The organism is Bacteroidales bacterium MB20-C3-3, from assembly GCA_035609245.1.
Taxonomy (GTDB): domain Bacteria; phylum Bacteroidota; class Bacteroidia; order Bacteroidales; family UBA932; genus Bact-08.
Map to the genome: position 1 here is coordinate 1,038,089 of CP141202.1, position 230,686 is coordinate 1,268,774.

The following is a 230,686-nucleotide window of genomic DNA, read 5'->3' on the forward strand; positions in this document are numbered from 1 at the left end:
TTTCATAATGGCAGAGGGTGGAAAAATAGACTGGGCAGCACACTCAAACGATGGGAAAGCTGCAATTCTGGAGGTGCTGGATCTTGGTGATGCAGTTGATGTTGCTTACCAGTTTTATCTGGAGCATCCCGACGAGACTCTTATTCTGGTAACAGCTGACCATGAAACCGGCGGCATAACTGTTGGATCGCAAAAAGGATATGTTCTTAAGTTATCTGAGATTGAAGAGCAGAAGAGATCGATGGCTGTTGACAAAGCTAATGAGGAGAAATATGAGGAGATGAATGAAAAAGCATTTATCGGTTGGACAACCACTTCTCATACAGGAGTATCTGTTCCAATTTATGCAATCGGAGCTGGGAGTTATAATTTTACAGGCAGGATGGATAATACAGAAATTTCCAGAAAGATTCTCAGAAGCATGAAAATCGAATTCTAAAATGAAAAAATTTATCTGTTTGATAATTGCTCTGGGTATCACATTTGTTGCCCGGAGTCAATCTCTTCCTAAAAGAGAGTTCAGAGGAGCATGGATCCATACTGTGGGCAACCAGCAGTTTAAGAACATGAGTGCAGACTCAATTAAAAAACTGTTTATCTCTACACTTGATAATTTTGAGCGAGCCGGCGTTAATGCTGTTATATTTCAGGTTAGGCCTCAGGCAGACGCATTTTATATCTCTGAGATAGAACCATGGAGCAGGTTTTTAAGTGGCGAACAGGGTGTCGCTCCCAAAGAGATTTGGGATCCTCTCCAATTTATGATAGAGGAATCCCATAAAAGAGGGATGGAGCTACACGCCTGGTGTAATCCATACAGAGTAACATCAAATGATCAGGAGCAACTGCATCCGGACCATTTATATTTCAAAAAGCCTGAGATATTTAAGAAATATGGCAAGCAGCTATACTTTGATCCGGGAGAGCCTGAATCGGTAGAACACACCGTTAAAGTTATTGCAGACATAGTTTCACGATACGATGTTGATGCCATCCACTTTGACGATTATTTTTACCCCTACCCAATTGCTTTTGAAGAATTTCATGATGATGCATCATTTGTAAAATATGGGGCAAAACAGGGATTTGAATACTGGCAAAAGGGGGACTGGAGAAGAAATAATGTGGCCACTCTTATCAAGGAGCTTAATGATACTATTAAGGCAATAAAACCATGGGTAAGATTCGGGATAAGTCCTTTTGGGATACACAGAAATCTTAAAGACACTCCTGATGGAAGCGGAAGTAAAACAAACGGCCTTTCAAATTATGAACAACTCTTTGCAGACATACCTCACTGGCTTAACAATGGCTGGGTAGATTATAATGTCCCGCAGATTTACTGGAAAATTGGACACCCTGCAGCTGACTATAAGACATTAATTGAGTGGTGGAGTGCAGGTAACTTTGGAAGACACCTCTATATTGGTCAGAATATATCTACTTTCAGAGAGCCCGATCTTGAAAACCCTGGCAGAAGTCAGTTTAAAACAAAGATGGAGCTTACCAGAACTTTACCAAATGTTCACGGAAATGTTTGGTGGCCCGGCTGGACATTAAATTCAAATCCAAACGGATTTACAGATTCCCTAGCAATAAATTATCAGAGGAGCATAGCATTGGTTCCTGTATATAACTTTCTTGACTCGATTGCACCAGAACCGGTCTCTTTTACAAGAATCAGAGGAGGTAAACTGGAATGGGGACATAATTACAAAATTTCCAAAGGAGATAAATTACAAGAACCTCAGTTTTTTGCCATATACAGATTTCCTGAAGGTGCAGAAATTAATATTGAAAACAGCAACTATTTATTCAAAATAGTTCAGGGCAATTCGCTAATTCTCACCAAACAAAATGGCAAAAAGAACAAATATAAATACCTAGTTACAGCAATAGACAGGTGTAGAAACGAAAGCATACCCGGGAGGGCAATTAGTTCATCATACTAAAATATAACTTATTGACTTTTGCCTAGCTTTGCGTAACTTTGCGGGAATAAATTTCTAGATGATAATGGAAAGATCAAAAATAGCCAAGCTTTTAAAGGCTGAGTCGGGCATTAACACTTTAGTAAAGGGATGGGTAAGAACAAAAAGGGGCAACAAAAACGTGATTTTTGTTGCTTTGAATGACGGCTCTACCGTTAACAATATCCAGATTGTATTTGACATGTCCCTGTTCACCGAAGAGACTCTGAGACCGGTAACCACAGGTTCTTGCATTGCAGTCGAGGGAACACTGGTAGCATCACCCGGAGGTGGACAATCAGTAGAAATTTCAGCTACGAATCTTGTTGTTTACGGGACAGCAGATCCCGAAACCTATCCCCTGCAAAAGAAGGGTCATAGCATGGAGTTCCTCAGGGAGATTGGTCATCTCAGACCAAGAACAAACACCTTTGGTTGCATCTTTAGAATAAGGCATGCGATGGCTTTTGCTATACATAAATTCTTTAATGAAAAAGGCTTCTTCTATCTTCATACTCCTATTATCACCGCATCTGATGCAGAGGGCGCAGGAGCAATGTTTCAGGTTACTACATTAGATCTTAACAATATACCAAGGGATAAAGATAACAGAATTGACTTCTCCCAGGATTTCTTTGGAAGATCTTCAAATCTTACTGTAAGCGGACAGCTTGAAGGTGAGCTCGGTGCAATGGCTCTTGGTGAAATTTATACTTTTGGACCAACATTCAGAGCGGAAAATTCAAACACACCAAGACACCTTGCAGAGTTTTGGATGATTGAACCGGAGATGGCGTTCTACGAGATTAAAGAGAATATGGACCTTGCAGAAGAGTTTATCAAATACCTTGTGAAATATGCCCTGGAGAACTGCTTGGACGACCTGAAGTTTTTGAATGATATGTTTGATAAAGAGCTTATTGAGAGACTAAAGAGTGTTGTAGGGACTGACTTTGTAAGACTTTCATATACAGACGGAGTAGATATTCTAATGAAATCTGGGGTAAAATTTGAGTTTCCTGTTCACTGGGGTACTGATTTGCAGAGTGAACATGAAAGATACCTTGTTGAAAAGCATTTCAAAAAACCGGTCATTCTTACCGACTATCCAAAAGAGATTAAAGCATTCTACATGAAACAGAATGAGGATGGAAAGACAGTAAGGGCAATGGATGTACTCTTTCCTAAAATTGGTGAAATAATTGGAGGTTCCCAGAGGGAGGAGTCGCTTGAAAAACTTGAGGCAAGAATTGAGGAAACTGGGATGGAGAAAGAGGGACTTTGGTGGTATTTAGATACCAGAAGATTTGGCACTGCTCCACATGCAGGATTTGGACTGGGATTTGAAAGGCTTCTGCTTTTTGTAACCGGGATGTCCAATATCAGGGATGTGATTCCTTTTCCAAGAACACCAAAAAACGCTGATTTTTAACATTCTATTATGCTAATTATTGGAATAGCAGGAGGGACAGGGTCTGGTAAGACTACTGTTGTTAAGGAGATTACAAAGTTGCTCTCTGATAGTGAAATAGTTGTAATTCCTCAGGATTCTTACTACAAAGACAACAGCCATCTACCATTAGAAGAGCGACTGGAACTCAATTTTGACCATCCCGAGTCAATTGACTTTAAACTACTTGTTAAACAGATAAAGGATCTTAAAGCGAATAAGGCCATTGAGCAGCCTATATATTCATACCTTACCTGTTCCCGCTCATCAACTGAAACGGTACATGTAGAGCCTGCTCACATTATTATCGTAGAGGGAATTCTTATATTTACCTGTGCAGAATTAAGAAATGTACTTGATATAAAAGTATTTGTTGATGCTGATGCAGATGATCGTCTTGGCAGGGTAATTACTCGTGATAATATTGAAAGGGGCAGGACTATTGACAAAGTTCTGGAAAGATATGAAAAAACCGTAAAGCCTATGCACCTTCAGTTTATTGAACCGAGTAAAAGGTATGCCGATATAATTATCCCTCAGGGAGGACATAACAAGGTGGCAATTGACATTTTACTGGCAACAATTGAAAAGGCTTTAACTAAAAGATAGATGTTTAAGAAAGACAATAATGCCGGGTTGTACATGACCATTGCGGTGCATCTCGTATTATTGATTGTACTGCTCTCCTCCAGAATAGGTTATCTTATTCAGGAGGAGAGCTCTTTTGTCCTGGATTTCACAAAAGAGGAGGAGATAGAGAGACTTGAAAAAGAGGAGGCTATAAAGGAGGAGGTGAGCAAAGAGCTTGACGATATTCTTGCCGGCAGGACTCCGGTCAGAAATGTTGTTGTTGATGCAGGTTCAAGAGGCAGAAATTTAAGAGATGACCGATTCAAAAATCCAAATCAGGTATATGATGAGGCCCGAGAACTCCAAAAAAAATTAGATGCAGCCAGAGAGGAGGCTGCAAAACAACAAGGGGCAGATGATGTTTCTCCTTCAACAGAAAACACTAAGAAGGAGAATAAAAGCGAAGCCTATAAAGGGCCATCTGTTGTATCATATTCCCTTGAAGGGAGAAAATCAGTTTCAATGCCCATTCCTGTTTACAAATGTGTTGCAGGAGGTGATGTGTCAGTCGCAATAATAGTTAACAGAAATGGTTATGTGACAGGTGCATCTGTTATTGAAAATGCATCAGCAAAAGATCAGTGTATAAGGGAATACGCTGTAAGGGCCGCCACATCATCAAGATTCACCAGATCCTCAACTGCTCCTGAAAAACAGACAGGAGAAATCGTGTATAGGTTTATTGCTCAGTAAATTATCTGGACGCAGCCTGGATTACATTATCTATCTTAGATATTATTGGATAATATGCTTTATCGTCTAATGGAGAGTATCTCCCAACCAGCGCTTTAAGCTGAGTAATCAAAATATCTCCTGAAAGTTTCCAATCTTCAGGTTTTGGAACAACTCCTTTACCGGATGCATAATCGAGAAAACGCTTCTCAAGATTTTTTGATTCAAGAAATTTAATTAAAGAGATATAATCATTAATGCCCCTCAATTCTGCTCTGTACTGGTCTGCAATCTCCGAAGAAAATCTGAATACTAACCCCTGTTCGTTACTCTTGATAAGAAAATCAGTTATACCTGTTGTGTCGAGAGGGACAAAAACATCAGGAGTAATTCCTCCCCCTCCGTATACTATTTTCCCTCCGGGTGTTGTATATTTAAGTGAATCATTCTGTCTTATGCTATCCGCAGAAGTTAATTCGCCGTGTCTGTATCTTTCAATTATATCGTTTCTGTAATCACTCCCGTATGGTTTTTGAATTGACCTGCCTGTAGGGGTATAGAATCTTGCCACTGTAAGCCTTATTCCTGATTTGTCAGAAAAATATATTGGTTCCTGAACCAACCCTTTTCCAAATGATCTCCTTCCTATAATAACACCTCTGTCATTATCCTGTATTGCTCCGGCAAAAATCTCACTTGATGATGCAGATCCCTCATCTATAAGCACCTTAAGGCCAAGATCCTTAAATTTACCCCTTCCATCTGCAAAATAATCTTCTCTTTTTCTGTGGAGTCCCTCCATGTAAACAATCAAATTCCCTTTGCTCAGAAACTCATTTGAAAGAAGAAGAGCCTGATCTAAATACCCCCCTGTATTGCCTCTAAGATCTACAATAAGAGATTTGATCCCTCTTTTACTCAAGTCAGAAAGAGATTCCACAACCTCTTTATGGCTGGTTCTGGTAAACTTTGACAACTTCAGATAACCTAAAGTATCGTTAACCATATAACTTACATCTACACTTTTAACCGGGATTTTATCTCTTTTTATGTCAATTTTCAGAAGATTATCTGAAGTTCCTCTTTTAAAACCAACCTTAACGACAGAGCCTGAGCGCCCTCTAAGCATACTTACCAATGAGTCCTGGTTCAACTTAACTCCTGCCACTTTTTTTCCGTCAACCTCTACTATCCTGTCTCCGGACAGCACTCCTGCCCTCTCTGAAGGGCCTCCGGCTATAACCTGAATTACAATTGCAGTATCATTTGGGACATTAAACTGGACTCCAATCCCGTCAAAATTACCCTGAAGCTCCTCTTCTGCGCTTTTCAGCTCCTGAGGAGGAAGATAGACAGAGTGAGGATCAAGTTTTTCAAGCAATATTGGGATTGTCTCCTCTGTTATTGCACTATAGTCAAGTGTATCAACATAATTTCTGTCAAGTTCCCCAAGGATAAGCATAAGTTTATCCCATTGTCCAGGCTTAATCTGAAGTTCTCTTCGAGATAAATTGCTATCACAATATCTAGTAAACAAAAGCATTACAAATAATACCCCTGCTACTGCCGGCCAAAGGCCTCTCCTGGTTCCCTCTTTCATATTAATTTATTCTGACAGATTTACAACCTCTATTCCTACTACTTTTAAAAGGTCAATCCCATCGGTAATTCTGTAATTGTCCCTATAAACAAGCCTTTTAATACCTGCCTGTATGATTAGTTTTGAGCACTCCAGACAAGGTGCAGTTGTCACATACATTGTTGCACCCTCACTGCTGTTGCCTGACTTGGCTATTTTGGTTATTGCATTTGCCTCTGCATGCAATACATAAGGTTTTGTATGACCTGTTTCATCTTCACAAATATTTTCAAATCCGGAAGGTGTACCATTGTAACCATCAGAGATAATCATTCTATCTTTTACAATAAGTGCTCCTACCTGTCTCCGTTTACAATACGAATTTCTTGCCCATATCTGTGCCATGTCAAGGTAACTGCGGTCAAACTGAAGTTGTTTTTCATTCATATTACAATTCTGTTCTTTGATATAGATATCTTTTAATACTTCTTTTCGGGGTCTTCTCAAACTCTTCAGGGAATATTCTGAAATCTGAAATTTTACAATAATTTGGAAGCTCTTCATTAATCTGTGCTATATTCTCCCTCATTCTCTCTTCCATACTACGCAAACCATCTGTCTCAGCCTGCTCCAAATCCGGATAAATTAGTGCAATAAGAGAACCTCCCTCGTCAATAACAAGAGACTCGAGCACATAAGGCATATTATTAATAATACTCTCAATCTCTTCCGGATATATATTCTGGCCGGAAGGTCCAAGTATCATACTTTTAGATCTTCCTCTTATATAAAAAAATCCATCTCTGTCCATTACTCCCATATCCCCGGTCTTCATCCATCCATCTTTTGTGAATGAGGAGTCAGTAGCCTCAGGATTCTTAAAATAGCCAATCATAACATTGTCTCCCTTACACTGAATCTCTCCCGGAATGTTAAAGGGATCCTCTGAGTCAATTCTTAACTGCATACGGGGAGCCGCTTTACCACAAGAGTAAAGTCTTGTATTATCCCAGGGGGAGTAAGTGATAATTGGGCCACATTCTGTCATCCCGTAACCTACCGTAAAGGGAAAACCAATTTTTCTAAAAAAAGCTTCGGCCTCTTTATTAAAAGCAGCACCCCCTATTATAACCTCTTTAAAACGACCTCCAAAGGTTTTTATAAGTTCGTTAAGTATTCTTTTTTGTACCTTTTGATCAAGCACAGGGAGTTTAAGGAAGATTCTGATTGCTGTCTTGTTAATTATTGGCTGGAGTTTCTTCTTGTATATTTTTTCAATAATAAGCGGTACTGCAATAATAATATCAGGCTTGATTTCAGCAAATGCCTCCATAATAATCTTAGGACTGGGCACCCTGGTCAAAAAATGGACATGAGCACCAACACACATTTCAAACAAAAACTCAAACATCATTCCGTACATATGTGCTGTTGGCAGCATTGATACGACATTTGAAGTATTATTCAACTGTGGATGTACCTCCCTGGCAAACATAACATTTGACCAAAGTGATCTGAATGGCAGCATAACCCCTTTTGAGAAACCGGTTGTCCCTGAAGTATAGTTTATTATTGCCAGATCCTCCGGAGAATCCTCATAAAAGGAAAGATGGTGCTCTCTGAAATTCCGGGGATATTTCTTTCCAAAGTACTCATTCAACCTCTCTCTGGTTTCATCTATTAACGGGTCTCTGGAGAACAGAATTGAGAAATCGGAAACCTGAATAGCTGCATGAATATTTGGCATTTCAGCCTCATTAAGTTGTTCCCAAATTATATCACCAGCAAAAAGGATCTTTGAATCAGAGTGATTAACTATGTGATGAATATTTCCTGGTTTAAACTCGTGAAGTATAGGAACTGCTACTGCCCCATATGTAATAGTAGCAAGAAAGACAACTCCCCAGTTTGCTTGATTTTTTGAACAGAGAGATACTTTATCCCCCTTTTGTAAGCCACACTGTTCAAAGACGATATGAAGCTTTTCAATTCTTCTGGCAACATCCCTGTAATGAAGTGTAATTCCTTTGAAGTCAGAAAGCGCAGGGTTGTCCCAGTTATCCCGAAAACTCTTTTCCAGCTGCTTATTCAATGATTTTTCCATCAAGTTCCAAGAAAATTATTCAAATGTTTGCAATTTGCACAAGTGCGAATATAACCCTTTTTGTTTTATCAGTTCATTATGGTTTCCCATCTCAACTATTTCCCCCTCTTTTAAAACAACAATCTCATCCGCGTGCTGGATAGTTGACAGCCTGTGTGCAATTACAATTGATGTCCTATTCTTCATCAGGTTCGTGAGTGCCTCCTGAACAAGTCTTTCGCTTTCAGTATCCAGAGCTGAGGTGGCTTCGTCCAATATTAGAATTGGAGGGTTTTTAAGTACTGCCCGTGCTATCGCAAGGCGTTGTCTCTGTCCGCCGGATAATTTGCCCCCCCTGTCACCAATGTTTGTTTCATAACCCTGCTCCATCTGCATAATAAACTCATGAGCATTTGCAATTTTAGCTGCAGCAATGACATCATCCCTTTTGACGCTATCCATTCCAAAGGTTATGTTATTAAATACAGTGTCGTTAAAAAGAATAGCCTCCTGAGTTACAATACCCATTAGAGAAATTAAATCTTTTGGGGCATAGTTCCTGACATCTACACCGTCTATCTCAATAGAGCCGTAAGATACATCATAATATCTTGGGATAAGATCTACTAATGTTGTCTTACCTGCACCAGATGGTCCAACAAGTGCAATCATCTTTCCCTTATCTACCCTGAAAGAGATATTCTTGAGAACAGGTTCATTATTGTATTTAAAACTGACACTCTTAAACTCTATTGACTCTTTGAAGGTATCTATTCTAACCGGATTATCCGGCTTTATTATTGCCACAGGCTCATCAAGAATTGAGAAGATTCTTTCACCGGAGACAAGCCCTCTTTGAATCATAGCGTATGTGTTTGAAATCGATTTCGCAGGTTCAAGAACCTTCCAGTAGAAAGCAATATAAATCATAAGTGAGGGTAAATCCATACCAAGCCTTCCTGTTAAATGCATAAAGCCTGCAAAAAAGAGTATTGCAACGGCTATTGAAATTCCCATAAACTCAGAGAATGGGCTTGCCATCTCTTGTCTGTAAAACATCTTTTTGCTAGAATTTTTATGTGCGTCATTAGTTTCAGAAAATGCTTTTCTCACATAATGCTGCGCATTAAATGCCTTTATAATCCTGGATCCGGATATTGCCTCTTCAAACTGACTCAGTATCCTCCCTATATACATTTGTGTATCAATTGCCCCTTTCCTCAGGGACCTGGTGATTCTGGTGATTATAAAAGCCGACACAGGGAGTGTTACAAGGGTAACTATTGTCAATCTTGGCGACATATATACCAGCGCTGCAAGAAAACCAACAACCTGAAGAGGATCTCTGAATATTACATGAAAACTGTTTGCAACACTATTCTGAACCTCTGTTACATCATTTGAAATACTGGAGAGAATATCCCCTTTTCTTTTATTGGTAAAATAACCTATATGCAGAGATGATATTTTTCTGAAGAGATCTTCTCTGATCCTTTGCATAATGGTAACCCTTACTCTTACAATAACCCGTTGCGACAAGTATTTGATTACCCCCGCCATAAAAGTAAATAATATAAGCATTATACACACGAAAGCCAAACCTTTTAATGTTCCGTGAGTAACCATAATATTCCCCAGATAGTACTGAAAAATATCATTGAAATAATTCAGAGACAGAGTAAAATCGGGTTTATTTTCTACAATTCTAAGTGCAGAGGGTTCAAAAACAACAACAAGTAAAGGCTTGAAAAGGGCGAAATTAACGAGACTGAAAAGTAACCCTAAAATACTCAATACAAGATATAGGGGCCAGTAATTTCTGTGTGGTTTGGCATAAGCCAGAAGACGCTTGAATGTATCCATTATTTTTTGCTCTCTTCGAAATCAACATATTCACCAACATCACTATCTACAATCTTATCTCTTTCAACCTGGTCACTAATGATAGTTCCGTCTACTTCTGAAATTTTTCTGCCATCATTTTTATCTGCCTCCCTGAAGGGATCCTGGCCACCTGAAAGATTAGATATTTTCTTCCTAACCCACCAGGCAAGCAATAATGGAGCCACTCTTGAAAGAATGAAAATAATTAATGCTGCTATAAATATAAATGTAATAAAGCCTTCCATCTATCTCCTCTTTTTCAGTTTTTTAATTTCTCCAGTCTCCAGATTTAATCTTATTTCAACACCATCTGCCCTTCTTACCTCTACCTCGTGGCCAGCGGATTTTTTAACAGGTGTTGTTGGTAAAAGAGATGAATTACCCAGTACTGAAGTTACTTCCATACCATTAATAGTGTATATTCTTGTTTTTAGCCGGGTTCTCAATACCCAGTATCTATTCCCGCTAACTTCAATCAACTCTGGAAACTCCTTGATTGTCTCCTCCACATCAATTTCTGTCCATGGCTGAACAGGCCTGCACTCTCTATCATACAGTCCAATAGTATTATCTGTGTGAAGAAGCATAATCAAAAATGAGTCGCCTGACCTGTAAATTTTTGGCCCCAATTCAACAAGTTTACTAACCTTTTTTGGATAAGGGTTTACATATCTTCCGGTCCTGTCAAGCAAATAAATCATATTTCCACTTGCAAACAGCATTTGAAGCTTTCCGTTGTTAAAGAAATCCACCTGCTCAACATATCCTCGTAAAGGAGTCTGGAAAGGAATAGCCCAGATACCCTTAAGATCTTTATCTGCCAACTGAAGCCTGTAGTTCTTGAGTTGAACAAGGTACTCTTTTTCGCCTGTTTCAAAATTTCTTAACTCAAACGGACCTTCAGGAACCTTGACTATACTATCTGTTTGCCATCCGGCTGGTCCTGTTTCTGTTTCATCAACAGGAGGAATTGGTAATTTCTCCAGATTACGAGCATAGAATACTATCTTAAAATCAGATCTCCTTTCAAAAGGCTTAATTTCAAACTGAATAATTCCAAGATTCCTTTTGGACAAATTATCACGAACACTCTCAGAAATGCCCTTTTTAAAGAGAGCTGAGATTGTATCCTGAATACCGGTGTAATTAACAGTAAATGAGAATGGAGCCTCTCCAGGTGACACAGAAGCGGAAGCAGGAGTTTGATCTATAAAGTTTGCCATTGAGAACTTAGATGATCTTCCTGAGGAAAATTCCTTTAGGATATCCTCTGATCCAAGTATAGTCCATTCGCCTGATAAGAGCTGGAATTCTTCTTTATTTGACAGAAACAGTGATCCAACAAGTTCGCTTGTTAATCCTGAATACTCATTCCTGATAATTGTATCTTTAAGCGAAGTGCCATTTGAGAAAAGAGACCTATTTATTTTTTTGAAGAGATTTACCTTTGCATGTCTTATCAGAGTTACCCACTCAAGCCTGCCTCCGTAAGGAATTGCAGCAAATGATATCTCTTCAGCCTCAGATGACGATAACCACTCTTTCGCCTTATCCCAGTTTTGCTGATTGAGTTTTTTTGACAACTCTCTGTATTCCCTTATTTTATCAATATCCTTATTCAGATCTCCCGGCGATAACGACAACAGAATAAATGTATTATGAGGAACGATATATTTTGCCTCTGATTCTCCATCGGCCTTCCACTCCAGGGATGAGGCAAAATTACCCGCACCTTTAATATTGTAAAATGTCCCATCAAATTCAATCTGATTCTCATCAAAAGATGCATTCATTACACTCCACGAAGAAAATTTTGAAACAAAGTCAGCGTGCTTGAGATATTTTGATGCTGATAGACCAGAGAATAATTTTCCAATCTGAATATGATTTACAAAAAGAAGATTGTCTTCAACCTCTGTCTCAGAAGCAATTTTATCAAAATCTGTGTTATCCAGAATCGAGACTCCTGAATTCAAATGTCTTACAGATGCCTCTACCAGTAAGGGAGAGGATGAAGCAAGCAGAAAATCCTTGTGTATTGTCACTATTGCTCCTGATGAATTATAAAGGGTTGCTCCGTTGAACTCTCTGTATGTCCCTTTGTTACCCTCTGTAAGTTTTTCAAGAAGAGCAATCTCCTCAGGGGTATCCAAATGCTCAAGGTTAAGTGAAATCAGAACAGAGACCTCGTTTTTCCCGGAGTAATGTAAAGATGTGCAAAGATCAGATTTTCCCAGAAAAGAGAATTTACTATCACTTTTTAGAAGGTATGACAATCTGTTTGCAATCTTGAACAGACCACTCTGTTGATCCAGCAACGAAGAGAATGGATGTTTTCCGGAGATTAGATTATCCCCTAAAACTGATGGCGATTTGAATATCCATAACCCTACCGCATCAACAGGGACAGCATGAAGAGTCCTGCAGGTTGTTGACACAAAATGAGATGCCTTCTCTTTATTACCTCCCAACTTAACAATTGCAATAATTGTAATAGCGACAGATGCAACCAGGATGGCTGATATTATATAAACTTTTTTCTTTGGAAACATAGCCCACAAAGTTATTAAAAAACTAAATCATCCTTTTACTATATTTGCCGAATCTTAATCATTAACCATTAGTAATCTATGGATTCAAAATTACGATACAACATTAATCCGCTGGTAAAACATCTCAATAAACCACAGTCTGAATTTACAAAAAAAGACATCCTTCAGTACATTACAGACAAAGAGATCAGACTTATTAATTTTAGATATGTAGCTGCAGACGGAAGGCTGAAAACACTCAACTTCCCTGTTACCAGTCTGGACTATGCCGAGTCAATTCTTACATACGGAGAGAGAGTTGATGGCTCCAGTCTCTTCCCTTTTATTGAAGCAGGTTCAAGCGATCTTTATGTAATTCCGCGGTTTTCAACAGCATTCGCAGATCCATTTTCTGAGATTCCTGCGCTGGGACTTCTATGTTCATACTTTACAAAAGACAGCACCCCATTGGAGAGCTCTCCGGAATATACTCTCAGAAAAGCGGCTAAATCTTTTACCAAATCAACCGGACTAGCCTTTGAGGCTATGGGAGAGCTGGAGTTTTATGTTTGCGATATTGAGGAGCCTCTTTTCCCGGCTGTAAATCAAAAAGGATATCACGAGTCAGAACCTTTTACAAAATTTGAGCATTTCCGAACTGAGGCAATGAACCTCATTGCTCAGACAGGAGGGATGATAAAATACGGACACTCTGAAGTTGGCAATTTCACACAAGATGGTAAGGTATATGAGCAAAATGAGATTGAGTTTCTTGTCTCCCCGGTAGAATCTGCTGCGGATCAGCTTGTCATTGCTAAATGGATTATAAGAACTCTTGCTTTCAAATATGGACTGGATGTAACCTTTGCACCAAAAATTACAATTGGAAAGGCGGGAAGCGGGCTTCACTTTCATACAAGAATGGTCAAAGACGGAAAATCTGTAATGACAGAGAATGGTTCTCTTTCCATACTTGCAAAGAGGGCTATTGCAGGGTATATGCAGTGTGCATCATCCCTGACTGCTTTTGGGAACACTAATCCTACATCATATTTCAGACTTGTTCCTCACCAGGAAGCTCCAACAAGTATTTGCTGGGGAGACAGGAACAGATCTGTTCTTGTAAGGGTCCCTCTTGGATGGACAGGCGGACATGATATGTTGTCAATCGCAAATCCAAATGAGAAACCTAGAGAGGATATGATATTTGATAAGCAGACCGTTGAGATGAGATCCCCTGATGGATCTGCTGACATATATATGATGCTAGCCGGTTTGGTTGTTGCGGCAAGGACCGGTTTTGAAAATCCAAGTGCTCTGGAGATTGCAGATAGATGCTATGTGGATGTAAACATTCATGATAAAAAGCATGAGGAGAAATTACTATCCCTGGAACAGCTCCCTGCATCCTGCTGGGAATCTGCAGAGGAGTTGGAAAAGAAAAGATCCATTTATGAAAAAGATGGGGTTTTCTCTCCTTCACTTATTGACGGAGTAATAAAGAAATTAAAATCTTACAACGATAAAGATATCAGAAGTGAGACTAAAAACGATCCCTCAAAAATGAAGGAGCTTGTAGAGCTTTATTATCACTGCGGTTAGACTTAAATAAATCAGTTGCCCATTTCTGCAAGGAATTTTATCCGGACCAGCCTTATCTCCTCCTCAGTATAGCCTCGGCCAAGCTCGTCTGAGGCCTCCTTAAGGGAGTCTGAGACTGCTTCCGTCCTGAAATACTCATAAATATCGTCTGTTTTATCCTCATCAATTGTTTGACGGATATAATAGTCGATATTTATTTTAGTACCGGAATTAACGATAGCCTCAATTTCATTCAGGATTTCATCCATCTCCAACCCCTTTGATTCAGCAATATCTTCCAAAGGCAATTTTCTGTCAATCCCCTGTATTATAGACACTTTAATTGCAGATTTATTAACTACTGATTTTACAACAAAATCTACAGGTCTCTCTATTTCGTTTTCAGTAACATATTTTGAGATAAGCTCAACAAACTCCTTTCCAAATTTCTTAGCCTTGCCCTCTCCTACTCCCTGACAATTCTTGAGCTCTTCAAGAGATATTGGATAATGTATTGACATATCCTCAAGAGATGGATCAGAAAAAACTACAAAAGGAGGGAGTTTATACCTCTTTGATACCGACTGTCTTAAATCCTTCAGCATCGCCAGGAGTATTTCATCGCCTGCAGAAGAGGATTTTGAGCCGCCGGAGACAACCGGCTCATCATCCGACTCTCCATCGGCGTACTCCCTGTCTTCAGCAAGCATTATCTCAACCGGATTTTCAAAAAATGCTTTTCCCGCATCAGTACAGGAGATTAATCCGTAGCGCTCAATATCTTTTTCAATAAGATGATGAACAAGAGACTGACGGATTACCGCCAGCCAAAATCTGACACCTTTTGATTTTCCCGCTCCAAAGAATTCTATATTATGATGATTGTAGGACTTTATTATTGAGTTGGAGACTCCTGCAAGAATATTTGCAAGATGCTCTGCTTTAAACTGCTCCTTCATCGATAGTATAAGCTCAAGAAGCAGAGCCACCTCCTCCTTGCCATCAAACATTTTTTTAGGGACAAGGCAGTTATCACAAGCGCCACAATTATCCTCCGTATACTCCTCACCAAAATAGTTCAACAATATCTTTCTCCTGCAAAGACTGGACTCGGCGTATGCAGCAGTCTCCAAAAGGAGCTGTCTGCCAATCTCTTGTTCTGAAATCGGCTTTCCCTGCATAAATTTCTCAAGCTTCTGAATGTCTTTGTATGAATAAAAAGCAATGCATTTACCCTCTCCTCCATCTCTTCCTGATCTGCCGGTCTCCTGATAGTAGCTCTCCAGACTTTTAGGAATATCGTAATGAATTACAAATCTTACATCGGGTTTATCGATACCCATACCAAAAGCTATCGTTGCAACAATTACATCAACATCTTCCATTAAAAATTTATCCTGATTGGATGCTCTGGTTGATGCATCAAGACCCGCGTGGTACGGAAGAGCCTTGATCCCATTAACAGAGAGAAGCTGTGCGACCTCTTCAACTTTTTTTCTGCTCAGACAATAAATAATTCCTGATTTACCCTGATTAGATTTTATGAATTTGATAATCTCTCTCTCAGTGTTAACCTTTGATCGAATTTCGTAGTATAAATTTTGTCTGTTGAAAGATGTTTTGAAAACCTTTGCATCCAGCATACCCAGGTTTCGCTGAATATCATTTTGAACCTTAGGAGTTGCAGTAGCAGTAAGAGCAATTACGGGAGCCTCACCAATCTCCTGGACAATGGAGTTAATTCTCCTGTACTCCGGGCGAAAATCGTGACCCCATTCAGAGATACAGTGTGCCTCATCAACTGCATAAAATGATATTTTTACCTGTTTAAGAAGATTAATATTCTCCTCTTTTGTAAGAGACTCAGGTGCAACATATAGCAGTTTTGTCTGTCCGGATAGAAGATCATCCTTTACCTCCTGAATCTGAGCTTTGTTTAGCGATGAATTCAAGAAGTGAGCAATCCCCTCCTTTTCAATGACAAATCCCCTTATTGCATCAACCTGATTCTTCATTAAAGCAATAAGTGGTGATATAATAATTGCGACTCCCGGCATCAGCAGCGCCGGAAGCTGATAGCAAAGGGATTTCCCTCCACCTGTAGGCATCAGAACAAAAGAATCATTGCCTGACATGAGGTGCCTTATGACCTCCTCCTGTTCACCTTTGAAGCTATCAAAGCCGAAAAATTGCTTAAGCTGATTGTGCAAAAACTCAGAACTGGTTTGCATATTTATTGTGTGTCCGAAAAATTCAAAATTTCGTTAAAAAAAGTTACCTTTGTTCCCCTAAGTTATCGAATAGTTTCATTTTCGCAAAATTTTTTACGAAAGAGACTGAGAGCATTGATGAAAGATTTTAAACTATACTGTAAATAAGGATAAATATGTCAAATTTCAACCCCAACGACCCGGGAATGGCGAACGGAAATTACTTCGCTCTTCCGTACAGCCTGGAGGAGTCTGAAATTGCACTCATATCTGTTCCCTGGGATGTCACAACATCATACAGGGCAGGAACCCACAAAGGGCCCGGAGCAATTATGGAGGCATCACTCCAGGTGGATCTTTATGATGTTAATGTTCCTAATGCTTGGAAGACAAAAATTGGAACGCTGCCTACCAGTAAAGAGATTGAAAAAGAGAACAAGAAATTCAGAAAAATAGCAGAATCTGTTATTGAAGGTCTTGAAAATGGGAAAGAACAGAGTGAGTTTGCAGGTGAGATTGAGAAGGTAAACAGAGCCAGTGAAAGCATCAACACCCTGGTTTACAACTCTTGCAGAGAGTTAATTGCAAAAGGAAAGGTTACCGGAATCGTAGGTGGTGATCATAGTGTCCCTTTGGGAAACATGAAAGCCGTTTCCCAACTATGCGATGAATTTGGAATTTTACATATTGACGCTCATGCAGATTTAAGAAAAGCATATGAAGGCTTTACATACTCACACGCCTCTATTATGTATAATGCCCTGAACGAAATAAATCAGATATCTCAGCTTACTCAGGTAGGAATAAGAGATTTCTGCGAAGAGGAGGCGGAAATTATTAATACGGACCCAAGAATTCGGTGTTATACAGACATTGAAATAAAGAATAACCTGTTCGAAGGCAAAAGTTGGAAAAAACAGTGCGAAGAGATTGTCTCAAGCTTGCCATCTAATGTCTATATCAGCTTTGATATTGACGGATTATCACCTGATCTTTGTCCCAATACAGGCACTCCTGTTCCCGGCGGTCTAAGTTTCAGAGAGGTAGACTATCTCCTTCATATGCTGGCACATTCTAATAGAAAAATCATTGGATTTGATCTATGTGAAGTCTCTCCTGGCAAAAACGAAGAGTGGGATGCCAATGTTGGAGCAAGGATCCTTTACAAGATTGCCCAATATGTTAAACTAAATAAAAACTTCTCTAAATAGATGGATGTTCTAAAGAAAATTATCAGATATAACAGGGGTTTTGAGTTGCGAAATGTTTTTCAAACTTTTTTCAGAAATCAGTCATCAGGTGGCATTGTTTTAATGGTTTGTGCAATTGCTGCAATTACGATTGCCAATGTGCCTTCATGGTCTCATATTCAGGACTATCTTAATCTATATCTTGGCTTTAAAATTGGTGATTTCGAATTCAAAATGTCAATTCTCCATTGGATTAATGATGGATTAATGGCAATTTTCTTTTTCGTAGTAGGATTAGAAATCAAGAGAGAAATATTAGTAGGAGAACTATCATCTGTTAAACAAGCAGCTCTGCCAATTTTTGCAGCTTTGGGTGGAATGGTTGTTCCCGCTCTTATATATTTTATGTTTAATAACGGCGAAGTTAGCGCAAATGGATGGGGAATCCCAATGGCTACAGATATTGCTTTTGCTTTAGGTATTTTATCACTTCTTGGAAAACGAGTTCCTCTCTCACTGAAAATATTCCTGACAGCTCTTGCTATTGTTGATGACTTGGGTGCTATTATTGTACTTGCCGTTTTCTATCCTACAAATGAAATAAACTTTACACTACTAATTTCTGCTGCTTGTGTCCTGGCGATTATGGTAATGCTTAATTACATGAAAGTCAGGAGACCTTCTATGTATATTATACCTGGTGTCATAGTTTGGCTCCTTTTCCTTGGCTCAGGGATACACGCTACAATAGCAGGTGTTCTTGTTGCAATGACAATACCTGGAAAAACAACAATCAATGAGGTGCGTTTTATCGTTGGAATGAAATACCTTCTAAACAAATTTAGCGCAGAAAGTAGCCACAAAATTGAGGTACTTGCTAATACTGTACAGCAACAGGTTATCCACAACATGCATCATAAGCTAAAACAGGTTCACCCATTAATGATTAAATTTGAACATGGTCTTCATCCTTGGGTGACTTTCTTAATTATGCCCATTTTTGCACTTGCCAACGCTGGGGTAAAGATAGATTTATCTCTTTTCACACCTCCTCTTGAGCCAATAGTTCCTGGAATATTCCTTGGCCTGCTTGCAGGAAAACCTATTGGAATTTTCCTTGCGAGCTGGATATCTGTAAAGCTTAAAATTGCAGATTTACCAGGCGATATCAGCTGGATGCAAATCCTATCCGCCGGAATTATAGCCGGAATAGGTTTTACTATGTCAATCTTTATTGACAATCTGGCATTCTCAGGGATACACATGGTAAATATGGGGAAAGCTGTTATCTTAATCACTTCATTTGTCGCAGCGATAGCAGGACTTATTGCCATATACTTTTCAACAAAGAATTATAAACCAATAAACAATATTTAGATGAAAACATTAAAATCGATTGCAATTGTAGCCCTTGCTTCAGTTATGATCTCTTCATGCGGAGAGAAAAAGACCGCAGATTCAGTACAAGTATCCAAAGAGTTGACAGACTCTGCAAGTTACGCAGTGGGTGTCTCTTTTGGGATGATGCTTAAAAATGCAAATTTTACTGATCTTAACTTTGCAGAGGTTACTAAAGCTATGAAGGATGTCCTCGCCGGTGGTGAGTTAAAAATCGACGATGTAACTGCCAATACAGTTATCCAGAGATATATGACAATCAAACAAGAGATGATTGGAGAGGCAAACAAACTAAAAGGTCAGGAGTTTCTTGAGAAGAATAAACAAAATGACAGCGTACAAGTTGCCGAAAGTGGACTGCAGTACAAAATAATCAACCCAGGCTCTGAGAATAAGCCCGCAGCTGAAGACACAGTATCTGTATTTTACAGAGGAACTCTTATTGACGGAACTGAATTTGACTCTTCAATGGGAAATGCTGAGCCGGTTAAATTCCCGGTTAACGCTGTTATCCCCGGATGGAGCGAAGGTGTAAAACTAATTGGAGAGGGTGGCAAAATAAGACTATTCATACCATCAGAGCTAGCTTACGGTGCTCAGCAAGCAGGACCGGTTATTACTCCTAACTCTACACTTATCTTTGATGTTGAACTTGTAAAAATAGACAAGGCTACAGCTCAGGACACTACAAAGACTAAGTAATATGGCATTGGAAATCATTGGAAAAATAAACTCAAAGCTTGGTATCCAGAATGGTGTTAGTGCTCGGGGAAACTGGAGTAAGCAGGAGTTTATTATTGAAACCCAGGAGCAATATCCCAGAAAAGTGTGTATGAATGTATGGGGAGCCGATAAAGTTGAAGAGCTTGCTCGATACAACATCGGAGATATTGTTAAAGCCTCTGTTAATATAGAGTCCCGAGAGTTTAACAATCGCTGGTACACAGATGTAAGAGCATGGAAATTAGAGCGCATGGAGCCTCAGCAACCGCAGCAAGATGGCTTTTCGGGAGTTGCTGGTGTTGCCGATTTCCCTGCTGATGCAGGAGAAGATGATCTTCCGTTCTAAGGAGAGACGCATATAAAAAAAGACCAGCTATTTTCTAGCTGGTCTTTTTTTATATTATTTCAAGGTCTTTATACCTTCTCCACCAGGTAATCTGCCTCTTGGCATACCTTCTCGTATTTCTTTTTATTAAGTCTACAGCATCTTCTAAAGATATATGGCCATCTATATAGTCGAATAACTCAGAATATCCTACCGTTCTGAGTGCAGGTAAACCTTTAAATTTATACAGAGACTTAACCTCATCAAGCAAACCGGACTGCATCATTAAATCAACTCTTTGATCAATTCTGCTGTACAACTCCTCTCTCGATCTTGAAATTAACCTCTTCTCAATTAAAAATGGTCTCTCTCGTTCCATTCCTGTTTTAAATGAGGAGAATTTTCTTCCCGTCTGAATGGTAACCTCCAAAGCTCTCATAACACGCCTGGAATTTTCAATTTCAATAGAATCATAACTCTCTCTGTCAAGCAATCTTAAATCTGCTCGCAGTGACTCTATACCCTCATTTTGAAGTCTTGTTGTTAAATCCCTTCTTAACTCCTCATCTGCAGGAGGAAAATCATCAAGTCCATGGCATAATGCATGAGCATATAAACCGGAACCACCTGCAGCGACAACTGTATCATGTTTTTCAAATAATCTCTCGAGTAAAGAGATAGCCTCAATTTCATATTTGCCGGCTGTATAAGGAGTATGTATTGAGTGTGAAAAAATAAAATAGTGTTGAACCTGGGCAAGCTGCTCATCAGACGGCGGAGCAGTTCCAATTTTCATCTCCTTGTATATCTGCCTTGAATCACAAGAAACAACAGGAGAACCAACCTCTTTAGCCAAAGATATTGAATAGTCAGTTTTTCCGGAGGCAGTTGGACCAAGAATTAAAATTAGTTTTTTAGGCATACTCCCCCTAATATTACTCTTCACCCTCAGGCAACTCTTCCGGATCAAAATTATCGCCTCCCTCTATGTGAGGAGTGATAGGCTCAAAGTCATCATATTCATCAGAGAATTGATCAGGATTGCGACCTCTCTCTGCAACAAGTCTGGGATAAGATCTTCTTGAAAGAGGCTCTTCTTTGCCAATTAGCTCCAATTTCATGCCCTTGCCTTTAAACGGGTTGTATACATAGATCAGAAACTCTGCACCCCTTGCAAAAGCCATCTCAACAGATACCTTATCCATTGTTCCGTCACCCATATCAAAAAGGCCAAACTCACAAATCTGCTTATTTGTTTTTGCAAGGCCTCTGAAAAGAACCATTTGATCTGGTGCAAATCCAAGGTCGTTCTGTAAAAACAGATGAAATGAGTATAGTGAAGATTCTCCCTTTACCTCATACTCTCTCATAAATATCTTATTACCATCTATTGTGGCTTTTAATCTGTGTATCATTAATCCAAAACTTTTTGTAAAGATAGATAATTATTTTTGAGCCACGGAGAGCAGAAATTCAACCGTATCACTTCCGTCTGCATAATCAGCAGGGCCAGGCACCTGAGACTCTCCCGGCCGCAAAAAATCATGGCCCTCTAAACTCTCAACAATCTGAATCTTATCTTTATTTAACTCAATAAAATTTTCAATCTGAGAATAAGCTTTATAGTATTCTAACGAAATTACACTAAGAGGTGGAGGGAATGTGCAATTTGTGGAAATAAGGAAGAAACCGCCATCAGTAAACTCTTCACCTGACATTGAAAGCGTTGCTTTATGGTATCTGTAGAGAGATGAGTAGTCGTGATTATTTGTCAAACCAGCATACCTTTGCGATGACTTAAGAAACATTGACAAGTCATACCCCTGGGGCACAAATAGTTTTGTAACACTCCTGCAACCCATACCGTAATACAGAAAGATATCATCACACAAAGAGTCAATATCATTAAGAGTTTCATATCCACTAATAATTCCAATGGATGACCTTGTTCCTCTCAGAAGAGAGGGAATACCTGTAAAGCTCTCTCCAATAATCTTCATAGTGTTATCAGAACCCGATGCCAAAAGAGCATCTATTTCTAAAGACAAACTCTCTTTAAAGTGAATCTTCTCTTTCCAAAACGGATTAATCTCAATCAGAATCTTTACCAAGTAGGGGATAATATATTTGTCCTTTTTAGATAGCTTAACATCACATTTGAATCCTGCTGCCAATCCGGCAAGAAGGTCGTGAAAACCAACTGCAGGAATATTTCCCGCCATAATAATACCTGCTAATAAATCTTTCTCTGGCTTATGATGGTCATACTTCTGCAACCAGCCCCTCAGAAGTTTCTCCTGCAACATCTTATTTGAAATAGAGTTGAGAGCAAACCGCTGCATTTCAGGAGTAAAAAAGGGATTATCTCTATAAGCCGATTCAATTACAGAATTTAAAGAGGATAAAACCTGACTATTTCTTAGCTCATTACTCACTCTAATGCCGAGCTGACTCATATCTCTTATAAAAACTTCCCTGTACATTTTGCAAAATTAGCAAAAAGAGGCTAATTTTACGAAACGGTTCCTGACACTAAATGGACGACATAAACTCCTCAGATTCATACAAAACAATTTCACGGCCATCCACAGGCATCTACAAAGAGCTTGGAAGTAAATTCATTTCGTTTGCATACCCGGTATCAAATGAAGAGGAGGTAAAAGAGATAATAAGCACTCTTAAAAAAGATTACCACGATGCCAGGCATCACTGCTACGCGTACAGGATTGGTCCTGAGGGAGAGTCCTGGAGGGCCAATGACGATGGAGAACCCTCTTCTTCAGCAGGCAGACCAATTTTAGGACAGCTTCTCTCTTATCAGTTAAGCGATATACTAGTAGTAGTAGTTCGATATTTTGGAGGAACAAAACTCGGCATACCAGGACTTATCAAAGCATATAAAAATGCCACCTCTGATGCGATTGAAAAAGGAGAAATCGTTGGCAAGACAGCAATGAGAAGCCTCTCTTTAACATACGACTACATCAGAATGAATGACATCATGAAACTAATCAGAGATTTCTCTGCCCATATCGAGGAGCAGCAGTTTGATAACTTGTGTAAAATCCGGATATTGGTAAAGAGGGGAGAAATTGAAAGGTTCTGTTCAGAAATTGAACCATATGTATCCACAATTGAAAAGTAAAACAATAAACTAAATATGTCAAAACATCTTATCTCCATCCACGACTTCTCTAAAGAGGAGATTATTAATGTATTGTCTCTTGCGGCCAAATTTGAAGAGAGTCAAACAGAATCCTTTTTAAAAGGCAAGGTTGTTGCAAGTCTGTTTTTTGAGCCATCAACAAGAACAAGGCTTAGCTTTGAAACAGCTGCCAACAGACTGGGTGCCAGGGTTATCGGTTTTTCTGATGCCGGCAACACCAGTGTTACCAAAGGGGAGACCCTTAAAGACACTATTAAAATGGTGTCAAATTATGCAGACCTTATTATAATAAGACATCCGCTTGAGGGGAGTGCCCGATATGCTTCAGAGGTCTCCTCGGTACCTGTAATAAACGCCGGAGATGGCGCTAATCAGCACCCAACTCAGACTCTGCTTGACCTATATTCAATTCTCAAAACACAGGGGACTCTGCAAAACCTGAGAATTAACATGGTGGGGGATCTTAAATATGGCAGAACAGTACATTCACTTCTCCAGGCGATGAGCCATTTTAATCCATATTTCAGATTTACTGCTCCTGAAGAGTTAAAAATGCCGGAAGAGTATAAGGAACAACTTCGTCTAAGCGGGATTAAATTTGAGGAGAGCGAAAATCTGGAAGAGGGGATTGCTGATATGGACATCGTATATATGACCAGAGTCCAGAGGGAGCGCTTTACGGACGCTATAGAGTATGAACGGGTTAAGAATGTTTATAGCTTAAGAAGGTCTATGCTTGAGAATACCAGATCTAACATGAAGATTCTTCATCCTCTTCCAAGAATTAACGAGATCCATCAGGATGTTGACAGCAGTGAACATGCTTACTATTTTGATCAGGCTGGAAATGGAGTATACACCAGAATGGCAATTATAACAACTCTACTGGGAATAAAAATACAATAATAAATCAACTATGGCACCTATGGAAAAACATCTGAAGGTAAGTGCAATTAAAGATGGTACAGTACTGGATCATATTCCGGCAGATCAACTGTTCAAAGTAATTGACATCCTTGGCTTAAGCAAGATTCCAAATCAAATTACATTTGGCACCAATTTAGACAGCAAACTTCTTGGCAAAAAAGCAATTATAAAAATAACCGACACCTATTTTGTAGACACTGACATAAATAGGATTGCTCTTATTGCTCCACAAGCAAAGATTAACATTATTCACAACTTTGAGGTTGTAGAAAAAAGAGTTTTATCTGTTCCAACTGAAATCCGGGGCATTGCTAAATGTATGAACCCTGCCTGTATAACAAATCATCAGGATATTGAGACCTCCTTTACAACACTCTCTGCATCTCCAAATCTAAAATTACTTTGCAAATACTGCGAAAAGATAACTGACGGCAAAAACTTAAGGATTATTAGCAATAATTAATCTACACCTAACAGATACTCCATTTTTGGCCAATTATTATTTGGGATTCGTATTTTTTGAGTTACCTTTGAAGCAAGAATACCATAATTATTAAAAATATTTTACATCATGAAAGTTGCTCATAATTTCAACGCAGGGCCGTGTGTTCTGCCAAGGCCGGCAGTTCAGGCCGCCATTGACGCTTTAAACGATTTCAAAGGAACCGGAATGTCAGTAATAGAGGTATCTCACAGATCAAAAGAGTGGGAAGCCGTTATGGAGGAGTGTCGCACACTATGGAAAGAACTTCTTGAAATTCCTGATGGCTATCAGGTTCTTTTCCTCGGAGGTGGTGCAAGTTTGCAATTCTTATATGTAGCTATGAACTTGCTCGAAAACAAGGCCGGATATCTTGAGACAGGAGTATGGGCAAAGAAAGCACTTGCAGAAGCAAAGGCTCTGGGAAATGCTGTTGCTATAGCCTCTTCAAAAGATAAAAACTTCAGTTATATTCCTAAAGGATACGAAATTCCTGCAGATCTTGATTATTTCCATATCACAACAAACAACACTATCTACGGTACAGAAATTAAGAAGGATATGGATTGTCCAGTAAATCTTGTTGCCGATATGTCCTCAGACATCATGAGCCGTCCTGTGGATGTGAGCAAATACGCACTGATTTATGGTGGTGCACAGAAGAATGTAGGCCCTGCCGGAGTAACATTTGTAATTGTTAAAGAGGAGATTCTTGGAAAAGTAAGCAGATATCTTCCTACTATGCTGGATTACAGAACTCATATTAAAGAGTCATCTATGTTCAATACCCCTCCTGTATTCTCAATATTCGTCATGAATGAGACCTTGAAATGGGTTAAGGCAAACGGCGGACTTAAAGCAATGCAGAAACACAACGAGGAGAAAGCAGCATTACTCTACAACGAAATTGACCGTAATAAAATGTTTGTAGGTACAGCTGCTGTGGAAGACCGCTCCCTGATGAATATCTGCTTTGTGATGTCAGATGAGTACAAAGATAAGGAAGAGACATTTATGGCATTTGCCAAGGAGAGAGGAATGGTAGGTATTAAAGGACACCGCTCTGTAGGAGGGTTCCGTGCATCTACCTATAATGCCTGTCCTGTTGAAAGCATTAAGGCATTGGTTGATTGCATGCAGGAATTTGAAAAGCTTAATGCTTAATTGTTTAATCAAAAACAAAAAAGATGAAAGTACTTATAGCAACCGATAAACCATTCGCCAAAGCTGCAGTGGACGGTATAAGAAGAATCGTTGAAGGTGCTGGTCACACACTGGCCCTTCTTGAAAAATACACAACACCTCAGGAACTTATTGCTGCTGCAGCAGATGCAGATGCAATGATTGTCCGTTCAGACAAGGTTACATCTGAAGTGGTTGAGGCATCCAAAAATCTCAAAATCGTAGTGAGAGCGGGAGCAGGATACGATAATCTGGATCTTGCTGCATGTTCAGCAAAAGGGATTATCGCGATGAACACCCCTGGGCAAAACTCCAATGCAGTTGCTGAACTTGCAATAGGAATGATGATTTACATTTCCCGTAACTCGTTTAATCCCGGAACCGGAAGCGAACTAAAAGGTAAAACAATAGGTATACATGCATATGGTAATGTAGGAAGACTTGTTGCCGGATTGGCAAAAGGTTTTGGAATGAATGTCATTGCATTTGATCCATTTGTAGATCCTGATAAAATTATGGCAGAGGGTGTAACTCCTGTTGCAACCATTGATGAGCTGTATGAAAAGTCAAATTTCCTATCTCTGCATATACCGGCAACATCAGAGACTAAAAAATCTGTTGGTCTGACTTTAATGTCAAAAATGCCTAAAGGCGCTTGCCTTGTAAATACTGCCCGCAAAGAGGTAATTAATGAGGAGGAGCTTGCAGCCGTTCTGGAACAAAGACCGGATCTTAAATATGTCACAGACATTGCTGCTGATAATCAAGCTCTACTTAATGAGAAGTTTCCAGGAAGAGTTTTTGCAACACCTAAAAAGATGGGAGCAGAAACAGCTGAGGCTAATATTAATGCAGGACTTGCCGCAGCAAATCAAATAGTGAAGTTCTTTGCCACCGGGGACAGAACATTCCAGGTTAACAAATAATAACATAATATTTAATTAAATAGATGGTAAAAGTTAAACCTTTTGCAGCAGTAAGACCTCCTAAAGAGTTGGTCAGAGAGGTTGCAGCCCGTCCGTATGATGTACTGAATTCGGTTGAAGCAAAAGCAGAGGCCGGAGAAAAATCGTTATTAAGAATTACAAAGCCGGAAATTGATTTTGATACAATTATTGATGAACACTCTCAGGAGGCTTATGACAAAGCTGTTGAAAATTTCAAACTTTGGCAGGAGAGAGGATGGCTTGTACAGGACAGAAAAGAGATGTACTATGTATATGCTCAGACTATGGAAGGGAGAACTCAGTATGGGCTTGTAGTAGGTGCCAATGTTGAGGACTATCTTACCGGGAAAATAAAGAAACATGAGTTAACCAGAAAGGATAAAGAGGAGGACAGGATGATCCATGTTCGCATTCAGGATGCAAACATAGAGCCTGTGTTCTTTGCTTATCCGGATAATAAAGAGATAAACTCAATAGTTGACAGTGTTGTAAAAAGCAAACCGGCTGAGTATGATTTTGTAGCTGAAGATGGTTTTGGACATCACTTCTGGACTATTGAAGATGAAAAAACAAACATCAGGATAACTGAAATCTTTGCATCAATTCCTGCTTTTTATGTTGCTGACGGACACCACAGAACAGCAGCAGCAGCGCTTGTTGGCGAGGAGAAAAGAAAAAACAATCCAAATCATACCGGTGATGAAGAGTATAACTTCTTCATGGCCGTGGTCTTCCCTGAGAGTCATCTTAAAATTATTGACTACAACAGAGTTGTCAAAGATCTCAACGGAATGTCATCAGATGAGTTCTTAAAGAGACTTGAAGAGGATTTTATTGTTAAAGAGATGGGGTCTGCCATTTACTCTCCGGCCTCACTTCATAATTTCTCTATGTATCTGAATAATAAGTGGTATTCACTTACAGCAAAACAGGGAACTTATAACGATAATGATCCAATTGGAATCCTTGATGTTACTGTTCTGTCCAATCTTGTTTTTGACAAACTTTTAGACATTAAAGATTTAAGAACATCTAAAAGAATAGACTTTGTTGGGGGCATAAGAGGGCTTGCCGAATTAAGTAAAAGGGTTGATTCAGGTGAAATGGCTGCAGCATTTGCTCTTTATCCGGTATCAATGAAACAGCTTATTGATATAGCCGATACAGGTAATATTATGCCACCAAAGACTACCTGGTTTGAACCTAAACTCAGGAGCGGACTTGCAATCCATAAACTGAGCAGATAATTTCAGCTACTTTAATAAAAACGGCCGGAGACCCCGGCCGTTTTTATTATGCTAAATGATATGACTGATTCTTCATCTCTGAGGCTACATAAAGCGGATATATTTTATGATTAATCGGATAGTCCCAACAGCCCATAGCGTGATACAGAGAACCACCAAATCCGCTTTTAAATCTATACAGCCCATACATCGGATGGGTTGTATCATTGCCCGGGGAGACTCCAAACATATCATACTGAGTACACCCCTTCTCTTTTGCCAGGGTCATTGCTCTCCACTGAATAGAGTAAGGAGCCATAAGATGTCTGTGCAGAGAGGAGGATGCTCCGTAAAGATAAGTGGCCCTGTGACCGGTTACAACAAGAAACATAGCGGCCAACGGCACAGATTCATATTCTGCAATAAGAAGAGAGACATCTGCAGGCGACAGAGAATCTCCAGCCTTTTCTGTTAATGCCACTTTGAAATAGTCTTCTGAATGGAGGTAAAAATTATTTCTTTTTGCTGTCTCTTTGTAAAGATTATACCATACTGAAATACTCTCAAGTCCCGCAACCCTTACATTTACACCTTTTCTTGCAGAAAGAGCTATATTGTACCTTGTTTTTGGTTTCATTCTCCCTAATATTTCCGATGCATCAATGTCAAGATTAACCAGTACTGTGTTGGATGGAAGAATATTTGTAGGCGATTTTCTAAAATTGCCAGAAGCTGTGGAATAGTTAAATCTAACCTCCTGTGCTCCCGGGGATGGTGGGCCCAGCCATATACCTTGCTCAGTTTTATACTCCGGATCATCAGCCCATAAAGATTCCCAGACAAGATCATACCTAATCATTATACACCCCGGCGGGAGGTACTCTTTAAGATGCACAGAGAGCTCCTCCAGCAGAGCCCCCTGCTCCTCTTTTTCGGGTTCACTCTCCGGTCCATAGGGAACATAAGCAACGGAGTAATCTTTATCAACATTTTTAATAAAAACGACCAAATCTCTTAAAACAATTCCCTCCTCCTTGTACAAAACAAAATTAAATGCCATTGACTCCATTCCAAAATGGCTCTTAACCTTAGACCAATATGCTGTTTGCTGTATAATTGGGGTTCTAAACAGCTCTTCTATTGTTTTACCCGTGACCTCTTTAACCATAATGGCACAAAGGTAGGCCATATTATTATGCAAATCAATTCATAAAAAGTTGGAAATATAAAAATTAGGATTACCTTTGTCGCCGATGGAGCCTTTAGTTCTTTTGACAGATATTCAAAACATCTCACTTTAATCGTAGGAAATTTCGTTAAGTAGACTTTTGTATAATGTATTACACAGGTGACTCCATCAATTAATTATTATTTTATTTTTTAGTTTATTTAATGAACATTTTCATTTCAAACCTGAGCTGGGCTATCAAAGATGGCGACCTCAGAGAATTGTTTGCCGAGTATGGCGAAATCACATCTGCAAAAGTAATCATGGACAGAGAAACCGGTAAGTCAAGAGGCTTTGGTTTCGTAGAGATGCCTAACGAAGAGGAGGGCAAAAAAGCTATCGAAGAGCTTGACAAAGCTGAATACGATGGTAAAGTTATCACCGTTAATGTGGCTAAACCTCGCGAAGAGAGGACTGGTGGCAGCAGAGGCGGATTCGGTGGCGGAAACCGCGGTGGCGGATTCGGTGGCGGAAGTCGTGGCGGCAATGGCGGTGGAAACCGTGGCGGCAGCGGCGGATATGACAGAGGAAGCAGAAGAAGCTACTAATTAGCACTTCCAAAATAACAAGAGAGGCCGACTAAAAAGCAATTTTTAGTTGGTCTCTTTTTTTTTTATTAAAATTGTGTAACTAAACAATTGATAACATGAACAGATATCACTGGATGTTGACAATTTTTTTTATTGTACTTATTTGGTCTGGAATAAATCCGCATGACAGGTTAACCTGGTTCTTAGAGGTTATTCCGGGAGTAATGGCGCTGGCTCTGTTTGGGCTTACTTACAAAACTCTAAGATTCTCTGATTTTACATATACCGTCATTTTGCTCCATTGTTTGATTCTTTTTGTTGGGGGGCATTATACATACGCTAGGGTTCCTCTTTTTTATGATATTTCTGAATGGCTGGGAATTGGAAGGAATAGTTATGACAAAGTGGGGCATCTATTCCAGGGATTTACACCCGTTCTTGTGGCAAGAGAGTTTCTCATCAGAAAAAAGATAATAGGCAAAAATATTTGGAATTCAATTACTGCTTTATCTTTTGCTATGGCATTCAGCGCTATCTATGAGTTAATTGAGTGGTTTGTCGCTTTGGCGGCAAACAACGAAGCAGAAGATTTCCTAGGGACACAGGGATATGTATGGGATACTCAGGCAGATATGTTCTGGGCTTTAATTGGAGGTTCCTCTATGCTTCTTTTATTCAGAAAATTCCATGACAGACTAATTACAAAATCAGAAAAAACTTCACAAAAAGAGGGACAAGAAGAGAAGTAAAGAGGCCCATAAGTGCTATAGCCAAGCCTCCGGCAGCACCCTCCAAAGCCCCCATCTCCAAAGCCTTGGCCGTTCCTATTCCGTGAGATGCAGATCCAAGTGCAATCCCTTTTGCTAAAGGAGAGTCAATTCCTGATATTTTCAGAAACCAGGGTCCGGTTACTGCACCAAAAATTCCTGCTATGATAACAATTACAGATGTCAGATAAATATCCCCTCCGTGCTGAGCTGACAGAACAATAGCAATTGGATTTGTAACTGATTTTGGAAGAAGTGTAATTATTGAGGCCGTATCAGAGCCTGCCAGCAAAGAGGGCACAACAACTGACACTAATGCAGCTAAGCTTCCCAGCAGAGTAGCTGAAAATATGGCTAATCCCCTCTCTTTGATATAATCGAAGTGTTTGTGGAGAAGATATCCAAAAGCAACAACTGAAATATTAAGCAGATACTTGAGTACCATTGTATTCTCTTCATATAGCTCCATCCCGGCTCCGCAAAGGGAACATATAATAATAACAACGGCTGTTGCAACAATCACTGTATGAAAGATCATCCATTTTGTCCTTCTGTAGACCACCCTTCCAATCAGGTATGAGATTAAAGTGATTAAGATGAACCCAAGTTCCAAGAATACTTTAGTCTTCATCGCCTGTCAATTTTCTGTGCAACCTTGCCTGCTACCCAAAGAACAATCCATGTACTGATTGTTGCCGCAATAAAAATTGATACTGCATCTTTCTGTACTGCAGAAAAAGGAATTAGAGCAACTCCGGCCGTAACTGGTATAAAAAAGAGCATAAGATTATCCAGAAAAAAAGTTGCCGGCTCACGAATCCACTCCTCTTTGATCAATTTTAATCTGAGAAAAATAAAGAGAACTATCATTCCTGCCACAGGGGGAGATATATAACCGGAAGCTATCCTACTTAAAGCCATCCCAAAATAATAGGAGAGAGCAAGTGAGGCACACCCGGCAAGAAACAGTATACTCTTTCTGTATTTATGCATCCCTAAAAATTCTTCATCCACTCAAAAGTTGCGTAATGTTCTCCTGTCATACCGACAGCCTCGTATACCTTCTGAGCTCTCAGGTTCCTTTTATCAACATATAATCTAATGCCCATAACATCGTGCATCTCTTTTACCAATTCCTTTACATATGAGTACAATGCGCCAAAGACTCCCTCGCCTCTCATCTCTGGTACTACATATACAGATTGAATCCACCAAACCCATCCCGCTCTCCAGTCACTCCATTCAGTTGTTATCATTAACATCCCAACCGGTTTGTCATTACTCTTTGCAATAAAGTATCTTGCTTTGCCGGAATCATTAAGTGCAGATCCAATCCCATTCTCAAGGATCCTTTTATCAAGCTTTAACCCCTCAGTTTCAAAGGCCATATTAAGCTGAAAATCTACCATATGTGGTAAATCATCAACTGATGCAGGTGTAATAATTAATTTTTCAGCCATATCTATTTAATTTTTGGTCTGGGGCCATCGATTTTAACTAACTCTCTGAGAACATCATATGCTAAAGAGACATCCTCTGCTACTCCGCTCCAGTCCCAGTCAGGATTAAAATTATCAGCCGGTCTGTGATATACATTTGCTATAAAATCATCCCAGCTTGATTTTGCCCACTCTTTACCATGCTCTCTGCTATCGTAACACCCGTAAGCCCATATTGATGGAACTCCCCTTTTATAGAATGGGAAATGGTCGCTTCTGAAGAAAAGCCCTGTATGAGAGTTGGGATCAGGCAAAAGGTAACGGTCCTGTTTTGAGGCCATAACTTCGTAAAGAGAATCAAGAGTAGAATAACCGTATCCTATCATTGTAACATCTCTCATCCTTCCTCTAGGCACCATCATATCATTATTAAGACAGGCTATTGTATTCTCCATTGAAACAACGGGATTCTGAGCATAGTATTCACTTCCAATCAACCCCTGTTCCTCTGCAGTTGGGAATAGAATAATGACAGACCTCTCCGGCTCCACACCGCTTATATTTAACATTCGGCCTATCTCAATAGCCCACGCCATAGTTGTTCCGTTATCAACAGCTCCATTATAAATAGAATCACCGTTCTGAGGCTCGCCAATACCAAAATGATCCCAGTGTGCTGTTATAATAACTGCCTCTTCTGGTTTTATCTTGCCTCTGAGTATCCCGGCTACATTTGTAGAGCTGTTTCTAACAATTATATTTGAAATCTCTGCTGAAAAGGCAGCATTCAGTTCAAATGGTTTAAATCCTCTCTTTGCAGAAGCTAATCTTAGTGAATCTATATCATAACCCAACTCGTTAAAAATAATCTCTGCGCTCTCTGCACTAAGCCATCCGTTTACAAGACACCTTTTTGATGCACCATTATCATCAATAAAAAATCTTGGAGTGATGGAACTTCCTCTCGGAACATTAAAATCGTAACCGGCTCCTTCTGTTTCGTGGATTATCAGAACAGCTTCCGCACCTTTTCTTGCTGCCTCCTCAAATTTATATGTCCACCTGCCAAAATATGTCATCTCTCTACCTTTAAAAAGTGATGAGTCATCAGAATAGAGTCCCGGATCATTAATCATAACAACAAGTGTTTTTCCTTTCAGATCAAGACCTTCATAATCATTCCAGCTCCACTCATCTGAGTCAATACCAAAGCCGGCAAAAACAAGCTTGGATGAATTAATTAAAACTCTCTCCAATGTTTGTGGTGAGTTTATGGCAATCTGATCAGGGGCTTTCAGTTGAATTGTCTTCTCATTAACTTTAAACAGAACATCCCCTTTAACAGATGATGTTATCATTACCATTGGAACATTTTGAAAATATGAGTCCCCAAATGCCGGCTCAAAACCAATTTGTCCAAGTTCCTTTGCCAGATAATTGACAGATAGCTCCTCTCCTTTTGTAAATGGCATTCTTCCCTCATATTGATCTGAGGAGAGCTCCTTAGTGACTCTCTTCATCTCTTCAGTGTCAACTAAGGAGATTGAATCTGAAGCCTCTCTGCATCCAGCAAAAAATATCAAGAGAGTTAAGAGTATGTATAAATTTTTCATAGTTAAAATTATTAGAAAATGATAAGTAGCTCAACGGAAATCTTGTCAGAATCCATCTCATCATATAGATTCAATTCCGGAAGAATTCTGTTAACAATATATTTTTCAAAATCAATTCTCAACAAAGAGGAGAATGGTTTTGTGTCAAATCCGAATGATACACCCGCGGTAATTCTGCTTGCGTCCATAAGATTATCATTATCAGTTCTGCCCATCATGTCCCATCTTAAAGCAGGGGTAATATCCTTAAAAATTCGTGTGCCTTTTAGAGGAAAAGAGTAAGCACCCTGTACAGAAGTTGAGTTTAGGGTCTGACTATCAAAATAGTTCTTTCTGCTCAAAAACTCAGCCTCAAGTTTATATCTGCCTCCTCCGTATCTAAAATCCCCTCCCCAAACAAAAAGATCTCTCTCAATGCCAGGATATCTGTAAACCTTTACAGATCCTCTTAACCCCTCCATTTTACCAACTGTAGCGCTTAGCCCCCAGGAAAGCTTCTCTGTCCAAACTGGATTATTGATTTTTGATGCGTTAAATATACCCGCCTCTAAATCCAAAGGTACTCCTGAAACATAGGTTACATAGTGACCAACCAATCCAATGTCCCTGGTTCCGGGCACAAAATATTTAACATGAAAAGATCTGTTTGCAAAGAGCATCTGTGATGGGGTAGTCTGATAGGAATTATAAAGAGGAATTGATGTTTGACCTAATGTAAAAGTAAGATTTTTAAGAGGCTCTATAGTTGCTGAAAGATCCAGCACCTCAAATTTACCCTGGTTGCTCAGCTCTACCTGAACTCTGTAGCTAATACTTTTAAATGGATTCCCCGATATCCCCATTCTTGAATTTCTTACAGAGAATCTGGCTCTTGATGTCTCTGTTGCAAATTCAAATTTTGTCTTTAAACTTCCGTCAAACTTTATTATCCTCAGGGTCTCTTTAATTTGTCCATTTAAAGTACTGGAAAGGAGATACAGGATCAGAAATGTATATAATTTTAAAATTCTCATATTCTAATTTTAGAAGACAAAAATACCATTTTTAATCTGTCAATTTGCTAACTTTGGACTTTAATGACTTTTAAAATTTCAGTAACCTCAAAAAATTTTATTAATGAATAACCAGAAAAAAAGTTACGCATTGCCTATTGCAATGATGTTTGCCCTCTTCTTTATGATAGCCTTCGTTACAGGGCTACAAAACCCAATGGGCGTCATAGTTAAAAATCAGTTTGGAGCGACTAATTTTCTTTCACAGTTAGGGAATTTTGCAATTTTCATTGCATATGCATTTATGGGTATCCCTGCAGGAATGATGCTTCAGAAGATTGGGTATAAAAAAACAGCACTCACCGCACTTATTGTTGGTTTCCTTGGAGTTGGGACCACCTTTTTCTCCGGACAGGTTGAGAATTTTGCTGTTTATATTCTGGGAGCGTTCATTACAGGATTTGCTATGACAATGTTTAATGTAGTGGTAAATCCACTGCTTAACGGTCTGGGTGCAAATGAGAGGCAGGGTAACCAGCTTCTGCAATTTGGAGGATCAATTAACTCAATAGGTGCTACAATCGTACCTGTTCTGGTTGGATATCTAATGGGAACCGATGAAAGTATGCGAACCATTGCCAAGGCCAATCCTGCCCTTTTCCTTGCTATGGGAATTTTTGTACTTGCTTTTTTCGTTTTATATTTTGTTGATATTCCGGAACCTTTTATATCCAAAGAGAAAAAAGAGAAGGTTAAAGATCCTCACAGCGCACTCTCATTCCGCCATTTTGTACTTGGAATGATAGCTATATTTATTTATGTTGGTGTAGAAGTTGGTATTCCCAATATTGCCAATCTATTTCTTACATCTGGTTTAGAATCAGGGGGGATGGGTCTCGACCCTTCCGTTGCAGGTACAGTCGTGGGTACTTATTGGTTTCTAATGCTTTTAGGAAGACTTACCGGTGGAATATTAGGATCAAAATTCTCAAGCAGAACAATGCTTACCACTGTATCATCCATTGCAATAATACTAGTGCTGTTTGCCATCTTTATGCCTACTGATGTTATAGTTAAAATGCCGGTTTTTAAATCTGACATATCATTCGGTTTAGCAGAGGTACCTGTAGGAATAATGTTTTTGATCTTTGTTGGTCTTTGTACTTCTGTTATGTGGGGTAGCATCTTTAATCTTGCAACATCAGGACTTGGCAAGTATACAGCAGCTGCCTCAGGTCTTTTTATGACTATGGTTTGTGGTGGTGGCATTTTACCGGCAGTTCAGGGATGGATTGCAGATATGGCAGGTTTTATGAACAGTTATTTCTTGGTTCTTGCAGGGGTTCTCTATATTTTCTTCTATGCAATTGCCGGACATAAAAATGTGAATAAGGATATTAAAACAGCATAATTATAAAACGAATATGGAAAAACCTTATGTAGCAGGAATTGATATTGGTGGTCAAACCAGTAAATTAGGGATAGTTGACGCAAGGGGTACAGTACTCGCACAAACATCGATAAGAACAGATACTCACAAAGATGTGAATCTTTTTATTGAAGATTTGTGCCATGCATTGGAGAAGCTGGCTGAAAAAACGGGTGGACTTTCAAAAGTGAGAGGAATTGGAATTGGTGCTCCCAATGGTAATTATTATACAGGGACCATTGAAAATGCAGTCAATTTGGTATGGGGAGGAGGAGTAGCTATTCCATTTGCGAAACTTATGCGAGATAAACTTGAAATCCCTGTTGCTTTGACGAATGATGCAAATGCTGCAGCTGTTGGAGAGATGACTTACGGAGCAGCCAGAGGAATGAAAAATTTCATAATGATTACCCTTGGTACAGGAGTGGGTAGCGGCATAGTCATAAATGGAGATGTTGTATACGGACATGATGGATTTGCAGGAGAATTAGGTCACACAACTGCAGTAAGATACAATGGCAGACTTTGTAATTGCGGAAGGACCGGATGTCTTGAAACATACGCATCCGCAATAGGTGTTGCAAGAACAGCCAAAGAGTGGCTTGAATCAAGCGATGAACCAAGCATTCTCAGAGGTATATCAGATAACATCACAAGTAAAGATGTTTACGAAGCTGCCTCACAGGGAGACAAAATGGCTATCAGGATATTTGAATTTACCGGAAAAAAACTGGGCGAGTCTTTTGCCGAATTTGTTGCCTTCTCCGCTCCACAGGCAATAATTCTGTTTGGTGGCCTTTCCAGGGCAGGTGATATGATACTAAAGCCTATTGTTGAACACATGAACGCAAACCTGCTTCATCTATGGAAAAATAAAATCGATGTTTTATTTTCACAGTTGAAAGAGTCAGACGCAGCTATTCTGGGCGCAAGCGCACTTGGCTGGGAAATCAAATAAATTGTTCATCCATATTAAATTTCTTCTCCTCAGTTGCTTCTTGCAGCTGAGGATTTTTTTCTCCTCGCTCACTTCGTTCGCTTTGGCGAATATAAGGGACAAAAAAAAAGAGTCTGATGATAATTAAATCATCAGACTCTTGTAAAAGATGGCGGCTACCTACTCTCCCACTTGGTATAGCAGTACCATCGGCGCAAGCGGGCTTAACTTCTCTGTTCGGAATGGGAAGAGGTGGAACCCCGCCGCTATAGCCACCTTAATAAGGTTGCGCTCTTCAGCGTATATAATTAAGAGAGAGATTTAGTCAATAAAGACTCTGTCCTGTCATATGCAATACCAAAGTATCGCACGCGCATTTATAAGAAGCCTATCGGGTTATTAGTACTGCTCGGCTTTGACATTACTGCCTTTACACCTGCAGCCTATCGACGTGGTAGTCTTCCACGACCCTCAAGGGAAGTCTCATCTTGGGGCTAGCTTCGCGCTTAGATGCTTTCAGCGCTTATCTAAACCGCACATAGCTACCCGGCGGTGCAGCTGGCGCCACAACCGGTAAACTAGCGGTGCGTCCAACCCGGTCCTCTCGTACTAAGGTCAGACCCCCTCAAACTTCCTACGCCCACAACAGATAGGGACCGAACTGTCTCACGACGTTCTGAACCCAGCTCGCGTGCCACTTTAATCGGCGAACAGCCGAACCCTTGGGACCTGCTCCAGCCCCAGGATGTGACGAGCCGACATCGAGGTGCCAAACCGCTCCGTCGATTTGAGCTCTTGGGAGCGATCAGCCTGTTATCCCCGGAGTACCTTTTATCCTTTGAGCGATGGCCCACCCATGCGGAACCACCGGATCACTTTGCCCTACTTTCGTACCTGTTCGACTTGTCGGTCTCACAGTCAAGCGCACTTTTGCCAATATACTCTATGCACGGTTACCATTCGTGCGGAGTGCACCTTGGGAAGCCTCCGTTACTCTTTTGGAGGCGACCACCCCAGTCAAACTACCCACCAAGCGGTGTCTTTCTCGCGAAGTTAGATTCCAAGTAACAAAAGGGTGGTATTTCAACAGTGACTCCACGAATACTAGCGTACCCGCTTCGCAGTCTCCCACCTATCCTACACATTTGTTACCCAAAATCAGCGCTAAGTTGCAGTAAAGGTTCACGGGGTCTTTCCGTCCCGTTGCGGGTAAGCGGCATCTTCACCGCTACTACAATTTCACCGAGCTCATGGCTGAGACAGTATCCAGATCGTTACACCATTCGTGCAGGTCGGAACTTACCCGACAAGGAATTTCGCTACCTTAGGACCGTTATAGTTACGGCCGCCGTTTACTGGGGCTTCGATTCAATGCTTCGCTTGCGCTAACATCCCCTCTTAACCTTCCAGCACCGGGCAGGTGTCAGGCCTTATTCTTCATCTTTCGATTTAGCAAAGCCCTGTGTTTTTGTTAAACAGTCGCCTGGATCATTTCTCTGCGCCCTATCGCTAGGGTCCCCTTCTCCCGAAGTTACGGGGTTAATTTGCCGAGTTCCTTAGCCATGATTCACTCGAGCACCTTAGGATTCTCTCCTCACCCACCTGTGTCGGTTTACGGTACGGGCTGTATATCAATTAACGATTGGAAGATTTTCTTGGAAGTCTGTTTACCACAACTATCACTTCATCCGAAGACTCAGTGTACTGTAAACCATCAGCAAAAACCAGCTCTTAACCAGTTCCTATACCTACGGCCTTTAACCAACTATTCCGTCAGTTGGCGTGTGTGTCACTACTCCGTCTCTCCCGCTCTCAATATACAGGTAATGGAATATTAACCATTTGTCCATCGAATTCTCCTTTCGGATACTCCTTAGGACCCGACTAACCCTGATCCGATTAACGTTGATCAGGAAACCTTGGGTTTTCGGTGTGCAGGTTTCTCGCCTGCATTATCGTTACTTATGCCTACATCTTCTTTTCCATACGCTCCAGCAAACCTCACAGTTCACCTTCGTCGCTGAATGGAATGCTCCCCTACCACTCTATTCCTAAAGTCCATAGCTTCGGCAGTGTGTTTGATGCCCGATTATTATCCACGCACGGTCGCTCGACTAGTGAGCTGTTACGCACTCTTTAAATGAATAGCTGCTTCCAAGCTAACATCCTAGCTGTCGCTGCAACCACACATCGTTCTTTCAACTTAACACACGTTTGGGGGCCTTAGCTGTTGGTCAGGGCTTTTTCCCTCTCGCCACCGGACATTAGCACCCGATGACTCACTCCCAAGAAACACTTAACGGCATTCGGAGTTTGTCTGGAATTGATAGGCGATGAAGCCCTCGCATCCAATCAGTAGCTCTACCTCCGTTAAGCTATTACTTGAGGCTGTCCCAAAAGACATTTCGGGGAGTACGAGCTATCTCCCAGTTTGATTAGCCTTTCACCCCTACCCTCAACTCATCCAAATCCTTTTCAACGGAAACTGGTTCGGTCCTCCACAGCCTGTTACGGCTCCTTCAACCTGGTCAAGGGTAGATCACAAGGTTTCGCGTCTGTTCCCACTAACTAGTCGCCCTTTTAAGACTCGCTTTCGCTTCGGCTCCGTACCTGAAGTACTTAACCTCGCTAGTGAGAAACAACTCGTAGGCTCATTATGCAAAAGGCACGCCGTCATCCCTTACGGGACTCCGACCGCTTGTAAGCGAACGGTTTCAGGTTCTATTTCACCCCCCTGTTCGGGGTACTTTTCACCTTTCCTTCACAGTACTGGTACACTATCGGTCTTCTATTGGTATTTAGCCTTACGGGATGGTCCCCGTAGATTCAGACAGGATTCCTCGTGTCCCGCCCTACTCAGGATACCGCTATCAGTACAGATAAATACGTGTAAGGGGCTGTCACCCTCTACGGCCCATATTCCCATATGGTTCCACTTCGTATCTATACCAAATGTCGCGGTCCTACAACCCCGGTTTTGCCTCAACAAAACCGGTTTAGGCTATTCCCCTTTCGCTCGCCACTACTCAGAGAATCGATTTTTCTTTCTTTTCCTGCAGGTACTAAGATGTTTCAGTTCCCTGCGTTGGCACGCATCTCTGCGTGACTGGCCTTCAGCCAGCCGGGTTGCCCCATTCGGATATCCGCGGATCAAATCTAGTTTGCAAATCCCCGCAGCTTTTCGCAGCTTACCACGTCCTTCTTCGCCCATAGAAGCCAAGGCATCCTCCGTTCGCCCTTAAGTAACTTCTTAAAACGCTCGAAATTGTAGTCCCTTAATCCTAAAATTAACAGACTAAATTTATATTTAATTCTTTTCTTTACCTCTATTATCTCTCTCAAAATGTCAATGAACTTTAACAACTTCCGTTGCTGAACTGTTAAGGGACTTGAACCCTTAGACTATCCATCCCGCCGTAGCAAAATCATAGTAAACAGCCTATATAATAATGGAAGACAAAATAGAGCAGAGAAAATCAACGTAACAGTTATGCTCCAAAAAGGAGGTGTTCCAGCCACACCTTCCGGTACGGCTACCTTGTTACGACTTAGCCCCAGTTACCAGTTTTGCCCTAGGTCGCTCCTTGCGGTAACGAACTTCAGGCACCCCCAGCTTCCATGGCTTGACGGGCGGTGTGTACAAGGCCCGGGAACGTATTCACCGCGCCATGGCTGATGCGCGATTACTAGCGAATCCAACTTCACGGAGTCGAGTTGCAGACTCCGATCCGAACTGAGACAGGCTTTCGAGATTCGCACCCCATCGCTGGGTAGCTGCCCTCTGTACCTGCCATTGTAACACGTGTGTCGCCCCGGACGTAAGGGCCGTGCTGATTTGACGTCATCCCCCCCTTCCTCGCACCTTACGGTGGCAGTCTCGCTAGAGTTCCCAGCATTACCTGATGGCAACTAACGACAAGGGTTGCGCTCGTTATGGCACTTAAGCCGACACCTCACGGCACGAGCTGACGACAACCATGCAGCACCTCGATACATGTCCCGAAGGACTAAACCATCTCTGATCTATTCATGCACCGTTCGAGCCCGGGTAAGGTTCCTCGCGTATCATCGAATTAAACCACATGTTCCTCCGCTTGTGCGGGCCCCCGTCAATTCCTTTGAGTTTCAACCTTGCGGTCGTACTCCCCAGGTGGATAACTTATCGCTTTCGCTTGGCCACCGACTGTGTATCGCCGACAGCGAGTTATCATCGTTTACAGTGTGGACTACCAGGGTATCTAATCCTGTTTGATCCCCACACTTTCGTGCATCAGCGTCAATATTAGCTTTGTGAGCTGCCTTCGCAATCGATATTCTGTGTGATATCTATGCATTTCACCGCTACACCACACATTCCACCCACAGCAACTAAATTCAAGCTCGACAGTATCAACGGCACCCTTCCAGTTAAGCTGAAATATTTCACCGCTGACTTATCAAACCGCCTACGCACCCTTTAAACCCAATAAATCCGGATAACGCTTGCACCCTCCGTATTACCGCGGCTGCTGGCACGGAGTTAGCCGGTGCTTATTCGTATGGTACTCTCATCAATCTACACGTAGATCTTATTGCTCCCATACAAAAGCAGTTTACAACCCATAGGGCCGTCTTCCTGCACGCGGCATGGCTGGATCAGATTTCCATCCATTGTCCAATATTCCTCACTGCTGCCTCCCGTAGGAGTCTGGACCGTGTCTCAGTTCCAGTGTGGGGGACCTTCCTCTCAGAACCCCTAGACATCGTAGCCATGGTAAGCCGTTACCTTACCATCTAGCTAATGTCACGCGAGCCAATCCGTATCCACCAAAGCTTTAAAATCTTTGAGATGCCCCAAAAATTTACTATGGGGTATTAGACCACGTTTCCATGGATTATCCCCCTGATACGGGCATGTTGCTCACGCGTTACGCACCCTTGCGCCGGTCGCCACCAAGTATTGCTACCCGTGCTGCCCCTCGACTTGCATGTGTTAAGCCTGCCGCTAGCGTTCATCCTGAGCCAGGATCAAACTCTTCATTGTAAAAATTTTTTAAATGTTAAGCTTTCCCTGCTACTGTTGATTTATCATTTATTCTATAAAAGAATTAACGCTCTACTCTATTTATCGTACTACTTTAAATTGTACTTGTCTTCCAAAATGTCAATGAACTTACCGATAAAAAACGGGACTAATCGCTCTCGTCCCTGCCCCTTGTTAACCGGTCTTCCGTTTGGGGAGTGCAAAGGTAGGCAACATTTTTAAAGAAACAAATTTTATTGAAAAATATTCTCCAAAAAACCACAAAAAAATCTTATCACGCTGAATATCTGTAGTATTTGATATAATACAAAGTGAGCAAACTTCTAATCTGTTCATAACCTGACTCCCTTGCGACAGATGCAGCTTGCGCTAAAATCTGTGGATCAATTACATAATAGTCGTGTTGCAGGATATGCCTGACAATACCTATCTGTCCATGACGACAAGCAACAATTAGAGGAGAGATTCCTTGCTTCTCAATTTCGTTTAGGATTGGGTTTCCATCTGAAATACTTGAGAGAACAGCAATGTTCCCATTTTCACAGGCCTCCAGAATCTTACCGGAGGTGCAATCTAAGCCTGAATAATTAAGGTGTTCCATATCGTTTCTTCAATTTGAACGAAACAAAGGAAGCACATTATTTTGCCAACTTATGACAATAGTTACTCTACCGAGAATTCTTTTACATAAACGAAAGGCTCTCCTAATTCGCTCACCCCCTGAATAACTATCTTATACCTACCCTCTACAGATGGAGTTAAAAGGTTAACCCTTCTCTCTCCAAGTGCAGGAATTGTCAAAATTGGATCCCAGTATATGGTGTTTCTAAAATCTGGATATTTGCCTTTTTCAATCTCTTGTCCCGATAATTTTGAGAATGGTTGTGTGCCGTCAAAATCAACGATCCTGACATTCTTGTCAAATGAGAGACCGGGATACTTTCCTGAGTATGTTTTAAAATTGGCGATTCCGGTATAGCTTAGATTACCTATATAGTACCTGTCACCATAGATTGACAAACTTTTAACCTTTAAGGGATCATAGTCCAGCACTTTTGACTGTTCAAATACGGGAATCCCGTCTATAAGCACAAGCGTGTTATCTCTTGAGTAAGATACCGAATTAAACGAGTCATCCCATCTTATGTGTATCTGCGCTTTTTTATCACTTCTCCGGTATCTTAACTCAGCAACATATTCAATAATCACCTCCTCCATAACAGGGAATCTGGTATAGTCGTCCAAAAGGTATACCTTTTTTTTACCTCCAAGAAATGGGTTGTGCCGGGGGATGGTAAAATCAATCAGGCTATCTGTTCCAAATCTTTTATTCACCTGCATGCCAAAACTTCTCTCTTCAAGCGCTGGCGCCATTGATGAATGTAATATCAGCTGTTCTGCCGGAATTACTTCAGGATGGATAAAGGGGTCTTGCAATTCAACAGTAAACTTTGATGCTGTATCTTTGGGAACCACCTCAAGAACGCACTCTCTTTTTCCGTAAATATTATCTGTAAAAAATGAGACTTCACCCTTCTTGTCAGAGACTGCAGTATAAATTTCACCATCCCCACCCGGGATTGAGAGAAATACATTCATTCCGGTAAGATCTTCGTATTTTGTACCATTTGCAGGGACTATTCTGCCCTTAACAATTTCACCTTCGTATTCAGGGATGAATCCGCCCGCAAAAATTCCGGAGTAGGATCCGATTTTACCATTTAAAAAAGTGTTGATGTAAATATTATCATAGTCTGGAAGCTTATCATCCTTATAAACTGATACGCTTGCGGAAATGCTGTTATGTATGAGATTTGACAAAGAAAGTTCATATGAGCTGTTTGGCTTAAGTAAACCATTTAACGGCACCATGACTTCAAATGATTTGTTGTTTGTTATGTTATTGCTCTTCGCAATAACCTTTACATCACCACTGTCTCTTACAATTTTCACTCCTGATAACCTCTCGGCTGTCAATGTGTTGTATATAGATACCCTCTTTTCGAATAACGGAAGAGGTTTTTCATTTCGCATATATGATGTATAGGCTACAATTTTATATACTCCGGTTGGAAGAGTTAAAGGTAATTGGATATAAGCAGAGCCTCTCCCACTCTTTAAAGCCATTTTTGCGTTTAGCACCGGTCTCTTCTCTGCATATATCTCTATATACATTAAAGAACTTATATCTGAGACTCTCCTTTTGCCGTTTTCAATTTTAAAACTGAACCCTGATAACCAAATGTTCTCTCCTGCCACATAATTCTCCTTATCCGTAGAGAGGAAAACTCTTTCAACGACAATCTGCCCCAATAATCGGGAGGAAATAAGACAAAATAAAAGTATTGTAAAAATTATTCTCTTCATTGATTTGCTATTTATGGTCGTTTGGCCAGAATGATGGTTTGTTTTTTGTTCCTCTTAATCGGCAATCCACACAAGCATCCCTGGACCAAATACTCTCTCTGTCCATAGGGTTATTTGAGATCACAAGATATCCATCCTGATACAATGCCAGCCATGTTCTTGGGGGATCCTCCTTTTCCGGCACGATCAATTCACAATCATGGTAACTGGAGTATATATCCATCTCTGCATCCGATGCAAAGAACCTCATAGTTGATATTTCAACAGCACTTATAAACCCAAGAACGACTTCAGACGGATCACTGACACATCTTATATTCCCATATATTTCACTTGGCTGAGGAGAAAAAATGCCTCCAACCTTATCTGAGTTTTTTCTGATATTTTCCCAATATAGATAAGCTTCTCTGGTAATAGCTCTCTGAGAAACTTCAATTGAGTAGAGTATTGATATTCTGTCGTCGCTTTTGCCCATAGATACCAAAGGCATTTCATGAACCTTGTCTTGGGAGAGATGGCTTGTACTTGCTATCAGGATTGATTTTGAGACTCCCTTATTCCAGCAGAAGAAGATATTGTCTTCGTATGGCAGTTCATCTATTTGTCCTGTTTTAGGATTATAGGTGTATGATGCAAAATTGTGTGCGGAAAATTCCCAGTCTTCAGTATATGTCCATCTGTAATATTTTGTTCTGTTTGAAGGATCTTCTGTACTAACATGAAAAGTGACACTCTGTTTAACGGTGTCTCTTTTAAAACCAATATCTTTTATTGGAGGAGAGGTTAATACAGATAAGAGTTCTGATTCATAAAGATTGCCTCCCTGGAGAGAGACACAGAGTTTATACTTCTGACTTTTATCAAGAACCAGATTCTGAGTTCTGTATACAATAACAGAACCATTAATACTCTGCTGGGCAAAGAACTTAACTCCTTTTTCGCTCTCTATCCATACTGCTGCTCCCTTGATATAAGTGGTCTTGTTCAGATCTTTTAATCTCTGGGTCCTGCTTAAATAAACCTCTGTTACCCCTTTTGAATTGATATCGCCCTCAATTACCAGTATATTGTCTGATCCCTCGTACCCTACCGGTTCAAAGGGTATAACACAACTTAAGGGCAGACATAAAAGAAGAAAAAATATAAATGTTGATTTTGTGAACTTCATGTCTGCTCAGAATTTAATATTATAAGTAATATAAGGAATAGGTGCACCAAAGATCGAGAGCTTATACCCTTTAATCTTGCTACCGCTGTGTGTATCGTAATAGATGGAATATGCATTTTTTCGTCCGGTAAGATTGTATACTCCTAATGTAATAGTACTGTGGGTTAAAAGTGTCAGATTATGACTAGGCTCGATATTAATTGAGAAATCCATCCGGAAGTAATCAGGAATTCTGTATGCATTTCTGTCTGAATAAAACAGCCTGTAACCATTTCCGTAATTATATTTACTCAACGGTATTGTAACGGGCCTACCTGATGAGTAATCTACATTGAGAGAGACACTAAATCTTTGTGTGAATTTGTAATTTGCAACAAGTTTAATCTCGTGAGGTTTGTCATATGATGCGGAATACCAATTGCCTTTATTAATAAGCATCTCCCCGGACTCCGGCACCTGTTTAAGCATTGTTCTTGAATATGTATATGCCATCCATCCGTTAAGTTTACCCAGTGGTTTTTTAAGCATTATCTCGGCACCGTATGCTCTTCCCACTGTTTTAACCACATCCCTTTCAATATATTTATTCATTGTTATTACCGCCCCGCTCTTATAATCAAGATAGTTATCCATCTCTTTGTAATAACCCTCCACAGACAGCTCAATCCTCCTTCCGAAAATATTACCGTAAAAACCAGCTGCTGCTTGCCAGCCGGTTTGAGGAGATATATTTGCATCGCTTAGTTTCCATATATCAGTAGGAGATATTGCAGTTGTATTAGAGAGCATATGAATATTTTGTCTCATACTGTTAAAACCTGCTTTCAAAGAGAAGTCATTATTAAACGCATATCTGGCAGAGACTCTGAATTCCGGTCCCAAATAGGGTTTAACCATTTTACCTGAGGGGACAATGGTGCTGTCAACAATAGTCGACTCGCTCCTGGGTTCTCCCGGATAATAGTTAAAGTAGGTTTTCTCTCCCAGAGCAGAGTAAAGAGAATATCTCAGTCCAAGTTCAAGAGAGAGTTTATCTGTAATACTCCAGGTATCTCCAACATAGAGGGCAGATTCAACACCCTTCTCAAGTGGAAGTTTTCTGGGGACAACAATTGATTCCGCTCCCTCCGGCACCAATGATCCGGGACTCAGATGATAAAATATGGTATTAAGGCCATAATTAAGAGAGTGCTTTTCATTAATAAGCCAGTTAAAATTAGCTCTGACAAATCCTTGCTTTATATTAAAGTCCATTGTATAGGCATTTACAGGATTGCCAAAGTCACTTGTTTTATAATTATAGAGGTCATAGCCGGCAGAAATAACCAAATTATGGCTCTCGTTTATAATGCTCCGCCATTTCAGGGAAGCATTTGCGTTTTGGTAAGCAAAAGTTGTGTCATTACTGAATTTAAATCCATCTCTTGAATAGTATCCATTTAAATAGAGTGTATTCTTATTGTCAACTTTATAACTTAGGCCGGCTGTAAAATCCTGAAATGTTGCTGATCCGTTTTTATATTCAGTGTTCTCCGGAAGAAGGCCAAGAATCCAATCTGAATAAGTTGTTCTAACACCTACTATGAAATTTAATTTATCCTTGATAACCGGGCCCTCTATATGAAATTTCCCTGTCAAAAGCCCTATTCCGGCTGAGCCTGTAATCTTTTTACTATTGCCCTCTCGGCTGTTGATTTCAAGGACAGAGGAGATCCTTCCTCCAAATCTTGCAGGTATTGTACTTTTATAAAGCTCGATGTCATTAACGATATCTGCATTAAATGCTGAAAAAAGACCAAAAAGGTGAGTCGGATTAAAAATAGTCCCATCATTAAACAGAATCAGATTCTGATCTGTTGCGCCACCTCTTACATTAAATCCTCCTGAGGCTTCGCCTACCGATTTTACTCCGGGAAGAGTTAGTACAATTTTTAATACATCGGCCTCGCCAAAAGCGGCCGGAACATGTTTAATCCTGTCAATCCTAACCTTTTCCAAACCCATTTGGGTACTTCTTAGATTGTGGGTGTTTTCTGCTGAAAGAACCACCCCTTTAAGAGAGTAAACTCTCTCTTTCAGAAGGACATCTAATCCCCCATCTCCGTATAGTTCTACCATAAGGTCAGAATCTTCATAGCCGTAACCTTTAAATTTCAACATTCTTGAACCTGGCTGAAGAGATATTCTGTAAAAACCATATGAATCAGTAACTGCAAATGTTTTATTATCTGATGCGACAGAAATTCCTATCAAAGGCTCCCCACTGTCAAGGTCTTTAATGTATCCGCTAATAACAGCTCTTCCACCTTTTGAAATTCTTGAAGGATCTCCAACTTTATAAATCTTGTTTTGGGACATTGCTATGCTTTCAGTTCCGGGAAAGAGTGATGAAACTGAATTATCAGAGAGAGTATCTTCCCCTTCATTAAAGAAGGCTACAGGCAAACTCATCTGCAATACATCCTCTTTCAATACAAAGATATGCTCGCCTCTGATTGTTGCTGAATATCCTTGTCTTCTTAACTCGGAGGATAAATTCCTTAAGAAATCTTTCCTTGATGAACTAAGCGATATTTTTAATGAGTCAGAATATGCAGATTTGGGGAAATAGACTTTTAACCCCGCCTCTCGTCTGGCTACAGAAATCACGGAATCCGGACCGGCCATACTAAGAACGAATACATTTTGCTGTGCATAAGCAAATAAAGAAAAAGTACTACAGAAAAGTATAAACAATAATTTATTTCTCATCGCTTTCTTAGGTTGTTAATTTCTGCAAACTTCACAACCTCAAGAATTGAGTTATCCTTGTCGTTTGTAAAATTTAGTTTTGACTCTCTGATAAATCGTTTAATCTCCTTTTTAATCTGTGGATAGATTTTAATCAAATCGCGTCTGTTGGCAGCTTTATTCCACTTACCACCGGTATAAATATGAAAATTTTCTTCATGTTTGAATATTCTTCTGAGAGTTCCTGATGTAGCCGATTGAGGTATCTCCTCAACATAAATTTTCTTAACTTTCTTTAGAAGAGTATCTCTCCCGGAATATTGAAGCTGATAATAACCGGATTCAGGTGAAAGAGAATTAAAACTATTGTAATAAATAAAATTCTTACCTGCTATGTTAAATGAATTTACAAATTCTTTATTTACTATGACTGTTGATATTGATTCAGGTATTTTTATTATAAGTTCATCTATATGGCAATTAAGATTGATCTCAACATCTGTGTATTTTTTCCCGTTAAATATTATACTCCCTGTGTGAAATTTTTCATTTATAAGATAATATGAGCCTTCATGTTTGAAGTGATAACTAAAAGGGGCATTACCTCTGTATATTACAGAGTTAATATCCGCCTCTTCCATAAAAGATTTAAAATATTCTGTCGATTGTGCATTCAGAGATAGCGATGAGATTATTAGAGATAATAATCCCAAAGAGAGATTTTTCATAAGTTTTATTGGTTAAGTAACACAAATGTATAAAAAAAAAAGAGTCTGATGGTTATTAAATCATCAGACTCTTTGTAAAAGATGGCGGCTACCTACTCTCCCACTTGGTATAGCAGTACCATCGGCGCAAGCGGGCTTAACTTCTCTGTTCGGAATGGGAAGAGGTGGAACCCCGCCGCTATAGCCACCTTAATAAGGTTGCGCTCTTCAGCGTATATAATTAAGAGAGAGATTTAGTCAATAAAGACTCTGTCCTGTCATATGCAATACCAAAGTATCGCACGCGCATTTATAAGAAGCCTATCGGGTTATTAGTACTGCTCGGCTTTGACATTACTGCCTTTACACCTGCAGCCTATCGACGTGGTAGTCTTCCACGACCCTCAAGGGAAGTCTCATCTTGGGGCTAGCTTCGCGCTTAGATGCTTTCAGCGCTTATCTAAACCGCACATAGCTACCCGGCGGTGCAGCTGGCGCCACAACCGGTAAACTAGCGGTGCGTCCAACCCGGTCCTCTCGTACTAAGGTCAGACCCCCTCAAACTTCCTACGCCCACAACAGATAGGGACCGAACTGTCTCACGACGTTCTGAACCCAGCTCGCGTGCCACTTTAATCGGCGAACAGCCGAACCCTTGGGACCTGCTCCAGCCCCAGGATGTGACGAGCCGACATCGAGGTGCCAAACCGCTCCGTCGATTTGAGCTCTTGGGAGCGATCAGCCTGTTATCCCCGGAGTACCTTTTATCCTTTGAGCGATGGCCCACCCATGCGGAACCACCGGATCACTTTGCCCTACTTTCGTACCTGTTCGACTTGTCGGTCTCACAGTCAAGCGCACTTTTGCCAATATACTCTATGCACGGTTACCATTCGTGCGGAGTGCACCTTGGGAAGCCTCCGTTACTCTTTTGGAGGCGACCACCCCAGTCAAACTACCCACCAAGCGGTGTCTTTCTCGCGAAGTTAGATTCCAAGTAACAAAAGGGTGGTATTTCAACAGTGACTCCACGAATACTAGCGTACCCGCTTCGCAGTCTCCCACCTATCCTACACATTTGTTACCCAAAATCAGCGCTAAGTTGCAGTAAAGGTTCACGGGGTCTTTCCGTCCCGTTGCGGGTAAGCGGCATCTTCACCGCTACTACAATTTCACCGAGCTCATGGCTGAGACAGTATCCAGATCGTTACACCATTCGTGCAGGTCGGAACTTACCCGACAAGGAATTTCGCTACCTTAGGACCGTTATAGTTACGGCCGCCGTTTACTGGGGCTTCGATTCAATGCTTCGCTTGCGCTAACATCCCCTCTTAACCTTCCAGCACCGGGCAGGTGTCAGGCCTTATTCTTCATCTTTCGATTTAGCAAAGCCCTGTGTTTTTGTTAAACAGTCGCCTGGATCATTTCTCTGCGCCCTATCGCTAGGGTCCCCTTCTCCCGAAGTTACGGGGTTAATTTGCCGAGTTCCTTAGCCATGATTCACTCGAGCACCTTAGGATTCTCTCCTCACCCACCTGTGTCGGTTTACGGTACGGGCTGTATATCAATTAACGATTGGAAGATTTTCTTGGAAGTCTGTTTACCACAACTATCACTTCATCCGAAGACTCAGTGTACTGTAAACCATCAGCAAAAACCAGCTCTTAACCAGTTCCTATACCTACGGCCTTTAACCAACTATTCCGTCAGTTGGCGTGTGTGTCACTACTCCGTCTCTCCCGCTCTCAATATACAGGTAATGGAATATTAACCATTTGTCCATCGAATTCTCCTTTCGGATACTCCTTAGGACCCGACTAACCCTGATCCGATTAACGTTGATCAGGAAACCTTGGGTTTTCGGTGTGCAGGTTTCTCGCCTGCATTATCGTTACTTATGCCTACATCTTCTTTTCCATACGCTCCAGCAAACCTCACAGTTCACCTTCGTCGCTGAATGGAATGCTCCCCTACCACTCTATTCCTAAAGTCCATAGCTTCGGCAGTGTGTTTGATGCCCGATTATTATCCACGCACGGTCGCTCGACTAGTGAGCTGTTACGCACTCTTTAAATGAATAGCTGCTTCCAAGCTAACATCCTAGCTGTCGCTGCAACCACACATCGTTCTTTCAACTTAACACACGTTTGGGGGCCTTAGCTGTTGGTCAGGGCTTTTTCCCTCTCGCCACCGGACATTAGCACCCGATGACTCACTCCCAAGAAACACTTAACGGCATTCGGAGTTTGTCTGGAATTGATAGGCGATGAAGCCCTCGCATCCAATCAGTAGCTCTACCTCCGTTAAGCTATTACTTGAGGCTGTCCCAAAAGACATTTCGGGGAGTACGAGCTATCTCCCAGTTTGATTAGCCTTTCACCCCTACCCTCAACTCATCCAAATCCTTTTCAACGGAAACTGGTTCGGTCCTCCACAGCCTGTTACGGCTCCTTCAACCTGGTCAAGGGTAGATCACAAGGTTTCGCGTCTGTTCCCACTAACTAGTCGCCCTTTTAAGACTCGCTTTCGCTTCGGCTCCGTACCTGAAGTACTTAACCTCGCTAGTGAGAAACAACTCGTAGGCTCATTATGCAAAAGGCACGCCGTCATCCCTTACGGGACTCCGACCGCTTGTAAGCGAACGGTTTCAGGTTCTATTTCACCCCCCTGTTCGGGGTACTTTTCACCTTTCCTTCACAGTACTGGTACACTATCGGTCTTCTATTGGTATTTAGCCTTACGGGATGGTCCCCGTAGATTCAGACAGGATTCCTCGTGTCCCGCCCTACTCAGGATACCGCTATCAGTACAGATAAATACGTGTAAGGGGCTGTCACCCTCTACGGCCCATATTCCCATATGGTTCCACTTCGTATCTATACCAAATGTCGCGGTCCTACAACCCCGGTTTTGCCTCAACAAAACCGGTTTAGGCTATTCCCCTTTCGCTCGCCACTACTCAGAGAATCGATTTTTCTTTCTTTTCCTGCAGGTACTAAGATGTTTCAGTTCCCTGCGTTGGCACGCATCTCTGCGTGACTGGCCTTCAGCCAGCCGGGTTGCCCCATTCGGATATCCGCGGATCAAATCTAGTTTGCAAATCCCCGCAGCTTTTCGCAGCTTACCACGTCCTTCTTCGCCCATAGAAGCCAAGGCATCCTCCGTTCGCCCTTAAGTAACTTCTTAAAACGCTCGAAATTGTAGTCCCTTAATCCTAAAATTAACAGACTAAATTTATATTTAATTCTTTTCTTTACCTCTATTATCTCTCTCAAAATGTCAATGAACTATCCGTTTTTTCTCAAACGGGCTGCAAAGGTAGGGACTTTTTTCAATTCTCCAAAAAAATTTGAATTGAATTTCTTATTATCTTAGCCCAAATTTTATGAAAATATGAAGAAAATCGTTGCATTATTAGCTTTTATAACTCTTAGCGCCTATTCCGGCCTTGCCTGTACAAATCTTTTAATAACATCCGGGGCATCTGTTAACGGAAGCAACATGGTAAGCTACTCTGCTGATTCTCACACCAGATATGGTGTACTTGTACACTATCCTGCAAGCAGATACCAGAAAAACTCCACGCTTGATATATATGAGTGGGGAAAGGAGAGGTATCTTGGCAAAATTCCTCAGGCAGAAAAAACATATAATGTAATTGGTAATATGAACGAGCATCAGGTTGTTATAGGTGAATCAACCTGGGGCGGTCTGGAGTCTCAATATGATCCTCAGGGTATAGTTGACTACGGATCACTTATGTATATTGCTCTGCAAAGAGCTAAAACTGCAAGGGAGGCAATAAATGTGATAACAACTCTTGCTAATGAATATGGTTATGCATCTTCAGGAGAATCAATATCCATCGCAGATAAGAGTGAGGTTTGGTTTCTTGAGATAATAGGGAAGGCTCCAAAAGTGGTTGACGGGAAAAACATTAACAAAGGAGCTGTCTGGGTTGCTATTCGAATACCTGACGGATATATTTCAGGTCATGCAAACCAGGCAAGGATAACAACATTTCCAAAAAACGACCCGGAAAATTGCCTGTATGCACCGGATGTAATAACTCACGCCAGAGAGCAGGGGTTGTACAAAGGAGGCGATGAAGAGTTCAGTTTTGCCGATACATATGGTCCTGCAGATGGAGCAACAGTCAGGGGATGTGACGCAAGGGTATGGAGCTTCTTTAACAGATATGCAGAGGAGGATATGAGTAAATATCTGGACTACGCACTTGGACATAATCTTAAAAACAGAATGCCTCTTTATGTTAAAGCTAAGAGAAAATTGGGTGTCAAGGATGTAGCCGATATGATGAGAGATCACTACGAGGGTACAGCTATGGATATGACAAAAGATATAGGTGCAGGTGGAAATGCCCTGCCTTACAGATGGAGACCAATGGGATTCGAGGTTGACGGAGAGAAATATATAAATGAAAGAGCTATCGCAACACAGCAGACCGGCTTTTGGTTTGTGGGAGAGGCGAGACCCAATATACCTGATCAGATAGGAGGCATATTCTGGTTTGCAGTTGACGATGCCGCCACATCTCCTCTAACCCCTGTATACACCTCATCTACTTCTATTTCGGATAACTACAGACTTGGAAATGGCTCAATGCTGGAGTACTCCCCTACCTCTATGTTCTGGATAACAAACAGAATTGCTCAGTTTGCCTATCTCAGATACAACCATATAGGAACAGAAGTTAGATCAATAATAGATACTCATGAAAAAGAGATGATGAAGAGAGTAGCTGAGACAGATCAAAAAGCGTCAGAATTTTTAAAAAAGAGTCCGGAGAGAATTGCTCCCCTTACGACTGAATTTTCCGTAAACTCAGCAAACGAACTCTTTAATAAGTGGAAAAAACTGGATGAATATCTTCTGGTTAAATATATGGATGGTAATACAAAGAAACAAAATCCGGACGGTTCATTTAAAAATAATGGCCACTCTGACAAAATACCTCCCGCACCCGATTTTCCGGGATATACAGATATCTGGAAAAAAGCTGTTAAGGAGAGCGCCGGACTAAGATTAAGAGAACCTTAACCCAATTCTCCTCTTGAAAAAGAGGAGTTTTTTATTTTTAAATTAGTAAACCGTTTTACTATTTAAATAATAAAATTATATTTGTACTAGTCGAAGTCAACTAACACTAAACTTACTTATATGAAAAAATTCTTCTTGCAATTCAAGAATGAGGATTGGATTGCTACATTTATGGGTGCAATTCTTGTTATTCTTGTAATTTTTGTACCATCCCTGGGCAAGGTGAAGTATCAGTTCCCTGAGGGATACCCTGACTGGTTTGCCAAAGTCCCTTTTGAAGTAACAAAATTTGTGATAATCTTTGGTCTGAGCTATATTGGGCTTAAGCTCCTTGATGTTAAAATGAGATGGTTCCCGCTCTCATTCATCTTTATTTACGGATTATCTTTTCTTGCTCAATATATTAGTACTCTTGCACCAATAAAACAGATTGGTTTTGAAGCTGTCTTTTTTTCTGTTGCAATTGGATTACTAATAAGAAATGTTTTTGGGTTGCCTAAATGGCTGGAGCCGGCGGCAAGAAGTGAATTTTTCATAAAGGCCGGTCTTGTTGTTCTGGGAACAACTATAATATTTGGTGAGATAATGAAAGCCGGTTCTTTAGGAATGGTTCAGGCTATAATAGTTATACTTCTGGTATGGAACTTCTCTTTCTGGCTTTCAAAGAAACTGGGTATTGACAAAGAGATGGGTGTACTCCTCTCAACAGCTGTTTCAATATGCGGGGTATCAGCCGCAATTGCTGCAAGCGGTGCAATGAAGGGTGATTCAAAGAAACTCTCTTTTGTTGTCTCTCTGGTTCTGGTTGTAGCTGTCCCGATGATGTACTTAATGCCTTTTCTTGCAAAGCTTATGGGATTAACACAAGAGGTTGCAGGAGCATGGCTGGGGGGTACTATTGACACAACAGGCGCTGTTGTTGCTTCCGGAAAATTCCTGGGAGATATTGCTGAATCACAAAGTGTTATAATAAAAGCCTCTCAAAATGCACTTTTGGGGGTTGCCGCATTTGCTATTTCAATTTATTGGTCAATGAAAGGAACTAATAAGGAGTTAAGACCATCTGCATCAGTAATATGGGACAGGTTTCCAAAATTTGTAATCGGGTTTATGCTGGCATCTGTTGTTTTCAGCTTTCTATTAGAGCCGGCTACAGCGAAGGGATTGAGCGGTGCAGCCAAAGCTCTTAGAGAGACCCTCTTCTCCGTTGCATTTGTTGCCATCGGGCTTGAAACCGATTTCAGAAAAGTGTTTGGGAAGGAGAACAACCGATACACAGCCGCATTCCTTATTGCTCAAACATTTAATATTATCCTGACTTTAGCAATTGCATTCCTGTTGTTTGGCAAATATGAATTCTCCTTTGGATTCTAAAATATTTACTTACCAAACATTGACACTATTGTTTTAAATTTAACTATTATTTGTTCGTTACACAGGTTGCCTATACTCCCTTCGTGAGTATGGGCAACTCTCTTTTCTGCCTTGAATCGGCCTTGATTAACCTCTTCACCCACCTCCCTGTAGGCATCTCTGAAAGGGGTCCCCGATATTACCCTCCTGTTGACCTCTTCAACAGTAAAGAGGTAGTCATACTTTTTATCATCCAGAATATCCCTTTTTATTATCATTTTCTTGAGCATAAAATTTGTCATCTCAATAATGTCAACAACAACTTTAATTGAGGGAAACAAAACCTCTTTCAGGAGCTGAAAATCCCTGTGATAACCGTGAGTAAGGTTTGTGGTCATCATAGTTATTTCATTGGGCAGGCTCTGCAGCCTGTTGGAATGCCCTCTTATAAGTTCCCATACATCAGGATTTTTCTTATGTGGCATTATGCTTGACCCCGTTGTAACATCATCCGGGAATGAGATAAAGCCATAATTACCATTCATAAAAAGTATTGAGTCAGAGGCCAGTTTATTCAAAGTGGAAGCAATTGAAGATATCGCAAAAGCCAGACTCTTCTCTGTTTTCCCCCTGCTCATCTGAGCAGCTGCTGAGTTATAATGCATAGTTCCAAATCCAAGAAGAGTAGTGGTCATCTCCCTGTCCAGTGGAAAGGAGCTTCCATATCCGGCAGCGGATCCCAGTGGGTTCTGGTCTGCTATATTCCAGGCCGACAGAAGGAGCCAGAGATCATCTGAGAGAGTCTCGGCATAACCGCCTAACCATAATCCTGCTGATGATGGCATGGCAATCTGGCTGTGTGTGTAGCCAGGAATCAGAATATCCTTATGCTCTTCACTAAGTGAGATTAGTGTATCAAATAATAGATCTGTCTGTTTGAGGACTCTTTTTATCTCACTCTTAAGAAATAGCTTAATATCTACAAGTACCTGATCATTTCTGGATCTGCCTGAGTGAATTTTTTTTCCTATCTCTCCTACCCGTTTTGTCAGGTTTATCTCAACCTGAGAATGAATATCCTCCACTCCATCCTCAAGAATAAAAAAGCCTCTCTTAACATCATCTGCCATTTTTTCAAGCTCCTCAACAAGAAGAGCAGCCTCGTCATCCGGCAGCAAGCCAATTGATGCAATCATATTGACATGGGCTATGGATCCCTCAATATCAAATCCTGCCATCTGCAAATCCAGTTCTCTGTCTTTACCAACAGTAAACTCACTGACTTTTGAGTCAGGATTACTCCCTTTGCTCCAAAGTAAACTCATCTCTTAAGATTTAAATTGTTTATGAAAGTCACATAACCCTTGATCCCCTCCCGCAACTCCTCAACTGTGACATACTCATCGGCCCTGTGAGAGCGACCGGAATCACCAGGCCCCATCTTTATTGCGGGGAGTGGCACTCTTATCCAGTCAGAAGTTGTAGGTGATACATATATTGGAAATCCGCATCTCCGGGCACACTCAATAAGTTGATGACCATCCGGTGTTTTTGAACACCTGTTCCCAAGCGACCTTGGTTTGAGGTCACTTTTAAGCAAATCTTCAAGGATATAAAATATCTCCTCATTAGAATACTGATCATTGGGTCTTATATCCAAAGTAAAAGTGCATCTGTCAGGAACTACATTGTGCTCTCTTCCGGCCTCTATCCTTGTTACACTAATCTTCACCTCTCCCATCAGAGGTGATACTTTGTCAAATTTGTATGAAGCTAATTTAGAAATATCTTCATGAGCAATCATAATTGCATTGACACCCTCATCTCTTGCAGCATGTCCACTCACACCCCTTGAAGTAGCATCAATAACAATCAAACCTCTCTCTGCTATGGCTGTCTCCATTTTTGTCGGCTCACCAATTACGGCACAGTCAGCCTTAGGTAACAGGGGATAAAGCATCTTCATCCCGTTAGGACCGGAATTTTCCTCCTCTGCACTGATTGCAAGTAATAAATTGAATGGCAAAACATTTTTTCTGAAATATAAGAATGTCTCTATCATGCTCACAACAGAGGCACCCGCATCATTACTGCCAAGACCCCGGATTACACTATTATCTGAAGATGAATTGAACGGATCAAATGTGTATGATTGAGACGGTCTTACAGTATCAATATGAGAGTTCAGCATTAGCAGAGGAGCCTCAGAATTATAAGGATAAGCAAGTGCCCACAGGTTATTGCCCACTCTGTTCACATCAACACCCTCCGCTCCAAGCTTTTTCTCTATCAAATCCGATAGAGCATCCTCCTCTCCGGAGTAAGATGGAATTGAGACCATCTCCCTCAGCAATCCTACTGCTTTAGCAGTCATTTGACTTAAAAGAGTATCTTTCATCAGAGTTTTAACATTGTTCCAGCCTTATGAGCAATGGCAGTCCACTCCTTTATATAAACCTCAGAGACCCCCTTTTCTAAAGCATAATAGGCATTATCCAACTTTGGAATCATACCGGCAGTCACTACACCCTCTTTTTTTAGCCTGTTGTAACCCTCCGTATTAATCAGCGGAATTACACTCTCTTCATTAGCCTGATCATACAACACACCCTTTTTTTCAAAACAATAAACCAATCTGGTGTAGTAATGATGGGACATAGCAATTGCTATTGATGAGGCCATTGTATCTGCATTGGTATTAAGCAGGTTCCCGGATTTCTCATAAGTTACAGGACAGAAAACAGGTGTTATACCTCTTCCTATCAAGCTACTTATGAATCCGGAATTTACCTCCGCCGGATTAACATCGCCCACAAAACCAAAATCAAACGGCTCAGGAGAGCGTCTTTTAGCTGGGACACAACCTGCATCAGTCCCGGACAGCCCAAGAGAATCGCAGCCAATTTTCTGAAGAGCGGCCACAATACTTTTATTTACCCATCCGGCATAAACCATTGTACAGATCTTCAGTGTCTCTGCATCTGTTACACGGCGGCCATCTTTCATAACTGTTTTTATCCCGAGAGTTGCAGACATTTCGCTTGCGAGTATGCCTCCTCCGTGAATAAGAATCTTTGGTCCCTCCATTTTGTTGAACATAATAAGAAACCTCTCCAGAGCCTCCGGATTATCTACAACATTCCCTCCAATTTTTACGACATTAAGGACTTTCATCTCTTCGATTTTTAAATATTTCTTAGGATCTCTCTTAACACAGCCTGAGCAGAGACAACTCTGTTTGAGGCTTGGTGAACAACAATGGACGAGGAGGAGTCTATAACCTCATCGGTAACTATCATATTCCTTCTTACAGGCAAACAGTGCATAAAAAATGCATCATCTGTTATTGCCATCTTTTCACTGTCAACTGTCCAGGATCTGTCCATATGTAAAACTTTCCCGTAATTTTTTCCGCTGTATGCAGACCAATTTTTAGCATACACAAAATGGGCTCCCTCATATGCCTTGCGCCAGTCGTACTCAATTTTAGCATTTCCTGTAAACTCCTGAGCCAGTTCATAACCCTGAGGATGGGTAATAACAAATTCGTACTCCGTACTATTAATCCACTCTGCAAACGAGTTGGCAACAGCCTGAGGAAGGGGTCTTGGGTGAGGAGCCCATGCAAGAACCACTTTAGGTCTTTGAACCCTTTTGTACTCCTCAATGGTGATAACATCCGCATAACTCTGAAGAGGGTGTCTTGTTGCAGACTCCATACTAAACACCGGCTTACCGGATAATCTTATGAACTGATTAATTATCTCCTCACAATAATCAGATTCTCTATTCTGAAGATTCGCAAAAGACCTCACTCCAATAACATCACAATAGCTTCCCATTACAGGAATAGCTTCAAGAATATGTTCAGGTTTGTCACCATCCATTATAACCCCAAGTTCTGTTTCAAGCTTCCATGCACCTTGATTAATATCCAAAACTATAACATTCATTCCAAGATTCATGGCAGCTTTTTGCGTACTAAGCCTAGTCCTCAGACTTGAGTTAAAGAAAATCATAAGAAGTGTTTTGTCTCTTCCCAGCTCCTTATCTGCAAATGGGTTTATTTTTACATCCCATGCCAGATTTAAGGCATGTTCCAATGTGCCTATATCACCTGCTTTTGTAAAATTTCTCATTGTATCTCCTTTTCAAGTTCTTTAAATGCTGTAATAAATTCATCTGCATCATTGATTGTGATATTTAGTGGAGGAAGAATTCTGATCACATTACTCCCTGCAGATCCAGTAAAGACACATTTTTGGAATAGCAGTCTCTCTTTAATTTTTTCATAACCCTCCTTTAGCTCTATCCCTATCATAAGGCCTCTTCCCCTTATTTCAGATACCGAATTACAACTGCTTAACTCTTTTGAAATATATTCGCCAATTTTAACGGCATTATCCATAAGATCCTCCTCTTCTATAACGCTAAGAACAGCCAGAGCTGCTGCGCATGCTAAATGATTCCCCCCAAAAGTGGTTCCAAGCATACCTGCCACGGCTCCAATTTTGTGAGAAATAAGAACTGCTCCAACAGGGAAACCGTTTCCTATTCCCTTTGCAGCTGTTATCATATCCGGCTTTATACCCGAATACTGATGTGCAAAATACCTTCCTGTTCTTCCACAGCCACTCTGAACCTCGTCCAGAATAAGCATAACCTTATGTTTATCACACAGCCTTCTTAAGTCAGTCAGGAACCTGTCATCCGGCATTATTATACCGGCAACTCCCTGTATCCCTTCGATAATTACAGCAGCATACTCCCCCTTTGTAAGTTCTCTCTCTGCAAGAGAGATATCGTTAATCGGGATAAATGTCACCTTGTTTGTTCTGTTAAAAGGGGCCCTAATTGCCTTGTTATCTGTAGTAGCCACAGCTCCTGAGGTTCTTCCGTGAAATGCCCCTTTGAATGCCAGAATCCTGCTCTTTCCTGTTTGAAAAGAGGCAAGTTTCATTGCATTCTCATTTGCCTCGGCACCGGAATTACATAAGAAAAGAGAATAATCATTGCACCCTGAGACCTCTCCCAGTCTGGCTGCATATTCACTCTGCAGAGAATTAGTAACTGAGTTTGAGTAGAAACCAAGTTTAGCAACCTGGTCTGATATAGCCGAGACATATTTGGGGTGCGAATGCCCTATTGATATCACAGCGTGCCCACCATACATATCTAGATACTCCTTACCCTCTTTATCCCATAATCTTGCTCCGGTTCCCCTGGTTAGCTCAACAGGCCACAATTTGTAAACTTCAAAATTCTTCATCTTTTTAAAATCCTATTCCCTTTAATTTCAGAGCTCTATCCACAGGAAGACCCAGCATAATATTCATATTCTGAACTGCTTGTCCAGAGGCTCCTTTTAGAAGATTGTCTATAATTGATGTAATATGTATATACTTTCCATGCCTCTCTATATGAAGCATTGCTTTGTTTGTATTAATTACCTCCTTAAGACAGATATCCTCATCTGAGATAATTACAAAAGGAGAGGCTGAGTATCTCTCTTTGAACAACTCTTTTATAGCGTTGATATCGTAGCTCTCTTCAACCTCTGTGTAAATACTTGCAAGAATTCCTCTGGTAAAATCACCCCTGAGAGGGACCATGTTTACAGCCGGAACCTTCCTGCCTGCAAATCTGTCAAGCGTCATTCCAATTTCAGCAAGGTGCTGATGAGTAAATGGCTTGTAAATTGATATGTTATTCTCTCTGTAGCTGAAATGAGATGTGCCGGAGAGTGCTTTTCCAGCTCCGGTTGATCCGGTGATTGCATGAACATGAGACTCGTTTTTGAGTAGTCCGGCTTGAGCAAGTGGTGCAAGGGCAAGATTTATTGAAGTTGCAAAACAGCCGGGGTTTGCAACAAATCTTGCTCTGGAGATCTCTTCGAATAGCAGTTCTGATAATCCATATACAAAATGATCTTCTCCCCATTTTCCATCAAGTCTGAAATCATTTCCAAGGTCAATAACCTTGCACTCCCCGGAGATTTTTTCAGCAGAGAGAAATTGTCTTGAAAGGCCGTGACCCAGTGCCATAAAAAGAACATCGGGATCTCCCAGGCTATCTGTAAAAGTAAGGTTACACTCCCCCAGAAGGTCTCGGTGAACACTTGAGACTTTTTCACCTGCAGAAGTTGTGCTTATCAACCACTTAAGCTCAATATCCGGATGATTCAACAATATCCTTATAAGCTCACCCCCTGTATATCCGGTCGCCCCGGCAATTGCCACCTTAATCATTTTTATGTACTGAATAGTAGATTTTTAGAGGGTTCGCAAGAACCTTGGTAAATCCTATGACATCCTGGCCGGTAAAAGATTTATTCATCTCTCCATACTGTCCAAAAGCCGAGTTCATCAGATCATATTCTGAACTGCAGCCAAGAACTGAGAAATGATACGGACGAAGCTCTACAGAGACCTCTCCGGTTACAGAGGTTTGTGTATCTTCCAGAAAATTCTCTATGTTTCTTGCTAATGGATCAAGGTATTGTGCTTCATGCATCAGCTGACCATACCATCCTGCAAGCTGATCTTTCCAGTATAGCTGACCCTTAGTCAGAGTATGCTTCTCCAGAAGATGATGCGCCTTTATTATTATCATTGGAGCAGCCGCTTCAAATGCCACTCTCCCTTTTATGCCGATTATTGTATCGCCCACATGAACATCTCTTCCCACTGCATAGGATCCGGCAATTAACGCCAGCTCCCTTATAACCTCAACAGGCGAAAGTGATTTTCCGTCAAGTGAAACAGGCTCTCCCTTCCGGAAACCAATTTTAACTATAACAGATTCGCGCTTTTTAAGCTGAGACGGGTATGCGTTTTCTGGCAGAAAACCTTCTGCAGTAAGGGTCTCTACACCTCCTATACTTGTTCCCCACAGGCCCTGATTAATTGAGTATTTAGCCTTCTCCCATGAGAGTTCACAGCCGTGCTTTGCAAGATACTCTATCTCCTGTGCTCTTGTTAGTGAAAGTTCCCTGATAGGCGCTATAATCTCAACACCGGGAGCCATAACCTCAAATACAAGATCAAAGCGCACCTGGTCGTTTCCGGCTCCGGTGCTTCCGTGAGCTACATATTTGGCATCAACTCTCTTTACCTCTTCAAGAACTGCAAGTGCCTGAAAAATTCTTTCAGAACTTACAGAGAGAGGGTATGTTCCGTTTTTAAGGATATTACCAAATATCAAATACTTTATACCCTTTGTGTAGTATTCCTCAACAGCATCAATGGTTTTGTGTGATGTTGCTCCCAGTGAAATTGCTCTCTCCTCAATTTTCTGCTCCTCCTCTTTTGTAAATCCACCGGTATTAACCATTACAGTATGAACCTCAAGACCCCTCTCTTTAATAAGGTAAGGAACACAGAACGATGTGTCCAGCCCTCCGCTGAACGCCAATACAACTTTTTCTTTCATCTTGGATGACATTTTATAGTGAGAAAAGTGAAATAATTTTTCCTAACGGAGTTCTCTTTGCCGATTTATATTCCGGATCAAAAAGCAATCCTGTACAGAGGCACATTTTATGATTGTTTCTCTGGAGGATGTCATAGTTTCTGCAACCTTCACAGCCCTTCCAAAAATCCGGATCCTCTGTAAGTTCAGAAAATGTAACAGGGCGAAATCCCAGTTCATAGTTAATCTTCATAACAGCCAGTCCGGTTGTTATACTGAAAATTTTTGCACCCGGATAAAGCCTCCTTGATAGCTTAAAAATTCTTGTCTTGATTTTCCTTGCCAGTCCTGTATTTCTATGGGAGTGGGCTACAATAAGGCCGGAGTTTGCCACAAATCTGCTATGACTCCATGTCTCTATATATGAAAAGCCTACAGCCTCACCATTCTCAATGGCTATTATAGCCTTTCCATCACTCATCTTTTTGGCTATATATTCAGGAGATCTTCTGGCAATACCTGTACCACGCTCTTGCGCAGATACATACATTAGTTCGCAGATTTTTTCTGCATACACAGTATGGCTCGAATCGGCCACTACAATGCTGACACTCATTCTGGTGTAAAATGTAAAAAATGTGGATACTGGGGTTAATATGAAGGTAAGAAACCTTCCGGCAATCTTAAGCAGATTGTTTTAAGGCCACTTGGGCACATCGTCGGACGTGTCTGTGTTTCTTGCTTAAATTGATATGACTGCCTGTTGAATTCATATGGGTCGCAAAGGTAAAAGAATAATTTATATTTTTCATATCTTTGAAAGATTAACTGAAACTTATTATGGAAATAAAGGAAACCAAACCAAAAGGGCTACCTGAAAACGCATACAGAGAGCTTAAAGAAGGCGAAGAGTATAAACCACTTATGTCCCCGGAAAAATCATATCCGGAGGTGACTCCGTGGTCTGTCTCGATGGGTATACTTATGACAATAATTTTTTCTGCTGCTGCTGCCTATCTGGGTCTGAAAGTCGGGCAGGTTTTTGAAGCTGCTATTCCTATTGCAATTATTGCTGTGGGTATCTCAGGCGCACTTAAGCGCAAGAATGCTCTTGGTGAGAATGTTATTATACAATCCATCGGGGCAAGCTCTGGAGCAATTGTAGCGGGTGCCATATTTACCCTTCCTGCTTTATACATACTTCAGGCAAAATATCCTGAACTTACAGTTGATTTTGCAAAAGTTTTTATGAGCTCCCTGCTTGGAGGAGTTCTGGGAATATTATTTCTAATCCCTTTCAGAAAATATTTTGTAAAAGAGATGCATGGAAAATTTCCTTTTCCGGAAGCAACAGCTACAACTCAGGTACTTGTCAGTGGAGAGACCGGTGGCAAAGGAGCAAAGCTTCTGCTGATAAGCGGACTTATCGGAGGGGTTTATGACTTTGTGGTCTCTACTTTTGGGCTATGGTCAGAGGTGTTCACTTCAAGGGTTCTTCCTTTTGGGGAGGCTATTGCAGAGAAAGCCAAGGTTGTCTTCAAGATAAATGTTGGTGCTGCAGTCCTGGGGCTTGGGTATATAATAGGTCTTAAATATTCATTTATAATAAGCCTGGGATCAATGCTGGTATGGTTTGTTATCATACCACTTATGAACCTTGCCTTTGGTGATCAGGTAATAGACCTGATGAATGCAGGCCTGACAACCATTGTTGGAAATATGTCTCCTGAAGAGATCTTCAGAACATACGCCAGACATATTGGTATTGGGGGTATAGCAACTGCAGGTGTAATTGGAATTATTAAATCCTCCGGCATTATAAAATCGGCTTTTGGTCTTGCTGCAAAAGAGCTTTCCGGAGGTGCAAAGGGAGAAAAATCAACACTGCGAACACAACGCGATCTGCCGATGAAGATTATTGCAATAGGAATTATGCTTGCACTTGCAGCAACATTCATATTCTTCTACTTTGGAGTTGTGGATAACCTCTTCCATGCTGTTATAGCTTTGCTGGTTGTTGCAATCATTGCATTTCTCTTTACTACGGTTGCTGCAAATGCAATTGCTATCGTAGGTACTAACCCGGTTAGCGGAATGACCCTTATGACTTTAATACTGGCCTCAGTTGTTATGGTGGCAAGCGGTCTTACAGGGACAGCGGGAATGACAGCAGCTCTTATTATTGGAGGTGTCGTATGTACTGCTCTTTCTGTATCGGGAGCTTTTATAACTGACCTTAAAATTGGTTACTGGCTGGGAACCACTCCTGCAAAACAGCAGCAGTGGAAATTTCTGGGAACTCTGGTAGCGGCTGCAACAGTAGGTGGTGTTATGATGATTCTTAACAAAACATATGGGTTTGTTGGAGAACATGCACTTGTTGCCCCACAGGCCAACGCAATGGCGGCAGTAATAGAGCCTTTGATGTCCGGAGGTGGAGCGCCATGGGTTCTTTACGGGATTGGAGCAATTATTTCAATTGCCCTCACATTCTTTGGAATTCCTGCACTTGCATTCTCTCTTGGGATGTTTATCCCTCTTGAACTCAATCTTCCCCTTCTTGCCGGTGGAGCTATTGCCTGGTTCGTCTCAACAAGAAGCAAAGATGATGCGCTGAATACTGCCCGTAAAGATAGAGGGACTCTGCTAGCATCAGGTTTTATTGCCGGTGGTGCCCTTATGGGAGTTGTAAGTGCAGTGCTTCGTTTTGGAGGAATAAACCTGCTTAACACAGAGTGGATGGAATCAAACGGAGGAGAGCTTCTTGCACTTGGAATGTATCTTCTTATAATATTCTATCTGGCCTGGGACAGTCTCAGAGCCAAAAGAGAGGACTAATTATATAATCTGATATGGAAGGAAACTACATAACCGCTTTTGCGCTTACGCTATTTGCAGGTCTCTCAACAGCCATTGGAAGCGGTATTGTACTTCTGTACAAGAAGTTTTCACCCAGATTTCTTGCTGCTTCGCTTGGATTTTCAGCAGGAGTAATGATATTCATATCTCTTGTTGAACTCTTCCCTGATGCACAGAAACAACTGGGAACTCTTTATGGTGAAAAGCCCGGTAACTTTTATGCACTTATTGCATTCTTTGGGGGTATAGCCCTGATTGCAATCATTGACTACCTTGTGCCCTCTTATGAAAACCCTCACGAACCGGGGGATTTATCTATCACAAAAGTTAACGGAGAAAACAGAGACAAAGGGTTGATGAGGCTTGGGTTTATGTCTGCTTTTGCTATTGCCATTCACAATTTCCCTGAGGGAATTGCCACTTTTGTCAGTGCAATGAATGATCCTGCTCTTGGTGCAACAATAGCAGTTGCAATTGGTATTCACAATATCCCTGAAGGAATTGCAGTTGCTATTCCAATATACTACGCAACAAAAAGCAGGAAAAAGGCTTTTTGGAACTCTCTTCTTTCAGGATTGGCTGAGCCACTTGGTGCTGTTTTTGGCTATTTTATGCTCTCATATTTTTTCCACGAATCATTTATGGGGGTAATTTTAGCAGGAGTTGCAGGTATCATGGTGTACATTTCACTTGACGAACTTCTGCCTACTGCAGAGAAATACGGAGAACACCATCCTGCTATTATTGGTGTAATTGCCGGTATGGCTGTTATGGGTCTAAGCCTGCTTATAATGTAACGGCACCGTAAATTAATTTTGATAACAACATACTTTATTATGAAAGAGAAAGTTTTAGAGAAATTTCTGAGATATATTTCAATTGACACAGCATCCGATCCCGAGTCAGAAAGCCAACCCAGCACTTCAAAGCAACTTGATTTGTCCAGGCTGTTGGTAAAGGAGTTAAGGGAGATGGGTATAAATAATGCTGAACTTGATGAATGGGGCTATGTAATGGCTACAATCCCATCAAATCTTCCGGAGGGTGAGGATGTCCCTGCAATTGGATTTATTGCCCATGTGGATAGTGCTCCTGATGCTTCTGGGGCAAATATAAAACCTCAAATCATTAAAAGCTACGATGGCTCTGACATTATTATTAATAAAGAGTTAGGCTTTGTAATGAAGGTTGATGATTTTCCCGAACTGCTTAAATATAAGGGTCAGACTTTAATTACAACAGACGGCACCACGCTCCTGGCAGCTGACGATAAGGCTGGTGTAGCCGAGATTATGACTGCTGCAGAATATATCATGACCCATCCGGAATTTAGCCATGGGACAATAAAAATCGGCTTTACTCCTGATGAAGAGATAGGAAGGGGTGTTGACAAATTTGATGTGGAAAAATTTGGAGCGGAGTTTGCGTATACTCTAGATGGAGGCGAGATTGGAGAATTAGAATACGAGAACTTCAATGCCGCCTCTGCAAAGATTTTTATTCAGGGAAGAAATATCCATCCCGGTTATGCAAAGGATAAGATGATTAATGCAATAATCCTCGGCACTGAACTTAATGCAATGCTTCCTGTAGATCAAAGGCCTGAATACACTACAGAATACGAAGGTTTTTTTCATATTATCAGATTTGACGGAACTGTTGAAAAAGCTAATATCCAATACATAATCAGAGATCATGACTTTGATAAATTTGAGTCAAAAAAGGTTTTGATTAGTCAGTGTGTTGATTTTCTAAACAAGAAATATGGTGATGGCACTTTTTCTCTTGAACTGAAAGATCAGTACTATAACATGAGAAAACAGGTTGAACCTCACTATCATATTATAGAGAAAGCAGTTGAAGCAATGGAGATGGCTGGTATCAAACCTAAAATTAAACCAATAAGAGGTGGGACTGACGGAGCCAGACTCTCGTTTATGGGTCTCCCTTGTCCAAATATATTTGCAGGCGGGCATAACTTTCACGGTAAGTTTGAGTATATCCCTGCAGAGAGTATGGAGAAAGCAACAGAGGTAATTATTAACCTTGTCTCACTATACTCAAAAGAAATTAAAAAGTAATTAATATAATTCAACAAATCATGTTATTAACAACAACATCCACAATAGAGGGTAAAGTAATTGAACATTACTACGGACTTGTTTCCGGAGAGACAATAATAGGGGCTAATATTATTCGCGATCTCCTTGCCGGTATCAGGGATATAGTTGGCGGAAGATCAGGCTCATATGAACAGGTATTAAAGGAGGCCAAGGAGGAGTGTCTGAAAGAGATTACTGCACAGGCTACTGCTATGGGAGCCAATGCGATAATTGCTATCGACCTTGACTACGAGACAGTAGGAGGTTCAATGCTAATGGTTACAGCTGCCGGAACAGCTGTAAAATACAGATAGAAAACTATGTATAATTTTGACGAACAGATAGATAGGCGGGGAAGCTACTCCGTCAAATATGACTCTTTGACTGAAGTCTTTGGCAGAGATGATATACTTCCTATGTGGGTTGCCGATATGGATTTCAAAACGGCGCCTGCCGTTTTAAAAGCGGTAAGAGATGCTGCTGAACATGGAGTATACGGATATGGATTTCGCTCTGCCGATTCTGTGGATTCATTCATTGAATGGGTAGAGAGCAGATACAGCTGGAGTGTTAAAAGAGAGTGGATTTCATCTGCACCCGGAATAGTCGCAGCCTTGCCACTCGCGATAAACGCACTAACTGAAAAGGGGGACAAAATTCTTATTCAGACTCCTGTATATCCGCCATTTCATGCAATTGTTATTGAAAATAATCGCACACTTGTCAAAAGTCCTTTAATAAACACAGAGAGTGGCTGGGAAATTGACTGGGCAGATTTTGAGAACAAGCTTGCTGATGGAGTCAAGTTTTTTATTCTTTGCAATTCCCATAATCCGCTAGGCAGGGTATGGAGCCCGGAAGAGCTTAAAAGGATGGGGGATCTTTGCTGCAAATACGGCACAATCATTTTTTCAGACGAGATTCATGCTGATCTCTCTCTTTACGGGAACAAGCATACAGTTATGGCAACAATGTCCCCAGAGATTGCGGATAATACAATCACTGCTATGGCTCCCAGTAAAACATTCAATGTGGCCGGAATGCTTAATTCAGTTATTGTCTCCTCCTCCGATAGTTTGATGGCGAGTTATAACAGAGAGCTAAAAAGATTTCACCTTGATCTTGGGAACCTTTTTGGCCATATTTCAATGGCTGCTGCATACAAAGATGGAGGAGAGTGGCTTGCAGAGCTAACAAAATATCTGGAGAAGAACATTGATTTTGCTTTCGACTTTCTTAAAAGAGAGGTTCCGGGAGTAACTTTCCTTAAACCGCAAAGTTCGTTTCTCCTATGGCTCGATTTCCGCAAAACCGGATATACTCACGAAGAGGTGAGAAACCGCCTCCTGAATATTTCAAAACTCGGGCTGAACGACGGACTTGCATTTGGATCTGAGGGAGAGGGTTTCTTCCGAATGAATATTGGAACAAATAAAGCCAGAGTTGAGGATGGTTTGTCCAGATTAAAAATCTGTTTCTGATTCTTGTCTATTCATAATCATAGTGTATATGGCATAAAGATAGAAAAAAAGCCGCATTCCTGTATGGATGCGGCTTTTTTATAATTACCTTATGTTATTTGTAGAGGTAGTATTTTTGCGATAGTTTTCTGAATGACTCTACATCCTTGTACCAGTATTCTTTAATGTCTTCAAATTTATGTCTCTTTGAAAAGCGAAGCCTTATCTGATCACTGCCGGAAACCTGGTCAAACATTCTGTATCTGCCCTCGCTTGCATTTGCAAAAACAGCTTTTTCAGGCCACAGCTCTGCAACAGCCTGCATTACCCAGAACTGCACATCTGATAGAGCAGCATTTTTATAATTCATAACATGAACCTGTACGCCCTGGAGATTTTTACCTACCCCTACTGCATAAAAAGGTTTCAAGTGCAATGGTCGGAAAATCAATCCCGGCAACTCATAACTATTGAGCCTCTCTGTTAGCTTTTCTGCCTCAACCCACTCGGCAGCAAACATCTGAAATGGAATTGTATAGCCAACTCCAATAGACATATAGCCAAGCTCACCCAAAATTCCTGAAATTGGATAGGCAATAGCACTGATTGGCTGAGGAATATGAGGTGATGAAGGAACCCACTGAAGCCCTGTTTCATCGAATGTCATACATCTCTTCCACCCCTCCATCTCAACCACTGAGAGCTTGCACTTTTTACCAAGCATATTCTCTTCGTTAAGCATCACTGCCAACTCTCCGCATGTAAGGCCATATATATAAGGGATCTTAAACTGACTTACAAATGAAATAAATCCATCTTCAGTAAGGTTGCCCTCAATCTTCTCTCCTCCCAGCGGATTTGGTCTGTCTAGTACAATAAATTCAATATTATTTTCAGCTGCTGCCTCCATTGCAAGACCCATTGTGCTAATGTAGGTAAATGAACGACTTCCGATGTCCTGAATATCATATACAAGTACATCAATATCCTTTAACATTTCAGGGGTTGCTTTCCTGGTTTTCCCATAGAGTGAAAAAACAGGAAGTCCGGTCTTGGCATCTGTCATATTCTCTACTTTGTCACCGGCGTGAACATCTCCCCTCACACCATGCTCAGGGCCGAACAAAGCAACCAGTTTAACATTCTTTGCCTCATGCAGAACATCAATGGTAGATTTGAGATTGTTGTCAAAACCTGTAGGATTTGTTATAAGTCCCACTCTTTTGCCCTCAAGAATTTTAAAGTTTGAGGCTTTGAGAACCTCTAATCCGGTTTTAATATTCCGGGAGACTCCTGTAAGAGGAAGTGCAAGGAGAATTACCGGTATAATTAATTTTAGAAATTTCATAATTGTAATTAATTTGAATTAATAATTAGCTCTTTGCTACCTCTTTCCTGCCAAATGAGGAATCAACTTTAATGAACGCAGTTACAGCAATTGTAGTAGCACAACAGATCATTATCCAGAAGAAGAAGTGCTTGTAACCTATCAGCTCCTGTAACCAGCCGGCTGCCATTCCGGGCAACATCATACCTAAGGCCATAAATGCTGTGCATATTGCATAATGTGAAGTTTTATGCTCTCCGTCAGCAAAGTATATCATATAAAGCATATAAGCAGTGAAACCAAATCCGTATCCAAACTGCTCAATAAATACACACAGATTTATAATGAATAAATTATCCGGCTGAAAGACACTCAGGTAAACAAATGTCGCACAAGTAAGTGAGATACTCCATGCCATAGGCCAGAGCCACTTTTTGAGACCACCTCTTGCAGCCACAATACCTCCGATAATTCCGCCTAAAGTAAGGCCGATTATTCCTACCGTTCCATATACAAGTCCCACCTGACCGGTTGTTAGACCTAGTCCGCCTACCTCTTTAGGATCAAGAAGGAACGGGGAGATTAGTTTCACAAGCTGTGCTTCAGGGAATCTGTACAGCAGCATAAAGGCTATCGCAACCCATGCCTGTTTTTTCTTAAAGAATGAGGCAAAGGTTTCAAAGAACTCTTTAAAAATCGTTCCGGCTGTAACCTGTTTTGCAGCCTTATCACTTTCAGGTCTGGGAAGAATAAATCTGTGATAAAGCATAACTGCCACAAAGAAACCTGCCAGAATAAAAAATGTAACAGACCATGCAAATGAAATATTACCTGATATTCCTTCAAACTGAGCCGTAGCCTTATGGTCAAGTTTTGAATCGGCCTGTATTAAAATATATGCAGGTTTATCCCAGTTATTTTCAGTGAATTCAAGTCTCTCACCATATGGCAAAAACAGACTCTTGTCTCCTTTCTCCAGTCTGGTATTTAGAATCATCTTTTCACCCGGGGCAGGTGCTTTTGATAGTCTCACTTCAACCAGCTTAGCAGCTCCTGTATAACTATTAACCTCTGCTATTTCTATCTTTTCTCCAAAGTTATCTCTGATAAAGTTACCCAGAGGGCCCGCTACACTTCTGCTCCACCAGCTCTCCTCTTTATTGCCTTTTTCCGCGGCACTCTCCTCTTTAACAGTAAAACCATTCAGAGTGTTGTGTTCAACAGCAAAAGCCTTTAACATCGCAACAGAATCGGCTCTTATTCCACTAGTACCCAATTCAACAACCTCAGGATATGAGGTAAAAAAATATTCGTCAACTACTGCCGTATTGCCGTCAGATGCTTTCAATACAGAGTCACTTTGCGGAAGTGTTACGGCAGTAGAGTATTCAGGAGAAGCAACTACCTGTAATTGCAGAGGTTTAAGTCCTGTTGAGCTCTCCAATGCTCCTGCAACTATAATAAGCAGTCCCTGACCTGCAATAGTAGCCACCCTGTAAAATGTACTTCTGATACCTACATAAAGGGACTGATCATGTGTATTTAGGGCCAGCATATAGAATCCGTCAGCTGCAATATCGTGAGTTGCGGAACTAAACGCCACAAGCCAGAAAATTGCCAGCGACCACTGGAAGAAATCACTTGCAGGGATTGTAAATGCTATTCCGGCCAATCCGGCACCAACAAGTAACTGCATAGTTACCACCCACCATCTTTTAGTTTTAAGGAGGTCTACAAATGGGCTCCAGAAGGGCTTTATTACCCATGGCAAATAGAGCCAACTCGTGTACAGAGCAATGTCTGTATTAGATATTCCCAATCTTTTGTACATAATGACAGATATTGTCATCACAGCCACATATGGCAGACCCTGTGCAAAATAGAGGGATGGAATCCATGCCCAGGGAGATCTCTTTTTGTTGCTCATATTACAGTTTTTTATTGGTATCTCTTTTCAACTGATGCTCCGGGGAAGTAGTGTGTTAGAATCTCATTGTATTTAAATCCCTTCTCACCCATAACAGCAGCTCCTATCTGGCACAATCCCACACCATGTCCCCAGCCTGCTCCCTTAAGGATGAACTCCTCAGGTTTATCCGGTGAGCCTCCTGATTTCTCCACAACAAAAGCAGAGCTGTATAGATGTGACTCTGAAAGGATTCTCCTGATTTCAAGCTCTTTTCCTATTGTACGGCTCTTTTTGGAACCTACAATCTTCAATTTCACCAGCCTTCCGGAGGTTCCTCGTTCAACGGGTATCAGATCCAGAATATCTCCATAGTCTGTGCCTGACCTTCTCCGTATTAGATCTGACAGCTGAGAAGCAGAGTATTTAACCTCCCATCTGTAAAAATGTACAGTCTCCTGATCATAGTTATTGAGTACCTGAGACAATACTTTTTTGTCTGTTGTATTACAGAAAGATTCAGGCGATGAAAGTATCCACTCCCTTGCATTCTCCTCAATGGTTAAATCGGGAATGGCAGTTTCTGTTTTACTGTCTCGCTGTTTTACAAGATATGGCATATCCTTCTCCTCCCAGCAATTGTGGAACTCCTCAAATACACCACCACAACTCTTTGAGTATCTTGCATCACATATCCTTCTGTTATACATAAGAAGCTCTCCTCTTGTCTGTTCAATTGCAGCCCTTACAATTGCTGTAGATGCTCTTGTAATTCCCTGGTATCTCTGACAGTGGTCATCAGCACAAATATCAAATCTTGTATGATCCTCTCTGTCGTACCATCTGATAAGCTCATCTTCATTCTCTTTCATTGTGCTGTATTCAGATCCGGAGGCAGTAATCTCCTCATTCTTATCAATCTGAGCAAGCAACCATGAGCGTGATATTACAGCATGAGCCTTAAGTAGCTCCAGAGAGGCCGTTGCGCTCATTTCAGAAGATATTACTGATGTCAGATACTCCTCAACCCCAAGTATATTTATTGCAGTAACTTTGGAGTTTTCTACAATAAACATTACTGAGCCCCTGAATGACTGATTCTCTTTACGCTCCCAGTGAAAATTAATTCCTATGGTCACCCCTCTAAGTTCAAAAGAGTTCCTAATCTCATCAGCAGGCTCAAAAAGAAGTTCGTCATAAAGATTCCCGTTCCACTCAACCTTGCCATCTTTCTCGGTCACTCTTTGAAGACCCGAATATGTTCTGCCTCCTGACAGGTAGCTGCCTGTAAAGAGGAAATCTATGCGCGGCTCAAACATTATGCCTACGCTCACTTTTGGTTCTCTCATCTCTGGAGTTTATTTGTGATTATTTTAGCCAGGGCTGCAGTCTCATCAAAAGATATACAAACCTCTGAAAGTATCTCCCTTATCTCCACTGAAGTCATCTTATTATAGTCCTTCTCCAGCGGAGTAATAAACACACCACCCAGATCCACAGATGCAGGGCTAATGAGTATATTTTGTTCACCCTCTGCAAAATAGTGCGAAGGCCGATGTTTACTTCTTGCAAAAATGGCGACAATCCATCTTTTATCACTGTACCAGCATAAGATGTTCATCATTGGCTCAGGCTCCCCCTCTTTCATTTCCAAAGATGAGTAGATGTTATTAAAAATAACTTCAGCATCACCTTTATTGGAAGAGTCGATAATGAAGAGACCATTAAGGGCCTTGGTGGCCATACAGAGAGAGGATGATTCGGTTTTATATAGTAATACCCTGCCCAATGTCTCCAATCTCTCCTCCATGGGCAGAAACCCTCTGTTACCCGCCTGGAAATGAAAGTGGTCAGGTGCAGAGGCGCCACATTTAGGGCCATTATAAAAAAGAGTATACCCCTCCAGTTTTTCAGCCAGATCAAGCATAGCACCCAATCTGCCGTATATCAACTGATCAGTGTGTGAAACAAGCGGAATGGTAAGGTGTCTGGGGAAAATCGGGAAAGGATTTACAAGAATTGTGTAAGGGTTATCTTTATCATTATTATAGAAATACTCAACACCCTTCTGTACCTGTGGTCTGTTTGCTGCACAAAGAAAACATTTGCGCTCCTGGATTGATTTTGTATCAACCTTTGCAGCAGATGAAACTATCCTTGCAGGATTGAACTGCACTTTAAAAGGGAAACCGTCAACAAGAACCTCTTTTGCAATTACCCCCTCCAGAGCTTTATAGTTATTTCCGGCCTGCTCCCAGGAGGCAAGCTGCTCTTTGAATAACTCTTCAGTAGCTTTTATATATGGCATCAGATCTTTATCTCTTATTGTTAAGTTCAATTCTGGCCTTGAGTTCCCAGGTACGGATCCTGTCTTTATATGTATTATGGGCATTCATCTTAACAATATCAAGAGCTGCATCTGAGTTTCCATCCCACCTGCGGCAGTGATAAAGTACATCATAAATTCTTCCAATCTGATACTCCCTTGAGATGTTTAGACCAAGTGCATAATCCTCCCCATAGCTTGTGTTAGGGACATTAACAGATCTCAGAACAGGTGTGTAGAATGCTCTTGGAGCACCAAGACCATTTATTCTGAGAGCGTTGTTCCTTCCGTTATCCGGAGTCCACTCTTTGTGGTCAATTATTCCCGGAGCAATCATCTCCATGTTAAAGTTGGTCATCATGTATGTACCAACCACCATTGCACAATTTTGCTCATAGAATGAATCGACAACCTTCTGGAGAGTGTTCTCATCTGAATAGATGTCATCACTGTCAAGCTGAACTGCAAACTTACCACATTTAGGATGGTGAACTCCTGCATTCCAGCAACCTCCAATACCTAAATCTCTTCTCTCAGGTATCAGGTGGATAAGACGCTCATCTGATGCAAATACTTCGATTGCCTCATAAGTTCCGTCTGTTGAGTGGTTGTCAATAATTATCAGGTTAAACTTAAAGTTTGTCTTCTGTTTAAGAACAGACGCAATTGCATCTCTGACTGTTTTTATCCTGTTAAATACAGGTATAATAACAGATGCTTCATACTCAAAAGTACCTTCATTGAATTCAATCTGTTTGAATTCAGGTTTCAGGTACGCTCCAACATCTTTCAGATGCTGAGTACAAGCCTGCTCCATTTCAATCTGTACTGCTCTGTTTTTTGGATCAACATAGTCAAAAATTTTCTCCCCGGATTTCCTTGTATCATTCTCAGCCTCAGTATAGAGATACTCATTAATATGCTCAAGCTTGCCCTTTTGAGAGACTTTCAGTCTCAGGTCATATAGAGCTGCAAATTTGTAATTCACATCCATCCTTGATGCAGCCTCTTTTAAAAGAGATGTCCTGTAAACCAGCACTGACCCAAAGTTAAAATCATCCCTGAGACTACCGTCCTGGTATGTAATAACAGGATTAGCATTTCTCTTTCCGTCAATGATCTGCCAGTGGTCTGCATATACCATTGCTGCCTGAGTGTCATCAGCTATCTTAAGCATCCTCTCCATTGCAAACATACCCAGCACAAGGGATGACTCTTTCTGGTATATAAGTGTATATTCAGAGTCCGAATTAAAGGCTATCTTTTTTACTGTTTCTGTAGATTTAAGTGAGTCAATTATCAGAATTTCGCATCCTTCAATTTTCTCTGCCGATGCATCTGTTGCAAGCAAAAAAATCTTGCCTGCAGCATTTACCTCCTGAAGACCTTTGATTGTTTCAATCACCTGAGCCTTGTTCTGATATGGAACAAAGCATGTTACTCTTTTTACCATTTTTAACCTTTTTTTAACATAAACTATGAAGCCGCTAAGATACCTATTTGAGGCGAATTGTACAAAAAACCGGCTTTTAACTATAAAAAGAGTAATTTTGCTATTCATTTCAAAAGATGAACAGATACAACTATATAATTGTAGGCAGCGGACTTGCTGGTCTCTACTCCTCGTACAGGGCTTCCCGATATGGAAATGTGGCTCTGATAACCAAATCGGGGATAAGAGAGAGCAACTCCTACTTTGCTCAGGGAGGAATAGCAGCAGTTACAGACGAGGAGGATGCAACCGAATATCATTTTGACGACACTATAATTGCAGGAAGAGGTTTAAGCGACTATAATGCTGTTGACATACTTGTAAATGAGGGTCCTGACAGGATAAAAGAGTTGATTGATGAGGGGATGGAGTTTGATATGCAAAACGGAGAGCTTGCACTTGGTCTTGAGGGGGGGCATCACAAAAGGAGAATCCTGCACGCCGGAGGTGATATAACAGGAAAAAGGATCACAGATTTTATGATTGAGAAGGTCTCTTCAAATCCAAATATATCCATTTTTGAAAACCTTGCAGCGATTGAGTTATTAGTATCTGAGGATATTTGCTGCGGAGTAAGGACATGGGACCTGAACAGCGGAAAGGAGAGAATTTTCACAGGCGATTATACCATCCTTGCAACAGGCGGAGCATCGGCAATCTATACACACACTACAAACCCCTCTACTTCAGTGGGAGATGGAATAGCAATCGCCTGCAGGGCGGGATGTCAAATTGCCGATATGGAGTTTATCCAGTTTCACCCCACATCTGTTTATACCGAAAGTGAAAAAACTTACCTGATAAGCGAGGCTGTCAGAGGAGAGGGCGCTTATCTTGTCAATATAAAAGGTGAGAGATTTATGACTGCCATCCACGAAAACGGAGAGCTGGCACCCAGAGACATTGTGGCAAGATCCATTTACAAAGAGATTCAAAATCAGAATGAGCCATTTGTCTACTTAACACTAAATCATTTAGATCCGGAGATAATTAAAAAGAGGTTCCCGAATATCTTCGCAAAACTCTCTACTCTGGGAATTAATATGTGCGAAAGAATTCCCGTAGCACCCGCAGCCCACTATATGGTTGGAGGAATTAAGACAGACACAGATGGTGAGAGTTCTCTGAAAAACCTTTTTGTGTGCGGGGAGCTTGCCTCAACCGGTGTTATGGGAGCAAACAGACTAGCCTCAAACTCACTACTTGAGTGTCTTGTTTTTGGATACAGAGCTGTTGAACGGAGCAGAAATGCAGTCCCCTCTACCATAAAAAGCGGTGAGGAAAATTTTACACCTCTCTTTCGAATAGATTATTCAAGAAAGGGCGAGTTTGCAGAGCTAAGCAAAAGAGTGGCGCGGATTCTTACAACAAATGCCGGGATAGTTCGCAATGAGGAGCTGCTCCATAATGGTCTATTCAGGCTGGAGGCTGAAAGAATTATGTATGTAAGAGAGGATAATGAAATCTTTGATCTGGTGGGTGAAAATCTGATAATTGTAGCAGAACTTATAATCAAATCGGCACTGATGAGAAGGGAGAGCAGAGGCGGTCACTACAGGGAGGATTTTCCAAAAGAGAATGAAAACTTTATTCACCATATTATTCAACAGAGAGGGAGAGAGATCTTCACAACACCTGTTGATACCGGTAATCATAATAAACTATGAGAAACGAATATCTTATTGACAAAATTATCACCCTTGCCATTGAGGAGGATGTTGAAAAGGGAGATGTAACCACCAATTCACTTGTTCCTGAGTCAACACTTGCTGTTGCAGAAATGACCGCAAAAGCAGATGGAGTAATATCAGGTATTGATATTGCCAGAATGGTTTTTGAGAGATTTGACAAAAATATAAGGTGGTCGCCCTCCACAACTGAGGGTGGCCGAGTAAAAAAAGGAGATGCTATTGTGCGTGTTGAGGGGAGCTACAGGGCACTTCTTACAGGTGAGAGAACAGCTCTTAATATTCTTCAGAGAATGTCCGGAATTGCAACTGCCACTTCAAATTATGTAAAGGAGCTTGAAGGGAGTGCAACACAATTGCTGGATACCCGCAAGACCGCACCCGGAATGAGGATACTTGACAAAATAGCTGTCAGGGCAGGCGGTGGGACAAACCACAGAATGGGGCTCTATGACCTGGCACTTATAAAGGATAATCATATAAAGGTGGCAGGCGGAATTACAGAAGCTGTAAAAGAGGTGAGGGCCTATGCTCCGGGAATAAAAGTAGAGGTAGAGGTGACAACCCTTGAAGAGACAAAAGAGGCAGTAACTGCAGGGGCAGATATTATTATGCTCGACAACATGAGCAATGAAATGATGGAAGCTGCAGTAAAACTTATAGACGGGAGAGCCAAAACAGAGGCATCAGGTAACATGACAATAGGAAGGCTCAAAGGAGTTGCCGCAACAGGCGTTGATTACATAAGTGTGGGTGCTCTTACCCACTCCGTGACAGCGCTGGATATAAGTATGAACATTGTTCCACACAAATAAACGAATAAGATGACAACCGAGAGCATAGTGAAAGAGATTGAGAGGCTTAAAAAAGAGAAAAACGCAGTTATACTGGCACACTATTACAGCAGGCCTGAGATTCAGGACATAAGTGATTTTCTTGGAGACTCTCTTGCTCTCTCACAAGAGGCGGCAAGGACAGATGCAGATATAATTCTTTTTTGCGGCGTGAATTTCATGGCAGAGACAGCCTCAATAATATCACCGGGTAAAAAGGTGATTGTTCCTGATAACAGGGCAGGCTGCTCGCTTGCCGAAAGCATTACCGGGGAGGATATTGAGGAGTGGAGAGGCGAAAACCCGGATGGTGTGGTGGTCTCCTATGTAAACACAACTGCAGATGTTAAGGCCCATACCGATATTTGCTGCACATCGGCAAATGCACTCAAAGTTGTAAACAGTATCCCCCCTGACAAAAAGATACTGTTTGTCCCTGACAAAAACCTTGGAGCATATATAAATCTTAAAACCGGGCGCAATATGGAGCTTTGGGAGGGAGACTGCTGTGTACATGAAAGGTTCAGATCTGAAGATATAACAGATATGGCAAAAAGGTATCCTGATGCCGATATACTAATTCATCCGGAGAGCCACTGCTCCGGAGATCCGGCCATCCTGGCAATGGAGCAAACCTTCTTCTATTCAACGGCAGGGATGCTTAAGCATATATCGGCCTCAGAGAAAAAACAATTTGTCATTATGACCGAGAGAGAGATAATCCACCAAATGCAGAAAATGCATCCCGACAGGGAGTATATCTCAGCCGGCCCCCGTGCACTCTGCGGACAGATGAAACGCAACACCATTGAAAAAGTACTGCTGGCCCTGCAAAATGAGGCACCTGAAATTAAAGTTGAGCAAAATCTGAGGGAGAGAGCATGGAGATCAATTCAGAGAATGCTGGAAATTTAGCATCAGTGGTAGTAGTTAGTCACAAAAAAAGAGGTTGTCTTAAACAGATAGCCTCTTTTTGTGGAGAATATCGGAGTCGAACCGATGACCCCCTGCTTGCAAAGCAGGTGCTCTAGCCAACTGAGCTAATTCCCCTTGTAAGCGAGTGCAAAGATATAAAAATCCCCAATATTCAAATACCCTGAACAAAAAAAAGTAAAAGAGAGCGCGAAGCGGCAGGTTGTTGTATTGTGACTTTTATGCTTGCATAAAAAGTCACAGTACGGCAAGATGCAATGGGCGCAGCCCTTACCCTCTTTTACTTTTTTTTATTGCAGCTTGATATTTTTACTATTTATAAATATTGGGGATCAAATCTCATTTTTGCCGAGCGAGAGGGGAATCACGGCGACATGAAATGGAGCCGTAATTCCCACGAAGGAAAGGCACGATTCCTCGCCTCAGAACAAGATCTGGCTCCGGGAATAATACACTCGCCGGAAATCACGGGACGTTCGAAAGCATCATATAGTCTGAAGCTCCAAAGCGTAGTATCTTTGGATGCCTGTTCCCAATCCCGGGAAGAGAGCACCCTGTTCAAGAGAGTATTGTCATATTGGGAGTAGGAGAATGGCTTTTGATCATTGTTTTTTGTTGCCCTGCTGTAAGTGAATCTACAAATTCTTCAAACCTTAAAATCTTCTCGCTATTCACCTTATTGAAAAGCAAATGTTCAAAGTCCTTTTGCTTCTTCTTTAAATCAACTGTTTTCAGCAATTCTGATGTCGCCTGTTTGAACTCATGCAAATTATGCACTCCACAACGCTTTGAAAGGAAATCATAATCAGGTTTTGTTTGCGCCAATAGAAACATCAAGTCGTAAAAGTCCCGTCCTTTGGCGCGGGCTAACATAGCTGCAATTTTCATACTGCATAATACGCCATCAGAAGGAACAGGAAACGGGAAAAAAAATCCGCAACCTTTGATATTCGTAATAACCGGAGAGTAAACAATTCCCTGGTCTTGGCTTTCAACCTTTATCAAAAACCGTTCCTCCTTGTATCCGCTCAATCCCAAATCAAACAACAATTCGGGAAAATGAATATTACGCCGGAAAGCCGTTAGTTTTGGACTTTCTTTATCCTTTGCCTCTACCCGCAATCCTGAACGCTCCAAAAACTGAATAACTCCATTTGTCATTTCAATAAATTCGTCTTTCGACAAATCTTTGCAATCAAAATCCAAATCTTCGGAGAATCGGTCTATTCCTTTTACCAAACGCAAGTTTGTCCCACCAATAAAAACCATCTTTTGAATGTTTGGAGTAGAAGAAAGGTAATCCAAAATCATCAATTGTAAATACTCTTTCAGCATGTGCTTATCGAAACTCGAGTTTTCACGGAATTGAGCCGGAAAATAATTTCTTATCTGTTCAATCTGTATCATAAATCATAAGTCTTAAAAAGTAGTTTTACCCGATGGTTAAGTGCCTTGCTTTGAAACTTGGTGCAGTACTCCATCAATAAATCCTTGTTTAAATCATCATGCAGGTAATCTTCATCCAAACGCAACTCTTCTAATTCCTGTTCACTATCATAGAACGGATAAAGATACAGCAAATCAAGCAACGCCTTTTCGGGTGTGGCAAACTGTATGGTGCGGTTGTCTGCTGTTGGCTTCAACTCGTACCCGAACATTAGCCTCTCCTTGACATTCTTATAGGAGTATTCGCCAAAGTCGTTATTAAATGAAGCTGTTTTCAGTGATGTTACACTGGTAAGCTGTACCACTGCCTCCGGTATCATTCCATAGAACGATAATGCTGTATGTAGGCTGATGTATGATGGGCGGTAAATCCGATTCGCAAAATAAAGAGAATAATCGGGCTTGTACTTATATTCTGAAAAAGCAAAATATCCCTGCCGTAACCGGACAAGATATGCTTTCTTAACCCAGCGGGTAAGGTTATTCCTGTCAAAGTTAGGCTGCCATGCATATACTTGATAGATATTGAAGCATGCCAAATCAAACATTTTATCCTTAAATTCAAGAAAGGTCATTTATTTTATTTCTATTATGCTGCAAATATAGTGCATTTTGGAAACATAACAAAATATCTGGTTCTGGATTGATTTTTACCCCCTCCTCCATATTGTGCAAGCCCCATACACAATGCAGTTGCAAAAATTAAATTTAAAATTGACTACTAATCTATCCTGGAATCCATATCCCGGGAAAAGAGCACCCTGTCGCTTTTGTCGTAGACACAACGACACCACGATTGCCTCAGAGGAAAAGTGTCAAACACTTATATATCTGCACATTATAACTTTTTGTAAAATTCATTATGTATTTAGCTATCAATTATTTGACACTTTTCCTCTGAGGTAGTACTCAGTCACAAAAAAAGAGGCTGTCTGTTTAAGACAACCTCTTTTTGTGGAGAATATCGGAGTCGAACCGATGACCCCCTGCTTGCAAAGCAGGTGCTCTAGCCAACTGAGCTAATTCCCCGTGTAAGTGAGCGCAAACACCAGCAAAGAAAAGAAAAAGTCAAATTTGCAGATGAGCCGGAAAAGCTTGCTTTTCAAAGGCTAATCAAAAATTTGCAGGAGGTGAAACCTCCTCTTTTCTTTGCCCCGTCGTTTGCCGAACGGGAGGGGAAACACAGAACTGCTGAGTAAGTGAAACTTGCGAAGCAGTGATGTAATTCCCGCGAGGGGAAACACAGAACTGCGAAGTAAGCAAAGCTAACGAAGCAGTGATGTAATTCCCGATTTTAAAGAACTTTAAGTAGTCCCGAGCGGAGTTGAACCGCTGACCCCTACATTATCAGTGTAGTGCTCTAACCAACTGAGCTACGGGACTGTAAATATATAAAAGTCAATGATAGCATAAAGAGTAACAGAAAGAGAATAAACCTCTCTAGTTAGTAACAGCTCCAAAAAGGAGGTGTTCCAGCCACACCTTCCGGTACGGCTACCTTGTTACGACTTAGCCCCAGTTACCAGTTTTGCCCTAGGTCGCTCCTTGCGGTAACGAACTTCAGGCACCCCCAGCTTCCATGGCTTGACGGGCGGTGTGTACAAGGCCCGGGAACGTATTCACCGCGCCATGGCTGATGCGCGATTACTAGCGAATCCAACTTCACGGAGTCGAGTTGCAGACTCCGATCCGAACTGAGACAGGCTTTCGAGATTCGCACCCCATCGCTGGGTAGCTGCCCTCTGTACCTGCCATTGTAACACGTGTGTCGCCCCGGACGTAAGGGCCGTGCTGATTTGACGTCATCCCCCCCTTCCTCGCACCTTACGGTGGCAGTCTCGCTAGAGTTCCCAGCATTACCTGATGGCAACTAACGACAAGGGTTGCGCTCGTTATGGCACTTAAGCCGACACCTCACGGCACGAGCTGACGACAACCATGCAGCACCTCGATACATGTCCCGAAGGACTAAACCATCTCTGATCTATTCATGCACCGTTCGAGCCCGGGTAAGGTTCCTCGCGTATCATCGAATTAAACCACATGTTCCTCCGCTTGTGCGGGCCCCCGTCAATTCCTTTGAGTTTCAACCTTGCGGTCGTACTCCCCAGGTGGATAACTTATCGCTTTCGCTTGGCCACCGACTGTGTATCGCCGACAGCGAGTTATCATCGTTTACAGTGTGGACTACCAGGGTATCTAATCCTGTTTGATCCCCACACTTTCGTGCATCAGCGTCAATATTAGCTTTGTGAGCTGCCTTCGCAATCGATATTCTGTGTGATATCTATGCATTTCACCGCTACACCACACATTCCACCCACAGCAACTAAATTCAAGCTCGACAGTATCAACGGCACCCTTCCAGTTAAGCTGAAATATTTCACCGCTGACTTATCAAACCGCCTACGCACCCTTTAAACCCAATAAATCCGGATAACGCTTGCACCCTCCGTATTACCGCGGCTGCTGGCACGGAGTTAGCCGGTGCTTATTCGTATGGTACTCTCATCAATCTACACGTAGATCTTATTGCTCCCATACAAAAGCAGTTTACAACCCATAGGGCCGTCTTCCTGCACGCGGCATGGCTGGATCAGATTTCCATCCATTGTCCAATATTCCTCACTGCTGCCTCCCGTAGGAGTCTGGACCGTGTCTCAGTTCCAGTGTGGGGGACCTTCCTCTCAGAACCCCTAGACATCGTAGCCATGGTAAGCCGTTACCTTACCATCTAGCTAATGTCACGCGAGCCAATCCGTATCCACCAAAGCTTTAAAATCTTTGAGATGCCCCAAAAATTTACTATGGGGTATTAGACCACGTTTCCATGGATTATCCCCCTGATACGGGCATGTTGCTCACGCGTTACGCACCCTTGCGCCGGTCGCCACCAAGTATTGCTACCCGTGCTGCCCCTCGACTTGCATGTGTTAAGCCTGCCGCTAGCGTTCATCCTGAGCCAGGATCAAACTCTTCATTGTAAAAATTTTTTAAATTATTAGCTTGTCCTAACTAGTTTAAACCGAAAAATTATTTTAGGTCTTGACGAAGTTTATTATAAACCTCTACCTTGTTACTCTTTATAAACCTATGCTATCAAAGAACTTTCTTGTCAGCGTCTCATTTTCTGAAACGGGCTGCAAAGATATGTTTCTTTTTTTTTTCAACAAAATTATTCCGAAACTTTTTTTGAACATGTTTATATATTACTGATTATCAGCACATGTTTTTAAATATGTTGTCGTTGAAAATTGAGCTCTGATTCAAAAACCAAAACTATAAGTAACCATCAGGCTGCGAGGCCTTAAGGTATAGACTTTTTCGATTCTGGTAAGTTCAGAAAAAACCGAATGGGTAAATTGATTGTTGTTAAAAATGTTTCTGAGGCTTAATTCGAAATTGCTTTTTCCTGCCCGGTAGTTAACTTTTATGTCTGCAAAAAAGTTACTGTGTAATGTTTGGCCGGAGGATTTATTCAAATAGTGCTCAATATTCAGTATCATATCCATCTTTCCGGAAAGTCTTATAAAATTCAAAAGAGAGGCTCCTGAACTAAATAGTGATGATTGAGATCCCTGATTATCGACTCTGTTAGTCCGGACTATTTTTAAATTAAACTCTGTATTGACTGCACTGCCAAAACTATAGCTTACCGCAGGCTCAGCCACCCAGGTTCTTGAAGAAATCTCGACATTTTTTGACTGTTGTACATAATTGCCTGAACTGACAGAATGAGAAATACTCAACCCCAAATTCAACGGTGAATCGAAAAATACCTTTGAGATATTCCCTCTGAATGAGAGCATTTTGTTAAAATTGTCATTATCGGGAAGTAATTGCCTGATGCTGAAAATGTCCGTATACTGAACTGCACTCTTTGTTCCGCCGCTTCTGTGTATGTAGCTTACATAAAATCCTGCACTAAACAGTTTGAGAGCATTTCTGTAAATAATTCTAACTGCCGAGGAGTGACTTTTTGATTCAATTATACCTGCATATCCTTCTGAAAGTGTCCGGTAATTATTCATAATAAATGAGGGATTCATGCTTTGAACCTCTCCCTGTGTAGTCTGGCCGAAGCTATATGATAAATTACCCTCCCAGTTACCCGAAGGAATAAATGTTGCCGTCACTGCCGGAGAAATCCGGAAAAAAAGTGAAGAGGTATCTGATGCCCCCCGAACATTTTTTAAGTTGTATCCAAGCATTTTAAGAGGAGAACGAATCACTAACCGAAACTTATCTCTGTCATAACGGAATGTTGGAGTAATAAACAATTCAGAGCTATAAAGCTTCATATCGTTTTCTCCTGATAAAATCACATTCTTTCTGACATCAGATAATTCTGACTTGAGGTGCTGGCTGGAAACATTATAGCCCGCCGTTATTTCAGGACGAAACCATCCGAGCTTAATTTGAGTGGATATAATATTATTCGATTTTATCTGAGTAAGGCCTACAGTTTGCCTGATACTGTCTGACACAATGTTAAGCTCCTCCGGCAAAGAGCGGTATTGAGTTCTGGAATTAAATCTAAGCACACTATTCTTAAGTGGCTTTATCAAATTGAAAATTTCTGCAAAATCAAACTGGTTCTGAGACAAGTCCTGATTAATACTATTGATACCTGTCAGCTTTCCGGAGACATCAGATAAAGAGACTCTTCCATAAAGCCGATTCTGAACATAAATCTTTTCCTTATTTGAGGTTATAGTAAAATCCATACCGGGAACATTCTCATGTCTGGAACTGCTTCCTCTTTCAGTAAGTACAATATCATTCTCACCATCAATAATGAATCTGGTTGTTTGCAGATTATCTGCTGTTTTCTTGTCATTTAAATATCCAACTCTCAATGTGGCCTGAACATCTTTTTCCAATGGTATCAGCAGGTTTACTGAAGCAAGATGAGATGTGTTAAAAAGAGTTCTGTCTGACTTAACCGGAGCAGACGATGATTCGGCCATATTAAGGATGTTTTGAGCAGAAAGATCCGGTTGCTGGAGCTGAGAGTCAGGCCCCATTGAATGAAGTCTCAAATCAGTTGCAATATCAATCCCCGCTTTGTTACTTTTGAGGATTGTCATTGTCTGGCTTGTTTTTGAAAATCTGAACAGGGAGCTCCTGAAATTCCACATTGCAGGATAGACTCCCGCACCAATATCTGCAGTTCCAACAAATCTGGCCCTGGCATCAGGATGAATCGTCAGATTAATAGCAGCGTTTTCTGAATATTGGTGCTCTTTAAGTGCTCTTACCGGCTGATGATTTTCGAAAACCTGTATCATTGTAACCAAATCCGGCCGAATGTTGTTAGTAGCAATACCATACTGACCTTCAAGCATATTTTTGCCATCTATGTAAAAAGCATTTATTGGTTTGTCGTTGTATTTAATCTGGCCTGAAACATCTACAACTACACCAGGAATCCTCTTTAGCACCTCTCCGATATTCCTGTCCTGCTCTTTTACAAATCCGGAAGTCATATAGTTTAAAGTATCTCCTCTCATTGAAACGTTTGGTGCTTCAATTACAGCGCTTCTTATTTCAAATGGCTCGCTCCTGAGAATAATCCTTAGTTTGTCCGGTGGAATAGCTTTATATAAGGCCGAATACTTTTGAAATCCAATAAAAGAGACCTCGACTATAAATTCTGCATTCTCTTTGTTTACACCTGAATCAAGATTAAACAACCCGTTTTCATCGCTGAAAGTGTATGCAATTATTGATTTATCCGCAGGATTTAACAGAAGAATATGGGCATTAGGTATAGGTTTTGAATCATCAGATGAAGTTACGACACCTGATATTACTCCTTGCGAATAGAGCGCAACCGAAACAAATATTAAGAGTACAGATACATGGAGTCCTCTTCTCATAGCTCTATAGGATTGTATTTATAATTTTGATATTTGCTATTTGGTACAGGTGTACCATCTTTTTGGAAAATTCGTACCTTTCCCGATATCCCGGCCTGATTTGTGGTGAAATCAATTGGATTGGTTTTAAATTTCATCAACAATTTGACAAATTCGTCTTTTGGAACTTCACGAGATTCAGACCATCGTGATAAATTGATGTCTCTGTCAATTTTTAATATATCTACACATTCAAACATGTAGTGATTTTCGGAATCTTCAGCTTTTAGAATTAGCCCCGGCAAACCGTGGAATTTCCATGGTCCGGTATTTATATGAATTTCTGGCGCAAACCATACAACCCATTCTCTCCCTTTGTAATTTGTAGTCGCCTTGATACATTTATACTGAAAAATTATTGCCGTATCCTTTAAGATTTTCCAATCAATTTTTTCAATCGGTTCTTTTGCCGAAAAGAGACGGGCTCCAATAATTGTATAGTTAATATATTGATTTTTGGACCTATTGGATATTGTAACATCCTTTTGCCCTTGCCTGTAGCCTTGTTCATTTAAAGACTCCATGACTTCTAAACCATAATATCCTTTTTTCTGAAGATCTTTCTTAACTGAGTCTCGCAAAAATTCAGTATGACTAAAAAACATTGAAGCGTTTTGTCCTATGTCCAGGTTATACAAATCATTAAATCTTTTGTTTTTATCTAAATACTCTTGACCTGTTACTGAGTACTTAACTCTAAGGAAGAGCTTTTCTTCATCCTGAGCAAAGGATTGAGTTGAGATTATTAAAACAATAAAAGAAAAAATGATAACTCTTTTCATAAATTGAATTTTATCTAATTACAAGGAACTATCTCTCGATTGGGTTGTATTGAGTCTTCATTTTTTGTTTTACATCTATAACTCTTCCATTTGCATCTTTTGCCACGACAATTTTTACTCCTTTGTTTTCTAAAACTGCTAAGGGATTAGTTTTAAATTTATTTAAAAGCATATCAAACTCCTTTTTAGAGATGGAACTATATTTTGAGTAATCGGACATCTGAAGCGTCTTGTCAATTTTGCCAATTACCATGCATTCGAATGTGTAATGTTTTTCTGAATCTTCGGCTTTTAACACTAATCCCGGCAATCCATTAAGCTTCCATGGCCCACCTGAGACAGGAATATCCTGAGTAAACCATGCAGTCCAGTCTCTTCCCCGGAAATTAGCAGTAGCTTTGAAACACTTATAATTTAGTATAGTTGCTGTTTCTCTTGTTGTTATCCACTTAATTTGTTCAACAGGCTCAGTCACCATATAATAATCTGCGGTTATGATTGAGTAATGGTTTAGAGTTTTATTATTTGATAAAAAGAGAAAGATATCATTATTTCCCCTTTTTGTACCTTTTATATTTTCCATTATTTCAAAAGCACTATAGCCCAATTTTCTTTGGCTTTGTACTGTCGAATCTCTTATATGATTGAAATAGCTGTAATAGACAGATACGTTATTTCCAAGATCCAGATACATCCAGTCATCGGTTTGTTTTTTGCCAAAATCTTCCAATGCCGTTACCGAATATTGAACTCTCATAAAAAGTTTCGAGCCATCCTGAGAATAAATTGAATGTGGTAATAAAATCAAAATAAATAGATTAAAAATTTTTCTCATGATAAATTATCTTTCTTTATTATTTGCTTAAAATATAAAAATGCCTTCTCTAAACTATAGTTTGAGTAAAGAGAAGGCATAGAATTAATTAGCTACAGAGCATTTTTTCAAGAAGGTCATAATAGAATAACATTTCACCTTCAGTAGGTTCAAACTGGAAATCTACTATAACACTACCACAACTCAGAACAAAAATATCATAAGCTGGAGGAGTTGCATTGGCTTGATAGGAAGTAGAATAAAACATTGCACCTGCACAAATTGCACCAAACAGAAATTTTTTCATGATTATCTGTATAATTAATAGAAATTCTTATATTTTTTCCACACAACCAATCAAGAATTTCTTAATCGGATCTACCCTACTAAACGATAATCTAATTAAAGTTCTCGGGAAATATGTACATTTGCATGCCGTTTTGTAGTTTTAATATTTATATGCACTAGCTTTGTCAGGCTTGTAGGTAAAATAAGATAATTGCAAAGCGGTTTTTTAGTTGGCAAGACTATTCCTACAATTAGCTTATTTACAACTTCTTCAAATATAGTTGTATTTTTATAGCAGAACCTTAATTTAAACTTAATTTTAAGTTAATTTTAACTTAATCAAAGCATTACATTAATGAATACCTATCTGCAATTATTTACCACTTTTTCCAAAATCGGGGCCTTCACCATTGGCGGAGGTTATGTAATGATTCCGCTCATTCAGCGGGAGGTGGTAGATAATAAGGGGTGGCTGGAGAGGGAGGAGTTCCTCGATATGCTGGCAATTTCGCAATCGGCCCCCGGCATACTGGCAATGAATATCTCAATTTTCATTGGTCAGAAGCTGAAAGGCGTAAAAGGGAGTATAGTTGCGGCAACAGGTATTGCCCTCCCCTCTTTTCTGATTATTCTGGCAATAGCCGCTTTTTTTGCCGGGTTCAAAGAGAACGAGACTGTTGAGAAGATGTTTAAGGGAATAAGACCTGTTGTGGTTGCCTTGATTGCGGTACCTGTGATCTCAATAGCAAAGGGTCTCAAACTGAATATTTATACTTCATTTATTCCTGTAGCATCTGTTCTCCTTATAGTATTTCTGAACATATCGCCTGTATGGATAATTCTGGCAGGTGCATTACTGGGTATTTTTTACTTTTACTATAGAGCAAAAAGATGATTTACCTGCAACTATTTATAACTTTTTTCAAGATAGGCCTCTTTACATTTGGAGGTGGGTATGCAATGATATCCCTTATTCAGAATGAGGTTGTTGTAACAAGGGGGTGGATAGATGCCGCTTCATTTACAGATATAATAGCTGTTTCGCAAATGACACCCGGCCCCATTGGAATAAATAGCGCCACATATATAGGTTATACTGTTACAGGGGATTTTTGGGGATCTCTGGTGGCAACATTTGCAGTATGCCTGCCATCATTTATTATTATACTGCTTATAGCACTACTATACAAACAATTCAAAAAAAACAGATGGTTTAATGCTGCATTGACCGGAATAAGACCGGTAATCCCGGGACTAATCGCGTCTGCAGCAATAACATTGGTCACACCCGATAATTTTATTGACTGGAAAAGCTGGATACTGTTTGCAGCTGCATTTGCGGCCGTACAATGGGGTAAAAAAAGTCCAATTCTGCTTATACTTCTTGGTGCTGCGGCCGGACTAATTATTTACTAATCTCATAAAGATTTACAGAAGCTTTATCCTGTTAGTCTCTTCAAAATACCTGAAATACATAAAGAGTTTGTAGTTAAAATCCTTATTGTATCTTGTTGAGGGATCATAATCAACATAGCTTTCGAATCTTCTGTCTCCTCTTAGATATCTGCTGTTCCACTCCTGCACATATCTAGTATTTGCTGACTGCAAATAGTCATTACTGTAGTAATCCTCTGAAACATGATTTGACCTTAGCCAATACTCAAATCCCTGGTCAAAAACTATTAATTCGTATTCAGGGGCCCTCTCCAGAATATACATATCCGCCAGCTCTCCCTCAATTTTATTTCCATCGTAATCTAACATAAAAAGAGAGTCTCCCTCAAGCAGATACTTCCCCTCCGGATCTCCTTTTCTATCAGTCAGCATTAACTTTCCTGATGATTTATCATAGCTGAAAATACCATTATCGTGGAATCTCGCACCTTTTCTGCCTAGATAACTCCTTGACAGGTTATACCTCCCCGTCTCGTCAAGCACAATCTCAGTTTTTATACCTTCACAATCTGCACATGGAACAACACCTCTGTATACCCCTGCCACCTCTTTTAAATCAGCCTTTTTCCCCTCCGTATTTTTCACTAAGTTCTTACCTGCTGAGCAGGAGAGAGCGATCATGACAGTTGCAATAATAAACATTAGTTTTTTCATGGCCATTCATATTTTTATTAGCTGATAAATTTACAAAAATCGTGCAGTAATAGCTAAATTTGTGCAATCAACAATATACTCTAAATAACATGAATAATATTATAAAATCATCAATTTCCATTGTTTTAATATCTCTTTCTGCAACAATCACAAACATCAGCTCATTCGCTCAGAATAATAAGTACAGCACACTTTACTATCAAAGAGCATCCCTTTTTGAAGAGCTCTCTGTTGACAGTAATGATATTATTTTCCTGGGTAACAGTATAACCCACTTTGGCGAGTGGCACGAAATTTTTAACAATCCCAATATTAAAAACCGCGGTATTAGCGGTGATATAGCTCAGGGTGTTTATGACAGGCTCAACCCTATTCTGAAAGGCAAACCATTAAAAATATTTCTGCTAATAGGTATTAATGATGTTTCACACAATTTAACCGCAGATTCAATAGTTAATGCTATAAGGAAAATCTCTTTAAAAATAAAAGAAGCATCCCCTGATACTAAACTTTATATACAGAGTGTAATGCCTGTAAACCCGGCTTTTAACATGTTCCTCAAAGCTACTGAAAGAGGTGATGTTGTCAAAGAGATAAACAAGGGGCTTGAAATATTATGCTCCGATGAAAGCATAACTTTCATAGATATCTACAACTGCCTCACCACTCCCGGAACAGACCTTCTTAATCCGGACTTTACAAATGACGGACTCCATTTAATGGGAGCCGGATATTTAAGGTGGGCAGAAGCAATAAAAAAACACCTGGAGGAGTAAACCAATTCTGTCTCATCTCTGTTATCATAACAAGTGTGAATTGGAAATAAAGAAGCCCGGCACATTAGTACCGGGCTTTGGGTGGAAGATCGGGTTCGAACCGACGACCTCTAGTGCCACAAACTAGCGCTCTAACCAGCTGAGCTACGACCACCATTTTTCCGATTGAATCGGGATGCAAAAATAGACAATTTTTCTTAATTGCAAACAAGAAATATTTAAAATAGAGCGCTTATTGAAAATCGTAAGCAAATAGTTACAATTTAATAGGTGTTATTATCGCTTTTTTTCCTACTTTTGCCGCCGAAAAGCTCTTGACAAGAATTGAATAAAATATATTGAAATTATGGCTCGTGAAATTAAATTTTCTCTGGTTTACAGAGATATGTGGCAATCATCAGGGAAGTATGTCCCTATGGTTCACCAACTAACAGAGATCGCACCTGTAATCATTGATATGGGATGCTTTGATAGGGTGGAGACCAATGGTGGTGCTTTTGAGCAGGTTAATCTACTGTTCGGGGAGAATCCAAACAAGGCTGTCCGCGAATGGACTGCTCCGTTCAACAAAGTCGGTATCCAAACCCATATGCTTGAAAGAGGGCTGAATGCTTTGAGAATGAACCCGGTTCCTGCAGATGTCAGAGAGCTGATGTACAAAGTTAAAGCGAAACAGGGAACAAATATCTCTCGCTCATTTTGCGGTCTGAATGATCCAAGAAACCTTGAGTTATCTGCAAAATATGCTAAGAAAGGGGGGATGATTTCACAAATCGCACTTAGTATAACCTCGTCACCCGTTCACACTGTAGAATACTACATGGGACTTGTTGACAAAGTTGTTGAATTTGGTGCCGATGAGATATGTCTTAAGGATATGGCTGGTGTTGGAAGGCCTGCTTTTCTGGGAAGACTTACAAAAGCTATTAAAGATAAATATCCACATATAGTCGTAGAATATCACGGTCATACAGGCCCGGGCTTCTCTGTTGCATCAATGCTGGAGGTTGCCCGCGCAGGTGCAGATTATCTGGATGTAGCTATGGAGCCGCTATCATGGGGTATGGTTCACCCTGATGTTATTACTATTCAGGCAATGCTTAAAGATGCAGGATTCCTTGTTAAGGATATTAACATGGATGCATACATGGAGGCAAGAAGACTTACCCAAAGCTATATAGATGACTATCTTGGATACTTCATTGATCCGGGTAATAAAGTTATGACATCTCTGCTGGTAGGTTGCGGCCTTCCTGGTGGTATGATGGGATCTATGATGGCAGACCTTAAAGGATTCCACGGAGCAATAAATTCATCTTTGAGAAATCAGGGCAAGAAAGAGCTCCAGCTCAACGAACTTGTAGTTATGCTATTCCAGGAGGTTGAGTATGTATGGCCTAAGCTGGGTTACCCTCCTTTGGTTACACCATTCAGCCAGTATGTTAAAAATACTGCATTAATGAACCTTATGCACATTCTCAAGGGAGAACCAAGGTGGACAACTATTGACAAGGATACCTGGAATATGATACTTGGCAAAACCGGCAAACTCCCTGGTGAGTTGGCTCCTGAAATTGTACAGATTGCTAAAGATAAGGGCATGGAGTTCTATACAGGTAATCCACAGGATGCATTCCCTAATGAGCTTGATAAGTTCCGTAAGGAAATGGTTGAAAACAACTGGGAGCTTGGAGAGGATGATGAAGAGTTGTTTGAGTTTGCTATGCACGAAAGACAGTACAGAGACTACAAGAGCGGCGTGGCAAAACAGCGTTTCAATCAAGAGCTAGAGGCTGCCAAAGCAAAAGCAGGCGCACCTATAGTGGTTACCCGTCCTGTTGTGGAGATGCCTAAAATTGATATTGAAAAGATTATTGAAAAATATCCAAACGCAAAACCAATACAATCACCTGTAAAAGGTCAGATTATCTGGCAATACGACCTGATGGACAAATCTTCTGCTCCAAATATTGGCGAGCCGGTTGAGGCGAATAAGCCGATGTGCTTTGTTCAGGCTTTCTATGGTATGGAGGTTGTAAAACCTTCATTCAGCGGAAAAATTGTAGCCATCTGTGCAAAACACGGAGAGACAATAGCCAAAGGAGAGATTATTGCTTTTGTTGAGTAATAATTCTTACAAGTAATTCAAAACGAGGAGGGCGAAAGCTTCTCCTCGTTTTTTGTTTAACTTGCAATGCAACGGGATGAAGAGTAACTGCATCTTATCAATACAATCCGATAATTTAAATAACAGGAATATGAAAAGGAGATTAATGAATTTTATTGTTGTGCTCTTCGCAGGAATTGCACTCGTATCATGTACAAAAGATTCAGCAGATGCAGGAAAGTTTTATCTTGATTATGGTGTAATCGTAGGGAATAAACCGGATTTTAAAATCAAACTTGACAATGGACTTACTCTGATAATTGATGTTAATAAAATACCTGAATTTGCCGTAACAGATGGTCAGAGAGTATTGGTAGATTACACCCCTCTTAATCCGCTTCCGGATGGAGCACAAACATTTGCACCTGTAACAGAGAGCAGGGTAATACTGAACTATTTGTATGACATCCTGACCAAAGACTATCTTGAAGCTTCACAGATAGATACAAAAGAGAAGAGAGACAGTATAGGTTATGACTATATTAATGTCAGAGATGCCTGGATAGGATCAAAATATTTAAATGTGAATTTTGAATTTTACATGAATAATCCAAGCATCAGACATATGATAAATGTAATATATGATGATGTAAGGAGTACAGACAAAGACTTATACTTCACAATGAAGCATAATGCTAAAAATGACGCAAACCATTTCAGGGCATTTGGAAGAGTCTCTTTTGACATTGAAGATTTACTACAGGACATAGGAGCAGGAGAGAGCGCTAACATACATATCCAATGGGATGGATACGATTTCGGAAATCAAAGTAAGACTTTTACTTACAAAAAGTGACCTAGGAGGGATTCAAACCCCCGACCTTCAGAACCGGAATCTGACGTTCTATTCAACTGAACTACTAGGCCGTTAAACGGACCGCAAAGATACATATTTTAAAATTCTCTGAAAAATGTATCTTTGCGGTTCATTTATATATAGAGCAATATATGAAAGCTTTTGTATTTCCCGGTCAGGGAGCACAATTTAGTGGAATGGGAAAAGATCTTTACGACAACAATCCTGTTGCAAGGGAGTTGTTTGAAAGAGCTAACGCAATTCTTGGTTTTAGAATTACTGATATCATGTTCAGCGGCTCCGATGAGCAGCTTAAAGAGACTAAGGTCACACAACCCGCCATATTCATCCATTCGGTTATTTTATCTAAATGCATCGATAACTTCAATCCTCAAATGGTTGCAGGACACTCTCTCGGTGAGTTCTCTGCACTTGTGGCTGCAGGAGCTATGAGTTTTGAAGACGGCCTTAAACTGGTTTCTGCCAGGGCAATGGCAATGCAGAAGGCCTGTGAAATAGCCCCGTCAACAATGGCTGCGGTAATAGGGACAGATGACAGTACAGTTGAAAAAATCTGTGCTGAAGCACCCGGCACTGTTGTTCCGGCAAATTATAACTGCACAGGACAGCTTGTAATTTCAGGCGAGATTGAATCTGTAAGATGGAGTTGTGAAAAATTAAAAGAGGCAGGAGCCAAAAGAGCCCTGGTGCTGCAGGTAGGAGGAGCTTTTCACTCCCCTCTTATGGAACCTGCAAGGGAAGAGCTGGCGGCAGCTATTGAAAACACTACATTCAGCATGCCTCTCTGTCCCATTTACCAGAATACCGATGCATTGCCTCACACAAATCCGGCAGAAATTAAGGCAAACCTTATCAAACAGCTTACAGCTCCGGTTAAGTGGAGACAAAGTGTAGAAAAGATGTGGGAAGATGGAGCCAGAGAGTTTGTTGAGCTGGGGCCGGGGAGCGTTCTTCAGGGTCTTATTAAAAAGATTGCACCGGAGAGTATTACCGGTGGATATCAATAATATTCAGTATTATAAAACTTTGAGAAAATTAAATGGCACCTCCTTAAAAGGAAGTGGTCATTTTACTTTTTATTTATAAAATAATTGATTATTTTTGGAGTGAAGTTGATGTAGTATGCCCATGTCACACCAGATAAAATTTGAATTGGATACAGAGACAGAGTTGTCAGCCGGACTCTGTCCGGTGAGTGGTAAAAGTGACCTCATCATTTATGAGGCCGGTAAAGCGGGTCTGCATTCTTGAATGGATTTGCAGGCCATTTTTGTTTTCAACTCAGAGAGAATTAAATTAATAAACATAAATACTAATAACTAAAAAACCAGTTATGGCAAAAGAAAAAAAATTTATTACCTGCGATGGTAATTACGCAGCTGCACATGTTGCATACATGTTCAGCGAGCTTGCAGCCATATACCCTATCACACCATCTTCAACAATGGCAGAGTATGTTGACGAGTGGTCTTCTTTCGGAAAAAAGAACCTCTTTGGAGAGCAGTTGAGGGTTGTTGAGATGCAAAGTGAGGGGGGTGCAGCCGGAGCACTGCATGGTGCACTTCAGGCAGGTGTTCTCGCCACAACTTTTACAGCTTCGCAGGGTCTCCTGCTTATGATACCAAATATGTACAAAATCGCCGGCGAATTACTCCCAACAGTATTTCATGTTTCTGCAAGAACTCTTGCAGCACAGGCCCTTTCAATATTTGGAGACCATTCGGATGTAATGGCAGCCAGGCAGACAGGATTTGCCCTTCTGGCCTCCTCAAGTGTTCAGGAGGCTCTTGACCTTGGTGCAGTTGCACACCTCGCAACTCTTAAATCCAGAGTGCCATTTGTACACTTCTTCGACGGCTTCCGTACCTCTCATGAGATTCAGAAAATTGAAGATCTTGACCAGGATGCTGTAAAAAAGATGATCAGCGATAAATCTCTTAAGGCATTCAGACAAAAGGCACTTAATCCTGTTAAACCTGTTACAAGAGGTACAGCTCAGAATCCTGATGTATTTTTCCAGGCAAGAGAGGCCAGCAATCCTTTTTACGATGCAGTTCCTGATATCGTAGCAAGGTATATGGGAGAGATTAGCGAGCTCACAGGCCGTCACTATCTGCCATTTGACTATTACGGAGATCCTCAGGCAGAAAATATTATTATAGCAATGGGCTCTGTTTGCGAAACAATCAGAGAGGTTGTTGATATGCAGATGGAGAAGGGTGAGAAAGTAGGTGTTCTTACAGTAAGACTTTACAGACCATTCTCTGCAAAATATTTCTTCCGTGTTCTTCCAAAGAGTGTAAAAAGAATAGCTGTTTTAGACAGGACAAAAGAGCCGGGTGCAGTTGGCGAACCATTATATGTTGATATCAAATCTGCCATAGCAGAAAAGGGTGGCAAAATGCCTCTTATCGTTGGTGGAAGATATGGCCTTTCGTCTAAAGACACCAGTCCTGCACAAATACTTTCAGTTTTTGAAAATCTCAACATGAAAGAGCCTAAGAACGGCTTTACAATTGGTATTGTTGACGATGTAAGCTTTAAGTCACTCCCTTTAAAAGAGGAGATAAGCGTATCTAAAAAAGGTGTAAAAGAGTGTAAATTCTACGGTTTGGGATCAGACGGAACAGTCGGGGCAAACAAGAACACAATTAAAATTATTGGAGAGACTACACCTAAATATGTTCAGGCATATTTTGACTACGACTCAAAAAAATCAGGAGGATATACTTGCTCACACCTTCGTTTTGGAGATACCCCTATAAACTCTCCTTACCTGGTTTCTACTCCTGACTTTGTAGCCTGCCATGTAACATCTTATCTGAATAAATATGATGTATTGAGAGGTATAAAAAAAGGAGGAACATTCCTTCTGAATACCCTTTGGTCAGTAGAGGAGACTGTTGAAAAGCTTCCTGATCACATAAAAGCAACTATTGCTAAAAAACAGCTGAATCTCTATATTATAAATGCTACCCAAATTGCTGAAGATATTGGACTGGGCAACAGAACCAATACTATTCTCCAAAGTGCATTCTTCAAAATAGCAGACATTATTCCATTTGAACAGGCTGTTGCCGAGATGAAACACGCTGCAGAAAAGTCATATGGAAGAAAAGGAGATAAAATTCTTCAAATGAACTATGCAGCAATCGACAGAGGAGCTGAGTATGTTAAAGTTGAAATTCCTACAGAATGGAAAAACCTTACAACCAAATTCCGCCCATCAAGTTTTGACAGACTTGCACCGGATTGGGTAAGAAATGTTGCTGATGTTGTAAACGCACAAGGCGGCAACGATCTTCCTGTAAGTGCATTCCTGCACCTTGAGGATGGAACTATCCCGGCAGGAACAGCGGCATACGAAAAGAGGGGAATTGCAACCCATGTTCCTGAATGGCAGCCTGAAAACTGTATTCAGTGTAACCAGTGTGCCTATGTTTGCCCTCACGCTGCAATCCGCCCATTCCTTATGAGCGAGGAGGAGCAGAGCCACGCTCCGGCAGGTGTTAAAAAGGTAAAAGGCAATGGTCCTTTCAAAGAGTACAGCTTTACTATTCAGGTTACCCCTTATGACTGTACCGGTTGCGGCAACTGTGCCGATGTCTGCCCTGCCAAGAGCAAGGCTCTTATAATGAAGCCATTTGAGACTCAGGAGCACGAGCAGCACAACTTTGATTATATGCACGGAGTTGTTGGTTACAAAGACACAATCCAGTCAAAAACTCAGAATGTTAAGAATCTGCAGTTTGCTCAACCACTGTTCGAGTTCTCCGGTGCATGTGCAGGTTGTGGTGAGACCCCTTACATCAAGGCTATCACTCAACTTTACGGAGACAGAATGATGATTGCAAATGCAACAGGATGCTCATCAATCTTTGGTGGTTCATTCCCTGCTTCGCCATACACAACCAATAGTTCCGGACATGGTCCTTCATGGGCTAACTCACTGTTTGAAGATAACGCCGAGTATGGAATGGGTATGCGTCTGGGCTCTGAGAGAGTACGCGACAGAGTTGCAAAACTTATGGCTGATGGACTTGAGTGCAAAGATTGCTCTGCAGAGATGAAAGTACTGTTTGGCGAGTGGATTACAAAACGCGACGATGCCGCTGCTACAAGAGAGATAGCTGACAAGCTTATCCCTATGATTAGCGAATGTGGATGTGCTATTTGCAAAGAGCTCACAATACTTAAAGATTACTTCATTACAAGATCTCAGTGGATCTTTGGAGGAGATGGATGGGCTTACGATATTGGATATGGTGGACTTGACCATGTACTTGCCTCCGGAGAGAATGTTAATGTATTGGTTCTTGATACTGAGGTTTACTCAAATACCGGTGGTCAATCTTCAAAATCCACACCTGTGGGAGCAGTTGCAAAATTCGCAACTTCAGGGAAGAAGATTCGCAAGAAAGACCTCGGCATGATGGCTATGAGTTACGGTTATGTATATGTTGCTCAGGTAGCAATGGGTGCCAGCCACAACCAGCTAATGAATGTCCTTAAAGAGGCCGAGGCTTACAACGGACCATCACTAATCATCGCTTATGCACCATGTATCAGCCACGGTCTGAAGAACGGGATGGGTGCATCACAGCGCGAGGAGAAGATGGCTGTTGACTGCGGATACTGGCAGCTTTACCGTTTCAACCCTATGCTTGAGGAAGAGGGCAAAAATCCATTTACACTTGATAGCAAGGAGCCTGACTGGACTAAATTCCAGGAGTTCCTTAACGGAGAGGTTCGCTACACTTCACTTAGAGCAACATTCCCTGAGGAGGCTGAGACTCTGTTCAAGCTTACTGAAGAGTATGCCAAGAAGCGTTACAACTCTTACAAGAGGATGGCTGAACACTTCTAGAAGTAAAATTTCCATACTAACTAAACACAGGTGTTCCCAAAAGGGGCACCTGTTATTTTATGTCCATTCCTCCCGTCAGAAGTCCTGTTAATACAATTCGCTTTTTCTTAACGCTTTTTTTCTTGATTTTTTCGGGGCCTGCGGAACTCCTCCCTCCCGGTCGTCAAACATCCTCGGCCTTTTCTCCGAAAAAACCTGCGAAAAAAAACTAAAAAAGCTCAACTTTGTATTAACAGGACTTCTGACGGGAGGTTTAATTCAAAAAAAAGTGCCCCTTTTGGGAGCACCTTTGATAATATTTATGCGAAAGTTTTACTTTGCAGAGAGTGTGGCCAGCACAGCATCAATGATTCGTTTTTCGCGGCCGGCGGTCATGTCGTAAATCTCTTGTGCCTCTGCAACCAGTTTGTCTGCAACGGTACGATCTTTCAGGTCTACAGAGTTTATTCTTACATTCATATAGGCTCCGTAAATGGCAGACCTGATTGCCAAAGCACCAACTCCGGCGTCTGAAACGGAATTTGGGTTACCCTCTTTAACCATCTCCTCAATCAGATCAAATCCAGAGTAAGCAACCTTCATGGTTCTCAGAGGAATCTCTGTTGCATACTGAGTTGCAGCCTGGATAGCGGCACTTCTGGCAGCCTTCTCGGTATCACTATCTTTTGGAAGGCCAAACGCCTCCATGATTTTATTAAATGAGTTTGTATCCTCATCAACCAGAAAAAGCATCTCGTTCATAATTGACTGACCCTTCTCAGCCCATTTTGAGAACTCATCCCATCTGTGGTCCCATCCCGCTTTGTGAGATGAGAGGTTTGCCACCATAGTTCCTAATGCTGCTCCAAGGGCTCCCATATAGGCCGATACAGATCCTCCTCCCGGAGCAGGAGACTCGCTTGCAGTCAGATTTGCAAATCCCTTTGCTGTAAGGTCTATCAGTTTAGCTGCAGATCCCTCTTCCAGCAAATACTCAATAACCTTCTCCCTGGGATCAAATGGTTTAAGATCATCGAGGCCCATTGATTTAACAGCTATCTTAATAATCTCCTCTTCCGATACACCTGCAGATCTCTGCTGCTTTGCCAGATAGTGTTTACCGGCATCAATAAGTACCTTCTTAGGAATCAGACCAACAATCTCACTTCCGGTAACCCTGATTCCTCTTACAGCGGCCTTTTCAACAACCTCATCAAATGCAATATGTACAGGTGTCTGGGTAATATTGGTAACATTCATGGATACCTGTGCAATTCCATACTCTTCAATAAACCAGCCTATAGCCTTACAACCTTTTAGTGTGCCGGGAATCCAGACATCCTTCCCATTCTCGTCTTTAACCACCTTGCCGGTTATTGGATTTCCTTCTCTCATTTTCCTTCCCTTCTCTCTCACATCAAATGCAATAGCATTTGCTCTTCTTGTTGATGTTGTGTTAAGATTGTAGTTTATAGCAACAAGAAAATCCCTTGCGCCAACTGCAGTTGCTCCAGTAACTGCCACTCTTTCACTAAATTCAGCAGGGCCAAAATCGGGTCTCCACTCTGATGAGCCTACTCTTTTTGCCAGACCCTCATACTCTCCTGCTCTGCAATTTGCAAGATTCCTTCTCTCAGGTTTAAAAGCTGCGCTCTCGTAACAGTATACAGGTATTCCCAGCTCCTCACCCACTCTCTTTGCGAGAGCTCTGGCGTACTCTGCCGTCTCTTCCATTGTAACTCCGGCTATTGGAATAAATGGGCAAACATCTGTAGCCCCCATTCTTGGATGCTCTCCATGATGGTTACGCATATCAATAACCTCACCTGCCTTTCTGATTGCCCTGAAAGCAGCCTCTGATACAGACTCAGGAGAGCCTACAAATGTTACCACTGTCCTGTTTGTTGCTGCACCCGGGTCAACATTCAGGAGTTTAACACCCTCAACCTTTTCAATCTCGTCAGTGATCTGTTTAATCACCTGCATATTGCGACCTTCGCTAAAATTAGGTACGCACTCTATTAGTTTCTGAAGCATTACTTTATAATTTTTCTACTTTATATTAATTTCTACTGAGTAATCATCTCTACACCATCAGGCATTCTTGCCTTAAGAGCATCCTTGTCCATCTCAAAAAAGTGATAAGGGAATACTTTTGCAGGCCTTATCAGCTCAACTGCCTTTATAAACATATCATCACTCATTGTGTAAGGAAGGTTTTTTGGAAGAAAAGCAAGATCAATCCTTCCCAACTCCCCCATTTCAGGAATAATTTCAGTATCCCCTGCTATATAAAGCTTATACCCTGCAAAATCGAGTATATATCCATTTCCCTCACCCCTTGGATGAAACGGAAGCCCGTTATCATTTCTGTTCTCTATATTGTATGCATATACTGCCCTTATTCCTATACCCTCATAATTAAAGGATTCTCCCTGTTTAAGTGCGTTTGCACCATGAATGCTTTTTGCAGCCTCTTCACTTGTTACATAAACTGTTCTTTCTGAATCTATATGAACAAGGGCTTTATTGTCCAGATGATCGTAATGATGGTGCGTTAAAAGTATTAAATCTGCCTTTGGTTGCAGAGAGTAGTCTGCCACCTCGCTGTATGGATCGACGAATATATTTCTTCCCTCCCATTGAATAAGGAGTGAGGCGTGTCCCAGATGCAGTATGGCAATTTCGCCAAGCGGAGTTGAGAATCTTGTCATAGCTTTTTAAATTTTTATTATTACTAAACTGATATCTTAACACCACCTATCCAAATCTGTTCAACCAGAGGAGAGGTAAATGTATAAGGTAAGAAGTCAAGAGAGGGAATATCTTTCGCAACAATGAAGTCTGCCCTTTTTCCTCTTGTTATAGATCCGTGATTTTCACTTAAATCCATTGCACAGGCTCCATTAATTGTGACTGCATTAATTATCTCCTCTGTAGTCATTTTATATTTCAGGGCAGCGAGAGCCATCATAAAACGCATATCCCCATATGGTGATGAACCCGGGTTATAGTTTGTAGCAAGTGCAACAGCCATACCACTGTCAATCATCTTTCTTGCCGGAGCATAATCCATCTCCAGGAAAAAAGTTGATCCCGGGAGAAGTGTAGCCATTGTTTCACTATTGCTAAGAAGTTTAAACTCATCGTCTCCTGTAAACTCAAGGTGATCTACTGATATTGCGTTATACTTAACACCTATCTGGACACCTCCGGAAAAGCTCATCTGATTTGCGTGAACTTTTGCCCTTAAACCATATTTCATTCCTGCATTCAGTATCCTGTCTGTCTCCTCAACCGTAAAAAATCCATCCTCGGTAAAGACATCAATAAAGTCAGCCAACTCTTCTGATGCAATTACCGGTATCATCTCATTTATAATTTCATTAACATACTCTTCCCTCCTAACGGCAAATCTTTCCGGCACAGCATGGGCCCCAAGAAAAGTAGTTTTAACGGTTAGAGGAGTCTCCAGACCAATCCGCCTTGCAACCCTGAGCATCTTTATCTCATCTTCCGGATTGAGTCCATATCCACTCTTTATCTCTACCGCAGTTGTTCCGTGGTTAATAATCTCCTTTGCTCTGACCAGTGTTTGCCTTAAGAGCTCCTCTTCTGATGTCTTACCAAGTAATGCGGCAGAATTCAGAATTCCACCACCCCTCGCAGCAATCTCTTTATATGACAACCCTTTTATCTTATCAATAAACTCCCTCTCCCTGCTTCCTGAATAGACCAAATGAGTATGTGAATCACAAAATCCCGGCAAAACAGTTGCCCCTTTAAGATCCACAATCTCATCCGCCTGATTTTCCTGCCAGTACTCTATTCCATTCTCGGCTAAAATCTTAAGTGTATCCATTGAACCAAAATCACTTATGAGCTCTCCGTCAACAGCCATATAAGCGTCATCTATAACACTAAGAGAGGACATCTCTTTACCCGACCTCTTCAGGAGAGGCTCCCCCTGTTCTACTTGCACAAGTTTTCCGATATTGGTAAAAAGTCTTTTCATCCTATTTTTTATAATTGAATTCTCTGATAAAATTAACAGAATTCTTTATATGGGTATACATCACCTCATCCTCCTCAATAAATGGAACAACTTTCCTGTATTCACCCATCAAATCCTCAAGAATTGGAGAGGATTTTAAAGGCCTGCGGAATTCTAAAGCCTGAGCAGCATTCATTAACTCAACAGCAAGAATCTTTTCAATATTTTCAACTACTCTGTAGCATTTTGTTGCGGCATTTGCACCCATACTTACATGATCCTCCTGACCCTGAGAAGAGTCAATAGTATCAATACAGGCAGGAGTAGCCAGCTGTTTGTTCTGGCTCACAACAGAGGCCTGGGCATATTGCGGAATCATAAATCCAGAATTCAGACCCGGATGTGCAACTAAAAAAGATGGCAAATCCCTCTTTCCGGAAATCAACTGATATGTTCTTCTCTCGGAGATACTTCCAATCTCGGCCATGGCAATACTAAGCATATCCAAAGGCAAAGCAAGAGGTTGTCCGTGGAAATTCCCGGCCGAGACAATCAAATCTTCATCAGGGAGTATTGTTGGGTTATCCGTAGCACTGTTAAGCTCCGTTTCAAATGCATTTTCTATATATCGCAACGCATCCTTTGTTGCTCCGTGCACCTGAGGTACACATCTGAATGAATAGGGATCCTGCACATGAACCTTATCTCTTGCAGCTATTTCACTCCCTTTTAGAAGCTCTCTCATATTGGATGCTGTTTCTATCTGCCCTTGATGAGGTCTGATCGCGTGGACACCATGGGTAAATGGCTCAATTCTTCCGTCAAAGGCATCAAGAGAGAGTGCCGCAATCATATCAGCCATCTCTGACAACCTTTGAGCTTTTATATAATTCCAAATGCTGTAGGCGAGCATAAACTGTGTCCCGTTAAGTAATGCTAGCCCCTCCTTAGAGGCCAGTTCAAGTGGCTGCCAATCATAAATTGCATTCACATCAGATGCATCTCTTTTCTCCCCTTTATACCACACCTCTCCCAATCCGAGCAGCGGCAGACACATATTTGCAAGTGGTGCCAGATCGCCGGAGGCTCCAAGAGAACCTTGCTGATACACTACGGGAATAACACCCTCATTAAACATATCTGCCAGTCTCATAACTGTCTCAACTCTAACTCCTGAATAGCCATACGAGAGAGATTTTATCTTTAGAAGCAGCATTAGTTTTACAATTTCTACAGGTACCTCTTCTCCCACTCCACATGCATGAGACATAACAAGATTTTTCTGCAACTGAGATAGCTCACTTGCATCAATAGTGACATTACATAAGGACCCAAAACCTGTTGTTATTCCATAAATAGGCTCCCTCTGACTCTTCATTCGCCTGTCCAGATAATCTCTGCAATCAGTAATTCTTTTAATTAACTCCTCAGAAAGTTCAATTTTCTGTTTTCCCTGAGATAATTCAAATATTTCAATGAGCTTATGATGTTTCAGGCTTAAATGAAAAGAGTCCATATGGCTTATATTTTATTATAATTTTGGTTATTTTTCTACAAATATAGAATAAAACAGCTATGACTCCTAAAAAAAAGAGGCCACCCTTTGGGGGTAGCCTCCTCGGGAGCTTAACCTAATTAATAACCTGGATTTTGTTGGGACACTATAGCAGGATTTGCGTCCATTTCTGACTGTGCAATAGGCAGAATTGTCTTATAGAAAGTCCTGTTAATTGTTTTTGTTCTGTGGCTTATCTGAACTGCAGGAGAGATGAAGTCATCATTGAATTCAATAGTCCTGTTCAAACGAAGCATATCAAAATACCTCTGACCTTCAGCAAAAAGCTCTTTACTTCTCTCATTTATAATCATGTCAAGAGTAATGTCTGATGCAGTTGCAGGTGCAAGGTTTGGTGATCTTTTTCTGATAGCATTCAGATAAGTAGCAGCCTTAGCCTTATCAGGGGCAGATTTTCTGAAAGCAGCTTCTGCTGCAGTAAGATAAATTTCAGAAAGACGAATTACCTTAATATTTACTGAAGATGTGGATCCTTTATCACCTTTGAGATCAACACCGGCATATTTTAGACAAGAACCAAATCTGGTATTAGATGACTCATCATAGTCCATGATTCCCCATCTGACATCTGCAGAGTCTTCTCCAAGTCTTGCAAGATAATAGTCACTTGCCATAAACCAACCCATAGCACCGGTAATCTTACCGTTTCTCAAAAGATAATAGCCCAGAGAACCTGTGCGAAGGTCACCCTCTGATACATACATAGCAAGTTCAAAGATTGACTCTGAACCATTTTCAAGTGACCAGGATGCCACCCATTTCTCATTTGTATAAAGAGTGTACTTCTTATCATTGATAATTGTCTCGGCTACTGTTAAAGCATCATCAAATCTGTCCATATGCAGATAAACCCTGCTCTGTATTGCCAGATTTGAATAATAGTTCATATAGCCTTTGGAAATAGTCTTTAAAAGAAGCGGTTCTGCATCCTTAAGGTCCTTCAGTATCTGAGTATACACCTCTTCAACAGAGTTTCTTGTTGGTTGAGCAGATGCATCAAGCGGCTCAAGAATAAGCGGAACTCCAAAAGATGCCTTATCCATATTATATGGCTTGCCATATAATCTGACAAGGTCAAAATACATAAGAGCTCTGGCTGTCAGTGCTTGCCCCTTGTAAGAATTAAGAGATGCGTTTCCTTTACCATCTGCCTCAAGTTTATTGATATTTAGTATAATGTTGTTAGCCTGGAGAATATTGTGATAAATCTGGTTCCAGTATCCATTATACGCATTAGATGTAGCAGAGTGGTTAAATGTATAAAGAGCATCCAGGCCTCTTCCCTGGGAGCGAATTGCGAAATCACCACCCTTAGCGTCTCCGTACATTATAAAGTTACGGCCATAGTAGTCGGCAGTAGCCAATTTACTCATCAGACCATTTATTGCAACGCCTGCATCGCTTACGTTGGTTATAGAGGTCTCAGATGCAGCAGAGTTGCTAGGCTTTACATCCAGAAAACCATTACAAGACGAAAGCAGAACAATGCTCATCAAAATTATTGAAATATTTATTTTTTTCATTGTTGCAACTTTTTATATTAGAATGTAAAATCAATACCGAATGTATAAGTCTTGCCGAGTGGAATCTCCCAGCCTCTTGTACCATATTCGTTAACTTCAGGATCGTATACATCGTATGCAGCCATTGTGAAGAGGTTAGTACCGTTGAAATATACTCTTGCATTTGCCAGTTTAATCTTGCTTACAATGTTCTTAGGAAGATTATATGCCAGGGTCATGCCTTTAAGTCTCAGGTAGTCTGCTTTATGCATATGTCTGGTACTTCTCTGGTTAACATCCTCCAGGTCAATTGCTATACGCATAGGATATTTTGCAGTTTTGTTTTCAGGAGTCCATCTGTTGTCATACTGATCTTTTGAAATAATTCTCTCCCAGTAGTAACCATCATCTGTAACATCACGTCCAACTGCGTCATAAGTGTAACCTCCAATTTTGTATGTAAAGTTCAGTGAAAGTGAAATACCTTTCCACTCAATGCTTGTATTAAGACCTCCAAATAGCTTTGGATGCACGTCACCAATGATTTTCTCAGATGCCTTAGTGTAGTTGTATGTTGCCGGTCTTCCGTCTACCATAAGGTCAGGTGTCTGATCGTTATTGAGGAACCAAAGGTTTTTACCTGTCTCGTCCTCAACACCTGCCCACTCGCGGCCATAAAGTGCCAGAGTTGATTTACCCTCCTGGTATATAAACTTAGCCCTTGAGTCACCACCTGTTGGGTCATACCATATTATATTCTGACCTCCGTAAAGCTTGGTAACAGTTGATTTAATGTAAGAGGCTGTCAGACCTGCACTCCAGTTAAGGCTCTCAGTCTTTACAATATCTCCGTTTAACTCAATTTCTATACCCTTATTATTGATCTCACCAACATTCTTAAGAGTTGAACCAAAACCGGTTACCCTTGAAATTGGAACATCCTGAAGAAGGTTTTTTGAATCTCTGTTAAATACCTCAACCGAGCCGGAGAGTCTTTGATCGAACAGGCCAAATTCCAGAGCTAAGTTTGAAGTGTAGCTTGTTTCCCATGACAAGTTAGCATCTGCAATTGTGCTTACAGCACTACCAGGTTGCTCCATATATTTGTCGCCATAAGTAGCAAGCGAACGCCATCCGTAATTTGAAGATGGAAGAGTACCATTTACGCCATAAGAGCCTCTTAGTCTTAGACTGCTGATAAGATCAACACCCTGCATAAATTTCTCTTTGTCTATTCTCCAGGATCCGGCTACTGACCAGAAATTACCCCAGCGCGCGCTTGGGCTCAATCTTGAAGAACCATCTCTTCTGTATGAAGCTGAGAAGTAATATTTATTATCATAGTTGTACTCCGCTCTTGAAAGCATAGATACCATTGTATTTCCCCAATAGTAAGCGCTTGCATCAAGTTTACCCGCAGTTGCAACAGTATGTAAAGCTCCTGATGGAAGATTTGTTCCTGTTGCTCTTACATATTCAGATTTATTCTCTTCAACTTCCCATCCGACAAGAACACCTACATTGTGTCTCTTTGCAAACTCCTTATTAAAATTAAGAGTTGTAGATGACACCCATTTGTTCATATTGGTTGACATTTCTGCTACAGAGCCTCCAACAGATGAACCGGAGAAGTGCAGCTTGCTGAAATATAAATGATCAAGTGTCTGAGTATTATCATATGAGAAAATTGACTTAAGAATTAACTCAGGAAGTATTTTAACAGTTACACTTTCGTTTGCAGATATACGGAGAGTTCTTGAATTGTTCTCCCACTCATTATTGTAATAAATTGGGTTATAAGCGTAGCTACCATACCTTGCAGTCCAGTCGGCACCGGTTTTATAGTCTGTTGGCCAGTATAAAGGCCACAACAGGTTTCTTGACTGCATAAAGTAGTTGCTACCTGTAGCTCTTGTATCATTAAAGCCGGTCTTATTGCTTCTTGCAATATTTATATTGGTTGTAAACTCAATTGATTTACCCACTTTCTGAGTAAGATTCACACGGCCGGTAATACGATTAAAGTCGTTTATAACACTTCTTCCAAGGTCTTTTGTATAAGAGAGAGAGGTGTAGTAGTTAGAGGCATCAGTAGCGCCACTTACAGAGAGGTCATATGATTGGTAGACTGATGTACGGAAAAGTACCTCATCCCAGTTGTAGAATTTACCTGCTCTGTCACCTGAAATTGTAAGAGAGTTAACAGTGTTATCGGGAGCAGTAAAAATGTAACCATGCTTATTAAATCTGTTGTTTAGCTGTTTAAGAGCATTGGCGCTTGCAACATCGTTGGTTTTTCCCCTGTAGTATACATCTGCATTCCAGAAGTTCTCATAGTATGCTTCAACTTGCTGCTCAGGAGTGGCTACTTCAAAGTTGTCGGTTGCAAAGCTAGGAGTAATACCTACAGAAGCTTTAAAGTTAACGCTGGTTTTACCAAGCTTTCCTCTCTTGGTTGTAATCATTATAACACCATTCGCAGCCCTTGATCCGTAAAGAGCAGATGCAGCAGCATCCTTCAAAACTGTGATTGATTCAATGTCAGAAGGATTAATTGTACTCATTACATTGTTTGAGGTGTAAATCCCCATCTGGGTAACATTACCTGAAACAACAGGGACTCCGTCAACAACATAAAGAGGCTCATTTGATGCATTCATTGACCCTACCCCCCTTACGCGAATAGAAGAGGTAGAACCTGCCTGACCGGATGTAGTGGTAATCTGCATACCGGCAACTTTTCCATTCATTGCGTTTTCAAAAGATAGTGTTGGAACATCTCTTATAGCTTCGCTCTTTACAACGCTTGCAGCACCGGTAAATGTTCCTTTGGTAGCGGTACCATAGGCAACAACCATCACCTCGTCCAGAGCAAGTGCATCAGGAGCCAGTATCACATCAATAACATTTCTGCCCCCTACAGGGACCTCTTGAGTGCGATAACCAATATAACTAAAAACAAGCACTGCATCGGCAGGTACATTTGTGAGGGTGTACTTGCCATCCAGATCAGTGTTGGCACCGGCACCTCTAACACCCTTAATAAGGATGGTCGCATAAGGAACCGGAGAACCGTCATCGGAAGAGGTCACCGTTCCGGTGACTCTCGTCTGGGCCCAACCGATATTAACCAGTAATATCGACAAGACAATCAAGATCGATTTCTTCATAGATTAAGTAATTTGAATTAAGGTTTTCGTTCAAAAATATAAAAAAAACAAACCAAAAGCAAAAAATTGTAATTTTTTACCTCTTGCCCATTAAATATTGTTATTACAGAGATTTCTTCAAGGCAAATTAAGCAAAAAATAGATTTTCAATTACAATTTGCAACCATTTTATATCTATTTTCTATCATATATTATATTTGTGTCTGCTTTTCCTTTCATTATATTCAGTTTTTGACCAAAAAAAAGAGCCGTATGTAACTATACGACTCTCTTAATAAAGTATAATAAAGCACTATCTTCTAAACGAACTCTTATCTCCTGATCTGCCCTGCGGACGCTGTGGCCTGCCACCCTCCGGACGTGGTTTGCGCTCAGGCTCAACATATCCTTCAGGTTTTTCGATTAAGACTTTGCGTGACAATCTCATCTTTCCGTTCTTTGGGTCCATCTCCAAAAGTTTTACCTCTACGGTATCACCTATATTAAGAACATCCTCAACTTTGTCTACCTTCTTCCAGTCCAGTTCAGATATGTGAAGAAGTCCCTCCTTACCAGGAAGAATCTGCACAAATGCTCCAAACTCCAGAATTGATACAACCTTTCCTGTGTAAACCTGTCCGGCTTCAGGGACAGTTGTGATATCCTTAATCCAGTTAAGAGCCTTTTCCATGCTCTGCTGATCGTCACCAAAGATGTCAACCACACCTGTTCCATCCTTCTCTGTTATTGTAATTGTAGTTCCAGTGGTCTTCTGGATATCCTGGATAACCTTTCCTCCTGTACCTATTACAGCACCTATAAAGTCACCCGGAATTACAATCTGTACAATTCTAGGAACATGAGGCTTCAGATCCTCTCTTGGCTCGCTTAGAGTCTTCATCATCTCCCCCATTATATGGAGACGACCCTGGCGCGCCTGCTCAAGTGCCTGCTCAAGAATTTCGTAAGAGAGCCCGTCAACCTTGATATCCATCTGAGTGGCAGTAATACCATCCTTAGTTCCGGTAACTTTAAAGTCCATATCTCCTAGATGATCTTCGTCACCAAGTATATCTGAAAGAACAGCAAACTTTCCGCTCTTAGAATCTGATATCAGACCCATTGCAATACCTGATACCGGTTTTTTAATCTTTATACCGGCATCCATAAGTGCAAGGGTACCTGCACAAACAGTAGCCATTGAAGAGGATCCGTTTGATTCAAGGATGTCTGAAACAACCCTTACTGCATATGGATTTTCATCGCCTACCGGAACAACATACTTCAAAGCTCTAAGTGCAAGGTTACCATGACCTATCTCTCTCCTGCCGGTACCTCTGTATGGTTTTGCATCACCTGTAGAGAACGGAGGGAAGTTATAGTGAAGAACAAACTGCTCAGAACCCTCAACAAGAACCTCGTCTACAGCCTTCATATCCAGCCTGGTACCCAGAGTAACAGTGGTAAGAGACTGAGTCTCTCCCCTTGTAAATACAGCGGATCCGTGTGTTGCAGGAAGGTAGTCAACTTCACACCATATAGGTCTGATATCTTTAGTCCCTCTACCATCAAGCCTTACACCCTCATTGAGAATCATCTTTCTCATGGCCTCCTTTTCAACATCGTGGTAATATCTGGTTATCATACCTTTTTTAGCTGCAGCATCCTCTTCAGATAGAGTTGCAATAAATTCGGCTTTAAGAGCCTCAAAAGCATCAGTTCTCTCCTGCTTTGCACTTGGTGTGGTAGCTATTTTATAGCACTTATCATAGCAGAAATCCCAAACTGATTTGCGTAGCTCCTCATCCTGTGTTTCATGACAGTAAGCTCTCTTCTGCTCTTTTCCTGCCTCTTTCATCAGCTCCATCTGAGCCTGACACTGTATCTTTATCTCTTCGTGAGCAAATTTGATAGCCTCAAGCATATCCGCCTCTGCTACCTCCTTCATCTCACCCTCAACCATCATAATGTTGTCAATAGTTGCAGCAACCATTATATCGATATCTGCGGTTTTAAGTTCAGTAAAGGAGGGGTTAACCACAAATTTACCATCAATACGGGCAACTCTCACCTCTGAGATAGGCCCGTTAAACGGAATATCACTTACAGCAAGCGCTGCCGATGCTGCAAGTCCTGCAAGTGCGTCCGGCATAATCTCTTTTTCTGCCGATATAAGATTTACTGTTACAAATACCTCTGCGTGAAAATCGTCAGGGAAAAGAGGTCTCAGTGCGCGGTCAATAAGCCTGGACACTAATATTTCAGAGTCGTTAGGACGACCCTCTCTCTTTAAAAATCCTCCGGGGTATCTCCCTGCAGATGCGTACTTCTCTTTGTACTCGACAGACAAAGGCATGAAGTCAACATCCTCTTTTGCCTCTTTTGCGCAAGTGACAGTTGCAAGCAACATTGTCTTACCCATTTTTACTACAACTGAACCGTCTGCCTGTTTGGCCAGTTTACCGGTTTCAATTTCAATCTCCCTTCCATCACTCAACTTGATGGTTTTCTTAATAATATTCATATAAATTCTCTGCAGCCCGGCCCTCCCTGTGAGGGTCCATTATTACTTATGTACAGCTACGCTTGTTGCCCCGGGTTGCTTAAGGAGACAACAAGCATAAATTTTTTCCACCACAAATGTAATCAGATTATTTCACATGAGAAAGGGCTGCCCTGTTGGACAGCCCCTCTGATTTTTGCTCTATTTATTTTACTTACGAAGGTTAAGTGCCTTCACAATGCTTCTGTATCTCTCAATGTCAGTCGCCTTCAGATAGTCCAGAAGACGGCGTCTCTTACCAACCAGCTTAAGAAGTGATCTCTGTGTAGAGTAGTCCTTCTTGTTTTGTTTAAGGTGACCGGTAAGGTGAGCGATACGGTAGGAAAATAAAGCTACCTGACTCTCTGCTGAGCCGGTATCTGCATTAGACTTTCCGTATTGTCCGAAAATCTCTTGCTTTTTGTCCGATGTTAAATAGTTCGCCATTTTTAAGCAATTGATGTATTTGTTTTCCCAAAATTGGGTTGCAAAGATAGACATATTTTTCCAAGGCGCAACTATTTTCCTAATTTTGTGGTTCAAACCATATAGAAATGATACCTTTTTCTGAAGCACTTAATATTGTAAAGCATAACACTATTAAACCGGGTTATGAAAATGTCCCCCTCTCTGCTGCGTCCGGGAGGTACCTTGCTGAGACTATTTATGCCGACAGAGATACTCCCCCTTTTAATAAATCGGCAGTTGACGGATTTGCCTGCAGGGGAGAGGATCTTGGAGAGAAACTGGAGATTGTGGAGACAATACCTGCCGGATACGAGCCATCTGTTAAGGTGGAAAAAGGCAAGTGTTCCAGGATAATGACCGGAGCAATGCTCCCGGAGGGGGCAGATACAGTTGTAATGGTTGAAGACTGCGTTGTTGAGGATAATTATATGCACTTCAGGGGAGGTAAAGGGAGGGATAATATTTGTATGCGGGGAGAGGATATGAGCAGTGGAAGCATAGCTATTCCGTCTGGTACTTTGATAAATGCAGCCCATATTGCCATCCTTGCATCAATGGGTATCTCATCTCCTCTTGTATGTAAAAAATTTAAAATTGGAGTACTCTCAACCGGAGACGAGATCATAGAGCCGGAGGCCACTCCATCAAGGGTTCAGATAAGAAACTCTAACGGATGGCAGCTTTATGCCCAGACTCTATCTGCAGGTGCAGATGCAGAATATCTTGGAATTGCCAGGGATGATAGAGAGGATGTAAAAACAATGATAACAGAGGGATTCAGGAATAATGATGTTCTGATAATTACCGGAGGTGTATCAATGGGAGATTTTGACTATGTACCTGATACTCTTGAATCTTTAGGATTCACTATTCTCTTTGACAAGGTAGCAGTTCAGCCGGGTAAGCCGAGTACATTTGCTGTGAAAAAAGATGAGTCCGGTGAAGTTTCAAAGGTTGTATTTGCTCTCCCCGGAAATCCTGTCTCCTGCTATCTGCAGTTCCTCCTTTTAGTAAAGGAGTGGATATGCTCCTCATCAGGAGGCTCATCAAGCAGGATCTGGACAAAAGTTCCAATAGCACAGGAGTATAAAAGGAAGAACACATCCAGACTCTCCTTTATACCCGGAAGAATATCTGCTGAAGGGGAGTTTGAAACTCTCTCCTACAACGGATCTGCGCATATCCTGGCTATGGGAGAGGCAACTGCTGTAGCCTCTGTGCCTGTGGGGAGAGGGGATATAAAAAAGGGTGAGTCTGTTACAATTTTTATCCTTGAGTGATGCCAAAAATATATATCCATCCGGAGTTTGGTGAGATTACAATAAGAAGAGCCAGACTCTCCGGAAGGGTGAAACTTGCAGTACACCCAATAAATGGTATATCGGTAACAGTTCCCTGGCTGGTAAGCTACTCACGGGCAATTGCTTTTATTGATGAAAAGGCAGAGTGGATATCGGCAACTCTTCTGAAACAGAGCAGAAAAAGGGAGGAGGAGGCAATCAGGCTGGGCCCCGGAAAAGCTCTTAAACTTATCACCGGAGAGATACCATACGAGGGGTTTAAAAACTCGTCTGAGGAGGAGATTATTAAAGTAATCCGGAAAGAGGCAAAAAAATATCTTCCCGGAAGAGTAGAGATGCTTGCCGCCACATTGGGTTTTAAACCTGGCAGGGTGACTGTAAGAAATAACAGAACAAACTGGGGTAGCTGTTCAAAATCGGGAAACATAAGCCTCAACATTCATCTGATGAGATTGTCATCTGAATTGGCTGATTTTGTAATAATTCACGAGCTGTGCCACCTTGTTCACAGAAATCACGGGCCCGGATTTCACTCTCTGCTCAACTCCCTGAGCGAAGGGAGAGAGAGGGAGCTGAACAGAATGCTCAGGAGAGAGAGACCTCAGGTTCTTTTTATTTTGGAAAATCCTGAAATCACATAACATAAAAAAGAGGCCGACAAAAAAGCAATTTTTCGTTGGTCTCTTTTTTTCTTGTAATTATCATTTATCTGTATCAGCTAAGGAAAACATTGGCTCCCGAAGAGGGAGGGGACCCATCGAAGATGGGGAGGATTTTCCGTGCTGATGCAGATAAATGATATAACAAAAAAGGCTAACCAATTACATTTTGGTCAGCCTCAACATTGAAGTTTTGGTTAAGAAACGGGAACTACTTTGTAAGTCCGCTTATTCTGATAAACAGAGCGTCAACTCCTTTAAGTAAATCCTGGCTGATAGCCTTAAAATGCTTCTTTGGGCTTTCAATCTCTTTACTGTTTACCCTCTCAAAAAGTTCATTTCTCAGAACAACTGCATCATTAATAATTGAGACAGCCTCGTCTGTTTTCTCTTCAGGATTGATATACATGAATACCCAGCAGTCAGAGATAACCTCACTTACCAGAAAGTCTATATCCTTTTTAATTGTTCTTAAACTTGCCATATTTTTGTTAGAATTTTCGCAAAGGTAGCAAAATATTTGAATTTAGAGTTTTGATATGCCTATACCCGGCAGATCATTAAGAGTTATCTTACCATCAACAATGAGCATTCCTTTGTAAACATCGTTTGAAATAAGAAGGTTCCCATCCAGGTCTGCCCACTCTGTTTCCGGTGCAAGTTGTGCTGCAGCAGATATTGCACAGGATGTCTCAGTCATACAGCCAATCATAAGCCTCATATGGAGAGCCTTTGCCAATGAAACCATCTCTCTTGCCTCCCTCATTCCGGTGCATTTCATTAGTTTGATGTTTACACCATGATAAGCACCCTTAAGCTTAGGAATATCAGTTAGCCTCTGGCAAGCTTCGTCTGCAATTACAGGAAGCGGGCTGTTCTCTGTTACCCATGCAGCCTCATCCAGAAGAAGCTTAGGCATAGGCTGCTCAATCATATTCACATTCCTCTCATTAAGCCAGTGGATCATATCAAGGGCATAGTGCTTATCCTTCCACCCCTGATTTGCATCAACACAAATGATAGTATCTGTAACCGACCTGATTGTATTTACCATCATCTTGTCTGTCTTCTCGTCCCTCCCCAGTTTCACCTTAATTACTTTGTAAGGTGAAGCTTCGCGGGTCTTTTCCTTAACAACCTCCTCTGTATCAAGACCTACCGTAAATGAGGTGTTTGGTGTTGTTTCAGGATTAAATCCCCAGATTTTCCACCAGGGCTGCCCCATTATCTTACCGACTATATCATGCAATGCTATGTCCACAGCAGCTTTAGCAGCAGTATTATTAATAGCAATTGAATCAACATAAGCCATAATATCCTGTATCTGGAAAGGGGAATTGAACCTTGACAAATCTACTTTCTTAAGGAAATCAATAACGGAGTTCTGAGTCTCTCCAAGATACGGGGGCAAAGCAGCTTCTCCGTAACCAACCATTCCGTCCCACTCTATCTCGGTCAAAACTATAGGAGTCGTGGTTCTGGATGAGTTTGCAATGGTAAAGACATGTCTCATCTGAGCATCGTAAGGTCTGAATGAGAGAACCATCTTTTTACTGCCACCTTTTGAGGCAACCCTCTGTCTTGCCTGAGCAAAAATATCAAAGGGGTTTATAAGAGCTGTCGCAGCAGTAAGCAGGCCTGCACTTTTGATAAAATTTCTTCTTGATGTAAGCGTCATTACTTTAATTGTTTGATGAGTTACTAGTTAGCCACATACCAGGCGTGTTTTGACACAGATATAATATCCGGATCCTTGTCAATCATTGTAAGAATTCTTCTTGCCCTTACAAGCCTTGTAGATCCTTCATAATAATTTGGGGCATCTTTTAGAAGTGAGTTTATTCTAACTGATGTTGCAGCGTGGATAAATTCACCATTTGCCATATATATACCAACATGAGTAATTCTCTCAGGCCTCTCTTCTGTAGCCTTTGAACCAAAGAAGAGAAGATCGCCTGCTTTAAGATTTCCAAAATCCTCCGTAAGCTCAACATCTTCCCCTGTTTTTGCCTGCTGAGAGGCATCTCTTTCAAGGATTACGCCATTAAGGAAAAATACTGTTTTGGTAAATCCGGAGCAGTCCATTGCCTTAACTGATGTCCCTCCCCACATATATGGAAAACCGACAAACTGTCTGGCAGTTGCAAGAATATTCTCAGGTGATGGATTCCTTGATGCCAGCCATTTTGAGAAATCTGCAGTATTTGCAGTAAGTACAAATGCCTCTCTGCCGTCAGGAAGCTGAACCTTCACATAAGGTCCTGCATTGGCTACAAACTTCACGATATTACCCATGATTCCGTCAGCAACCACAGCTGAAGTCTCAGATGCACCTGCCCTGTAAAGAGTATAGTGAGTTGTAATAATTACCTTTTGAGCAGCCCTCCACCCATTAAATTCTGACTCGTTCATATAGGCAATACTTCCGGATGAAACCCATGCTATGTAACCCTCAGGTGTGACAGCTCTTGTCCATCCTCCCCTCTTCTCAAGAATTTGCAAAGGGGCTCCCATAACGGTTTGTGTAGCCGATTCACTTGAGTAGTTGGGAGAGTATCTGAAATTGATTGCAGATTGGTTTGTTATACCGAATACTTTGTCACCAAGTGCAGGGTGAGGAAGCATTACCATACTATCAAGAGCATCAATTCCGGCCTCAGAAAGTTTTGCTATAAGAGCATCCTTTGCAGCAGACTCAGTTGTGGAACCTCTGAGAATAACAGTATCTCCTTTTTCAGAAACTTCAAGTTTTGCTTCGAAAGTTTTAGCTCTCCTGTCAGGAGCAAACTCCTCTTTAACCTTATCGAAAATTCCGGAGAATGTACCCTCAATCTTCTCTTTCTCAGACTCACTCGTACAGCCGAATACTAAAAAGGCTGCCGAAAAAATTAACAATAGTTTTTTCATCTTATGGGGTTTTAATTGATTATTTCGTGAATTTCACCGCTTTACTTTCATTGTAGAGGCGATCCAGTGCAGAGATATAGTAATCATATAATCCGCTCTCCTGAATCTTCAAACTTCTCTCACCTGTCAGTGCTATAATTGCCTTGCTGTTATTAAAATCAGGTGTAGCACCCTTTTCAAATTTATATATCAGGTAATAATAAGCCCTTTCAGAGTTACATTCCTCAAGAGGAGCATCCCCTGCAGGAAGAGGATCTCCGCTCCACTCAAGATAGGGCGCCCCCGATTTCACAACAATTTTTGCCTCTGCAGGAGGTGAAGGAGGAGTTGTTTCAAAACCTCTCAGAGAGGGGATAATGGAAGGATTGGTATAGAGCCCTTCAAGTACAGAATTAATACCAACCACATTCTTCTTCATATCCTTTGCACTGAAATAGCAGACCCCCTGGTATTCCGTAATACCCCTGAGCATCTCTGCCTGCTTTTTAATCTCATCCGCAGATCTCCATGCCTCAATTTTTGCTGCAGGGTCCAGTCTGTATGTACCCAGTCCTCCATATACCGGAGTACCGGCTGAGTTATCCCTCCACCACTCTGCAAGTATTTTGAAATCGGCAGCAGGATAACCAATGTTGAAATAGAGCTGTGGCAAAATATAATCAAGCCACCCCTCCTCCATCCATTTAAGAATGTCTGCGTGCAGGTGGTCGTAGTTTGTATATCCAAAACTTCTGGTATCAGATCCTCTTGGATCCTCTGCCTTATTTCTCCAAACAGCGTATGGGCTAATCCCAAACTTCACAAAGGGCTTGACTGATTTTATTGTGTCTCTTAACATTTTTACAACCAAATCTACATTCTCCCTTCTCCATGCCATTTTATCCTCCCTCTTGAACCCTCTGTTATGTTTTGCAAAGGAGGATTCATCAGAAAAATCATTATTTGGGTAGAAATAGTCATCAAAATGGATTCCGTCAAGGTCGTATCTTGTAACCAAATCTTTGATAACTTTTGTAAGAAACTCTCTGGTCTCCGGATAGGCGGGGTCAAAATATAGTTTGTTGCCATGCTTTACAAAGAGGTGTGGCTTTTTTCTGTAAATATGATCAGGTGACATATCCTTGATATTATTTACATTCTGGCTCACTCTGTAAGGATTTAACCAGGTGTGCAACTCCATCCCTCTTTTATGAGCCTCTTCAATTGCAAATGCAAGAGGATCGTAAAAAGGGGCCGGAGCTCTCTTCTGATCACCTGTCAGATAAATTGACCATGGTTCAAGCTCTGATTTATAGAACGCATCTGCGGTTGGTCTTATCTGAAGAACAACAGCATTAAAATTCAAACTCTTATAAAGATCAAGCATCTGAATTAACTCTCTCTTCTGCTGGTCAGTTGAGAGGTTTGGAGATGATGGCCAGTCAATGTTATTAACTGTGGCTATCCACACTCCTCTCCACTCTCTTTTTCCGTCATGTTGAGCCTTTGCTTCAACAGAGTTTATTATTGAAATTGTTACAAATAATAAAACCGATAACAATTTGACAATCTGCTTTTTAAATAATATCATTATTATATGGGGTTAGTTAATCCTTACAAAGATATTATATTTGTGCAAAATATTAAGAAGAATGATAGTAGATTCACTTAAAGGATTTGAAAGATATACCTCCCTGCATCCGCTGTTTGACAAGGCATTCAAATATATAGGGAGAACAGACCTGCTCTCAATGGAGCCCGGTGAATATGAAATAGAGGGGCGTGATATCTATTGTAAAATTTGGGAGGGAGAGTGCAAAGACAACGAAATTCCAAAGCTTGAGGTTCACGATACATATATTGACATTCACATAGTCCTGAAAGGCACAGAGACCATAGGAACAAGAGACAGGAGCAGATGCCAGGGAGACAACATCCCATATGATCAGACAAATGATGTGGCATTTCTTGAAGAGGAGCCGGAAAATTTTGTAAGTCTTGGAGAGAGTAATCTGGCTGTAATTTTTACTCATGATGCACATGCACCGCTCATAGGAAATGGCTTTCTTAAAAAAGCTGTCATCAAAATAAGAATGTAGGTGGAAAAAGTGATGCCACTATTCAGTGAGGGGAGAAGATATAACTCATTTGTGGGTTATTTCAGGGAGAGGTACGGAACAAGATTACAAAAAATTGTTGTTGACGCAGGCTTCACATGCCCAAACAGGGACGGAAGTGCCGGGATGGGCGGATGCACATATTGTGATAATGATGCCTTCCATCCATCCTACTCAACACCTGACAAGCCGATAATTCAGCAAATAGAGGAGGGTATAGCCTTTCACAAAAACAGATACAGAAGGGCTGCAGGATATCTTGCATATTTTCAGCCCTACTCTAATACATATGCACCTCTAGAGATACTGAAAAAGAGATATTACGAGGCTCTCTCTCATCCTGAAGTTAGAGGAGTGGTGCTGGGAACCAGACCGGACTGCATTGACAGCGAAAAACTGGACTGGCTGGCAGAGCTGGCCAGAGAAAAAGTTGTTATTGTTGAGTATGGCGTTGAGTCAGTTTACGACACAACTCTAAAGCGTATAAACAGGGGTCACGACTACGCCACAACACTTCAAGCCATAGAGGAGACAGCTAAAAGAGGGATTGACCAGGGTGCCCATTTTATATTCGGGCTACCTGGTGAGTCTAAGGAGCAGATGATTGCAATGGCTGCCGAAATCAACAAAATGGCTGTAAATTCAGTTAAATTTCATCAGTTGCAGATTGTAAAAGGAACCTATATGGAGCAAGAATTCGCAGAGAGTCCTCAGGACTTTGTCCAATTTTCCCTTGAAGAGTATATTGATTTCTTTATAGATTTTCTTGAGCTGCTCAGACCTGATATTCACATAGAGAGATTTGCCGGAGAGGTTCCGCCCAAATTTGTCAACAATATGCCATGGGGAACAATCAGGTATACTGAGATTCACAGATTAATGGAGAAGAGGCTTAGCGAACGGGACACCTGGCAGTCCCGTCGCTACAACCCATAAAATATTAATCCTCAAGCATAGGTTTTGTGGAGATTTTCTCTCCTGTTGCCTCTATCATCCACCTCTGCGGAGCCACGCTGCCAATAGAGTATATTCTCATAACCTCTTTCGCCCACTCTTTTCCATGGTAGAATTTTTCCAGCTGATACTCTATAATATGACCAAGCGGATAGTTTGCCAGATAGAGTGGCGTGTTTATCATATGAGAGTATATTCCTAGAAGCGGCAAATCCTCTCCCCCCAATACAGGCTTATAGTATCTATTCCAGATATCTTTTGATATACGGACTACAGCATCTTTGAGCATCTTTGCGTCTGCATCAGGATTTGCGTACATCCACTTCCACACATTTATGTCAACAAGTGCAACTCCCATTATTTCATAAGACCCCCAGAAGATATCAAGTTCGGTCATCTTAGCCTGCTCAGGATCTGTGTTTGAGTAGCCCAAAAGCTGTAAATCTCTTTTCTGGAATACAAATGCATTAGCCTCTGTAAAGGCAGTGTTTGGGACACCATTAAGCATATAGTAATCAACATCCCTCAGGCTTATTGTCTGCTCTACATTATGCCCCAGCTCGTGAACTGCAATATTGAACCCTTTATAGTCCATACCCCCTTTGGAAAGCCTTGTCCTCAGCCTTGCCATATCCTCTTTTGATGAGGCTCCCCAGGCGTGTCCCGAGCCTCTGGCTGCCTCAACAACAATGGCCCCTCCAAGCTCATCGGCCTTATCTGAAGGGAATCCGAATCTCTTTAGCATGGCAGGTATTGCTTTATCAAATGCCTCTGCATCCGGGAAAAGTGCTCTGGTTTTTGCTGAAAGGGCCTCCTCTGAGATGGAACTTCTTGATTTAAATCCATCATACCAAATATCAAACGGCTCCAGAGGCCTTCCAAGCCTTTGGCTAATCATATCAGCAACTTTTGATACTTTAGGAGAGCTTATATATTCAGTAAACATCTGTTCAATATCATCAACTTTAATCTGCATTGCTCCGTCAAAAGCCCTGCTTATTGCATCCGGGTATGCAAAAGAATATTTATCAACCTTCTGCTGTGCACGGAACTGGTTAAGTAAAACCTGATATCTTCTCTCTCCCTCAGGCTCTGCATCAGCCTGTTTTCCATCAATAATAATACTGTTTGAATATGGCTTCCAGTCATAGCGAGTACTGTTTATCACATCTTTGGGAATTGTCTGCTCAACTATATGAAGCATTACCCTGAGTATCATCCTCTGCTTCTCCAGATTATCAGGAACATTTGCATAATTTGATTTAATCTCGTCTCTCAGATTCCAGTGGCTGAGCAGGACCATATCCTCCGGAAAAAGCTTTCTGCCATCTTCAGTAACCAAATGCCCCATCATGATATTATAGCCTGCAATATAACTCTCGGCCTCAGCCTCAGCATCGGCAACCATCTGTTTAACAGCAGCAGGCGGGTCAGGTGTGAAGACATCACCCATTCTTGCATATGCCCACTCAAGCCTGCTCCAGTTTTCACCCATCTCCTCTTTCTCGTTAAGGGTGAAGAACGGAAAATTAAGTATTGTTATAAATGCTATTCTATTGTTGTACAAATCTTCTGAAAGGTGACTTGACGGGTCGTAAGCTCCAAAAATATAATCCGGAGTAGTTAGTGTATCACCGTCAAGATGCATTGGCTTTTTTAACTCAACGCTCATTTTGTTGTAACCTCCCCATATTGCCTCAAATGCTACAGAAAGTTTGTTAAACAACTCCTTCCGCTTCTCCGGTGTTGCTGCATAACCGGAAACACAAAACTCTGCAAACTCTTCCGGCGTCCCAAACTTTGATCTCCACTGCTGCGCAACCTGAGTTACACCGGCTCTGAGTAAAGCTGTATCAGATATCGCAGGGTTGTCATTTAAGATTCTGGTAATAACGCTCTCAGTAACGCCAGGTTGAATATTGGAACTCTCCATAATATCACTTTTCTCTTTGAAGTTTGTGCATGATGCCGCCAAAGCAGCGACCAACGCAATAAATAGTGCAAATCTGTTTTTCATAACCGTTTAGTTTGACCCCTAATATAACCATTTTTTATTTATCTTTGCCGATTATAACAACATCAGCCATGCAATCACTATCAAACAGATTCATCCCTGAAGGGCTTACCTTTGACGACGTTCTCCTTATTCCTGCACGCAGTGAAGTTTTACCCAGAGAGGTAGACCTCTCTACTATGTTCTCAAGGAACATTAAAATCAGTGCTCCGGTGGTCTCTGCTGCAATGGATACCGTTACAGAGGCGGCTCTTGCAATTGAGATAGCCCGTGAGGGGGGAATTGGTGTTATTCACAAGAATATGCCCATAGAGGCTCAGATGGAGCATGTAAGGAAGGTGAAGAGGGCAGAGAACGGAATGATATATGACCCCATCACAATTCTAAAGGACTCTACTGTTGGGGGAGCAATCCAGATAATGAAGGAGAATGGAATTGGCGGAATTCCTGTTGTAGATGAAAATCATAAACTTATAGGTATTGTTACTAACAGAGACCTGAGGTTTATTGATAACATGAAGACTCCCATTGAGGAAATAATGACCAAAGAGAATCTTATTACAGCACCAAAAGGGACAGATCTTCAGCAGGCATCTGCAATTCTGAAAAGATATAAAATAGAGAAATTGCCTGTAGTTGATAATAACGGCAAATTAATAGGTCTGCTTACTTACAAGGATATAACTAAGATTAAAGATAATCCCCAGGCCAGCAAAGATGAAAAGGGGCGCCTCCTGGTGGCTGCAGCTGTTGGCGTTGGTTCAGACACACTGCTTAAAATTGAAAAGCTGGTTTCAGTGGGTACCGATGCAGTTGTGATAGACACAGCTCACGGACACTCGGTAAATGTTCTTAAAACAATTAAAAGTGCCAAGGATGCCTTTCCGGGACTTGAAATAATAGCAGGGAATATTGCAACGGCAGAGGCAGCCAAAGCACTCGCAGAGTGTGGTGTAGACGGAGTTAAGGTTGGTATTGGCCCCGGTTCAATTTGTACAACAAGAGTTGTGGCAGGAGTGGGTGTTCCTCAGCTTACAGCAATTATGCTGGCTGCAGAGGCACTAAAGGGCACAGGCATTCCGATTATTGCAGATGGTGGAATCAGGTATTCAGGAGATATTGTAAAGGCACTGGCAGCCGGAGCCTCCACAATTATGGCAGGGTCTTTGTTTGCAGGAGTAGATGAGTCTCCGGGTGAGACAATTATTTTAAACGGAAGGAAGTTTAAAGCATACAGAGGGATGGGATCACTTGAAGCTATGCAGCAGGGTTCAAAAGACAGATATTTCCAGGATATGGAGGATGATATTAAGAAACTTGTTCCTGAAGGTATTGTTGCTCAGGTTCCTTACAAAGGCACCCTGAGTGAAGTTATTTACCAGATGCTTGGGGGGCTGAGAGCCGGAATGGGTTATTGCGGAGCCAGAAATCTCCAGGAACTTACTAAGGCAAGCTTCATAAGGGTAACCGCTGCAGGTGTAATTGAAAATCACCCTCACGATGTAACCATCACAAGAGAGTCTCCAAACTACAGCAGGTAATTAAATTTAAAAATGAGGAGAATTTTAGTTTTTATTCTTACGGCAATTTTGGCAATATCATGCAAATATCTTGAGCTTAATTCAGGAGATACTGTTGTTGCAGAGGTTAACGGGAAAAAACTATATGAATCAGAGGTACGCTCGCTTGTCCCTGCAGGAACTCCCGCGGCAGACAGTCTTGAAATGCTTAAACAGTATGTTAACAGATGGGCTCTTAAGCACCTCCTGTTAAAGAAGGCTGAAGATGAACTCTCAAAGGAGGAGATTGATGTTGAACAGGAGATTGAGGACTACAGATCATCTCTTCTCATGTACAGATTTGAGAAGAATTTTATAGATCAAAGGCTGGATACACTTATTACAGAACAAGAGTGCAGAGACTATTACGAAAAAAACTCTCTCCATTTTACCTTAACTACCCCTGCTGTAAAGGCAAGATTTGCTAAAATTTCAAACAGCTCACCCAATCTTGAGAATCTTAGAAAGGGTTACAAAGCACAGTCCATAGAGGATATTGAGGAGTTCGAGCGGATTTGCTACAGCTCTGCCGAGAAATATGGCAACTTTAACAACCAGTGGATTGACCTCTCCATGGTGGCAAGAGAAGTCCCTTATGACACTCAAATGCTTGAAAAAGAGATTAAAGCCGGCAATTCTACTGAAATTAAGGACTCGTTATATACATATCTTATCTATTACAGCGATAAAATATTCCAGGGAGAGGTTGCACCATTTGAGTACTACCTTCCTGAAATAAAAGAGATAATCCTGAGTAAAAGAAAACAACAGCTTGTTTCTGACCTTGAAAAGAATCTTATTAGGGAGGCAATAGACAAGAATCATCTTAAAACAAATTTTAACAACCAAGGAAAATGAGAAAAGCAATTAATGCTATACTGATATTTGCTTTCATGGCAATCTCGGCAAACAGCTATTCACAAAAATACAATAACGGACTGGTTGACAAGACAGTTGCAATAATCGGCAACGATATGATACAGCTATCCACTATTGAGGCCGAGGTACAAATGATGATGGTTCAGGGAATTACATCTGACCATAACATCAGATGCGAAATCCTTGAAGATTTGCTGAAAAACAAGCTTCTTCTTACTCAGGCCAGACTGGACAGTATCATTGTAAGTCCTGAAAATGTTGAAGCAGAGCTTGGCAACAGAATACAACAAGTACTGACTCAGCTTGGAGGTGAAAAAGCCCTGGAAGAGTATTTCAAAAAGCCACTATTCAAACTCAGACAAGAGTGGAGAGAGGCTATCCATGAGCAGTTGCTTACACAAGAGATGCAGAGGAAGGTGGCACAAGGTGCTCCAGAACTCACTCCATCTGATGTTCAGGCATTTTATGACAGAACTCCAAAAGACTCACTTCCAATAATTTCAACCCAGTACCAGATAAAACAGATTGTTCTCTATCCAAACAAAGAGGCTGCTGTAATGGCTGTAAAAGAGAGACTGCTGGAATTTCGTGAAAGAGTAATGAAGGGGGAGAAATTCTCAAATCTTGCAACTATATATTCCCAGGATCCGGGAAGTGCCATAAAGGGAGGAGAGCTTAGAATGGCCTCCAAACAGCTTTACTGGCCGGCTTTTTCAGATGCTGCAATGGCACTTAAACCAGGCCAGGTATCACAAATTGTTGAGACTCCGGATGGTTTTCACCTTATTCAGCTTATTGAAAAAGAGGGCGATATGTTCAATGCAAGACACATCCTTCTTAAGCCGCTTTATACCACAGATGACAGAACAAAAGCTTTTGCAAAACTTGACAGTATTAAGACAAAAATTATTGCTGACAGTATAAATTTTGAAACAGCTGCTCTCAGATTCTCTCAGGACCCTAAGACATATATAAACGGCGGTCTGATGGCAGAAGAGATGTCAGGATCGGCACTTTTTGAGAAAGACCTCCTTAAACCTGAAGACTATGCAGTAATTAAGGATATGAAAGTAGGCGAAATTTCAGATCCTTTTGAATCTACAGATAACGAAGGCAGGAGCGGAAATACAGTTTACAAGATTATTAAGCTTGAGAAGATAGTCCCATCTCACATTGCATCATTTAAGGATGATTTTAACATTCTTCTCAGCGAGGCAAAGAATCAGGCAGCATCAAAAGAGATAGAGGATTTTATCAAAAAGAGACAAGAGAGTACTTTTATAAGAATTGACTCTATGTTTACCGGTTGTCCGTTTAAAAGAGAGGGCTGGATAAAATAATGTTTTTTAATTTACTGGCTGTAGCTGCAACTGCTCTTATTGTGCAGACGACACCGGCGGATACAACATCGGCCGGAAGGAAACTGGTCAGACTAATCAGCGCCGAGTCGGCTCAGCTAATTGTAAGAGATAGCGTCACATACAGAAAAGTAACCGGTCCCGCTCAGTTTCTACACAATGACACATACATATTATGCGATTCTGCAATCTGGAATGTTGAGCAGAATGTTGTTGATGCAATGGGTAATGTTCAGGTTATTCAAAATGAGACTATTCTTTACAGTGACAAAATCAACTATTTGGCAGACAGCTCTCTTGCAAAGGTAAGAGGCAATCTGGTTCAGCTTGTTGATAAAGAGAACAACAGACTTAGGACACATTTTCTTGACTTTCACACTAAGGATAGTATTGCTGTTTTCTTTCAGGGGGGCAGTATGATGAATAAGGATGGAGGAGTTATTGAGAGTCTTGAGGGGATATATGAATCCAAAATCAAGAAATTCCGATTTCTCAAAAATGTTGAGATGAAGTCAGATTCAACCTTACTTAAAGCCGACTCTCTGGCATATTTTTCAGAACTTAACAAGGCTCTGTTTCTGGGTCTCACACATGTCTGGCAAGACACTGTATACCTCAGGGCAAACAGCGGATGGTATGAGAGAGATACGGAAAAGTATCTTTTTTCTGACAAGGCATATGTACTAACGAAGAAACAAGAGGTTTGGGCTGATCAGATTTTCTATGACAAAAAAACAGGCAAGGCAGATCTGGTAAAGGAGATACAGATTGTAGACACTTCCCAGAAGGTAATTTTCTTTGCAGATAAAGGGAACTATATAAAGGAGCCACTACAGGCTACTCTGTACGAAAAACCCTCCATGGCCTACTACTCTCTTAGCGAAGAGCAGTCAGATACTCTGTTCCTCTCGGCTGACACTCTTAAATACTATACAAGAGCCCTTGGAGATCTTGACTCCTCATTTGTAGCAGATGCTAAAGAGAGATATAAGTTATCTAAAAAAGATCCTCTCCAGACTTTAATTAACAATGTAAAAAAGGAGGGTGAAGGCGATAAAGGCATCAAACCTCCTCAGCTTGCTCCTCCGCCACCCCGGAACACTCCGGTTACAAGCACACCCATAAAAGACAGTCTGTTAGCGCCTAAAGATTCTCTGATTGTTGTAAAAGATTCTCTGATTGTTGTAAAAGACTCACTTCTGGTTTTAAACGATAGCATTGCAATATCCTCACCACCTCAAAAAGACACTACCACTATCAGGTTTACGCTCGCATACAATAATGTAAAAATTTTCAGAGGTGTGATGCAGGCAAAATCCGACTCTCTTACTTTCAATTCAATTGACTCAATTGCCAGATTATACACACTGCCTGTTATGTGGAATGAGGGTAGTCAGTTTACTGCAGACAGCATACAGTTTGTTCTCTCGGGGAACAAATTATCTAAAGCAGAGCTTATGTCTAATGCATACTATATCTCAAGGGAGGATTCGCTGTACTATAATCAGATAAAGAGTACAGATATGATAGGTTTTTTCAGGGACAATAAACTAACACGCTTTGACGCGCTTGGAGGCGCCTCTTTGCTCTTTTTCCTGGCTGAAGATAGTGTTACTACAATGATGAATGAAAAAGAGTGCAAATTTCTTAGTGCAACAATTGATAGCGCAAAACTCTCAAAAGTCAAATATTTTGATGGTATTAAAAGTGATATTTTTCCGATAGTATCAATTGAACAGGGTAAAGACAGACTAAAAGGATTTACATGGAGAGAGAGTGAAAAGCCTCTCACCAGATTTGATGTTTGTAACAGGAAATTAAGGCCTTCTGAAGGAGAAGCTGCCCTTTCTGTTGAGAAGCCACTTTTTCCCAATACCCGGAGATTCTTTCCTAAAGCAAAACAGGCCGGAAAAACCGACCTGTCTAAGAATAAATCATCTGAGGATAAAAAGGTCCTACCAGATATTCAAAGGTAGACCATGCATCTTCTTTCTTGCCTGCTCTTTAACCTCATCAATAACCTGTGTATTTTCGTGGTTTGACAGAACTTTGTCAACCAGCTCAACAATAAAAGGCATATCTTTTTCTACCAGACCCCTTGATGTAATTGCAGGAGTTCCTACTCTTATCCCTGAAGTCTGGAATGGAGAGCGACTGTCAAATGGAACCATATTCTTATTAACAGTAATATCTGCAGTTACCAGAACCTTCTCTGCAACCTTACCTGTCAGATCAGGGAATTTGCTTCTAAGGTCAATTAACATAAGATGGTTGTCGGTTCCTCCGGAGACTACTTTATACCCTTTATCAATAAAGGCGGCTGCCATCGCAGCAGCATTTTTCTTTACCTGAAGCTGATAGTTTTTGAATTCCGGCTGCAGGGCTTCAAAGAAAGAGACAGCCTTTGCAGCTATACAATGCTCAAGCGGACCTCCCTGAATGCCAGGGAATACACTTGAATTCAGTACAGCTGACATCATTTTAGTCTCCCCTTTAGGAGTCTTTATCCCAAACGGGTTCTCAAAATCTTTGCCAATCAGAATAATTCCACCTCTTGGACCTCTTAGAGTCTTATGAGTTGTAGATGTAACTATATGAGCATATTTTACCGGATTTTCAAGCAGACCTGCTGCTATAAGACCTGCAGGATGAGCCATATCTACCATAAATATTGCACCAATCTTGTCAGCAATTGCTCTCATTCTGGCCCAGTCCCACTCTCTTGAATAGGCAGAGGCACCACCCACAATTAGTTTTGGCTTAAACTCCAGGGCCTTCCTCTCCATATCATCGTAGTCAACCATTCCTGTCTCTTCGCTTAGCTGATAGGCAATGGCGTTATACCACATTCCTGACATATTCACGGGAGATCCGTGAGTAAGGTGACCTCCGTGAGCAAGATCCAATCCCATAAATGTGTCACCCGGCTTCAGACATGCCATAAAAACAGCCATATTCGCCTGGGCACCTGAGTGCGGCTGCACATTAGCGTACTCAGCACCAAAGAGTTGACACAATCTATCAATTGCAAGTTGTTCAACTTGGTCAACAACCTCACATCCACCATAATATCTAGCACCGGGATAACCCTCCGCATATTTATTTGTAAGAACAGAGCCCAAAGCAGAAAGAACTTGTGGAGTTACAAAATTCTCAGAAGCAATCAGCTCAATACCGTGCAACTGACGATTCTCCTCTTTCTTTATCAATTCGGAAATTTGAAGATCTTGTTTCATTTTGTTATAATTTGCTTATAAAATGCCATTGAAATAGTCTTCAAAGTTACAAAAAAAATCCTCTTAAATACTTTTTATTTACTTTTTTAGAGTAATTACAACTACTCCATTCTTACCCTTTTCGCCATAAATCCTGGTAGCAGCATCTCCTTTCAATACATTAACTGACGAGATAGTTTTAGGATCTACTTTATCAAGTTTATCTTTTTCCATGGCAATTCCATCTACCACATACAATGGCATTGAATCTGAATCAGACATTTTAACAACAACCTTCTCAACAATTTTCACATCCTCTTCTCCCCTCTTTTCTGAGTATTTAGTTGTAATTACAATAACTCCATCTTTATCCTTGGCTTTATCTCCATACTCCTCCAAAGCCTTCTCTCCCTTATAAACTCTCACCTCTTTCAAATCTTTATGGTCTATCTCCTTAATAACTTTGGCATCTTTTTCAATTCCGTCAACAAACACAATAACATTTTCTTTGTTTGAGACAGAATCTCTGTTGTAAACAAATACTTTTATATTTTTCTTCCCTTTCAATGTATCAACCTCGTCAATATTAACTTTCTCATTTACCTTATTGACAACAATGGTTGTAGTTTTGGTTCTTGCTGTATCTTTTTGAATAAAATCAGTAACTTTGAGTTCATATACAGGAGCAAGAACATCAGATACCTCTTCAGTTGCAAATGCAACCACAGCAAACATAGACAATGGCAGCAGGAACAAAGCCTTCAGAGCTGCACTCTTTTGAGATTTTTTCTTTGAAATCATGGTAATTCTGTTTTTAAGTTTACTTTGATTGAAGCTGTTGGCCATAGTGTAGAGCCTGTCGCCAACAGCTTTTTTAATTAATAATAATTGATATTTTTTTGCATCGATGCCATTATTAATGACCGCTTCGTCGGCCTGATACTCGTGAATATTCTGAAGCTCCCTTTTTAGCAAATAAGCCACCGGATTGAACCAGTAGATAATCTTTACAATCTCTGCTACAATAAGATCTATTGAATGACGGTTATAAATATGAGCCTGTTCGTGTAAAATTATCTCATCTCCGCTCTCCGTAAAATCCTTTCTTGAAATCACAATATATTTCATCCAGGAAAAGGGAGCCCTGTTTTTATTATGAATAATTAATGTAACTCCCCCCTCCAGAGAACTCCGCTGAGCCTCTGTGTCTTTGAGCATATTAATCATCTTAATAAGAGATGCTATAGTTCTTGTAAAAGCGATAACTACTCCAAAAATGTATATCAGCAAAAGCCATATAAGAAAAGAGTTAGTGTTTGACTGGGACTCTCCCCCTGTTTCTGAATTTGCCATCTCCAGAAGAGCTCCGATATTTAATGCAATTCCGGAATAGGGCGTATCTTTTTCAATTGAGATATTAACCAATGGCAAAAGAAGAGCTAAAAACAACATCACAACAATTACAATTCTGTTGAATCTGTATAGAGTCTCTCTGCTAAGGGCAGCTGAAAAAAAAGGTAGAATAGTGCCAGACAAAGAGAGGATTTAAGTATATAAACAAATATATCTCCCATAAACTATTTATCTGTTTTGGATTTTTCCACTTTTTCAATAAGTCTCTTAAGGTCATCCAGAGATACCTCTTCCTCCTCAATAAGAGATGAAACAACTCCCAGGTAAGAGTTTTTAAAATATTTGTTTACAACCCTGTTCAGAGCGCCTCTTTTATACGCTTCTCTGGATATTGCAGCATAGTACTGATATGTACTTCCAAAAGATTTATGAGATATAAAACCCTTCTCCTCCAATCCTCTAACTATGGTGGAAAGAGTGTTAAAATGTGGCTTAGGCTCTGTATACAACTCAAGAAGCTCCCTGACAAACAACTCTCCCCGCTCCCAAAAATGGTTCATTATCTCCTCCTCTTTTGCAGTTAGTCTTTCTGCAATCATTTTACCTTTTGCTGTTTTCATAATACTCTCCATTTAAAAACCACACAAATATAACTATACTTTTTAGTTATACAACTATTTTTGCTAGTTACACAACTAGTATTTGCAGTTATTTGTAAAAATTAGTATTGAACTGATGTTATGATGATCATTGGACTATTATAAAATTAAACGCTATCCTATTAATTATCTGACGTTTTCCACATATGAATTATGATTTAATTCTAAGAATTAACGATCGAATTCACCAGAAAAGCTAAAATCCGGAGCGCTATAACGCTCGGATTATCTAAGTACAAGCACTAAACCTGACGTTTGAAGTATAAGATCAAAGTGGAAGTCCGGGTTATTTCCCGCTCATTTCTCAAGCTCTTTACGGGCTTGTGGCGCACGGGAATATCCCGGGCTGCAAGAAGAACTTGTGCCGAATGGCTAAAACTGCGAAGCACCTTATAACCCTGGCTGAAGGCAATGAATTGCCAGAAGGCGGGCGAGGGTTTGACAGGGGTATTCGCTTATTTAACAGATGGTTAGATTATTAGAAATTGGTTTTTTAAAAAGTTTTTCAAAAAGCAATTTGCAATTGCTAGATTTATAAGCACATATACGAATATCCCTGTCAACCCGAGCCGGGCGTGAGGCTTGGCGGATACCCGCCCGCCCGGCCTGAGTTGGCCATTCGGCAGATGATTTTTGCGAAACCCGTGCGGCTGTAACTTTCTATTTGACTTCGCGTTAACACTTAACCCCGCGGATCATCAGCGGGGTTAAGTGTTAACTTGAAGATAAACTGCGAGTTATAGCGGTACGGGTATATAGTTTACTACCGGTCTTTGACGTGGGAAACTTTAGGTTTGAGTGGGATATTCGTTTATATAACAGATAGGTAGGTGATTAGGAATCGGATTTTTGAAAAGTTTTTAAAAACGTGATTTGTAATTATTTGTCCTATAAGCATATAAACGAAAATCCCTGTCAACCCAAACCTTCCCAAAAATGCATTATGATATTATTCCTATAATTTACGAACGAATTCACCTGAAAATCTAAAACCCGCAGAGCTGTAACGCGTTGATTATCTTATTACAGGAACTTAACATGACAGATGACATCTCAGGTCAAAGTGGTTTTTAGTGATTTATTGAGAGTTACTGCGGTACGGATACATGGTTTAAAATTATTAATAATATGTGCTTATCTGTATCAGCTAAGGAAAACATTGGCTCCCGAAAAGGGAGGGGACCCATCGAAGATGGGGAGGATTTTCCGTGCTGATACAGATAAGCACATTGTTTATATATGTTTATATATAGTTTGAAAATAATAAAAAAAGGCTAACCAATAATGGTCAGCCTCTTCAATAGCATTAATAAATTAAGTCAGGAATTAGTTCTCAACAATAACAACTCTGTTAAGTGCAGGTTTTCCAAATGGCTCATCTTTGTCACCTTTTGCAATAACCTCCAGCTGGCTTGGATTAACACCAAACTTATTCACAAGAACATCGTAAACTCTGTTGGCACGCTTCTCACTTAGAGTCTGATTGATTCTTGCATTTCCGGTTGCTTTATCGGCAGAGCCCTGAACTTTAAATTTCTTGCCTGATTTCTTAATCATATCAGCAGCATATCCTAAGTTGATAATATCCTTATCAGTCAAATCAGCTTTGTTAATTTGGAAGAATACAGCAAGAGGAGAGATTATGTACTCCGGTTCAGGTTGAACAACAACTGCCTTCCTGGCCTTTTCAGCTGCAAGTTCGTCCGCAATGCGTTTTGCATTAGCATCCTTGTCTGCAAGTTGCCTCTCAAGAGCAGCAATACGATTATTGTAAGGAGTATAATCTGCAGGCTCAACTTTTACATAGCGCTCAAATCCTCTTTTTGCAAATTTATAAGTGATTCCGATACTTGCAGTACTCATACCTTCCCATCTACTTCCTCTAACGATTCCGTCAAAAGCATCATTAACAAACAAATGTCTAAGTTCAAAATTGAGGTCAACAGCGTCAGAAACGCGGAATTTATTGATAAGACCTACTGTAATACCAAGTTCGTTGCTTACTTTGTTTGCTGAATTCCAGCTATCTATATTAGAGGCTCTTGCCCAGCCAAAACCGGCAAAAGGAACAAAATCCCAAGTTCTGTCAGCTCTGTATCCACCGATTGAATTTGAGAGGTTCCAGAGAAGATCTCCGTGAAGGTTCATGACGTTGAATTTTTCAATAGCATATCCATTTGTCAGTGCTCCGGCCGGTACAAACGCGTTATCACCAGGGAAAAGGAAAACTTTACCCTTAGCTCTCAGACCAGCATACTGAAGACGAAGACCCATTGAAGGAGTAATCCACTTACCAAGTGAGAGGTCAAGAGCCGGAGTTAATCTCTCCTGAAGCTCCATTTTGTTGTCATACTCCCCAAAGTAGAGATTTAAACCACCACCTGCAGAGACAAACCAGTTATCCCAGAAGCCATTAGTGATAAATGGTCCTCTTTTGCTTTCCTGTTGGGCAAATGCCGAAACAGCAAATACTAATAAAACCAATGTAAAAAATGTTTTTTTCATAGTAATTGAATTTTTAATTTATGTCCAGTTTAATCAAATTTGAGTTAAAATCAGAGTATACCTAAAACACAAAACTACATAAAGTGTTCATATCTTGTGCAAAAATAGTAAAATAATACACAACCGGGCACTAATTTAATAAAAAAAGGGCTGCTTTGCAAGCAGCCCACAAATTATTATCGATAAGAATATTACTCCTCACCAACTATTTCAACTTTGATATTTGCCTTAATGTCCTTGTAGATCTTAACAACTGCATCGTAAATACCAATCTCCTTAATGTTTGATTCACCTGTTATGGTAATGCTTCTGCGGTCAATTTCAAATCCCTGAGCTGCAAGTGCCTCTCCAACTTGAATATTGTTAACTGATCCAAAAATCTTGCCGGTAGAACTAACCTTGGTAGCAAGTTTTACCTGTATACCCTCAAGTTTAGCGGCCAAAGCAACTCCGTCCTCGCGAAGTTTTGCCTCTTTGTGAGCTCTTTGTCTTAAGTTTTCTGCATGTACCTTTTTTGCCGAAGGCGTAGCCATTATTGCAAAGCCTTGGGGAATCAGATAATTTGAGGCATATCCGTTGCGAACCACTACAATATCGTCCTTGTGGCCCAGATTCGGAACATCTTGTTTAAGTATTATCTCCATTATTTATATCTCCTTAGCTTATTTCAATAAATCTGTTACATATGGAAGCAGAGCAAGGTGTCTTGCGCGTTTAACTGCTTGTGAAACTTTCTTCTGGAATTTCAGAGAGGTTCCGGTAAGACGGCGAGGTAGTATTTTACCCTGCTCATTCAGAAATCTCTTGAGGAACTCTGCGTCCTTATAGTCTACATACTTAATACCGGCCTTTTTAAAACGGCAGTATTTTTTCTTCTTAACCTCTACTGTAGGAGGGTTCAGGTAGCGAATTTCGTTGTTTGCTGGATTTGCCATGATCTCTCCTCCTTAGTTTTTAGATTCTGATTTGTTAGCTCTTCTTCTCTCTGAATATGCAATTGAGTGCTTGTCAAGTGCAAAAGTGAGGAAGCGGATGATTCTCTCATCCCTTCTGTACTGAATTTCCAGTTTGGCAATAAATGTTGGGTCTGCCTTAAATTCTATCAAATGATAAAAACCTGTAGTTTTTTTCTGGATTGGGTAAGCCAGTTTCTTAAGGCCCCAGTCCTCTTCATGCACAATCTCACCGCCATTATCAACGATGAAATCATGATACTTCTTTACCGCTTCCTTTATCTGAACATCAGATAAAACGGGAGTTGAAATGAAAACGGTTTCGTAATGATTCATACTCTTTGTTTATAAATTATTATTTAAAAAAATGGGCTGCAAATATATGTATTATTTTGCAGCCCACCAACTATTTTTTCAAATGGCTATTTTTTCACCGGTGCCTTTTCCAGCACCTTAACAACATAATTCCACCACTTCTCAACGGTTTCAATGTTTACCCTCTCATCAGGCGAGTGTGGAGAGCGAATAGTAGGTCCGCATGATATCATATCCCAATTTGAATATATACCTCCCAGAATACCGCACTCCAATCCTGCATGAATAGCCTTAACCTCCGGCTCTCTTCCGTACAAGTCTGTGTAAACCACCTTCATTGTGCTTAAAATGTCTGAGTTCATGTTTGGTTTCCATCCGGGATAACCACCTGTAAACTCTACCTCTGCGCCTGCAAGTTTAAATACAGAGCCTAACGACTGAGCAAGAATCTCTTTTGCCGAGTCAACTGAACTTCTCATTAGGCATTTGATCTGAATCTTACCATTCTCTGATTTTACTATCGCCAGGTTATTTGAAGTTTCAACAAGACCCGGCATGGCATCACTCATTCTCTCAACTCCGTTTGGACATCCGTAAACAGCTAATACGGCCTTCAAAGCAGTATCAGCATCAATTACCTCCGCAGGAAGATCTGCTCTCTCCAGTACAATATTCAGATTAGGTTCGTGAGCAGATAATTCTGATTTTATCTCGGCAAGATGTCTTGCAACAAGATCCTTTGCACCCTTCTCGTTTGAAGCAGCAATTGCAAGGTGAGCAAATGCCTCCCTTGGAATAGCGTTTCTCAGACTTCCGCCTTCAATAGAGGAGACTCTTGCACCAAACTCTTCAATCAATGGCAGCAACAATCTTACTATTGTCTTGTTTGCATTTCCCCTGCCCAGAACAATATCCATTCCTGAGTGGCCACCCTTGAGGCCAGTAACAGAAAGCTTGTATCCGGTAAGGCCTTCAGGAGTCTTTTCAGTTTTATATGTAAAGGTTGCGGTTGCATCCAATCCGCCTGCACATCCAACATAAAGCTCACCCTCATCTTCAGAGTCAAGATTAATCAGGATGTCTCCTTTGATTATACCCGGCTGAAGCATTCTTGCACCAGTCATTCCTGTCTCCTCATCAACTGTAAAAAGAGCCTCAACAGGGCCGTGAACAAGATCTTTTGACTCAAGAACTGCCATAGCAACGGCTAAGCCCAAACCATTATCTGCTCCCAAAGTAGTTCCGGTAGCATATACCCATCCGTCTACAATTCTTGGTTGTATAGGATCCTTCTCAAAATCGTGAACCTTATCACTGTTTTTTTGAGGAACCATGTCAATGTGAGCCTGAAGGATTATGCCCTTCCTGTTCTCCATCCCGGGTGTGGCCGGTTTCCTTATTATAATGTTACCGATGCCATCCTTAATTGTTTCAAGACCCAGGTCTTTTCCAAATTTCTCAAGAAAAAGTATAGCCCTCTCCTCTTTTTTTGATGGTCTTGGAATTTGAGTAAGTGAGTAAAAGTGTTTCCAGACACTTTTTGGATTCAATTCTGAAATATTCATATCAAATATATTTATAAATTATTTTTTAACTTTTTTATTTACCAAATGCTACATCAATAGGGAATGAGAGTACTTTTCCAAACTGATATACAGGGACACGGGTTTGTAAAAGATTATTCTGTCCGGATGATACCTTAGCAATCATAATCTCCGGTACTCTGTAAAGAACCCTGCCCTTTTCTGCAGTCAGATCCATATTAAATGAGGGAGCAGGCTGACCATTCTCCTTAAGAAGTTCAATTATTACAGGGCTTCCTGCTACATTATCTGCAGGCAACAGACCCTGATTATCTGAAATTCTAAAGGCTACATATATCTGTCTTGCACTCTCTCTTGATGGAACAACATCAAAACTTGCTCTTTGTTTATCAAATACACTTTTACCTGTAAAAAGACTCATATACTCAGACTCAAGTCTATTCATCTCGTCTATGGCTGCCTTTAAAGCCTCTCCGCTAAAAGTAGCATCTGTCTCCCCTGTTATAATCTCCATCCTTTTAGCCCTAAGTCTGAAAATTGAATTTGCAATCTCCTCTGCGCGCTTTTCCACACTTTTTTCAACTATCTGATTCTGCTGAACAGGAACCCTTTCCATCCCTGTCTCTGTCCTGACGGTTTTATATAAAGTAGTACTTACATTGGTAAGATTGGAAGTTGCCATCTCCATGTTAAAAACACCTGAATTTACCTGTGCAGGGAATCGTGCATAATCTTTTCTCCCGGCTCCCGAATCTGACCATATAACAAGACCCTGGCTCATCATCTCAAGAAAGTTTGCGGTTGCACGAGATGTGTTGCCAAGATTAAGGGCAATGTTAGTTGATCGGTCTGCCTCAATATAGGAGCTTAGCTCCACGGTAGAAAGAGTATAAAAATCACCGCTGTTTTCCCTTACCTGAATCCCAAGGTATTTCTGAGCGTATTTTGCATACGGGCCGGCCACAAATGTTTCACGAACAGCCTCTGCCGTAATTTTAAAAGATGTGGAAGGGAGAGAATATACTATTGCACCCTTAGGTACGGCTTCACCCCGAGATAAAATCTGAGCACCTGCTGTTATATTTAACAAAAGGGCAAAAAGGGCAAGCAAAGGTTTTAATTTATTTTTCATTCTATAAAAATTATTACAATTTTAAATTAGCACAGTTAACAAAGTTATCCATTTTTTACTATTTTTGCGAACCTGTGAGCAAATTTTTAACTAAAACTATATATTCACTATGTTTAAAAACCATCCAAAAGGACTACTTGCAGCTGCCCTGACAAATATGGGAGAGCGCTTCGGTTTCTACATTATGATGGCAATCCTCACTTTGTTCATCTCTTCTAAATTCGGTTTGTCAGAAACCACCACCGGATATATATATTCGGCATTTTATGCCTCAATATATGTATTGGCACTGGTAGGGGGTCTTATAGCAGACAGAACTCAGAATTACAAAAGAACAATTCTGTGGGGTCTTGTTCTGATGGCAGTAGGTTACTTTATTATTGCAATTCCTACTCCAACACCTGTTCCAAGTCTTCCTCTTTACCTGGGTTTGACTTGCCTGGGACTTCTTGTTATTGCATTTGGTAATGGTCTTTTCAAAGGCAACCTGCAGGCTATTGTAGGTCAGATGTATGACAAAAAAGAGTACAAAGAGAGAATTGCTAAACAATTTGGAGTTGACGAAAACGGCAAGCCAAAGAGAGATATGAGAGATGCCGGATACCAGCTTTTCTACATGTTCATCAACATAGGAGGTTTCTTTGCTCCATTTATTGCAATTGCAGTAAGAAACTGGTGGCTGAAACACAATGGATTTGACTACAATGCTCAACTTCCGGAACTTGCTCACCAGTACATTGGCAACCAGGCATCAATGAGCGCAGAGCAACTTAACAATCTTACCACTTACGCATCGCAGGTTACATTGGACGGGACTCCGGTTGCAGACTTGACTACTTTCAGTAATCAGTACCTGGATGTATTTAACAGGGGATTCCATTATGCCTTTATTGCAACTATAGTTGCGATATTTATCTCCTTTATCATATACATGGTTAACAAAAACCAGTTCCCTGACCCTGCAGCTACAAAAGGGAAGAGCAAGGACAGCAAAAACATCTCAAAAGAGGAGATTACAATGGCTGCTTCAGAAATCAGACAAAGAATTTATGCTCTGTTTGCTGTGTTTGGAGTTGTTATATTTTTCTGGTTCTCTTTCCACCAGAATGGCTACTCTCTTACCTACTTTGCAAGAGACTACATCAATCTGGATGTTATCAATATTGATTTGGGCTTTACCTCCATAAAGGGGGCCGAGATATTCCAGGCTGTTAATCCGTTCTTTGTAGTTCTTCTCACTCCAATTATTATGTGGTTCTTTGGAACTATGAGGAGAAAAGGAAACGAACCTTCTACTCCAAAGAAAATTGCTATAGGTATGGGTATTGCTGCTATTGCATATATTTTCCTGCTGGTTGTTTCTATGGCACTTCCTGATAAATCAGCACTCTCATCTATGGCTTCCGGAGATCTGGATATGATGAAACTTACCCCTTGGGTGATGATTGGAATGTATTTTATCCTTACTGTTGCTGAATTATTCATCTCTCCACTTGGGCTCTCATTTGTATCAAAAGTGGCCCCTCCTCACCTTCAGGGTTTAATGCAGGGAGCTTGGCTTGCAGCTACAGCTATAGGTAACTTGTTGTTATTTATTGGTGGTCTTCTCTATACACTTGTTCCTCTATGGGCTTGCTGGATGGTATTTGCAGTTGCTTGCGCACTGTCAATGCTGGTAATGCTCTCAATGGTTAAATGGTTGGAGAGGGTCGCTAAATAAACTTTTCAACTTATGAATATAAAAGCCCGGTTTAGCCCGGGCTTTTTTTATATTTGCACCTCGTAAATATATGGAAGAGATAAAACTTATAGCCTTTGATGCCGATGATACTCTGTGGATGAATGAGTATCACTACAGAAATGCGGAGATCCGTTTCTGTGAAATGATGAAGAGATTTACTGATGAGGAGAGAGCAAATAGTTTACTGTTAAAGAGAGAAAAGATGAACCTTCCTCTTCTGGGGTATGGCTCAAAACCTTTTATAATCTCTCTTATAGAAACAGGAATAGAGATAAGCAATGGAACAATAAGCAACAAAGAGATACTGGAACTTATTGAGATAGGGAAAGAGACTATAGGAAAACCCATTGAGCTACTGCCTGAGGTCGAAGAGGTCCTCTCTCAACTCTCTCATAAATATCCTCTTATACTGGCAACAAAAGGTGATCTTAAAGAACAGGAGTCAAAAATCGAGAGGTCCGGCATTGATAAATATTTCTCTTCCATTGAAATCATGAGTGAGAAAAACAGAGAGAGTTACATAAAAATTGTAAAAAAACACTCAGTGCAGCCGGAGAACTTTCTGATGGTTGGAAACTCCTTTAAGTCCGATATACTTCCGGTGCTTGAAATAGGCGGAAGTGCCATTTATATACCATCAGACATTATCTGGGCACACGAAGTTACAGAGGAGATTGAGCATCCAAGACTTAAAAAGGCACCCAGGCTCTCACTTAATCTATTTGAATAAAATCGAGAAACTAATTAACATTAACATGATACCATTCAGACAAAACAGAAGTTACCGGAGGTTCTTCCAGAGTGAGGAGATATCTGAGGAGCAATTAAAGATGATGGTAGAGGCAGCAAGGCTGTCTCCATCATCAAGGAATATCCAGCCTATCAAATTTTATATTTGTAATGACCAGGAGAAAAACTCAGAAATTTTTCCAAATCTGGGCTGGGCCGGGTATCTTAAAGATTGGGAGGGACCTGTTGAGGGAGAGAGACCATCTGCTTATATTATCCTTCTTCATGACACCTCTGTTGCTCCTGCATATTCATGTGATAATGGCATATTTGCTCAAAGCATTTTGCTTCAGGCTGTAGAGCTTGGATTTGGAGGCTGTATGATTGCAACATTTAAAAAGCAGGAATTAACAAACCTCCTCAGACTTCCCGGCTATCTTACACCTATACTGGTAATAGCGCTTGGAAAGCCTAAAGAGGTTGTTGTAATTGACGATGTTAAGGCAGGAGATATCAAATACTGGAGAGATGCAGAGGGTGTCCATCATGTACCCAAAAGATCTCTTGATGAGCTAATATATACTCCTGAATTTTAAATATTAACTGTCAGTTGTAAAAAGAGAAATCTCCCAATTGAGTTCATTCCTGACGAGTCAACATATCTTTTGTTAAATAGATTTGTTGCACCTGCACTGAGAACAAGGTGACTTCCCAATCCTCTCCACACTTTAGCATCAACGAAGTCCAGTGCAGGAATATTATTTACTCCCCTCTCATCATCCGGGAGGTTAAGAGAGTTCATATACTGGCTGCTCATATGGCGATACATAATGTTAATATTCAAGTATCTGTTCCTCCATGTTAACGCTCCGTTAACCATGTGCTCCGGGGTATATGTGAGATACTTTCCGGTAATATCTGTATTACCGGCTTGCTCATTTACACTGTACTCAACAATTTTTGAATGAGTGTATGTATAGTTAGCAGATAAATCCAACCCGGCAACAGGCGAGTAGTTAACATCGGCCTCACCACCCATAATCTCAACTTTTCCCACATTCTGCATACTCATCAGAGGTCTGTTTTTGTTACCTATCCTTATAGTCTGACCTGTATTGACTGCATAGTGAAAATCAGTACCCAAAGAGTAGTAGAGAGATGGAGAGATATGAAGTCCATCCGCAAGTTTAAAGTCACCTCCAGCCTCGTATGTATTTATAAATTCAGGTCTTAATGATGTATTTGCAAGAATGACTCCGCCGCTTATTGAGCCTGTTCTTGTCATGTCTTCGAGGGAGCCCGGTCTGAATCCCCTTGAGGCCGATGCATATACCCGGCTTCCCCCTCCCATCAGCCACCTTGCGGCAAGTTTTGGGCTGATAGAGTTCCAGACTGAATTGTCTAGATCTCCGGTGTATGGTTTCAGAAAGTTAGTGATTGATGTTCCTCCTTCAATCCGGAAACCTCCTTCACTAATCCATACTCTCTCCCCTCTGAGTGATGGCAGGATAAGCAATCTCCCATCTGCCAGAGATATTTCATCCTGAATAAAAAGAGCCAGAGAATTACTTTTGCCTCTGTTTATAACTCTGTCGGTTGAAGTTCTGTATACATCCCTTCCATCTACAGCACCTCCCTTGAACTCCAGTCCTGCAGAAAAGGTATTGTTTTTTAATCCCGAATAGCTGTATGATGCCCAGGCCCCATAGTCACTTCTGTCTACAATAACATCATATATATCTGATCCTTTCCATTTTATCTCTGAATAATCTTCAGTTGAAATATAACCTGTTACATTAAATGAAGAATTTCCTGCAGAGCTGCTCCATGATAATTTATAGTTTCTGTTTACATAGTGGTTATAACCATCTACTATACCATTTGATGCATACATCCTCTCTCCCTTTCCCCTGAGTGCATCTGTATAGTTGAACTCTGCCTTTATAACACCAACCTTTTTATTACCATACCCAAGTATTATTCCTCCATTTTTTTCATCCAGAGACATATTAATTGTAGCAGAATCGATTTCGGTTGTGGGATTGTAACCATCACTTTTTCTCAAAAATCCGCTCACGCCTGCAAAAAAACCACCCTTTCCGTATGAGGAGAAGGCCCTTGTCCCAATTGTGTTGAATGAACCATAATCAGTCTGAATATTTGCTCTGAGACCATCGTTAATATCCCTTGTGATATAATTCACCGAGCCACCCATTGCATTGCCTCCAAAAATATTTGAGTTAGGCCCTTTCACAACTTCAACACTCTGTAAAAGAGACTGATTTATCATCCCAAAATTTGCACTGCCAGTTGAGAGTTTGTTGATAGGAACCCCATCAATAAGAATTAATGTTCTTGCCTGTTCCTTACCAACACCTCTTGCAGAGACAGATGAATGTTTATCGAATATTCCCATATTCCTGGTTACAACAATTCCTGAAACACCTTTAAGAATATCATCCGCATTAAGTACAGGGGCAGATTTAATGCTCTGGATGGGAATATTTGAGATTCTCACAGGAGTCTGCAGTATCTCTCTTCCTGTCTTTGTTGCACTTACAACAACATCTTTAAGGTTATAAATTTTTGCTGTGTCGCCCTCCTGAGCATTAATATGCGTAAGAGGGCCTGCCATAAAAAGCAGGGCTAATCCTAAAAATCTGAATTTCATAAATATTTTGTTAGTTATTAGTATACTGATGATTGTCCCATTTGAGAGAGTATCTTTCTCCCTCCATTTTCAGAGAGGAGGAAATCAACAAACGCCTCTGCAATCTTCTTATTTGGGGCATCCCTGAGAATAGTGAGACCATATATCATGGCCTCTCCGTTAATCGCTATTGTATCTTCAGGAGAGGAGCCTCTTACTTTTACAACTGCTTTAGCATACCAGTCATTCAGTAAGGGATCTGACAAATTAACAGAATCACTTAGCTCTGTATATTTTAATCCATGCTGAACAGCTACAGATTTATACAAAAATATATAATCTACTGCATTGACATCAAGCAGAGCAAGAAGATCGACCTCCTTGGGTCTTATATATCTTGCATCCTTGATAATCATTGTCTTCATATCCGCTCCGGCCAGTTGCCAAACAAGAAGAGTCCTGTAACCACAGGGATCAGAGTTTGGATCAGATCTTCCAAAAATCACATCCTCCCTCAAGAGAATCTCTTTCCAGTTATCTTTAGTAATTTCTGAGGAATACCTTGATTTATCGTTATAAACTATTGCCATCTCGTTTGCTGCAAACTTAATATTCTCAGAGGCGAACCCCGGTATAAGAAGTTTATCAATTACTTTGTAATCTGCAGAAGCCATAATATCACAATCTCTTCCCAGTTCTGTAATCTTTCTGGCGGCATCTATGCTTCCGGATGCCTCGGCTAAAATCTTTACACCCGGATTAAGTTTAACAAAACTGTCTGCAATTGCCTTAAAGGGCATAGAGAGAGAACCGGCATGAAAAATAACCAGCTCTCCGTTTAAACCCTCTCGGTTGTCTGAGCCTCTGCCTGTACATGAGAGGGTTAATATCAGCATCAGAAGAATCAAGGGGAGCATATTTACTGTATGAAAAAACTCCTTTACTCTCCCCTTAATAAGAGTATCAATATCACCTCTTAACTTGAGATATGAATCAAGTAATCTTTTTCCATCCGGAGAGAGCTTAGTCCCTCCCCCATCTTTTCCACCTCTGTAGGTTTCAATTAAATGAAATCCCAGTTCTGTTTCAGAATCTCTGATTCTGTCCCAGACTTTTCTATAGCTTATACCAAGACTATCTGCTGCATAGTGGAGAGATTCCCCCTCTTCAATCTTCTGAAGGATAAGAAAATGTTCGTGTCCGAGCACCTCTCCGCTTCCCCTTTTTGTAAGCCACAACCTGTAATCCAGGAATATATCATAGTATTTGGCTCCTCTGTTTCCTGCCATTTTAGTATAGCGTTATTTTACTTATTCCTTTAATAGACCTGTCTGCAAACATATCATTATCGGCATAGAGAGAGAAGGTTTCACGTCCCTTCTCGGCTCCATCTCCAAACATAATCAGAGGCTCCATTCCGTCAACTCTGTTAATAAGTTCCGAGAGAGAGAAGGATGCCCTGTACCCGTCAACTGCCTCTATACAAATAAGACCCTCTCTTAAACTCCTTTTGTCCGTAGGGAGGATACCTCTTAATAAACCATCAGCCCTTACCCCGGAAAATGTTCTTACCCCCTTGTATCCCATTCCGTGGCCATAGTAAATTGTTCTTCTGTCAAGTTTTGGAAGATTTTCCGGAATTGAGTTAAAGGATGCTATCAACTCTCCTCCTTTTAAAACATCAAGTTTGTTTGAGTAGAATATTTCCGGGTCTCTGTTTACTTTAAAGTCACCCTTAAGAGATTTAATTACAATTTTTGATGGATTAAGAATCCCCCTCTCGGCAAAAAGATCGGTTCCCACCACTAATTTACTCCCGGACGGTATTTCCCATTTTTCATCTGTCTTGCTAGGTACAACTCTTGTTGCAGCTTTAGCTATTATTATGTTATAAACATCTGCAGAGTAGATTATCTCTCCCCAGCTGAAAACAGCAAATTCACCGGCATCATTCCAAACTTCAACATAAAGATCAACAGGAGGGTAAAAATCCTCTTTAGAAAGTTTATCAATCTTAACAGAGCTTAATATGTCGCAAAGAGCAACCCCATCGTACCTGAATGCACCCAGAAATTTAGCAGAATCACTCTCCATTATAACTTCTCTGACAGTTACAGAGTGCCAGGGTAATTTTTCAAGCAAGACTTTCTGATCTCCATCTGTCTCTCCGGTAATAAGAATCTCGTTTACAGTTTTTAAATCAGAAGGAGATTCTGTATTAAAATAATTATTTGCTCCTGATTCCCAAATAAGTGTGGATCCTGAATATCCATCAATATGCAAATATTTGCAACTCGTAAGTGATAAAAAAAGTGCCAGCAGCACAAGAAGTGATCTTTCTCTCATATTTTAAGTTTTCACAAAGATATAAAAAACTGCTAACTTGCACAGGTTTTGCGAACAGAATAAAAATGGAAATTAACTCATTTCGCTTTGAAGGAAAAGAGATTAGAAGGCCCTTTGTAATTGCCGGGCCCTGCAGTGCCGAGAGCGAGGATCAGATGATTGGCACAGCCCGTCTGCTGGCATCTCAGGGCGTAGAGGTTTTCAGAGCAGGAATATGGAAGCCGAGGACCAAACCCGGGGGTTTTGAGGGTGTTGGCTCTGCAGGACTTGAGTGGTTAAAGATCGTAAAAGAGGAGACCGGCTTAAAAACAACCACTGAAGTTGCAAACTCAAGGCATGTTGAAGATGCGCTAAAAGCAGGAGTTGACATTTTGTGGATTGGAGCCAGGACTACAGCAAATCCTTTTGCAGTACAGGAGATTGCCGAGGCAGCAGGCGGATCCGGTACTCCCGTATTAGTTAAAAATCCAATCAATCCTGATATTGAGCTTTGGATTGGGGCTGCCGAAAGGCTCATTGCCTGCGGCACAGATAATATAGCTTTTGTTCACAGAGGATTTGGAGCATATGAAAAGGGGCTCTTTAGAAATCAACCTCAGTGGCACATCCCGATTGAGCTAAAAAGAAGGCTCCCATCTGTTACAATTTTATGCGATCCAAGCCATATCGGGGGAAAGCAAAATCTTATATACCCAATTTCACAGCAGGCCATGGATCTGGGATTTGACGGGCTCATGATTGAGACTCACATCAATCCCTCGCAGGCACTTAGTGATAAAGAGCAGCAAATAACACCGGAACTTCTGGATAGGATTCTTAAACTTATTGTTATAAGAGATACGAGCGAATCATCTGAATATCTTGCAGATTTAAGAAGAGAGATTGATGAACTGGACGACAGGCTTCTTAACATTCTCTCAAAAAGGATGTCTGTAGCAAGAGAGATTGGCAGATACAAGATGCAGAACAATATGCAGGTTCTTCAACCTGTAAGGTACGATAAAATGGTAACAAGCAGAATCGCACAGGCTCTGGGTCTTGAACTTGATGAAGATTTTGTAAAGCAAATACTGGAGGCTGTTCATGAAGAATCAGTAAGACAGCAGTTTGAAATAATAAACAGATCAGGGCTCTCCCAGAAGCTTAATTAACCACCACTTACCAGGTGAATCACCTTTAAATCATCACCATCTTTAACAAATGTTGATGAATACATATCTTTTTTTACAAGTTGATCATTAAGCCTTACAACAAGCATTTTAAATGCATATGACTTTAAGGCGATAATCTCCTCTACTGTTAATTCATCCCCTGCAAACTCCTCCTCCCTGTTATTCAATTTAATTCTCATACCAATCTCTTAACAATATTTCAAGCACTAAATCTGCCTGAAGATTTGAAACAATTTTAACTTTTGGTGACAGAGGCGGCAACTCCTCAGAAACTTCACTTACCTCATCACCACATATATAAAGATTCCCACTTCTTGTGACTCTCAGCTTATCCGAATTACCCCAACCGGCCAGACCGGAAGCAGCAACAACAGGTATTTGGGGTAACTGAGCCGACATCTCCTCAATGATCATATTCTTTTGTGATGCCTCGTCAAATGCCTCTACAACAACATCACATGTAGAGAAGAGAAGCATTATATTATCTGGTGTGACTCTTGAAAAATGCATCTGAAGTGAGGCAAAAGGGCTAATTCTTAGTAAATTATCCCTGAGAGCATCTACCTTCTTCTCACCTATCTGATCGTGGAAATAAAATTGTCTGTTGAGGTTTGAATCAGATACCCTGTCATAGTCTGCAACTATCAATTTTCCTGCACCACATCTTAAGAGAGACTCAGCACAATTTGATCCGAGCCCACCGGCTCCGGCTATTCCTATTGTTTTTTGTGACAAAAACGCTCTGATTTGGTTAAAGGTTGGCATAAAAAGGGGTTGTCAGGATTGCGATTTTTCGTAAATTTACAAAAAATTAAAAACCTAAAAAAATATAGGATGAACTATCAGGAGATCAAATCCGGAAGAAAGATCACTGCCTCCTTTCCATACACCTGGAAGCCAATGGAGAGGGGCTATAGTGACCAGAGTCTGTATGTGAATGTAGAGACAGGAAAAATGGAAACTCGCAAGGTCTCACCCGAGACCAGAGAGAAATTTATCGGAGGAAAAGGCTACGGACTCAGAATGCTCTGGGATGCCGTAAAACCAACAACTAAATGGCAGGATCCCGAAAATGAAATCGTTATTTCAGGCGGACCCTGTTCAGGGATAACACAATATTCAGGGTCAGGCAAATCAATTGTTGTTGCAATATCTCCTCAGACTGAAAAAATTATTGACAGCAATGTAGGAGGGCACTTTGGGCCACACCTGAAAATTGCTGGATTTGATGCTCTGGAGATTCAGGGTAACTCTCCAAAAGATGTGATTGTATTCATAAACGGAGTAGATCATATTGTGGAGATTTTTGAGACTCCTCAACAATTAAGCTATGACTCTCACCTTCTTGGAGAGGAGCTTATGGAGATGTTCGCCGATAACGAAAAGGACAAGATCAATGTCTCTGTTGTTGCTTCCGGTAAAGCAGCAGAGCACTCTTTGATCGGAATGCTCAATTTCACATTCTGGGATGTAAAAAGGGGTAAAGTCAGGCTAAAACAGGCTGGCAGAGGTGGTATAGGAACACTTATGCGTCATAAGGGGGTTAGAGCAATTGTTGCAAAAATCCCAAAAGTGACCGGTAATTTCAACAATGTAGTTGATCTTCCTGCTATTATGGAGAGAGGGAAGAGGTTTAACAAAGAGATGCGGGACCTGGATGATATCCAGTGTCAGATGCGTCAGGTTGGAACCGCACACCTAATGGGAGTCCTTGAAAAATACGACATCCTGCCTGTTATGAATTTCAAATACGGAGATCACAAAGATTGCCCTAAAATTGATCTTGAAGTTTGGAAAAAATTCTTCACTCAGGGTGTTCCGGACGGATGCTGGATAGGTTGCAATATGTCTTGTGCAAAAGGGGTGGATGATTTTGAACTTAGGACAGGTCCATACAAGGGAAGCAAAGTAATAGTTGACGGGCCGGAATACGAGAATGCTGCCGCCCTGGGATCTAATATAGCAGTTTTTGATCCACGGGACATTATTGAACAGAATTTCTACTGCGACACATACGGAGTCTGCACAATAACCTGGGGAAACATTGTTGGATTCCTTATGGAGTGCTGGGACAACGGGATTTTGAATGCAGAGAGAACAGGGGGAGTAGATCTCTCCTGGGGTAATGCCGATGCCTCTCTTGAACTGCTCCACCAAATGGCTCGAGGCGAGGGATTCGGCGTAACAGCCGGCCTTGGTGTTATGAGGCTCAAGAAAATTTTTGCTGACAATGGATGGGGAGAGAGGCAGTTTCTAGAAGACATAGGAATGGAAAACAAGGGTCTTGAGTACTCAATGTATCTTTCAAAAGAGTCTCTTGCTCAGCAGGGCGGTTATGCAATGACCAACAAAGGGCCTCAGCACGACGAGGCCTGGCTGATATTTATGGATATGGTAAATAATATGATTCCTACCTTTGAAAACAAGGCTGAGGCACTTCACTATTTCCCATATTTCCGGACCTGGTTTGGTCTGGCAGGATTCTGCAAACTCTGCTGGAACGATGTGGAGCCTGCAGATAATGCAGAACAGCCGGAACCAAACAAGGTACCTGAGCATGTGGACAACTATGTAACAATTTTCAAAGCTGTTACAGGCAGAGAGTTTGATAAGGAGGAGATGATCAGAATGTCTGAGCGGGTTTACAACTTCCAGAAGATATTTAATATCCGCCTGGGATTTGGCACAAGGGAGTTTGACAAACAACCCTACAGGGCAGCAGGGCCTGTGACCGAGGAGGAGTATCTTAGCCGTCAGGAGAGGTACGACAAGCAACTAATTGACAAAATGGGACTTGATCCTCTCAAAATGACCCTTCAGGAGAAGATGAAGATCCACAGAGAATACAGGGAAAGCCAGTATGAAAGCCTTCTGGATGCAGTATACCATCGCAGAGGATGGAACAAAAACGGAGTACCTACAATTGAACATCTGAAGAGAATTGGCATGGATCTCCCTGAGCTTATTGAAGTAGTAACCCCATTACAATAGTAAAATAATGAACGCAAAATCTTTTAAATTTGCCGTTCAAAGAGTTGTGCTCATCGCCACCCTGGCGGTGAGCCTCTTTTTTACGGCGTGCCAATCCGGCAAAGATCCAAATCCATACGGACTTGATATTATTGCAACAACTGAAGAATACCTGGCCAGCATTGAGGCAGACAGCGCCAATATGCTCACAGACCTGGAGGATATTATTCCCAATCTTATCCTTGATATCCGTTATGCTGACACAAATAACTTTACAGGCACCAAAATATACTCTGCACCTAAAGCATATCTGAGAAAAGCTGTTGCCGACTCTCTCCTTAGAATACAGGAAGAGCTTGGTAAAGAAGGCCTTGGCATTAAGATTTACGATGCCTACAGGCCCTATTCTGCTACTCTCTATTTCTACGAAGTATATCCGGATACAACATTTGTAGCTGCCCCGTGGAAAGGATCAATACACAACAGAGGTTGCGCAGTTGACCTTACCCTGGTTAACCTTTCAACCGGAGAGGAGTTACAGATGCCTACCCCATTTGATGAGTTCTCAGAGGCTGCTTCACACTCCTTTATTCCACTGGATAGCACTATCCTTGCCAACAGGAGCAAACTTCTCTCAGTTATGGAGAAATTCGGATTTACACAATATGATCACGAGTGGTGGCACTATAATTTTGCCAACAGGGAGGGGATGGGATTACTTAATATTTCATTTGAAGATCTTGAAAAATTAAAGAAATGAAGAAAATATTACCATTTGCAATTCTGCTGGCTGTACTTACTGCACAATCAGGGTACTCCCAGAACACTCCTCAAAAGACATCGCTAAATGTCAATAAGGTTTACTACCCATCTTACGGTGTTATGGAGAGGAGCAGACCATCCTTTCCAAAAATTGGAGAGTATGAAGTTATGCTTTGCGATTTTCATACACATACTATATTTTCAGACGGGCTGGTATGGCCGGATATCAGGGTAAGCGAAGCGTGGACAGAGGGTCTTGATGCAATTGCTATTACTGACCATATTGAGTACAGGCCATACAGGAAATATACAAATAATGACCACAACACCTCATATGAAATTGCAAAGGTGGCGGCAGATAAGGTGGGTCTTATTCTTATCAAGGGCTCTGAAATCACCCGAACACAAAGCACAATGGGACATTTTAACGCTCTATTTCTTAAAGACTCAAATCCCCTTGATGTTAAAGACCCAAAAGAGGCATTAAGAGCAGCTAAAGCACAGGGAGCTTACATAATCTGGAATCATCCGGGATGGGCAGTTGACTCAACATACATAAGAGATTTCCAGAGAGAAGTTCTGGAAGAGGGACTAATTGACGGAATAGAGGTATTTAACAATACCGAGTTCTATCCTAGAAGCATGAAATGGGCGCTGGATAAAAATCTGGCAATAATTGCAGCTTCAGATGCTCATGGCAGTATAGAAAAGGGGCAAATGGAGAGACTTGGAATTATGAGACCTCTTACTATAGTTTTCGCAAAAGAGAGATCTATTGAAGGAATCAGGGAGGGATTACAATCCGGAAGAACTCTGGCGCTTTTTCATAACATAATTGCTGCAAAAAGGGGCTTAGCCGTTGAGTTTGTAAACTCGTGCCTGACAATTAGTAAGAGTGGGACAACCGGGAAAAACAACGACTATCTAATTCAAAATAAGAGCGATATGCCATTCCATGTTAAGTTTGGAAAGAGAGAAATCTGGATTGGGAAGTCCTCTTCAGTTAATATCTCTGCCCCTGCTAACGATTCTGTAATAAAAATGATCTTCCTGAACATTTTTGTTAGTGAAAACGAACTTTTGGCACATGATTTGCAAATCTTATAGTGAAGTTTTTTCATAGTTTAGGTTTTAGGTTAAGAAAGGGGTAATGTCGTTCCGGGTTTCCGGAGCGACATTTACTTTATAGCCAAAGTTTGCAGTTCTCTAAAAAGGTTGTATATTTGCGGACCTTTTCTCGGGAAGATAAGGAAGTTAATATTTAAAAACTTAATAAACAAAGCATTATGGCTGTTAAAATTCGCCTGGCTCGCCACGGTAAAAAGAATTTCGCATTCTTCCACATCGTTGTAGCCGATAATCGTGCACCCCGCGATGGTCGTTATATCGCAAAACTGGGTACATACAATCCTAATTCTAATCCTGCAGTAATTGAACTGGACACAGATGGAGCTCTTAAATGGCTTTACAATGGTGCTCAGCCAACTGATACTTGCCGCAGAATTCTCTCTTACAAAGGAGTGTTACTAAAAAAACACCTTCAGGAAGGTGTTAAAAAGGGAGCTTTAACTCAGGAGGTCGCTGATCAGAAGTGGAACGCCTGGGCTGCCGAAAAAGAGAACAAGGTTTCAGGAAAAGTATCTCAGCTTGCACAAAGTACTCGCGATGCAAAGAAAGCTGCTGCTGCTGAAGAGGCTAAGGTTAATGAGGCAAGAGCTGCTGAGTTGGCAAAGAGAAAGGAAGATGAGCGCAAGGCTGCTGAGGCCGCTGCCGCAGAGGCTAAAGCTGAAGCTAACGCTGAGGCAGAAGCTGTAGCAGAGAGTGCTCAGGAAGCTCCTGCTGTTGAAGAAACACCTGAAGCATAATTCAATGCACAAGTCAGCAAATAAGTTGCTGCCTGTAGCAAAGGTTATCAAATCGTTCGGAACGGACGGAGGCGTGCTTATAAGGTTTGCCCCCGGAACGCAGAACAAATTGAATAAAAAGAGACCGGTATTCATCTATTTTGATGGACTTCCGGTCCCTTTTTTTATTGATGAGATTGAGCCAAAAGGAGCAGAGAAAGCCTTTGTAAAGCTGGGAAATATCAATTCTCTTGAACTGGCGGCCGAGATTGAGGGAGAGATAGTATACCTGGAAGAGACAAAAGCCAAAAGTGTATCAGGCAAGAGAAGCTTCTCCGGTGGAGATCTGGTTGGTATGCAGATTTTTGACTCCGGGGATTCATTGATTGGAATAATTGCAACATTCTATGATTATCCCGGCAATCCCTGTATCGGCATTAAGACTTCGGGCTCTGAAAGGGAGTCACTCCTGCCCCTCCACGATGATTTAATAATTAAAGCGGATCTAGAAAACGGTAAAATCACATTGGATTTACCTGAGGGGATACTGGATATTTAAAAAATATCATCTACCTTAGCTATTGAAATATCTAAACAAATGTTCAGAAAACTACTGTTAATTGGCCTGGTGGCGGCGGTGACCGTTACTGAGGCGCAAGGGCAGAGAAGCAACTGGAACAAATACTACCAGAAGCAGCTGCCGGAAGCTGAAGTAAGATTCAGCCACGGACTTCTTCCACTAACCTACGACTTTGAATTTTTTGACTGGCAATGGGACCTTTTTCCGAGATCTGTATCTGATCAGTATTATGATCTTCAGACATACAGAGGGAATCTCTACAGTACCGGAGCCCTGAGCATGGCTCACAGCGTAAAAGTTGCCAAATGGCTTGAGATGGGTGCTACACTATCTTATGTTGGTAATTTCCGTAATATTTACTCAACTGAAACCAATAATGTAATTGGCAGGGAGACCTCCAACAGCATTTTCTTTACGCCAACAATGAGATTCGCCTGGTTTAACAGAGAGTGGGTTAGAATGTACTCATCTGTAGGCCTTGGTATTGGAATGATGATAAAGCATCCTTACAGCACAAATGCAGGAGGAGCAACAGAACCCTATATTGAATGGGGGCCATCTGTTCAGCTGACTGGATTTGGCATCTCTGTAGGTAAGCGATTCTTCTGGTTTTCAGAGGTTCAGACAATAGGAACTCTCGGGGTTTTCACCACCGGATTCGGATTCAGGGTTACCCCTGATAAAAGGAGGTGGCAGAGATGAGGATAAAAACCTTTTTATTCAGTCTGATCCTTCTGGTATCATTCCAATCTTGTATTCTTGATGATGGAGATCGTATCCCAAGAAAGACTGAGGCGGGAAAATTGATTTGGGATGCAACATCTAATGTTTTAGCCGGAAACCTTTACACTGCTGATCTGGCACTCAAGCTGGACTTATGGATAACTGCATCTCCGGAAATGAAAGATCAATTTGAAGACAGATACTTTCCAGGTAATAAACTAAGAAGTGTTACAGGTGTATGGAATATTACAGGCACTCCTGTCTATATATATCCGGATGATAAATCGCTGCACACTCAGGGGGCTATATGGAAGGTCCTTGTTTCTGACTTTATGTATGAGTATCCATCAATTCCAAGAATGCACATTAGTATTGAGTGCATCGGTGAACTTAAATGGAAAGTCACCTCTTATGATGATGAGGGAATAAACGGTAATAACAATATTGTAGCTGAGTTATCCGGGAAGAGAGTAGAGTCACTGGCCTCATCTGCCGGTTATATTTACACTATCAAGGGAACCGGATATTTTAACCCTTCTATGTACGAAAACGATAATCAGAGACTGGTTGTCAGTTATATTATACCAGGAGGTATAAGTTTCTATCCTCATATTATTAATGAATTAAGCAAAAAGTACACATATATCCCATATTCTGGTTCCTGTGCACTTGTTGTAAATGACATTAAGAACACTGCCACAAATGAAAACATTCTTGTTGAAGTCCTTTCAGGATCTCCAACAAGAACGGTAAGTAAAATTACTTATAAAGGGGTTACAGAGACCTGGGAGTAACAAGGTTTAACGCTGCAGGCTCCGGAGGGCTATTTTATATTAATCTTCCCGCTTGCAGCTGCCTTTATAAGCATATCGTCAATTTTCCCAAACATTGCAATTACGGTATACTCAGCATCTGAACTATTGAGAAAAATCAGAGCTCCGTTGCTCGTTTTGCTTACATACATCTCAACCTCTTCTGTTTTATCCTTTACTCTAAGCATCCTTTCAAAAGCAAATTTTGAAATTATTCCATCCATGTCTCTTTTGAGGCTTACTCTGAGAGGGATATTGTTTTCCATAACTGAAGAGGGTACTGTAAGAATTCTGAGCTCTGTAATTTTGGATGTCCACTCTTTTGACTCTTCGTCATCAGCAAATGCATTGGCAAACTTCATCATTGATGAGGATATACTTACAAGCTCTACATTGTCATTTTTTTCATATTTATCAAAGATTGCTTTGATCTCTTTTGACTGGCCCATTACAGCAGAGGGAAGAAGGATGGCCGCACAGATAATTAAAATCAGCTTTTTCATATTATTATTTTTTAATATTCATTTTTTTTGAGCACTCAACATTAAGACGAACTATTGTTTGTTTTGTGTCAAAGCAGAGTTTACTTTCTCCATTGGTGAGAGAGCTCTCTCAACTTTTGCAAGGCTGTTTAATGTACTGTTTGCCTTATTTAGCTGTTGCATTAATGAATTTACTTTATCAAGACGATTATTTGCCACATCAACAGCCATCTGGCTATTTTTCACACTCTCACCATCAATAATAAGCCTGAACGAATTGTCACCACCTGTATTAAACAAGAAAAAGCCTACAAGCAATAAGGCAGCAGCAGCTACTGTACCCCATCTTAGCATTGGAGTGTAAAAAGAGTGTGACCTCATTACAGGGACGTCAATATAGCTCTTCTCTGATTCAAAGAATCCAAACATCTCTGAATAGCTGCGTATTGCTTCCGGTATCTCCGCATGAGGAGTAGCTCTGTAATAATCCTTTATTCGCGACTCCTCCTCCAGAGAGGTCTCGGCATTAAAATACTTTTCAATAAGCATTTCAATCTCTTTGTAATCTTCCCTTTTCATCGCATTATTATTTTTTCTCTTAATTTTTGTCTTGCACGGGAGAGCAGTGTTCTTACATTACCCTCAGATGTCTCCAGTATCCGTGCAATCTCCTCCATCTCATATCCCATCACATCCCTGAGCCTTACAGCCAGCATCTGATCAGATGGGAGACTCTCCATACAACTTTTAATATTGGCAAACTGGTCCTTGTGTTCAAGAGCAGAAGAGGGGTCATCTGTCCCGATTCTGAACATATTGGTATTAAGCTGTTCTGTGTTGTTCTTCTTAAGTTTGAGGTAATCCAGACAAACATTTTTCAAAATATGAAGCGTAAGGGCTTCCAGGTTTTTAATCTCTTCGATATCCCGGGCCTTCCAAAGCTTAATAACAGCATCCTGAACCATGTCTTCTGCAGTTGCAGGTCCTGCCTTGACAAAAGTGCCGGCAAAATTTACAAGTTTAGGCCTGATCCTTCCAACCAATATGTTAAACTCATGTGAGGTCATACTGCATAGAAGACGAATTAATTCAACCTTTGTTACAGGGGGAAACCGAATATTTAGAAAATATAGTTTAGACCAATGTTCATTCCGTTTTTACCATCTCTTTTATCAAATGGTTTACCCCACTCGAATGATACAATGAAATTTTTGTTCATTACCGCTTTTATTCCGGCTCCAGCAGAGAGATGGAGCTTTTCGTCTGCAAACGACCATATATATGGGTCATTAGAATACCGCATTTTGTCAAGTTTGTATGGCTGAATAACCATTCCGGCATCCAAAAAGGGATTAAGAGCCAGATACCAATCTTGCTTCAGGAATCTGAAATCAAGGAACCTGTATCGGAGCTCAAAATTTGCCCATGCCAACCCTTTTCCCACTACTCTGTTCCTTATAACTCCTCGTAGTGTATTAATACCTCCAAGTCCCTCTGATGTAATTTGTCTGAAGTAAAGCGTAGATATATTCTGCTGCATATAAAAGGGGGCCTCCCCCGCTAAATTTGCCTGTGCAGCCAACCTGTAAGCAAAAGTAAGCCTCGTCTTATATACAGGGATATACCCTCTGTGAACGAATGACATCTTAAGATAGCTTTTTCCAAAAGGAGATCCAAAGAGAATAGATTCTGTCCAAAAGCCTTTTGATGGATCAGATTCATTATCTCTGGTGTCGTGGACTACCCCTGATTTAATCTCCAAATGCACTCCTCCCCTCGCCTCATCTTGTGAAATTATTCCAGAATTAAGATATCTGGTGTAAAGGTTATCCTCTCCCTCATATTTTTCAAGTCTCACCTCTCCAACTCTGTAAGAGTACAGGCCTGCACCGGCAGCCCACTTCCAATTTCCTCCCAGAGATCCCTGAAGGTCAATAGTACTTCTGAACAGCCTCCTGTCCATTTTAAAAAAGGAGGGGTTCTCAGTTGCAAATTCATTGCTGTAAAAAGAGGAGTAGCCATTAAATCCGGTGAAATCCATCATTTTATCAGTAATGTAACTCACATCTACAGTAGTTCTAACTCCTTTAAGCAGATATTCAGAGTCATAAAAGAGGTGATAAACACCAGTCCCTTTAGTGTACTGAGAAACCTCTACATTAAACTTGTGAATATATTTTGGAAAAGTACTTCCATCTCCAAACCAAAATATATCTGCAAGGGCACCATATTGAAAACCAAGGTCACTGTTGTAGCCAATAGCCGGTAAAGGGCCTATACTCCAGCCTCTCTTTGTCTGAGAATCTAACTGAACAGGCTCTGCAGTTAATATAACTGCCAGAATAATTACTGCAATTTTTTTCATGATAGTATCAAACTAATAATGTATCCAAGATAATTTCCAATGGCATATCCTACAAGTCCTACTGTCAGACCCGTTATTATTACATTTTTATTTTTCATTGCTGCTGCAACAAGAGGAACAAAAGGGGGAGAGTTTATCAGAGAGACCGATGAAATAAGTACGGTATCGGCATCAAGCTTAAATAACCTTGACAGTAAAAGTTGTATTGCCAGTGATATAAATATTGCAAAAGTTATGTAGAGCAGAAGATAGATTCCCCCTGAAAGGTTAAGTTTAGTAAGATCTGCCATTGATGCTACTACCATACTAAAGATATAGACCAGATACATCCCGGCATCATAACTGGTTTTAATCTCTCTTACACGCTTTACAAAAGAGGCTGCAATTCCAAGAGATGTAATTGACAGTATAACCACAACCATCTGGATACTCTTGGGTAAGATTAAAGACAATCCTCCGGCTATTATAAAAATACCAACAGAGAGGGCCAGTGCACATAAAAGCGGCAGAAGATTCTCCCTTTTGAAAAATTCTTTATAAGGATTTTCGTCATAAGAGTCTACAGGCATATGCTTTTCTGGAATACCATTCTTTACAGGATAGTGGAGAACCCTCCTGAAAAGAGGAATTCCTATTGATAGAACAAAGGTTAGATAAAGAAGGCTTATTGCCATATCATATGAGTGTATAAGCAAATATGTTTCGTTAGGTACTTCCAGCATAATTTTAATAGCTGCAAGATTAGGAGTTCCTCCCGTGTATACACCTGTAAGCATACCAGCAATCTTGTTCATCTGTGCACCCATCAGCGGATCAGATCCAATAAGGGGTTTAAAAATGAAATAACCGGAGATTACTGCTGTAACTACTGCAACTGTGCCGGTTATCAGAGTAAGGATTGCATTCTTTATATCCCATCGCTTGAAATCGCAAGAGAAGAGCATCAATGGTATTGCAAGAGGTATAATAACCGTTACAATTAAGTCCTGTAACTCATATGCCCCCTGGGGAACAAGTCCTGAATTCCCTAATACAATCCCAACCAGATAGAGTAGCAGGACAGGACCAATTTTTTTAAGAAATGGCACCCTCGCTGTCATCCATAATATTGCAGCAGGTGTGACCAAATATGTTATTACCAGAAGTGTTGTATTCATAAATAACTCAAAATATATTATTATGCTCTCCAGAAAATTCTTTTTTCACTTAAATAAGCTACCAGAGCCATTGTAAAGATTACAGCCACAGCGGCTCTTGCAACACCTATCCAGGGCCACCCCTGAGGATAAGCTGCAATATATATGTGTATTAGACCCGTTAATTTAAACACCGGCATAACAAGTGCACCAAAGGTAATATAACTCATCAGGGGATTACTACCTGCTCCTGAAAAAATCCTTGAGAAATAGGAAGCGGGAAACCAGTGTACCACAAAATCAGAGATAAATAGCAAATAAATTGAAATGCCCGTTGTGAAAAGACAATAAGAAACCGTACAAGGGACTTTTGTGATAGCACCTTCATAAAAGAGAAAAAGGCCTCCGCCGGAAATCATCACAGATGCAATCAGGGAGATTTGAGCGTATTGCGGAAAAACCCTTTTGCTTAATAACCATATTATCAAAGCAGCTGACACCGAGAATAGCATTTTATAAAGACTCCATTCAGTATAAAGAGCGATCATCATCCAAATAACAAACATCAAAAGATATGCAAACATCATAATCCTGGTAAAAAGATTAGCAGTTGCTCTTTCAAGCGAATCAAATCCACCAGGGAGAGAGACTCTCCCTTTTAAAATATCACCAACATATGTTGCAGGTAAAAGAATGAGCAGAAAATAGATATACTCAATATTGAAGAACCATCTCACCTCTTTAATTGCATAAAGCTTGACCGGTAAAGAGAAGTGCATTGTTGCAGATGCAAAAAGTAGTATTAATAAAAAGACTATAAACCTAAGCTTCAGGTTATCTCTTGTATAAAACCATATTAATGCCCCAAACAGGTAGATGAATGAGAGAAGAAATATAATTATCCCACTCCTGTATATAGTAATCTTCTCATCAAAGAAAAGAACACCCGCGATGATTAGCACAATTGAAAGAAGTGCCCCTGCTAATCTAATCCACTTATATGGCGGCTTTGACATATAGAGCATAAAAAGAGCTGCAAATCCTCCAACTGTTGCTAACTGGGGGAGCCAGCCGTCAGCTGTTGAAAAATCAAGAAAAACATAGAGGTACGAGAAGATCCATAGCATCAGAAATCTTAAGAAGATAGATTTCACGCCCATTTTACCGGAAGATCCGGCAAATGGTATTGCAACACCCATACAAAATATGAAAATGGGAAATACAAGATCTACCCACCCGATTCCTGAGACTGAAAAATCTAAATTATGTGCAGGTGGGGGATTTTGAATATGGTACATCCAGTCAGGCAAGACTCCGTAAGGAATAATCGCAGAGAATACCATCCCAAAGATGGTTAGTCCGCGGAGAAGATCCAGTGACAAATATCTTTTCATAGCCGGGTTTATGTCATCTTATGTATTCACCATAACATCTGCTGCCCCAGAAAATGCAATCCCTCTCCTCCAGCTTGCTGTTAAAGAGCATCTGATGTACAAGTCCGTTTCTATCAACAAGTTCGGCACATTTACATCTGCTTGTTATTCGAATTCTTTAAGAAGTTCCTTTACCTTTGCAACTTTTTGGGCAAGAAGATCTGCACCCTTTGCCTCTGCAAGGAACCTAAGATATGGTTCAGTGTTTGAAGGCCTAATATTAAACCACCACTCAGGGAATTCAACCCTGTATCCGTCAAAATCAAAGCTTGCAACAGCACTCTCTTCTGATAAAAAATAATCTCTCACCTTATCCATAGCCTCTCTCTTCTTCTCAATCCTGAAATTAATCTCTCCTGAATTGTCATATTTTTCTATTGCTGCGATAGCTTCAGATAATTTTACTCCCCTCTTCTTAAGCTTGGCGGTAATTCCAAGGATTATAAGGGCAGCCATTATCCCGGAATCACTATAAAAGAAGTCGCGGAAATAGTAATGACCGGCAAGCTCTCCACCGTAAATGCCGTTGATCTCCCTAAGCTTATGCGCTGCAAAAGCCCGTCCTACTCTCCAGGTATGAATCTCACCACCCATTGGGGTAAGATACTCTCCTACAGCTTTGGAACTTCTTATATCCTGAAGTACAGGACCTCTCTCTCCCCTCTCCTCCAGGAAGTAGTGACCAAGAAGTGCAATCATAAGGTCAGGCGATATAAATCTTGAATTTTCATCAACAAACATTACTCTGTCCGCATCTCCGTCAAAGATTACCCCTATATCACATCCCTTTTGAGCTACAAGGTTTCTAAGGTCGAGAGTGTTTTCAGGGATTAACGGATTTGCTTCATGATTAGGAAATGTTCCATCCATATTATCATAAATGTAATGAAGATTATCTCCGCCCTCTCCCATAATATCTTTGATTAGCAGAGCAGCCATACCATTTGATAAATCCATAGCTATGCCGAGTCCGGACATATCAGTTTTATATTTAAGCAAAAACTCAATATACTCCTGCCTGATATTAAGATCATGAACCTCCCCCCTCTTTCCTGCTGCAACAAGTTCTCTTGTCTCAATCCACTCTTTGATTGTACCAAGGCCGGTGTCAAAGCCAACAGGCAGGGCATTTTCCCTGGATATCTTCAGACCGTTATACTCTCTTGGATTATGAGATGCCGTTATTTGCGCAGATGCCTTGAATCCATATTTACCTGTAGCATAATAGACCATAGGGGTTGTTGAGAGACCAAGATCATAAACATCGGCCCCGGCGTCGGTTATCCCTTTCAGAAGTGCTTTATGAATCTCAGGTGATGACTCTCTGTCGTCTCTTCCAACTACCACCTTATCTGCCCCTAAAAGTTCAGGGAGAAAAAAACCAACCCTGTAAACAGTCTCTCTGTCAAAATCCTTATTATAGATTCCTCTTATATCGTATGCGTGAAATGCTCCCATAACTATCTTTTTTTTGCCGCCTGGGCTATTTTATAATGAGTCTTGACTTTACCATTCATAATATTGCCCAACTTGGACTGTAGCATCTTCCTCCTGATTGGAGCGCATAAATCAGTGAACAATATCCCATTAAGATGATCTATTTCATGCTGAACCATTCGGCAGGCAAAGTTATCAAGCTCCTCCCTCCTTTTATCAAAATTCTGATCGTAATACTCAACAGTAATCCTCCTGGGCCTTACAACTCCGGCATTTATATCCGGAATACTAAGGCAGCCTTCGTTGTACTCAATAGTCTCTTCACTCTCTTCCAGCACAACAGGATTTATCATTGCCCGTTTAAAATCTTTAAGCTCCGGCATATCATCTGCCAGCGGAGCCCCATCAACAACAAGAACCCTTATGGATTTCCCCACCTGAGGGGCTGCAAGCCCTACACCATCTGCCAGATACATTGTTTCAAACATATCGGGGATTAGTCTGGCAATCACTTCGGCTGCATCAGGAGCCGATAAATCAAATTCTCCGGCCCTCTCCCGAAGGACCTCTGAGCCATAAATATAAATTGGTAAAATCATAATGCTTCTCTTTTATCATCTTCTGATCTCTCTCTGGAATCCAGATAAGACTGGAGTATAATGGCCGCACTAACCTTATCAATGTTCCCCTTTATCCTCCTGTCACTTTTCTTCATTCCTCCATCAATTAGTGCTCTCATTGCCATTTTAGAGGTAAACCTTTCATCTTGTAGTGTAACAGGAATATCAGGAAATTGTTTCCTGAGCATATTCAGGAAAGGCTCCAGATCTCCTGCTGCTTCTGATGGCGTATTATTCAGGTTAACCGGATAGCCTACAACAATTCTTACAACTTTCTCTTTAAGGGTATAGTTTTTGAGAAAGGTAAGCACATCACCGGATGAGACAGTGTCAAGTGCAGAGGCAAAGATTCCGAGCGGGTCACTCACGGCAATACCCGTTCTTTTCCGTCCAAAGTCAATACCTACAATTCTCTCCATGTCGCAAAGTTAGTTTTTTTTTAGTACTTTTGAGGTTTAAACAGAGCTATGCCAAGACTATTTTCATACAAGGACTTTGAGTCCGGAAGCAGTAAAGTTAAGCAGTACGCAGACAAACATACCCCAATAGTTATTTGTGAAGAGGAGGCTGTAAGAGGAGAACCTTTTAAGGTTAAGGTGAGAATTGGCACAAATGTAAAGCACCCTAATGCTCCGGATCACCACTATGAGTACATACAGCTTTGGAATCTTGAGACCCTTGCAGGAGAGATTAAATTACAAAGAGCAAGCTACGGAGATGATCCTGTTTTTATAGAGACAGAATTTATTATTATACCAAAGGTTAGCCTGAGACTGGTCGCTCTTGCGTATTGCAACAGGCACGGACTCTGGAGAAGCGAAGAGGTTTATGTAAAGGTTAAAGATTAGTTCCACTACAGAAGAGATGGCAAAAGAGAAGGCAAAGAGAGAGAACAAAAACAGATTGAGAAATAAATTTCGCTTTTCAATCTTCAACGACACAACTCATGAAGAGCTGTTTGTTTTCCGTGCAAACGGACTGATGATGCTACTAAGTATAGTACTGTCAATTATTTTTATTGTTATTTCTGTAACTGTACTGATTTCATACACTCCTCTCAGAGAGTTTATCCCGGGATATCCGGATGCAAGGACCAGAAAGGAGATTGTACAAAACGCACTTAAGCTGGACTCTTTGGAAAAAACAGTTAAGCTATGGGATTTTCAGCTTAGTAACATTCAACGAATTGTTACCGGTCAGCCACCTCTGGAATTGGGCGACATTACAATAAAAAGTGACTCCGCTAATAGCCAGGGCATTTCCGGTAAAATATCAAAAGAAGACTCTCTGCTAAGGCTGGAGGTTATGAAGCAGGAGCAGTTTAATATTGGGAACGAATCCAACAGGGTAAATCAAATTGAAGGGCTTCACTTTTTCCCTCCAGTAAAAGGGATTGTCTCAGACGGGTTTAACCTGGCAACCAACCACCCCTATATTGATATTGCTGCACCCACAAACTCTGTAGTATCTGCTGTTCTTGACGGAACGGTCATCATGGCAACCTGGACAGATGAAACAGGCTTTACAATCCAGATACAGCACTCAAACGATTTGATTTCCATATACAAGCATAACTCTAAACTTCTTAAAAGAACCGGAGACAAAGTTAAGGCCGGCACAGCCATTTCACTTGTGGGAAGCACAGGAACACTCAGTACAGGGGCACATCTTCACTTTGAACTCTGGTACAAAGGGGTTGCTGTGGATCCGGCAAAATACATCAACTTCTAATCAAAATCCGGATGAAAAGAGGGATTGCAATCCTTGGATCTACAGGCTCAATAGGAACTCAGGCAATTGATGTTTGCCTGCGGCACCCTGATGTTTTCAGTGTAGAACTTTTAACAGCCCGGCAAAACTCAGCCTTACTGATTGAACAGGCTGTCAGGCTCCTTCCAAATGCCGTTGTGATTACTGACGAAAGCAAATACAAAGAGGTTAACGAAGCTCTCTCGCCTCACGATATTAAGGTATTCACAGGAAGAGAATCAATAAACGCCCTTGTTCAGGGAGATAATATTGACATTGTATTAGCCGCTATGGTTGGGTTTAACGGGCTGGAATCTACCCTTGCAGCAATAAGAGCAGGTAAAGCAATAGCATTGGCAAACAAAGAGACACTGGTAGCAGCCGGTTCACTGGTTATGGCACTTGCAAAAGAGTACGGATCACCAGTAATTCCGGTTGATTCAGAGCATTCGGCAATATTTCAGTGTCTACAGGGTGAGAGAATAAAAGCCGAGAAAATAATCCTTACAGCATCCGGTGGCCCATTCCTGAATAAAAGCCTTGCTGAAATTGAAACAGCCACTGTTACAGATGCCCTTAACCATCCAAGGTGGAAAATGGGCTCAAAAGTGACAGTAGACTCAGCAACGATGATGAACAAAGGGCTGGAGATGATTGAGGCCAAATGGCTTTTTGACATGGCTCCCTCAAACATTGAGATAATAATACACCCTCAGTCAATAGTCCATTCTATGGTACAGTTCAGAGATGGATCTGTTACAGCACAGCTGAGCACACCAGACATGAAACTGCCGATTCAGTATGCCCTTTCATACCCATTCAGACTCGATCTGGAGACAGAGAGGATTGATTTTGCACAACTGTCAAGATTAGATTTTATATCACCAGACAGGGATAAGTTTCCCAGTATAAATATTGCATACGAATCTGTTGAGAGAGGAGGGAACATCCCTTGTGCAATGAACGCTGCAAACGAAGTTGCAGTTGATGCATTTCTGAGTGGACGAATATCCTTCACAAGCATACACAAGATCACAGCTGAGGTTATAAGTGGAACGATGTTTGTTGCTGAACCTCAATTGGAAGATATTATAAAAACAGATGCCGGGGCCAGAGCCTTCGCATTGGAAATTCTAAAAAAACACAAAGCATAACAATTCTGGAAAATGGTTATTTTAATTAAAATTCTACAGGTAATTCTTGCACTCTCCATTCTTGTCCTTGTACACGAGTTTGGTCACTACTTTTTTGCAAGACTGTTCAAGATAAGAGTTGAAAAATTCTATCTCTTTTTTGACCCCTGGTTCTCCCTGTTTAAATACAAGCCTAAAAATTCCGACACCGAGTACGGGATAGGCTGGCTTCCACTGGGAGGGTATTGCAAAATATCAGGAATGATAGATGAGTCAATGGACAAAGAGGCTATGAAACAAGAGCCAAAGCCTTGGGAATTCAGAAGCAAACCGGCCTGGCAAAGGTTCTTTGTTATGTTTGGGGGGGTATTCTTCAATTTTATACTTGCAATACTCATATACTCAGCCACACTTTTTACATGGGGAGAAGAGTATCTTAAAACCGAAGATGCAGTTTACGGAGTGCATTGCAATGATCTTGCCAGGGAGATTGGATTTGAGAATGGTGATAAGATTATATCCTTTGACGGAGAAAAAGTTGTAAAATTTAACGAGCTCCAGGTTGTACTTGCCCGTAATCAGGCACAAACTGCTCAGATCTTCAGGAAAGATGAGAGCAAAGAGATTAATATTAATCCTCAATATATTCCTGCTGTACTAAATACTCCCGGAATGTTCTCACTCAGAGTTCCGTTTCAGATTCAGTCAGTGCCGGACTCTTCAATTAATGCAGCCTCCGGACTGATAGCCGGTGACAGAATAGTTGCGATTGATTCTACTGAGGCCTATATTATTCAGGACATTCAACAAATCCTTCAGAAGAGCAAAGGAGATTCTGTAACGGCAACAATCTCAAGGGGTACAGAGATATTTGAAAAGAGACTCGCAGTAGATGAAAATGGACTTATAGGAGTTGTCCTGGATGGCGACTTGCATAAATTTTTCAAAATAACAAACTCAGACTACTCTATGATAGCAGCAGTTCCTGCAGGTGCAGACAAAGCATTTTCCACAATTGGTAACTATCTGAAGGAGCTGAAATTAATATTCTCACCAAAGACAGAGGCATACAAATCTGTAGGCAGTTTTATTGCAATAGGCAATATATTCCCATCTGCATGGGACTGGCAGATTTTCTGGAATCTAACAGCCTGGCTCTCTATAATGCTTGCTGTTGTCAATTTGCTTCCAATTCCTGCTCTTGATGGAGGTCATATTCTATTCCTTCTTTATGAAATTATAACCAGAAGAAGGCCAAGTGATAAATTCCTGGAATATGCTCAGGTTGCCGGAATGCTTGTGCTTCTTGCAATTATGTTCCTTGCTTTTGGAAATGACATTTACAGACTTTTTAACTGATTAAGTTATGAGAGCTAAAAGTTTTTTAACATTCATTGCAGTAGCTTCATTACTGCTGGCATCCTGCACGAACGGCCCGAGACTTATGCCAAGCATTAGCGGCAAAGCAGGAGAGGTTGTTATTGTAGTAAACAAGGGGTATTGGGAGAGCGATCCCGGAATAGCTCTCAGATCAATCCTGGCTGTTGACCAACCTTTTTTGCCACAAAGAGAGCCGATTTTTACTCTGGTTAATATTCCTGAAAACGCATTTACAAGTATTTTCCAGGTCCACAGAAATATTGTAATTGTATCAATAAAAGAGGAGTATAAAGCAACTAAGATCGTATACCAGGAAAATGTCTGGGCAGCACCACAGATTGTAATAACTATCTCAGCACCTGATGCAAAATCTGCTGCTGAGGAGATTCAAAAACAGAGTGATAAACTGGCAAACTCCATCCTTCAGGCTGAGAGGAACAGAAACATTGCAAATGCTAAAAAATATGAAGAGAGAGGTTTAAGAACGCTTGTATCTGAGGCTTTTGGAGGCTCTCCTTTCTACCCTACCGGTTATAATCTCAGAAAAAAAACTGACGATTTTATATGGATATCATATGAAACAACCGGCACAAACCAGGGCATCTTTATATACAGGGTTCCCTATACTGACTCCACAAATTTCAGCCGTGAAAACCTTATAAGTATAAGGAATTCAGTGATGCAACAAAATGTACCCGGGCAACTTGAGAATACTTATATGATAACAAACCAGCTTATAGAGCCTGGTCTTAAATGGATTACATACAAACAGAGGACATTTGCAGAATTGAGAGGTCTCTGGGAGGTTCAGAACGACTTTATGGGGGGCCCGTTTGTAAGCCATTTCTTCCTTGACAAAGAGGGAAAAAACATAATCGGACTTGAAGCCTTTGTATATGCACCTCGCTATGATAAAAGAAATTACCTTCGCCAGGTAGAGTCAATTATCTATTCCTACGAGAATTTTTAAGATTTTTTTGCATCTAAAAAAAATCTTTCTACCTTTGCACTCCCAACTTAAAACAGAGCTTAGGCCCGGGTTGGGAAATGGTCCGTTCGTCTAACGGTTAGGACTCAAGATTTTCATTCTTGCAATAGGGGTTCGATTCCCCTACGGACTACCAAAAACAAAAAAATTTTAAAATGGCAAATCACGCTTCTGCAGAAAAGCGCGCGCGTCAAAGCGAAAAGCGCAGGGTGCATAACAAATATTATGCCCGCACAACAAGAAACGCTATCAAAGCGATACGCAATACAACGGATAAAGAGGCTGCCACAGCCCTTCTCCCTAAAGTTTTTTCAATGCTTGACAAGCTGGCTAAAATTAATGTAATTCACGCCAACAAAGCATCAAATCTAAAAAGCGGTATTGCTAACCATGTAAGCAAATTGTAAGTTTTTTACTTTTTGACATAAGAATTTAGAGAGGCTTCCCTAATATTGGGAAGCTTTTTTATTATATGTCAATTATGGCTGAAAAACTACCAATCAAAGAGTGGAAAGAGGATGAGAGACCTCGTGAGAAGATGGCAGCTATCGGGGCAGAAAACCTGAGCGACGCTGAGCTTGCTGCAATAATTATCGGCTCCGGGAATAGGGAGGAGAGTGCTTTAGATCTGGCCAGAAGAATACTCTCAATGCACGATAACTGTTTAAGAGTGCTTATGTCTGCTTCGGCAGAGAGCCTTATGTCTGTAAAGGGAATCGGCAAAACAAAAGCTATAACTCTGCTTGCGGCAGCTGAAATAGGTAAAAGGGTGAATACAGCCAGAACAAAAGAGTTTCCTGAGATTCACTCATCACAAAGTGCAGCTAATGTAATCAGCCCGGTTTTAAGAGACCTGCCATACGAAGAGTGCTGGGTACTCTATCTTAACAGAGCGAATAAACTGATTTCCAAAAACAGACTGTCAAAGGGGGGGCTCTCTGCGACAGTAGTTGATGTAAAATTCATTGTTAAAGGGGCCCTGGAGAAGCTTGCCAGTGCTATCATTTTAGCGCATAATCACCCGAGCGGGAATGCCAGACCTGGAGAGAGTGACAAGACACAAACAAAATTACTAAAGGATGCGGCTGCACTTTTTGATATTACTCTGCTGGATCACATAATAATTGCCGGTGACAAGTATTTCAGTTTTGCAGACGATGGGATAATCTGATTATTTCATATATTTGTGAAAATTTCACAATCAAAATCAGATGAAGATAATCAACCTGGGTGAGAAAGATTCCGTTCTCAACTCTTTCATTGCGGAGATACGCGACCACGTTATCCAAAAGGACAGTATGAGATTCAGGAGAAATCTTGAAAGGATTGGAGAGGTCTTTGCCTATGAAATAAGCAAATCTCTGGATTATTCAGAAAAAGATGTTGTAACTCCTCTAGGAATTGCTAAATGCAGAACTCACGACAATGAAGTGGTTATTGCAAGCATTATGAGAGCAGGGCTCCCTTTGCACGATGGGATTCTTCACTATTTTGACAAGGCTCAGAACGCCTTTATAGCTGCATACAGGAAGTATGGCAAGGACAATAAGTTCACTATACAGATTGAATATGCCAGCAGTCCGTCAGTCGAGGGCAGAACTTTGATTCTTGCAGACACAATGCTTGCCACAGGATCATCCGTAGTTCTTACATATAACAGACTTTGCGAAATCTCAACACCGGTGCACACACATATTGTCTGCCCGATTGCAAGTACAGAAGGGATTGAGTATCTCTCCAGACATCTGCCTCATAAAACCACAACTCTCTGGGTAGGTGCAATTGACGAGGAACTCACTATTAAATCATATATAGTCCCCGGCCTTGGTGATGCCGGAGACCTTGCTTACGGGAGCAAACTCTGATTGTTATTATAAATTATTGAGCTTTATAAACCTCCTCTCCTGCTACAAAGGTTCTAAGAACCTTTGTATTGGGTACATCCTGACGGTCTGAGGTGATGATGTCCCTGTCAAGAACAGTGAAGTCTGCGAATTTACCCTTTTCAATACTTCCCTTAAGATTCTCTTCAAAGGAGGCTTTTGCTGCCCATATTGTCATTGACCTGAGTGCCTCTTCCGGAGTAAGTGCGTTTTCCATCTGGAATCCCTCCTGAGGAATGAAATCAAGATTTACTCTGTGAACAGCTGCAAAATAGGTGTAGAGAGGGTTTACCTGTTCTATCGGAAAGTCTGTGCCTGAAGGGAGCCATCCGTTTTGATCCAGCAATCTTTTATACGCATAGGCTCCCTCGATTCTCTTTCCAACTCTGTCAACTGCCCATAGCATATCAGATGTTGCGTGTGTAGGCTGAATTGATGGTACTATATTATATTTTCCAAACAGATTGAAATCATCCGGATGAATAATCTGAGAGTGCTCTATTCTCCATCTTAAATCATTTCCTTCAGGGAGGTATTTTGAATACAGATTCAAAGCAAGCCTGTTTCCGGCATCACCAATACAGTGAATGGCTACCTGAAAACCATGCTCAAAAGCCCATTTGGCATTTGAGTCCAGTACCGCATCTGTTGTTGCCTGTATCCCGTAAATTGATTTGTTGTCTGAATATGGCTCAATCATAAGCGCACCTCTGGATCCAAGGGCACCATCTGCGTACATCTTTATTGTCCCTACTCTGAGACGACCTTTTGTATAGGGTTTGTCTATTCTGGCAAACATCTCATCTCCGGGAGTAAGCCACAAATCTATTCTCAGCTTCATATCCCCCTCACTCTGCATACTATCAAGAATTTCAACAAGTCTCAGATCTGCTCCTGCACTTGATATTGAGGTAAGACCATATTTAAAACACTCCTCTTCTGCCGCAAGCAGCATTCTTCTCATCTCTTTTGAGTCCGGTTCAGGGACAATCTCCTTAAATCTGTCTGCAGTATTCTCCAGAAACACTCCTGTAAACTCTCCCCCTTTCATTATTGCCTCTCCAGGAAGTATTGAGGGATCACTCGGTTTAATACCGAGTCTCTCTATTGCAGCCTTATTAACAATAACAGCATGGAAGTCAATCCTGGAAAGGATAACAGGTGTCTCAGGGAAAAGCTCATTTAGTTTTGAGTTATCCGGGAAACTCTTCTCCGGCCATAAATTCTGATCCCATCCGTCTCCCAGCAGATAATCTGATGGTGACTCATTTTGCCTCGCCTCCAATTTATTGAGAATCTCATCAAAGGAACGAGTTCCTCTCAGATCTACCCTAAGCAAGCCGGCACCCAAACCAGTAATATGGCAGTGAGCATCATTAAATCCTGGATACATGGCGTTTCCTTCAAGATCCACCATCTTTGCAGATCTGTATGTATTAAGAATCTCATCATCTGTACCGGTTGCCATAACGAGACCATCCTTAACTGCAACTGCAGTGCATGTTGAAAATGAAGAATCGGCCGTATATATAAGACCATTATAAATTATCAAATCTGCTGTATCTTTCATCTGACAAGATGTTAACATAGTAAATGCTGAAGCAATACCCAGGAAAATTTTTTTCATAATATATATTTATAACTCCTTGCGCAATCTTGCAATAGGAATATTTAGCTGCTCCCTGTATTTGGCAACTGTTCTCCTTGCAACCTTGTAACCTTTATCACTTAGAACTGAAACCAGCTCCTCATCAGTTAATGGCTTTTTCTTATCCTCAACATCAATACTTGATGCAAGAATATTCTTTATCTCTCTGGTTGAGACCTCCTCTCCGCTATCGGTCATGAGACCCTCTGAGAAAAAGTATTTAAGCGGATAGATCCCAAAATGTGTCTGTATATATTTACAGTTAACTACCCTTGAAATAGTTGAGATATCCAGTCCGGTTTTCTCTGCTATATTCTTAAGCACCATAGGCCTTAACTTTGTCTCATCGCCCTCAATGAAATAATCCCTCTGGAATTCTATTATTGCGTTCATGGTATTCTCCAGGGTATTGTGGCGCTGTCTGATTGCCTCAATAAACCATTTTGCCGAGTCAAGCTTTTGCTTAACAAAGGTCGCTGCCTCCTTTCCCTCTCTGCTGGATGAATTTGCTGAAGAGACCAGTAAATCTGCATATCTTTTATTGACTCTTAACTCAGGCACGGTAAATCTGGGCATTGACATTACAAGTTCCCCATCTTTATATTCAAGAAGAAAATCCGGAACTACCTGCTGCGCCTGCTCTGCATATGAGTCATCTATTTGCCCTCCCGGTCTTGGATTAAGGTGTACAATCTCCTCTATGGCATCTTTAAGATCATCCTCTGTTATATCCATCCGGGATATAATCTTTGAATAATGCTTCTTTGTAAACTCTGTGAAAAAGTCTTCAAGTATCTCTTTTGCAATTTTCTGGGCTTTTGACTCCCTCCTGCTTTTTATCTGAAGGAGCAGACACTCTCTAAGATCTCTTGCACCAATCCCGGCCGGCTCAAACTCCTGTATTTTCGCCAGAATTCTCTCCACCTCGTGCACATCAGTAACAATGCCCTGACGGAACGCAATGTCGTCTGCCAAAGAGTCGGTATCCCTCCTTAAATAACCATCATCATCAAGAGAACCTATAATGTATTTGGCAATAGTTCTTGAATGTTCATCCATATCGCTGAACCCCAGCTGAGATATCAGGCTTTGGTGAAAACTCTCCTTTACAGAAAAAATGCTGTACTCCTGCTTAAGATCTTTCCCCTGATTATTTACATACAGTTTATAAGAGGGAATCTGGTCTTCTGCACTGTAATCACTAAGAGACAGATTACCTGATTCACTCTCATCCCTCTCCTCGTCATCCCCCCCCTCATCCAGTACAGGATTCTCCTCAAGCTCTTTTTTAATCCTTTGTTCAAGTTCCAGCGTAGGTAACTCCAGCAGCTTTATGGTCTGAATCTGGAGCGGTGATAGCTTCTGTTGCAACTTTTGCTGTAAACCCTGTTTTAACATATAAATGGATATGCGTTTATGCAAAGATATGATTTTTATTTAACTTCGCACTCAGATTAAACCCCGCTCTAATGAACGAAAAAGAGAATAATCTCCGGATTGACATTGAAAGAATAATTGGATCCAAAAACCCAAAATTGCTCAAGGTTATTCCTAAGTTTCTGATCAATTTTGCCAAGAGAGTCATCCATCAGAAGGAGATAAACGAGATACTTGAGCACCATGGTCATCTTAAGGGAAGAGCATTTGCAAGTGCTGCCCTGGGAGACTTGGGTATAAAATATAAAGTCCACGGTATTGAAAAAATCAAAAGACCCGGGAGATATATGTTTGTCTCCAACCATCCGCTTGGGGGGCTGGACGGAATGATTCTTATTGAGGTGTTCGGGGAGATGTTCGATAATGTCAGGTTTGTTGTAAACGACCTTCTTATGCACATTGAGCCATTAAAATCTGTGTTTGTTCCGGTGAACAAATACGGCAGACAAAATGTCGACAATGCAAAGATGATTCTTGATGCATATGACTCAGATGCTCAGATTTTATACTTCCCCGCCGGATTGTGTTCAAGAATGATAAACGGAGAGATAAAGGACCTTGACTGGAAAAAAAGCTTTGTAAACCAAGCGATTAAACATGGAAGAGATATCATTCCAATATTTTTCGGAGGAAGAAACTCTACCTTCTTTTACAAATTTGCAAACATAAGAAAATCACTGGGTATAAAGTTTAATTACGAAACTATCCTTCTTCCGGGAGAGATGTTCAGACAAAGAAATGCTACCTTTGACATATTCATTGGAGACCCCGTTACTCACCAAATGCTTGTGAGCGAAGGGAGTCCTGCATACTGGAGCGAGAGACTCAGAGGCGAAGTGTACAATCTAAACAGATAACAAAATGGAACCTGTAATACAACCAGTTGACAGAGAGCTCATAAAAGAAGAGCTAACCTCTGATAAATTTATCAGGAACACTAGAAAGGGTGACAACAAAATATATGAGATAACTTACCACAACTCTCCCAATACTATGAGAGAGCTGGGGCGGCTGAGGGAGATTTCCTTCAGGCTTGCAGGCGGAGGAACCGGCAAACCACTTGATATTGACGAATTTGATACCGATATAAGATATCCTTACAAACAGCTTATTGTATGGGATCCTAAAGATGAGGAGATACTTGGAGGATACAGATATATTCACTGTACCGGATTAGAGACAAAACACCTGGCTACAAGCGAACTCTTTTCATTCTCCGATAAATTTATTAAAGAGTATATGCCCTACACAATTGAGCTTGGCAGATCATTTATCCAGCCCAATTATCAGAGCACCAATATCAGAAGAAAGGGGCTGTTTGCACTTGACAATCTCTGGGATGGGCTTGGGGCACTTATGCTCAGGCACCCGGATATTAAATTTTTCTTTGGAAAGGTTACAATGTATACCTCATATCATATGAGTGCCAGAAACACTCTTTTGAATTTTCTAAACAAATATTTCCCGGATAATGAGAAGCTAGTTACACCTATTATACCTCTTGACTACGACAGTATAAATCCATACTATGGAGATCTGTTCAAAAATCTTGACTACAAAGATGCATACAAGCTTATGTCTAAAGCTGTAAGAGATCTGGGCGAACACATCCCCCCTCTTATTAACTCATATATGAATCTCTCTCCAAACATGAAGGTGTTTGGAACCGCTATAAATGAGCATTTTGGCGGAGTTGAAGAGACAGGAATCCTTGTCAGTATTAAGGATGTATATCCGGAAAAAATTGAGAGATACATGACACCACTTTTAGCCCTGGCAGAAAAGTTCAGAACAAAATGGTGGCTCACAACAAAAGAGCTTGCTGCAAGAGCAAAGAGAAAGAAAAGCAAGTATAAAAAAAGATAATACGGTTAAAGCGGCGGAAAGTTTATACTCTCTCTGACAACAAAAGCAGAAGGGTATTCAGAAGATATCTCCCTTAACAATCTCATAGCCTCTGATTTTGTTCTGAAATCACCTACAGTAACCTTGAAAAATGGGCTTTCGTGGTTCCAGTATGCTCTTACAGAATTATACCTGCTTAAAAAACCATTCATAACCTCCTGGGACCTTGATCTGGCATTTTGCTTGTTATCAAAGAATATTCTTACTCTATATCCGTTTAATTTTCTTGAACCGGCTGCCTGCAGATGTGCATTTACAGCCCTCTCCACTCCGGCACTCTGAGAGAGAGTAACCCTGGCCCCTCCATCTCCGGGCTCTGACATCATACCCAGAATACTTTTTAAATAGAATGAGGAATCCATTACCGGAGGTGCAATAATCTTTACTGTATCCGGTGTTGTGACAATCAACTCCTGTGCAGTTAGCTTTAGAGTACCTGTTAAAAATAACAGGGAAGCAATCAGAAATACTTTTCTCATCTCAGAACTTATTTACCAATTTTTCCAAAGGAAGATTTTTAAATTTAAAAACCCTCTTATTCCCTCTGTCATTTGAAATAACACCTCTTACATCAACTTGAAATACAGACATTTTCCAGCTGTTTATATTCAGCCCCAGCGAGAAAAGAGAGATAGGATCAAGAAGTTCAACATTTATTTTTGTTTTATTTGAGGATGTTTTACCCCTCTCTATTAATCCGGACTCAATCAGTCTGAATTGAGCAAAATTTACCCCCTCTTTCTTAAGGAAACCATCAGTAGAGGTAAGTGTAAGATCTCTTGAGGATCCGTTTCTGACAACATACTCCAGCTCAACTTCAGCCCTTGATGTGCTTAAAATTTTAACATCAGTAAGCTTGACATCAAGAATCTCAATATCCCTGTAGTTATTACATCCGGACAGTAATGTGATTACTAATATTATAAACAGTGAAAATTTCTTCATATTATTTTGAGGATTTATGCAAAGGTATAAAAAAGCTATATTTGCACCCATTAAACTAATCATAATGACAAACAAATATCATTCCGTAAAGCCCATTAAAGGATTTGGAGAGAAGAGGCTTTTCATTGAGACATACGGATGTCAGATGAATGTAAACGATAGTGAAGTAGTTCTATCTATACTTCAGCCCGCCGGATACACTCTTTGCGAATCAATAAAAGAGGCAGATCTAATACTTATTAACACCTGCTCAATCAGAGACAACGCAGAACAAAGAATTTGGGGAAGGCTTGACCTCTTCAGGATTGAAAAAACAAAGCGTAAAGGTGTAAAAGTAGGGATTCTGGGCTGCATGGCAGAGAGACTTAAGGAGGATCTGCTTAACCATCCGGCTGTAGATCTTGTTGCCGGTCCAGACTCATACAGGTCACTCCCGTTTCTGCTGGAGAGCCTTGACGGAGGAGACAAACAGATAAACACAATGCTCTCTCAGGAGGAGACCTATGCCGACATCTCACCTGTAAGAATGGACAAAAACGGAGTATCCTCCTTTATTTCTATTATGAGGGGATGCAACAATATGTGCTCCTATTGTGTTGTTCCATATGTGAGGGGGGGGGAGCGAAGCAGAGATCCGCAGAGTATTGAGAGGGAGGCCAGGGAGCTTTTTGAAAATGGTTACAGAGAGATAACTCTTCTGGGGCAGAATGTGGATTCATATCACTGGGTAAACCCTGAAAACCCTACAGAGAAGACATCCTTTGCAATGCTTCTTGAAATGGTTGCACTGATTGATCCATCGCTTAGAGTCCGGTTCTCAACATCCCACCCAAAGGATATGAGTAACGCCGTTCTTTATACAATGTCCATGTATCCCAATATTTGCAAGCATATCCACCTCCCGGTACAGTCAGGAAGTGATGCGATGCTGCTTAAGATGAACAGGAAATATACCAGAGAGCAATACCTTGAGAGAGTTTCAAAGATTAGAGAAATAATGCCTGATTGCTCAATTTCCACAGATATAATTGCAGGCTTCTCCGGAGAGAGCGAAGAGGACCACGCAGATACTCTGTCTGTAATGAAAGAGGTAGGATACTATACCGCATTTATGTTCCAGTATTCGGAAAGGCCAAATACAAAGGCGGCCAGAAGATATCCGGATGATGTTCCGGCTGAGGTGAAGAGCAGAAGACTCAACGAAATAATAAAACTTCAGGGAGAGCTATCTCTGATAAGCAACAGGGCAGATCTTGGCAAGGAGTTTGAGGTGCTTGTTGAGGGTTATTCAAAGAAATCCAGGGCAGAGCTTACAGGTAGAACTCAACAAAATAAGACAGTAGTATTCCCTGCAGGAACACATAAAAAGGGAGATTATGTAAAAGTAAAGATAGAGTCCTGCACATCGGCAACACTGCTTGGAAAAGAGATTATTCAATAAAAAAAATATTAAAAATGACAAAGATTCGCACATTTTACATTGGTGACCTCAAAACAGAGGCAGAGCATCTGAAATCAGGCAGCAAAATTATGACAGAGGCTCCGGAAGATAATAACGGAAAGGGAGAGATGTTCTCACCAACAGATATGTTTGCAACATCACTCGGCTCTTGTATGATGACCATCATGGGAATTGCCGCTCAGGCACACGGATTTTCCGTAGATGGTATGAGAATTGAAACCGAGAAAATTATGGCAGCCAACCCCCGCAGGGTTGCAGAACTTAAACTTGACATTTACCTCCCAAGGAAATACAGTGACAGAGAGATGAGATTTATCGAGAGCTCGGTTAAGACCTGCCCGGTTGCAAACAGCATACACCCGGACATAATCAAAACAATAACTTATCACCAACCAGAAGAGTAAATAAAAGAGGGCCCGGTCAATGGCAGTTGACCGGGCCCCTCTCTTCAGCGACAACTTTCAATAATCAGAAGAAGAGATATCGGCTGGTGCCAATTCCCGCACCGGCCGATGTTTTTAATATCCCGTCAGGACCTGCAACTTTGAGAAGTGAGTTTGATGAAAAGCTTGTCTCTGCTGTAAATATATTCCCGGTTGAAGGGCTTACGCCCACACCATAGAAGTATGTTCCGGTGAAAACCTCTGAAATACTGAAATTAGCTACATCCATTGAGAAAATTGATGCTCCGGTGGGATTGTAGTTTGAATCATATTCGGTCTTATAGGTATATATTTTTTTACCCTTACCGTCTGAAGTAATAAATCCGTCCATTGAATCAACAGGTATATCAACAACTTTATCTGCGACCAGAGAGGATGGGTCAATTCTTACCAGACCTTTATCAGGGAAAGATGCCCATAACTTATAAGAGCTGTCAAATACCAGATGTTTTGCATTACCTGTAACTCCGGAAGGCCTTATGGTTGCAATTACCGGATAGTCCTCCCTGGATGCATCAAATACTCTTACTCCCTCCTTTACAGCTACAAAAAGTCTTGTCCCAAACATAGCAATACCTTCAGCATCTGTCCCGGCAGGAATTCTTTTGACAAGAGCTTTGCTAACTGCGTCATATACTGCAATATACGAATCAGGATACTCCCACCATCCCAAATCATTTACTTCATAATTATAATCCCAGTTTGTAACAAAGAGTTTATCCCCTGCAAAAATCATATTTCTTGGAGAAGCCAGAGAATTGGTTATTGAACTCTTAAGCTTTCCTGTGGCAGCATCCACTATATCAATTTTATCTGGATTATTGCAGACAAGGTATGCCTCTTTCTGAGGAGATACCGTACCTGAAATAATAGTTGCACCTATAGAAATTCCGCTATTGGCTGTTTCATAAATTCTGTTTGTGATGGTCATTGTCTTCTCATCAAAGAGTGAGAGACTGGCAGAGTGCTCTGTAAAGTTACCCTGGTTAATAATGAGAACCTTCTGTTCAAAGGTAACATCCGTACCAGGAGTATCCTTTTCACAAGATGTAAATAATAGAATTGCTGCAAATGCAATTAGAAGAAATTTAAAACTGTTTTTCATTTCTGGAAATATTTTATTTTTTATTAGTTAAAATCTGTATTGAAAATTGATAAGCCAGTTAAAACCGGGCATTGCATAAAATTTCACATTCTGGTAGCTTACATTAAAAATATTCTTAAAAACCACCCCCGCAACATATTCGTTATTCTTCAATTTCCCCTTGTAGGAGATCCCTCCGTCTGTAAGTGTATATGATGGGAGAATATCATAAATATCAAGTGTGCTTCTTTTTCCTGTGTAATTTAAAGAGATATGCAGAGTAAATCCGGAGTACTCGGAGGATGCTGTCGCCCTCCATGAGTTTTTTGGCTGATATGCCAGCTGCTCACCTTTTGCAGGATCCTCTGCCCAGAGAGGAGTGACAGTACGGATATCTGTAAACGCATAACTACCTTTTAAGGAGACTACTATCTGATTTGCCGAGTAGTTTGCCTCGCCTCCTGCCTCAACCCCGCGTGAGAGCACCTCAGGGATATTCCTCGGCCTCCAGACCTCTCCTGCCGGCAGCCACCTTATCCAGTCATTTACAACGCTCCTGTAAGCTGTTACAAATGCTGAGGCACTCCACACCCCCTCATACCAGCCCCAGTTTATCCCCGTCTCCAAACTTCTGGATTTCTCACTTTTGAGATAAAGATGATTACCTCCCCAGTATCTGTCATTTAAAGAGGGAATCTTTGCATTACCGGACCACGATCCCCTTATATAAAGAGAGTGGCCTCCACCTGCAGGAATTCTCAGCCTTGCATTAAGTATTGGCATTATGGGAAGAGTTCCGGATGATGAATAAATATATCTTGCACCTATTGAGGCGGACAGCAATCCTGCACCATCCAGTTTAGCCATTAAATAGCCCCCTGCCCTGCTCTCCTCCCTATCTGCAATATATGATTTTACAAAAGGTTTTATATACTCTCCGCTGAGCCCGCCTCTTAAGGCAAAAACAGATATTTTATACTCCATATCTGCACTGGCCATAACTCTGTTTGCAGATATTGTATCCTCTTTATACCTCTCCAAATCATTTGCAAAAGAGGATGCAACTCTCCAGGAGAGATTGGCAGTGCTCCCCTCCAGTAATGCAGAAATCTTAAGATTATTGTCGTAAATTGAGTTATGTGTTTCAGGCCTGTCGTTAAGCGATACAGATGGTTGTATCTCTCTGTCAAAATCGAGATACATAACTGAAGTATTAAAGGTTCCAAGCAGACCCGCCTTTACATAAAACTCCTGAATAACACCCCAGTTTGAGATTGCAGCATTATTAAGTCTCTCAACAGGCCTTCCGGGTTTTGTATTGTTCTCAAAAGTATAGTTGTTCCTGGATTTGTTAAAGAGAACAGAGCTTCTGGACTCAAATATCTTTCCCGAGTATCTGTAGGTAGCCCCGGTAAAGAGAGAGCCATAGCTGCCAGCCGACAGAGCAATATTTCCGCTGTGACCACCTCTCCATTTTGCTCCTGTTTTTAACTTGACTGTACCCCCTATACTTCCATCTCCATAAAGAGCAGAACCTCCGCCAATATGAATATCCATTTCATCAAAAAAGTACAGCGGGATGTGAGAGAGGTCGGCCTGACCCATAGTGGGAAGCGACATATTCTGCCCGTTCCAGTCAATTGTGGTGTGCGAAGAGGAGGTACCTCTTATTGAAAGAAATGCATTCATCCCTCTTCCGTACTCTTTGATGTATGCCGCGTTATTGGCTTTTATGAAATCTGCCAGAGTTGCGCTCTGCATCTTCTTTACAGCCTCCTCAGAATATGATATAATATTGGTACCCGGAGAGAAGCGCTTTAGATCTGCCGGACCCTGCTTTTTAAAAGCAGTAACCATCACCGAATCAAGTCTGTTTGCCTTGGCTGTATCTCTCTGTTGTGCAAAAAGAGAACTCACCGGTACAAAAAGATGCACGGCAACAACACATATAAATACAAATAATGAAAAATAGTTTTTCATCGCTCTCTTTTTCCCGAAAGTTCGATTAAATATGTTTTGTCCCTGCAGGTCTTCTGACTCAGCTTTTGCATCTTCGCCTTCCCACCTAATGGCAGTGGCCGACTGAAGAAAACCCCAAATTGATGGGGAGAGCTTTACAGCAGCGGGTACTGTTCCCGGATTACACGGGATTCCCTGAAGCTGGAACGGCACAAAGATAACTTATTTTCATCTACAAGGCCAAATTTTTGTTAAATTTGGTAGTTTTCACTCACTAACTATAATCAATTATTATGTCAAAATCACTCAAATTACTACTGCTCACGGCATTAGTCTTTACTATGGCCGCCTGCTCTACCCAGAAAGAGAAGGTAGAACTCAATTATGAACAGTACACACTGGATAACGGACTCAAGGTTGTTCTCCATCAGGACAAATCAGATCCAATTGTTGCTGTTGCAATTCAGTATCATGTTGGATCAGGAAGGGAGAAACCAGGGAGAACCGGTTTTGCCCACTTCTTTGAGCATATGCTTTTCCAGCGCTCGGAGAATCTTCCTAGAAACGCATTCTTTACAAAAATCGCCAAACTTGGCGGTGAATTCAATGGTTCCACAAACTCAGACGGAACAAACTACTACGAAGTAGTTCCAAGAGATGCCCTGGAGAAGGTCCTCTGGATGGAATCTGACAGAATGGGATTTTTTATCAATACAGTAACTCAAGGTGGTTTAGAGAGAGAGATTGACATTGTATCAAACGAAAAGCGTCAGAACTATGACAGCCAGCCATACGGACACTCCAGCACCATTATGGCAAATCAGATGTATCCGGCAGGCCATCCTTACAGCTGGACAACAATAGGTGAAATTGCAGATCTAAGAGCTGCCACAATAGATGATGTTAAAGAGTTTTACAACACATACTATGTTCCAAACAATGCAACCCTTGTTGTGACAGGAGATTTTGATCCGGCCCAGGCAAAAGAGCTTATTCAGAAATATTTTGGTGAGATTAAAAAGGGGAATGATGTTCCTAAACCTCAAGTTCAGCCGCTTGTTTTTGAACAAAGCAAAAGGCTGGTTTTTGAAGATCAGTATGCTAAATTACCTCAGTTATCACTAACTTTTCCAACAGTTGAGCAATATAACGAGGACTCATATCCACTTTACTTCTTTACCTCTCTGTTTGCAAATGGTAAAACAGCTCCGCTTTATAAAGTGGTTGTAGAGGAGAAGAAACTTGCCCCGTCTGTTGGTGCTTATAATATGACAAGAGAGATTGCGGGTCAGGCACAGATCCAGATTCGTGCTTTCAATGACATCAATCTTAACGATGTTTATGCTGCAATTGAGGAGGCATTTGCAAGATTTGAGGCCGAGGGTGTTAACGAACTCGAGCTTGAAAAATTAAAAGTAGGCCAGGAGGCCGCTATCTATAACAGAATGTCCGGAATTCTCGGCAAGGCGATGATGATTGCCCGCGATACAGAATTTGCAGGTAAACCAGATGCAACATTTGATGAGCTTAATAAATACCTGGCTGTAACAAAAGAGGACATAATAAGAGTATACGAGAAATATTTCAAAGGGCGCCCATATTTTGCACTTAGTATGGTTCCTGCCGGCAAGGCAGATCTTGCACTTGCTGAGTCAGTTGTTACTACTGTAGCTGTTGAGAATGTAGCAGACCAGACAATGAAATCACAGACAGGCAAATTGGTGGACGACGAATACGAGCGTACTCCATCTGCTTTTGACCGTTCTGTAGAACCTGACTTCCTTGCTAATACACCTACCATTACAGTCCCTGCTATATGGAACACTGAGCTTCCTAACGCTGTTAAACTTTACGGAATCCAGCATAAAGAGCTCCCTCTCTTCCAGGCATCGGTAAATATGAAGGGTGGTATGCTTCTAGACCCTGCAGGAAAAGAGGGACTTGCAAGTATTACTGCTCAGTTGATGAATGAGGGAACAGCACTTAAATCTCCTGAAGAGCTGGAGAGCGCATTGGGTCTGCTTGGCGCAAGAGTTAGATTTTACTCAGGAACAGAGGGTATGGGAATAAGCATTTCCGGTCTTTCAAAAAATTATGAGAAAATAGTTGCTATTGCTCAGGAGATGCTACTTCAGCCAAGATTTGATTCAGCAGCTTTTGAGCGTCTGAAAAACGAAATTAAAACCACTATCCGTCAGATGTCTGCTAATCCAAGGGCTATTGCCACAGAGACAGCAGGTAAATTGATATACGGAGAGGGAGGAACTCTTTCAAGAATGGCTTACGGAACTGCAGCAAGTATTGACGCCATCACTCTTGAAGATGTTAAAGCATTCTATGCAGCAAACTACAGCCCATCTATTGCAAACATTACCTTTGCAGGATCACCTGATCAGAAGAGAGTGGTAAAGGCCCTTACAACTCTTACAGAGAACTGGCCTGCAAAAGATGTAGTTATACCTGAGCCTGTAGCAGGAGTATCGGCACAAAGAGGAGTAATCTACTTCGTTGACTACCCTAACGCGCCTCAGTCAATGATTATCCTTGCAAAGACAGCAATGCCTTTCAATGATCCTGACTACTATCCTGCAGTAATTGCAAACTACAAGCTTGGATCCGGCTCTCAGGGAATGTTGTTTGATGTTCTCCGTCTGCAAAAAGGGTACACTTACGGAGCATATTCAAGCTTTATGGCTGCTCAGCATCAAAACCTCTTTATGGCACAGTCAAGTGTTCAGGGAAGCGTTACAATGGATGCAGTGAAGACATTCAAAGATCTTATCGGCGGATACTCCGAGATGATTAATGAGGAGATGCTTGCATCTGTTAAGAACTCTCTTCTTAAATCCAAGACATCTTCATTTGAGACAATTGGTGATATTCTTAGTATGCTTAACGATATAGCAAACTACAATATGCCGTTTGACTATGTGAAGCAGCAGGAGAATACAATCAACAATATCACTGTTGACCAGCTTAAGGAGATCATAACAAAACACATGAACATAAACGATATGATTTATGTGGTTGTGGGAGATGCAAAGAGCCAGATGAAACCACTTGAGCAGATAGGACTTGGCAAACCTGTACTTGTTCAAAGGTAAATAACGAGTAATCGTATAAACCATAACCCCAAAAGTGTTTCAAATGCTTTTGGGGTTTTTAAATTTTTACATACCTTTGTCACCCTTGTTTACCGAAACAGCAGGCCGCTTCAGAAAGCCACCTGAAAAACAAGCCCGGATGGCGGAATCGGTAGACGCGCTGGTCTCAAACACCAGTGGCCGCAAGGCTGTGCCGGTTCGATCCCGGCTCCGGGTACGAAAAAAGCAGGTAGTGATGCCTGCTTTTTTCGTACCGTCGCTTGCCGGATGCGGCAAGCTCCTTTTGTTTGTCCCACCCCCCGGCCCCCTCCGGGGAGGGGGAGCGTCGCTTCGCTCCGAAAAACCAAACTCAATTATTTATCAGTAAGCTATTTTTCATCAACGAACTTGCACCAATTTGCACCAGAAACATTATTTATTGGAAATTTGAACTTAAAATGTTCCTGAATTTTTACTTGGGATGTCCAACTTTAGTTTGAAAATAAATGATTTTGTCAAATGAAACAAAATTCTATTTTTTTTGGGGAGCTGACAAAAAGGGGATTTTGACAATATATTCTTAAATAAGTTATTATAATAAATTCCCTAAATTTATTTATCGAAAACTTTTCCTAAATTATCAATTCCTGCTTTGATCATTTTTTGCAGCAAATTCCCTAATTGGATTATTTGCTTTTCAAATTGATTAGTTGTTTCTATTGTAACTGCCCATTCGATATTTTCTATCACATTTAATTGTTTTATAACCTTTTCATCTTTATGACCTGCTGTATTATTCCTTACGACATTTATGTATTCCCAATTTTCTCGTACAAATTTCTCTAAATCTTTCTGGGCTTTAGTTAAGTCCGTATAAAAAGATTTATACCCTTTCCTTTCGATTAGTTTCTTAATCTGTCTTATTATTTGATTTGGGGCATCATACATTATAAGATAAGATTGACGAGCAAAAAAACGTTTATCCCATTCAGAAGTAGCTGAATATAACCCTTTCTGTATCTTTTTTATATCAATAGAAATTAAAGTAATGTACCCGGAAATATTCCAAATCAAGGCATTTTCTTCAAATGCTAGTCTTTTTGCCTTATATTCTTCTCTTATAGAATTAACCTCAGCTATTTGTCTTTTAATATCTTGTGTATGTGGTTTATGTTTTAGTAATTTTTCAAGAGTAGCATTAGCTTGTTTCAAGACAGGCTCAATTTTTGCGATTTCAGAGTTAAGATGGTTTAGACTTTCCTTGAACAATTCTATCTGTAATTCTTCCTCTTCTATTTTAGTCTGCAAATCAATGATAATAGACTTACCCTCTGGTGTAGACATCTTTATATCTAAAATTTTATCTACGTCGGTAGTTATATAATTCATTTTTTCATCTATTTATTGTTCAACATATTGTCGGAACCCCTTAAAGAAGGACAGTACCCCTTTTGACAAATATAGTAAATCTATTTTAATCATTACTAACTATTTGTATCTAGTTTTCAACTTCAAAATCAACTCCAAATCCCTGATAAAAAGTTCGGAAAAATGTCCTATTCCTGGTACTTGAACAAACAAACCCTAATTGATAATGAATCAGTTAGGGTTCTCTGTTTTACGATTTGCACCATTTTTGCGCCACATCTCTCCAAATAGGATAAATTATACCGAAATATCTCCCTGAATTTTTCACTTTTTGGTACTTCAAATTCCGTTTAAAAACAAATGATTTTGTCGAATTAATCTATGTCATATTTCTAAGGGTCCGACAATTTTGTTGTCACAGCAAAAGTGAATTAAAATAGCTAAAGATTACATATTGTTGGGATATACTGTGAAATAGTAAAATTTGGAATTTTATTGCCAGCAGCGATAGCATCTTGAATACACTTATCACATTCTGCTTCATTCATCACGCCGTTCTGCCAGGCATACCATACAAGATCAAGGAATGTAATGTATGTGATGCCATTTTCTTCACAGTATGCTTTTGTATCCCTTAGATTACAACTGGCAAGTACATCATTATGTGTTTGGCAGTATGCAATACATGCGGATTCGCCCATGCCCTTTGTCCGTATGAGCTCTGCATAAATTTGTATTGCCTCTCGGTCTGGGTTCCAGGGAATAATCGACAATTTTGAACCAGTCTTAATCCATTCTATATGTTTCAGGATGTAGTCTTTGGTGGACTTCCATTTCCCCAACTCTTTATCAACAACAACATCAAGAATCACAAAGTCGTAGTTAGGGAGTACCCTTGGGAGATCGAATAAATGGTTGGCATCTATGAAGTCAATCACGACATCGGCATCCAAAACTATCTTAGTTTTCCCCATTCTCCTCAAATATAATGTTTGACATCAACTCGATTAGATGTCCTTTGGAAATTTTGCCAGAGTCGTATAAGGACTGAGCTTTAGAAGCATAATCCCCTAAAATGATGTTGTTTCTTTTAGGGACTAAAAATACATCTGTTTTCAAACCACAAGGTTCGGCATAGGCTATGGGTTGAATATTCCAAAGATCGTTGAATTTTACATCAGGTAGTCTGAGTATCTTATTCAATCGGATAAGCATAGCTTGATAAGAAACACCAAAATATCCGCACATTGTGATTATGTGAGCGGGATTGATTGTTTTTTTATTGCAACCCAGTCTCTTCATAATATCTACGACCCCTGCAGTTGGAAGTAAAAAGTATGAGGCAAATGAATTTGCATGCCGTTCGATGGGGGACTGAGGGTTGTTGATGTCACAATTATGAACCTCAAAATCTTTCAGATCTTGAACAAACAGATGATAGAGTTCATGGGCTACAGTAAAATTCTGCCTGCCCATAACCATATTTGAATTTATTAAAATGAAATTAGTGCTTTCGTCGTATTTTAAGCACATCCCTGAGAAATTCTCACTCATTGGTGTATAAACAGTGAGAATTCCCTGTTCAACTAGGAGGCTCTCCATATCCACGGGAAGCCTGTCTCCAAGAAGAAATTTTGCCCGTAATTTACTGGCTTCATTCTCGTATTGATATTCGGGAATTCTTGCCATTACCCTTCAATCCTCTTCATTTTTATATAATTCTTTACGATGGACTTGAAATGTGCGATTCTCTTCAAATCATCTAAAGATGCATTCTCCATCCTGAATGCACACACCAAATAGTCTTTCAATTGATCTTCGTTTTCTGCGAAGAAAGAGGCAAGTTCCACCCCCAAAAAATCACTGAGTTTTTCAAGGGTTTTGAATGGGATATCGATGTCTTTAGTCTCATATTCGGTATAGGTTGGCCTTGCTATACCAAGAACATCGGCTACTACTTCCTGAGTATAACCCAGTCTATTTCTAATGGCCTTGATGTTTGTTTGGATTGTTCCCATAATATGGTTCGGTCGTTTGTTTCGTGATTGGCTCGTTTATTTCGTTTATTCGTGTTGTCAATTTTAGGCCTGACAAATATACGAATTATTTGAATATATACAAATATTAGCTAAATTAAAGATAGTTATAATTTCTTATATATCTACATTTTAAACAAATATATCTCGGTTACAATTTTCATTATTATTGTTAATTAAGTCTCAAAATGCAACAATACGTCCGCTAGGATTCGTATCGAAGTGTACGTTTTATAAGGACATCCTTTCTGGCAAGAGTGTCGAAACCCCTTTATTCCAGACACTGAATCCTTATACAATTATAATTTTCAATTTCACAATCAACTCCAAATCCCATAAGAATGGTTCGGATATTTTTCCTATTAGGAGTACTTGAACAAACAAATCCTAATTGATAGCCAGCCAGTTAGGGTTCTTTGATTTATGATTTGCGCCATAATTATACATACAGGAAAATTTAGTCAAAATATCTATCCGTATTTATCTCTTTTTAATTGGTCAATTTTAGTTTGAAAACAAACGGATTTGACGAGTGAATGTATGTATGTCTTTTTAGGGAATATGATTTTCAGGGGGTCTGATAGAATAGTGCTAATGACTTTCCATCTCTCAAAATATTAAACACCAGCGGATAATGAACGCTGTTGTTTCTTATAGAATCCCTTATCAACATAAAATTTATATTATTTATATCGCAAATAATATCTCCAGGCATTATCCCAGCAGTAGTATAAGGAGATTTAGACTTTAAATACATTACAATGAATTGCTTGTTAACAGAATCATATCTGCCGGCTATAATAGGATCATCAATCTTATCAGAATCAGAGCCATTTAAGATACTTTCATAGTTAATTCTTTTCAACCAAATAGAGTCTTTTTGGAAATCCATATAAATATCAAATGTCTTTAAAAATTCAACTCCAACCAACGAAAGACTTGTTTTGAGCACATAATAATAATTTTTCAAAGGGTTATTATACTCTATCCATATATCTCGTTTAATATGAAGAGTATCTGTTATTAATAGATAATCCTTTGAACTCATTATTATTTTCTTTTTTGACAAAGTAAGGATGGCATTTTCAAAAACATTATCTAATGATATATTCTTGCAAGCTATATCTCCCCTATACCCCGTGTCCATCATTAAGTCTTCTTTAGCCATTATTGTTGTATCTCCCAATTTAAATATAAAAGGGAACTGCTTAATGATATAATTTTTACCTTTTTTTGTCAGCTGTAATACAATATCCGCATCAATTATATCATTATCTGAATTGAACAGTATCCGATTATTGCTGAATTCAAGTTTTAGAGATTTCATACTATCCTGTACTGATACAATTCCGTCTGCGTTAGATCTGCTAATTATTTTCCCCAATGCAGAATTGTCCGGAACTCTCCTGAAACTTTTAAACACTATATCCTTGTTGCCCGCATATACTTTAGTTTGCTCTTTAATATTATCTGTATAATAGAAAGCATCATCAAATCCTCCTACCATAGAGTCTTTAACAGAGCTCTCTCCTTGGTAAAATTTGTCAGAGACAGATGATTTAATAATTAACGAACCACTGGCACCCGTATCAAATATCAGCGTACATGGAATGGTATCGTTTATACATGAATTTATAACTAAGTTGCCATTAAATTTATTAATGTAAAAATTTGATTCTACTTTATGATTATAATTAACAGATGCAGATTTGTTTTCACTGCAAGACTGAAAGATTATACAAGCTATAAAAAAAACTTTGAAATATATCATATTCTATTGTACCAGATTCCTATTAATTGGACTTAAAGCCTGAAGTGGTTATGTAAATATGACTTACTCTAATTTATACCGGGCTATATCTAGGTCACTATCTACACATTCAAATATAGTAAATCCATTTAAATCATTATCAAATATTTGAATCAAATTATCAATCTCATAATCATATGCAAATCCCATAAGAATGGTTCGGATATTTTTCCTCTCAGGGGTACGAAAAAAGCAGGCATCACTACCTGCTTTTTTCGTACCGTCGCTTGCCGGATTCGGCAAGCTCCTTTTGTTTATCCCACCCCCCCGGACCACTTAGTGGAGGGGGAGAGTCACTTTGTTTAGGAAATTAGTGAATAAATGCTCTACCTTAATTGAAATACAATCTCTATGGCAAAATCAAGATTATTAATTTTCCACTCTGGGTTCTCAATTTGAGATAAAAGTTCACTTACACGAAGAAGCTCTTTTTTAATAGCTATATTGCCATCATTCTGATTTGATTCGCTCATATTGCTGTCACTTTTTGCATATGCAACTACAATAATCTTATCAAGCAAAGGAACATTGAGTTCATCATTTTTTTCAATAATCCTGGTACTCTTTATTACTCCTTTTTCAGTACTAATCTTAACAATGAATGCTCCTTGTAATCCGGCAGATTTTGCTTCTTCTGGATAAATAACTTTTGAAGCCACTAATTTCGCAATCTGACTTTCAAGATCCTCTGGAAAGACCTTAATATCTAACGATTGCACTTCAGGGGAATTGGGTATTATCGACACATTTTCTTTACTAAGAATTTCCTTTACAAGACTTACTGACTCATAAGGTGTATTGAGAGAAGTAAGAATCTCGGCCATAATTGGTTCATTTGAAACTGATTTAAGCTTTTCAATTTGTTTTTTAATTAACAATTCTAAGTTCTTATCACTAGTAACTATTCCATCATTTACCAAAAAAACCCCATTGTCATTAATTTTTATCGATAATGTATTTTTTTTCTGAATCGGATTTACTAAACGCTGGGCAGAAATATTATTTATTCCATTTGTTTTTAAAGCATCCAGAAGTGTATTGTGATGACTGATATTTACAGTAAGCAAATCACCCTCCTCATACTTGATTACAAAATAGATTGAATCTTTAGAATATTTCATTTTTGAGACAATATCTTTAATAACTTGATCAATGTTATTCTGACTTGCCTCATTAATGTTTTTATTAGTTGTATAAGAGGACCATTGGCCTAAACGATATGTACCGTTTTTGAATATTGTTACTGGCACAACCTGGTCTCTGTTAACTTTTTTGTCTTTTTGTGGTTCTTTTACAGATTCAGATGTTGGTGATACATCCGTAGGTGATTCTATACTATCATTTGTCAATGAAACATCCGGATATGAGACCACATACTCTGTTTCAGCAAATACAGCTACGGCTGCTGCAATCATTGGCAATATTAATAATGCCTTGATTGCTTTATTTGGACTCGATCGTTTTTTTAGCATCATTTTAATTCTTTTTTGAAAGTTCCCGCTGCACAAGTGATTCACTACCGGTATGGAAAAACTCTGCTGGGTTCCTTTCGAGATTAGTAAATATTGATATTTTCTTGCATCGATGCCATTTTTGAGTACACAACTATCAGCCTGATATTCGTGTATGGTGATAAGCTCTTTTCTTAATAGCCAGAATATGGGATTAAACCATTGAAATATCGCGACAGTATTAATAAAGAGCAAGTCATAATTATGTTTAAGTTGAATATGAGCTTTCTCATGATCAATAATTATCTCTTTATTAGACCTATAGTCCTCATCTGAGATAATTATATTATTAAACCAACTGAACGGGATAATTTGTTTATTGCTGATATATAATTTTTCAACAGAATTTGCCTCTTGGTATGAGTTCCTCATTATCCTGTAAATCTGAAAAATACCATAGATGTTTTTGCCAAGTAAGCTTAGGGCACCTATTATATAGACGCAGATAGCAATTATTTGAATCACTGAAAACCAATCATTCTGACTGATTTGTTGATTTTGAATAATAGGAGTTGATGAGTCTGCCACTATAACATTTTGATTGAGCCCTACAGGAGCAATTATCTCTTTGAATATTGTAATTGTCCATACAGGCAGTATAATTGACAATAAAACTATTGATAGAATAACTGCTCTGTTAAGCCTGAAGAGTGTTTCGCCCGATAATGAATACTTATATACAAAGTACAGCAGGGCCAGGCATACGCCCGATTTAACAAGATATAGAACTAGTTCTGTCATAACTTTTTATTATTTGCCTGTTCAATCTCTTCAATTAACCTCTTTAATTCTTCAAGCTGGATTTTGTCTTTTTTAACGAATGTTGACACAACATCCAGATATGAATTTTCAAAATACTTGCTGATAACACCTGTAATCTTTCCTTCTCCAAATTCTTCAGGAGTAATTACAGGATAGTACTGATATGTATAGCCAAATTTTTTATGAGACAAAAAGCCTTTGATTTCAAGACCCCTGACCATTGTAGAAATTGTGTTGAAGTGAGGTTTAGGGTCCGGATAAAGTTCAATCAGCTCCTTTACATGCATAGCCCCTTTTTCCCAAAAAAAAGCCATTATTTCATCCTCTTTAGCTGTAAGCTTAATCATAGTGGTAATGTTTGAATTTAACCTGAGACAAATTTAAACTAATATTTTTAGTTTGCAAACTATTTTTATTAGTTTAAGCAAAAAATAACGATTTGCGCCATTTTTGCTCAATATCTCTTATTACATGGAAATTTGAAACTAAGCCCGATTTTCAGGGGGTTCGACATCTGGATGAAATACCGCAAATATTCCTGATTAAACGCCACAATTGTTCATAATAATTTTGCAATCTCCTTGTTATTAGTAATGCGGAAGCTGTTTCTGATATGAATGTGAACGATATCATCTTCTCTGCTTGCCGTGGCGGATGTTGTGTTGCATCTTGGTGATGGACGCTATGCCCTGATTGAATGTAAGCTTGGCAGCAAAGAAATTGAGGATGGCGCAAATCACCTGGTTCAGCTCCATAAACTTATAGTAGAGCATAACAAGACCGAAGAGCAAATGCCTATTAGAGAACCTGACCTGAAGATTGTTTTGACTGGAGGACAATATGGATATACAAGGAACGATGGCGTTCACGTAATTCCGTTGGCTTGTTTGAGAGATTGAATCCGGTTAAAATCCCTCAAGAATGGTTCGGATACTTTTCGTGCCGTCGCTTGCCGGTTTCCGGCACAACTTTATTTATTCCTCTTTATTTTATACCATTTATAAATATATCTTACGGATATGTATAATACTAAAAGAACAAATAAGAATGATGACCCCGGGGCCTTTATAAAATTTGGCAACAGCACTTCAAATAAGGTCTGTTTATCAAGAACGTAGCATCCAAAAATAAAGAAAGCATATGCTATTATTACTCTTGCTACATAGGAATATGTGTATTTATAGATTGTCATTAAGTTAGAAATCGCTAGTACAATTGTTACCGCATATAAAGATAGTGACTTTACACAACCATTCGCTCTGATTTCTATAAAGTAATAACACGTAAATTCTTCTCTATCAGATACATGTGTTCCTTTTTCACTCCTGCCTCTGACGCATATCTATTCCAGCTGGAAATGACATCAGCAATTTGATTAACAATTAATAGCGCATTTTTAATGCCCATATTACGGGCTACGGCCAGTAAATCTTCCCGTGTAAATTCGTCACGTTTGTTGTTGGCAGACATCTGGTGCTGGTTTGTCCACCTACCGGATGAAGAATATGAATAGCAGAGGTCATAGGCCGGAGCCAGACGCCACTCTCTGCCCCTGTGCAGAATAAAAGAGTGATTCTTCGTATGATCGTCATGATTCCTCGCTATGATATTGAATACCATTCTGCGGTAAAGTTGCTCCATGTCGGGATAAGGAAGGTTCATTCGCCTCATAACCTGGAACGCCTGCTCATATGAGTGCCTGTCGTCGCGGTCAAAATGGGCGATTGCGCACAGCGTTTGGGTGTGCAGCTTGCCTCCGTCATCTGTCCTGTCAAACCTCTTTGTCATAAAGTGGGCATGTTGACCCTCCTCATACAATCGGCATTCAGTCATTTCAATACCGCAATCAAGTGCCATTTTATGGTAGGCATACTCGATACGGCCTATTCCGGGTGGGTTGTCAGAAACTTTACCTGCCTCGACCCCGTCGAATTTAAGCAACCAGTAAGTAAATCCATCCGGCGCTTTTACCTGGCCCGAACGAACCTCTGACATATCGCTGTTGACGGCGATGATAGCTTTGGGCTTTGCGCCACCCGCAGATGTCCCTACCCTGATGATATCAAGTAGCGATTCATCTCCTTTGGACAACTTAACCTGAAAGTCCTCCCGCTTACCCAGAACCTCTTTGGCCAGATTTGTCAGGTGAGCAATCTCAATAACTGAAGACTCTTCAAGCTGGGGATTATTCTGTGCAGGTTCAAATTCCAGAGCACCCATACCGCGCTTGCCTACATAGCATAACCTGTCAACCGGACTGAACGTCATACCACTTAACCCTTTGCTTGCAAACCATTCGTCAATTATCTGGTTTCCGTAATCGTCCGGCAGGGAGTCGGCAATCAAGCCTGGTAACCCTTTGAAGGTTTTATTTCTGTTTGAGGGGTAATAATAGGTTCTGTCGCCTCTGCTAATATCTTCCAGAGGCATCATAAGCGGAGCAACATCAAGCCCTTTGGCAGAAAATTCAGGTAAAAACTCAAAGATGGCATATTCATTCTCCTTATCCCACACCACGGCGGCCACATCCTGCCCCCATAAAGAGACTTTCATTACTATATCTGTCATTTCTTACGTTTTTTATTGTTTAAGGCCAACAACTCTACTGGGCTGATTACCTGTAGCGGTATAAGGTTGTCAAAATTTTCCAGCAGTTTCAACACCCGCATAACTGCGACCAGCGAGGAGAGCGAGGTGTTTTTGCCGTTCTCCATCTGGCTGACAGTAAACGCACTAATTCCTGTCCGCCGGGCAACTTCCATCTGTGAGAGTTTCTTCTTAAGTCGTGTTGCCTTAATTCTTTTACCCAATTCGGACACAATTGCAGCATCCGTCATTCCATACCAATCCATGTCATTAGATTTATCTAATGCAAAGATATAATTTTCTTCATAATTCTATTAGATTTATCTAATAGTATTACCTGTTTTTGACACTTTCATTAGATATATCTAATCAAGACCTCCTGTCAATCCAAACTTCTGAATCAACTCCAAATCCCTCAGGAATGGTTCGGATATTTTTCATCAACGAACTTGCACCAATTTGCGCCATAATCCATATTTCACAGTTTTTTCGTTTATATTAATGTGTGATTATACATGTTTTCATTTGTTTTTATGTGATATGTTTAATATTTTCGTTGTGTAATTTGTATTTACATTTCTTAAACATCAATTACATGAAAAGAATAGCATACGAAGGATTACTTAAATGGAAAAGTAAACAGAATCGGAAACCCCTTTTAATAAAGGGAGCAAGGCAAGTCGGAAAAACCTGGTTGATGAAAGAATTTGGCAAAAATGAATATGAATCTGTAGCATATATCAATTTTGAGAAAGCCACCCAACTTGCTAATTTATTTGAAGCTGATTTTGATATCCCTCGTATTTTAAGATCGGTCCAGCTCATAACAGGTATTGTTCCTAAACCAGGTGAAACTCTTATTATTTTTGACGAGATCCAATCTGTTAAACGAGGATTGCTATCATTGAAATATTTTTATGAAGATGCTCCGGAATATCACATTATTGCAGCGGGCTCACTACTGGGGCTATCCATCCATAAGGACGACTCTTTCCCTGTAGGAAAGGTGGATTTTCTGGAGTTATATCCTCTTTCATATGAGGAATTTATTGTGGCATTGGGCAAGAATTCTCTGCTGGACGCTTTGCACAGGAGGGACTGGGAGTTGACTAAAGCATTTAAAAGCAATTACATTGAACTTTTAAAGCAGTATTATTATATTGGAGGAATGCCTGAGGTAGTCAAATCATTTATTCAAAATAACGATTACAATGAGGTGCGTGAAATTCAGAATTCAATACTTGAATCATATAATAATGATTTCTCCAAACATTCGCCAATTGAAATTGTACCAAGGATAAAGATGATTTGGAATTCTATTCCGTCTCAGCTTGCAAAGGAGAACCGCAAGTTTATTTATGGTGCAGTAAAGAGTGGAGGAAGAGCTAAGGAATTTGAAGTTGCAATTATGTGGCTTGAGGATGCCGGATTGATTCACAAAATCAGCAGAGTTTCCAATGCTTCCCTGCCATTAGACGGCTTTGTAGATATCGGAGCATTCAAGTTGTTTATGGTAGATATTGGACTACTTGGTGCAAAATCGGGACTAGATGCTAAAACTATAATTGAGGGGAACACAATTTTTGGCCAGTATAAGGGTGCGCTTACTGAACAATATGTTCTTCAGCAATTAAAATGTTCCACTGGAATTGAAATTTACTATTGGAGCTCTGAACAGGGAATTGCCGAAATTGATTTTCTTATTCAGACAGGAGGGAAAGTTATACCAATAGAGGTAAAGGCCCAAGAAAATCTTAAAGCAAAATCGCTTAAGAGTTTTAGAGATAAGTTCCATCCCGAATTGTCTTTAAGGACATCAATGTCTGACTTCAGAGAAGAAGAGACGTTAACTAACTTACCACTATACGGGATATCATTAATCAATAGTTTAACTTAAATATAAACTCCAGATTCCTCAAAATTTCCCAAATATTTTCAGCTGATAATACGCCATACTATTAAGCCTCCGATAGTATCTTTTTTGGAAATTACCTGAAATTGTAATAAATTTAATAAATCTATTTTAATCATTCTCAAATATATGAATCATATTTCCAATTCCTCAATTAACCCCGGATATCATAAGAATGGTTCGGATATCTTTACAGCTAGGGGTATCTTTTTTGTTTTTGTCATATATATCCTGGCAAGCTGCACAAATGTTCCTAATCCTGTTGGCAACAGGAATATAGAGGTAGTTATCAATGATATCCCCTTTAATACCGATGTGTATAAAAGAATACCATATACGTTAAGAGCCTGGGAGTGGGAGAAGGAGGGGCTTAAACTGCAGCAGATAGAGATATTGGATTACAATACAAACGCCACATTACAGACTATAGAGAAAGAGAGTTTTCCTGTGATTCATAAAGATCCTTTAACTCCAAACGGTTTAATAGAGCTCGATAAGTTGTCACACTATTACATCTCTATTCAGTTACCTGTTGAGTTAAATAAAACTCCACCTTCAAAAATTTTTCACAAATTTAAATTCAGAGACACTGTGAAAAACAAAGAGTTGACAGTTGAGGGTGGAATATTTATGCCCCGACTGACCGAAGCCCCTCTTGCAATATCATCTCCGGTTAAAGGAGATAACTGGTTGTTCATAAATCAATCTACAAATGAATATCACTTTTTCACTATGTTTTTTACAGACAGGAAACTATGGAGAGGAGAGAGATTTGCATTTGATAATATTAAGTTGAATGACGAGATGGATGACATGCTTGATGGAGACCCCAAAGTCAACGAGTCCTATTTTAATTACAAGGATACCCTTTATGCTGTCGCAAACGGTACCGTATTGAAAGTTGTTGACGGCAGACCTGAGAACAGGGGAGATGCCCGCGATATTAAGTTTGCAAACCTGGATGAGTACGCAGGAAACTATCTGGTGCTGGATATCGGTAACAGCAGGTATGTATATTACGCCCATTGTGTACCAAATAAGTTTATGGTTACTCAGGGGAAAACTGTAAAAGAGGGAGACCCCATCGCACTTTTAGGTAATTCCGGGAACTCCACCGGTCCTCATTTACACTTTCAGATAACTGACGGCCCTCATATCTTTTTCTCCAACGGACTGCCATTTGTAATTAAAAAATATACAAAAACCGGCAATTCCGGAACCGGACCAAGCTCACCTGTTGTATATACGAATGCAATGATGGAGGAGCAGACTGTGATTTCTTTTTAGTTCTGTTCAATCAGCTCCAGATCACTCAGTATTTAACCCACTCGTACAGGGCAAGGTTGTCCGTTGATGCAGCCTCTCCGGTCATCCATTTGGGCCACCAGCCGCTTAGATAGATATTTGTTATGGTTGTGGGGATTTGTGAAATATCAACGGTTGATTTTAATTTTACGTTATCAACCCAGAAGCTAACCTCATCCGGATAATAGTCTATCCTGTATTCATGAAATTGCTCACCCGGATTGAAGGGTAAAACAACTTGCGAACTGAATTTCTGAACACCTTTTACCCAAGTGTTAAAATCAACTTTTCCGGAACCATCGTTCCAGATCTCTATATCTATTTCATCCAGATTGGCACTTTCGTACAGAAAAATAGTTGTATAAGTTCCGGGGAGTTGCATTGGTGTTTTAACAGAGGCCCGGTAGCTGCCATACTTATATTTAGCAGGAGCAACCGTCTTTATCTCTCCTCCATCTTTTGTCAGTTTGGGAAATTTTATATTAAGAACCCCGGCTTCAACAAAGACATTTGCTCTGTTAAACCTGCCAAATCCCGGTGATAATTTATGGCTTACTACCCACCGGGTATTATCCAGATTGTTAAAATCATCTATAAAATTGAACGCTTCAAATGCTTCTGAGATCTCCTCCATACTAAGCTGAACGGCTCCAGGCTGAGATGGGTCTGATATCCATATTGCTGCTCTTGATAAATATGACCCGGAGACTATGATTATGTCTGAAGGCACTATCCAGGACATACCAATCTGTTTTGATGTTTCCAAAGGATTGAGGGTGACAGTATCTACAGGTATATCATACCACGCTCCTGATTTGTCCCTTACGCTGCACCCAATCCAGAATTTCCATCTTGCGTTTCCCGTGTTTTTTATCTGTATGGTATGAGATGCAGTGCCCCCTGAATAGTGACTTCCGGAGGGTGTTGCGAATGAAACAAAATCGGCAGATATTTTAACCTTTTCCGGAAGGATAATCAACTTTTCATCACATGAGTATGTCATTAGAAATGTGAAAAATATTATTAATATGTATTTGATTTTTCTGTACATTTTCTGATATTTATATAAATATAAGCTTTTTCTTACCCCGATAAAAATTCGTTATTTTGCAGTGTGAAAAACCAAACCTTAGTTATTGACCTCCATATTGAAAAAATAGCAAAAGCATATCGCAGCTTTGCTCCGGCAGACTCATTAATTTATCAGCTTGAGGTGTTTGAAAGAACATTGCAGGCAAACAGATTCAGGAGAGGGCTAAGAATTGATTTTGTTCATGGTACAGGTAAGGGAACCCTGAGGTCTGAGCTTATTAAAATTATGGCCAGGAAATTTCCTGAGTTAAAATACGAAGATGCCCCTTTTGCCACTTATGGTTTTCAGGGGGCAATAAGGGTAATAATCTGATTGTAGCTATTTTACAATCTTGACAGTTCTGCCGGACACTTTCGTGCCGTTCAGGAACCACTCTTCGCTGATATCAGGATCTCCGTTAATTTTCCAGCGAAACTTTCTGTTGAATTTAATTTTGTCTGATGTGCCGTCGCCCCATAAAAGGGTTAGCTCCTCATTTGAATAACTTGTTGCCCCTTCCAGCTCCCCAAACCTCAGAACGAATGTGTTACTCTGATAATATTTGCTTAACTGAAGGCCATGAAAACGAGGCATAATTGCTTTTGTTGAAACGGTATAGGGATCTTTGGTGCACTTGTACTCTACACCTCTGTACACCGCTTTTATTAAACTTGTGTCAATGGCATTCTGATTGTCCTGATTGAGAAGGTCAACTCCCCGGGCATTTGTAACCTCAACAATATATACAACCGGAGCTATATCCCATATCTTTCCGTCAGGGATTAAATCACACGATGACAATCCTATTGCCAGCACTGCAAAGAGCAAAAACCTCGTTTTCATAACTATTAGTTTAAATAAATATAACCATATAGTTATAAGATGATTTTACCAGCAATATCGTTGCATTAGGATTGACCAACAAAGTTTATCTCTATTATCTGCGCCAGGTCGTGAGCACTCTTTAAGGCCGATGGTAATCCGCCTCCGGGAATTGACCAGTGACTTGTATAGTAGAAGTTCTTTAAACCCGGCAGTGTTGCACCTACAGGAGAGGACGCCATTAGGTTTTTTGGGGGGAACCATCCCTGAGCGCTCCCCTTCCAGTTACCTGTATATCTGTGATATGTTGCCGGGGTTGAGACATCCATCTCCTCAATACTTTCCCTCACCCCTCCCAGTTTTTTGTCAAGATAGTCAATCATAGCGGTTGCAAAAGAGTTTTTGCATCGTTTGTACTCCTCTCGGTTACTCTCTCTAAGATTAATCCAGAAATCTCCGTTTCTGGTGTAGAAACTCATCGCAATAACAGTTTTCCCCTCTGGAGCTAAAGATTTATCGTAGTGGTAAATATGAGCTTCAATCCTGTTATAAACAGTCCCGTCAGGAGAGGTGTACTCTTGCTCAACCGGGAATCTGAAAAAGTGTGGAAACTCTTTAAAGTCTCTTGAAACACCTAAAGAGACAAGCATTATAGCAGGGTAAACCTCCAGTTTTTTAAGTTCAGCCAGCCTTATAAGAGTGTCATTTACGTATTTCCCCTCAAGAGCGTTAAATACAGTATAGTGCCAGTCTGCAGCAGAGATAGTAATGTCTGAATAAACAGATGTGCCATCTTTAAGAATTAACCCTTTTGCTATATCGTGTTCTACAATTATTTTTTCTATCTGAGAATTAAAGCGTATTGTACCTCCCATTGATTTGTATTTATCGGCAACCCTCTCAGCAAATTTTGCCGATCCTCCTATGGGATAGCCGGCACTTTTTTTATCAAAAAATGCCTGTGGCATTGCCATGACCATAAGATTAACCTCGTCACCATCAAAAAGGAGTTCAAATGCCTCTTTTAGAAATGGATTCTTAAACTTTCGTGCAAAAGAAAAATTAGTTTCATTCTTCCATCTCAGATAACTAAAGACAAAAGGCAGATATTTAATCATACCCATCTTCTGCTTGAGCGGCTGCAACTGAGGGATATTCTCAATCATGGGCGGGAGTTCATAACGCTGTATCACCCTGATCAACTTTACCAAGCTTTTTATCAGCATTTTGTCTTCAGGTGCTATGTCAAGTAGATATGCTTCAAGTCTGTCTATATTTGTGTACAATTGAAAAACCTTACTGCCATACTTATCAGCATTAACTTTTAGTTCAACCGCAACCCTCACATCATGGTGTACAAACTCAATTGATTTCATGTCAAGCATTTCACTCCAGAGTTTGTAAAAGGGACTCCCTGAGTCCGAACCCAGAATCCAGTGGAGACAACCATCAAAGGTGAACTCCCCCCTTTTCCAGCTGGCACAAAGGCCACCGGGAAGAGAGTGTTTCTCGAAAATCTGAGTCTCGAACCCTCTCATCTGTAAAAAACAGCCAAGAGACAAACCTGAAATACCACCACCAATAATGTTAATTTTCATTTTCTTTTTAGGTTAGTCTTTGCGACGCTCCTTTATCAGGACTTGCCTCGGCTCACCAAACCAGGAACCAAGAAAAAGCTTGTTTGATATTCTGTCGTGCACAAGGAACCCTGCAGGAGGTCTGCCACCGGAAGAGTAGAGAACAAAATATTGCCTGTCATCTCCGTACGTATACTTACCATTTCTTGTAACCATAAAGGTCTGACCATCTTTTAACTTTCTGTAAGAGACCCACTTATCAATGTCTTTTAATGCTTTAAGGTCATTCCAGTCCGCAACCTGAAACTCTCCGTAAAAAGCCTTTTGGATAGCGTTTTTAAGAAAACGGGAGCCCTCCTCTCTGAATATATGTGTAGTCAACTTTAAATCGTTAAACTCCTCTCTTTGCACATTAATTATGTCAGATAAAAGGGTAGCTTTTGCCAGCTCCGGCCTGTAAACGACAGCGTCACCCTCCCTTAACGGCAAAACAGAAAAGTAAGTACCAAACCGTCCCTCCTGCTCGTATACAAAACCCTCCTTACCAAATCCCAGCAGGTTGCCCCGGCGTGAAACCATTTTTACGAGACGGCCATCAGGATTATACAGGTTTAACAAGAGAGAATATCTCCTCCGGCTCTTCTCTTCATACAATGATCCCGGAACATCTGACCTCTCCTCGCGCAAAACAAACATCAGATAGCGATCATTGTACGGGCCCCAGTTTATCTCTGATCCGGAATCGACATCGTAGGGAGGTTTCAGGCGGGTAAGCTCCCACTTTCTGCCTTCGATGGGATTTACCGGAAACCGCTGGACATCCCAGACCATATCCTTTGTAAATTTTGTGCTTAGAATAACAGACTCCTGAATCTCCTTGTCAAATCTCTGTGCTTTTAGATGATTGGTTGAGAGCGCGAAGAGAGTCACCAAGAATAAAAATCTCAAATACCTCATTCTTATTTTTTATAATTATTTTAACGGATTCTCTACCTTGCCGGCAAAGAGAATAGTTCCTGTGGATTGCTCCCAGATTACAAAGAGAAATGGTTTATTTGCCCGGAAGTCCCTGTCAGGATTTACTGATGTTAGATCAAAGCCTACAGAAGTTACGGCTGCAGCTTCACCACCCTCCTCATTAATCTCAATAACGGTCTTTTGCAGCACTTTGGAGATTCTTAAATCACCTTGAGGATAATCAGCAATATTACTAAAGTTAGCATTGCCGTCAAATGCATCAGTAATACCAAGCATTTTTAACTTATCGTTAAATTCCAGAGTTGTGCTGAATTTGAATTTGGGGAGGTAGATTCCCAACTGAGCTGAATCGCTTTTCTCAGTAATATTCTCCCAAGCCCCGGCAGTAGCCAGCTCCGCATATAGATCGGCAACACCAAGCTCCTCCCCCGGAAGAATAATTGTCATTTTAAAAGCCCCGTTGCCAAACGGAAGTGTTACAGCGCGATATTTTTCTCCATTATTGTATTCTACCTTAAACCTCTTATACATGGCCGGCACATCTACGCTACCTCCGCCATCAAGATTAAACTTCAAAGGGAGCGTGGACTTGGGGTCAAACTTAGTTTTCCATGGAGCCTTGAAATATAGCGCATTAACCAGAAACATAACCTCATTGGGTTTGATCTGATCCAGAATTTTATCAATTTTCTTATCTGTGTTTTTTGAGCACCACTCATTTATTGCCTTGAGACTCTCCTGCTCTTTAGAAAAATCGAGAGGTGTTACTAAGGCGTTAAACCACTGTTTGTTAATCTGAAGAAAACCCTCTTTTACAGGAAAATCACTCTTGTACCAGACTGAATTTGCTATAAATAACAGACTTGAAGGATCTGCAGAGGGGAGAGAAGCAGATAATTTTTTGAAATAGAGATTAACATCAAATGGAGATTCCTGCGGAAATCCAAGTGCTTTCTGAATCTGTCCCGCAGTATTACCTGCTGCACCATTCCAGGCCATTGCCATCGCAAAATTGAGGCTGAGGGGAGAGATCATAAAATTACCCTCCTCCTCTATCATCCCGAGTAACTTAAAAGCAATAGAATTTCCGGAAGATGCGACCCTGGCCTCTCCGGGTGTAAGCTCAATAACCGGCGCCGGTTGAGTATTCTCATTCTCCTCCCCGGGCTTTGGCCCTTTTGCACAAGAGGCTGAATACAAAACAAATAGACAAAGCACAATTACCCTACATTTCATAGCGAAAGTATTTAAATAAAACATCAGTAAAATGCAGGTAAAGGTTAAGTCATTGCAATATAGATATTTTTTAGATAAATACCTCTTTTCTGACAGTTACTTTCTCCAGTCTTTTCTCATTAACCTCCACACCTATTCCCGGACCCTGCGGAACATCCATTGTCCCATCGGCATTAACGGTAAAAGCGGGATCTACAATATCCTCCTTATAGTACTTTTTGCTTGCCGAAATATCTCCGGGCAGAATGAATCCGGGAAGAGATGCAAGAGCTACATTTCCGGCCCTGCCGATTCCTGACTCCAGCATACCTCCGTGCCACACCGGAATACCCATAGAGAGACAATAGTCATGAATCTTTCTGGATTCAGTAAATCCACCCACTCTCCCCGGCTTAATATTTATTATTCTGCAACTTTTCAGCTCAATGGCAGCCCTCGTATCATCCAGAGAGTGAATACTCTCATCCAGACAAATTGAGGTTTTAACCTCTTTCTGAAGTTTTGAGTGGTCGTATATGTCATCATACCCCAGCGGCTGCTCTATTAGTGAAAGATTGTACTCATCCATCTTTTTAAACAGGGATATATCATCCAGTGAATATGCCGAATTTGCATCCACCTGAAACATTATATCCGGAAACTCTCTGCGAACAGCCTTAACCAAATTGATGTCCTGCCCGGGTGCAATTTTAATTTTAACCCTTTTGTAACCCTCCTTAAGATAGCCCTCAATTTTATGTAAAAGAGCAACCTCAGATTCCTGAATACCTATGCTTACCCCTACATCAATTTTATCCCTTGTACCACCCAGAAGTTTGGAGAGAGATACCCCTTTGGTTTTGGCCAGCAGGTCCCACAAGGCCGACTCTATCCCCGCCTTGGCCATCATATGCCCCCTTACCCTGTCGTACAGAGCAATTGCCTCACCTACGCTTTGGAACTCTTTACCCAACAATTCCGGAATTAGAAAATCTCTCATTATGTGCCAGGCAGTTGTCACTGTCTCGTATGAGTAGAAAGGGGTCCCTTCGGCAACACTCTCCCCCCATCCGGTAAAACCATCCCCGTCTATACGAACCATTATATGCTCCTCATCATACTCGGTACCCATAGATGTAGTAAACGGAGTTACAAGCTCCATCCGGGTATGCCTGATTTCTATCCTCTCTATTTTCATTTTTTTCTTACTCTTATTACTGGGTAATCCGATTCTCTATTCATTAATAATTCAAACTCCCTGTATGTAGCCAAACCTAGCTCTGACTGGGGTTCCATTGCTATTACAAGCAAGTTCCCCTTTAACTGGGCTGTTGGTACATACAGGTAATTATTAATCTGGATTCCGGCCTCAAAAGGAGAGGAAGAGATCTGCGGGAAAGGAATAATATCCCCCTCAAAGTCTGTTGAATCCACTGACACAATTCTTATCTTCTCAAATCTGTACTCTTTATCATTGGAAATTACAGAAACAGCTAAACCCTGTCTGTTAATCCAATCAACTAAAAGTGTATTAGAAACAGGAATCAGATAACCAACAGGTTTTTCAACCGATAGAGTAGTCTTAACTACAGGTCTGAAGTTTTTTACAATAACCACCGAATCCTTGCCTGTTTTGTACGAAAGAACAGGGAGTTCAAGAGTACTGCCATCAGAGAAATGGTCCATTTGAAGAGCAACTTTCTCACCCTCTTTTGGAGATAAAAGTCTGCTCCTCTCCTCCTTTACAATTTGTTTCATTTCAGCCCCGTTTTCATATACAAAGTTTAAAAGGGTCATCATTCCGCAAAACTGTGAATAGGATCTGTGAGAGAGGTTCTCAACATAGTTATCTTTGCCATTCATCCCCTCCTGTATAAATGAGAAGGTATTCTGAATACCAAAACTCTGCCTCCCGTCGTTAATATCAAATGTGCTGTAGCGGATATAATCATCCTCCGGCGGCCCTCCCGGGCTGTACATCCCTGCAGAGACACCTTGGTTTTTTACGGAGTTATACCAGAAAGGCCAAAACCTCTCTCTTTGTAAATCCCTGATATAGGCGGGGATCTGAGGGTTTGTATTAATCCCCAGCAGGATGTCTGAGTTTTTTCTGAATCCGGCCTTTTCCCATGACTCTCCGTAAGGGGAGTATTCATGAGCATCCAGAGTGACTTCAAAAAGGTATTTGTCAAACAGTTTGTGAAGTGCAATGACTTCAGGCTCCGTCATTATAAGGTGATTCCTGTTCAGATCCATCCCGTTTGAATTTCTTCTTTCATTCTTTTCCGAACCATCCGGATTAACTTGAGGTACAATAACAAGATCTATCTTCTCAAAAAAATAAGAATAGTTATCCTTAATAAGCTCTTTGGCAAGCATAAGGGCTCCCTCCTTCCCCGACTGTTCGTTACCATGTTGCTGAGCATGAATCAACACCTTGATTTTGGTTTGATCTGTGCCAAAGCCTGACTTTGAAAAAAAGAGGGCAGTAATCTCTCTCCCCTGAACAGAGGTGCCAATTGTTTCCATCTTCACCAGACCGGACTGTTCTGTAAGTATCCGGGCTGCCTCTCTAAGCTGTCTGTAAGAGGTTGGCTGACCCGATAGGGTCATATATACTAATGTCGCAGCCAGAAGTATTGTTCTCTTAATCATTTGTATTTTTCTGTTTAAAATCCATTAAGTTGCATATAAACCGTAGGCAGAAGAAGAAGAAGTCCTACAATCATCAGGAATAGCAAGATCTTCCAGAACCATTTGATCCACACTTCGTATGGTATTTTTGCAATACCCAGTGCACCAATCAGAACCGCAGATGTAGGTGTAATCATATTTGTAAAGCCGTCTCCAAACTGGAAAGCCATAACCGTAGCCTGTCTTGAGAGACCAATTACATCAGAAAAGGGTGCCATTATAGGCATCGTAAGCGCCGCCTTTGCAGATCCGGATGGTATAAATATATTAATACAGGTCTGTATGAAATACATTATTGAGACAGTGGCACCCTTCCCTGTACCCTCCATTGTTGAAGAGAGAGAGTAAAGAATAGTATCCATTATCTTTCCGGCAGTAAGCACCTCAATAATACCACCTGCCAGACCAACTATAAGAGCTGCGGTAAGGATATCCTTAGCACCTGCTATGAACTCTTTTGCAATACCATTTGCTCCCGCTCCCATCGCAAAGCCGGATATAATACCCATTGCAAGGAATAGTGCCGAAATCTCTGTCAGATACCATCCGTATCCAAGTACCCCAATCACAAGGAATATTATTGTAAATGCAAGTATGTTGAGAATAAAGAAGAGATATGACTTTCTAAGTGTATAGAAACCGGTTACCGCAAAAAGGGTTGCAAGAATTGGAAGAGCAACAAATGTTATGTCTGCCCCTCCCAGGCTGATAGTAGTTTTTGGATGGAGATACGAGAATATCCCCAAAACAGCAGTAACCATTATGTACATAATCCAGGCAGATAGTGGAGTCTTCTGTGAAAAATCCACCTTCACGGCTTCAGATTCTCTCTCCCTCCAGTATGCATCCAGCTCATACATTGGCGAGAGCCTTGGATTTTTCTTCACCCTTGCTGCATAAACCAGTGTAATTGCTAATATCAGTGAAGTAAGTATCATCCATACGACAAGCCTGTATTCAAATCCTGAGAAGAGCTGAAGGCCGGACAACCCCTGGGCAATTCCTATGGTAAACGGATTGATTATGGCTCCCGAGAAACCAATGTGAGCTGCTACATATACCATAAGAATACCGGTGATTGAGTCGTACCCCATAGATATAGCCAGTGGCACAAAAATAATAACAAAAGCAAGGGTCTCTTCACTCATTCCAAAAATTGCTCCAAAGAGACTGAATATGAGCATTGAAAAGACTATTACCAGATTATTCACACCTATTTTTTTCAGAAGTCTCCGTTTTTCGAGAGTACCGGTTTTTTCAAGAAATGATAGTATACCAAAGTCAATTGCCTTGCTGCTGTTCATTATCTGGAAAGCACCTCCGATTATCAGGACAAAAGCAATTATACCCGCCTGTTTTTTAAACCCCTCCAGCAGCGATCCAAAAATTTGCCAGGTCTGGGGAGATGAATCCACCTCTCTGTATGAATCGTTTACTATTACATCTCTGGTTACTCCGTTTACCTCTCTCTTTTCATACTGAAACTCTCCGGCCGGAACAAACCAGGAGAGTATCCCGCAAAAAATTATTAATGAAAAGATTATAACGAATGTATGCGGTATTTTTGACAGCCGAGCCATTATATCAGGAATTAAAGCTTATAAATATCTCCGGGATTTAATATAGTGAGTTTGAAGCTGGAGAGATCTCCGCTGCCGTTTACTGCACTATAAGGTTCAAACAGCATAGCCTTGTTATCTCCTATTACCTCAATTGTATTATCAGATTTTACAACAATTGCAGTCTCTTCGTCAATTCCTATTCCTCTTAAGCCCGGATTATCCATCAGGACTGAGATAAGTCTGATCTGCCTCTTTCTCTTTAGGAAATGCTGGTCAACTACAATATTGTCAAGAAAACCAAAACCTTTTGCAGTAATAACATCTCCTTTCTCAATTGTGTTAAATATCTGAGAGTTGGTTGTGTCACTTCTCTGTTCACCAGTGAGCATTACTCTGCTCATTATTGCTGCTCCTGCACTTGTTCCGCTTACAACCCCTCCGTTCTTGTATATCTCCCTGATTTTCTCAAGAAATTTAGTCCCCTCCAGATAAGCACTTAAAATAACCTGATCCCCACCGGAAAAAAAGATTGCCGTAACCCCATCCAGTTTTGCAAGACTTGAGGGTGAATCAATGCTGTCTTTTTCACAAAAGATGTAGTCAGCAGATTTACAGCCCAGAACACGGAACTCTTCACTCTGTTTTATCCCCGTCTCCTCAGCTACGCCACTTGCAAATGGTACAACCAATACTTTGGAATTCACTCCTCCGCTGTACTCAATAATCGTTTTTAAAATAACCTCTATTCTGTCTCCACCCCCCTCAATAACAAGTGTGCCTTTTGAATCTATCTTTTCTGCCTCATATTTAAGTTCTGTTTGTGGATTCTGGCTACAAGCTACCATGTGCAATAATATAATTATTGCAATAAAGAGTGTTCTATTTTTCATAATTTATTCTATTTCAGTCGTTAATAATTGATAGGCAATCTCTGATGCCATTTTTAGGTCCTTATAAAGAATGAACTCATCATTCCCGTGCGGGTTTTGTGCCCCTACTCCCAAATTGATTGTTTTTATACCCTTTACATTTAGAGAGTTAGCATCGCTTCCACCCATTGATTTTTTTGGTGACGGGTTGAGGCCGAGTCTCTTTGCGATTTTTAAAAAATGAGTGTATGGTTTGTCATCCTCTTTGACAGAGTATGGTAAAAAATCCCAGAAGTGTTTTGACTCAAGCTTACCTCCATATTTTTCACATACCTTATTGAAGTCGCTTATGACCTTTGCCATAATCTCCTCTCCATGATGAGTAAAATCTGTTCTTATCTCACCTGTCATATGAACTTCATCGCATACAACATTTGTCCCGGTTCCACCTTTAACTATTCCAATATTTGCGGTAGTTACTTCATCTATCCTCCCAAAAGGGAATCCGGCCATTGCTTCGGCTGCTATTTTAATTGCGTTTACCCCCTTTTCAGGAGATATTCCTGCATGAGCAGAGACTCCCCTCACCACAAGTTCAAAATTTATTGCACCGCATGTCTCTGATACAAAATTACCCGGAGACAAATAGGAGTCAAATACAAATCCATATTTCACAGCTGGAGCCGGTTTGTAATATATTGACCCGGCAAGAGTTGTCTCTTCACATACCGTAAAGAGAAGTGTGCAGGGCTTTAAATTCCCGTCCCTTACTGCCCTTTCAAGGGCAAAAAGAATAGACGAAAGGCCCCCTCGGTCATCAACTCCTAGAGGAGTGGTCCCATCTGAAGTAATTCTGTCCTGATGAAACTGATGATTAAGGCGGGCAGTAGATCTTGGCGTGTCCATATGAGCCACAAGTAAATGCTCTCCACCACCAAGAATTTCAACAATCATATTGCCCGAATTTCCATTTGACAGGTCGCTGGCTCCATCTGCAAAACCCTTTAACCCAAAATTTCCTATGAACTTATTAATATATTCAGCAACAGGAGCCTCTTTCCCTGAAACAGCATCAATTGATGTTAATTCAATGAAAATGTGTTTGAGCCTTTCGTCTAATACCATTTGTATGTGATTTTTATACTGATTTACAATCCAAATACATTTACATTAGCCAGTCGTATATAGTAACAATCTGTGCAGTTTCCGTGAACAAAAGCAATATATACACTCTTCCCTTTGTACTGAGTTATATCGATTGTCTCTGTTTTATCTGATGCATAGCTTGCATCCAGTTCTGTCCAGTCTCTTAATATTGTTGCCTCACGACAATTTGCTAATGTTATAGGAGATTCCGAAATCACTACTCTGTAGTTCTCTTCAGGATAATCTTCATCACCTGCCGAAATATCAAATGTCAGCATCACTTTATCCATTGTACTTCCAATGTTAATAAGAGGTGATACCAGATAGTTCTCCGGTGTGAGGGCACCCACCCCACCGCTTCTGTATGAATCAGATGTAGCGTGGCTCTTGTAGTACTCCCAGTTATAACCATCTCCATCTTTGTCTATCAGAGTCCAGGTGTCAGGGATTTCAGTGAGGAATCTCTCTGTAAAGTAGTAAATCTTATCTGGAGAAATCTTATAATTCAAAATTGAGGTTGGTTTGTTTGCTTTTGTGTCAGGTGAATCTTTAAGCACAACATAAAAATTCTTGCCTGTCTTCTTAAGCATATTAACCTGAATATACCCAAAATATTCTCCCTTTGGTATCGTGAGTGAACCTTTCATTGTACCTGGAGTAAATGAAGAGTTGTTTCCTGTAACTATTACAAAGTCCTGACCATGAACTGCCGTTGAGAAGACAGTATCAACTACTGAGATATCTGTACCGGCCGGTACCTCTTCAACATAATTATCTTTATCTGTCAGATAATAGAGTTTCTGAACAATTTCATAGTTTACGGTCACATTTCCTGTGGATGTTTTAATCAGCTGAATACAGATAGAATCCAGACCCACTCTGTTGTTCTCCTTTTGAAGAATATTGCTCACAGTACCCTGTCTGTTTTCAAATGCACTGAATTCGTAGTACTGAGGTCCCTGATAAGTTCTGTCCTCTTTTTCACACCCGCTCAGCAACAAGGATAAGAGGATTACAAAATTGATGTATAGTAAGTTTTTCATAATTTTAATATCCTGGGTTGTTAACTAATTTTTTGTTTACATCCATTTCAGTTGCTCCAATAGGGGCAACAACCCGATAATCTGCGTAAGGTATCTCAGGAAGCCCGTTAGGTCTTGAAATTGGTAGCCCAAGCCTCTTCATGTCAAAAAACCGGTGTCCTTCAAAAGCCAGTTCTATCCTTCTTTGAAGCAAAATTTCATTTATCAGCTCTGAGTTTGCAACATCTGTATCATCCAGCCCTCTAATGTTTCTCAATGCATTAATATCATTACGGGCCTGTGTGTAATTTTTCATGTGTGCATAAGCCTCTGCCCTGTTAAGATAAATTTCAGATATTCTGATTAATGGGACATCGTCCAATCCAAATGCACCACCCCAGCTGTTAAACTTGGTTGTCCACCACAAATCCTGTCCGTAATAGTGAACTTTTCTAAGTGCACCAAACCTCTTGTCATTATCCTTATCTATAATATTTATAAAGTCAGGGGAAACTGAAAGTTGAGCATCTCCCGGTCCTGTCCCATCACCAAATCCCTCCTCATCCCTAAATCCATTATCCATTGTCCCATAAGTAGAGTGAAGGGATATTGATTTTAAATTTTCAGTTATTGTATAATGAAGTTGCCAGATTGATTCTGTCCCTTTTGAAAAAATATCTGTATAGAGACCATTGTACAATTTAACCTTTGAATTTGTGATTGTTGTACTTGCTGCAGCTATTGCATTATCCCACTCCCCCTTATAAAGATATACCCTGGATTGAAAAGCTTTTACTGCCAGAGCAGATACTCTGTAAGGGAAATTTGATCCGTCATTGTTATTCAGCAGAGTATAAGAGTCGTTAAGATCCTTTACAATCTGTGTCCATACAACATCCACTGTTGCCCTTGGAACAGAGGCCTGTTCAGTAATACTTCCTCCCTCGTTAAAGAATGGTTCTGTAAGTAGTGGAACACAAAGATTAAAATTCTCAACCAGTTTTCCGGGAACTCTACTATATATAATACTTAAATTAAAGTAGTTGTAAGCTCTCAGAAACAGTGCTTCTCCTGTAAGGGATTTAACCTTTGCTGTTTGGTCAAGTTGTGATAAATAGTAAATGGCCTCATTCAACGCACCTATCTGCTTATATGCAATTTCCCATATATCCAGATTGTAATTTGGCTTAAAGTTATACTGGCCCGAATAGCTTGTAGCTCCGGGAGAGAGCTGTGTATTATCACCCAGAACATCCGGAATACATATCAGATCTCTTCCGGCATAGTATCCATCTTGTAGCTGGTCATATACACCTATTATTAAACTTTCACAACCGGTTACAGTTTTGATTTTATCTTGCGGCAATGCGTGCTTTGTACTCACATCAAGCATTGAATCGCAAGATGAGTTTGCAAAGAGCACAAATATTGTGACAATAATTAAATTTATTTTTTTCATATCCGGATTGATTAAAAGTTAATCTTAATACCTATACTTAAACTCTTTGACTGAGGATAGAGCCCTCTGTCTGAACCCACAGATTCAGGGTCATAGCCCTGATACGGAGTTGTTGTCCATACATTGTATGCATTTGCATATATCTGAGCATCTGATATTCTCAGCTTTTTAACAAGTTTCTGAGGTATGTTATAGCTTAGGTTTATATTTTTTAATTTAATAAAGTCCGTAGATTCGTAAATAAGACTCATTGAGGGATCACTATTATTATCATACTTCATTGGATTTCCCGGATATAAACCATCAATTACAGGCCTTGGCACCCAGGTATTATCGCCAGGCTTTCTCCAGTACGAGTTATAGATATCTGCAAGAAGGTTGTTGTCTGCAGCTTGCCCTATTAACACAGCTTTGTCACTCCAGTATTTGAGGGCACCCCTCTGAAACTGGAAAAAGAAAGAGAGTGTGAAGTTTTTCCAGGAGATAGTATTTTCCATACCTCCAAAGAATGTTGGATCAAGACCTTTTGTCCAGACTCTGTCTTCAAGTGTTGGATTATAGGTAATATATCCATCTTTATCATAATACATCGGACGGCCATCAGAGCTGTTTACTCCTGCCCACTGATATACATATTCTGCAGTAATAGGCTTACCCACCTTGTACTGACCAAGCTCCTCAAGACCATCCTGTAATTCAGTAATAAAGTTCTTTGCAAGAGAGATGTTGAAAGAGGTTTCCCACTTGAAATTCTCCCCATCAATATTGACAGTATTCAGCTGAATATCTATCCCTTGATTTCTAACACCGCCCATATTTGATGGAATAATGCTAAAACCTGTTGTCTGAGGTATTATCCTGTAATAGAGCAGATCTTTTGTGTCATCCATATACATGTCAACATTAGCACTTATCCTGCCACCAAAAATGCCCGCAGTCAGCCCCACATTCTTTGAGTGTTTCTTCTCCCATGTAAGTTTAGGGTTACCTATGGATGAAGGAATAATCCCGGATGATCCGTTATAAGATGAATTTGCATCATAGAGTCGCTGTGATACATAGTTTCCAATACTGGCGTTTCCGGTTATACCGTAACTTGCTCTAAGTTTAAGGTCATTAAGCCACTCAACATCTTTAAGGAACTTCTCCTCCTTCATTCTCCAGGCAAAGGATACCGATGGGAATGTTCCCCATTTATTATCGGCACCAAAGCGAGATGAACCATCATACCTGATTGTGCCTGTGAGAATATATTTGTCTTTAAAAGTGTAGCTTGCCCGTCCAAAGAATCCTGCCATCTTCCATTCAGAGTACTCCTCCATTGTGGAAATTGGTGTGGCAGCGCTGCTCAGAAGAGTAAGATCAGGGCTGGAAACACCATTGGCCTCTGCTCCAATCATATGATATTTATAGCTGCTGTAAGAGAATCCGGCAACTGCACTTATTCTGTGTATATCTTTTATTGTAGTGTTATAAGTAAGGACCTGCTCAGACTGGAATTTATTCACATCAGATGAGTTTGCAATAATGGCTCCGTTAACCCTTGAACCGAGTCTTGTCCGGGGATCACTGAACTGGTGCTCATTTAGCCAGGTAAGATCCAGGTTATAACTACTTTTAAATTCAAGTCCTTTAAGAATTTTGAAAGTCAAGTCATTTGCCGAGATCAGATTATTAGTCTTGCCTATATACTCATTAAGTTCAAGCATTTGTGGAATATTATACAGAAAATAACCATACTGCAAATCTGAGTAGTAATTTCCCTCAGAATCTCTGGGCGAAACTCCCGGTAACAAAAACATTGCAGTCCTGGAGGGGTTTGCTGCACCTACTGTTGATGACTGATTGTGAGTAGTCCCACTGAATGTATTATTAGTATTAAAAGTAAGCCACTGAGTTATTGTGTGGCTAAGATTAAGCCTCCCGGAGACTCTGCTGAAGCCTGTGTGTTTAATTATACCATCTGTTTTGTTATATCCCAGTGAGGTATAAAACTTTGTGTTATCACCTCCTCCAGAAAGGCTTACCTGATAATTCTGTACCAGGGCTCTTCTGAATATTTCATCATACCAGTTTGTGGTTGGTGCATTTGAGTATCCGTCATCTCCCCATCCAAAGCTTTTAAAAAGATCCAGCTTCTCATTGTACATGTTAGTACCATTGTACTCATCATAATTTTTGTACTCAAGCAGGGCAAATTCGGCCCACTGCTTACCATTGAGAAGAGGAACCCTGCGGATAATATCCTGAACACCTGCTGTAGCTGTAACCGATACCTTGGTTTTACCTGAAGCTCCCTTCTTGGTTGTTATTATTACTACTCCGTTTGCTGCCTGTGCTCCGTATATTGAGGCCGATGCACCATCCTTCAGCACGCTTATAGACTCGATATCCTCAGGATTAAGGCCGGCAAGGACATCTGCATTGGTTAAAATATTTGTTGTCTGTGCTCCGTTTGTTACCTGTACACCATCAATAATATAGAGAGGCTGTGTATCGGCATTTATTGAACCGCGCCCCCTGATATTGATTGAGAATGACGAACCCGGGATACCGGAAGTAGAGGTAATTTGAACTCCGGACATCTTTCCCTGTAGTGCCCTTTGAAAATTTGAGCTGTTTGTTTTTGCAAGAGATTCTGCAGTAATGTTTTCAATAGATCCTGCTATATCTTTCTTTCTTGTTACACCATAACCCACTACTACAATCTGCTCCAGTTCATTTTCCGCCTCCCTGAGAGCTACATTAATAAATCGCTGCCCGTTAATTGCTATCTCCTGAGGTCTCATCCCCAAAAAATTAAAAACAAGAGTATTTTGCTTTGCAATATCCTCTACCCTGATTTTATAATTACCATCAAAGTCAGAAATTACCCCTTTTCCTTTCTCTCCTTTTATTTCTACAGATGCACCAGGTAATGGCTCATTGTTTAAATCGGTAATTTTGCCGTAAACAAAGAGTGAATCAATCTTTTCATCTGGTTTTTTCTGATCTTTTGAGGGGGTGGCTTTCTCAGTAATCTTTTTTATGTAGATTACCTTCTTGTCTATGCTAAAGGTAAGCCCTGTCCCCTCAAGACACCCATCCATAATCTGGCTGATTGTACTTGATCTGAACTCCTTAGTTATTTTAGGAATTTTTACAATGTCCAGATCTTCGTAGACAAAGAAGTAATTACTCTGCGATGTTATCTGAACCATCGCCTCTTTAAAAGTAACATTGTTTAGCTTTACATTGTATACTTCCCTCTGTGTCTGTGCAGACAACTGTCCGGTACACAGAATCAGGGCGTACAATAAAAAGAAAACAAACAAATTTTTATACCCTTTGTTTTTTTTCATAATTAAGTTTAGTTAGTAGGTAATAAATTAGTATATCGTTACGGTTCTTCCATCAATTTTAATGTGTCCCGGGACCATCCTGGCAAAAGTATTGAGCAACTCCTCCGGACTCTCCTCCCTGCTGAGTTTTCCGGACAACACTCTCTCCTTAACAGAGCTCTCTTTAAATATTACTTCAAGACCGTACCATCTTGCCAAGTCTCTCATAATATCCTCAAGTCTTTGTTTATCAAAAAAGTACACACCCTCTTTCCATGAAGTGTATATAGCTGTATTGACATCGGTTACCTCTAACCCTCCAGCCTTTTTATTGTATAGAGACTGTTCCCCAATTTTCATGTCATAGCCCTCTTTCTCTCCCATACTGTTTAAATATCCAATATTGATTCTCCCCTCAACGAGTGTGGCTGCAATTTTATTGTCCTCGCTATAAGCTTTTACATTAAACTGAGTCCCTGTTACACTGACTTTTGCACCATCTGTAATTACGCTAAATGGTCTTGAACTATCTTTTGCAATATCAAAAAATCCCTCTCCATCAAGATTTACAATCCTTGATGACCCTTTGAAATTTGTGGAATATGACAATGAGCTTTTTGAATTTAACCATACAACAGATTCATCAGGGAGAATAATTTTGAAAAGCCTTATTTCCGGGACAACTATACGATGCACTGCCACTCGTTTGCTCTTCTGAGGATAGTACTTAATTGTATTCCGGTCTATTTTCACACACACATTTTCAATGTCTGTACTATCTTCTATGGAGTTTAAACTTATTATTCTGGAGCCATCCACAATCAGAGTAATATCTTCAAAATGCATATTCCGGTCTATAGTTTTCTGCTCGTTTATCTCTATAATAATCTGGTATGCAGACAAAGCGACAATGAGACTTATTACCAGAACAGCTGCTATCCTCCTGAGCATCGGACTAAAAAAGAAAGCTCTCTTTTTAGATGAGATCCTATTGTAGTCTTTGTATCTGCTCTTTATATACTCTCTGTTTTGAAGTCTGTTATATAGCTCCTCGTTCTCTTCAGAGAACTCTCTCCAGCTATTCAATTCTCTCTTTTCAATTTCATCAAGTTCTGACAATAAGTTTTTTGTCAGCAGCGACTTAATTCTGTTAATTTGTTCTTCTTTCATTATTCTGTCAATATTTTTACACACAAAAATAAGTGCCCTCTATATCAAGGACAACTGAAAACTTAAAAAGGGTGGAACAGGAGTTTTTTAATTGTAATTTTTTAGCAGAAACATTGCAATAACAAACAGCTCCTTCAAAGACTCTTTTAGAAGTTGTTTTGCTCTGCTTTTCTGACTTTTAACGGTGTTGACAGATATTCCCAGTTTGTCTGCAATCTCCTGATTACTCATCCCTTCAATATAACTTAATCTGAAAATTTTATTACACTCTTTTGGGAGTTCATCAAGACTGGAAAAGAGCTCAAAAAGAATTTCGGTCTCAATTCTGTCAATAAGATAACCGGAGTTATCAGCATCGCTCTCTTGAGAAAAAGTATAATCAGCAAACCGCTTTTTGACGCCGTCTCTTTTTATGTGATTAAGTGAAGAGTTTCTTACAGCAGAAAAAAGATATGACTTCAAGGCATTTTCGTTGCTCAGGGAGATTTTTCTTTCAATGAGTCTGGTAAACACAGACTGGACTACATCTTCTGCTTCTGAGTATGATTTTGTGTACTTGTATGCATAAAAACAAAGCAATGAATGATATTTTGCATATATCTCCTTAATGTCGCCATTGGATAACAGATTCTCAGTATTCATTGCTGTTTTACAAGTATCTTTCAAAGATAACAAAAAAGCAGGCATCACTGCCTGCTCTCTTTTATGTATTAAAGCCCTTTTACCTTTTTTCAAGGAATGGTTTTCCCATTGGCAGCACCGTTTTACCTGCAAGATCATTAATGATAATGCCCGCCATCATATACCATGCACCTAATGCGCAGAAAATTAACTCATACCCTGCAACAACATTTAAAACAGGATATCCAAAGTGACCTGCAACCAGAAGGATAAATCCTATCAGCAGTAAGAAAAAGGTAATTGCCATTGCCTTATGCACTCTGAGGGAGGCAACGAACATAATAACAGTGTAGAGAGTCCATGCAAGCATAAAATACCCGACATCTGTTGTGGAAGATTTATAAACATCCAGGATATTCAGTATCCAGATAATTCCAAGACCTATCCAGAAACTTCCGTAAGCCACAAAGGCCGAATATCCAAAATTATTGCCCATCTTCTGCTCCTGAAAGCCTGCTATCATTTGAGCCAAACCTCCAAAGATGATTCCCATTGCGAGTACAGGACCCAATCCCAAAAGTCCGATGTTGTGAAACTGCAGTAAAAGCGTTGTCAATCCAAACCCCGCCAGACCTACCACTGCCGGATTTCCATTTTTCTGATTCATTAAATAATGTTTTTTTATTAATAAAGTCGGCAAAAATAGCCTTATTTTTGAAATTATGAACTATTTGGCTCACATCTATCTTTCCGGAGGTGACAGGCAGCTTCAGGTGGGTAATTTTATAGGTGATTTTGTAAAGGGACGCCAATACGAAAGCTACCCTAAAGGCATCCGGAGAGGCATACTGCTTCATCGTGAAATTGACCGGTTTACGGACTGTCATCCCCTCTTTATTGAGACAGTTGAGCTGCTTCGGCCTGCCTTCGGAAGATATTCCGGCATAATTGCCGATATGTATTTTGACTACCTCCTGGCATCGGACTTTAAGAGGTACAGCCACTCCATCCCCCTCACTCTCTTTGCGGCAAATTTCTATATCTCTGCCACTCTTAACTACAGATGGCTGCCTGAGCGGGTAAAGGGGTTCATATTTCACTTCATCTGGACAAACCGGCTAAAGCAATATTCCACATACGAAGGGCTAGAGTATTCACTCAAAATAATGTCACACTACAAAACAAAAGCAATAAACCCGGAGCTTAGCATCTCATTCCTCAAAGAGAACGAAGATGTACTAAGATCCGGGTTTAATCTCTTTATGCCGGAGGCAATTGAATTTGTCAGATCCTTGGCTTCTGAGGCAGTCTGAGAGAGAAAGACTTCAGCAGATTAGCAACTTTGGGTAAAGTTACTTAAGGACTGAGTGAGTCAAAGTTGAAGACAAAAAATCCCTGATATAAATATGCTCAATTCCCTCATAACTATTTTCAAATGATTTCTCACCAGATACTACAATTTTTGGGTAGTTGTCTTTAATTTTAAGAAGGTTACCAAACTCCCTGCTGATTGTATCCTCTCTGGTCAACTCAATTGCAACCTGTACATAAATTGTCTCTCCTGATTTAGTACAAACAAAATCAATTTCTTCGTTATCAAAAGAACCTACTTTAACATCATATCCACAGTATAGCAAGTGATTACACACAAGATTTTCTAACCTCCCTGCTCTGTCCTGTCTTTTGTATCCCGCTACGGCATTTTTTATCCCAAGATTTTCAAAATAATACTTCTCGCCTCTTTCAAAGTGTCTTTTACCAATAATGTCATATCTTCCCAGACGGTGTACAACAAATGCTTCAGATAGAGAATTTGCATATTCTGATACTTGATTGGGAGATATCTCTACCTTCTGATTTTTAAGAAAATCGCTTATTTTTTTTGATGAAAAGAGATTCCCGACATTTCCGGCGAGAAATCTTATGAGTTGTTCCAGGAAAATTGTATTCCTTATCCCTTTCCTTTGTACAACATCTCTGAGTACAATTGTAGAGTATATGCCATTGATATACTCCATTACCACATCTTCTTTCAGGGGCAAATGCATCAAATAAGGAAGCCCGCCATAATGTGTGTAAAGCTCTAAGGAGGAGTCATCGTTTTGAAGTTTGTGAAAATTTATAAATTCTAAATATGATAAACTATAGATAACAAACTCAACATATCGGCCTCCAAATTCATTTGCAAGATCACTTGAAAATAAATTTGAATTACTACCGGTGATGTAAATATCATTGTTTTCATCCAGCGCCAGAGACCGGATAGCAATTCTAAAGTCTGCTATCTCCTGTATCTCATCTATAAATATATAGTTCATCTTCTCCTTGCAGGATTTTGAAATGATATATTGATTGAGATCCCTAAAATCTTTGATTTCTGAATACTCAATATCCTCTTTGTTAATGTAGATAACATTTGCAAGGGGCTCCTCCCGCTTAATAAACTCAATGAGCTGAAAGAGAATGTAGCTTTTCCCCACCCTTCTATGCCCAATCAGAACTTTTACCACAGATTTTCTCATAAATGGCACAATCCTCTTAATATAAGACTCTCTTTCAATTATTATTTTTGGACTTTTCATAATTTATTATAAATATACTTATAATTCATTTCAAATATAGTGTTTTTTACAATCATACTTACAATTATTTTTTTCAAGATAATTATTATCTAAGCATTTTTCTAATAACTTTGTTGCGATTAACCCTGCTTAACAAATGACAAAAAAACTTCTCCCTGCAATATTCATTGCAGCAGCCTTGCTGGCAATCCCGCTCAGTTGCGAAAAAGAGCCTGTTCCACAACCAAAACCTGAAGAGAAACCATATGTACCGGCACCCCTTAAAGAGGGAAGGGTTGCACTGGCCTATGTTACATACTGGGGGACACTCATTCCTGATGCAAGAATTATTACCCACATAAACTACGCCTTTGCAGAGCTTTATGTAAGGAATGGAGAATACCAGGGATTTAAACTCCAGGGTAATGAGAGCAGATTCAAGCAGATTGTTGATCTGAAAAAGCAATTTCCTCATCTAAAAATACTGGTATCATTCACCCATGTAGTAGACAATTATGACAATATCCAGGGCGGAGGATTCTCTGCTGTTGCCAAGTCAGACGAATACCGCAAAGCATTTGCTCAGGATTGTCTTGAATTTATTGAAAAATGGGGAATAGACGGAATTGACATAGACTGGGAGTTTCCCGGTCTCTCATGGAGCGGAGCAGCATCTGACCCGGCAGTGGATGTACAGAACCACATTCTTCTTATGAAACAGCTTAGAGAGACCCTTGGAAGCCGATACCTTCTCACATACGCAGGATATGTCATGGATAAACGAGCTGTCACCGGAGGTTACCGATACATTGATGTAAAGGCAGTTGACCAGTATGTAGATTTTGTTAACATTATGACATACGATATGGATGCAGCACCAAAACACCACTCGGCATTAAGCGATTCAAGAGCTTACTGGGACTGCACCCGAGCTGTAAGCGCATACAGAAATGCAGGAGTTGAATATAATAAGATGGTTCTGGGAATTCCATTCTACGGAAGGCACTCCTATTCCGAGAAGCCTCAGTCGCTTAACTACAGCGCCATTCTGGCCCTTGACAAAGCAGTGTATAAAATTGATAACTGGGACTCTTTTTCCAAAACCCCATATGTCACAAAAAGCGGAGTCTTCTTCTGCGGTTATGACAACACTCAGAGCATTGAGAACAAAGCTAACTGGGCAAAAGGGCTCGGCCTTAAAGGAATGATGTACTGGCAGTATGATGCCGATGATGCCAAAGGCACCCTTCGCAAAGCAGTGTGGGAATCAGTGATGAAATAGTTCCGGCCTTCACTCCTTCGCTCAAAGACATGCTCCTCATCCCTAACTGAATCACCCGCAGCCACTCAGGAACTTTTCCTCCTCGCTCACTTTGTTCGCTGTGGCGGAGGTTCCTTTGCTCAAAGACATGCTCCTCATCCCTGCCTGAATCACCCGCAGCCACTCAGGAACTTTTCCTCCTCGCTCACTTTGTTCGCTGTGGCGGAGGTTCCATCGTGTCTCGGTTGATTCAGGTAGGGACATGGCAATATAAACTGCAAAGCACCATATAAACTTGGAGGGAGGCGGTGAAGTGGTAGGAAGAGGGCGGTGGTTTGAGTGTGACATTCGTTTATCTAACAGGAAGTTAGATATTTAAAAATTGGTTTTTTAAATAGTTTTTCAAAAAGCAATTTGCAATTGCTAGATTTATAAGCACATATACGAATATCCCTGTCAACCCGTGCGGTTCTAAGTCTCAGATTATCAATGTATAAACAATCCACCTGTCAGGTGATCTGACAGGTGGATTGCTTATGTTTAGGTAATCAGCGTGTTACAGCGGTGTGGGTAGGGCAGACGACCAACCGGGGAAGATAACCGGCCGCAAACCTTAAAAGTTAAATCCAGTTAAGCTTAATATTAGTAATACCCTCCTCATGAATTCTCCTTTTCAGTGCAGCTACCTTCTCTCTGTGGCCGGGGATTTTAGTTTCGTGGGTTTCTACCAGAATTAAGCCCACTTTATTGTAAGTGTTCTGGGCAATCATTTTATTTAGAACAGCTATCTCCTCCCCCTCTATATCCATTTTAAGAATATCCACTTTTCTGCCCAGATCATCAATATATTTGCATAAATCTACAATCTCAACCTCAATTCCATGCTCACCGTCAACATTTATCTTCTCCCTCAGAAGAGAGGAGCTTACGGTAAACTCAACGCCTTCACTTTTTAGCCTCTCTTTATGATAGTAGAACATTGCCTTACCATCTGAATCGGCAACAGCTTTATTTATTAACTCTATCCTCTGAGCTCCGGAAAACCTTTTCTGAAGTCTGGAAAAAGCAAGCAGATCCGGTTCAAAAGCAATAACCTTTGCACCTCTTGATAAAAAGAGGGAACTTATATCTCCAACATTTGCCCCGCAATCAATAAAGAGAAAAGAGTCTTCAACTTTTCTAAGTATAGGTATAAGTTTTACCAAACTTGTATAGTATGCACATTTATTGAGAACTCTCCTTTTTATAGATTCATACATATAAGTGAAAATTAATTTATTAACTAAGTTATAAAGATTTTATCAATAATTATTATCTTTATTCAACTCAAAATCCGATTAGAAATGAAAAACACTGCAAAATCCTTAGCAGCAATTCTTTTAGCTGCAATATTTGTATTGCCTGCATCAATTAACGCCCAAAAGATGCCTAAGAAGTATAAGAATTCACCGGACGAGACAATAGTAATTGTAACAAACTCTCCAAGGGAGGCTTTTGATGAAACTGAATACCCTCATCTGAAATTCTACTATACTCCTGAGGAGATGCCCGATTTTCTTAAGAGGCTGAATACGGTACAACCAATACCGGTAAATGATGGTATCACAGGAATGGTGGTTGATAAAAATGGTGTAATTGCTTACATCAGAGGATTCAGCAACGCACTTGCAAAGAATAACGACCGAGATGATGAGATGAGCTTTAATATTCTTAATGTTGCCGCCAGAAAGGGGACAATAGGTGCAAAGGGTCCACTTGATGACTATTTGAAAGACTTTATAGCAAACGAAAAAAATGCTAAAAAGGATAGTAAAAAATCTTATAATGAGGGAGAAGAGCCTTCATTTAAAGGATGGGATAAGGGGGATATAGATGGACTTGAGCTCCCTGATTTCAAGCTTGTCAAAAAGGATAAAACTGAGGTTACAATTAAGGAGATACTTAATGGAAAGCCTGCATTTATTGTTTTTGCAAAAATTCCTCCTGCTGCAGGATCCGGCATAACACCAATGTTCTGGCATATAGAAAATATAATGTACAATTACTTTCCTCCCAGAATTAAAAGATAATTTTTAATGAACTAAAATATGAAGACAATCGTTAAGCTAATTACAATGGGGAGCCTAATGGTGCTGGCAGCATCGTGCGGACCCAAAAAACAAGAGATATTGAAACAATCAGACTTTCCAAAACCACCTGTAGCTCAAATTATACCTCAGGTATTCAATGAATTTGGCAATGAGAGAACGGACAACTACTACTGGATAAGGGATAAAAATAATCCGGCAGTAATTGAATACCTTACCCTTGAGAATAACTATACAGACTCCGTAATGGCCTCAACAAAGGGACTTCAGGAGACCATTTATAATGAGATTATCGGAAGAATAAAGGATGTAGACGAGAGCTATCCGGTTCTTATGAACGGCTATAACTACTATAGCAGAACCGAGACCGGAAAACAATACAGAGTCTACCTCAGAAAGTCAAATACCCCGGAGGCTGTTGAAGAGCTCCTCTTTGATGTTAACCTGATGGCAGAGGGTAAAAAGGCTATGAGATTTGCAGGATACAGCATCAGTCCGGACAACAAACTTGCAGCATACTCATTTAACGAAACAGGTTCCTTTGCAGACTACACAATCAAAGTTAAAAACCTTGAAAAGGGAGATGATCTTGGTGTAAATATCCCTATGGCCACTTCATATGAATGGGCAAACGACAACAAAACTCTCTACTATGTACTTGTAGACAACGCACTCCGTCCATACAAAGTCATGAGGCACAAACTGGGGAGCATGGGAAGTGATGAGGTAATCTTCACCGAGAACGATGCCAGATATAATGTGTATCTTTCAAAGACTAAAACAGATAAAGAGATATTTATTATCTCTTCAAGCACATATACAACAGAGTACCTTTCACTGGACGCATCAAACCCATCGGCAAAACCTGTTGTATTCCTCCCTCGCGAACAGGGTGTGGACTACTCTGTAATTGCTCACAGCGATAAATATTTCTTAAGATACAAAGACAATAACAACCTTAACGGAATGGTTTATGAACTTCCGCTAACAGGATTCAGAGACAAATCTACCTGGAAGGTATTTATAGCACACGACCCTCAGGTTAGGCTTGAAGGAATAGATGTTTTAAAGGATTATGTTGTTGTTGACCTTAGAAAGAATGGCCTGAACCAGTTTAAATATTTCTCATTAAGAGACAGTTCTACAGGAGAGATTACATTCCCTGAACCTGTCTACAGCGCAGGTCTTAACGGGAACCCTGAGTTTGACGCCACAACTGTAAGATACAACTACACCTCACTTAACAGACCAAGTACTCTTTACGAGTATGACCTTGCAAAAGGTGAGAGCATGAAACTCAAAGAGCAGGAGATCCCTTCAGGATTCAACGCAGACAACTATACTGTTGAGAGAGTATGGGCCAAAGCTCAGGATGGCGTAGAGGTTCCAATGGCTATCGTGTACAAAAAGGGGCTTAAAATGAATGGTAAAAATCCTGCCCTCCTCTATTCATACGGCAGTTACGGATCAAGCTCAGATGTATATTTCAGCCCTTCCTACTATAGCCTTATAGACCGGGGCTTTGTACTGGCCATTGCCCAGATCCGCGGAGGAAGCGACCTTGGCGAGCAGTGGTATGAGGATGGCAAATTGCTCAAAAAGAAAAATACATTTACAGACTTCATAGCCTGTGCCGAGAAGCTTATCGCTGACAAATACACATCGGCAGAGAAACTTGCCGGAATGGGAGGAAGTGCCGGCGGGCTACTGGTTGGTGCAGTAGCCAATATGAGGCCGGACCTCTTCAACACTATCGTTGCCCATGTGCCTTTTGTTGATGTTATTAACACAATGCTTGACACATCTCTGCCACTGACAACTCAGGAGTATGAAGAGTGGGGCAACCCTAACGAAGAGGAGTATTATAAATATATGCTCTCGTACTCACCATACGACAATGTTACTGCTCAGAACTACCCCAATATTCTTGCCACAGGCGGACTTAACGACTCTCAGGTAGGGTTCCACGAACCGGCAAAATGGGTTGCAAAACTAAGGTCACTCAAGACCGATAACAACATCATTCTGCTACATACAAATATGGAGTCCGGCCATGGCGGAGCAACCGGCAGATACGACAGAGTGAAGGAGACTGCTTTTGAGTGGGCGTTTATTTTAAACAGAGTTGGAATTGATAAATAAACTTCTATTACCGGGTAAAGATGCACATATCCGCCTTGCTCCTCACCAGAGGAGGGCGGATATGTCTCTTGATATCCCACCCCCTCCAGATGCCAGAGAATCTGCCGTTCTTCTCCTACTTATACCTGACATCGCCTGCACCTGGAGAGTTCTTATAATTCTCAGAAACAGCTATAACGGCATACACTCTGCACAAGCGGCACTACCAGGCGGCAAAAGAGATTTAACAGACTCCACTCTTTATGAAACAGCCCTCAGAGAGGCTCGTGAAGAGATGGGCATTCTCCCTAATCAGGTAGAAACTATCGGCTTTTTGACAAAGCTCTATGTTCCCCCAAGCAATTTTATTATATACCCCCTCCTTGCCATATCACGGCAGGAAATTCATTACAAACCGGACCCCAGGGAGGTTGTCAGATATACAACTATTCCCATCAATCTTTTAAATCCAGATCTTGCAATTACCAAACATTTTCAAAGCCCCACCGGAGAGTGGCTTACCGCCCCCGGCTACGATTACGACAATCTATTTATCTGGGGCGCCACCGCTATGATTCTTAGCGAACTCTACCATCTCTCAGAGCAGGGTCATCTCAATCCACTTCTATAAATATATCCCAATTTCACTTGTGTGAAATTTCAATAAAAAAAAACTGCCCCGGGAAAATTCCCGAGGCAGTTCCACCAAATATAGTTCTAAGAAATAATTCTAATTACGGTTTCTTAACTGTAACGTTAACTGTTCCTTCAAACCAAAGTCCGAATACATCTTTAACTCTTACTTTAACCGGTACCACTATGTCACCTGTGATAGGAGTAAGTGGTGAAACCTTAGATGCAACTGTCTTATTTGTTGTATTAATATCCAGCAAATTGTCATACTGAGCATCAATTACAAACTTGACATCGTAAACTGATGCATGAGGTGTACCGAATATTGTCAAATTATTGTTAAAGTAATCTGTAAACTTAAAGTAGTCAGCGAAGTTCTTTGTTCCGGCAACTCCGTGAGTTACAGTAAGTGGATCGTGAGCATCCATTATACCATCAGCATTTGTATCCTTATTTAGAAGATTAACCAGTTTACCCTCTACAATTTGAGACTTAGCTGTTACTGTAATGGTTTCAAGATCAACATAGTTTTTAGCATTTCCAAACCAGTAGTAACGAACTATCACATCTTTTGGAGTGTAAAGAGTAGTGTAAGCTGCTGAAGCAGGAGAAGTCTTTCTCTGAACAAGATAATTCTGTTTAGCTGTAACAAGACCTGTCAAACCATCTTCACCAACAACTTCACGATCAGTTTTAACAGATGGAATAAACTCTACTCTACCCCAACCAAACTCAGTAACCATTTGTTGTGAGTAAGCACCGGTAAGGCTGTATCTGATACCATTAGTTGTTTGACCGGCTACGCTGGTGTTATTACCAAATACTGAAAGGTTATTACCAGTCCACAGACCTGCTGTATGAGTCAACAGAGCAGTTACATTAGATGGAAGTGCAGATGGGTTGGCAAATGTAATAGGAATATTGAATGTAAATGTTCCGAATGGTTCTGCCTGATTTTGCGGAATAGATACTCCAATTCTACCATCTTTAAATGTGAATTTCAGGTTGTATGTACCAGGAACTGTTTTAGCAGGGTTGAAACGGAATTCAATTTTACGAATATCCGCAGGACTTGTAGTAGCAACTCCTGTGAGTGTTAAGAAACGATATTCAATACCCAGAGCATAAAGAGATGTTGCAGGAACAGGATCATTACCACTATAAGTAACTGTACCTACTTTAGTTGAAAGCAACATATCTGCAGCATGAGCTCTCCAAAGAGCAGTTTTTCCTGCAGCATCAAGAGCTGTAAACATAGGATCAAGATTTATTGTAACTTTCTCTTCATTTACAGTAGTTGAAGTATTATCTTCTTGAATAGTATGACTAATTGCAGCTGCATCAGGAATTGTTGCTGTAAGGTCAGTAAAGTAGTTAACTTTTATTGGCTGAGCTAAATATTTACCAGTGTAGTCAAATGTCCTCAACACAAAGTTAGCAACCCTTCCATTAAGGTTAGCAACAGAGTGGTGACCCACTGCAGTTGTAATTATGCTATTCGCAGGATTGATTGTAATGTATGGCTTAACATCCTCACTGGTAGCAAGAGTTGTTGAGTAAGAAACACCAACTTTATAAAAATTACTTGCAGATTGAAGAGGCTGAACATCATAATCAACAAATGTAGTATTCCAGTCAGCGCTAGGTATAGTTGTAAACGGAACTGAAGATAGAAGGTTCATTGCGTCTACACTTGTACCAGTTGGCAAATAATACTCAGCAAACAAAGGAGTAGTAACTTGCTCGTCTGCTTTCTTAACTTTAATTGAGTATTGATAACCTGAAACAATTTCACGACCAGCTTTAGTTGCACGGACAGCAAGTTCATGTGTCTCTTTAGATGCTGAAGTTCCAAGGTGAGCAGTAATCTGAGCTAACGATGGATTTAATTTAATACTGTAAAGAGCATTTGATCCGCCAGCGGCAGGAGCTAAATATTGCTGGAACGTCTTAGTAATATCATAACCTGGCTCAATTGTTCCCTGGAAAGCGTATGGAGTACCATCAGCTTTAATTATTTCAAATGTATAACCTGCTATAGCAGCTGCTGAAGGGTTAACAATTACAGGAAGAGCAGCATCAGAACCAAGTGATTGACCATATGAAACACCTGCAAATGCAAGCGCTGCTGCAGAAGGTGCGTTAGCATCTGTTGACTTAGGAACTGCACCGTACTGAAGTAGAACTTTTGTATGTCCAATTGGAGAAACCAGACCTACGATATCAGTTGTAAGAACGATTTCGTCTGCAAGTGGAACATTGTACATTGTAGATGTACCATCTTCATTCTTAGCCCAGATCATAAGGGTTCTTGTAACTGCATTATAAGCAATGTTAGGAATGTAGATAGTAGTCTTTGTTCCGTTTACTGCAAGATAGTTGTCAACCAAAGTCAGGTTATCTGACATAGAGGCTTTAACCTCGTTGCCACTTGCATTCTTGATACGAACCGGAGTAGCACCCTGAGATGCAACAACTGTCCAGTAACCGTCAGCATCTATACCGATAATTGGAGTGAAACCTGCAGCACCCGGAGTACCTGGAGTACCATTAGTTCCGTTTGTACCATGGTTAATTCTGATTGTACTGTTGTCTGAGAAGACAATATCATAACCGCCGGCCACAGGATTTACGGACTTAACGAGTTTACCGGAGTTAATTGCAGATTGAAGAGCTGCTACATCTGTAGTAAGCTTGTCAATCTGATCCTGTAAATCCTTCGTGCACGAAAACAGTGACAGAACGAGCGCACATGTAAGTACGCAAACACCGAAGAAGTTAAATTTACTTTTCATTTTAAAATTTTTAGTTAATATTTGGTTGGACATTTTGTTTCAATGTAGATTAGGTATCTTTTTACATTACTGGTTAACAGGTGCAAATATATGAAAAATGTTTTTCGCCAACAAGAATTTTTCTTTTTTGCAGCAACAATTTCACTCTTTGCTATCAACCGGACTTTTCTAATTTGATTTAGATTTTGTTTCTCTTTAATTGATTATTTTTCAGTTTCTACAATGTTAAGTTTAAGTATTAGGGTTAGACTTGGGTATATATTGTTTAAAAATTTGCGTAAATATATTAATAAAATCTATTATCAAAGCAAAAGTAGCAATAAAAACTTGCTTAATTAACATTTTGTTAACACAAATCTAGTGTAAAGATATAAAAATTCAAATATACAACAAGCAAATGCGCTAATTTTATTGATTATTTTATGTTATTGCCAGGTTGAGGATGCCATCTTAAGGAGATTGTTGAGCATTACATACATGGAGTCGTCAAAATCATCAATATAGGACCTGGAGTTACAGAGCACCACACAATTATATCCGTCTGCACCCATAACCCACATTGATGCTGTACCTGCCAGGTTACCGGAGTGATACCAGGAGCCGGAGAAGAGAGAGCTGTGGTTACACCGCCATCCGAGTGCATACCTATTATATACAGCTGATGGAGTGAGCATTATACCTCTTGTTGCCGGCTGAATAATATCAGCAACCTTTGGTCTGCCGTCAATATGGAACATAAGTTTCATCATCTCCTCTATAGATGCAATAACACCCCCTGCCGCTGCAATGACATTCATATCATTTCCGTATCCGTTGGTTCCATCCTGAGAATAGTAGACAACCTCATTTGCTCTGCGGCCTGCCCTGTCACCACCTACATGAATATCAGTCACTCCCGCTTCTGCTAAAATCTCCTTGAGAAAAGCCTCATACTTTTTCCCTGAAATTTTTTCAATTATCATCCCCAGCATTCCAAATCCCATGTTAAAATAGCTGAAGGCTGTTCCGGGTTCACTCTGATTAGATTTAAGAACATACTCTACCCTTTGGGTCAGAGTCTGACCGGAGAAAGATGAGGTAAACATTGGATCCGGATTACTGGTCCATCCGCTGGTATGCTCAAGCAGATGTCTTACTGTAACCCTGGCTGCTCTCTCTGTTACTCCGGGAAATTCTGAAGATAGAATCCCTGATGAACCAAAGACCTTCTGATCAAGAGAAATTTCCCCCCTCTCCATTAATTTCATTATACATAATGAGGTAAATTGTTTTGAGACACTTGCCAATCTGTAAAGGTGGCCGGGAGTTGCCCGGGTATCACTCTCTGCAATTGCAAAGCCGAGCCCCTTACTGTATACAATCTCCTCATCCTTGGTAATTGCATATGATACTCCCGGAATTGAATACTTACCCATAAATGAGTAGAGTACATTGTCAAAGTTAGCTTTTCCAGTCTGTACCAGTATTTTATAATCTGCAATCTTTCCGCTTTGAGATTTAACCTTTAGTGTTACAGTGTTTGAAAAATCAATTAAACTCTTCCCGCTTGATATTTCAGAACCATTGTAAGAAATGGTAGCCTTTGGAGAGATCGTAAAGCCGGGCTTGAGTCCGGAGAGGGAGATTCCCTCAGGAATAGTTAAGTATATAACTCTACCCGCTACTACACTCGGCACCTCACCAGAGAGGGACGGGTTATCAGATTTTGAGAAGTAGAAAGATGTTATGGAGTTGAGATTGCTTGTTGTCTCAGGAATCTCCTCCTTAGAACAGGATGTTGCAAATAGAATAAGGGCAAAAATTGCCACCTGCGCAAATTTGTGCAGATGGCAATAGTTTTTGAAGTTTTTCATTTAGGTTCGCGGATTAACGGGACATCTCTGCCTCAATTTTTTCAGGAGTATTTGGAAGTCTCTTTTTACCAAGCAGTCTGGCGCCGTTCTCTGTTACGAGAATATCATCCTCAATGCGGATACCTCCGAATGTATAGTACTCCTCAAGCTTTGAGAAGTTAATAAACTGTTTGTTTATACCTTCACTCTTCCATTTTTCAATAAGGGCAGGTATAAAGTAGCAGCCGGGTTCGTTTGTTATTACATGGCCCGGACGGAGCTTCTTACCCATCCTCAGAGACTTAAGACCAAACTGTGTAGCTCTTTTGTACACCTCATCGTATCCTACATAATTCTCCCCAAGATCCTCCATATCGTGCACATCAAGCCCCATCTGGTGGCCGAGTCCGTGTGGCATAAAGAGTGCGTGTGCTCCGGCTGCAACAGCCTCATCGGGGTCACCCATCATAAGGCCGAGATTTATAAGACCTTGAGTAATGAGTCTTACGGCAGCAAGATGGACAGAGGTATAGGTTATTCCCGGTTTTACAAGTGCGGTTGCCATATCATTTGCAGCAGAAACAATGTTGTAAATATCTCTTTGCCTCTCTGTAAACTTACCGCCAGAAGGAATTGTTCTTGTAAAATCAGATGCATAGTGCATATTTGTCTCTGCACCGGCATCAATTACAAGAAGACGACCATCTGTCAGTGTCTGATGATGTGTATGATTATGAAGCGTCTCTCCGTTCTGCGATAATATAATGGGAAAGGATGGCATATGGCCGTTAGAGATTGCAATACCCTCCATCAGCCCTACGAGCTCTTGCTCAACTATACCCGGTTTTGCCATTCTCATAGCTGTATAGTGCATTGCGTATCCTATATCGGCAGCCTTATCAAGCTCAGCAATCTCCAGAGAGTCTTTTATCTCTCTCAGGGCAACTACCCCTTTAATGAACTCTTCCGATGCAAGCTCTCTCTGCTTGTCAAAAGGGGCCTGGAGTAATTTAAATAACTGTATCTGATTATAATATCTGTATGGAGGGAGGAAATGAACATCTCTGCCCAGAGACTTTGCTCTTGAAAGATACTCTTCCAGTTGAGCGGCCGGCCTGACATTTCTAACACCAACCAGTGAAGCCTTCTCTGACATTAGTGGCTGGGGACCCATCCAAATTATATCATCTATTGTAACATCATTACCAAAAATAATCTCCTCTCCGCTGTCGATATCTATTAC

General features: G+C 40.6%; 189 protein-coding genes, 7 tRNA genes, 6 rRNA genes, 3 pseudogenes and 1 riboswitch (2 of these 206 cut by a window edge). Of the genes and pseudogenes, 80 read left to right on the forward strand and 125 right to left on the reverse strand.

Going from position 1 to position 230,686, the window contains the following annotated elements; genetic code table 11:
• The 5 genes from U5907_04715 to U5907_04735 all read left to right on the forward strand — a co-directional run.
• Positions 1-439, forward strand: partial view of an alkaline phosphatase gene (locus tag U5907_04715; protein WRQ33951.1) — the 3' portion only. It extends 782 nt beyond the left edge of the window; only the last 439 of its 1,221 coding nucleotides appear in the window; its start codon lies beyond the left edge, outside the window; the stop codon is at positions 437-439.
• 1 nt (position 440) lies between these two features.
• Positions 441-1,952, forward strand: a complete 1,512-nt coding sequence (locus U5907_04720) for a family 10 glycosylhydrolase (GenBank protein ID WRQ33952.1) — start codon at positions 441-443, stop codon at positions 1,950-1,952.
• Between the two features lie 64 nt (positions 1,953-2,016).
• Positions 2,017-3,402: an asparagine--tRNA ligase gene (asnS, locus tag U5907_04725; GenBank protein WRQ33953.1), complete on the forward strand. Its 1,386-nt coding sequence runs from the start codon at positions 2,017-2,019 to the stop codon at positions 3,400-3,402.
• A gap of 9 nt (positions 3,403-3,411) precedes the next feature.
• Positions 3,412-4,029 carry a uridine kinase gene (udk, locus tag U5907_04730; protein WRQ33954.1) on the forward strand — a complete coding sequence of 206 codons (618 nt, stop codon included), beginning with the start codon at positions 3,412-3,414 and terminating at the stop codon, positions 4,027-4,029.
• A complete protein-coding gene (locus U5907_04735) occupies positions 4,030-4,743 on the forward strand; it encodes a hypothetical protein (protein WRQ33955.1) in 714 nt (237 codons plus the stop codon). It begins immediately after the preceding gene.
• 1 nt (position 4,744) lies between these two features.
• Here U5907_04735 and U5907_04740 read toward each other — a convergent pair whose 3' ends face one another.
• Genes U5907_04740 through U5907_04765 form a run of 6 tightly spaced genes read right to left on the reverse strand, consistent with a single transcriptional unit; the run spans position 4,745 to position 12,820 of the window.
• Complete coding sequence (locus U5907_04740) at positions 4,745-6,322, reverse strand: S41 family peptidase (GenBank protein ID WRQ33956.1); 1,578 nt, start codon at positions 6,320-6,322, stop codon at positions 4,745-4,747.
• Positions 6,323-6,328: 6 nt separating this feature from the next.
• On the reverse strand, positions 6,329-6,748 hold the full coding sequence (locus tag U5907_04745; GenBank protein ID WRQ33957.1) for a dCMP deaminase family protein: 420 nt from the start codon (positions 6,746-6,748) through the stop codon (positions 6,329-6,331).
• Between the two features lies 1 nt (position 6,749).
• The gene (locus U5907_04750; GenBank protein ID WRQ33958.1) at positions 6,750-8,405 is read right to left on the reverse strand and encodes an AMP-binding protein; all 1,656 of its coding nucleotides are present in this window, start codon (positions 8,403-8,405) and stop codon (positions 6,750-6,752) included.
• A 15-nt stretch (positions 8,406-8,420) separates the two neighbouring features.
• Complete coding sequence (locus tag U5907_04755; protein WRQ33959.1) at positions 8,421-10,247, reverse strand: ABC transporter ATP-binding protein; 1,827 nt, start codon at positions 10,245-10,247, stop codon at positions 8,421-8,423.
• Entirely contained in the window at positions 10,247-10,513 is a 267-nt protein-coding gene (locus U5907_04760; protein WRQ33960.1) for a DUF4834 family protein, read from the reverse strand. Before U5907_04760 ends, U5907_04755 begins: the two co-directional genes overlap by 1 nt.
• Positions 10,514-12,820 carry a hypothetical protein gene (locus U5907_04765; protein ID WRQ33961.1) on the reverse strand — a complete coding sequence of 769 codons (2,307 nt, stop codon included), beginning with the start codon at positions 12,818-12,820 and terminating at the stop codon, positions 10,514-10,516.
• A 78-nt stretch (positions 12,821-12,898) separates the two neighbouring features.
• Between U5907_04765 and U5907_04770 the strand changes: the two genes are divergently transcribed.
• A complete protein-coding gene (locus tag U5907_04770) occupies positions 12,899-14,401 on the forward strand; it encodes a glutamine synthetase family protein (GenBank protein WRQ33962.1) in 1,503 nt (500 codons plus the stop codon).
• 11 nt (positions 14,402-14,412) lie between these two features.
• On the opposite strand, the gene recQ is transcribed toward U5907_04770, so the two are convergent.
• Complete coding sequence (recQ, locus tag U5907_04775; GenBank protein ID WRQ33963.1) at positions 14,413-16,611, reverse strand: DNA helicase RecQ; 2,199 nt, start codon at positions 16,609-16,611, stop codon at positions 14,413-14,415.
• Positions 16,612-16,766: 155 nt separating this feature from the next.
• On the opposite strand from recQ, the gene U5907_04780 reads away from it, so the two are divergent.
• From U5907_04780 to U5907_04795, 4 genes are read left to right on the forward strand one after another with little or no spacing between them, the layout of a single operon-like run.
• Positions 16,767-17,801 (forward strand): agmatinase family protein, encoded by a 1,035-nt coding sequence (locus U5907_04780; GenBank protein ID WRQ33964.1) that lies wholly within the window; start codon positions 16,767-16,769, stop codon positions 17,799-17,801.
• Positions 17,802-19,157: a Na+/H+ antiporter NhaA gene (nhaA, locus tag U5907_04785; GenBank protein WRQ33965.1), complete on the forward strand. Its 1,356-nt coding sequence runs from the start codon at positions 17,802-17,804 to the stop codon at positions 19,155-19,157.
• Positions 19,158-19,880: an FKBP-type peptidyl-prolyl cis-trans isomerase gene (locus U5907_04790; GenBank protein WRQ33966.1), complete on the forward strand. Its 723-nt coding sequence runs from the start codon at positions 19,158-19,160 to the stop codon at positions 19,878-19,880. It abuts the gene before it with no gap.
• Position 19,881: 1 nt separating this feature from the next.
• On the forward strand, positions 19,882-20,247 hold the full coding sequence (locus tag U5907_04795) for a DUF3127 domain-containing protein (GenBank protein ID WRQ33967.1): 366 nt from the start codon (positions 19,882-19,884) through the stop codon (positions 20,245-20,247).
• A 49-nt stretch (positions 20,248-20,296) separates the two neighbouring features.
• On the opposite strand, the gene miaA is transcribed toward U5907_04795, so the two are convergent.
• From miaA to U5907_04810, 3 genes are read right to left on the reverse strand one after another with little or no spacing between them, the layout of a single operon-like run.
• Positions 20,297-21,148: a tRNA (adenosine(37)-N6)-dimethylallyltransferase MiaA gene (gene miaA / locus U5907_04800; protein WRQ33968.1), complete on the reverse strand. Its 852-nt coding sequence runs from the start codon at positions 21,146-21,148 to the stop codon at positions 20,297-20,299.
• A gap of 13 nt (positions 21,149-21,161) precedes the next feature.
• Entirely contained in the window at positions 21,162-21,641 is a 480-nt protein-coding gene (locus U5907_04805) for a hypothetical protein (protein ID WRQ33969.1), read from the reverse strand.
• A gap of 30 nt (positions 21,642-21,671) precedes the next feature.
• Positions 21,672-22,709: an acyl-CoA reductase gene (locus U5907_04810; protein WRQ33970.1), complete on the reverse strand. Its 1,038-nt coding sequence runs from the start codon at positions 22,707-22,709 to the stop codon at positions 21,672-21,674.
• Positions 22,710-22,762: 53 nt separating this feature from the next.
• On the opposite strand from U5907_04810, the gene U5907_04815 reads away from it, so the two are divergent.
• From U5907_04815 to U5907_04840, 6 genes are all read left to right on the forward strand, one after another.
• Complete coding sequence (locus U5907_04815; protein ID WRQ33971.1) at positions 22,763-23,371, forward strand: YigZ family protein; 609 nt, start codon at positions 22,763-22,765, stop codon at positions 23,369-23,371.
• A 15-nt stretch (positions 23,372-23,386) separates the two neighbouring features.
• Positions 23,387-24,298 (forward strand): aspartate carbamoyltransferase, encoded by a 912-nt coding sequence (gene pyrB / locus U5907_04820; protein ID WRQ33972.1) that lies wholly within the window; start codon positions 23,387-23,389, stop codon positions 24,296-24,298.
• A gap of 19 nt (positions 24,299-24,317) precedes the next feature.
• On the forward strand, positions 24,318-24,782 hold the full coding sequence (pyrI, locus tag U5907_04825) for an aspartate carbamoyltransferase regulatory subunit (GenBank protein WRQ33973.1): 465 nt from the start codon (positions 24,318-24,320) through the stop codon (positions 24,780-24,782).
• A gap of 108 nt (positions 24,783-24,890) precedes the next feature.
• Positions 24,891-25,964, forward strand: coding sequence for a 3-phosphoserine/phosphohydroxythreonine transaminase (gene serC, locus U5907_04830; protein WRQ33974.1), 1,074 nt, complete (start codon positions 24,891-24,893; stop codon positions 25,962-25,964).
• Positions 25,965-25,987: 23 nt separating this feature from the next.
• Positions 25,988-26,908: an NAD(P)-dependent oxidoreductase gene (locus U5907_04835; protein ID WRQ33975.1), complete on the forward strand. Its 921-nt coding sequence runs from the start codon at positions 25,988-25,990 to the stop codon at positions 26,906-26,908.
• 23 nt (positions 26,909-26,931) lie between these two features.
• A complete protein-coding gene (locus U5907_04840) occupies positions 26,932-28,176 on the forward strand; it encodes a DUF1015 family protein (GenBank protein ID WRQ33976.1) in 1,245 nt (414 codons plus the stop codon).
• A 46-nt stretch (positions 28,177-28,222) separates the two neighbouring features.
• Here the strand turns inward: U5907_04840 and U5907_04845 are convergent, their stop codons facing one another.
• Positions 28,223-29,344 (reverse strand): peptidoglycan bridge formation glycyltransferase FemA/FemB family protein, encoded by a 1,122-nt coding sequence (locus U5907_04845; protein WRQ33977.1) that lies wholly within the window; start codon positions 29,342-29,344, stop codon positions 28,223-28,225.
• 203 nt (positions 29,345-29,547) lie between these two features.
• On the opposite strand from U5907_04845, the gene U5907_04850 reads away from it, so the two are divergent.
• Complete coding sequence (locus U5907_04850; protein WRQ33978.1) at positions 29,548-29,931, forward strand: RNA-binding protein; 384 nt, start codon at positions 29,548-29,550, stop codon at positions 29,929-29,931.
• A gap of 98 nt (positions 29,932-30,029) precedes the next feature.
• Positions 30,030-30,662 (forward strand): DUF2238 domain-containing protein, encoded by a 633-nt coding sequence (locus U5907_04855; GenBank protein ID WRQ33979.1) that lies wholly within the window; start codon positions 30,030-30,032, stop codon positions 30,660-30,662.
• On the opposite strand, the gene U5907_04860 is transcribed toward U5907_04855, so the two are convergent.
• The 5 genes from U5907_04860 to U5907_04880 are packed head-to-tail and all read right to left on the reverse strand — an operon-like array spanning position 30,613 to position 34,745.
• Positions 30,613-31,311 (reverse strand): LrgB family protein, encoded by a 699-nt coding sequence (locus tag U5907_04860; protein ID WRQ33980.1) that lies wholly within the window; start codon positions 31,309-31,311, stop codon positions 30,613-30,615. The genes U5907_04855 and U5907_04860 overlap by 50 nt on opposite strands.
• Positions 31,308-31,673: a CidA/LrgA family protein gene (locus U5907_04865; GenBank protein WRQ33981.1), complete on the reverse strand. Its 366-nt coding sequence runs from the start codon at positions 31,671-31,673 to the stop codon at positions 31,308-31,310. Before U5907_04865 ends, U5907_04860 begins: the two co-directional genes overlap by 4 nt.
• A 2-nt stretch (positions 31,674-31,675) precedes the next feature.
• Positions 31,676-32,140, reverse strand: coding sequence for a GNAT family N-acetyltransferase (locus U5907_04870; GenBank protein WRQ33982.1), 465 nt, complete (start codon positions 32,138-32,140; stop codon positions 31,676-31,678).
• Between the two features lie 2 nt (positions 32,141-32,142).
• Positions 32,143-33,732: a M28 family peptidase gene (locus U5907_04875; protein WRQ33983.1), complete on the reverse strand. Its 1,590-nt coding sequence runs from the start codon at positions 33,730-33,732 to the stop codon at positions 32,143-32,145.
• A gap of 11 nt (positions 33,733-33,743) precedes the next feature.
• Positions 33,744-34,745, reverse strand: coding sequence for a porin (locus U5907_04880; protein ID WRQ33984.1), 1,002 nt, complete (start codon positions 34,743-34,745; stop codon positions 33,744-33,746).
• A gap of 103 nt (positions 34,746-34,848) precedes the next feature.
• On the opposite strand from U5907_04880, the gene U5907_04885 reads away from it, so the two are divergent.
• Positions 34,849-36,135 carry an MFS transporter gene (locus tag U5907_04885; GenBank protein WRQ33985.1) on the forward strand — a complete coding sequence of 429 codons (1,287 nt, stop codon included), beginning with the start codon at positions 34,849-34,851 and terminating at the stop codon, positions 36,133-36,135.
• Positions 36,136-36,148: 13 nt separating this feature from the next.
• Complete coding sequence (locus U5907_04890) at positions 36,149-37,111, forward strand: ROK family protein (protein WRQ33986.1); 963 nt, start codon at positions 36,149-36,151, stop codon at positions 37,109-37,111.
• A gap of 146 nt (positions 37,112-37,257) precedes the next feature.
• Here the strand turns inward: U5907_04890 and rrf (U5907_04895) are convergent.
• The 10 genes from rrf (U5907_04895) to U5907_04940 all read right to left on the reverse strand — a co-directional run bounded on the left by rrf (U5907_04895) (position 37,258) and on the right by U5907_04940 (position 52,271).
• Positions 37,258-37,370 (reverse strand): 5S ribosomal RNA (rrf, locus tag U5907_04895).
• A gap of 98 nt (positions 37,371-37,468) precedes the next feature.
• Positions 37,469-40,343 (reverse strand): 23S ribosomal RNA (locus tag U5907_04900).
• A 246-nt stretch (positions 40,344-40,589) separates the two neighbouring features.
• Positions 40,590-42,113: ribosomal RNA gene (locus tag U5907_04905) — 16S ribosomal RNA — on the reverse strand.
• The 16S, 23S and 5S rRNA genes sit together here, the layout of an rRNA operon.
• 274 nt (positions 42,114-42,387) lie before the next feature.
• On the reverse strand, positions 42,388-42,714 hold the full coding sequence (locus U5907_04910; protein ID WRQ33987.1) for a hypothetical protein: 327 nt from the start codon (positions 42,712-42,714) through the stop codon (positions 42,388-42,390).
• Between the two features lie 62 nt (positions 42,715-42,776).
• The gene (locus tag U5907_04915; protein WRQ33988.1) at positions 42,777-44,480 is read right to left on the reverse strand and encodes a hypothetical protein; all 1,704 of its coding nucleotides are present in this window, start codon (positions 44,478-44,480) and stop codon (positions 42,777-42,779) included.
• A 7-nt stretch (positions 44,481-44,487) separates the two neighbouring features.
• Positions 44,488-45,648, reverse strand: a complete 1,161-nt coding sequence (locus tag U5907_04920) for a DUF4249 domain-containing protein (GenBank protein WRQ33989.1) — start codon at positions 45,646-45,648, stop codon at positions 44,488-44,490.
• A gap of 6 nt (positions 45,649-45,654) precedes the next feature.
• Positions 45,655-48,399 carry a TonB-dependent receptor gene (locus U5907_04925; GenBank protein ID WRQ33990.1) on the reverse strand — a complete coding sequence of 915 codons (2,745 nt, stop codon included), beginning with the start codon at positions 48,397-48,399 and terminating at the stop codon, positions 45,655-45,657.
• Positions 48,396-49,106, reverse strand: a complete 711-nt coding sequence (locus tag U5907_04930) for a hypothetical protein (GenBank protein WRQ33991.1) — start codon at positions 49,104-49,106, stop codon at positions 48,396-48,398. Before U5907_04930 ends, U5907_04925 begins: the two co-directional genes overlap by 4 nt.
• Positions 49,107-49,185: 79 nt before the next feature.
• Positions 49,186-49,298 (reverse strand): 5S ribosomal RNA (gene rrf / locus U5907_04935).
• Positions 49,299-49,396: 98 nt separating this feature from the next.
• Positions 49,397-52,271, reverse strand: a 23S ribosomal RNA gene (locus tag U5907_04940).
• Positions 52,272-52,478: 207 nt separating this feature from the next.
• Here U5907_04940 and U5907_04945 point away from each other — a divergent pair.
• On the forward strand, positions 52,479-54,146 hold the full coding sequence (locus U5907_04945; GenBank protein WRQ33992.1) for a C69 family dipeptidase: 1,668 nt from the start codon (positions 52,479-52,481) through the stop codon (positions 54,144-54,146).
• A gap of 120 nt (positions 54,147-54,266) precedes the next feature.
• Positions 54,267-55,520 carry a putative sulfate exporter family transporter gene (locus U5907_04950; GenBank protein WRQ33993.1) on the forward strand — a complete coding sequence of 418 codons (1,254 nt, stop codon included), beginning with the start codon at positions 54,267-54,269 and terminating at the stop codon, positions 55,518-55,520.
• Between the two features lie 5 nt (positions 55,521-55,525).
• Here the strand turns inward: U5907_04950 and argH are convergent, their stop codons facing one another.
• From argH to U5907_04990, 8 genes are read right to left on the reverse strand one after another with little or no spacing between them, the layout of a single operon-like run.
• Complete coding sequence (gene argH, locus U5907_04955; GenBank protein WRQ33994.1) at positions 55,526-56,824, reverse strand: argininosuccinate lyase; 1,299 nt, start codon at positions 56,822-56,824, stop codon at positions 55,526-55,528.
• Positions 56,821-57,897 carry a M20/M25/M40 family metallo-hydrolase gene (locus tag U5907_04960; GenBank protein WRQ33995.1) on the reverse strand — a complete coding sequence of 359 codons (1,077 nt, stop codon included), beginning with the start codon at positions 57,895-57,897 and terminating at the stop codon, positions 56,821-56,823. The genes argH and U5907_04960 overlap by 4 nt, the downstream gene beginning before the upstream one ends.
• Complete coding sequence (argB, locus tag U5907_04965) at positions 57,897-58,673, reverse strand: acetylglutamate kinase (GenBank protein WRQ33996.1); 777 nt, start codon at positions 58,671-58,673, stop codon at positions 57,897-57,899. The genes U5907_04960 and argB overlap by 1 nt, the downstream gene beginning before the upstream one ends.
• A gap of 11 nt (positions 58,674-58,684) precedes the next feature.
• A complete protein-coding gene (locus tag U5907_04970) occupies positions 58,685-59,638 on the reverse strand; it encodes an acetylornithine carbamoyltransferase (GenBank protein ID WRQ33997.1) in 954 nt (317 codons plus the stop codon).
• On the reverse strand, positions 59,635-60,768 hold the full coding sequence (locus tag U5907_04975) for an aminotransferase class III-fold pyridoxal phosphate-dependent enzyme (protein WRQ33998.1): 1,134 nt from the start codon (positions 60,766-60,768) through the stop codon (positions 59,635-59,637). The genes U5907_04970 and U5907_04975 overlap by 4 nt, the downstream gene beginning before the upstream one ends.
• A 4-nt stretch (positions 60,769-60,772) precedes the next feature.
• The gene (gene argC / locus U5907_04980) at positions 60,773-61,747 is read right to left on the reverse strand and encodes an N-acetyl-gamma-glutamyl-phosphate reductase (GenBank protein ID WRQ33999.1); all 975 of its coding nucleotides are present in this window, start codon (positions 61,745-61,747) and stop codon (positions 60,773-60,775) included.
• Positions 61,740-62,930, reverse strand: a complete 1,191-nt coding sequence (gene argG, locus U5907_04985; protein WRQ34000.1) for an argininosuccinate synthase — start codon at positions 62,928-62,930, stop codon at positions 61,740-61,742. The genes argC and argG overlap by 8 nt, the downstream gene beginning before the upstream one ends.
• A gap of 13 nt (positions 62,931-62,943) precedes the next feature.
• The gene (locus U5907_04990) at positions 62,944-63,525 is read right to left on the reverse strand and encodes a GNAT family N-acetyltransferase (GenBank protein ID WRQ34001.1); all 582 of its coding nucleotides are present in this window, start codon (positions 63,523-63,525) and stop codon (positions 62,944-62,946) included.
• A 224-nt stretch (positions 63,526-63,749) separates the two neighbouring features.
• On the opposite strand from U5907_04990, the gene U5907_04995 reads away from it, so the two are divergent.
• The 5 genes from U5907_04995 to U5907_05015 are packed head-to-tail and all read left to right on the forward strand — an operon-like array spanning position 63,750 to position 69,351.
• Positions 63,750-65,747, forward strand: a complete 1,998-nt coding sequence (locus U5907_04995; GenBank protein ID WRQ34002.1) for an oligopeptide transporter, OPT family — start codon at positions 63,750-63,752, stop codon at positions 65,745-65,747.
• Positions 65,748-65,761: 14 nt separating this feature from the next.
• Positions 65,762-66,565 carry a zinc transporter ZupT gene (gene zupT, locus U5907_05000; GenBank protein ID WRQ34003.1) on the forward strand — a complete coding sequence of 268 codons (804 nt, stop codon included), beginning with the start codon at positions 65,762-65,764 and terminating at the stop codon, positions 66,563-66,565.
• Between the two features lie 39 nt (positions 66,566-66,604).
• The gene (pepT, locus tag U5907_05005) at positions 66,605-67,849 is read left to right on the forward strand and encodes a peptidase T (GenBank protein WRQ34004.1); all 1,245 of its coding nucleotides are present in this window, start codon (positions 66,605-66,607) and stop codon (positions 67,847-67,849) included.
• A 20-nt stretch (positions 67,850-67,869) separates the two neighbouring features.
• Entirely contained in the window at positions 67,870-68,184 is a 315-nt protein-coding gene (locus U5907_05010; protein ID WRQ34005.1) for a YbjQ family protein, read from the forward strand.
• A 6-nt stretch (positions 68,185-68,190) separates the two neighbouring features.
• On the forward strand, positions 68,191-69,351 hold the full coding sequence (locus tag U5907_05015; protein WRQ34006.1) for a PatB family C-S lyase: 1,161 nt from the start codon (positions 68,191-68,193) through the stop codon (positions 69,349-69,351).
• A 94-nt stretch (positions 69,352-69,445) separates the two neighbouring features.
• On the opposite strand, the gene U5907_05020 is transcribed toward U5907_05015, so the two are convergent.
• The 6 genes and pseudogenes from U5907_05020 to U5907_05045 form a co-directional block, all read right to left on the reverse strand.
• Positions 69,446-70,678 carry a DUF1343 domain-containing protein gene (locus U5907_05020; protein ID WRQ34007.1) on the reverse strand — a complete coding sequence of 411 codons (1,233 nt, stop codon included), beginning with the start codon at positions 70,676-70,678 and terminating at the stop codon, positions 69,446-69,448.
• A gap of 25 nt (positions 70,679-70,703) precedes the next feature.
• Positions 70,704-71,492, reverse strand: a pseudogene (locus tag U5907_05025) (MFS transporter).
• A 603-nt stretch (positions 71,493-72,095) separates the two neighbouring features.
• Positions 72,096-72,584 (reverse strand): annotated as a pseudogene (locus tag U5907_05030) (MFS transporter).
• 11 nt (positions 72,585-72,595) lie between these two features.
• A complete protein-coding gene (locus tag U5907_05035; protein ID WRQ34008.1) occupies positions 72,596-73,912 on the reverse strand; it encodes a SpoIID/LytB domain-containing protein in 1,317 nt (438 codons plus the stop codon).
• Complete coding sequence (locus tag U5907_05040) at positions 73,909-74,871, reverse strand: DUF4922 domain-containing protein (protein WRQ34081.1); 963 nt, start codon at positions 74,869-74,871, stop codon at positions 73,909-73,911. Before U5907_05040 ends, U5907_05035 begins: the two co-directional genes overlap by 4 nt.
• A 7-nt stretch (positions 74,872-74,878) precedes the next feature.
• Positions 74,879-76,342, reverse strand: a complete 1,464-nt coding sequence (locus U5907_05045; GenBank protein WRQ34009.1) for a glycosyltransferase — start codon at positions 76,340-76,342, stop codon at positions 74,879-74,881.
• A gap of 116 nt (positions 76,343-76,458) precedes the next feature.
• Between U5907_05045 and nadB the strand changes: the two genes are divergently transcribed.
• The 3 genes from nadB to nadA are packed head-to-tail and all read left to right on the forward strand — an operon-like array spanning position 76,459 to position 79,817.
• A complete protein-coding gene (nadB, locus tag U5907_05050) occupies positions 76,459-78,048 on the forward strand; it encodes an L-aspartate oxidase (protein ID WRQ34010.1) in 1,590 nt (529 codons plus the stop codon).
• Positions 78,045-78,884 carry a carboxylating nicotinate-nucleotide diphosphorylase gene (gene nadC, locus U5907_05055; protein ID WRQ34011.1) on the forward strand — a complete coding sequence of 280 codons (840 nt, stop codon included), beginning with the start codon at positions 78,045-78,047 and terminating at the stop codon, positions 78,882-78,884. The genes nadB and nadC overlap by 4 nt, the downstream gene beginning before the upstream one ends.
• A 9-nt stretch (positions 78,885-78,893) precedes the next feature.
• Positions 78,894-79,817, forward strand: coding sequence for a quinolinate synthase NadA (gene nadA / locus U5907_05060; GenBank protein WRQ34012.1), 924 nt, complete (start codon positions 78,894-78,896; stop codon positions 79,815-79,817).
• A gap of 61 nt (positions 79,818-79,878) precedes the next feature.
• Here nadA and U5907_05065 read toward each other — a convergent pair.
• The 10 genes from U5907_05065 to U5907_05110 form a co-directional block, all read right to left on the reverse strand.
• Positions 79,879-79,952 (reverse strand) — tRNA-Ala (locus tag U5907_05065).
• A gap of 441 nt (positions 79,953-80,393) precedes the next feature.
• Entirely contained in the window at positions 80,394-81,242 is an 849-nt protein-coding gene (locus U5907_05070; GenBank protein ID WRQ34013.1) for a nucleotidyl transferase AbiEii/AbiGii toxin family protein, read from the reverse strand.
• On the reverse strand, positions 81,239-81,856 hold the full coding sequence (locus tag U5907_05075; GenBank protein WRQ34014.1) for a hypothetical protein: 618 nt from the start codon (positions 81,854-81,856) through the stop codon (positions 81,239-81,241). Before U5907_05075 ends, U5907_05070 begins: the two co-directional genes overlap by 4 nt.
• Before the next feature lie 380 nt (positions 81,857-82,236).
• A tRNA-Ala gene (locus tag U5907_05080) sits at positions 82,237-82,310 on the reverse strand.
• 280 nt (positions 82,311-82,590) lie between these two features.
• Positions 82,591-82,664, reverse strand: a tRNA-Ile gene (locus U5907_05085).
• 77 nt (positions 82,665-82,741) lie between these two features.
• Positions 82,742-84,265, reverse strand: a 16S ribosomal RNA gene (locus tag U5907_05090).
• A 282-nt stretch (positions 84,266-84,547) separates the two neighbouring features.
• A complete protein-coding gene (locus U5907_05095; GenBank protein ID WRQ34015.1) occupies positions 84,548-87,163 on the reverse strand; it encodes a carboxypeptidase-like regulatory domain-containing protein in 2,616 nt (871 codons plus the stop codon).
• Entirely contained in the window at positions 87,160-87,984 is an 825-nt protein-coding gene (locus U5907_05100; GenBank protein WRQ34016.1) for a GLPGLI family protein, read from the reverse strand. Before U5907_05100 ends, U5907_05095 begins: the two co-directional genes overlap by 4 nt.
• A 28-nt stretch (positions 87,985-88,012) precedes the next feature.
• Positions 88,013-88,819: a GLPGLI family protein gene (locus U5907_05105; protein ID WRQ34017.1), complete on the reverse strand. Its 807-nt coding sequence runs from the start codon at positions 88,817-88,819 to the stop codon at positions 88,013-88,015.
• An 88-nt stretch (positions 88,820-88,907) separates the two neighbouring features.
• Positions 88,908-89,105 (reverse strand): hypothetical protein, encoded by a 198-nt coding sequence (locus U5907_05110; protein WRQ34018.1) that lies wholly within the window; start codon positions 89,103-89,105, stop codon positions 88,908-88,910.
• Between the two features lie 336 nt (positions 89,106-89,441).
• On the opposite strand from U5907_05110, the gene U5907_05115 reads away from it, so the two are divergent.
• The gene (locus U5907_05115) at positions 89,442-89,981 is read left to right on the forward strand and encodes a chromate transporter (protein ID WRQ34019.1); all 540 of its coding nucleotides are present in this window, start codon (positions 89,442-89,444) and stop codon (positions 89,979-89,981) included.
• Positions 89,978-90,502: a chromate transporter gene (locus tag U5907_05120; GenBank protein ID WRQ34020.1), complete on the forward strand. Its 525-nt coding sequence runs from the start codon at positions 89,978-89,980 to the stop codon at positions 90,500-90,502. Before U5907_05115 ends, U5907_05120 begins: the two co-directional genes overlap by 4 nt.
• Positions 90,503-90,514: 12 nt before the next feature.
• Here the strand turns inward: U5907_05120 and U5907_05125 are convergent, their stop codons facing one another.
• Positions 90,515-91,195, reverse strand: coding sequence for a DUF6146 family protein (locus tag U5907_05125; protein ID WRQ34021.1), 681 nt, complete (start codon positions 91,193-91,195; stop codon positions 90,515-90,517).
• 89 nt (positions 91,196-91,284) lie between these two features.
• Between U5907_05125 and U5907_05130 the strand changes: the two genes are divergently transcribed.
• Positions 91,285-91,971, forward strand: a complete 687-nt coding sequence (locus U5907_05130) for a GDSL-type esterase/lipase family protein (protein ID WRQ34022.1) — start codon at positions 91,285-91,287, stop codon at positions 91,969-91,971.
• A 79-nt stretch (positions 91,972-92,050) separates the two neighbouring features.
• On the opposite strand, the gene U5907_05135 is transcribed toward U5907_05130, so the two are convergent.
• Positions 92,051-92,126: transfer RNA gene (locus U5907_05135), tRNA-His, on the reverse strand.
• Between the two features lie 191 nt (positions 92,127-92,317).
• Here U5907_05135 and U5907_05140 point away from each other — a divergent pair.
• The gene (locus U5907_05140; protein ID WRQ34023.1) at positions 92,318-94,099 is read left to right on the forward strand and encodes an oxaloacetate decarboxylase; all 1,782 of its coding nucleotides are present in this window, start codon (positions 92,318-92,320) and stop codon (positions 94,097-94,099) included.
• A gap of 130 nt (positions 94,100-94,229) precedes the next feature.
• Positions 94,230-94,934 carry a NigD-like C-terminal domain-containing protein gene (locus tag U5907_05145; GenBank protein WRQ34024.1) on the forward strand — a complete coding sequence of 235 codons (705 nt, stop codon included), beginning with the start codon at positions 94,230-94,232 and terminating at the stop codon, positions 94,932-94,934.
• Here the strand turns inward: U5907_05145 and U5907_05150 are convergent.
• A tRNA-Arg gene (locus U5907_05150) sits at positions 94,932-95,005 on the reverse strand. The genes U5907_05145 and U5907_05150 overlap by 3 nt on opposite strands.
• 81 nt (positions 95,006-95,086) lie before the next feature.
• On the opposite strand from U5907_05150, the gene fabD reads away from it, so the two are divergent.
• Together fabD and nifJ are read left to right on the forward strand one after the other, a co-directional pair.
• Positions 95,087-95,962: an ACP S-malonyltransferase gene (fabD, locus tag U5907_05155; GenBank protein ID WRQ34025.1), complete on the forward strand. Its 876-nt coding sequence runs from the start codon at positions 95,087-95,089 to the stop codon at positions 95,960-95,962.
• A 326-nt stretch (positions 95,963-96,288) separates the two neighbouring features.
• Positions 96,289-99,822 (forward strand): pyruvate:ferredoxin (flavodoxin) oxidoreductase, encoded by a 3,534-nt coding sequence (gene nifJ, locus U5907_05160; GenBank protein WRQ34026.1) that lies wholly within the window; start codon positions 96,289-96,291, stop codon positions 99,820-99,822.
• A gap of 312 nt (positions 99,823-100,134) precedes the next feature.
• Here the strand turns inward: nifJ and ftcD are convergent, their stop codons facing one another.
• From ftcD to rpsO, 8 genes are all read right to left on the reverse strand, one after another.
• Positions 100,135-101,838, reverse strand: coding sequence for a glutamate formimidoyltransferase (gene ftcD / locus U5907_05165; GenBank protein ID WRQ34027.1), 1,704 nt, complete (start codon positions 101,836-101,838; stop codon positions 100,135-100,137).
• Positions 101,839-101,870: 32 nt separating this feature from the next.
• On the reverse strand, positions 101,871-102,515 hold the full coding sequence (locus U5907_05170) for an MBL fold metallo-hydrolase (protein ID WRQ34028.1): 645 nt from the start codon (positions 102,513-102,515) through the stop codon (positions 101,871-101,873).
• Between the two features lie 23 nt (positions 102,516-102,538).
• Positions 102,539-103,816 carry an imidazolonepropionase gene (gene hutI, locus U5907_05175; GenBank protein WRQ34029.1) on the reverse strand — a complete coding sequence of 426 codons (1,278 nt, stop codon included), beginning with the start codon at positions 103,814-103,816 and terminating at the stop codon, positions 102,539-102,541.
• Position 103,817: 1 nt separating this feature from the next.
• Positions 103,818-105,311 carry a histidine ammonia-lyase gene (gene hutH, locus U5907_05180; GenBank protein WRQ34030.1) on the reverse strand — a complete coding sequence of 498 codons (1,494 nt, stop codon included), beginning with the start codon at positions 105,309-105,311 and terminating at the stop codon, positions 103,818-103,820.
• A gap of 119 nt (positions 105,312-105,430) precedes the next feature.
• Positions 105,431-106,894, reverse strand: a complete 1,464-nt coding sequence (locus U5907_05185; protein ID WRQ34031.1) for a RagB/SusD family nutrient uptake outer membrane protein — start codon at positions 106,892-106,894, stop codon at positions 105,431-105,433.
• Between the two features lie 17 nt (positions 106,895-106,911).
• Positions 106,912-110,043: a TonB-dependent receptor gene (locus U5907_05190; protein ID WRQ34032.1), complete on the reverse strand. Its 3,132-nt coding sequence runs from the start codon at positions 110,041-110,043 to the stop codon at positions 106,912-106,914.
• Positions 110,044-110,335: 292 nt separating this feature from the next.
• Positions 110,336-112,546, reverse strand: coding sequence for a polyribonucleotide nucleotidyltransferase (gene pnp, locus U5907_05195; GenBank protein ID WRQ34033.1), 2,211 nt, complete (start codon positions 112,544-112,546; stop codon positions 110,336-110,338).
• A 189-nt stretch (positions 112,547-112,735) separates the two neighbouring features.
• Positions 112,736-113,011 (reverse strand): 30S ribosomal protein S15, encoded by a 276-nt coding sequence (gene rpsO / locus U5907_05200; GenBank protein WRQ34034.1) that lies wholly within the window; start codon positions 113,009-113,011, stop codon positions 112,736-112,738.
• A 107-nt stretch (positions 113,012-113,118) separates the two neighbouring features.
• On the opposite strand from rpsO, the gene glp reads away from it, so the two are divergent.
• Both glp and U5907_05210 read left to right on the forward strand, forming a co-directional pair.
• Positions 113,119-114,312 carry a gephyrin-like molybdotransferase Glp gene (glp, locus tag U5907_05205; protein ID WRQ34035.1) on the forward strand — a complete coding sequence of 398 codons (1,194 nt, stop codon included), beginning with the start codon at positions 113,119-113,121 and terminating at the stop codon, positions 114,310-114,312.
• On the forward strand, positions 114,312-114,974 hold the full coding sequence (locus tag U5907_05210; protein ID WRQ34036.1) for a YgjP-like metallopeptidase domain-containing protein: 663 nt from the start codon (positions 114,312-114,314) through the stop codon (positions 114,972-114,974). Before glp ends, U5907_05210 begins: the two co-directional genes overlap by 1 nt.
• A gap of 229 nt (positions 114,975-115,203) precedes the next feature.
• Here the strand turns inward: U5907_05210 and U5907_05215 are convergent, their stop codons facing one another.
• Genes U5907_05215 through U5907_05230 form a run of 4 tightly spaced genes read right to left on the reverse strand, consistent with a single transcriptional unit; the run spans position 115,204 to position 119,469 of the window.
• Positions 115,204-115,476: a hypothetical protein gene (locus U5907_05215; GenBank protein WRQ34037.1), complete on the reverse strand. Its 273-nt coding sequence runs from the start codon at positions 115,474-115,476 to the stop codon at positions 115,204-115,206.
• A 42-nt stretch (positions 115,477-115,518) separates the two neighbouring features.
• Entirely contained in the window at positions 115,519-116,670 is a 1,152-nt protein-coding gene (locus tag U5907_05220; protein ID WRQ34038.1) for an enolase C-terminal domain-like protein, read from the reverse strand.
• A gap of 23 nt (positions 116,671-116,693) precedes the next feature.
• Entirely contained in the window at positions 116,694-117,899 is a 1,206-nt protein-coding gene (locus U5907_05225; GenBank protein ID WRQ34039.1) for a C40 family peptidase, read from the reverse strand.
• 19 nt (positions 117,900-117,918) lie between these two features.
• The gene (locus tag U5907_05230; GenBank protein WRQ34040.1) at positions 117,919-119,469 is read right to left on the reverse strand and encodes a family 10 glycosylhydrolase; all 1,551 of its coding nucleotides are present in this window, start codon (positions 119,467-119,469) and stop codon (positions 117,919-117,921) included.
• Positions 119,470-119,530: 61 nt separating this feature from the next.
• Here U5907_05230 and U5907_05235 point away from each other — a divergent pair, with 61 nt between their 5' ends.
• Complete coding sequence (locus tag U5907_05235) at positions 119,531-119,977, forward strand: YhcH/YjgK/YiaL family protein (protein ID WRQ34041.1); 447 nt, start codon at positions 119,531-119,533, stop codon at positions 119,975-119,977.
• Positions 119,978-120,931 (forward strand): TIGR01212 family radical SAM protein, encoded by a 954-nt coding sequence (locus tag U5907_05240; GenBank protein ID WRQ34042.1) that lies wholly within the window; start codon positions 119,978-119,980, stop codon positions 120,929-120,931. It abuts the gene before it with no gap.
• 4 nt (positions 120,932-120,935) lie between these two features.
• On the opposite strand, the gene U5907_05245 is transcribed toward U5907_05240, so the two are convergent.
• Positions 120,936-122,966, reverse strand: a complete 2,031-nt coding sequence (locus tag U5907_05245) for a hypothetical protein (protein ID WRQ34043.1) — start codon at positions 122,964-122,966, stop codon at positions 120,936-120,938.
• A 68-nt stretch (positions 122,967-123,034) separates the two neighbouring features.
• Between U5907_05245 and guaB the strand changes: the two genes are divergently transcribed.
• Genes guaB through U5907_05265 form a run of 4 tightly spaced genes read left to right on the forward strand, consistent with a single transcriptional unit; the run spans position 123,035 to position 128,735 of the window.
• On the forward strand, positions 123,035-124,504 hold the full coding sequence (guaB, locus tag U5907_05250) for an IMP dehydrogenase (GenBank protein WRQ34044.1): 1,470 nt from the start codon (positions 123,035-123,037) through the stop codon (positions 124,502-124,504).
• A gap of 12 nt (positions 124,505-124,516) precedes the next feature.
• Positions 124,517-125,380: a hypothetical protein gene (locus tag U5907_05255; protein ID WRQ34045.1), complete on the forward strand. Its 864-nt coding sequence runs from the start codon at positions 124,517-124,519 to the stop codon at positions 125,378-125,380.
• Complete coding sequence (locus tag U5907_05260) at positions 125,377-126,741, forward strand: peptidylprolyl isomerase (protein WRQ34046.1); 1,365 nt, start codon at positions 125,377-125,379, stop codon at positions 126,739-126,741. Before U5907_05255 ends, U5907_05260 begins: the two co-directional genes overlap by 4 nt.
• Complete coding sequence (locus tag U5907_05265; GenBank protein ID WRQ34047.1) at positions 126,741-128,735, forward strand: OstA-like protein; 1,995 nt, start codon at positions 126,741-126,743, stop codon at positions 128,733-128,735. Before U5907_05260 ends, U5907_05265 begins: the two co-directional genes overlap by 1 nt.
• Here U5907_05265 and glyA read toward each other — a convergent pair.
• The 9 genes from glyA to U5907_05310 all read right to left on the reverse strand — a co-directional run bounded on the left by glyA (position 128,715) and on the right by U5907_05310 (position 138,435).
• Positions 128,715-129,995, reverse strand: a complete 1,281-nt coding sequence (gene glyA, locus U5907_05270) for a serine hydroxymethyltransferase (GenBank protein WRQ34048.1) — start codon at positions 129,993-129,995, stop codon at positions 128,715-128,717. The two genes, U5907_05265 and glyA, sit on opposite strands and share 21 nt — an antisense overlap.
• Before the next feature lie 78 nt (positions 129,996-130,073).
• Entirely contained in the window at positions 130,074-131,510 is a 1,437-nt protein-coding gene (locus U5907_05275; GenBank protein WRQ34049.1) for a M56 family metallopeptidase, read from the reverse strand.
• Between the two features lie 41 nt (positions 131,511-131,551).
• Positions 131,552-131,947, reverse strand: a complete 396-nt coding sequence (locus tag U5907_05280; protein WRQ34050.1) for a BlaI/MecI/CopY family transcriptional regulator — start codon at positions 131,945-131,947, stop codon at positions 131,552-131,554.
• A 1,365-nt stretch (positions 131,948-133,312) separates the two neighbouring features.
• On the reverse strand, positions 133,313-134,491 hold the full coding sequence (locus U5907_05285) for an OmpA family protein (GenBank protein WRQ34051.1): 1,179 nt from the start codon (positions 134,489-134,491) through the stop codon (positions 133,313-133,315).
• 191 nt (positions 134,492-134,682) lie between these two features.
• Positions 134,683-135,135, reverse strand: coding sequence for a 50S ribosomal protein L9 (gene rplI, locus U5907_05290; GenBank protein ID WRQ34052.1), 453 nt, complete (start codon positions 135,133-135,135; stop codon positions 134,683-134,685).
• Positions 135,136-135,153: 18 nt separating this feature from the next.
• Positions 135,154-135,426 carry a 30S ribosomal protein S18 gene (gene rpsR / locus U5907_05295; GenBank protein ID WRQ34053.1) on the reverse strand — a complete coding sequence of 91 codons (273 nt, stop codon included), beginning with the start codon at positions 135,424-135,426 and terminating at the stop codon, positions 135,154-135,156.
• 12 nt (positions 135,427-135,438) lie between these two features.
• Positions 135,439-135,780, reverse strand: coding sequence for a 30S ribosomal protein S6 (rpsF, locus tag U5907_05300; protein WRQ34054.1), 342 nt, complete (start codon positions 135,778-135,780; stop codon positions 135,439-135,441).
• 86 nt (positions 135,781-135,866) lie between these two features.
• Entirely contained in the window at positions 135,867-137,324 is a 1,458-nt protein-coding gene (locus tag U5907_05305; protein WRQ34055.1) for an aminoacyl-histidine dipeptidase, read from the reverse strand.
• Positions 137,325-137,358: 34 nt separating this feature from the next.
• A complete protein-coding gene (locus U5907_05310; protein ID WRQ34056.1) occupies positions 137,359-138,435 on the reverse strand; it encodes a DUF4831 family protein in 1,077 nt (358 codons plus the stop codon).
• 109 nt (positions 138,436-138,544) lie between these two features.
• On the opposite strand from U5907_05310, the gene U5907_05315 reads away from it, so the two are divergent.
• From U5907_05315 to U5907_05325, 3 genes are all read left to right on the forward strand, one after another.
• The gene (locus U5907_05315; GenBank protein WRQ34057.1) at positions 138,545-140,155 is read left to right on the forward strand and encodes a peptide MFS transporter; all 1,611 of its coding nucleotides are present in this window, start codon (positions 138,545-138,547) and stop codon (positions 140,153-140,155) included.
• 70 nt (positions 140,156-140,225) lie between these two features.
• On the forward strand, positions 140,226-140,906 hold the full coding sequence (locus U5907_05320) for an HAD family hydrolase (protein WRQ34058.1): 681 nt from the start codon (positions 140,226-140,228) through the stop codon (positions 140,904-140,906).
• A gap of 25 nt (positions 140,907-140,931) precedes the next feature.
• Positions 140,932-141,501, forward strand: a complete 570-nt coding sequence (locus tag U5907_05325) for a nitroreductase family protein (protein ID WRQ34059.1) — start codon at positions 140,932-140,934, stop codon at positions 141,499-141,501.
• Here the strand turns inward: U5907_05325 and U5907_05330 are convergent.
• From U5907_05330 to U5907_05340, 3 genes are read right to left on the reverse strand one after another with little or no spacing between them, the layout of a single operon-like run.
• Positions 141,498-143,576, reverse strand: coding sequence for a TonB-dependent receptor (locus U5907_05330; GenBank protein ID WRQ34060.1), 2,079 nt, complete (start codon positions 143,574-143,576; stop codon positions 141,498-141,500). The genes U5907_05325 and U5907_05330 overlap by 4 nt on opposite strands.
• 17 nt (positions 143,577-143,593) lie before the next feature.
• Positions 143,594-144,844: an extracellular solute-binding protein gene (locus tag U5907_05335; protein WRQ34061.1), complete on the reverse strand. Its 1,251-nt coding sequence runs from the start codon at positions 144,842-144,844 to the stop codon at positions 143,594-143,596.
• A gap of 1 nt (position 144,845) precedes the next feature.
• Positions 144,846-145,901 (reverse strand): hypothetical protein, encoded by a 1,056-nt coding sequence (locus U5907_05340; GenBank protein ID WRQ34062.1) that lies wholly within the window; start codon positions 145,899-145,901, stop codon positions 144,846-144,848.
• 65 nt (positions 145,902-145,966) lie between these two features.
• Here U5907_05340 and U5907_05345 point away from each other — a divergent pair, with 65 nt between their 5' ends.
• On the forward strand, positions 145,967-147,052 hold the full coding sequence (locus U5907_05345) for a bifunctional 3-deoxy-7-phosphoheptulonate synthase/chorismate mutase type II (protein WRQ34063.1): 1,086 nt from the start codon (positions 145,967-145,969) through the stop codon (positions 147,050-147,052).
• On the opposite strand, the gene thiS is transcribed toward U5907_05345, so the two are convergent.
• The gene (gene thiS / locus U5907_05350; GenBank protein ID WRQ34064.1) at positions 147,049-147,252 is read right to left on the reverse strand and encodes a sulfur carrier protein ThiS; all 204 of its coding nucleotides are present in this window, start codon (positions 147,250-147,252) and stop codon (positions 147,049-147,051) included. The genes U5907_05345 and thiS overlap by 4 nt on opposite strands.
• Positions 147,242-147,838, reverse strand: a complete 597-nt coding sequence (gene thiF, locus U5907_05355) for a sulfur carrier protein ThiS adenylyltransferase ThiF (protein ID WRQ34065.1) — start codon at positions 147,836-147,838, stop codon at positions 147,242-147,244. Before thiF ends, thiS begins: the two co-directional genes overlap by 11 nt.
• 69 nt (positions 147,839-147,907) lie before the next feature.
• Here thiF and U5907_05360 point away from each other — a divergent pair, with 69 nt between their 5' ends.
• The 7 genes from U5907_05360 to U5907_05390 all read left to right on the forward strand — a co-directional run bounded on the left by U5907_05360 (position 147,908) and on the right by U5907_05390 (position 154,746).
• On the forward strand, positions 147,908-150,064 hold the full coding sequence (locus U5907_05360) for an aldehyde ferredoxin oxidoreductase C-terminal domain-containing protein (protein ID WRQ34066.1): 2,157 nt from the start codon (positions 147,908-147,910) through the stop codon (positions 150,062-150,064).
• 7 nt (positions 150,065-150,071) lie between these two features.
• Positions 150,072-150,803: a M15 family metallopeptidase gene (locus tag U5907_05365; protein WRQ34067.1), complete on the forward strand. Its 732-nt coding sequence runs from the start codon at positions 150,072-150,074 to the stop codon at positions 150,801-150,803.
• Positions 150,800-151,912 (forward strand): hypothetical protein, encoded by a 1,113-nt coding sequence (locus U5907_05370; GenBank protein ID WRQ34068.1) that lies wholly within the window; start codon positions 150,800-150,802, stop codon positions 151,910-151,912. The genes U5907_05365 and U5907_05370 overlap by 4 nt, the downstream gene beginning before the upstream one ends.
• A gap of 179 nt (positions 151,913-152,091) precedes the next feature.
• Positions 152,092-152,670 carry a 30S ribosomal protein S16 gene (locus U5907_05375; protein WRQ32014.1) on the forward strand — a complete coding sequence of 193 codons (579 nt, stop codon included), beginning with the start codon at positions 152,092-152,094 and terminating at the stop codon, positions 152,668-152,670.
• 4 nt (positions 152,671-152,674) lie between these two features.
• Entirely contained in the window at positions 152,675-153,208 is a 534-nt protein-coding gene (locus tag U5907_05380; protein WRQ32015.1) for a hypothetical protein, read from the forward strand.
• Between the two features lie 39 nt (positions 153,209-153,247).
• Positions 153,248-153,931, forward strand: a complete 684-nt coding sequence (locus U5907_05385; protein WRQ32016.1) for a hypothetical protein — start codon at positions 153,248-153,250, stop codon at positions 153,929-153,931.
• Complete coding sequence (locus tag U5907_05390; GenBank protein WRQ32017.1) at positions 153,928-154,746, forward strand: hypothetical protein; 819 nt, start codon at positions 153,928-153,930, stop codon at positions 154,744-154,746. Before U5907_05385 ends, U5907_05390 begins: the two co-directional genes overlap by 4 nt.
• A 29-nt stretch (positions 154,747-154,775) precedes the next feature.
• Here the strand turns inward: U5907_05390 and U5907_05395 are convergent, their stop codons facing one another.
• The 9 genes from U5907_05395 to ruvX all read right to left on the reverse strand — a co-directional run bounded on the left by U5907_05395 (position 154,776) and on the right by ruvX (position 162,656).
• Positions 154,776-155,267 carry a DUF4252 domain-containing protein gene (locus U5907_05395; protein WRQ32018.1) on the reverse strand — a complete coding sequence of 164 codons (492 nt, stop codon included), beginning with the start codon at positions 155,265-155,267 and terminating at the stop codon, positions 154,776-154,778.
• Positions 155,268-155,318: 51 nt separating this feature from the next.
• A complete protein-coding gene (locus tag U5907_05400; protein WRQ32019.1) occupies positions 155,319-155,825 on the reverse strand; it encodes a hypothetical protein in 507 nt (168 codons plus the stop codon).
• Positions 155,822-156,313 (reverse strand): sigma-70 family RNA polymerase sigma factor, encoded by a 492-nt coding sequence (locus U5907_05405; GenBank protein WRQ32020.1) that lies wholly within the window; start codon positions 156,311-156,313, stop codon positions 155,822-155,824. Before U5907_05405 ends, U5907_05400 begins: the two co-directional genes overlap by 4 nt.
• 53 nt (positions 156,314-156,366) lie before the next feature.
• A complete protein-coding gene (locus U5907_05410; GenBank protein WRQ32021.1) occupies positions 156,367-157,611 on the reverse strand; it encodes a hypothetical protein in 1,245 nt (414 codons plus the stop codon).
• On the reverse strand, positions 157,608-158,768 hold the full coding sequence (locus U5907_05415) for a DUF819 family protein (GenBank protein ID WRQ32022.1): 1,161 nt from the start codon (positions 158,766-158,768) through the stop codon (positions 157,608-157,610). Before U5907_05415 ends, U5907_05410 begins: the two co-directional genes overlap by 4 nt.
• 20 nt (positions 158,769-158,788) lie before the next feature.
• Complete coding sequence (locus U5907_05420; GenBank protein WRQ32023.1) at positions 158,789-160,141, reverse strand: DUF5009 domain-containing protein; 1,353 nt, start codon at positions 160,139-160,141, stop codon at positions 158,789-158,791.
• 144 nt (positions 160,142-160,285) lie between these two features.
• Positions 160,286-161,638 (reverse strand): phosphomannomutase/phosphoglucomutase, encoded by a 1,353-nt coding sequence (locus tag U5907_05425; GenBank protein WRQ32024.1) that lies wholly within the window; start codon positions 161,636-161,638, stop codon positions 160,286-160,288.
• Between the two features lie 2 nt (positions 161,639-161,640).
• Entirely contained in the window at positions 161,641-162,216 is a 576-nt protein-coding gene (gene def, locus U5907_05430) for a peptide deformylase (GenBank protein WRQ32025.1), read from the reverse strand.
• Entirely contained in the window at positions 162,213-162,656 is a 444-nt protein-coding gene (gene ruvX, locus U5907_05435; GenBank protein WRQ32026.1) for a Holliday junction resolvase RuvX, read from the reverse strand. Before ruvX ends, def begins: the two co-directional genes overlap by 4 nt.
• Before the next feature lie 48 nt (positions 162,657-162,704).
• Here ruvX and U5907_05440 point away from each other — a divergent pair, with 48 nt between their 5' ends.
• From U5907_05440 to upp, 9 genes are all read left to right on the forward strand, one after another.
• Positions 162,705-163,085: a desulfoferrodoxin family protein gene (locus U5907_05440; GenBank protein WRQ32027.1), complete on the forward strand. Its 381-nt coding sequence runs from the start codon at positions 162,705-162,707 to the stop codon at positions 163,083-163,085.
• A 16-nt stretch (positions 163,086-163,101) separates the two neighbouring features.
• Positions 163,102-163,968 carry a M23 family metallopeptidase gene (locus U5907_05445; GenBank protein WRQ32028.1) on the forward strand — a complete coding sequence of 289 codons (867 nt, stop codon included), beginning with the start codon at positions 163,102-163,104 and terminating at the stop codon, positions 163,966-163,968.
• A gap of 11 nt (positions 163,969-163,979) precedes the next feature.
• On the forward strand, positions 163,980-165,140 hold the full coding sequence (locus U5907_05450; protein ID WRQ32029.1) for a 1-deoxy-D-xylulose-5-phosphate reductoisomerase: 1,161 nt from the start codon (positions 163,980-163,982) through the stop codon (positions 165,138-165,140).
• A gap of 12 nt (positions 165,141-165,152) precedes the next feature.
• The gene (rseP, locus tag U5907_05455) at positions 165,153-166,478 is read left to right on the forward strand and encodes an RIP metalloprotease RseP (protein ID WRQ32030.1); all 1,326 of its coding nucleotides are present in this window, start codon (positions 165,153-165,155) and stop codon (positions 166,476-166,478) included.
• 7 nt (positions 166,479-166,485) lie between these two features.
• A complete protein-coding gene (locus U5907_05460; GenBank protein WRQ32031.1) occupies positions 166,486-167,469 on the forward strand; it encodes a DUF4837 family protein in 984 nt (327 codons plus the stop codon).
• Between the two features lie 79 nt (positions 167,470-167,548).
• Positions 167,549-167,623, forward strand: a tRNA-Glu gene (locus U5907_05465).
• A 19-nt stretch (positions 167,624-167,642) separates the two neighbouring features.
• Positions 167,643-167,894: a 30S ribosomal protein S20 gene (gene rpsT, locus U5907_05470; GenBank protein WRQ32032.1), complete on the forward strand. Its 252-nt coding sequence runs from the start codon at positions 167,643-167,645 to the stop codon at positions 167,892-167,894.
• A gap of 74 nt (positions 167,895-167,968) precedes the next feature.
• Positions 167,969-168,658, forward strand: coding sequence for a DNA repair protein RadC (gene radC, locus U5907_05475; GenBank protein ID WRQ32033.1), 690 nt, complete (start codon positions 167,969-167,971; stop codon positions 168,656-168,658).
• A 40-nt stretch (positions 168,659-168,698) separates the two neighbouring features.
• Entirely contained in the window at positions 168,699-169,352 is a 654-nt protein-coding gene (gene upp, locus U5907_05480; GenBank protein ID WRQ32034.1) for a uracil phosphoribosyltransferase, read from the forward strand.
• 13 nt (positions 169,353-169,365) lie between these two features.
• Here upp and U5907_05485 read toward each other — a convergent pair whose 3' ends face one another.
• Positions 169,366-170,997, reverse strand: coding sequence for an amidohydrolase (locus tag U5907_05485; protein WRQ32035.1), 1,632 nt, complete (start codon positions 170,995-170,997; stop codon positions 169,366-169,368).
• 9 nt (positions 170,998-171,006) lie between these two features.
• Entirely contained in the window at positions 171,007-172,416 is a 1,410-nt protein-coding gene (gene rpoN, locus U5907_05490; protein WRQ32036.1) for an RNA polymerase factor sigma-54, read from the reverse strand.
• 71 nt (positions 172,417-172,487) lie between these two features.
• Between rpoN and U5907_05495 the strand changes: the two genes are divergently transcribed.
• Positions 172,488-173,312 (forward strand): 1-acyl-sn-glycerol-3-phosphate acyltransferase, encoded by an 825-nt coding sequence (locus U5907_05495; protein ID WRQ32037.1) that lies wholly within the window; start codon positions 172,488-172,490, stop codon positions 173,310-173,312.
• Between the two features lie 4 nt (positions 173,313-173,316).
• The gene (locus tag U5907_05500) at positions 173,317-174,321 is read left to right on the forward strand and encodes a GNAT family N-acetyltransferase (GenBank protein ID WRQ32038.1); all 1,005 of its coding nucleotides are present in this window, start codon (positions 173,317-173,319) and stop codon (positions 174,319-174,321) included.
• A 5-nt stretch (positions 174,322-174,326) separates the two neighbouring features.
• On the opposite strand, the gene U5907_05505 is transcribed toward U5907_05500, so the two are convergent.
• Both U5907_05505 and U5907_05510 read right to left on the reverse strand, forming a co-directional pair.
• Complete coding sequence (locus tag U5907_05505) at positions 174,327-174,839, reverse strand: SPOR domain-containing protein (GenBank protein ID WRQ32039.1); 513 nt, start codon at positions 174,837-174,839, stop codon at positions 174,327-174,329.
• A 1-nt stretch (position 174,840) separates the two neighbouring features.
• Positions 174,841-175,305, reverse strand: a complete 465-nt coding sequence (locus U5907_05510) for a hypothetical protein (protein WRQ32040.1) — start codon at positions 175,303-175,305, stop codon at positions 174,841-174,843.
• Positions 175,306-175,369: 64 nt separating this feature from the next.
• Here U5907_05510 and miaB point away from each other — a divergent pair, with 64 nt between their 5' ends.
• Together miaB and U5907_05520 are read left to right on the forward strand one after the other, a co-directional pair.
• Positions 175,370-176,746: a tRNA (N6-isopentenyl adenosine(37)-C2)-methylthiotransferase MiaB gene (miaB, locus tag U5907_05515; GenBank protein ID WRQ32041.1), complete on the forward strand. Its 1,377-nt coding sequence runs from the start codon at positions 175,370-175,372 to the stop codon at positions 176,744-176,746.
• 14 nt (positions 176,747-176,760) lie between these two features.
• Positions 176,761-177,171, forward strand: coding sequence for an OsmC family protein (locus tag U5907_05520; protein WRQ32042.1), 411 nt, complete (start codon positions 176,761-176,763; stop codon positions 177,169-177,171).
• Between the two features lie 64 nt (positions 177,172-177,235).
• Here the strand turns inward: U5907_05520 and U5907_05525 are convergent, their stop codons facing one another.
• Positions 177,236-178,315, reverse strand: a complete 1,080-nt coding sequence (locus tag U5907_05525; protein WRQ32043.1) for a DUF5074 domain-containing protein — start codon at positions 178,313-178,315, stop codon at positions 177,236-177,238.
• A 27-nt stretch (positions 178,316-178,342) separates the two neighbouring features.
• Positions 178,343-180,274, reverse strand: a complete 1,932-nt coding sequence (locus U5907_05530) for a TonB-dependent receptor plug domain-containing protein (GenBank protein WRQ32044.1) — start codon at positions 180,272-180,274, stop codon at positions 178,343-178,345.
• A gap of 25 nt (positions 180,275-180,299) precedes the next feature.
• Positions 180,300-180,485: riboswitch (cobalamin riboswitch) on the reverse strand.
• 61 nt (positions 180,486-180,546) lie between these two features.
• Between U5907_05530 and U5907_05535 the strand changes: the two genes are divergently transcribed.
• Positions 180,547-183,357 (forward strand): pitrilysin family protein, encoded by a 2,811-nt coding sequence (locus U5907_05535; protein ID WRQ32045.1) that lies wholly within the window; start codon positions 180,547-180,549, stop codon positions 183,355-183,357.
• Between the two features lie 133 nt (positions 183,358-183,490).
• Positions 183,491-183,574: transfer RNA gene (locus tag U5907_05540), tRNA-Leu, on the forward strand.
• A gap of 374 nt (positions 183,575-183,948) precedes the next feature.
• Here the strand turns inward: U5907_05540 and U5907_05545 are convergent.
• From U5907_05545 to U5907_05575, 7 genes are all read right to left on the reverse strand, one after another.
• Entirely contained in the window at positions 183,949-184,725 is a 777-nt protein-coding gene (locus tag U5907_05545) for a hypothetical protein (GenBank protein ID WRQ32046.1), read from the reverse strand.
• A 419-nt stretch (positions 184,726-185,144) separates the two neighbouring features.
• Positions 185,145-185,678, reverse strand: coding sequence for a hypothetical protein (locus tag U5907_05550; GenBank protein WRQ32047.1), 534 nt, complete (start codon positions 185,676-185,678; stop codon positions 185,145-185,147).
• Positions 185,665-186,393, reverse strand: coding sequence for an ImmA/IrrE family metallo-endopeptidase (locus U5907_05555; protein ID WRQ32048.1), 729 nt, complete (start codon positions 186,391-186,393; stop codon positions 185,665-185,667). Before U5907_05555 ends, U5907_05550 begins: the two co-directional genes overlap by 14 nt.
• Complete coding sequence (locus U5907_05560; protein WRQ32049.1) at positions 186,393-186,722, reverse strand: helix-turn-helix transcriptional regulator; 330 nt, start codon at positions 186,720-186,722, stop codon at positions 186,393-186,395. The genes U5907_05555 and U5907_05560 overlap by 1 nt, the downstream gene beginning before the upstream one ends.
• Positions 186,723-187,308: 586 nt before the next feature.
• Positions 187,309-188,511, reverse strand: coding sequence for a hypothetical protein (locus tag U5907_05565; protein WRQ32050.1), 1,203 nt, complete (start codon positions 188,509-188,511; stop codon positions 187,309-187,311).
• A gap of 365 nt (positions 188,512-188,876) precedes the next feature.
• Positions 188,877-190,802, reverse strand: a complete 1,926-nt coding sequence (locus U5907_05570) for a M56 family metallopeptidase (protein WRQ32051.1) — start codon at positions 190,800-190,802, stop codon at positions 188,877-188,879.
• A complete protein-coding gene (locus U5907_05575) occupies positions 190,799-191,170 on the reverse strand; it encodes a BlaI/MecI/CopY family transcriptional regulator (GenBank protein ID WRQ32052.1) in 372 nt (123 codons plus the stop codon). The genes U5907_05570 and U5907_05575 overlap by 4 nt, the downstream gene beginning before the upstream one ends.
• Positions 191,171-191,473: 303 nt before the next feature.
• Here U5907_05575 and U5907_05580 point away from each other — a divergent pair.
• Positions 191,474-191,722: pseudogene (locus tag U5907_05580) on the forward strand (AAA family ATPase).
• A gap of 367 nt (positions 191,723-192,089) precedes the next feature.
• Here U5907_05580 and U5907_05585 read toward each other — a convergent pair.
• Together U5907_05585 and U5907_05590 are read right to left on the reverse strand one after the other, a co-directional pair.
• On the reverse strand, positions 192,090-193,391 hold the full coding sequence (locus U5907_05585; GenBank protein ID WRQ32053.1) for a type II toxin-antitoxin system HipA family toxin: 1,302 nt from the start codon (positions 193,389-193,391) through the stop codon (positions 192,090-192,092).
• Positions 193,388-193,675, reverse strand: a complete 288-nt coding sequence (locus tag U5907_05590) for a helix-turn-helix transcriptional regulator (GenBank protein ID WRQ32054.1) — start codon at positions 193,673-193,675, stop codon at positions 193,388-193,390. The genes U5907_05585 and U5907_05590 overlap by 4 nt, the downstream gene beginning before the upstream one ends.
• Positions 193,676-194,004: 329 nt before the next feature.
• Here U5907_05590 and U5907_05595 point away from each other — a divergent pair, with 329 nt between their 5' ends.
• Entirely contained in the window at positions 194,005-195,306 is a 1,302-nt protein-coding gene (locus U5907_05595; protein ID WRQ32055.1) for an ATP-binding protein, read from the forward strand.
• Positions 195,307-195,450: 144 nt separating this feature from the next.
• Positions 195,451-196,608 carry a M23 family metallopeptidase gene (locus U5907_05600; GenBank protein ID WRQ32056.1) on the forward strand — a complete coding sequence of 386 codons (1,158 nt, stop codon included), beginning with the start codon at positions 195,451-195,453 and terminating at the stop codon, positions 196,606-196,608.
• 25 nt (positions 196,609-196,633) lie between these two features.
• On the opposite strand, the gene U5907_05605 is transcribed toward U5907_05600, so the two are convergent.
• On the reverse strand, positions 196,634-197,677 hold the full coding sequence (locus U5907_05605) for a glycoside hydrolase family 16 protein (protein ID WRQ32057.1): 1,044 nt from the start codon (positions 197,675-197,677) through the stop codon (positions 196,634-196,636).
• A gap of 63 nt (positions 197,678-197,740) precedes the next feature.
• Here U5907_05605 and U5907_05610 point away from each other — a divergent pair, with 63 nt between their 5' ends.
• Positions 197,741-198,031 (forward strand): hypothetical protein, encoded by a 291-nt coding sequence (locus U5907_05610; protein ID WRQ32058.1) that lies wholly within the window; start codon positions 197,741-197,743, stop codon positions 198,029-198,031.
• A gap of 6 nt (positions 198,032-198,037) precedes the next feature.
• On the opposite strand, the gene U5907_05615 is transcribed toward U5907_05610, so the two are convergent.
• The 15 genes from U5907_05615 to U5907_05685 all read right to left on the reverse strand — a co-directional run bounded on the left by U5907_05615 (position 198,038) and on the right by U5907_05685 (position 216,820).
• Positions 198,038-198,541: a hypothetical protein gene (locus U5907_05615; protein WRQ32059.1), complete on the reverse strand. Its 504-nt coding sequence runs from the start codon at positions 198,539-198,541 to the stop codon at positions 198,038-198,040.
• 65 nt (positions 198,542-198,606) lie between these two features.
• A complete protein-coding gene (locus tag U5907_05620; GenBank protein ID WRQ32060.1) occupies positions 198,607-200,118 on the reverse strand; it encodes an NAD(P)/FAD-dependent oxidoreductase in 1,512 nt (503 codons plus the stop codon).
• A gap of 12 nt (positions 200,119-200,130) precedes the next feature.
• On the reverse strand, positions 200,131-201,054 hold the full coding sequence (locus U5907_05625; GenBank protein ID WRQ32061.1) for a hypothetical protein: 924 nt from the start codon (positions 201,052-201,054) through the stop codon (positions 200,131-200,133).
• A 15-nt stretch (positions 201,055-201,069) separates the two neighbouring features.
• Positions 201,070-202,311, reverse strand: a complete 1,242-nt coding sequence (locus U5907_05630; GenBank protein ID WRQ32062.1) for a serpin family protein — start codon at positions 202,309-202,311, stop codon at positions 201,070-201,072.
• 70 nt (positions 202,312-202,381) lie between these two features.
• Positions 202,382-203,488, reverse strand: a complete 1,107-nt coding sequence (gene menC, locus U5907_05635) for an o-succinylbenzoate synthase (protein ID WRQ32063.1) — start codon at positions 203,486-203,488, stop codon at positions 202,382-202,384.
• Complete coding sequence (locus tag U5907_05640) at positions 203,485-204,945, reverse strand: M14 family zinc carboxypeptidase (protein WRQ32064.1); 1,461 nt, start codon at positions 204,943-204,945, stop codon at positions 203,485-203,487. The genes menC and U5907_05640 overlap by 4 nt, the downstream gene beginning before the upstream one ends.
• Positions 204,946-204,959: 14 nt before the next feature.
• On the reverse strand, positions 204,960-206,564 hold the full coding sequence (locus U5907_05645; protein WRQ32065.1) for an AbgT family transporter: 1,605 nt from the start codon (positions 206,562-206,564) through the stop codon (positions 204,960-204,962).
• A gap of 11 nt (positions 206,565-206,575) precedes the next feature.
• Positions 206,576-207,436, reverse strand: coding sequence for a cyanophycinase (locus U5907_05650; protein WRQ32066.1), 861 nt, complete (start codon positions 207,434-207,436; stop codon positions 206,576-206,578).
• A 3-nt stretch (positions 207,437-207,439) separates the two neighbouring features.
• The gene (locus U5907_05655; protein WRQ32067.1) at positions 207,440-208,540 is read right to left on the reverse strand and encodes a M20/M25/M40 family metallo-hydrolase; all 1,101 of its coding nucleotides are present in this window, start codon (positions 208,538-208,540) and stop codon (positions 207,440-207,442) included.
• Between the two features lie 23 nt (positions 208,541-208,563).
• Complete coding sequence (locus tag U5907_05660; GenBank protein ID WRQ32068.1) at positions 208,564-209,604, reverse strand: choice-of-anchor J domain-containing protein; 1,041 nt, start codon at positions 209,602-209,604, stop codon at positions 208,564-208,566.
• A gap of 4 nt (positions 209,605-209,608) precedes the next feature.
• Positions 209,609-211,042: a RagB/SusD family nutrient uptake outer membrane protein gene (locus U5907_05665; GenBank protein WRQ32069.1), complete on the reverse strand. Its 1,434-nt coding sequence runs from the start codon at positions 211,040-211,042 to the stop codon at positions 209,609-209,611.
• 11 nt (positions 211,043-211,053) lie between these two features.
• The gene (locus tag U5907_05670) at positions 211,054-214,383 is read right to left on the reverse strand and encodes a TonB-dependent receptor (GenBank protein ID WRQ32070.1); all 3,330 of its coding nucleotides are present in this window, start codon (positions 214,381-214,383) and stop codon (positions 211,054-211,056) included.
• Positions 214,384-214,410: 27 nt separating this feature from the next.
• Positions 214,411-215,532 carry a FecR family protein gene (locus U5907_05675; protein WRQ32071.1) on the reverse strand — a complete coding sequence of 374 codons (1,122 nt, stop codon included), beginning with the start codon at positions 215,530-215,532 and terminating at the stop codon, positions 214,411-214,413.
• 87 nt (positions 215,533-215,619) lie between these two features.
• Complete coding sequence (locus U5907_05680; protein ID WRQ32072.1) at positions 215,620-216,267, reverse strand: RNA polymerase sigma-70 factor; 648 nt, start codon at positions 216,265-216,267, stop codon at positions 215,620-215,622.
• Positions 216,254-216,820: an acetate uptake transporter gene (locus U5907_05685; protein ID WRQ32073.1), complete on the reverse strand. Its 567-nt coding sequence runs from the start codon at positions 216,818-216,820 to the stop codon at positions 216,254-216,256. The genes U5907_05680 and U5907_05685 overlap by 14 nt, the downstream gene beginning before the upstream one ends.
• A gap of 55 nt (positions 216,821-216,875) precedes the next feature.
• On the opposite strand from U5907_05685, the gene U5907_05690 reads away from it, so the two are divergent.
• Positions 216,876-217,466, forward strand: a complete 591-nt coding sequence (locus U5907_05690) for an ACP phosphodiesterase (protein WRQ32074.1) — start codon at positions 216,876-216,878, stop codon at positions 217,464-217,466.
• A 39-nt stretch (positions 217,467-217,505) separates the two neighbouring features.
• Here U5907_05690 and U5907_05695 read toward each other — a convergent pair whose 3' ends face one another.
• Positions 217,506-218,735 carry an ATP-binding protein gene (locus U5907_05695; protein ID WRQ32075.1) on the reverse strand — a complete coding sequence of 410 codons (1,230 nt, stop codon included), beginning with the start codon at positions 218,733-218,735 and terminating at the stop codon, positions 217,506-217,508.
• A 136-nt stretch (positions 218,736-218,871) separates the two neighbouring features.
• Between U5907_05695 and U5907_05700 the strand changes: the two genes are divergently transcribed.
• Positions 218,872-219,996 carry a glycosyl hydrolase family 18 protein gene (locus tag U5907_05700; GenBank protein WRQ32076.1) on the forward strand — a complete coding sequence of 375 codons (1,125 nt, stop codon included), beginning with the start codon at positions 218,872-218,874 and terminating at the stop codon, positions 219,994-219,996.
• A gap of 599 nt (positions 219,997-220,595) precedes the next feature.
• Here U5907_05700 and U5907_05705 read toward each other — a convergent pair.
• The gene (locus tag U5907_05705; protein ID WRQ32077.1) at positions 220,596-221,234 is read right to left on the reverse strand and encodes an FkbM family methyltransferase; all 639 of its coding nucleotides are present in this window, start codon (positions 221,232-221,234) and stop codon (positions 220,596-220,598) included.
• 84 nt (positions 221,235-221,318) lie between these two features.
• Here U5907_05705 and U5907_05710 point away from each other — a divergent pair, with 84 nt between their 5' ends.
• From U5907_05710 to U5907_05720, 3 genes are read left to right on the forward strand one after another with little or no spacing between them, the layout of a single operon-like run.
• Positions 221,319-222,044 (forward strand): hypothetical protein, encoded by a 726-nt coding sequence (locus U5907_05710; GenBank protein ID WRQ32078.1) that lies wholly within the window; start codon positions 221,319-221,321, stop codon positions 222,042-222,044.
• An 18-nt stretch (positions 222,045-222,062) separates the two neighbouring features.
• Positions 222,063-224,204: a S9 family peptidase gene (locus U5907_05715; protein WRQ32079.1), complete on the forward strand. Its 2,142-nt coding sequence runs from the start codon at positions 222,063-222,065 to the stop codon at positions 224,202-224,204.
• Complete coding sequence (locus tag U5907_05720) at positions 224,194-224,814, forward strand: CoA pyrophosphatase (protein ID WRQ32080.1); 621 nt, start codon at positions 224,194-224,196, stop codon at positions 224,812-224,814. Before U5907_05715 ends, U5907_05720 begins: the two co-directional genes overlap by 11 nt.
• Positions 224,815-224,917: 103 nt before the next feature.
• Here U5907_05720 and U5907_05725 read toward each other — a convergent pair whose 3' ends face one another.
• From U5907_05725 to U5907_05735, 3 genes are all read right to left on the reverse strand, one after another.
• Complete coding sequence (locus U5907_05725) at positions 224,918-227,611, reverse strand: hypothetical protein (protein WRQ32081.1); 2,694 nt, start codon at positions 227,609-227,611, stop codon at positions 224,918-224,920.
• A gap of 425 nt (positions 227,612-228,036) precedes the next feature.
• Positions 228,037-229,464, reverse strand: a complete 1,428-nt coding sequence (locus tag U5907_05730; protein ID WRQ32082.1) for a serine hydrolase domain-containing protein — start codon at positions 229,462-229,464, stop codon at positions 228,037-228,039.
• A 13-nt stretch (positions 229,465-229,477) separates the two neighbouring features.
• Positions 229,478-230,686: the 3' portion of an aminopeptidase P family protein gene (locus U5907_05735; protein ID WRQ32083.1), read on the reverse strand. The gene runs 183 nt beyond the window's last position; only the last 1,209 of its 1,392 coding nucleotides appear in the window; the start codon falls outside the window, past its right edge; the stop codon is at positions 229,478-229,480.

Coding starts and splice junctions, on each gene's coding strand:
- U5907_04720 (WRQ33952.1), top strand. CDS start 441: ATGAAAAAATTTATCTGTTTGATAATTGCTCTGGGTATCACATTTGTT.
- asnS (WRQ33953.1), top strand. CDS start 2,017: ATGGAAAGATCAAAAATAGCCAAGCTTTTAAAGGCTGAGTCGGGCATT.
- udk (WRQ33954.1), top strand. CDS start 3,412: ATGCTAATTATTGGAATAGCAGGAGGGACAGGGTCTGGTAAGACTACT.
- U5907_04735 (WRQ33955.1), top strand. CDS start 4,030: ATGTTTAAGAAAGACAATAATGCCGGGTTGTACATGACCATTGCGGTG.
- U5907_04740 (WRQ33956.1), bottom strand. CDS start 6,322: ATGAAAGAGGGAACCAGGAGAGGCCTTTGGCCGGCAGTAGCAGGGGTA.
- U5907_04745 (WRQ33957.1), bottom strand. CDS start 6,748: ATGAATGAAAAACAACTTCAGTTTGACCGCAGTTACCTTGACATGGCA.
- U5907_04750 (WRQ33958.1), bottom strand. CDS start 8,405: ATGGAAAAATCATTGAATAAGCAGCTGGAAAAGAGTTTTCGGGATAAC.
- U5907_04755 (WRQ33959.1), bottom strand. CDS start 10,247: ATGGATACATTCAAGCGTCTTCTGGCTTATGCCAAACCACACAGAAAT.
- U5907_04760 (WRQ33960.1), bottom strand. CDS start 10,513: ATGGAAGGCTTTATTACATTTATATTTATAGCAGCATTAATTATTTTC.
- U5907_04765 (WRQ33961.1), bottom strand. CDS start 12,820: ATGTTTCCAAAGAAAAAAGTTTATATAATATCAGCCATCCTGGTTGCA.
- U5907_04770 (WRQ33962.1), top strand. CDS start 12,899: ATGGATTCAAAATTACGATACAACATTAATCCGCTGGTAAAACATCTC.
- recQ (WRQ33963.1), bottom strand. CDS start 16,611: ATGCAAACCAGTTCTGAGTTTTTGCACAATCAGCTTAAGCAATTTTTC.
- U5907_04780 (WRQ33964.1), top strand. CDS start 16,767: ATGTCAAATTTCAACCCCAACGACCCGGGAATGGCGAACGGAAATTAC.
- nhaA (WRQ33965.1), top strand. CDS start 17,802: ATGGATGTTCTAAAGAAAATTATCAGATATAACAGGGGTTTTGAGTTG.
- U5907_04790 (WRQ33966.1), top strand. CDS start 19,158: ATGAAAACATTAAAATCGATTGCAATTGTAGCCCTTGCTTCAGTTATG.
- U5907_04795 (WRQ33967.1), top strand. CDS start 19,882: ATGGCATTGGAAATCATTGGAAAAATAAACTCAAAGCTTGGTATCCAG.
- miaA (WRQ33968.1), bottom strand. CDS start 21,148: ATGCCTAAAAAACTAATTTTAATTCTTGGTCCAACTGCCTCCGGAAAA.
- U5907_04805 (WRQ33969.1), bottom strand. CDS start 21,641: ATGATACACAGATTAAAAGCCACAATAGATGGTAATAAGATATTTATG.
- U5907_04810 (WRQ33970.1), bottom strand. CDS start 22,709: ATGTACAGGGAAGTTTTTATAAGAGATATGAGTCAGCTCGGCATTAGA.
- U5907_04815 (WRQ33971.1), top strand. CDS start 22,763: ATGGACGACATAAACTCCTCAGATTCATACAAAACAATTTCACGGCCA.
- pyrB (WRQ33972.1), top strand. CDS start 23,387: ATGTCAAAACATCTTATCTCCATCCACGACTTCTCTAAAGAGGAGATT.
- pyrI (WRQ33973.1), top strand. CDS start 24,318: ATGGAAAAACATCTGAAGGTAAGTGCAATTAAAGATGGTACAGTACTG.
- serC (WRQ33974.1), top strand. CDS start 24,891: ATGAAAGTTGCTCATAATTTCAACGCAGGGCCGTGTGTTCTGCCAAGG.
- U5907_04835 (WRQ33975.1), top strand. CDS start 25,988: ATGAAAGTACTTATAGCAACCGATAAACCATTCGCCAAAGCTGCAGTG.
- U5907_04840 (WRQ33976.1), top strand. CDS start 26,932: ATGGTAAAAGTTAAACCTTTTGCAGCAGTAAGACCTCCTAAAGAGTTG.
- U5907_04845 (WRQ33977.1), bottom strand. CDS start 29,344: ATGGCCTACCTTTGTGCCATTATGGTTAAAGAGGTCACGGGTAAAACA.
- U5907_04850 (WRQ33978.1), top strand. CDS start 29,548: ATGAACATTTTCATTTCAAACCTGAGCTGGGCTATCAAAGATGGCGAC.
- U5907_04855 (WRQ33979.1), top strand. CDS start 30,030: ATGAACAGATATCACTGGATGTTGACAATTTTTTTTATTGTACTTATT.
- U5907_04860 (WRQ33980.1), bottom strand. CDS start 31,311: ATGAAGACTAAAGTATTCTTGGAACTTGGGTTCATCTTAATCACTTTA.
- U5907_04865 (WRQ33981.1), bottom strand. CDS start 31,673: ATGCATAAATACAGAAAGAGTATACTGTTTCTTGCCGGGTGTGCCTCA.
- U5907_04870 (WRQ33982.1), bottom strand. CDS start 32,140: ATGGCTGAAAAATTAATTATTACACCTGCATCAGTTGATGATTTACCA.
- U5907_04875 (WRQ33983.1), bottom strand. CDS start 33,732: ATGAAAAATTTATACATACTCTTAACTCTCTTGATATTTTTTGCTGGA.
- U5907_04880 (WRQ33984.1), bottom strand. CDS start 34,745: ATGAGAATTTTAAAATTATATACATTTCTGATCCTGTATCTCCTTTCC.
- U5907_04885 (WRQ33985.1), top strand. CDS start 34,849: ATGAATAACCAGAAAAAAAGTTACGCATTGCCTATTGCAATGATGTTT.
- U5907_04890 (WRQ33986.1), top strand. CDS start 36,149: ATGGAAAAACCTTATGTAGCAGGAATTGATATTGGTGGTCAAACCAGT.
- U5907_04910 (WRQ33987.1), bottom strand. CDS start 42,714: ATGGAACACCTTAATTATTCAGGCTTAGATTGCACCTCCGGTAAGATT.
- U5907_04915 (WRQ33988.1), bottom strand. CDS start 44,480: ATGAAGAGAATAATTTTTACAATACTTTTATTTTGTCTTATTTCCTCC.
- U5907_04920 (WRQ33989.1), bottom strand. CDS start 45,648: ATGAAGTTCACAAAATCAACATTTATATTTTTTCTTCTTTTATGTCTG.
- U5907_04925 (WRQ33990.1), bottom strand. CDS start 48,399: ATGAGAAATAAATTATTGTTTATACTTTTCTGTAGTACTTTTTCTTTA.
- U5907_04930 (WRQ33991.1), bottom strand. CDS start 49,106: ATGAAAAATCTCTCTTTGGGATTATTATCTCTAATAATCTCATCGCTA.
- U5907_04945 (WRQ33992.1), top strand. CDS start 52,479: ATGAAGAAAATCGTTGCATTATTAGCTTTTATAACTCTTAGCGCCTAT.
- U5907_04950 (WRQ33993.1), top strand. CDS start 54,267: ATGAAAAAATTCTTCTTGCAATTCAAGAATGAGGATTGGATTGCTACA.
- argH (WRQ33994.1), bottom strand. CDS start 56,824: ATGAGTTTACTTTGGAGCAAAGGGAGTAATCCTGACTCAAAAGTCAGT.
- U5907_04960 (WRQ33995.1), bottom strand. CDS start 57,897: ATGAAAGATACTCTTTTAAGTCAAATGACTGCTAAAGCAGTAGGATTG.
- argB (WRQ33996.1), bottom strand. CDS start 58,673: ATGAAAGTCCTTAATGTCGTAAAAATTGGAGGGAATGTTGTAGATAAT.
- U5907_04970 (WRQ33997.1), bottom strand. CDS start 59,638: ATGAGAAATTTTACAAAAGCAGGTGATATAGGCACATTGGAACATGCC.
- U5907_04975 (WRQ33998.1), bottom strand. CDS start 60,768: ATGAAGAATTTTGAAGTTTACAAATTGTGGCCTGTTGAGCTAACCAGG.
- argC (WRQ33999.1), bottom strand. CDS start 61,747: ATGATTAAGGTGGCAATTGCCGGGGCGACCGGATATACAGGGGGTGAG.
- argG (WRQ34000.1), bottom strand. CDS start 62,930: ATGAAAGAAAAAGTTGTATTGGCGTTCAGCGGAGGGCTGGACACATCG.
- U5907_04990 (WRQ34001.1), bottom strand. CDS start 63,525: ATGAGTGTCAGCATTGTAGTGGCCGATTCGAGCCATACTGTGTATGCA.
- U5907_04995 (WRQ34002.1), top strand. CDS start 63,750: ATGGAAATAAAGGAAACCAAACCAAAAGGGCTACCTGAAAACGCATAC.
- zupT (WRQ34003.1), top strand. CDS start 65,762: ATGGAAGGAAACTACATAACCGCTTTTGCGCTTACGCTATTTGCAGGT.
- pepT (WRQ34004.1), top strand. CDS start 66,605: ATGAAAGAGAAAGTTTTAGAGAAATTTCTGAGATATATTTCAATTGAC.
- U5907_05010 (WRQ34005.1), top strand. CDS start 67,870: ATGTTATTAACAACAACATCCACAATAGAGGGTAAAGTAATTGAACAT.
- U5907_05015 (WRQ34006.1), top strand. CDS start 68,191: ATGTATAATTTTGACGAACAGATAGATAGGCGGGGAAGCTACTCCGTC.
- U5907_05020 (WRQ34007.1), bottom strand. CDS start 70,678: ATGAAATTTCTAAAATTAATTATACCGGTAATTCTCCTTGCACTTCCT.
- U5907_05035 (WRQ34008.1), bottom strand. CDS start 73,912: ATGAGAGAACCAAAAGTGAGCGTAGGCATAATGTTTGAGCCGCGCATA.
- U5907_05040 (WRQ34081.1), bottom strand. CDS start 74,871: ATGCCATATATAAAAGCTACTGAAGAGTTATTCAAAGAGCAGCTTGCC.
- U5907_05045 (WRQ34009.1), bottom strand. CDS start 76,342: ATGGTAAAAAGAGTAACATGCTTTGTTCCATATCAGAACAAGGCTCAG.
- nadB (WRQ34010.1), top strand. CDS start 76,459: ATGAACAGATACAACTATATAATTGTAGGCAGCGGACTTGCTGGTCTC.
- nadC (WRQ34011.1), top strand. CDS start 78,045: ATGAGAAACGAATATCTTATTGACAAAATTATCACCCTTGCCATTGAG.
- nadA (WRQ34012.1), top strand. CDS start 78,894: ATGACAACCGAGAGCATAGTGAAAGAGATTGAGAGGCTTAAAAAAGAG.
- U5907_05070 (WRQ34013.1), bottom strand. CDS start 81,242: ATGATACAGATTGAACAGATAAGAAATTATTTTCCGGCTCAATTCCGT.
- U5907_05075 (WRQ34014.1), bottom strand. CDS start 81,856: ATGACCTTTCTTGAATTTAAGGATAAAATGTTTGATTTGGCATGCTTC.
- U5907_05095 (WRQ34015.1), bottom strand. CDS start 87,163: ATGAGAAGAGGACTCCATGTATCTGTACTCTTAATATTTGTTTCGGTT.
- U5907_05100 (WRQ34016.1), bottom strand. CDS start 87,984: ATGAAAAGAGTTATCATTTTTTCTTTTATTGTTTTAATAATCTCAACT.
- U5907_05105 (WRQ34017.1), bottom strand. CDS start 88,819: ATGAGAAAAATTTTTAATCTATTTATTTTGATTTTATTACCACATTCA.
- U5907_05110 (WRQ34018.1), bottom strand. CDS start 89,105: ATGAAAAAATTTCTGTTTGGTGCAATTTGTGCAGGTGCAATGTTTTAT.
- U5907_05115 (WRQ34019.1), top strand. CDS start 89,442: ATGAATACCTATCTGCAATTATTTACCACTTTTTCCAAAATCGGGGCC.
- U5907_05120 (WRQ34020.1), top strand. CDS start 89,978: ATGATTTACCTGCAACTATTTATAACTTTTTTCAAGATAGGCCTCTTT.
- U5907_05125 (WRQ34021.1), bottom strand. CDS start 91,195: ATGAAAAAACTAATGTTTATTATTGCAACTGTCATGATCGCTCTCTCC.
- U5907_05130 (WRQ34022.1), top strand. CDS start 91,285: ATGAATAATATTATAAAATCATCAATTTCCATTGTTTTAATATCTCTT.
- U5907_05140 (WRQ34023.1), top strand. CDS start 92,318: ATGGCTCGTGAAATTAAATTTTCTCTGGTTTACAGAGATATGTGGCAA.
- U5907_05145 (WRQ34024.1), top strand. CDS start 94,230: ATGAAAAGGAGATTAATGAATTTTATTGTTGTGCTCTTCGCAGGAATT.
- fabD (WRQ34025.1), top strand. CDS start 95,087: ATGAAAGCTTTTGTATTTCCCGGTCAGGGAGCACAATTTAGTGGAATG.
- nifJ (WRQ34026.1), top strand. CDS start 96,289: ATGGCAAAAGAAAAAAAATTTATTACCTGCGATGGTAATTACGCAGCT.
- ftcD (WRQ34027.1), bottom strand. CDS start 101,838: ATGCTTCAGAAACTAATAGAGTGCGTACCTAATTTTAGCGAAGGTCGC.
- U5907_05170 (WRQ34028.1), bottom strand. CDS start 102,515: ATGACAAGATTCTCAACTCCGCTTGGCGAAATTGCCATACTGCATCTG.
- hutI (WRQ34029.1), bottom strand. CDS start 103,816: ATGAAAAGACTTTTTACCAATATCGGAAAACTTGTGCAAGTAGAACAG.
- hutH (WRQ34030.1), bottom strand. CDS start 105,311: ATGGACTCTTTTCATTTAAGCCTGAAACATCATAAGCTCATTGAAATA.
- U5907_05185 (WRQ34031.1), bottom strand. CDS start 106,894: ATGAAAAAAATAAATATTTCAATAATTTTGATGAGCATTGTTCTGCTT.
- U5907_05190 (WRQ34032.1), bottom strand. CDS start 110,043: ATGAAGAAATCGATCTTGATTGTCTTGTCGATATTACTGGTTAATATC.
- pnp (WRQ34033.1), bottom strand. CDS start 112,546: ATGAATATTATTAAGAAAACCATCAAGTTGAGTGATGGAAGGGAGATT.
- rpsO (WRQ34034.1), bottom strand. CDS start 113,011: ATGGCGAACTATTTAACATCGGACAAAAAGCAAGAGATTTTCGGACAA.
- glp (WRQ34035.1), top strand. CDS start 113,119: ATGATACCTTTTTCTGAAGCACTTAATATTGTAAAGCATAACACTATT.
- U5907_05210 (WRQ34036.1), top strand. CDS start 114,312: ATGCCAAAAATATATATCCATCCGGAGTTTGGTGAGATTACAATAAGA.
- U5907_05215 (WRQ34037.1), bottom strand. CDS start 115,476: ATGGCAAGTTTAAGAACAATTAAAAAGGATATAGACTTTCTGGTAAGT.
- U5907_05220 (WRQ34038.1), bottom strand. CDS start 116,670: ATGACGCTTACATCAAGAAGAAATTTTATCAAAAGTGCAGGCCTGCTT.
- U5907_05225 (WRQ34039.1), bottom strand. CDS start 117,899: ATGAAAAAACTATTGTTAATTTTTTCGGCAGCCTTTTTAGTATTCGGC.
- U5907_05230 (WRQ34040.1), bottom strand. CDS start 119,469: ATGATATTATTTAAAAAGCAGATTGTCAAATTGTTATCGGTTTTATTA.
- U5907_05235 (WRQ34041.1), top strand. CDS start 119,531: ATGATAGTAGATTCACTTAAAGGATTTGAAAGATATACCTCCCTGCAT.
- U5907_05245 (WRQ34043.1), bottom strand. CDS start 122,966: ATGAAAAACAGATTTGCACTATTTATTGCGTTGGTCGCTGCTTTGGCG.
- guaB (WRQ34044.1), top strand. CDS start 123,035: ATGCAATCACTATCAAACAGATTCATCCCTGAAGGGCTTACCTTTGAC.
- U5907_05255 (WRQ34045.1), top strand. CDS start 124,517: ATGAGGAGAATTTTAGTTTTTATTCTTACGGCAATTTTGGCAATATCA.
- U5907_05260 (WRQ34046.1), top strand. CDS start 125,377: ATGAGAAAAGCAATTAATGCTATACTGATATTTGCTTTCATGGCAATC.
- U5907_05265 (WRQ34047.1), top strand. CDS start 126,741: ATGTTTTTTAATTTACTGGCTGTAGCTGCAACTGCTCTTATTGTGCAG.
- glyA (WRQ34048.1), bottom strand. CDS start 129,995: ATGAAACAAGATCTTCAAATTTCCGAATTGATAAAGAAAGAGGAGAAT.
- U5907_05280 (WRQ34050.1), bottom strand. CDS start 131,947: ATGAAAACAGCAAAAGGTAAAATGATTGCAGAAAGACTAACTGCAAAA.
- U5907_05285 (WRQ34051.1), bottom strand. CDS start 134,491: ATGAAAAAAACATTTTTTACATTGGTTTTATTAGTATTTGCTGTTTCG.
- rplI (WRQ34052.1), bottom strand. CDS start 135,135: ATGGAGATAATACTTAAACAAGATGTTCCGAATCTGGGCCACAAGGAC.
- rpsR (WRQ34053.1), bottom strand. CDS start 135,426: ATGGCAAATCCAGCAAACAACGAAATTCGCTACCTGAACCCTCCTACA.
- rpsF (WRQ34054.1), bottom strand. CDS start 135,780: ATGAATCATTACGAAACCGTTTTCATTTCAACTCCCGTTTTATCTGAT.
- U5907_05305 (WRQ34055.1), bottom strand. CDS start 137,324: ATGAATATTTCAGAATTGAATCCAAAAAGTGTCTGGAAACACTTTTAC.
- U5907_05310 (WRQ34056.1), bottom strand. CDS start 138,435: ATGAAAAATAAATTAAAACCTTTGCTTGCCCTTTTTGCCCTTTTGTTA.
- U5907_05315 (WRQ34057.1), top strand. CDS start 138,545: ATGTTTAAAAACCATCCAAAAGGACTACTTGCAGCTGCCCTGACAAAT.
- U5907_05320 (WRQ34058.1), top strand. CDS start 140,226: ATGGAAGAGATAAAACTTATAGCCTTTGATGCCGATGATACTCTGTGG.
- U5907_05325 (WRQ34059.1), top strand. CDS start 140,932: ATGATACCATTCAGACAAAACAGAAGTTACCGGAGGTTCTTCCAGAGT.
- U5907_05330 (WRQ34060.1), bottom strand. CDS start 143,576: ATGAAATTCAGATTTTTAGGATTAGCCCTGCTTTTTATGGCAGGCCCT.
- U5907_05335 (WRQ34061.1), bottom strand. CDS start 144,844: ATGGCAGGAAACAGAGGAGCCAAATACTATGATATATTCCTGGATTAC.
- U5907_05340 (WRQ34062.1), bottom strand. CDS start 145,901: ATGAGAGAAAGATCACTTCTTGTGCTGCTGGCACTTTTTTTATCACTT.
- U5907_05345 (WRQ34063.1), top strand. CDS start 145,967: ATGGAAATTAACTCATTTCGCTTTGAAGGAAAAGAGATTAGAAGGCCC.
- thiS (WRQ34064.1), bottom strand. CDS start 147,252: ATGAGAATTAAATTGAATAACAGGGAGGAGGAGTTTGCAGGGGATGAA.
- thiF (WRQ34065.1), bottom strand. CDS start 147,838: ATGCCAACCTTTAACCAAATCAGAGCGTTTTTGTCACAAAAAACAATA.
- U5907_05360 (WRQ34066.1), top strand. CDS start 147,908: ATGAACTATCAGGAGATCAAATCCGGAAGAAAGATCACTGCCTCCTTT.
- U5907_05365 (WRQ34067.1), top strand. CDS start 150,072: ATGAACGCAAAATCTTTTAAATTTGCCGTTCAAAGAGTTGTGCTCATC.
- U5907_05370 (WRQ34068.1), top strand. CDS start 150,800: ATGAAGAAAATATTACCATTTGCAATTCTGCTGGCTGTACTTACTGCA.
- U5907_05375 (WRQ32014.1), top strand. CDS start 152,092: ATGGCTGTTAAAATTCGCCTGGCTCGCCACGGTAAAAAGAATTTCGCA.
- U5907_05380 (WRQ32015.1), top strand. CDS start 152,675: ATGCACAAGTCAGCAAATAAGTTGCTGCCTGTAGCAAAGGTTATCAAA.
- U5907_05385 (WRQ32016.1), top strand. CDS start 153,248: ATGTTCAGAAAACTACTGTTAATTGGCCTGGTGGCGGCGGTGACCGTT.
- U5907_05390 (WRQ32017.1), top strand. CDS start 153,928: ATGAGGATAAAAACCTTTTTATTCAGTCTGATCCTTCTGGTATCATTC.
- U5907_05395 (WRQ32018.1), bottom strand. CDS start 155,267: ATGAAAAAGCTGATTTTAATTATCTGTGCGGCCATCCTTCTTCCCTCT.
- U5907_05400 (WRQ32019.1), bottom strand. CDS start 155,825: ATGAAAAGGGAAGATTACAAAGAGATTGAAATGCTTATTGAAAAGTAT.
- U5907_05405 (WRQ32020.1), bottom strand. CDS start 156,313: ATGACCTCACATGAGTTTAACATATTGGTTGGAAGGATCAGGCCTAAA.
- U5907_05410 (WRQ32021.1), bottom strand. CDS start 157,611: ATGAAAAAAATTGCAGTAATTATTCTGGCAGTTATATTAACTGCAGAG.
- U5907_05415 (WRQ32022.1), bottom strand. CDS start 158,768: ATGAATACAACACTTCTGGTAATAACATATTTGGTCACACCTGCTGCA.
- U5907_05420 (WRQ32023.1), bottom strand. CDS start 160,141: ATGAAAAGATATTTGTCACTGGATCTTCTCCGCGGACTAACCATCTTT.
- U5907_05425 (WRQ32024.1), bottom strand. CDS start 161,638: ATGGGAGCATTTCACGCATACGATATAAGAGGAATCTATAATAAGGAT.
- def (WRQ32025.1), bottom strand. CDS start 162,216: ATGATTTTACCAATTTATATTTATGGCTCAGAGGTCCTTCGGGAGAGG.
- ruvX (WRQ32026.1), bottom strand. CDS start 162,656: ATGGAGAGAATTGTAGGTATTGACTTTGGACGGAAAAGAACGGGTATT.
- U5907_05440 (WRQ32027.1), top strand. CDS start 162,705: ATGCCAAGACTATTTTCATACAAGGACTTTGAGTCCGGAAGCAGTAAA.
- U5907_05445 (WRQ32028.1), top strand. CDS start 163,102: ATGGCAAAAGAGAAGGCAAAGAGAGAGAACAAAAACAGATTGAGAAAT.
- U5907_05450 (WRQ32029.1), top strand. CDS start 163,980: ATGAAAAGAGGGATTGCAATCCTTGGATCTACAGGCTCAATAGGAACT.
- rseP (WRQ32030.1), top strand. CDS start 165,153: ATGGTTATTTTAATTAAAATTCTACAGGTAATTCTTGCACTCTCCATT.
- U5907_05460 (WRQ32031.1), top strand. CDS start 166,486: ATGAGAGCTAAAAGTTTTTTAACATTCATTGCAGTAGCTTCATTACTG.
- rpsT (WRQ32032.1), top strand. CDS start 167,643: ATGGCAAATCACGCTTCTGCAGAAAAGCGCGCGCGTCAAAGCGAAAAG.
- radC (WRQ32033.1), top strand. CDS start 167,969: ATGGCTGAAAAACTACCAATCAAAGAGTGGAAAGAGGATGAGAGACCT.
- upp (WRQ32034.1), top strand. CDS start 168,699: ATGAAGATAATCAACCTGGGTGAGAAAGATTCCGTTCTCAACTCTTTC.
- U5907_05485 (WRQ32035.1), bottom strand. CDS start 170,997: ATGAAAAAAATTTTCCTGGGTATTGCTTCAGCATTTACTATGTTAACA.
- rpoN (WRQ32036.1), bottom strand. CDS start 172,416: ATGTTAAAACAGGGTTTACAGCAAAAGTTGCAACAGAAGCTATCACCG.
- U5907_05495 (WRQ32037.1), top strand. CDS start 172,488: ATGAACGAAAAAGAGAATAATCTCCGGATTGACATTGAAAGAATAATT.
- U5907_05500 (WRQ32038.1), top strand. CDS start 173,317: ATGGAACCTGTAATACAACCAGTTGACAGAGAGCTCATAAAAGAAGAG.
- U5907_05505 (WRQ32039.1), bottom strand. CDS start 174,839: ATGAGAAAAGTATTTCTGATTGCTTCCCTGTTATTTTTAACAGGTACT.
- U5907_05510 (WRQ32040.1), bottom strand. CDS start 175,305: ATGAAGAAATTTTCACTGTTTATAATATTAGTAATCACATTACTGTCC.
- miaB (WRQ32041.1), top strand. CDS start 175,370: ATGACAAACAAATATCATTCCGTAAAGCCCATTAAAGGATTTGGAGAG.
- U5907_05520 (WRQ32042.1), top strand. CDS start 176,761: ATGACAAAGATTCGCACATTTTACATTGGTGACCTCAAAACAGAGGCA.
- U5907_05525 (WRQ32043.1), bottom strand. CDS start 178,315: ATGAAAAACAGTTTTAAATTTCTTCTAATTGCATTTGCAGCAATTCTA.
- U5907_05530 (WRQ32044.1), bottom strand. CDS start 180,274: ATGAAAAACTATTTTTCATTATTTGTATTTATATGTGTTGTTGCCGTG.
- U5907_05535 (WRQ32045.1), top strand. CDS start 180,547: ATGTCAAAATCACTCAAATTACTACTGCTCACGGCATTAGTCTTTACT.
- U5907_05545 (WRQ32046.1), bottom strand. CDS start 184,725: ATGAATTATATAACTACCGACGTAGATAAAATTTTAGATATAAAGATG.
- U5907_05550 (WRQ32047.1), bottom strand. CDS start 185,678: ATGGGGAAAACTAAGATAGTTTTGGATGCCGATGTCGTGATTGACTTC.
- U5907_05555 (WRQ32048.1), bottom strand. CDS start 186,393: ATGGCAAGAATTCCCGAATATCAATACGAGAATGAAGCCAGTAAATTA.
- U5907_05560 (WRQ32049.1), bottom strand. CDS start 186,722: ATGGGAACAATCCAAACAAACATCAAGGCCATTAGAAATAGACTGGGT.
- U5907_05565 (WRQ32050.1), bottom strand. CDS start 188,511: ATGATATATTTCAAAGTTTTTTTTATAGCTTGTATAATCTTTCAGTCT.
- U5907_05570 (WRQ32051.1), bottom strand. CDS start 190,802: ATGACAGAACTAGTTCTATATCTTGTTAAATCGGGCGTATGCCTGGCC.
- U5907_05575 (WRQ32052.1), bottom strand. CDS start 191,170: ATGATTAAGCTTACAGCTAAAGAGGATGAAATAATGGCTTTTTTTTGG.
- U5907_05585 (WRQ32053.1), bottom strand. CDS start 193,391: ATGACAGATATAGTAATGAAAGTCTCTTTATGGGGGCAGGATGTGGCC.
- U5907_05590 (WRQ32054.1), bottom strand. CDS start 193,675: ATGGATTGGTATGGAATGACGGATGCTGCAATTGTGTCCGAATTGGGT.
- U5907_05595 (WRQ32055.1), top strand. CDS start 194,005: ATGAAAAGAATAGCATACGAAGGATTACTTAAATGGAAAAGTAAACAG.
- U5907_05600 (WRQ32056.1), top strand. CDS start 195,451: ATGAATCATATTTCCAATTCCTCAATTAACCCCGGATATCATAAGAAT.
- U5907_05605 (WRQ32057.1), bottom strand. CDS start 197,677: ATGTACAGAAAAATCAAATACATATTAATAATATTTTTCACATTTCTA.
- U5907_05615 (WRQ32059.1), bottom strand. CDS start 198,541: ATGAAAACGAGGTTTTTGCTCTTTGCAGTGCTGGCAATAGGATTGTCA.
- U5907_05620 (WRQ32060.1), bottom strand. CDS start 200,118: ATGAAAATTAACATTATTGGTGGTGGTATTTCAGGTTTGTCTCTTGGC.
- U5907_05625 (WRQ32061.1), bottom strand. CDS start 201,054: ATGAGGTATTTGAGATTTTTATTCTTGGTGACTCTCTTCGCGCTCTCA.
- U5907_05630 (WRQ32062.1), bottom strand. CDS start 202,311: ATGAAATGTAGGGTAATTGTGCTTTGTCTATTTGTTTTGTATTCAGCC.
- menC (WRQ32063.1), bottom strand. CDS start 203,488: ATGAAAATAGAGAGGATAGAAATCAGGCATACCCGGATGGAGCTTGTA.
- U5907_05640 (WRQ32064.1), bottom strand. CDS start 204,945: ATGATTAAGAGAACAATACTTCTGGCTGCGACATTAGTATATATGACC.
- U5907_05645 (WRQ32065.1), bottom strand. CDS start 206,564: ATGGCTCGGCTGTCAAAAATACCGCATACATTCGTTATAATCTTTTCA.
- U5907_05650 (WRQ32066.1), bottom strand. CDS start 207,436: ATGAAAAATAGAACACTCTTTATTGCAATAATTATATTATTGCACATG.
- U5907_05655 (WRQ32067.1), bottom strand. CDS start 208,540: ATGGTATTAGACGAAAGGCTCAAACACATTTTCATTGAATTAACATCA.
- U5907_05660 (WRQ32068.1), bottom strand. CDS start 209,604: ATGAAAAACTTACTATACATCAATTTTGTAATCCTCTTATCCTTGTTG.
- U5907_05665 (WRQ32069.1), bottom strand. CDS start 211,042: ATGAAAAAAATAAATTTAATTATTGTCACAATATTTGTGCTCTTTGCA.
- U5907_05670 (WRQ32070.1), bottom strand. CDS start 214,383: ATGAAAAAAAACAAAGGGTATAAAAATTTGTTTGTTTTCTTTTTATTG.
- U5907_05675 (WRQ32071.1), bottom strand. CDS start 215,532: ATGAAAGAAGAACAAATTAACAGAATTAAGTCGCTGCTGACAAAAAAC.
- U5907_05685 (WRQ32073.1), bottom strand. CDS start 216,820: ATGAATCAGAAAAATGGAAATCCGGCAGTGGTAGGTCTGGCGGGGTTT.
- U5907_05690 (WRQ32074.1), top strand. CDS start 216,876: ATGAACTATTTGGCTCACATCTATCTTTCCGGAGGTGACAGGCAGCTT.
- U5907_05695 (WRQ32075.1), bottom strand. CDS start 218,735: ATGAAAAGTCCAAAAATAATAATTGAAAGAGAGTCTTATATTAAGAGG.
- U5907_05700 (WRQ32076.1), top strand. CDS start 218,872: ATGACAAAAAAACTTCTCCCTGCAATATTCATTGCAGCAGCCTTGCTG.
- U5907_05705 (WRQ32077.1), bottom strand. CDS start 221,234: ATGTATGAATCTATAAAAAGGAGAGTTCTCAATAAATGTGCATACTAT.
- U5907_05710 (WRQ32078.1), top strand. CDS start 221,319: ATGAAAAACACTGCAAAATCCTTAGCAGCAATTCTTTTAGCTGCAATA.
- U5907_05715 (WRQ32079.1), top strand. CDS start 222,063: ATGAAGACAATCGTTAAGCTAATTACAATGGGGAGCCTAATGGTGCTG.
- U5907_05725 (WRQ32081.1), bottom strand. CDS start 227,611: ATGAAAAGTAAATTTAACTTCTTCGGTGTTTGCGTACTTACATGTGCG.
- U5907_05730 (WRQ32082.1), bottom strand. CDS start 229,464: ATGAAAAACTTCAAAAACTATTGCCATCTGCACAAATTTGCGCAGGTG.